The organism is Nonomuraea sp. NPDC049504, from assembly GCF_040676845.1.
Lineage (GTDB): Bacteria > Actinomycetota > Actinomycetes > Streptosporangiales > Streptosporangiaceae > Nonomuraea > Nonomuraea salmonea.
Window position 1 is genome coordinate 1 of record NZ_JBFAPT010000001.1, and the last position, 226,677, is coordinate 226,677.

General features: G+C 71.0%; 203 protein-coding genes, 3 tRNA genes and 2 pseudogenes (2 of these 208 cut by a window edge). 115 read left to right on the forward strand and 93 right to left on the reverse strand.

Features of this window, described 5'->3' with window-relative positions; genetic code table 11:
• Window positions 1-134 precede the first annotated feature (134 nt).
• The 23 genes and pseudogenes from AB0K28_RS00005 to AB0K28_RS00115 all read left to right on the forward strand — a co-directional run bounded on the left by AB0K28_RS00005 (window position 135) and on the right by AB0K28_RS00115 (window position 24,878).
• Window positions 135-1,118, forward strand: coding sequence for a LacI family DNA-binding transcriptional regulator (locus tag AB0K28_RS00005; protein WP_364364482.1), 984 nt, complete (start codon window positions 135-137; stop codon window positions 1,116-1,118).
• Between the two features lie 75 nt (window positions 1,119-1,193).
• Window positions 1,194-2,192 carry an ABC transporter substrate-binding protein gene (locus AB0K28_RS00010; protein WP_364363075.1) on the forward strand — a complete coding sequence of 333 codons (999 nt, stop codon included), beginning with the start codon at window positions 1,194-1,196 and terminating at the stop codon, window positions 2,190-2,192.
• A 78-nt stretch (window positions 2,193-2,270) separates the two neighbouring features.
• Window positions 2,271-3,782 (forward strand): sugar ABC transporter ATP-binding protein, encoded by a 1,512-nt coding sequence (locus AB0K28_RS00015; RefSeq protein WP_364363078.1) that lies wholly within the window; start codon window positions 2,271-2,273, stop codon window positions 3,780-3,782.
• Window positions 3,779-4,819, forward strand: a complete 1,041-nt coding sequence (locus tag AB0K28_RS00020; RefSeq protein ID WP_364363081.1) for an ABC transporter permease — start codon at window positions 3,779-3,781, stop codon at window positions 4,817-4,819. The genes AB0K28_RS00015 and AB0K28_RS00020 overlap by 4 nt, the downstream gene beginning before the upstream one ends.
• Before the next feature lie 334 nt (window positions 4,820-5,153).
• Window positions 5,154-6,149, forward strand: coding sequence for a galactofuranose ABC transporter, permease protein YjfF (gene yjfF, locus AB0K28_RS00025; protein ID WP_364363084.1), 996 nt, complete (start codon window positions 5,154-5,156; stop codon window positions 6,147-6,149).
• Between the two features lie 272 nt (window positions 6,150-6,421).
• Window positions 6,422-7,531: a multiple monosaccharide ABC transporter substrate-binding protein gene (chvE, locus tag AB0K28_RS00030; RefSeq protein WP_364363087.1), complete on the forward strand. Its 1,110-nt coding sequence runs from the start codon at window positions 6,422-6,424 to the stop codon at window positions 7,529-7,531.
• A gap of 58 nt (window positions 7,532-7,589) precedes the next feature.
• A complete protein-coding gene (gene mmsA, locus AB0K28_RS00035) occupies window positions 7,590-9,119 on the forward strand; it encodes a multiple monosaccharide ABC transporter ATP-binding protein (RefSeq protein WP_345387864.1) in 1,530 nt (509 codons plus the stop codon).
• A gap of 5 nt (window positions 9,120-9,124) precedes the next feature.
• Complete coding sequence (gene mmsB / locus AB0K28_RS00040; RefSeq protein WP_345387861.1) at window positions 9,125-10,387, forward strand: multiple monosaccharide ABC transporter permease; 1,263 nt, start codon at window positions 9,125-9,127, stop codon at window positions 10,385-10,387.
• Between the two features lie 86 nt (window positions 10,388-10,473).
• Complete coding sequence (locus tag AB0K28_RS00045) at window positions 10,474-11,487, forward strand: LacI family DNA-binding transcriptional regulator (RefSeq protein ID WP_355412953.1); 1,014 nt, start codon at window positions 10,474-10,476, stop codon at window positions 11,485-11,487.
• A 38-nt stretch (window positions 11,488-11,525) separates the two neighbouring features.
• On the forward strand, window positions 11,526-13,163 hold the full coding sequence (gene araB / locus AB0K28_RS00050) for a ribulokinase (protein ID WP_364363092.1): 1,638 nt from the start codon (window positions 11,526-11,528) through the stop codon (window positions 13,161-13,163).
• Window positions 13,160-13,831, forward strand: a complete 672-nt coding sequence (locus tag AB0K28_RS00055; RefSeq protein WP_345387859.1) for an L-ribulose-5-phosphate 4-epimerase — start codon at window positions 13,160-13,162, stop codon at window positions 13,829-13,831. Before araB ends, AB0K28_RS00055 begins: the two co-directional genes overlap by 4 nt.
• The gene (araA, locus tag AB0K28_RS00060) at window positions 13,828-15,288 is read left to right on the forward strand and encodes an L-arabinose isomerase (RefSeq protein WP_364363095.1); all 1,461 of its coding nucleotides are present in this window, start codon (window positions 13,828-13,830) and stop codon (window positions 15,286-15,288) included. Before AB0K28_RS00055 ends, araA begins: the two co-directional genes overlap by 4 nt.
• A gap of 92 nt (window positions 15,289-15,380) precedes the next feature.
• Window positions 15,381-16,589 carry an FAD-binding protein gene (locus tag AB0K28_RS00065; RefSeq protein WP_364363098.1) on the forward strand — a complete coding sequence of 403 codons (1,209 nt, stop codon included), beginning with the start codon at window positions 15,381-15,383 and terminating at the stop codon, window positions 16,587-16,589.
• A 90-nt stretch (window positions 16,590-16,679) separates the two neighbouring features.
• On the forward strand, window positions 16,680-17,474 hold the full coding sequence (locus tag AB0K28_RS00070) for an LLM class flavin-dependent oxidoreductase (protein ID WP_364363101.1): 795 nt from the start codon (window positions 16,680-16,682) through the stop codon (window positions 17,472-17,474).
• Window positions 17,475-17,493: 19 nt separating this feature from the next.
• A pseudogene (locus AB0K28_RS00075) lies at window positions 17,494-17,658 on the forward strand (DUF3224 domain-containing protein); the annotation flags it as partial.
• A 44-nt stretch (window positions 17,659-17,702) separates the two neighbouring features.
• Window positions 17,703-18,788, forward strand: coding sequence for a class I SAM-dependent methyltransferase (locus tag AB0K28_RS00080; protein WP_364363104.1), 1,086 nt, complete (start codon window positions 17,703-17,705; stop codon window positions 18,786-18,788).
• A 67-nt stretch (window positions 18,789-18,855) separates the two neighbouring features.
• The gene (locus tag AB0K28_RS00085; RefSeq protein ID WP_364363107.1) at window positions 18,856-19,875 is read left to right on the forward strand and encodes a 3-oxoacyl-[acyl-carrier-protein] synthase III C-terminal domain-containing protein; all 1,020 of its coding nucleotides are present in this window, start codon (window positions 18,856-18,858) and stop codon (window positions 19,873-19,875) included.
• A complete protein-coding gene (locus tag AB0K28_RS00090) occupies window positions 19,872-20,375 on the forward strand; it encodes an isoprenylcysteine carboxylmethyltransferase family protein (RefSeq protein WP_345387844.1) in 504 nt (167 codons plus the stop codon). The genes AB0K28_RS00085 and AB0K28_RS00090 overlap by 4 nt, the downstream gene beginning before the upstream one ends.
• Before the next feature lie 5 nt (window positions 20,376-20,380).
• The gene (locus AB0K28_RS00095) at window positions 20,381-20,926 is read left to right on the forward strand and encodes a TIGR03086 family metal-binding protein (protein ID WP_364363111.1); all 546 of its coding nucleotides are present in this window, start codon (window positions 20,381-20,383) and stop codon (window positions 20,924-20,926) included.
• Window positions 20,927-21,046: 120 nt separating this feature from the next.
• Window positions 21,047-22,528 (forward strand): von Willebrand factor type A domain-containing protein, encoded by a 1,482-nt coding sequence (locus tag AB0K28_RS00100; protein ID WP_345387840.1) that lies wholly within the window; start codon window positions 21,047-21,049, stop codon window positions 22,526-22,528.
• Between the two features lie 89 nt (window positions 22,529-22,617).
• A tRNA-Ala gene (locus AB0K28_RS00105) sits at window positions 22,618-22,690 on the forward strand.
• Between the two features lie 115 nt (window positions 22,691-22,805).
• Window positions 22,806-23,420 carry a TetR family transcriptional regulator gene (locus AB0K28_RS00110; protein WP_345387838.1) on the forward strand — a complete coding sequence of 205 codons (615 nt, stop codon included), beginning with the start codon at window positions 22,806-22,808 and terminating at the stop codon, window positions 23,418-23,420.
• 9 nt (window positions 23,421-23,429) lie between these two features.
• Entirely contained in the window at window positions 23,430-24,878 is a 1,449-nt protein-coding gene (locus AB0K28_RS00115; RefSeq protein ID WP_364363116.1) for an FAD-dependent monooxygenase, read from the forward strand.
• A 12-nt stretch (window positions 24,879-24,890) separates the two neighbouring features.
• On the opposite strand, the gene AB0K28_RS00120 is transcribed toward AB0K28_RS00115, so the two are convergent.
• On the reverse strand, window positions 24,891-25,712 hold the full coding sequence (locus AB0K28_RS00120; RefSeq protein WP_364363119.1) for an SAM-dependent methyltransferase: 822 nt from the start codon (window positions 25,710-25,712) through the stop codon (window positions 24,891-24,893).
• A gap of 86 nt (window positions 25,713-25,798) precedes the next feature.
• Window positions 25,799-26,749 carry a helix-turn-helix domain-containing protein gene (locus AB0K28_RS00125; RefSeq protein WP_364363122.1) on the reverse strand — a complete coding sequence of 317 codons (951 nt, stop codon included), beginning with the start codon at window positions 26,747-26,749 and terminating at the stop codon, window positions 25,799-25,801.
• Window positions 26,750-26,820: 71 nt separating this feature from the next.
• Here AB0K28_RS00125 and AB0K28_RS00130 point away from each other — a divergent pair, with 71 nt between their 5' ends.
• The 9 genes from AB0K28_RS00130 to AB0K28_RS00170 all read left to right on the forward strand — a co-directional run bounded on the left by AB0K28_RS00130 (window position 26,821) and on the right by AB0K28_RS00170 (window position 36,403).
• On the forward strand, window positions 26,821-28,089 hold the full coding sequence (locus AB0K28_RS00130) for an MFS transporter (protein ID WP_364363125.1): 1,269 nt from the start codon (window positions 26,821-26,823) through the stop codon (window positions 28,087-28,089).
• A complete protein-coding gene (locus AB0K28_RS00135; protein ID WP_345387826.1) occupies window positions 28,086-28,745 on the forward strand; it encodes a peptidyl-tRNA hydrolase in 660 nt (219 codons plus the stop codon). The genes AB0K28_RS00130 and AB0K28_RS00135 overlap by 4 nt, the downstream gene beginning before the upstream one ends.
• A 188-nt stretch (window positions 28,746-28,933) precedes the next feature.
• Window positions 28,934-29,722 (forward strand): hypothetical protein, encoded by a 789-nt coding sequence (locus AB0K28_RS00140; RefSeq protein WP_364363128.1) that lies wholly within the window; start codon window positions 28,934-28,936, stop codon window positions 29,720-29,722.
• 37 nt (window positions 29,723-29,759) lie between these two features.
• Window positions 29,760-31,748 (forward strand): ATP-dependent zinc metalloprotease FtsH, encoded by a 1,989-nt coding sequence (gene ftsH, locus AB0K28_RS00145; RefSeq protein WP_364363131.1) that lies wholly within the window; start codon window positions 29,760-29,762, stop codon window positions 31,746-31,748.
• Between the two features lie 71 nt (window positions 31,749-31,819).
• Window positions 31,820-32,419 (forward strand): DUF937 domain-containing protein, encoded by a 600-nt coding sequence (locus AB0K28_RS00150; protein WP_364363134.1) that lies wholly within the window; start codon window positions 31,820-31,822, stop codon window positions 32,417-32,419.
• Window positions 32,420-32,522: 103 nt separating this feature from the next.
• A complete protein-coding gene (locus AB0K28_RS00155; protein ID WP_364363137.1) occupies window positions 32,523-32,957 on the forward strand; it encodes a calmodulin-binding protein in 435 nt (144 codons plus the stop codon).
• Between the two features lie 74 nt (window positions 32,958-33,031).
• Entirely contained in the window at window positions 33,032-33,613 is a 582-nt protein-coding gene (locus AB0K28_RS00160) for a nucleoside triphosphate pyrophosphatase (protein ID WP_345387816.1), read from the forward strand.
• Between the two features lie 10 nt (window positions 33,614-33,623).
• Window positions 33,624-34,394 (forward strand): EI24 domain-containing protein, encoded by a 771-nt coding sequence (locus AB0K28_RS00165; RefSeq protein ID WP_364363140.1) that lies wholly within the window; start codon window positions 33,624-33,626, stop codon window positions 34,392-34,394.
• Window positions 34,395-35,290: 896 nt separating this feature from the next.
• Window positions 35,291-36,403 (forward strand): DUF4192 domain-containing protein, encoded by a 1,113-nt coding sequence (locus AB0K28_RS00170; RefSeq protein WP_364363143.1) that lies wholly within the window; start codon window positions 35,291-35,293, stop codon window positions 36,401-36,403.
• A gap of 478 nt (window positions 36,404-36,881) precedes the next feature.
• Here the strand turns inward: AB0K28_RS00170 and AB0K28_RS00175 are convergent, their stop codons facing one another.
• Complete coding sequence (locus AB0K28_RS00175; protein ID WP_345387812.1) at window positions 36,882-37,226, reverse strand: hypothetical protein; 345 nt, start codon at window positions 37,224-37,226, stop codon at window positions 36,882-36,884.
• A 137-nt stretch (window positions 37,227-37,363) separates the two neighbouring features.
• On the opposite strand from AB0K28_RS00175, the gene AB0K28_RS00180 reads away from it, so the two are divergent.
• Window positions 37,364-37,960, forward strand: coding sequence for a DUF1707 and DUF4870 domain-containing protein (locus tag AB0K28_RS00180; protein ID WP_364363147.1), 597 nt, complete (start codon window positions 37,364-37,366; stop codon window positions 37,958-37,960).
• A 265-nt stretch (window positions 37,961-38,225) separates the two neighbouring features.
• On the opposite strand, the gene AB0K28_RS00185 is transcribed toward AB0K28_RS00180, so the two are convergent.
• The 3 genes from AB0K28_RS00185 to AB0K28_RS00195 form a co-directional block, all read right to left on the reverse strand.
• On the reverse strand, window positions 38,226-38,927 hold the full coding sequence (locus AB0K28_RS00185) for a septal ring lytic transglycosylase RlpA family protein (protein ID WP_364363150.1): 702 nt from the start codon (window positions 38,925-38,927) through the stop codon (window positions 38,226-38,228).
• A gap of 565 nt (window positions 38,928-39,492) precedes the next feature.
• Window positions 39,493-41,016, reverse strand: a complete 1,524-nt coding sequence (locus AB0K28_RS00190) for an ATP-dependent DNA ligase (protein ID WP_364363153.1) — start codon at window positions 41,014-41,016, stop codon at window positions 39,493-39,495.
• Window positions 41,017-41,235: 219 nt separating this feature from the next.
• Window positions 41,236-41,610, reverse strand: a complete 375-nt coding sequence (locus tag AB0K28_RS00195) for an FKBP-type peptidyl-prolyl cis-trans isomerase (RefSeq protein ID WP_345387806.1) — start codon at window positions 41,608-41,610, stop codon at window positions 41,236-41,238.
• Between the two features lie 67 nt (window positions 41,611-41,677).
• Between AB0K28_RS00195 and AB0K28_RS00200 the strand changes: the two genes are divergently transcribed.
• Complete coding sequence (locus tag AB0K28_RS00200) at window positions 41,678-41,968, forward strand: SDR family NAD(P)-dependent oxidoreductase (RefSeq protein WP_364363156.1); 291 nt, start codon at window positions 41,678-41,680, stop codon at window positions 41,966-41,968.
• Window positions 41,969-42,062: 94 nt separating this feature from the next.
• On the opposite strand, the gene AB0K28_RS00205 is transcribed toward AB0K28_RS00200, so the two are convergent.
• Window positions 42,063-43,502, reverse strand: a complete 1,440-nt coding sequence (locus tag AB0K28_RS00205; protein WP_364363159.1) for a GuaB1 family IMP dehydrogenase-related protein — start codon at window positions 43,500-43,502, stop codon at window positions 42,063-42,065.
• A gap of 96 nt (window positions 43,503-43,598) precedes the next feature.
• Between AB0K28_RS00205 and AB0K28_RS00210 the strand changes: the two genes are divergently transcribed.
• Entirely contained in the window at window positions 43,599-44,051 is a 453-nt protein-coding gene (locus tag AB0K28_RS00210) for a GyrI-like domain-containing protein (protein WP_345387802.1), read from the forward strand.
• Between the two features lie 108 nt (window positions 44,052-44,159).
• Here the strand turns inward: AB0K28_RS00210 and AB0K28_RS00215 are convergent, their stop codons facing one another.
• Entirely contained in the window at window positions 44,160-44,681 is a 522-nt protein-coding gene (locus AB0K28_RS00215; RefSeq protein ID WP_364363162.1) for a helix-turn-helix domain-containing protein, read from the reverse strand.
• 73 nt (window positions 44,682-44,754) lie between these two features.
• Between AB0K28_RS00215 and AB0K28_RS00220 the strand changes: the two genes are divergently transcribed.
• Window positions 44,755-45,978 (forward strand): FAD-dependent monooxygenase, encoded by a 1,224-nt coding sequence (locus tag AB0K28_RS00220; protein WP_364363165.1) that lies wholly within the window; start codon window positions 44,755-44,757, stop codon window positions 45,976-45,978.
• Here AB0K28_RS00220 and AB0K28_RS00225 read toward each other — a convergent pair.
• On the reverse strand, window positions 45,960-47,090 hold the full coding sequence (locus tag AB0K28_RS00225; RefSeq protein ID WP_364363168.1) for a CaiB/BaiF CoA-transferase family protein: 1,131 nt from the start codon (window positions 47,088-47,090) through the stop codon (window positions 45,960-45,962). The two genes, AB0K28_RS00220 and AB0K28_RS00225, sit on opposite strands and share 19 nt — an antisense overlap.
• Window positions 47,091-47,278: 188 nt before the next feature.
• Between AB0K28_RS00225 and AB0K28_RS00230 the strand changes: the two genes are divergently transcribed.
• The 4 genes from AB0K28_RS00230 to AB0K28_RS00245 all read left to right on the forward strand — a co-directional run bounded on the left by AB0K28_RS00230 (window position 47,279) and on the right by AB0K28_RS00245 (window position 52,599).
• Window positions 47,279-48,814, forward strand: a complete 1,536-nt coding sequence (locus AB0K28_RS00230) for a serine/threonine-protein kinase (RefSeq protein WP_364363171.1) — start codon at window positions 47,279-47,281, stop codon at window positions 48,812-48,814.
• Complete coding sequence (locus AB0K28_RS00235) at window positions 48,811-49,782, forward strand: NAD(P)-dependent oxidoreductase (RefSeq protein ID WP_364363174.1); 972 nt, start codon at window positions 48,811-48,813, stop codon at window positions 49,780-49,782. The genes AB0K28_RS00230 and AB0K28_RS00235 overlap by 4 nt, the downstream gene beginning before the upstream one ends.
• Window positions 49,783-49,985: 203 nt before the next feature.
• Complete coding sequence (locus tag AB0K28_RS00240; RefSeq protein ID WP_345409312.1) at window positions 49,986-51,335, forward strand: FAD-binding oxidoreductase; 1,350 nt, start codon at window positions 49,986-49,988, stop codon at window positions 51,333-51,335.
• Window positions 51,336-51,339: 4 nt separating this feature from the next.
• Window positions 51,340-52,599, forward strand: a complete 1,260-nt coding sequence (locus AB0K28_RS00245) for a cyclopropane-fatty-acyl-phospholipid synthase family protein (RefSeq protein ID WP_364363177.1) — start codon at window positions 51,340-51,342, stop codon at window positions 52,597-52,599.
• 77 nt (window positions 52,600-52,676) lie between these two features.
• Here the strand turns inward: AB0K28_RS00245 and AB0K28_RS00250 are convergent, their stop codons facing one another.
• From AB0K28_RS00250 to AB0K28_RS00265, 4 genes are all read right to left on the reverse strand, one after another.
• Window positions 52,677-52,841 carry a hypothetical protein gene (locus tag AB0K28_RS00250; protein WP_345387796.1) on the reverse strand — a complete coding sequence of 55 codons (165 nt, stop codon included), beginning with the start codon at window positions 52,839-52,841 and terminating at the stop codon, window positions 52,677-52,679.
• 118 nt (window positions 52,842-52,959) lie between these two features.
• Window positions 52,960-54,240: a PHB depolymerase family esterase gene (locus AB0K28_RS00255; RefSeq protein ID WP_364363181.1), complete on the reverse strand. Its 1,281-nt coding sequence runs from the start codon at window positions 54,238-54,240 to the stop codon at window positions 52,960-52,962.
• Between the two features lie 151 nt (window positions 54,241-54,391).
• The gene (locus tag AB0K28_RS00260; protein WP_364363184.1) at window positions 54,392-55,327 is read right to left on the reverse strand and encodes a phosphotransferase; all 936 of its coding nucleotides are present in this window, start codon (window positions 55,325-55,327) and stop codon (window positions 54,392-54,394) included.
• A 147-nt stretch (window positions 55,328-55,474) separates the two neighbouring features.
• Window positions 55,475-57,013: a long-chain fatty acid--CoA ligase gene (locus AB0K28_RS00265; RefSeq protein WP_364363187.1), complete on the reverse strand. Its 1,539-nt coding sequence runs from the start codon at window positions 57,011-57,013 to the stop codon at window positions 55,475-55,477.
• Window positions 57,014-57,161: 148 nt separating this feature from the next.
• Here AB0K28_RS00265 and AB0K28_RS00270 point away from each other — a divergent pair, with 148 nt between their 5' ends.
• The 4 genes from AB0K28_RS00270 (at window position 57,162) to AB0K28_RS00285 (ending at window position 62,226) form a co-directional block, all read left to right on the forward strand.
• On the forward strand, window positions 57,162-58,709 hold the full coding sequence (locus AB0K28_RS00270) for a GMC family oxidoreductase N-terminal domain-containing protein (RefSeq protein ID WP_364363190.1): 1,548 nt from the start codon (window positions 57,162-57,164) through the stop codon (window positions 58,707-58,709).
• Between the two features lie 31 nt (window positions 58,710-58,740).
• Window positions 58,741-59,994 (forward strand): cytochrome P450, encoded by a 1,254-nt coding sequence (locus AB0K28_RS00275; RefSeq protein ID WP_364363193.1) that lies wholly within the window; start codon window positions 58,741-58,743, stop codon window positions 59,992-59,994.
• Window positions 59,995-60,047: 53 nt separating this feature from the next.
• Entirely contained in the window at window positions 60,048-60,887 is an 840-nt protein-coding gene (locus AB0K28_RS00280) for an alpha/beta hydrolase (protein ID WP_364363196.1), read from the forward strand.
• Window positions 60,888-60,984: 97 nt separating this feature from the next.
• Complete coding sequence (locus tag AB0K28_RS00285; RefSeq protein ID WP_364363199.1) at window positions 60,985-62,226, forward strand: cytochrome P450; 1,242 nt, start codon at window positions 60,985-60,987, stop codon at window positions 62,224-62,226.
• 9 nt (window positions 62,227-62,235) lie between these two features.
• Here the strand turns inward: AB0K28_RS00285 and AB0K28_RS00290 are convergent, their stop codons facing one another.
• Window positions 62,236-64,128, reverse strand: coding sequence for a hypothetical protein (locus tag AB0K28_RS00290; RefSeq protein WP_364363202.1), 1,893 nt, complete (start codon window positions 64,126-64,128; stop codon window positions 62,236-62,238).
• A 463-nt stretch (window positions 64,129-64,591) separates the two neighbouring features.
• Here AB0K28_RS00290 and leuS point away from each other — a divergent pair, with 463 nt between their 5' ends.
• Window positions 64,592-67,072 carry a leucine--tRNA ligase gene (gene leuS / locus AB0K28_RS00295; protein WP_364363205.1) on the forward strand — a complete coding sequence of 827 codons (2,481 nt, stop codon included), beginning with the start codon at window positions 64,592-64,594 and terminating at the stop codon, window positions 67,070-67,072.
• Window positions 67,073-67,076: 4 nt separating this feature from the next.
• On the opposite strand, the gene AB0K28_RS00300 is transcribed toward leuS, so the two are convergent.
• Window positions 67,077-68,042, reverse strand: coding sequence for an LLM class F420-dependent oxidoreductase (locus AB0K28_RS00300; RefSeq protein ID WP_345387781.1), 966 nt, complete (start codon window positions 68,040-68,042; stop codon window positions 67,077-67,079).
• A 49-nt stretch (window positions 68,043-68,091) separates the two neighbouring features.
• Entirely contained in the window at window positions 68,092-68,520 is a 429-nt protein-coding gene (locus tag AB0K28_RS00305; protein ID WP_345387778.1) for a hypothetical protein, read from the reverse strand.
• A 147-nt stretch (window positions 68,521-68,667) separates the two neighbouring features.
• On the opposite strand from AB0K28_RS00305, the gene AB0K28_RS00310 reads away from it, so the two are divergent.
• A complete protein-coding gene (locus AB0K28_RS00310; protein WP_364363209.1) occupies window positions 68,668-71,817 on the forward strand; it encodes a PDZ domain-containing protein in 3,150 nt (1,049 codons plus the stop codon).
• A 114-nt stretch (window positions 71,818-71,931) separates the two neighbouring features.
• Here the strand turns inward: AB0K28_RS00310 and AB0K28_RS00315 are convergent, their stop codons facing one another.
• Window positions 71,932-72,975, reverse strand: coding sequence for an aminotransferase class I/II-fold pyridoxal phosphate-dependent enzyme (locus tag AB0K28_RS00315; RefSeq protein ID WP_364363212.1), 1,044 nt, complete (start codon window positions 72,973-72,975; stop codon window positions 71,932-71,934).
• A 128-nt stretch (window positions 72,976-73,103) separates the two neighbouring features.
• Here AB0K28_RS00315 and AB0K28_RS00320 point away from each other — a divergent pair, with 128 nt between their 5' ends.
• Window positions 73,104-73,952, forward strand: a complete 849-nt coding sequence (locus AB0K28_RS00320; protein WP_364363215.1) for an aminoglycoside adenylyltransferase domain-containing protein — start codon at window positions 73,104-73,106, stop codon at window positions 73,950-73,952.
• 99 nt (window positions 73,953-74,051) lie between these two features.
• Entirely contained in the window at window positions 74,052-75,491 is a 1,440-nt protein-coding gene (locus tag AB0K28_RS00325) for a family 43 glycosylhydrolase (RefSeq protein WP_364363218.1), read from the forward strand.
• Window positions 75,492-75,723: 232 nt separating this feature from the next.
• On the opposite strand, the gene lexA is transcribed toward AB0K28_RS00325, so the two are convergent.
• From lexA to AB0K28_RS00340, 3 genes are all read right to left on the reverse strand, one after another.
• Complete coding sequence (gene lexA, locus AB0K28_RS00330) at window positions 75,724-76,431, reverse strand: transcriptional repressor LexA (RefSeq protein ID WP_345387768.1); 708 nt, start codon at window positions 76,429-76,431, stop codon at window positions 75,724-75,726.
• 28 nt (window positions 76,432-76,459) lie between these two features.
• A complete protein-coding gene (locus AB0K28_RS00335; RefSeq protein WP_345387766.1) occupies window positions 76,460-76,738 on the reverse strand; it encodes a hypothetical protein in 279 nt (92 codons plus the stop codon).
• A gap of 595 nt (window positions 76,739-77,333) precedes the next feature.
• Complete coding sequence (locus AB0K28_RS00340; RefSeq protein ID WP_364363221.1) at window positions 77,334-77,588, reverse strand: hypothetical protein; 255 nt, start codon at window positions 77,586-77,588, stop codon at window positions 77,334-77,336.
• Between the two features lie 738 nt (window positions 77,589-78,326).
• Here AB0K28_RS00340 and AB0K28_RS00345 point away from each other — a divergent pair.
• From AB0K28_RS00345 to AB0K28_RS00355, 3 genes are all read left to right on the forward strand, one after another.
• Window positions 78,327-78,638 carry a LysM peptidoglycan-binding domain-containing protein gene (locus tag AB0K28_RS00345; RefSeq protein ID WP_364363224.1) on the forward strand — a complete coding sequence of 104 codons (312 nt, stop codon included), beginning with the start codon at window positions 78,327-78,329 and terminating at the stop codon, window positions 78,636-78,638.
• 804 nt (window positions 78,639-79,442) lie between these two features.
• The gene (gene nrdR / locus AB0K28_RS00350) at window positions 79,443-79,898 is read left to right on the forward strand and encodes a transcriptional regulator NrdR (protein WP_043614619.1); all 456 of its coding nucleotides are present in this window, start codon (window positions 79,443-79,445) and stop codon (window positions 79,896-79,898) included.
• Entirely contained in the window at window positions 79,895-82,735 is a 2,841-nt protein-coding gene (locus AB0K28_RS00355) for a vitamin B12-dependent ribonucleotide reductase (RefSeq protein ID WP_364363227.1), read from the forward strand. Before nrdR ends, AB0K28_RS00355 begins: the two co-directional genes overlap by 4 nt.
• Window positions 82,736-82,835: 100 nt before the next feature.
• Here the strand turns inward: AB0K28_RS00355 and AB0K28_RS00360 are convergent, their stop codons facing one another.
• The 3 genes from AB0K28_RS00360 to AB0K28_RS00370 all read right to left on the reverse strand — a co-directional run bounded on the left by AB0K28_RS00360 (window position 82,836) and on the right by AB0K28_RS00370 (window position 84,782).
• Entirely contained in the window at window positions 82,836-83,672 is an 837-nt protein-coding gene (locus AB0K28_RS00360; RefSeq protein WP_364363230.1) for a glycerophosphodiester phosphodiesterase family protein, read from the reverse strand.
• A gap of 211 nt (window positions 83,673-83,883) precedes the next feature.
• The gene (locus tag AB0K28_RS00365) at window positions 83,884-84,351 is read right to left on the reverse strand and encodes a TIGR03618 family F420-dependent PPOX class oxidoreductase (RefSeq protein ID WP_364363233.1); all 468 of its coding nucleotides are present in this window, start codon (window positions 84,349-84,351) and stop codon (window positions 83,884-83,886) included.
• Between the two features lie 32 nt (window positions 84,352-84,383).
• A complete protein-coding gene (locus AB0K28_RS00370) occupies window positions 84,384-84,782 on the reverse strand; it encodes an ester cyclase (protein ID WP_345387758.1) in 399 nt (132 codons plus the stop codon).
• 37 nt (window positions 84,783-84,819) lie between these two features.
• Between AB0K28_RS00370 and AB0K28_RS00375 the strand changes: the two genes are divergently transcribed.
• The gene (locus AB0K28_RS00375; RefSeq protein WP_345387756.1) at window positions 84,820-86,031 is read left to right on the forward strand and encodes an amidohydrolase; all 1,212 of its coding nucleotides are present in this window, start codon (window positions 84,820-84,822) and stop codon (window positions 86,029-86,031) included.
• Window positions 86,032-86,090: 59 nt separating this feature from the next.
• Window positions 86,091-87,176, forward strand: a complete 1,086-nt coding sequence (locus AB0K28_RS00380) for a PrsW family intramembrane metalloprotease (RefSeq protein WP_364363238.1) — start codon at window positions 86,091-86,093, stop codon at window positions 87,174-87,176.
• A 3-nt stretch (window positions 87,177-87,179) separates the two neighbouring features.
• Here the strand turns inward: AB0K28_RS00380 and AB0K28_RS00385 are convergent, their stop codons facing one another.
• A complete protein-coding gene (locus AB0K28_RS00385) occupies window positions 87,180-88,526 on the reverse strand; it encodes an MFS transporter (protein WP_364363241.1) in 1,347 nt (448 codons plus the stop codon).
• 46 nt (window positions 88,527-88,572) lie between these two features.
• Here AB0K28_RS00385 and AB0K28_RS00390 point away from each other — a divergent pair, with 46 nt between their 5' ends.
• Together AB0K28_RS00390 and AB0K28_RS00395 are read left to right on the forward strand one after the other, a co-directional pair.
• The gene (locus AB0K28_RS00390) at window positions 88,573-89,160 is read left to right on the forward strand and encodes a helix-turn-helix domain-containing protein (protein ID WP_364363244.1); all 588 of its coding nucleotides are present in this window, start codon (window positions 88,573-88,575) and stop codon (window positions 89,158-89,160) included.
• Window positions 89,129-89,749: a pyridoxamine 5'-phosphate oxidase family protein gene (locus tag AB0K28_RS00395; RefSeq protein ID WP_364363247.1), complete on the forward strand. Its 621-nt coding sequence runs from the start codon at window positions 89,129-89,131 to the stop codon at window positions 89,747-89,749. The genes AB0K28_RS00390 and AB0K28_RS00395 overlap by 32 nt, the downstream gene beginning before the upstream one ends.
• Window positions 89,750-89,793: 44 nt before the next feature.
• On the opposite strand, the gene AB0K28_RS00400 is transcribed toward AB0K28_RS00395, so the two are convergent.
• Both AB0K28_RS00400 and AB0K28_RS00405 read right to left on the reverse strand, forming a co-directional pair.
• Complete coding sequence (locus tag AB0K28_RS00400) at window positions 89,794-89,964, reverse strand: hypothetical protein (RefSeq protein ID WP_364363250.1); 171 nt, start codon at window positions 89,962-89,964, stop codon at window positions 89,794-89,796.
• Between the two features lie 435 nt (window positions 89,965-90,399).
• A complete protein-coding gene (locus AB0K28_RS00405) occupies window positions 90,400-90,849 on the reverse strand; it encodes a hypothetical protein (RefSeq protein WP_364363253.1) in 450 nt (149 codons plus the stop codon).
• 183 nt (window positions 90,850-91,032) lie between these two features.
• Here AB0K28_RS00405 and AB0K28_RS00410 point away from each other — a divergent pair, with 183 nt between their 5' ends.
• Entirely contained in the window at window positions 91,033-91,284 is a 252-nt protein-coding gene (locus AB0K28_RS00410; RefSeq protein WP_364363256.1) for a hypothetical protein, read from the forward strand.
• 57 nt (window positions 91,285-91,341) lie between these two features.
• Here AB0K28_RS00410 and AB0K28_RS00415 read toward each other — a convergent pair whose 3' ends face one another.
• The 7 genes from AB0K28_RS00415 to AB0K28_RS00445 form a co-directional block, all read right to left on the reverse strand.
• The gene (locus AB0K28_RS00415; protein ID WP_364363259.1) at window positions 91,342-93,018 is read right to left on the reverse strand and encodes an ABC transporter family substrate-binding protein; all 1,677 of its coding nucleotides are present in this window, start codon (window positions 93,016-93,018) and stop codon (window positions 91,342-91,344) included.
• Between the two features lie 50 nt (window positions 93,019-93,068).
• Complete coding sequence (locus tag AB0K28_RS00420) at window positions 93,069-95,093, reverse strand: ABC transporter ATP-binding protein (RefSeq protein ID WP_364363262.1); 2,025 nt, start codon at window positions 95,091-95,093, stop codon at window positions 93,069-93,071.
• Window positions 95,090-96,001, reverse strand: a complete 912-nt coding sequence (locus AB0K28_RS00425; protein ID WP_364363265.1) for an ABC transporter permease — start codon at window positions 95,999-96,001, stop codon at window positions 95,090-95,092. The genes AB0K28_RS00420 and AB0K28_RS00425 overlap by 4 nt, the downstream gene beginning before the upstream one ends.
• Window positions 95,998-96,984, reverse strand: a complete 987-nt coding sequence (locus AB0K28_RS00430; RefSeq protein WP_364363268.1) for an ABC transporter permease — start codon at window positions 96,982-96,984, stop codon at window positions 95,998-96,000. The genes AB0K28_RS00425 and AB0K28_RS00430 overlap by 4 nt, the downstream gene beginning before the upstream one ends.
• A 125-nt stretch (window positions 96,985-97,109) precedes the next feature.
• Complete coding sequence (locus AB0K28_RS00435) at window positions 97,110-99,461, reverse strand: AAA family ATPase (RefSeq protein WP_364363271.1); 2,352 nt, start codon at window positions 99,459-99,461, stop codon at window positions 97,110-97,112.
• Window positions 99,462-99,525: 64 nt separating this feature from the next.
• Window positions 99,526-100,422 (reverse strand): haloalkane dehalogenase, encoded by an 897-nt coding sequence (locus AB0K28_RS00440; protein ID WP_364363274.1) that lies wholly within the window; start codon window positions 100,420-100,422, stop codon window positions 99,526-99,528.
• Between the two features lie 15 nt (window positions 100,423-100,437).
• Window positions 100,438-102,099, reverse strand: coding sequence for a tetratricopeptide repeat protein (locus tag AB0K28_RS00445; RefSeq protein ID WP_364363277.1), 1,662 nt, complete (start codon window positions 102,097-102,099; stop codon window positions 100,438-100,440).
• Between the two features lie 311 nt (window positions 102,100-102,410).
• On the opposite strand from AB0K28_RS00445, the gene AB0K28_RS00450 reads away from it, so the two are divergent.
• From AB0K28_RS00450 to AB0K28_RS00460, 3 genes are all read left to right on the forward strand, one after another.
• Entirely contained in the window at window positions 102,411-103,940 is a 1,530-nt protein-coding gene (locus AB0K28_RS00450; RefSeq protein ID WP_364363280.1) for an MFS transporter, read from the forward strand.
• 35 nt (window positions 103,941-103,975) lie between these two features.
• Complete coding sequence (locus AB0K28_RS00455) at window positions 103,976-104,647, forward strand: DoxX family protein (protein ID WP_364363283.1); 672 nt, start codon at window positions 103,976-103,978, stop codon at window positions 104,645-104,647.
• Window positions 104,648-104,909: 262 nt separating this feature from the next.
• Window positions 104,910-105,362 (forward strand): hypothetical protein, encoded by a 453-nt coding sequence (locus AB0K28_RS00460; RefSeq protein ID WP_364363286.1) that lies wholly within the window; start codon window positions 104,910-104,912, stop codon window positions 105,360-105,362.
• On the opposite strand, the gene sthA is transcribed toward AB0K28_RS00460, so the two are convergent.
• On the reverse strand, window positions 105,346-106,755 hold the full coding sequence (sthA, locus tag AB0K28_RS00465) for a Si-specific NAD(P)(+) transhydrogenase (protein WP_345387718.1): 1,410 nt from the start codon (window positions 106,753-106,755) through the stop codon (window positions 105,346-105,348). The genes AB0K28_RS00460 and sthA overlap by 17 nt on opposite strands.
• A 61-nt stretch (window positions 106,756-106,816) precedes the next feature.
• Between sthA and AB0K28_RS00470 the strand changes: the two genes are divergently transcribed.
• The gene (locus tag AB0K28_RS00470) at window positions 106,817-107,647 is read left to right on the forward strand and encodes a PhzF family phenazine biosynthesis protein (RefSeq protein ID WP_364363291.1); all 831 of its coding nucleotides are present in this window, start codon (window positions 106,817-106,819) and stop codon (window positions 107,645-107,647) included.
• Here AB0K28_RS00470 and AB0K28_RS00475 read toward each other — a convergent pair.
• The 6 genes from AB0K28_RS00475 to AB0K28_RS00500 all read right to left on the reverse strand — a co-directional run bounded on the left by AB0K28_RS00475 (window position 107,637) and on the right by AB0K28_RS00500 (window position 112,610).
• Window positions 107,637-108,503: a biotin-dependent carboxyltransferase family protein gene (locus AB0K28_RS00475; RefSeq protein WP_364363294.1), complete on the reverse strand. Its 867-nt coding sequence runs from the start codon at window positions 108,501-108,503 to the stop codon at window positions 107,637-107,639. The two genes, AB0K28_RS00470 and AB0K28_RS00475, sit on opposite strands and share 11 nt — an antisense overlap.
• The gene (locus AB0K28_RS00480) at window positions 108,500-109,117 is read right to left on the reverse strand and encodes an allophanate hydrolase subunit 1 (protein WP_364363297.1); all 618 of its coding nucleotides are present in this window, start codon (window positions 109,115-109,117) and stop codon (window positions 108,500-108,502) included. Before AB0K28_RS00480 ends, AB0K28_RS00475 begins: the two co-directional genes overlap by 4 nt.
• On the reverse strand, window positions 109,114-109,869 hold the full coding sequence (locus AB0K28_RS00485) for a 5-oxoprolinase subunit PxpA (RefSeq protein ID WP_364363300.1): 756 nt from the start codon (window positions 109,867-109,869) through the stop codon (window positions 109,114-109,116). The genes AB0K28_RS00480 and AB0K28_RS00485 overlap by 4 nt, the downstream gene beginning before the upstream one ends.
• 23 nt (window positions 109,870-109,892) lie before the next feature.
• Window positions 109,893-110,657: a thioesterase family protein gene (locus AB0K28_RS00490; protein WP_364363303.1), complete on the reverse strand. Its 765-nt coding sequence runs from the start codon at window positions 110,655-110,657 to the stop codon at window positions 109,893-109,895.
• A gap of 11 nt (window positions 110,658-110,668) precedes the next feature.
• A complete protein-coding gene (locus AB0K28_RS00495) occupies window positions 110,669-112,159 on the reverse strand; it encodes a hypothetical protein (protein WP_364364486.1) in 1,491 nt (496 codons plus the stop codon).
• Window positions 112,160-112,385: 226 nt separating this feature from the next.
• Window positions 112,386-112,610, reverse strand: a complete 225-nt coding sequence (locus AB0K28_RS00500) for a hypothetical protein (protein ID WP_345387711.1) — start codon at window positions 112,608-112,610, stop codon at window positions 112,386-112,388.
• Between the two features lie 153 nt (window positions 112,611-112,763).
• On the opposite strand from AB0K28_RS00500, the gene AB0K28_RS00505 reads away from it, so the two are divergent.
• From AB0K28_RS00505 to AB0K28_RS00515, 3 genes are all read left to right on the forward strand, one after another.
• Window positions 112,764-113,333, forward strand: a complete 570-nt coding sequence (locus AB0K28_RS00505; protein WP_364363306.1) for an HhH-GPD-type base excision DNA repair protein — start codon at window positions 112,764-112,766, stop codon at window positions 113,331-113,333.
• Between the two features lie 254 nt (window positions 113,334-113,587).
• Complete coding sequence (locus tag AB0K28_RS00510) at window positions 113,588-115,681, forward strand: SpoIIE family protein phosphatase (protein ID WP_345387707.1); 2,094 nt, start codon at window positions 113,588-113,590, stop codon at window positions 115,679-115,681.
• A gap of 242 nt (window positions 115,682-115,923) precedes the next feature.
• Window positions 115,924-117,570 carry an RNA polymerase sigma factor gene (locus AB0K28_RS00515; protein ID WP_364363310.1) on the forward strand — a complete coding sequence of 549 codons (1,647 nt, stop codon included), beginning with the start codon at window positions 115,924-115,926 and terminating at the stop codon, window positions 117,568-117,570.
• 119 nt (window positions 117,571-117,689) lie between these two features.
• On the opposite strand, the gene AB0K28_RS00520 is transcribed toward AB0K28_RS00515, so the two are convergent.
• Window positions 117,690-118,424 carry a peroxide stress protein YaaA gene (locus tag AB0K28_RS00520; protein WP_364363313.1) on the reverse strand — a complete coding sequence of 245 codons (735 nt, stop codon included), beginning with the start codon at window positions 118,422-118,424 and terminating at the stop codon, window positions 117,690-117,692.
• Window positions 118,425-118,489: 65 nt separating this feature from the next.
• On the opposite strand from AB0K28_RS00520, the gene AB0K28_RS00525 reads away from it, so the two are divergent.
• Window positions 118,490-119,191, forward strand: coding sequence for a GNAT family N-acetyltransferase (locus tag AB0K28_RS00525; RefSeq protein ID WP_364363316.1), 702 nt, complete (start codon window positions 118,490-118,492; stop codon window positions 119,189-119,191).
• A 424-nt stretch (window positions 119,192-119,615) separates the two neighbouring features.
• On the opposite strand, the gene AB0K28_RS00530 is transcribed toward AB0K28_RS00525, so the two are convergent.
• Window positions 119,616-119,846, reverse strand: a complete 231-nt coding sequence (locus AB0K28_RS00530) for a hypothetical protein (RefSeq protein WP_355413127.1) — start codon at window positions 119,844-119,846, stop codon at window positions 119,616-119,618.
• Between the two features lie 247 nt (window positions 119,847-120,093).
• Here AB0K28_RS00530 and AB0K28_RS00535 point away from each other — a divergent pair, with 247 nt between their 5' ends.
• Window positions 120,094-122,160 (forward strand): DNA topoisomerase IV subunit B, encoded by a 2,067-nt coding sequence (locus AB0K28_RS00535; protein ID WP_364363319.1) that lies wholly within the window; start codon window positions 120,094-120,096, stop codon window positions 122,158-122,160.
• A 791-nt stretch (window positions 122,161-122,951) separates the two neighbouring features.
• Here AB0K28_RS00535 and AB0K28_RS00540 read toward each other — a convergent pair.
• Window positions 122,952-123,446 (reverse strand): carbonic anhydrase, encoded by a 495-nt coding sequence (locus tag AB0K28_RS00540; protein ID WP_364363322.1) that lies wholly within the window; start codon window positions 123,444-123,446, stop codon window positions 122,952-122,954.
• Window positions 123,447-123,584: 138 nt separating this feature from the next.
• On the opposite strand from AB0K28_RS00540, the gene AB0K28_RS00545 reads away from it, so the two are divergent.
• On the forward strand, window positions 123,585-123,902 hold the full coding sequence (locus tag AB0K28_RS00545; protein WP_355413133.1) for a hypothetical protein: 318 nt from the start codon (window positions 123,585-123,587) through the stop codon (window positions 123,900-123,902).
• Between the two features lie 151 nt (window positions 123,903-124,053).
• On the opposite strand, the gene AB0K28_RS00550 is transcribed toward AB0K28_RS00545, so the two are convergent.
• Complete coding sequence (locus AB0K28_RS00550) at window positions 124,054-124,617, reverse strand: thioredoxin family protein (RefSeq protein ID WP_345387697.1); 564 nt, start codon at window positions 124,615-124,617, stop codon at window positions 124,054-124,056.
• 34 nt (window positions 124,618-124,651) lie between these two features.
• Here AB0K28_RS00550 and AB0K28_RS00555 point away from each other — a divergent pair, with 34 nt between their 5' ends.
• Entirely contained in the window at window positions 124,652-125,023 is a 372-nt protein-coding gene (locus AB0K28_RS00555) for a VOC family protein (protein WP_364363327.1), read from the forward strand.
• Between the two features lie 315 nt (window positions 125,024-125,338).
• On the opposite strand, the gene AB0K28_RS00560 is transcribed toward AB0K28_RS00555, so the two are convergent.
• Window positions 125,339-128,389: a glycoside hydrolase family 3 N-terminal domain-containing protein gene (locus AB0K28_RS00560; RefSeq protein ID WP_364363329.1), complete on the reverse strand. Its 3,051-nt coding sequence runs from the start codon at window positions 128,387-128,389 to the stop codon at window positions 125,339-125,341.
• Window positions 128,390-128,517: 128 nt separating this feature from the next.
• Complete coding sequence (locus AB0K28_RS00565; RefSeq protein WP_364363332.1) at window positions 128,518-131,019, reverse strand: DNA topoisomerase IV subunit A; 2,502 nt, start codon at window positions 131,017-131,019, stop codon at window positions 128,518-128,520.
• 400 nt (window positions 131,020-131,419) lie between these two features.
• Here AB0K28_RS00565 and AB0K28_RS00570 point away from each other — a divergent pair, with 400 nt between their 5' ends.
• Both AB0K28_RS00570 and AB0K28_RS00575 read left to right on the forward strand, forming a co-directional pair.
• A complete protein-coding gene (locus tag AB0K28_RS00570) occupies window positions 131,420-132,244 on the forward strand; it encodes a TauD/TfdA family dioxygenase (protein WP_345387685.1) in 825 nt (274 codons plus the stop codon).
• Between the two features lie 60 nt (window positions 132,245-132,304).
• Window positions 132,305-134,419, forward strand: a complete 2,115-nt coding sequence (locus AB0K28_RS00575) for a RecQ family ATP-dependent DNA helicase (protein WP_364363335.1) — start codon at window positions 132,305-132,307, stop codon at window positions 134,417-134,419.
• Window positions 134,420-134,524: 105 nt separating this feature from the next.
• On the opposite strand, the gene AB0K28_RS00580 is transcribed toward AB0K28_RS00575, so the two are convergent.
• Complete coding sequence (locus AB0K28_RS00580) at window positions 134,525-135,418, reverse strand: sugar kinase (protein ID WP_364363338.1); 894 nt, start codon at window positions 135,416-135,418, stop codon at window positions 134,525-134,527.
• A gap of 182 nt (window positions 135,419-135,600) precedes the next feature.
• Between AB0K28_RS00580 and AB0K28_RS00585 the strand changes: the two genes are divergently transcribed.
• The 4 genes from AB0K28_RS00585 to AB0K28_RS00600 all read left to right on the forward strand — a co-directional run bounded on the left by AB0K28_RS00585 (window position 135,601) and on the right by AB0K28_RS00600 (window position 141,299).
• Window positions 135,601-138,246 carry a GNAT family N-acetyltransferase gene (locus AB0K28_RS00585; RefSeq protein WP_364363341.1) on the forward strand — a complete coding sequence of 882 codons (2,646 nt, stop codon included), beginning with the start codon at window positions 135,601-135,603 and terminating at the stop codon, window positions 138,244-138,246.
• 144 nt (window positions 138,247-138,390) lie between these two features.
• Entirely contained in the window at window positions 138,391-138,981 is a 591-nt protein-coding gene (locus tag AB0K28_RS00590) for a DUF5998 family protein (RefSeq protein ID WP_345387681.1), read from the forward strand.
• A gap of 381 nt (window positions 138,982-139,362) precedes the next feature.
• Window positions 139,363-140,478 carry a nucleotide pyrophosphatase/phosphodiesterase family protein gene (locus AB0K28_RS00595; RefSeq protein ID WP_364363344.1) on the forward strand — a complete coding sequence of 372 codons (1,116 nt, stop codon included), beginning with the start codon at window positions 139,363-139,365 and terminating at the stop codon, window positions 140,476-140,478.
• Complete coding sequence (locus AB0K28_RS00600) at window positions 140,475-141,299, forward strand: sulfurtransferase (RefSeq protein WP_364363346.1); 825 nt, start codon at window positions 140,475-140,477, stop codon at window positions 141,297-141,299. Before AB0K28_RS00595 ends, AB0K28_RS00600 begins: the two co-directional genes overlap by 4 nt.
• A 25-nt stretch (window positions 141,300-141,324) precedes the next feature.
• Here the strand turns inward: AB0K28_RS00600 and AB0K28_RS00605 are convergent, their stop codons facing one another.
• The 4 genes from AB0K28_RS00605 to AB0K28_RS00620 all read right to left on the reverse strand — a co-directional run bounded on the left by AB0K28_RS00605 (window position 141,325) and on the right by AB0K28_RS00620 (window position 145,994).
• Entirely contained in the window at window positions 141,325-143,847 is a 2,523-nt protein-coding gene (locus tag AB0K28_RS00605) for a CHAT domain-containing tetratricopeptide repeat protein (RefSeq protein WP_364363348.1), read from the reverse strand.
• A gap of 66 nt (window positions 143,848-143,913) precedes the next feature.
• Complete coding sequence (locus AB0K28_RS00610) at window positions 143,914-144,363, reverse strand: hypothetical protein (protein WP_355413162.1); 450 nt, start codon at window positions 144,361-144,363, stop codon at window positions 143,914-143,916.
• Window positions 144,360-144,896 carry a sigma-70 family RNA polymerase sigma factor gene (locus tag AB0K28_RS00615; RefSeq protein WP_345387670.1) on the reverse strand — a complete coding sequence of 179 codons (537 nt, stop codon included), beginning with the start codon at window positions 144,894-144,896 and terminating at the stop codon, window positions 144,360-144,362. The genes AB0K28_RS00610 and AB0K28_RS00615 overlap by 4 nt, the downstream gene beginning before the upstream one ends.
• 72 nt (window positions 144,897-144,968) lie before the next feature.
• Window positions 144,969-145,994, reverse strand: coding sequence for a S8/S53 family peptidase (locus tag AB0K28_RS00620; protein WP_364363352.1), 1,026 nt, complete (start codon window positions 145,992-145,994; stop codon window positions 144,969-144,971).
• A gap of 174 nt (window positions 145,995-146,168) precedes the next feature.
• Between AB0K28_RS00620 and AB0K28_RS00625 the strand changes: the two genes are divergently transcribed.
• Complete coding sequence (locus AB0K28_RS00625; RefSeq protein ID WP_364363355.1) at window positions 146,169-146,663, forward strand: DUF3145 domain-containing protein; 495 nt, start codon at window positions 146,169-146,171, stop codon at window positions 146,661-146,663.
• A 159-nt stretch (window positions 146,664-146,822) separates the two neighbouring features.
• On the opposite strand, the gene AB0K28_RS00630 is transcribed toward AB0K28_RS00625, so the two are convergent.
• The 9 genes from AB0K28_RS00630 to AB0K28_RS00670 all read right to left on the reverse strand — a co-directional run bounded on the left by AB0K28_RS00630 (window position 146,823) and on the right by AB0K28_RS00670 (window position 155,233).
• Window positions 146,823-148,247, reverse strand: a complete 1,425-nt coding sequence (locus AB0K28_RS00630) for a carboxyl transferase domain-containing protein (RefSeq protein ID WP_364363358.1) — start codon at window positions 148,245-148,247, stop codon at window positions 146,823-146,825.
• Window positions 148,248-149,480, reverse strand: coding sequence for a beta-ketoacyl-ACP synthase II (gene fabF, locus AB0K28_RS00635; protein ID WP_364363361.1), 1,233 nt, complete (start codon window positions 149,478-149,480; stop codon window positions 148,248-148,250).
• 56 nt (window positions 149,481-149,536) lie between these two features.
• Window positions 149,537-149,776, reverse strand: a complete 240-nt coding sequence (locus tag AB0K28_RS00640; protein ID WP_043614464.1) for an acyl carrier protein — start codon at window positions 149,774-149,776, stop codon at window positions 149,537-149,539.
• Window positions 149,777-149,851: 75 nt separating this feature from the next.
• Window positions 149,852-150,808 (reverse strand): beta-ketoacyl-ACP synthase III, encoded by a 957-nt coding sequence (locus AB0K28_RS00645; protein ID WP_364363364.1) that lies wholly within the window; start codon window positions 150,806-150,808, stop codon window positions 149,852-149,854.
• Window positions 150,805-151,701, reverse strand: a complete 897-nt coding sequence (locus tag AB0K28_RS00650) for an ACP S-malonyltransferase (RefSeq protein WP_345387662.1) — start codon at window positions 151,699-151,701, stop codon at window positions 150,805-150,807. Before AB0K28_RS00650 ends, AB0K28_RS00645 begins: the two co-directional genes overlap by 4 nt.
• 103 nt (window positions 151,702-151,804) lie before the next feature.
• Window positions 151,805-152,929 carry a helix-turn-helix domain-containing protein gene (locus AB0K28_RS00655; RefSeq protein ID WP_364364489.1) on the reverse strand — a complete coding sequence of 375 codons (1,125 nt, stop codon included), beginning with the start codon at window positions 152,927-152,929 and terminating at the stop codon, window positions 151,805-151,807.
• A 115-nt stretch (window positions 152,930-153,044) separates the two neighbouring features.
• Complete coding sequence (locus AB0K28_RS00660; protein ID WP_345387660.1) at window positions 153,045-153,476, reverse strand: DUF350 domain-containing protein; 432 nt, start codon at window positions 153,474-153,476, stop codon at window positions 153,045-153,047.
• Between the two features lie 32 nt (window positions 153,477-153,508).
• Window positions 153,509-154,654, reverse strand: coding sequence for a glutathionylspermidine synthase family protein (locus AB0K28_RS00665; RefSeq protein ID WP_364363369.1), 1,146 nt, complete (start codon window positions 154,652-154,654; stop codon window positions 153,509-153,511).
• Window positions 154,655-154,657: 3 nt separating this feature from the next.
• Window positions 154,658-155,233 carry a hypothetical protein gene (locus tag AB0K28_RS00670; RefSeq protein WP_364363372.1) on the reverse strand — a complete coding sequence of 192 codons (576 nt, stop codon included), beginning with the start codon at window positions 155,231-155,233 and terminating at the stop codon, window positions 154,658-154,660.
• Window positions 155,234-155,362: 129 nt separating this feature from the next.
• Between AB0K28_RS00670 and AB0K28_RS00675 the strand changes: the two genes are divergently transcribed.
• Window positions 155,363-156,385 carry a PHP domain-containing protein gene (locus tag AB0K28_RS00675; RefSeq protein ID WP_364363375.1) on the forward strand — a complete coding sequence of 341 codons (1,023 nt, stop codon included), beginning with the start codon at window positions 155,363-155,365 and terminating at the stop codon, window positions 156,383-156,385.
• Window positions 156,386-156,400: 15 nt separating this feature from the next.
• On the opposite strand, the pseudogene AB0K28_RS00680 reads toward AB0K28_RS00675, so the two are convergent.
• A pseudogene (locus AB0K28_RS00680) lies at window positions 156,401-156,595 on the reverse strand (PT domain-containing protein); the annotation flags it as partial.
• Window positions 156,596-156,691: 96 nt separating this feature from the next.
• Here AB0K28_RS00680 and AB0K28_RS00685 point away from each other — a divergent pair.
• Window positions 156,692-157,414, forward strand: coding sequence for a YafY family protein (locus AB0K28_RS00685; RefSeq protein ID WP_345387650.1), 723 nt, complete (start codon window positions 156,692-156,694; stop codon window positions 157,412-157,414).
• A gap of 357 nt (window positions 157,415-157,771) precedes the next feature.
• Here AB0K28_RS00685 and AB0K28_RS00690 read toward each other — a convergent pair whose 3' ends face one another.
• From AB0K28_RS00690 to aceE, 3 genes are all read right to left on the reverse strand, one after another.
• Window positions 157,772-158,509 (reverse strand): maleylpyruvate isomerase family mycothiol-dependent enzyme, encoded by a 738-nt coding sequence (locus tag AB0K28_RS00690; protein WP_364363378.1) that lies wholly within the window; start codon window positions 158,507-158,509, stop codon window positions 157,772-157,774.
• 10 nt (window positions 158,510-158,519) lie between these two features.
• Window positions 158,520-160,040: an alpha/beta hydrolase gene (locus tag AB0K28_RS00695; RefSeq protein ID WP_364363381.1), complete on the reverse strand. Its 1,521-nt coding sequence runs from the start codon at window positions 160,038-160,040 to the stop codon at window positions 158,520-158,522.
• Window positions 160,041-160,228: 188 nt separating this feature from the next.
• Complete coding sequence (gene aceE / locus AB0K28_RS00700; RefSeq protein ID WP_364363384.1) at window positions 160,229-162,976, reverse strand: pyruvate dehydrogenase (acetyl-transferring), homodimeric type; 2,748 nt, start codon at window positions 162,974-162,976, stop codon at window positions 160,229-160,231.
• A gap of 708 nt (window positions 162,977-163,684) precedes the next feature.
• On the opposite strand from aceE, the gene AB0K28_RS00705 reads away from it, so the two are divergent.
• The 7 genes from AB0K28_RS00705 (at window position 163,685) to AB0K28_RS00735 (ending at window position 167,198) form a co-directional block, all read left to right on the forward strand.
• Window positions 163,685-163,867, forward strand: a complete 183-nt coding sequence (locus AB0K28_RS00705; RefSeq protein WP_345387644.1) for a DUF1918 domain-containing protein — start codon at window positions 163,685-163,687, stop codon at window positions 163,865-163,867.
• A gap of 9 nt (window positions 163,868-163,876) precedes the next feature.
• Window positions 163,877-164,284 (forward strand): secondary thiamine-phosphate synthase enzyme YjbQ, encoded by a 408-nt coding sequence (locus AB0K28_RS00710; protein ID WP_364363387.1) that lies wholly within the window; start codon window positions 163,877-163,879, stop codon window positions 164,282-164,284.
• Between the two features lie 117 nt (window positions 164,285-164,401).
• Window positions 164,402-164,833 (forward strand): DUF3052 domain-containing protein, encoded by a 432-nt coding sequence (locus AB0K28_RS00715; RefSeq protein WP_345387640.1) that lies wholly within the window; start codon window positions 164,402-164,404, stop codon window positions 164,831-164,833.
• Between the two features lie 36 nt (window positions 164,834-164,869).
• Window positions 164,870-165,325: a peroxiredoxin gene (locus tag AB0K28_RS00720; RefSeq protein ID WP_345387638.1), complete on the forward strand. Its 456-nt coding sequence runs from the start codon at window positions 164,870-164,872 to the stop codon at window positions 165,323-165,325.
• A gap of 72 nt (window positions 165,326-165,397) precedes the next feature.
• Window positions 165,398-165,679, forward strand: coding sequence for a hypothetical protein (locus tag AB0K28_RS00725; protein ID WP_345387636.1), 282 nt, complete (start codon window positions 165,398-165,400; stop codon window positions 165,677-165,679).
• A gap of 488 nt (window positions 165,680-166,167) precedes the next feature.
• Window positions 166,168-167,109, forward strand: a complete 942-nt coding sequence (locus AB0K28_RS00730) for an ROK family protein (RefSeq protein ID WP_364363392.1) — start codon at window positions 166,168-166,170, stop codon at window positions 167,107-167,109.
• Between the two features lie 17 nt (window positions 167,110-167,126).
• Window positions 167,127-167,198 (forward strand) — tRNA-Val (locus AB0K28_RS00735).
• 59 nt (window positions 167,199-167,257) lie between these two features.
• On the opposite strand, the gene AB0K28_RS00740 is transcribed toward AB0K28_RS00735, so the two are convergent.
• Genes AB0K28_RS00740 through AB0K28_RS00750 form a run of 3 tightly spaced genes read right to left on the reverse strand, consistent with a single transcriptional unit; the run spans window position 167,258 to window position 170,105 of the window.
• Entirely contained in the window at window positions 167,258-168,442 is a 1,185-nt protein-coding gene (locus AB0K28_RS00740) for a site-specific integrase (protein WP_364363395.1), read from the reverse strand.
• Entirely contained in the window at window positions 168,439-168,639 is a 201-nt protein-coding gene (locus AB0K28_RS00745) for a helix-turn-helix domain-containing protein (protein WP_345387630.1), read from the reverse strand. Before AB0K28_RS00745 ends, AB0K28_RS00740 begins: the two co-directional genes overlap by 4 nt.
• The gene (locus tag AB0K28_RS00750) at window positions 168,636-170,105 is read right to left on the reverse strand and encodes a replication initiator (protein WP_364363398.1); all 1,470 of its coding nucleotides are present in this window, start codon (window positions 170,103-170,105) and stop codon (window positions 168,636-168,638) included. The genes AB0K28_RS00745 and AB0K28_RS00750 overlap by 4 nt, the downstream gene beginning before the upstream one ends.
• Before the next feature lie 112 nt (window positions 170,106-170,217).
• Between AB0K28_RS00750 and AB0K28_RS00755 the strand changes: the two genes are divergently transcribed.
• The 4 genes from AB0K28_RS00755 to AB0K28_RS00770 all read left to right on the forward strand — a co-directional run bounded on the left by AB0K28_RS00755 (window position 170,218) and on the right by AB0K28_RS00770 (window position 175,287).
• Window positions 170,218-171,087, forward strand: a complete 870-nt coding sequence (locus tag AB0K28_RS00755) for a GntR family transcriptional regulator (RefSeq protein ID WP_364363401.1) — start codon at window positions 170,218-170,220, stop codon at window positions 171,085-171,087.
• A 1,034-nt stretch (window positions 171,088-172,121) separates the two neighbouring features.
• Window positions 172,122-172,403 carry a winged helix-turn-helix domain-containing protein gene (locus tag AB0K28_RS00760; protein ID WP_364363404.1) on the forward strand — a complete coding sequence of 94 codons (282 nt, stop codon included), beginning with the start codon at window positions 172,122-172,124 and terminating at the stop codon, window positions 172,401-172,403.
• Between the two features lie 889 nt (window positions 172,404-173,292).
• Window positions 173,293-173,529, forward strand: a complete 237-nt coding sequence (locus AB0K28_RS00765; RefSeq protein ID WP_345387620.1) for a hypothetical protein — start codon at window positions 173,293-173,295, stop codon at window positions 173,527-173,529.
• A 189-nt stretch (window positions 173,530-173,718) separates the two neighbouring features.
• Window positions 173,719-175,287: a TROVE domain-containing protein gene (locus tag AB0K28_RS00770; protein WP_364363407.1), complete on the forward strand. Its 1,569-nt coding sequence runs from the start codon at window positions 173,719-173,721 to the stop codon at window positions 175,285-175,287.
• On the opposite strand, the gene AB0K28_RS00775 is transcribed toward AB0K28_RS00770, so the two are convergent.
• Entirely contained in the window at window positions 175,284-175,805 is a 522-nt protein-coding gene (locus AB0K28_RS00775; protein ID WP_345387616.1) for a GNAT family N-acetyltransferase, read from the reverse strand. The genes AB0K28_RS00770 and AB0K28_RS00775 overlap by 4 nt on opposite strands.
• A gap of 68 nt (window positions 175,806-175,873) precedes the next feature.
• Between AB0K28_RS00775 and AB0K28_RS00780 the strand changes: the two genes are divergently transcribed.
• From AB0K28_RS00780 to AB0K28_RS00800, 5 genes are all read left to right on the forward strand, one after another.
• Entirely contained in the window at window positions 175,874-176,365 is a 492-nt protein-coding gene (locus AB0K28_RS00780; protein ID WP_364363411.1) for an Imm21 family immunity protein, read from the forward strand.
• Between the two features lie 190 nt (window positions 176,366-176,555).
• On the forward strand, window positions 176,556-176,825 hold the full coding sequence (locus AB0K28_RS00785; RefSeq protein WP_355413216.1) for a hypothetical protein: 270 nt from the start codon (window positions 176,556-176,558) through the stop codon (window positions 176,823-176,825).
• Between the two features lie 44 nt (window positions 176,826-176,869).
• Window positions 176,870-177,055: a hypothetical protein gene (locus tag AB0K28_RS00790; RefSeq protein ID WP_345387610.1), complete on the forward strand. Its 186-nt coding sequence runs from the start codon at window positions 176,870-176,872 to the stop codon at window positions 177,053-177,055.
• Entirely contained in the window at window positions 177,055-177,501 is a 447-nt protein-coding gene (locus tag AB0K28_RS00795; protein WP_345387608.1) for a hypothetical protein, read from the forward strand. Before AB0K28_RS00790 ends, AB0K28_RS00795 begins: the two co-directional genes overlap by 1 nt.
• A gap of 44 nt (window positions 177,502-177,545) precedes the next feature.
• Window positions 177,546-178,016 (forward strand): NUDIX hydrolase, encoded by a 471-nt coding sequence (locus tag AB0K28_RS00800; protein WP_364363416.1) that lies wholly within the window; start codon window positions 177,546-177,548, stop codon window positions 178,014-178,016.
• Between the two features lie 13 nt (window positions 178,017-178,029).
• Here AB0K28_RS00800 and AB0K28_RS00805 read toward each other — a convergent pair whose 3' ends face one another.
• Entirely contained in the window at window positions 178,030-178,719 is a 690-nt protein-coding gene (locus AB0K28_RS00805) for a LysR family substrate-binding domain-containing protein (protein ID WP_364363419.1), read from the reverse strand.
• A gap of 54 nt (window positions 178,720-178,773) precedes the next feature.
• Between AB0K28_RS00805 and AB0K28_RS00810 the strand changes: the two genes are divergently transcribed.
• A complete protein-coding gene (locus AB0K28_RS00810) occupies window positions 178,774-179,145 on the forward strand; it encodes a DUF5997 family protein (RefSeq protein WP_364363422.1) in 372 nt (123 codons plus the stop codon).
• Between the two features lie 75 nt (window positions 179,146-179,220).
• Here the strand turns inward: AB0K28_RS00810 and AB0K28_RS00815 are convergent, their stop codons facing one another.
• The gene (locus tag AB0K28_RS00815; protein ID WP_364363425.1) at window positions 179,221-179,853 is read right to left on the reverse strand and encodes a 1,4-alpha-glucan branching protein; all 633 of its coding nucleotides are present in this window, start codon (window positions 179,851-179,853) and stop codon (window positions 179,221-179,223) included.
• 82 nt (window positions 179,854-179,935) lie between these two features.
• Between AB0K28_RS00815 and AB0K28_RS00820 the strand changes: the two genes are divergently transcribed.
• A complete protein-coding gene (locus tag AB0K28_RS00820) occupies window positions 179,936-180,952 on the forward strand; it encodes a hypothetical protein (protein WP_345387597.1) in 1,017 nt (338 codons plus the stop codon).
• On the opposite strand, the gene AB0K28_RS00825 is transcribed toward AB0K28_RS00820, so the two are convergent.
• Window positions 180,942-182,357 (reverse strand): glycoside hydrolase family 28 protein, encoded by a 1,416-nt coding sequence (locus AB0K28_RS00825; protein ID WP_364363428.1) that lies wholly within the window; start codon window positions 182,355-182,357, stop codon window positions 180,942-180,944. The genes AB0K28_RS00820 and AB0K28_RS00825 overlap by 11 nt on opposite strands.
• Window positions 182,358-182,508: 151 nt before the next feature.
• Entirely contained in the window at window positions 182,509-182,805 is a 297-nt protein-coding gene (locus AB0K28_RS00830; RefSeq protein WP_364363431.1) for a hypothetical protein, read from the reverse strand.
• Between the two features lie 282 nt (window positions 182,806-183,087).
• Between AB0K28_RS00830 and AB0K28_RS00835 the strand changes: the two genes are divergently transcribed.
• Together AB0K28_RS00835 and AB0K28_RS00840 are read left to right on the forward strand one after the other, a co-directional pair.
• On the forward strand, window positions 183,088-183,819 hold the full coding sequence (locus tag AB0K28_RS00835) for a hypothetical protein (RefSeq protein ID WP_364363434.1): 732 nt from the start codon (window positions 183,088-183,090) through the stop codon (window positions 183,817-183,819).
• 121 nt (window positions 183,820-183,940) lie between these two features.
• A tRNA-OTHER gene (locus AB0K28_RS00840) sits at window positions 183,941-184,078 on the forward strand.
• A gap of 135 nt (window positions 184,079-184,213) precedes the next feature.
• On the opposite strand, the gene AB0K28_RS00845 is transcribed toward AB0K28_RS00840, so the two are convergent.
• Complete coding sequence (locus AB0K28_RS00845; RefSeq protein ID WP_364363437.1) at window positions 184,214-185,554, reverse strand: hypothetical protein; 1,341 nt, start codon at window positions 185,552-185,554, stop codon at window positions 184,214-184,216.
• A gap of 110 nt (window positions 185,555-185,664) precedes the next feature.
• Between AB0K28_RS00845 and AB0K28_RS00850 the strand changes: the two genes are divergently transcribed.
• A complete protein-coding gene (locus AB0K28_RS00850) occupies window positions 185,665-186,144 on the forward strand; it encodes a hypothetical protein (protein WP_364363440.1) in 480 nt (159 codons plus the stop codon).
• Window positions 186,135-186,653: a hypothetical protein gene (locus AB0K28_RS00855; protein WP_364363443.1), complete on the forward strand. Its 519-nt coding sequence runs from the start codon at window positions 186,135-186,137 to the stop codon at window positions 186,651-186,653. Before AB0K28_RS00850 ends, AB0K28_RS00855 begins: the two co-directional genes overlap by 10 nt.
• 178 nt (window positions 186,654-186,831) lie before the next feature.
• Here AB0K28_RS00855 and AB0K28_RS00860 read toward each other — a convergent pair whose 3' ends face one another.
• On the reverse strand, window positions 186,832-187,809 hold the full coding sequence (locus tag AB0K28_RS00860; protein WP_364363446.1) for an aldo/keto reductase: 978 nt from the start codon (window positions 187,807-187,809) through the stop codon (window positions 186,832-186,834).
• Window positions 187,810-187,927: 118 nt separating this feature from the next.
• Here AB0K28_RS00860 and AB0K28_RS00865 point away from each other — a divergent pair, with 118 nt between their 5' ends.
• Window positions 187,928-188,395: a GNAT family N-acetyltransferase gene (locus AB0K28_RS00865; protein ID WP_364363449.1), complete on the forward strand. Its 468-nt coding sequence runs from the start codon at window positions 187,928-187,930 to the stop codon at window positions 188,393-188,395.
• Window positions 188,396-188,481: 86 nt separating this feature from the next.
• On the opposite strand, the gene AB0K28_RS00870 is transcribed toward AB0K28_RS00865, so the two are convergent.
• Window positions 188,482-188,772, reverse strand: a complete 291-nt coding sequence (locus tag AB0K28_RS00870) for a hypothetical protein (RefSeq protein WP_345387581.1) — start codon at window positions 188,770-188,772, stop codon at window positions 188,482-188,484.
• Between the two features lie 201 nt (window positions 188,773-188,973).
• On the opposite strand from AB0K28_RS00870, the gene AB0K28_RS00875 reads away from it, so the two are divergent.
• From AB0K28_RS00875 to AB0K28_RS00900, 6 genes are all read left to right on the forward strand, one after another.
• Window positions 188,974-190,284 (forward strand): MFS transporter, encoded by a 1,311-nt coding sequence (locus AB0K28_RS00875; protein WP_345387579.1) that lies wholly within the window; start codon window positions 188,974-188,976, stop codon window positions 190,282-190,284.
• Window position 190,285: 1 nt separating this feature from the next.
• On the forward strand, window positions 190,286-192,298 hold the full coding sequence (locus AB0K28_RS00880) for a molybdopterin oxidoreductase family protein (protein ID WP_345387577.1): 2,013 nt from the start codon (window positions 190,286-190,288) through the stop codon (window positions 192,296-192,298).
• Entirely contained in the window at window positions 192,295-193,689 is a 1,395-nt protein-coding gene (locus tag AB0K28_RS00885; RefSeq protein WP_364363454.1) for an FAD-dependent oxidoreductase, read from the forward strand. Before AB0K28_RS00880 ends, AB0K28_RS00885 begins: the two co-directional genes overlap by 4 nt.
• A complete protein-coding gene (nirB, locus tag AB0K28_RS00890; RefSeq protein ID WP_364363457.1) occupies window positions 193,686-196,112 on the forward strand; it encodes a nitrite reductase large subunit NirB in 2,427 nt (808 codons plus the stop codon). Before AB0K28_RS00885 ends, nirB begins: the two co-directional genes overlap by 4 nt.
• On the forward strand, window positions 196,109-196,507 hold the full coding sequence (gene nirD, locus AB0K28_RS00895) for a nitrite reductase small subunit NirD (RefSeq protein ID WP_364363460.1): 399 nt from the start codon (window positions 196,109-196,111) through the stop codon (window positions 196,505-196,507). Before nirB ends, nirD begins: the two co-directional genes overlap by 4 nt.
• A gap of 302 nt (window positions 196,508-196,809) precedes the next feature.
• Entirely contained in the window at window positions 196,810-197,337 is a 528-nt protein-coding gene (locus AB0K28_RS00900; RefSeq protein ID WP_364363463.1) for a nuclear transport factor 2 family protein, read from the forward strand.
• A gap of 124 nt (window positions 197,338-197,461) precedes the next feature.
• Here the strand turns inward: AB0K28_RS00900 and AB0K28_RS00905 are convergent, their stop codons facing one another.
• Window positions 197,462-197,665, reverse strand: a complete 204-nt coding sequence (locus AB0K28_RS00905) for a hypothetical protein (RefSeq protein ID WP_364363466.1) — start codon at window positions 197,663-197,665, stop codon at window positions 197,462-197,464.
• Window positions 197,666-197,915: 250 nt separating this feature from the next.
• On the opposite strand from AB0K28_RS00905, the gene AB0K28_RS00910 reads away from it, so the two are divergent.
• Window positions 197,916-198,620 (forward strand): hypothetical protein, encoded by a 705-nt coding sequence (locus tag AB0K28_RS00910; protein WP_364363469.1) that lies wholly within the window; start codon window positions 197,916-197,918, stop codon window positions 198,618-198,620.
• A 235-nt stretch (window positions 198,621-198,855) separates the two neighbouring features.
• Here AB0K28_RS00910 and AB0K28_RS00915 read toward each other — a convergent pair whose 3' ends face one another.
• A complete protein-coding gene (locus AB0K28_RS00915; RefSeq protein WP_345387567.1) occupies window positions 198,856-199,515 on the reverse strand; it encodes an FCD domain-containing protein in 660 nt (219 codons plus the stop codon).
• A gap of 61 nt (window positions 199,516-199,576) precedes the next feature.
• Window positions 199,577-200,620, reverse strand: coding sequence for an ADP-ribosylglycohydrolase family protein (locus AB0K28_RS00920; RefSeq protein WP_364363472.1), 1,044 nt, complete (start codon window positions 200,618-200,620; stop codon window positions 199,577-199,579).
• Window positions 200,621-200,691: 71 nt separating this feature from the next.
• Here AB0K28_RS00920 and AB0K28_RS00925 point away from each other — a divergent pair, with 71 nt between their 5' ends.
• Complete coding sequence (locus AB0K28_RS00925; RefSeq protein ID WP_364363475.1) at window positions 200,692-202,614, forward strand: Xaa-Pro dipeptidyl-peptidase; 1,923 nt, start codon at window positions 200,692-200,694, stop codon at window positions 202,612-202,614.
• Window positions 202,615-202,648: 34 nt separating this feature from the next.
• On the opposite strand, the gene AB0K28_RS00930 is transcribed toward AB0K28_RS00925, so the two are convergent.
• The 5 genes from AB0K28_RS00930 to AB0K28_RS00950 form a co-directional block, all read right to left on the reverse strand.
• Window positions 202,649-204,661: a hypothetical protein gene (locus tag AB0K28_RS00930; RefSeq protein ID WP_364363478.1), complete on the reverse strand. Its 2,013-nt coding sequence runs from the start codon at window positions 204,659-204,661 to the stop codon at window positions 202,649-202,651.
• Window positions 204,662-204,709: 48 nt separating this feature from the next.
• The gene (locus AB0K28_RS00935) at window positions 204,710-205,927 is read right to left on the reverse strand and encodes an FAD-dependent monooxygenase (protein WP_364363481.1); all 1,218 of its coding nucleotides are present in this window, start codon (window positions 205,925-205,927) and stop codon (window positions 204,710-204,712) included.
• On the reverse strand, window positions 205,924-206,670 hold the full coding sequence (locus tag AB0K28_RS00940; RefSeq protein WP_355413268.1) for a hypothetical protein: 747 nt from the start codon (window positions 206,668-206,670) through the stop codon (window positions 205,924-205,926). Before AB0K28_RS00940 ends, AB0K28_RS00935 begins: the two co-directional genes overlap by 4 nt.
• Before the next feature lie 58 nt (window positions 206,671-206,728).
• Complete coding sequence (locus AB0K28_RS00945; RefSeq protein WP_364363484.1) at window positions 206,729-206,941, reverse strand: hypothetical protein; 213 nt, start codon at window positions 206,939-206,941, stop codon at window positions 206,729-206,731.
• A gap of 774 nt (window positions 206,942-207,715) precedes the next feature.
• The gene (locus tag AB0K28_RS00950) at window positions 207,716-208,453 is read right to left on the reverse strand and encodes a hypothetical protein (RefSeq protein ID WP_345387553.1); all 738 of its coding nucleotides are present in this window, start codon (window positions 208,451-208,453) and stop codon (window positions 207,716-207,718) included.
• Between the two features lie 224 nt (window positions 208,454-208,677).
• Between AB0K28_RS00950 and AB0K28_RS00955 the strand changes: the two genes are divergently transcribed.
• Both AB0K28_RS00955 and AB0K28_RS00960 read left to right on the forward strand, forming a co-directional pair.
• On the forward strand, window positions 208,678-209,934 hold the full coding sequence (locus tag AB0K28_RS00955) for a Scr1 family TA system antitoxin-like transcriptional regulator (RefSeq protein WP_364363488.1): 1,257 nt from the start codon (window positions 208,678-208,680) through the stop codon (window positions 209,932-209,934).
• 183 nt (window positions 209,935-210,117) lie between these two features.
• On the forward strand, window positions 210,118-210,954 hold the full coding sequence (locus AB0K28_RS00960) for an SAM-dependent methyltransferase (RefSeq protein ID WP_364363491.1): 837 nt from the start codon (window positions 210,118-210,120) through the stop codon (window positions 210,952-210,954).
• 65 nt (window positions 210,955-211,019) lie between these two features.
• On the opposite strand, the gene AB0K28_RS00965 is transcribed toward AB0K28_RS00960, so the two are convergent.
• Window positions 211,020-211,838 (reverse strand): DUF4253 domain-containing protein, encoded by an 819-nt coding sequence (locus AB0K28_RS00965; RefSeq protein ID WP_364363494.1) that lies wholly within the window; start codon window positions 211,836-211,838, stop codon window positions 211,020-211,022.
• 112 nt (window positions 211,839-211,950) lie between these two features.
• Here AB0K28_RS00965 and AB0K28_RS00970 point away from each other — a divergent pair, with 112 nt between their 5' ends.
• The gene (locus AB0K28_RS00970; RefSeq protein WP_345387543.1) at window positions 211,951-212,529 is read left to right on the forward strand and encodes an HAD-IA family hydrolase; all 579 of its coding nucleotides are present in this window, start codon (window positions 211,951-211,953) and stop codon (window positions 212,527-212,529) included.
• Between the two features lie 157 nt (window positions 212,530-212,686).
• Here the strand turns inward: AB0K28_RS00970 and AB0K28_RS00975 are convergent, their stop codons facing one another.
• Entirely contained in the window at window positions 212,687-213,820 is a 1,134-nt protein-coding gene (locus tag AB0K28_RS00975) for a TIGR03118 family protein (protein ID WP_364363497.1), read from the reverse strand.
• Between the two features lie 112 nt (window positions 213,821-213,932).
• Here AB0K28_RS00975 and ppgK point away from each other — a divergent pair, with 112 nt between their 5' ends.
• On the forward strand, window positions 213,933-214,649 hold the full coding sequence (gene ppgK / locus AB0K28_RS00980; protein ID WP_345387539.1) for a polyphosphate--glucose phosphotransferase: 717 nt from the start codon (window positions 213,933-213,935) through the stop codon (window positions 214,647-214,649).
• Between the two features lie 78 nt (window positions 214,650-214,727).
• Here ppgK and AB0K28_RS00985 read toward each other — a convergent pair whose 3' ends face one another.
• Window positions 214,728-215,159, reverse strand: coding sequence for a MarR family transcriptional regulator (locus AB0K28_RS00985; protein ID WP_345387537.1), 432 nt, complete (start codon window positions 215,157-215,159; stop codon window positions 214,728-214,730).
• A 57-nt stretch (window positions 215,160-215,216) separates the two neighbouring features.
• On the opposite strand from AB0K28_RS00985, the gene AB0K28_RS00990 reads away from it, so the two are divergent.
• The 3 genes from AB0K28_RS00990 to AB0K28_RS01000 all read left to right on the forward strand — a co-directional run bounded on the left by AB0K28_RS00990 (window position 215,217) and on the right by AB0K28_RS01000 (window position 220,351).
• Window positions 215,217-215,576: a VOC family protein gene (locus tag AB0K28_RS00990; RefSeq protein ID WP_345387535.1), complete on the forward strand. Its 360-nt coding sequence runs from the start codon at window positions 215,217-215,219 to the stop codon at window positions 215,574-215,576.
• Window positions 215,577-215,668: 92 nt separating this feature from the next.
• The gene (hrpA, locus tag AB0K28_RS00995) at window positions 215,669-219,592 is read left to right on the forward strand and encodes an ATP-dependent RNA helicase HrpA (protein ID WP_364363502.1); all 3,924 of its coding nucleotides are present in this window, start codon (window positions 215,669-215,671) and stop codon (window positions 219,590-219,592) included.
• A gap of 105 nt (window positions 219,593-219,697) precedes the next feature.
• The gene (locus AB0K28_RS01000) at window positions 219,698-220,351 is read left to right on the forward strand and encodes an HAD family hydrolase (protein ID WP_345387533.1); all 654 of its coding nucleotides are present in this window, start codon (window positions 219,698-219,700) and stop codon (window positions 220,349-220,351) included.
• A 23-nt stretch (window positions 220,352-220,374) separates the two neighbouring features.
• Here AB0K28_RS01000 and AB0K28_RS01005 read toward each other — a convergent pair whose 3' ends face one another.
• From AB0K28_RS01005 to AB0K28_RS01030, 6 genes are all read right to left on the reverse strand, one after another.
• A complete protein-coding gene (locus tag AB0K28_RS01005; RefSeq protein WP_364363505.1) occupies window positions 220,375-220,698 on the reverse strand; it encodes a DUF5709 domain-containing protein in 324 nt (107 codons plus the stop codon).
• Window positions 220,695-220,985, reverse strand: coding sequence for a hypothetical protein (locus tag AB0K28_RS01010; RefSeq protein ID WP_364363508.1), 291 nt, complete (start codon window positions 220,983-220,985; stop codon window positions 220,695-220,697). Before AB0K28_RS01010 ends, AB0K28_RS01005 begins: the two co-directional genes overlap by 4 nt.
• A 45-nt stretch (window positions 220,986-221,030) precedes the next feature.
• A complete protein-coding gene (locus AB0K28_RS01015) occupies window positions 221,031-222,575 on the reverse strand; it encodes a gamma-glutamyltransferase (protein ID WP_364363511.1) in 1,545 nt (514 codons plus the stop codon).
• A 46-nt stretch (window positions 222,576-222,621) separates the two neighbouring features.
• Entirely contained in the window at window positions 222,622-222,933 is a 312-nt protein-coding gene (locus tag AB0K28_RS01020) for a MerR family transcriptional regulator (protein ID WP_345387524.1), read from the reverse strand.
• A 141-nt stretch (window positions 222,934-223,074) separates the two neighbouring features.
• Complete coding sequence (locus AB0K28_RS01025; RefSeq protein WP_364363514.1) at window positions 223,075-224,328, reverse strand: MFS transporter; 1,254 nt, start codon at window positions 224,326-224,328, stop codon at window positions 223,075-223,077.
• Window positions 224,329-224,432: 104 nt separating this feature from the next.
• Window positions 224,433-226,166, reverse strand: a complete 1,734-nt coding sequence (locus tag AB0K28_RS01030) for an ABC transporter ATP-binding protein (protein ID WP_364363517.1) — start codon at window positions 226,164-226,166, stop codon at window positions 224,433-224,435.
• 74 nt (window positions 226,167-226,240) lie between these two features.
• On the opposite strand from AB0K28_RS01030, the gene AB0K28_RS01035 reads away from it, so the two are divergent.
• Window positions 226,241-226,677 carry the 5' portion of a MarR family transcriptional regulator gene (locus AB0K28_RS01035; RefSeq protein WP_364363520.1) on the forward strand. The gene runs 10 nt beyond the window's last position, so the window shows 437 of its 447 coding nt (coding positions 1-437); the start codon lies at window positions 226,241-226,243; its stop codon lies off the right edge, out of view.
• Window positions 226,654-226,677, reverse strand: the 3' end of a protein-coding gene (locus AB0K28_RS01040; RefSeq protein ID WP_364363523.1) for a helix-turn-helix domain-containing protein. It continues 1,134 nt past the right edge of the window; 24 of the gene's 1,158 nt are visible here — the last part of the coding sequence; its start codon lies beyond the right edge, outside the window; the stop codon is at window positions 226,654-226,656. The two genes, AB0K28_RS01035 and AB0K28_RS01040, sit on opposite strands and share 34 nt — an antisense overlap.

Sequence of the window (226,677 nt, forward strand, 5' to 3'; positions counted from 1 at the left end):
ACTCAATGTCCAGGAGCCGAAAGTGCTCACCTGCCAGCGGCCACTATCCACTACGGAGTCTGCCGGATGGCTTACTCCCAGCACTCATTAGGAGCACGGCCGTGAGATCCACCCTGGGGCGCCGCCTGCCTGTCATGGCCGACGTGGCCAAAGAGGCCGGCGTGTCGCATCAGACCGTCTCACGCGTGCTCAACGACCATCCGAACGTCCGCAGCGAGACCCGTACGCGGGTGCTCCAGGCCATCGACAAGCTCGGCTACCGCCGTAACCTCGTCGCCCGCGCCCTGGTCACCAAGCACTCCAGGACGCTCGGCGTGGTCAGCTTCGACACCACCCTGTACGGCCCGGCCAGCACCGTCTACGGCATCGAGCAGGCGGCCAGGGCGGCCGGCTACTTCGTCAGCATCGTCAGCCTCACCTCGATCGACAGGGCCGGCGTCCGCGACGCCCTCGACTACCTGGCCGACCAGGGCGTGGACGGCGCCGTGGTGGTCGCGCCGCAGCGCTCGGCCGCCCAGGCGCTGGCCGACCTGCCGTCCGGCATCCCCACGGTCGCCGTCGAGGGCGGGCAGGCCGGCGAGGTGTCGGTGGTCTGCGTCGACCAGGTCGCGGGCGGCAGGCTCGCCACCGAGCACCTGCTCGCGCTCGGCCACGAGACGGTCTGGCACGTCGGGGGTCCCTCCGACTGGCTGGAGGCGGAAGGGCGGGTGGCCGGGTGGCGGGCTGCGCTGGAGGAGGCGGGCCGCGAGATCCCGCGGCCGCTCGCCGGTGACTGGAGCCCGCGATCGGGCTACGAGGCGGGCCGCGGCCTGGCGAGCATGAGGAACGTCACGGCGGTCTTCGTCGCGAACGACCAGATGGCGCTCGGCGTGCTGCGGGCGTTCGGTGAGCAGGGGGTGAGAGTGCCCGAGCAGGTGAGCGTGGTCGGCTTCGACGACGTGCCCGAGTCGGCGTACTTCTCCCCGCCGCTCACGACCATCAGACAGGACTTCGGCGCGGTGGGAAGGCACAGCATCGAGGTGCTGGTACGGCAGCTCAAAGGCGGCCTCGAAGAGCGGGAGCGGCTCGTGGTGCCGCCCTCGTTCGTGGCCAGGGCCAGTACGGCCCCTCCGGCCTGAGCGAGCTGTGGAAAGGCAGGACGCGCTGGCGCCCAACCGGGCCTGTTAGCGCTCACATCGAAAGGAACCCCCCACGTGTTAAGAAGGATCTCGGCGCTGGTGCTCGCCGGACTCACCGCGTTCGCGGTGGCGTCGTGCGGCAGCGAGGGCGGCGGCGGCACCGGTGGCGACGCGGGTGCCGGTGGCGGGACGGACGACACGATCGTCATGGGCTTCTCCCAGGTCGGCGCGGAAAGCGGCTGGCGTACCGCCAACACCAAGTCCGTCCAGGAGTCGGCGAAGGCGGCGGGCATCGAGCTCAAGTTCTCCGACGCGCAGCAGAGGCAGGAGAACCAGATCAAGGCGATCCGCTCGTTCATCCAGCAGCGGGTGGACGTGATCGCCTTCTCGCCGGTGGTGGAGTCGGGCTGGGACCCGGTGCTCAACGAGGCCAAGAACGCGAAGATCCCGGTCATCCTGACCGACCGCGCGGTCGACTCCCAGGACACCTCCCTCTACAAGAGCTTCCTCGGCTCCGACTTCATCGAGGAGGGCAAGAAGGCGGGCCAGTGGCTGGTCGAGGAGTACAAGGACTCCTCCGACACCGTGAACATCGTCGAGCTGCAGGGCACGACCGGCTCGGCCCCGGCCAACGACCGCAAGGCCGGCTTCGCCGAGGTCATCCAGGCCGACGCGAAGTTCAAGATCATCGCCTCGCAGACCGGCGACTTCACCAGGGCCAAGGGCAAGGAGGTCATGGAGGCCTTCCTGAAGTCCAACCCCGACATCGACGTCCTCTACGCCCACAACGACGACATGGGGCTCGGCGCCATCGAGGCGATCGAGGGCGCGGGCAAGGTGCCCGGCAAGGACATCAAGATCATCACCGTGGACGCGGTGAAGGACGGCATGCAGGCGCTCGCCGACGGCAAGATCAACTACATCGTCGAGTGCTCGCCGCTGCTCGGCCCGCAGCTCATGGACCTCGCCAAGAAGGTCGTCGCGGGCGAGGAGGTGCCGACCCGGGTGGTGACCGAGGAGACCACGTTCACCCAGGAGCAGGCCAAGGAGGCGCTGCCCTCCCGCCAGTACTGACCCGCAGGGCGTGACGACGACGAGCGGCGGCCCGGAGCAGGCGCCCGGGCCGCCGCCCCAACGGAAGGGGAAAGGCACATGGCCGTACCCGCGCCGGTCCTGACGATGAGCGGGATCGGCAAGAGGTTTCCGGGGGTGACGGCCCTGGACGGCGTGAACCTGCGGCTGCTGCCCGGCGAGGTGCACGCGCTGATGGGCGAGAACGGGGCGGGCAAGTCCACCCTGATCAAGGTGCTCACCGGCGTGTACGCCGCCGACGCCGGCACGATCGAGCTGGGCGGCGCGCCCGTGGCGTTCGCCAGCCCGCTGGAGGCGCAGCAGGCCGGCATCAGCACGGTCTACCAGGAGGTCAACCTCTGCACGAATCTGTCCGTGGCCGAGAACATCCTGCTCGGCAGGGAGCCGCGCCGCCTCGGCCGCATCGACTGGCGGCGCATGCGGGCCCGCGCGGGTGAGCTGCTGGCCCGGCTGGAGCTGGAGCTGGACGTGGCGGCGCCGCTGTCGTCGTACTCGCTGGCCGTCCAGCAGATGGTGGCGATCGCGCGGGCGATCGACATCGACGCGCGGGTGCTGATCCTGGACGAGCCGACCTCCAGCCTCGACGCCGACGAGGTGCGCCAGCTGTTCAGGGTGATGCGGCGGCTGAAGGAGGAGGGCATCGCGATCCTGTTCGTCTCGCACTTCCTCGACCAGATCTACGAGATCTCCGACCGCATGACGATCCTGCGCAACGGCCGGCTGGTCGGCGAGTACGCCACCCGCGAGCTGCCGCAGGTCGAGCTGGTCGCGAAGATGATCGGCAAGGAGCTGGCCGCGCTGGAGCGGCTGCACGGCACGGCCACGGTGTCCGGCACGCCGCTGGTCGAGGCGCGCGAGCTGGGGCGTACGGGGGCGATCGAGCCGTTCAGCCTGACCATCCACGAAGGCGAGGTGGTGGGACTGGCCGGGCTGCTCGGCTCCGGCCGTACGGAGATCGCCCGGCTGCTGTTCGGCGCCGACCACGCGAGCACGGGCGAGATCGCGGTCGGCGGCGCACCGGCGTCCTTACGCACGCCGCGCACGGCGATGACCCACCAGATCGCGTTCTGCTCGGAGAACCGCAAGTCCGACGGCCTGATCCCCGACCTCACCGTCCGCGAGAACATCATCCTGGCCCTGCAGGCCACCAGGGGCTGGACCAGGCCGGTGCCCCGCGACCAGCAGGACGAGCTGGTCGGCAAATACATCAAGGCGCTCAACATCAGCCCGCCCAACCCCGAGCACCTGGTCCGCGACCTCAGCGGCGGCAACCAGCAGAAGGTGGTGCTGGCGAGGTGGCTGATCCTGGAGCCCAGGCTGCTCATCCTCGACGAGCCGACCCGCGGCATCGACGTCGGCGCGAAGACCGAGATCCAGCGCCTGGTGGCGGAGCTGTCGGACGGCGGGATGGCGGTGCTGTTCATCTCGGCGGAGCTGGAGGAGGTGCTGCGGCTCAGTCACAAGGTCGAGGTGCTGCGTGACCGCCGGCTGGTGGCCGAGCTGCCCAACGACGCCGAGCTGACCACCGACGTGCTGATGGAGACGATCGCGAGCGGAGGCCGGGCCTCATGAGACGCCTGATGTGGCCGGTCGTGGTGCTGGTCCTGCTGCTGGCGCTGAACGTGTTCTTCACGCCCGGCTTCTTCTCGATCGAGGTCAAGGACGGCCACCTCTACGGCAGCCTGATCGACATCCTGCGCTTCGGCGCGCCGCTCATCCTGGTCTCGCTCGGCATGACGCTGGTCATCGCGACCGGCGGCATCGACCTGTCGGTCGGTTCGGTGGTGGCCATCTCGGGCGCGCTCGCCTGCCTGCTCATCAGCGAGGAGGCGAGCCTGTTCACCGCGGTGGCGGTGGCCCTCGGGCTGTGCCTGGCGCTCGGGGTGTGGAACGGGTTCCTGGTCGCCGGCATCGGCATCCAGCCGATCATCGCCACGCTGATCCTCATGGTGGCCGGGCGCGGGCTGGCCCAGCTCATCACCGACGGGCAGATCATCACCGTCAACAGCCCGGCGTACAAGGTGATCGGCGGCGGCTACTTCCTGACCGTGCCGTTCGGCATCCTCATCGTGGTGGCGGTGCTCGCGATCACCGCGTTCCTGACCAGGCGGCTGGCGCTCGGCATGCTGATCGAGTCGGTCGGCGGCAACGCCGAGGCGAGCAGGCTGGCGGGCATCAGGTCGCGCGGGATCATCGTCATGGTCTACGCCTTCGCCGCCCTGTGCGCGGGCGTCGCGGGCCTGATGATCAGCTCGAACGTCTCCAGCGCCGACGGCAACAACGCGGGCCTGTGGATCGAGCTGGACGCGATCCTGGCGGTGGTGATCGGCGGCACGTCGCTGGCCGGCGGGCGCTTCTCGCTCGGCGGCACCGTGCTGGGCGCGCTCATCATCCAGACGCTGACCACCACCATCTACTCGATCGGCGTGCCGCCGGAGACGACGCTGCTGTTCAAGGCGCTGGTCGTGACCGCGGTGTGCCTGATCCAGTCGCCGGCGTTCCGCGCGAAGGTGATGCGGCGGCGCGGGCGGGCCGCGCCGCCGGGCCCGCCGGCCACGGCGGCGGCACCCAGTGAGGCGGCTAGCACGCCGGACGGAGTGAGGTCTTGACATCCTCCCCTTCGTAACGAGGGGGATTCCCACGGTCGCCCGTGAGGCTTCCTGCTTCACCGCCGGTCGCCCGCCCGAGAAAGGAACTCTCGTTGAGGTCTTACACCAGCTCCACAGGCGTTTCACCTCTCCGCCAGCCCGGCGGCGAGGATGTTTCCGATCGTTCGTCCGATGGCTTGGTCATCACCACCGTCGAACACACTACCGAACCCTGCGGTGCCGCGCCGGGTTTTGACGCCGGTTCGCCTGACAGCGAACCGGCTGCCCCTGTCCTGCTCCTCAGGGGTCCGATTCCTCCCGCGCCTGAAGGCGGGGGTTTCCTCGGAGGTGTCTGATGACCACGATGAGCGGGACGGCGACGCTCGGGCGGATGCCGGTGCCGGCGAAGTATCTGCCGGTCCTGGTGACCGGCTGCCTGTTCGTGGCCATGTTCGTGGCGGGCGGGATCCGCTACGAGGGGTTCGCGCACGGGCAGGTCATTCTCAACGTCTTCATCGACAACGCGTTCCTGCTGGTGGTCGCGGTGGGGATGACGTTCGTGATCCTGACGGGGGGCATCGACCTGTCGGTGGGGTCGGTGGTGGCGCTGTCGACGATGATCGCGGCCAGCCTCATGTCGGGGCCTGGATGGCCGCCGTACCTCGTGGTGCCGCTGGTGCTGGCCATCGGGGCCGGGCTCGGGCTGGTGATGGGGTACATCGTGCACGCCTTCGACATCCAGCCGTTCATCGTGACCTTGGCGGGCATGTTCCTGGCGCGCGGGCTCTGCTACACGATCGGCACCGACTCGATCCCGATCAGGGACGCCACGTTCACGGCGTTCGCGCAGACCAGGGTCGATCTGTTCGCCGATCTGTGGATCTCGCCGAGCGTGGTGATCGCGGTCGTGGTGGTCGCGGTGGCGGCGTACGTGCTGCACTACACCCGCTTCGGCCGGTCGGTCTACGCGACGGGCGGCAACGCGCAGTCGGCGCTGCTCATGGGGCTGCCGGTGGGCCGGACGAAGATCATGGTCTACACGATCAGCGGGTTCTGCTCGGCGCTCGGCGGGGTGCTGCTGTCGTTCTACATGCTCTCCGGTTACGGCCTGCACGCGGTGGGCATGGAGCTGGACGCGATCGCGGCGGTGGTCATCGGCGGCACGCTGCTGACCGGCGGCACCGGGTTCCTGCTGGGGACCGTGCTCGGCGTGCTCGTGCTCGGCCTGATCCAGACCGTCCTCAGCTTCGAGGGGACGCTGTCGTCATGGTGGACGAAGATCGTCATCGGCATGTTGCTCTTCGTCTTCATCCTCCTGCAGCGGCTGTTCTCCGCACGAACACGGAGGTGAGGAGGGGGTAACCGTAAAGAAACCTGCCCAATCCGGCGGCCGGCCAGGCGTCATGCCTGGTCAGGCCGGAGATTGAGGGCCCGAGCATCCGACTGGAAAGTTACCATCAGGTTATGCCCCGGCGTTGACATAGTCTTTGTTAGCGATAACAATCGGGCGAAGCAGGTGTGAACTTTGTTCTGATTCGTCACGTTCGGTGGCTGAATCTCCTCACTTTACCCGGCAGCAGCCGCGTTCCAGCGCTGCCGCGACCCCTATGGAAAGGGACACTCATGAGGTTGGGACGAATCGGGGGCGTGGTGTCGGCCATCGCGCTCGCCGCGACCATGACGGCGTGCGGATCGAGCACGAAGACCGTCGACGCCGACGCCTCCGCATCGGCCGCGGCAGGCAACGCCGGCGCCCTGATCGGCGTGACGATGCCCACCAAGTCCTCCGAGCGCTGGATCCATGACGGCGACAACGTCAAGAAGCAGCTCGAGCAGCTCGGCTACAAGGTCGACCTCCAGTACGCCGAGAACGACATCCCGACGCAGGCCAACCAGATCGAGAACCAGATCACCAAGGGCGCCAAGCTCCTGATCATCGCCTCGATCGACGGCACCGCGATCACCTCCCAGCTGCAGCAGGCCGCCGACGCGAAGATCCCGGTCATCGCCTACGACCGGCTGATCCGCAACAGCCCCAACGTCGACTACTACGCCACCTTCGACAACTTCAAGGTCGGCGTGCAGCAGGCGACGTCCCTGCTCAAGGGCCTCGGCGTCGAGGACGGCAAGAAGGGCCCGTTCAACGTCGAGCTGTTCGGCGGCTCGCCCGACGACAACAACGCCACGTTCTTCTGGAACGGCGCCATGTCGGTGCTCCAGCCGAAGATCGACGACGGCACCCTGGTGATCAAGAGCGGCCAGACCGACTTCAAGCAGGCCGCCATCCTGCGGTGGGACCCCGCCACGGCGCAGAAGCGCATGGAGGACATCATCACCAAGACCTACACCGGCTCCACCAAGGTCGACGGCGTGCTGTCCCCCTACGACGGCCTGTCCATCGGCATCCTGTCGGCGCTGAAGAGCTCCGGCTACGGCAAGCCGTACCCGATCGTGACCGGCCAGGACGCCGAGCTCCAGTCGGTGAAGTCGATCATCTCCGACGAGCAGTACTCCACGATCTTCAAGGACACCCGCAAGCTCGCCGAGCAGACGGTGAAGATGGCCGACGCCGTGCTCAAGGGCCAGCAGCCCGAGGTGAACAACACCAAGGACTACGACAACGGCAACAAGGTCGTGCCCTCGTACCTGCTCGACCCGGTGATCGTCGACAAGAGCAACTACAAGGACGTCATCGTCGGCGGCAACTACTACACCGAGGACCAGCTCAAGTAAGGGAGCGTGCCCCTGGGGACGACCGTTCCCAGGGGCACTCCCTGAACGCGAGGGGCATATGACCGAGCACATCTTGCGGATGAGCGGGATCACCAAGACGTTCCCCGGCGTCAAAGCGCTCCAGGACGTCAACCTGTCGGTTCGGCACGGCGAGATCCACGCCATCTGCGGCGAGAACGGCGCAGGGAAGTCGACGCTGATGAAGGTCCTGTCCGGGGTCTACCCGCACGGGGACTACGAGGGCGAGATCTTCTTCGAGGGGCAGCGCTGCGAGTTCGGCGGCATCCGCGACAGCGAGCACGCCGGCATCGTCATCATCCATCAGGAGCTGGCGCTCAGCCCGCAGCTGTCGATCGCCGAGAACATCTTCCTCGGCAACGAGCGCGCCAGCCGCGGCATCATCGACTGGAACCGCACCAACTACGAGGCCGCCGAGCTGATGAAGCGGGTCGGCCTGCGGGAGAACCCGACGACGCCGATCTCCGACATCGGCGTGGGCAAGCAGCAGCTCGTCGAGATCGCCAAGGCGCTGTCGAAGAAGGTGAAGCTGCTCATCCTCGACGAGCCCACCGCGGCGCTCAACGACGACGACTCCGCGCACCTGCTCGACCTGCTGCGCGGGCTGCGCGACGAGGGCATCACCTGCGTGATCATCTCGCACAAGCTCAACGAGGTGATCGCGATCGCCGACGCCGTCACGATCATCCGCGACGGCCGCACGATCGAGACGCTGGACATGGCCACCGACGCCGTCACCGAGGACCGCATCATCGCGGGCATGGTCGGCCGGGCGCTGGACAACCGCTTCCCGCCGCACGAGCCGACGATCGGCGACGAGGCGCTGCGCATCGAGGACTGGACGGTGTTCAGCCCGAGCCAGCCGGACCGCAAGGTCGTCGACGGCGCCTCTCTGATGCTGCGGCGCGGCGAGATCGTCGGGCTGGCCGGGCTCATGGGCGCCGGCCGCACCGAGCTGGCGATGAGCCTGTTCGGGCGCACGTACGGGGTGCACATCTCCGGCAAGGTCTTCAAGGACGGCAAGCCGATCGAGATCCGCAACGTGCAGGACGCGATCAACCACGGCATCGCGTACGCCTCCGAGGACCGCAAGCGCTACGGGCTCAACCTCATCCAGGACATCAAGACCAATATCAGCGCCGCCGGGCTCAAGGGCCTGGCCAAGCGCGGCTGGGTGAACGAGAACGAGGAGTACCGGGTCGCCGAGAAGTTCCACAAGAGCATGAACATCAAGGCCCCGAGCGTCGGCAGCGTCGTGGGCCAGCTCAGCGGCGGCAACCAGCAGAAGGTCGTGCTGTCCAAGTGGATCATGACCGAGCCGGACGTGCTCATCCTCGACGAGCCCACCCGGGGCATCGACGTCGGCGCCAAGTACGAGATCTACACGATCATCAACCGGCTCGCCGACGAGGGCAAGGCCGTGCTCGTGATCTCCTCTGAGCTGCCCGAGCTGCTCGGCCTGTGCGACCGCATCTACGCCCTCTCCGAAGGACGCATCACCGGCGAGGTACCCCGCCAGGAGGCCACCCAGGAAAGCCTCATGTATCTCATGACCAAGGGACAGGAGTAGCTCCCATGAGCAGCATCACGCCCACCGGCCTGCGTGAGGCCGGCGCCGCGGGCGACGGAGGAGCGCCCAAGCAGCCGGGCCGGGTGTCGCTCGGCGGCATATCGCTCAACCTGCGCTCCAGCGGCATCTACATCGCCTTCGCACTGATCGTCGTGCTGTTCTCGGTGCTCACCGACGGCGCGCTGCTCACGCCGCAGAACATCTCCAACATCATCGTCCAGAACTCCTACGTCCTGATCCTCGCGATCGGGATGATCCTGGTCATCATCGCCGGGCACATCGACCTGTCGGTCGGCTCGGTGGTGGCGGTCACGGGAGCGCTGGCCGCGGTGCTGATGGTCAACATGGGCTGGCCGTGGCCGCTGGCCCTGCTCGCCACGCTGGTGGCGGGCGCGCTGATCGGCGCATGGCAGGGCTACTGGATCGCGTACTTCGGCATCCCGGCGTTCATCGTGACGCTGGCCGGCATGCTGCTGTTCCGCGCGCTGACGCTGACCGTGCTCGGCAACCAGGGCATCGGGCCGTTCCCCGACCAGGTCCGTACGCTGGCCAACGGCTTCACCGACGGCTACCTCGGCAACATCGGCCTCGGCCCGCTCGGCGGCGCCGACCTGTTCAGCCTGCTCATCGGCATCATCGCGATCGCCGGCATGTTCACCGCCCAGTGGCGGGCCCGCGCCGCGCGCAAGGGGTACGGCCAGTCGGTCGAGCCCATGGCGCTGTTCGCGCTGAAGCTGGCGGCGGGGACCGCGCTGATCCTGTTCCTGGTCGTGCAGCTGGCCAGGTTCAAGAACCTGCCGTGGGTGCTGGTGCTGCTGGCGATCCTCGTGCTGGCGTACTCGCTGATGGCCAACCGCACGGTCTTCGGCCGGCAGATCTACGCCATCGGCGGCAACCTGCAGGCCGCGATCATGTCCGGCGTGAAGGTCAAGTCTGTCGTGTTCTGGATCTTCGTGAACATGGGCGTGCTGTCGGCCATCGCCGGCATCATCTTCGCCGGCCGGCTCAACCAGGCGGGCCCGACCGCGGGCAACAGCTTCGAGCTGGACGCGATCGCCGCGGCGTTCATCGGCGGTGCGGCCGTGCAGGGCGGCGTCGGCAAGGTGGTCGGCGCGATCACCGGTGGCCTGATCATGGCCGTCATCAACAACGGCATGTCGCTGATCGGCTCCCCGAGCGAGCGGGTCATGCTCGTCAAGGGCGCGGTGCTGCTGGCCGCCGTCGCGTTCGACGTGTGGACCAAGCGCAGGGCGGGCGCCGGCCGCTGACGGCTACGGCTCGGGGGAGCCCGCGGCACCAAGATCCGGTATCCGGGCTCCCCTGAGTAAGATCCCCCAGAGCGAAAGGAGAGACCGTGACGACACCGAAGCGCCGCCTGCCGGTCATGGCCGACGTGGCCAAGGAGGCGGGCGTGTCGCATCAGACGGTCTCCCGGGTGCTCAACGACCACCCCAACGTCAGGCCCGACACCCGCGCGCGGGTGGAGGAGGCGATCAGCCGGCTCGGCTACCGCCGTAACCTCGTCGCCCGCGCCCTGGTCACCAAGCGCTCGCGCACCCTCGGCGTGGTCAGCTTCGACACCACCCTGTACGGCCCGGCCAGCACGATCTACGGCATCGAGCAGGCGGCGCGGACGGCCGGCTACTTCGTCAGCATCGTCAGCCTGAAGTCGCTCGACACCGCCAGCGTCCGCGACGCCATCGGCTACCTGGCCGAGCAGGGCGTGGACGGCGTCGTGGTGGTGGCGCCGCAGCGCTCGGCCGGCCGCGCCCTGGAGAGCCTGCCCCCTGGCATGCCGGCCGTCGCGGTCGAGGGCACTCACAGCGCCGACGTGTCGGTGGTCTGCATCGACCAGGCGGAGGGGGCCAGGCTCGCCACCCGTCACCTGCTCGACCAGGGCCACGAGACGGTCTGGCACGTCAGCGGCCCGCACGACTGGCTGGAGACCGAGGGCCGCCTCGAGGGCTGGCGCTCGGCGCTGGAGGAGGCGGGCAGGCCGGTGCCCGAGCCGCTGGCCGGCGACTGGAGCCCGCGCGCCGGCTACGAGGCGGGCAAGAGCCTGGCCGCGATGGACGGCGTCACCGCCGTCTTCGCGGCCAACGACCAGATGGCGCTCGGCGTGCTGCGCGCCCTGTCCGAGAAGGGAGTGCGGGTGCCCGACCAGATGAGCGTGGTCGGCTTCGACGACATCCCCGAGTCGGAGTTCTTCTCGCCGCCGCTCACCACGGTCAGGCAGGACTTCGACGTGGTGGGCCGGCACTGCATCGAGGTGCTGCTGCGGCAGATCGACGTGGGCCCGACCGCGTTCGAGCGCCTGGTCGTGCGGCCGAGCTTCGTGGTTCGGGCCAGCACCGCCCCTGTCCGGTAGATGATGGGGCATGCCCCCGGAAAACCCTGGAGTTCAATGTGAACGCTAACAAGTACGTCGTCGGAGTGGACTTCGGCACGCTCTCAGGGCGCGCCGTCGTCGTACGCGTGAGCGACGGCGCCGAGCTGGGCAGCGCCGTCCACGAGTACGCCCACCGCGTCATCGAGCAGACCCTGCCCGGCACCGACGTGCGCCTCGGCCCCGACTGGGCGCTGCAGTCGCCGCAGGACTGGATCGACGTCATCAAGATCGCGGTCCCGCAGGCCATCGCCGCGGCGGGCGTGCCGGCCGCCGACGTCATCGGCATCGGCACCGACTTCACCGCCTGCACCGTCCTGCCGACCACGGCCGACGGCACGCCGCTGTGCTTCGAGACTCCGGACGAGCCGCACGCCTGGCCCAAGCTGTGGAAGCACCACGCCGCCCAGCCGCACGCCGACCGCATCAACGAGCTGGCCGCGCGCCGCGGCGAGAGCTGGCTGCCCCGCTACGGCGGCAAGATCTCTTCCGAGTGGGAGTTCGCCAAGGCGCTGCAGCTGCTGGAGGAGGCCCCCGAGGTCTACGCCAGGACCGAGCGCTGGATCGAGGCCGCCGACTGGATCATCTGGCAGCTGACCGGCGTCGAGAGCCGCAACATCTGCACCGTCGGCTACAAGGGCGTCTTCCAGGACGGCGGCTACCCGTCGCGGGAGTTCCTCGCCGAGCTGAACCCCGGCTTCGCCGACTTCACCGCCAAGCTCGCCACCGGGCAGGTCGGCGACGACGTGGGCGGCGTCACGCTGGCTCCGCTGGGCGGCCTGGCCGGCCGGCTGACCGCGCGCGCCGCCGAGTGGACCGGCCTCCCCGAGGGCGCCGCCGTGGCCGTCGGCAACGTGGACGCCCACGTCACCGCGGCCGCCGCCGACGCCGTGCGGCCCGGCCAGATGGTCGCCATCATGGGCACCTCCACCTGCCACATCATGCCCAGCGACCGGCTGGCCGAGGTGCCCGGCATGTGCGGCGTCGTCCAGGACGGCATCGTGCCGGGCCTGTGGGGCTACGAGGCCGGGCAGTCCGCGGTCGGCGACATCTTCGGCTGGTTCGTGGACTCCTTCGGGACCGAGGGCCACGACGAGCTCACCGCGCTCGCCGAGAAGCAGGCCGTCGGGCAGCACGGGCTGGTCGCGCTCGACTGGTTCGGCGGCAACCGCTCGGTGCTGGTCGACCACAACCTGTCCGGCGTGATCGTCGGCCAGACCCTGGCCACCCGGCCCGAGGACGTCTACCGGGCGCTCATCGAGTCCACGGCGTACGGCGCCAGAATGATCGTCGAGACGTTCGAGCGGTCCGGCGTGCCGGTCGAGGAGTTCGTGGTGGCCGGCGGGCTGCTCAAGAACCCCTTCCTCATGCAGGTCTACGCCGACGTGCTGCGCCGCCCGCTGTCGGTCATCGGCTCCGACCAGGGGCCCGCGCTCGGCTCGGCCATCCACGCCGCCGTCGCCGCCGGCGCCTACCCCTCCATCGAGGAGGCCGCCGCGGCGATGGGCAAGCGCACCGAGCGGGCGTACGAGCCCGACCCGGCCCGCGCCGACGCCTACGACCGGCTCTACGCCGAATACCGCAGGCTGCACGACTTCTTCGCCGACGGACGGATGCTGCACACGCTGCGCGCGATCAGGAACGAGGCAAGCGCATGACCACCCCCGATCTGACCACCCTCCGCAGGACCGTCGCGGACCTGCACGCCGAGCTGGTCCGCTACGACCTCGTGGTGTGGACGGCCGGTAACGTGTCGGGCCGCGTCCCCGGCGAGGACCTGTTCGTCATCAAGCCGTCGGGGGTCTCCTACGATGAGCTGACGCCGGAGAACATGGTCGTCTGCGACCTCGACGGAAACCTGGTCGAGGGCGAGCACTCGCCGTCCAGCGACACCGCCGCGCACGCGTACGTCTACCGCAACATGCCGGACGTGGGCGGCGTCGTGCACACCCACTCCACGTACGCCTCGGCGTGGGCCGCCCGCGGCGAGGCGATCCCGTGCGTGCTGACCGCGATGGCCGACGAGTTCGGCGGCGAGATCCCGGTGGGGCCGTTCGCGCTCATCGGCGACGACTCGATCGGCCAGGGCATCGTCGAGACGCTCAAGGGCCACCGCTCCAAGGCGGTGCTGATGCAGAACCACGGGGTGTTCAGCATCGGCAAGGACGCCAAGGCCGCGGTGAAGGCCGCCGTGATGTGCGAGGACGTGGCGCGTACGGTGCACGTGGCCCGCCAGCTCGGCGACCCGCTGCCCATCGCGCAGGACGACATCGACCGCCTGTACGACCGCTATCAGAACGTCTACGGACAGAGGAGCCCGCGTTGAAGATCTGGTTTCTGACCGGCAGCCAGGGACTGTACGGCGAGGACACGCTGCGCCAGGTGGCCGAGCAGTCGCGGCGCATCGCCGAGCAGCTGCCCCTGCCGGTGGAGTGGAAGCCCGTCCTGACCGACGCGGCCGCCATCCGGCGCGTGATGCTGGAGGCCAACGCCGACGACGAGTGCGCCGGCGTGATCGCGTGGATGCACACGTTCTCCCCGGCCAAGATGTGGATCGCCGGGCTGGACGCGCTGCGCAAGCCGCTGCTGCACCTGCACACGCAGGCCAACGTCGAGCTGCCGTGGGCGACCATCGACATGGACTTCATGAACCTCAACCAGGCCGCGCACGGCGACCGGGAGTTCGGGTTCATCCAGACGCGGCTGGGCGTGCCGCGCAAGACCGTGGCGGGGCACGTCAGCGACCCGGCCGTGGGGCAGCGCGTCCTCGCCTGGCACCGGGCGGCGACGGGCCTGGCCGAGCTGCGCACGCTCAGGCTGGCGCGCTTCGGCGACAACATGCGCGACGTGGCGGTGACCGAGGGCGACAAGGTCGAGGCGCAGCTGCGCTTCGGCGTGTCGGTCAACACCTACGGGGTCAACGACCTGGTCGAGGCCGTGGACGCCGCCTCCGAGGCGGACGTGACGGCGCTGGTCAAGGAGTACGAGGAGCAGTACCGCGTCGCTCCCGAGCTGCTCGGCGACCGCAACGACTCGCTGCGTTACGCGGCCAGGATCGAGCTGGGCCTGCGCGGCTTCCTGGAGGCGGGCGGCTTCCGGGCGTTCACCACGAACTTCGAGGACCTCGGCGGCCTGCGTCAGCTCCCCGGCCTGGCCGTGCAGCGGCTGATGGCCGACGGCTACGGCTTCGGCGGCGAGGGCGACTGGAAGACCTCGGTGCTGCTGCGCACGCTGAAGGCGATGACCGGCGGCCAGGGCAGCACGTCCTTCATGGAGGACTACACCTACGACATGACGCCGGGCGAGGAGCTCATCCTCGGCGCCCACATGCTGGAGGTGTGCCCGTCGATCGCGTCCGGCACGCCGTCGTGCGAGATCCACCCGCTCGGCATCGGCGGCCGCGAGGACCCGGTGCGGCTGGTGTTCGACGCCGAGCCCGGCCCCGGCATCGTGGTGGGCCTGGCCGACATGGGCGACAGGTTCCGGCTGGTGGCCAACGAGATCGACGTGGTGGCGCCGCCGCAGCCGCTGCCCAAGCTGCCGGTGGCGCGCGCCGTGTGGCGCCCGCGGCCGAACCTGCGCACCTCCACCGAGTCGTGGCTGACCGCCGGCGCCCCGCACCACACCGTGCTGTCGCAGGCAGTGGGCCGCGAGGAGCTGACGGACCTGGCCGAGATGCTGGGCGTGGAGCTGGTGATCATCGACGCCGGCACCACGACCGAGCGCTTCGCCAAGGAGCTGCGCTGGAACCAGGCGTACTACCGGCTGGCTCAGGGTCTCTGATCGTCCGCGAGTTCCCGCGCCGCGAGCGGCCGCGCGGGAACTCGCGGCACCCGCCGTGACCTGGTGGGAAGGGTTGTGGGAAGGTGAAGCGCGTGACGCTGACCAATTGGGCGGGAAACACCACATTCCACGCTAAAGAAGTCCATCATCCGACGTCCCTCGACGAGCTGCGGCGGCTCGTCGCGGGCAGCAGCAGCGTACGGGCGCTCGGCAGCGGCCACTCCTTCAACCACGTCGCCGACACCGCCGGTGACCTCGTGGTGCTGGACCGCATGCCCGAGCTCGTGGAGATCGACAGTGCCGCCGCCAAGGTGCGCGTCGGCGCCCGCACCACCTACGCCAGGCTCGCGCCGCTGCTGCACCAGGCCGGGTTCGCGCTGGCGAACATGGCCTCCCTGCCGCACATCTCCGTCGCGGGCTCGGTCGCGACCGGAACTCACGGCTCCGGCGTCACCCAGCCGGGCCTGGCCGCCGCCGTCTCCTCGATCGACCTGGTCACCGCCGACGGCTCCGCGCTGACGCTCTCGCGCGGCGACGCCGACTTCGCCGGCGCCGTGGTCTCGCTCGGCGCGCTCGGCGTCGTCACCTCGCTCACGCTCGACCTGGTGCCCGCCTTCGAGCTGCGCCAGTACGTCCGCGAGGGCCTGACCCAGGACGCGCTCGCCGACTTCGAGGCCATCATGGCGAGCGGCTACAGCGTGAGCCTGTTCACCGACTTCCGCGACACCCGCGTCTGGCTCAAGCGCGAGGACGAGCTGACCAGCCCCGACTGGTACGGCACCTCCCCCGCCGACGGCCCCCGCCACCCGCTGCCCACGATGCCGGCCGACACCTGCACCGGCCAGCTCGGCGTCCCCGGCCCCTGGTACGACCGGCTGCCGCACTTCCGCGCCGACTCCCCGCCCAGCGGCGCGGGCGACGAGCTGCAGTCGGAGCTGCTGCTGCCCAGGGAGCACGCGGTCAAGGCGCTGCGCGAGCTGTTCGCGATCGGCGAGCGCATCCGCCCGGCCCTGCAGATCTCCGAGATCCGCACGATCGCCGCCGACGACCTGTGGCTGAGCCCCTTCAACGGCCGCGACACCGTCGGCATCCACTTCACCTGGGTCAGGGACGTCGCCACCGTCATGCCCGTGCTGGAGCTGGTGGAGGAGACGCTGGCGCCGTTCGATCCGCGGCCGCACTGGGGCAAGCTGTTCACCCGGTTCCCCGAGTGCCCCGAGCGGTTCAGGTCGCTGGTGCACCGGCTCGACCCCGCCGGCAAGTTCGGCAACGCGTTCACCCGCGTACTGCTGGGGGAGTAGCGCGGCGGCGGGAGGTGCGCTCCCTGACGTAGCCGGTCGCGGGTCCCGGAGAGGATGTGCCGGGGCCCGCCCTCGGGCGATCGTGAGGGCATGACCGATCACCCGTTCAGGTTCGGCACAGTAGCCGGACGAGCTCCCGACGCCGGCGCGTGGACCGGCCTCGCCCGCCGGGCCGAGAGCCTGGGCTACGCCACCCTGCTGGCGCCCGACACGCTGGGGACCTTCTCGCCGTTCCCCGCCCTCGCCGCGGCGGCCGCGGCCACGACGACCCTGCGCGTCGGCACGTACGTGCTGAGCGTCGCCAACCGCACCCCGCGCGCGGTCGCATGGGAGAGCGAGACCCTGCAGGCGCTCAGCGGCGGCCGGTTCGAGCTGGGACTCGGCGCCGGGCGGCCGGCCGCCGAGCAGGACGCGGCGGCGCTCGGCCTGCCCTACGGCACGCCCGGCGAGCGCGTCGAGCGGCTCGCGGCGACCATCGACGCCGTGCAGAACATGCCGGAGAACGTGCCGATCCTGGTGGCCGCGTCGGGCACCAGGCTGCTGCGCCCGGCCGCGCGCAGGGCCGGCACGATCGCGCTCGGCGTGCCGGCGCAGCACACGGAGGAGCAGGTGGCGGCCAAGCTGGACGAGCTGTACGAACTGTCCGGCGACCGCTTCCACGACCTGGAGCTGGCCATGAACCTCGCCTACGCCGGCGAGCGGCCCCCCGATTGGGTCGTGAGCCGCTTCGGCGCGGGCGGCACCGGCGTTCTCGTCGGCACACCCCGGCAGATGGCCGACACGCTGCTGCGCCGCCGCGACGCGCTCGGCGTCTCGTACGTCACGGTGAACGCCCAGTTCATGGACGCCTTCGCCCCGGTCGTGGAACGCCTCGCCGGCACCTGACACACTCGGCGCCGGCGTCGTCACCATGCCGGTGACCGGCACGCCGGTCGAGGAGTCGCGCTCGTACGTGGCGATGGAACGCATCGAGGGCGCCCTGCACGGCCGGCCCGGCTCGTTCGTGGTGCAGCACGACGCCGTGAGTGACGCGGGCGCCCCGTCGCTGCGCTGCCGGGTTGAACGGTAAAACGGTGGCCGTGCGGGTGCCGCCCGTGAAACGGTCGAGATCTGATGATCCAGTGGACCGAGGCAGGACTCCGACGATCGGCGCCGTGGCGATCCGTGCTGGGCGCGCCGCCGCCCGCCCGGGTGGTGGTCGCCGATGACCGTACCAAGGCCGACACCGCGTACAAGCTGGCCTGTGAGGGCACCGCGCTGCTGTGGCAGGGCGACTTCCACAACGCGCGGCAGTTGCTGACGGCCATGGGGCGGCGGTGCAGGCCCGCCGCTCCCGGCAGCGGCTTCCACCGCCACCGCCAGGCCCAGTCGCAGCGCGCCCGCACGCTGGGCATGCTGCTCATCCCGTACGACGCCGACCACGTGGTGCCGCTGCGCCGCGCCCCCGACGTACGCGAGGCGTGCGCGGCGGTGCACGGCCCGCACGCGCCGCCCGCGGTGGGCCCGCTGCGCGAGCTGCTCGGCCTGATCGGCGCCCACGAGTGGCGGGTCAAGGGCGTGCACGTGCCCGCGCTCGACGCCCGCATCCACCCCCACCACGGCGTCTTCTCCCCGATCAGGGGCGAATACGTGGACCTGGTGGCCGAGGCGCCGCTGCCCGCCGACCGGCTGGCCTTCGACGTCGGCACCGGCACGGGCGTGCTGGCGGCCGTGCTGGCCAGGCGCGGGGTCCGCCGGGTGGTGGCCACCGACCTCGACGAGCGGGCCGTCGCCTGCGCCGCTGAGAACGTCGCGAGGCTGGGGCTGGCCGAGCGGGTCGAGGTGGTGCGGACCGACCTGTTCCCGCCGGGGCGGGCGCCGCTGGTCGTCTGCAATCCGCCGTGGCTGCCCGCCAAGCCGGTCTCGCCGCTCGACCACGCCGTCTACGACCCGGGCGGGCGCATGCTGCGCGGGTTCCTCGACGGGCTGGCCGAGCACCTGGAGCCCGAGGGGGAGGGCTGGCTCGTACTGTCGGACCTGGCCGAGCACCTGGGGTTGCGCAGCAGGGCGGAACTGCTGGAGGCGTTCGAGCGGGCGGGGCTGCGGGTGGCCGGCCGGCTCGACGTGCCGCCCCGCCACTCCCGCGCTCGCGACCCCGGCGACCCGCTGCACGCCGCCCGCGCCGCCGAGGTGACCTCGCTCTGGCGGCTCACCCGCTGACGGCCGTGCCGACCTGGCAGGACGTGGCGGCATGTTAGGCGGGGCCTCTCCGCGGCAGGAGAGATATATGCATATTGCGGGAGTACAGACCGTTTTGCCCGAGCATCGCTACGGGCAAGCGGAGATCACCGAGGCGTTCTCCCGGCTGACCGACTGCGACGAGGAGCTGCTCCGCCGGTTCCACACGGCCACCGGCGTCGAGGGCCGCAACCTCGCCCTGCCCCTCGCCGACTACGCCAAGCTCGACTCCTTCGCGCGCGCCAACGACGCCTACGTCGAGCGCGCGCTCGACCTCGGCGAGCAGGCACTCGCCGGCGCCCTGCGCAAGGCCGACATCCCTCCTGAAAAGGTCGATCACCTGCTGTTCTGCTCGACCACCGGGGTGTCCACACCCTCGCTCGACGCCAAGCTCGCCCAGCGCATGGGACTGCGTCCCGACGTGAAACGCGTGCCTATCTTCGGGCTCGGCTGCGCGGCGGGCGCGTCCGGGCTGTCCCGCATGCACGACTATCTGCGCGGCTGGCCCGGCCACGTCGCCGTGCTGGTCTGCGTGGAGCTGTGCTCGCTGACCATCCAGCGCGACGACACCTCGATCGCGAACCTGGTCGCGAGCGGCCTCTTCGGCGACGGCGCCGCCGCCGTCGTCGCGACCGGGCGCGGGCCAGGGCCCGAGGTGGTCGCCACCCGCAGCCGCCTCTACCCCGACACCGAGCACCTCATGGGCTGGGACGTCGGCGACCACGGCTTCCGCATCGTCCTCGACGCCGACCTGACCGAATTCGTGGAGCAGGTGCTCGCCGCCGACATCAAGGCGTTCCTCGCCGACTACGGCCTGACCCCCGAGCAGGTCGCCACCTGGATCTGCCACCCCGGCGGCCCCAAGGTCATCGACAAGATCGTCCAGACGCTCGGCCTGCAGCCCAAGGCGCTCGACGTCACCTGGCGATCCCTGCGCGAGAACGGCAACCTCTCGTCGGTCTCCGTGCTCCACGTCCTCCAGGAGACCCGCGGCCGTCCAGGCACGCCCGTCGTGCTGATGGCGCTCGGACCCGGCTTCTCCGCCGAGTTGCTGCTGCTGCACTGGTGATCGCCTACCTCGTGCTGATCGGGCTGGTCGTCCTCGAACGGCTGGCCGAACTGGTCGTGGCCAAGCGCAACCTCGCCTGGGCCCGCGCGAAGGGCGGCGTCGAGTACGGCAGAGGGCACTACCCGTTCATCGTGCTGCTCCACGTGGCGCTGCTGGCCGCCGCGCCCGCCGAGGTGTGGCTGGCGCACCGGCCTTTCGTGCCCGCGCTCGGCTGGCCCATGCTGGCCGTCGTCGTCCTGGCCCAAGGGCTGCGCTGGTGGTGCATCCGCACGCTCGGGCGGCAGTGGAACACCCGCGTCGTCGTGGTGCCCGGGCTGCCGCTCGTGGACCGGGGGCCGTACCGGTTCTTTCCCCACCCCAACTACGTGGCCGTGGTCGCGGAGGGCATCGCGCTGCCCCTGGTGCACAGCGCCTGGGTGACCGCCCTGGCGTTCACGGCGGTGAACGCGCTGCTGCTCGCCGTGCGCGTCCGCGTGGAGAACCGCGCTCTGGCAAGCTGAACGCCATGAACGAACTGCTGATCATGATGCGCGAGGCCGCCGGACGTACCGCGGACCTCGTGGAGAGCCTGTCCGGCGACGAGCTCGCGCTGCCCACGCCCTGCTCCGACTACGACGTCAAGGGGCTGATCAACCACCTGGAGTGGGTCGCCGCCCTGTTCGAGTCGGCGGGGGCCGACGGCGGGTTCCCGCCGCAGAAGGAGTACACCGGCGACTTCCGCGCGCGGGCCGAGCGCATGCTGGCCGTCTGGGAGCGTCCCGAGACCTGGGAGGGCGTGAGCCAGGCCATGGGCGGGCTGCCCAAGCCGGTGCTGGCCAACATGGCGCTGACCGACCTCGTGGCGCACGGCTGGGACCTCGCCAGGGCCACCGGCCGCGACTTCGAGGTGCCGGAGGCGACCGCGGAGGTGCTGCTGGAGTTCTCCGCGCGGCAGGCGCCCATCGGGCGCGAGCGTGGCGTGTTCGGGGCGGAGGTGCCGGTGCCCGGCGACGCTCCCGCGCTCGACCGGTTCCTGGGACTCATCGGACGGGACCCCGCCTGGAAGGCGTGAGCGCCTCACCGGTCCCACCCTTCACAGCGCATCACGTGATGATCGCGGTTTGTGCTCGCTTGCATCACCGACCCGGCCGGGACGAACGACATTTCGTCGTACGGCTCGGAGGTGTTGGAGATGAAATTTCGTCCTATGGCGGCGAGCATCGGCCTGATCGCGCTCCTCGGTCTGGCGGCCTGTGGCGGTGCCGGCGGCAACGCCACGAGCGCGGACAGGCCCGCCCCGGCCCGGCAGCCCGCCGTACCGGAATCGCAGCGCTCCGCCTCGCCCGCGCCCAGCGCGGGCGATGAAGACGAGGAGACCACGACGGCGCAGATCTCCACGTTCGCCCTCGACGTGGACACCGCCTCGTACGGGTACGCGCGCCGCGCCCTCCAGGAGGGCCGCTGGCCGGCGCCCGGCGAGATCCGGCCGGAGGAGTGGGTCAACGCCTTCCGGCAGGACTACGCGCAACCGCCGGACGACGGCTTCACCGTGCACGTCGACGGCGCCAGGCTGCCCGGCCGCGACGAGGCCGTGATGCGGGTGGGCCTGCAGACCCGCGCCTCCGACGCGGCCGCGCGCCGGCCCGCGAACCTCACGTTCGTCGTGGACGTGTCCGGCTCGATGGCCGAGCCCGGCCGGCTCGACCTGGTGAAGGCGGCCCTGCACAAGCTGCTCGACCAGCTCGCCCCCGGCGACCAGGTCTCCATCGTGTCCTTCAGCGACGGCGCCGACGTGCTGGCCACGATGACCCCGCTGACCGCCAGGGACGAGCTGCGCGCCGCCGTGGACGAGCTGGAGATCGGCGGCGGCACCAACCTGGAGGCCGGTCTGGTCGCCGGCTACCAGGAGGCGGCCAAGGCGTTCCGCCCCGCCGCCACCAACCGCGTCATCGTGCTCTCCGACGGCCTGGCCAACCAGGGCGACACGCGCTGGCAGTCGCTGCTCGACCAGGTCAAGGACTACGCGGGCAAGCAGGTCACGCTGCTCACGGTCGGCGTGGGCCGCGAGTACGGCGACGAGCTGATGGAGCAGCTCGCCGACAACGGCGACGGCATGGCCGTGTACGTCAGCACCCAGGAGGAGGCCGACAAGCTGTTCACCACGCAGCTGCCCGCCACCATCGAGCTGCGCGCCCGCGACGCCAAGGCCCAGGTCGTCTTCAACCCGTCGGTGGTCGAGCGGCACCGGCTGATCGGCTACGAGAACCGGGAGCTGGCGGCGGAGGACTTCCGCGACGACGCCCGCGACGGCGGCGAGATCGGCCCTGGCCACTCCGTCACCGCCCTGTACGCGCTCGAGCTCAAGCCAGGCGCCCGCGGCCAGCTCGCCCAGGCCACCGTGCGCTGGCAGGACCCCGACACCAGGGAGGCGTCCGAGGCGAGCGGGACGCTGCGCTCCGGCGACCTGGCCGAGGGTCTGTGGACGGACGCGCCGCCGCGGCTGCAGGTGGACGTGCTGGTGGCGGCGTTCGCGGTCTACCTGCGCGACAAGGAGGCGTTCGGCATGGACCTGCCGGAGCTCGCCGAGCAGGCGGGCCGCCTCGCGCCCGCGACCGAGGACCCGATGGTGTCCGAGCTGGCCACGCTCATCGAGAAGGCCAGGTCGGTCGCCTGACCCTTCCTGGGGCCCGCGCCTCGCGGCCCGGGCCCCGGAAAAGGCGTGCAGAGGGGGTCCCAAAGTCGGATACACTCGTACAGGCACGCGGGGCTATGGCGCAGTTGGTAGCGCGCCTCCATGGCATGGAGGAGGTCTGGGGTTCGAATCCCCATAGCTCCACAGTTCGCGACAAGGCCGCTCCCGGGGTTCGGGAGCGGCCTTCTTTCATGCCGGAAAAAAGTTGCGTGTCCCGAAATCTTGCGGGTCACGCAATACCTTCCTATGCTGAGGCGCTGTGAGCGGACTCAGAGAGCGCAAGAAGCAGGCCACGCGCGAGGCGCTGATGGCGGCCGCGCTCCGCCTGGCGCTCGAACGCGGGCTGGACAACGTCCGGGTGGAGGACATCGCGGCCGAGGCCGGCGTCTCACCCAGGACGTACAACAACTACTTCTCCAGCAAGTACGAGGCGATCGCCGCCCGCCACGCCGACCGCGTCCGCGCGTCGGCCGAGGCGCTGCGCGCCCGCCCCGAGGGCGAGCCGCTGTGGGACGCCCTCATCGAGGTCATGATCCAGCCGTGGGCGCAGCACGCCGGCGACGGCGGCGAGCGCCCGCCGTCCCCCGAGCGCCTGGCCGCCACCCGGATGCTGGGCGGCGAGCCCGCGCTGCGGGCCGAGACGCTGCGGGCCGCGTTCGCCTCCGACGGCGAGCTGGTCGCGGCGATCGCCGAGCGCACCGGCACCCATCCCGACCGCGACCTCTACCCCTCCCTGGTCGCCGCCACCGTGACCGCCGCCCTGCAGGCCGGCGTCGCGCAGTGGCTGCGCGCCGACCCACCGGTCCCGCTGGTGCCGCTGCTGCGCACCTGCCTGCGCGAGCTGGCCGCGGGACTGCCCGGCCCCTCCGCGTAAGGAGCTCCCATGGACGTCGTCATCGCCGGTGCGGGACCCAACGGGCTGATGCTGGCCTGCGAGCTCGCCCTGGCCGGGGTACGCCCCGTCGTCGTCGAGCGCCGGCCGGAGCGCAGCCCAGAGCCCAAGGCCAACGGCATCGTCGGCCAGGTCGTGCGGCTGCTGCGGCTGCGCGGCCTGGCCCCGCAGGAGGCGCCGCTGCCGGCGTTCGTGTTCGGCGCGATGCCGCTCGACCTGTCCGGGCTCGACGACAACCCCCTGCACGGCATGGGCGTCAGGCAGCCCGAGCTGGAGGAACTGCTGGAGAAGCGGGCGGTCGAGCTCGGCGCGGAGATCAGGCGCGGCCACGAGCTGACCGGCCTCACCCAGGACGACCATGCCGTCACGGTGGCACTCACCGGCCCCGGCGGGCCCTACGAGCTGCGCACCCGCTACCTCGTCGGCTGCGACGGCGCCCACAGCACGGTCAGGAAGCTCGCCGGCATCGGCTTCCCCGGCGTGCACTCGGCCGGGGTGGTCAGCCGGACGGGGCACGTCAGCGTCCCCGGCGCGGAGATCCGGCCGGAGCGGGCCGAGATGGAGGTGCCGGGGCTCGGCACGTACGTGCTCTACACCTGGCACAGGACCGAGCGCGGCGCCGCCGCGATGCTGCCGGCCGGGCCCGGCACGCTGCTGGTCAGCGCCATGGAGTGGGACGACGCCGCGCCGGGCGACGACGTGCCCATGACCGTCGCCGAGCTGCGCGCCGCGCTGGCCCGGGTGCTCGGCGCCGAGCTGCCGCTGGCCGCGCCGCTCACCCCGGGCCCGCACGTGCTGCGGCGGCTGAACGGGCGCAACACCCGGGTCGCCGACCGCTACCGGGCCGGGCGGGTGTTCGTGGCAGGGGACGCCGCGCACGTCCACTCCGCCATGGGCGCTCCCGGGCTCAACCTCGGCCTCCAGGACGCCGCCAACCTCGCGTGGAAGCTCGCCGCCGTCGTCCAGGGGTGGGCGTCCGGCGGGTTGCTCGACACCTACGAGGCCGAGCGCCGGCCCGCCGCCGCCCGCGTCGCCATGCAGACCCAGGCCCAGCTCGCGCTGGCCGCGCCGGGCGCCGAGGTGACGGCGCTGCGCGAGGTGGTCGGCGAGTTGCTGGCCGACACCGGCGCGCGCCGCCGCGTCGCCGCCCTGATGGCCGGGTCCGACCTGGCCTACCCGATGCCGGCACCGCCGCATCCGCTGCTCGGCCGGTTCCTGCCCGACCTGCCCGCCGATCCCGGCCGCCGCGCGCGGCCCGTGCTGCTCGACGCGACGGGCACGGCGCGCACCCGCCACGGCCGGGTGGACGTGCGGCCGAGCGACGGGCCCGACTCGGTGCTCGTGCGGCCCGACGGCTATGTGGCGTGGGCGGGCGTCCCCGACGGGACGCTGGACGAGGCGCTGCGGACCTGGTTCGGGGAGTCGCTCGAGGCGGCCTGAGCGCGCAGCCGGTCAGGCCCGCCCGACTCCGCCGAGGATGCCGGGCCTGACCAGGTCGTACGTTCCGTCCTTCGGCGCGTCGGCGGCCCAGTCGGCGACCGGCACCACGCCGGGTCCGAGCAGCTCGAGATCGGTGAAGTAGCCGGAGATCTGGCCGAGGCCGCGCCGGGCCAGGCCGCCCGCCGTGGTGCTCGCGTAGACCTGCCGGCCCGCCTCGGTCTCGTCGTCGGTGGCGTCGCCCGCGTACAGGTGGGAGAGCACCAGATGGCAGCCGGGCCTGAACCTGGCCCGGATCGCGGCCGTGATCGCGGCGGCCTCGGCGTCGTCGGGCACGAAGTGCAGCACGGCCACCATGAGCACCGCGTAGGGCTCTGACAGGTCGAGGTGCCGCGCCACGAGCGGGTCGTCCAGGATCGCGTCGGGGTCGCGCAGGTCGCCCGCCAGCGCCACGACGTCGGGCTCCCTGGCCAGCAGCGCGCGGGCGTGGGCGAGCACGACCGGGTCGTTGTCCACGTAGACGACGCGGGAGCCGTGGACGTGCCGCCTGGCCACCTGGTGCACGTTGTCCTGGGTGGGCAGCCCGGCGCCGATGTCGATGAACTGCCGCACGCCCGACTCGGCGATCGTGCGGACCGCGCGGCCCAGGAAGGCGCGGTTGGCGCGGGCGATCTGCCGGGCGTCGTTGCCCATCCGGCGGCCGAGCTCGATCATCTTCTCGGCGGCCACCCGGTCGGCGGGGAAGTGGTCGCGGCCGCCGAGGTAGTAGTCGTACATGCGGGCGACGCTCGGCACGGAGGGATCGACGCCGGCTGGTACGCGGTCCGTCTCGGCCATCGGTGACGCCCCTTCCCGTGGTCCTTCGAGCCGGAGTCTAAGCGCAACGAGCCGGACGTTCCGGGGCCCGTGCGGTGAGCGGGCGATCAGGTGCGGCGGAAGGTGCGGCGGTAGGCCAGGGGCGCGACGCCGACGGCCGTGTGCAGGTGCTGGCGCAGCGACACCGCCGTGCCGAATCCCGCCCGCCTGGCCACCTCCTCCACGCCGAGATCGGTCGTCTCCAGCAGGCGCCTGGCGTGCCGGATCCGCTGCTCGGTCAGCCACTTCGCCGGGCTCTGCCCGGTCTCCTCGCGGAAGCGCCTGGTGAACGTGCGCACGCTCATCCTGGCGTGCCCGGCCAGCGCGGCCAGGTCGAGCGGGGCGTCGAGGTGGGCGAGCATGTAGTCGCGAGTGGCCGCCGTGCCGCCGCCGGGACCGTCGGGGAGCGGCCGGTCGATGTACTGCGCCTGGCCGCCGTCCCGCCACGGCGGCATCACGCAGCGCCGGGCCACGGTGTTGGCCACCTCACTGCCGTGGTCGCGCCTGATCACGTGCAGCGCCAGGTCGAGCCCGGCCGCCACGCCCGCCGAGGTCAGCACGTCGCCGTCGTCCACGAACAAGACGTCGGGGTCCAGCTTGACCTGTGGGAAGAAGCGGGCGAAGCGGGGCGCGTCGCGCCAGTGCGTGGTGGCGGGACGGCCGTCGAGCAGCCCGGCCGCCGCGATCACGAACGCGCCCGTGCAGATCGACATGACCCGGGGACGGCCCTGCAGGGCCTTGTGGAGCGCGCCGGAGATCGTGCCGTCGAGCAGCGCCGGGCCCCCATGGATGCCCGGCACCACGACGGTGTCGGCGGTGTCGAGCACGTCGAGGTCGTGGTCGGGCAGGACGGCGTAGCCGGCCTCGCAGCGTACCGGCCTGCGCCCTTCCGAGCAGGTGACCACCTCGTACAGGCGCTCGCCCGACGGTGTGCGGGCCGCGCGGAAGACCTGGCCGGGCACGCCGAGGTCGAGCGGGGCGAAGTGGTCGAGCGCGACGACGACGATCCGATGGGGCATGGCCTGATTCTTGCACATATTGGCTTTCGGGCCACTCGTGGCCATGTGCCGGGATCGTTCAGGATGTGCGCATGACTGTGAGCACCACCCCCGCGAGCGGCCGGCGGTTGCACCGGGCCTGGTTCGTCGCGGCCGTCGCGTTCGTGGCCATCCTCGGGGCCGCCGGCTTCCGCGCCACGCCCGGCGTGCTGATCACACCGCTGCAGGAGGAGTTCGGCTGGTCGGCGGGCACGATCTCGCTGGCCGTCTCGATCAACCTGGTGCTCTACGGGCTGATGGCCCCGTTCGCCGCCGCCCTCATGGACCGCTTCGGCATGCGCCGCGTGGTCGCCGCCGCCCTGGTGCTGATCGCCGCGGGCAGCGGGCTGACCGTGTTCATGACGGCGACGTGGCAGCTCCTGCTGTTCTGGGGCGTGCTGGTCGGCCTCGGCACGGGGTCGATGGCGCTGGTGTTCGCCGCGACGGTCGTGGACCGCTGGTTCGTCCGCCACCGCGGGCTGGTCACCGGCATACTCACCGCTGCGGGCGCGACCGGGCAGCTCGTCTTCCTTCCCGTGCTCGCCTGGCTCGCCGAGGGTCCCGGCTGGCGCTTCGCCTCGCTGACCGTGGCGGGGGCGGCCCTGCTCGTGGTGCCGTTCGTGTGGTGGCTGCTGCGCGACCGTCCCGAGGACGTCGGCACCACCGCGCTCGGCGCGGACCCCGCCGCCCCGCGACCCGCGCCGCCCGCCACCGCCAACGCGGCCCTGCGCGCCGTCTCCGTGCTCGCGGCCGCGGCGCGGACGCGCCCGTTCTGGTTCCTCGCCGGCGGCTTCGCGATCTGCGGCGCCAGTACGAACGGCCTGGTCGGCACCCACTTCATCCCCGCCGCGCACGATCACGGCATGGCCGAGCCCGTCGCCGCGGGCCTGCTCGCCGTCATCGGCATCTTCGACATCGTCGGCACCGTCGCCTCCGGCTGGCTCAGCGACAGGATCGACCCCAAGGTGCTGCTCGGCGTCTACTACGCGCTGCGCGGCCTGTCGCTGATGGTGCTGCCCGGCCTGTTCGCGGCCACGACCGAGCCCAGCATGCTCATCTTCATCGTCTTCTATGGGCTGGACTGGGTGGCGACCGTGCCGCCGACCGTCGCCCTGTGCCGGCGCATCTACGGGGCGGACGGCGCCGTGGTGTTCGGCTGGGTGTTCGGCTCGCACCAGGTGGGCGCCGCCATCGCCGCCGTCGGCGCCGGACTGACCCGCGACCACCTGGGCGCCTACGACCTCGCCTGGTACGCCGCAGGCGCCCTGTGCCTCCTCGCCGCCGGCATGTCCCTGGCCATCGGGCATGCTAGAGGGCGATGAACGCCGAGCTGTACGTCCTGCCGCTGGTCGTCCGCATCGAGCGGGCCACGCCTCCCGAGCGCACCGACGCCCTGGAGGCCGCCGCCATGGCCGTGCTGAGCCTGCTGGCCGACCCCGGTGAGTGGGCCGCCGAGCTGCACGCCTGGCAGTCCACCGGGAAGATCCGCAAGGTGGTGCGCCGGGCCAGGGGCGCCGAGTGGCGCAGGGCCGTCGCGCTGCCCGGCCGGACGATCGAGCACCGCAGCGCCGAAGTGCGCGTCCACCCGCCCGTGCCCCTCGACGACTGGCCGCGCGACCTGGCCAGGCTCCAGGTCTCCGGCACCGACCTGACCGACACCGCCGCGCCCGGCCCCGCCGAGCCGCCGACGCTGTGGGAGAACCCGGCGCTGGAGATGTCCGCCGGCAAGGCCATGGCGCAGGCCGGGCACGCCGCGCAGCTCGCCTGGTGGGCCAGCGACGCCGGTGAGCGGGCGGCCTGGCGGGAGCGGGGGCTCGCGGTGACCGTGCGCACGGCGGACGGTTCCTCCGGCTTCTCGTCGATGGTCGGGGCGGGGCTGCCCGTGGTGCGTGACGCGGGGTTCACGGAGATCGAGCCTGGATCGTGCACGTTCGTGGCGGACGCGCCCTGGCTCGCCGGGCGGGTCGCCCGCCCCTGACTGGGACGCCGTTCCGGGGGTTCCAAGATTGCACTTCGGTAGCTTCAGGGACGCCATGCCGGGATATGTCGTACGCTCCCGTCGTGCTCCATGGGGAAGATGAGATCAACGGTTCCCAAGTGATTACGCCCGCGCGTCGCGGGACCCCGACATCTCCCCCCAAACGCTCCCGCATCGGTGATATTCGGATGCGGGTGGTGTACCGGGGGCTGGCCGTGGCCGCCGCCGTCGTGGCCGCGGCCGCGACGCTGGCCGTGGTGCTCCCGGCAGAGCCGGACGAGGTCGCGGCGGGGCCGGTAACCGCGCCGCCGGCCGCACCGTCCTCGTCCGGCTCCGCACCTTCCTCCCCGCCCGCTCCCACCGCCCCGCCCACCGCCGCACCCACCCCCGTGGCGGCACAGCACCAGGTGACGCCCCGTCCCGGCGGATCGCTCGCGCCCGGCTACACCGCCATGGAGGCCCTGTACGCCGACCCGCGCGTGCCCAAGCTCACCCGCTCCGTCAAGCGCATGGCCCTGCGCTCTCCGGGCCGCCGCTTCGTCAAGGACCGGCGCTCGGGGCTCGCGGTGCCCCGGCTGCCGCGGCCGTGGAAGGCGTACGGGGCGGCGCCGTTCACCACCAAGCAGGTGCTGCCCAGGCAGCGCGGCACCGCGCCGCGCGGCATCTTCGTCACGTGCCCGCTGCCGATCATGGAGCAGAAGTCCGCGCGCGACACGGCGCTGCTGGCCGCCCGCTGGACGCTCAACCACCACCCGGAGGGCTCCCGCATCACCTGGCTGGCCTCCCAGCCGGTCAAGCGCGGCTGGATGCTCGTCTACCGCGTCACGTACGGCAAGCGCACCTCCCGCGCGGCCGTCGTCGTGCTCGACGGGGGAATGAGCAAGCCGGGACTTGCGTTCGTCACAGTGCCGGACTCACAGCGCAAGCAGTGGCGTGACATCGGCCGCGTGGCCTCAGGGGTGCGTGTTCTAGGCTAGAAAGATCATGAAAGCGGCGATGTTGGGGAGTGACGCCGTGGAACGCTCTGGACCGCCGCAGGCTCCGGACAAGGGCAAGGGCAAGCCGCCCTGGCGTTCGGAGGGCCTGCCAGGCACGCCCGGAGGCCGGCCCAAGATCAACTGGTGGCGGTTCATCGTCACCCTGCTCGTCGTCTACGCGGGCTTCTTCGTCGTGTCGTCGTTCGTCGACAGCGGTTCGGTCGAGACGATCTCCTACACCGAGTTCACCAACCAGGTGAACGCGAAGAACGTCAAGGACATCTACGCCCAGGGCCTGTCGGTCGAGGGCGACCTGAGGTCGCCGGCGAAGAACCCCGACGGCGGCTCCTCCTACACCCGCTTCGCCACCGAGATCCCGGCCTTCGCCAACACCGACCAGCTCGACCAGCAGCTGGCCACCGGCCAGGTCGTGATCACCTCCAAGCCCATCACCCGCGGCTTCTTCTCCAACCTGCTGCTGTCGCTGCTGCCCGTGCTGCTGCTGGCCGGTCTGTGGATCTGGATCATGCGGCGCGGCGCCAGCATGATGGGCGGCGGCCTGGGCGGGCTCGGCAAGTCGAAGGCGGCCAAGCCCGTCGACGCCGGGCAGGTGCGGGTCACGTTCGAGGACGTCGCGGGCATCGACGAGGTCGAGAACGAGCTCGTCGAGATCGTCGACTATCTCAAGGACCCCGGCAAATACCGCAGGCTTGGCGCCAAGCTGCCCAAGGGCGTGCTGCTCGCCGGCCCTCCCGGCACCGGCAAGACGCTGCTGGCCAGGGCGGTCGCCGGTGAGGCCAAGGTGCCCTACTTCTCCGCCAGCGCCTCCGAGTTCATCGAGATGATCGTCGGCGTGGGCGCCTCGCGGGTGCGCGACCTGTTCGAGGAGGCGCGCAAGGTGGCGCCGTCCATCGTGTTCATCGACGAGATCGACGCCATCGGCCGCGCCAGGGGCGGCGCCGGTGGCATCGGCGGCCACGACGAGCGCGAGCAGACGCTCAACCAGATCCTCACCGAGATGGACGGCTTCTCCGGCGCCGAAGGTGTGATCGTCATCGGGGCCACCAACCGTCCCGAGATCCTCGACCCGGCGCTGCTGCGTCCAGGGCGCTTCGACCGTACGGTGCAGGTGGGCCTGCCCGACGCGGCCGGCCGCGCCGCGATCCTGGCCGTCCACACGCGCGGCGTGCCGCTCGAGGGCGAGATCAGCCTCGACCAGATCGCCAAGACCACGCCCGGCATGACCGGCGCCGACCTCGCCAACCTGGTCAACGAGGCCGCCCTTCTCGCGGCCAAGCGAGGGCGCGAGAAGGTCACCATGGCCGACTTCGCCGACGCGCTGGAGAAGCTGCAGCTCGGCGCGGCCCGCAGCATCGTCATGCCGGAGGAGGAGCGCACCCGCACCGCCTTCCACGAGGCCGGTCACGCGCTGCTCGGCATGCTCCAGCCCGGGGCCGACCCGGTCAGGAAGATCTCCATCATCCCGCGTGGCCGGGCGCTCGGCGTCACCCTCTCCACCCCCGACTCCGACCGCTACGCCTACGACGAGCAATATCTGCGCGGGCGCATCACCGGCGCGCTCGGGGGCATGGCGGCCGAGCAGGTGGTGTTCGGCGTCATCACCACCGGCGCCGAGAACGACCTGGAGCAGGTCACCATGATCGCCCGCGGCATGGTGGGCCGGTGGGGCATGTCGGAGAAGGTCGGTCCGCTGACCATCCTGCCCAACGACGGCCAGCAGCCGCAGGCCTCGCCCGTCACGCTCGCCATGGTGGACGAGGAGGCGCGGCGGATCGTGGACGAATGCTACGAGCGCGCTGTTCAGGTGCTCAGCGACAACCGCGACAAGCTCGACGCCATCGTGGCGGCGCTGCTGGAGCACGAGACGCTGGACGAGGCCGGGGCGTACGCCGCGGCCGGGCTGCCGCGGTCCACCGAGGGCCAGCCGCCCGCCGTGACGCAGCGCCCGCCGGCCGAGGTGCACCGCTCGGCCGCCGTGGAGGGCGGGTCCTTTCCCAAGAATTAGGACATTCCGGACGTTGCTTCGAGTCCTGCTCGGGAACGTCTCCCGAGACACGTGTGGATCGGGGGACCGTCGTGACACTTAATGACGAGCTTCTCGCCGGACTCGGAGCCCCAGGGCTGGAGCAGATAGCCGGGATGCTCGGCACCGATCAGCTCACGGCACGCCACGTCATCGAAGCCGTGTCCGCGACGATCGTGGGCGGCCTGGCCCGCAACGCCGCCCACCCGGACGGCGCCGACGCCCTGCGCGGGGCGCTCGACGACCACATGGACGCCGACCCCTTCAACGGCGACGTGGCCTCGCTGACCCGCGACGGGCACAGCATTCTCGGGCACGTGCTCGGCGCCCAGGGCACCGAGCAGGCCGCCACCACCCTCGCCAGGCTCGCCGGGGTCGGCTCCTCGGCGATCATGAAGCTGATGCCCCTGATCGCCCCCATGATCATGTCCCTGCTCGCGAACCGGGCCACCGAGCGCGGCATGGACGCCGCCACCCTCGCCGACGACCTCGACGGGGAGCAGGCGGCTGTGCCGGCCGAGCTGGGGGACGTGGTCGACGGGCTGCTGGGGGACATCCTCGGGGGGAACGTGCCGCGGCAGCCGGGGGCGTTCTCGCCGTACCGGACGGAACGGGAAGTGACGCCGGGGAGCACGTCCAACGCCGACTGGTGACTGGCGCGGCGGCCAGGTAACTGTTTCTTAACTGTATGTGATCGTTCAATTACTCTCAGTGATGGGGGTCGCAGAGCGTGACCCTGTTCACTGGAGGTTCCCCTTGCCACGTACCCTCAACAAGATCATCGCCCTGGTGGTGGCGATCACGATGCTGGGCCTCACCACGGCCACCCCCGCTCACGCGGCAGGAGAGGCGTACTTCCGCTTCACCGACGGCTACGGTCACCACCGCTTCACCATCCAGCTCCGCGACGCGGACAAGATCGCCCACGCCCGCCGCATCCTCAGCGGCGCGGAGACCCAGCAGATCCACGTCATGGGCCGGATCCGCAAGTATCCAGCCCCCTACAACCACTCGTGGAGTTACCACCTCGACCCCGACACGATCGGCTTCTTCGAATACGCGATCGAGGTCTGCGACTCCACCATCACCTACCTCGAGGATCACCTGGACGAGGCCGGCGGCGCCTTCCTGCCAGGGGCCCACTGGTGCCCCTGGAGCTCCCGCCTGGTCGACGAGGTCCGTCCCTCGTAGCCCCGGTGGTGCCTCCTTGACATCGAGGGCCGGGGGTGTCAAGGAGGCTGCCCGGTGACCGGTACCCTGATGTGGTGATCGTTCTCGCCTCAGCCTCCTCCACCCGCCTGGCACTCCTGCGCAGCGCGGGCCTCGACCCGAAAGTGATCGTCAGCGGCGTCGACGAGGACTCCTACTCCGCCTACTCACCCGCCGCGCTCAGCCTGGTGCTGGCCAAGGCGAAGGCGGAGGCCGTGGCGAGCGGGCTCGAAGAGGGGCTGGTCATCGGCTGCGACTCGATCCTCGAGCTCGACGGCCGCCCTTACGGCAAGCCGGCCAGCCGCGAGGAGGCCATCGAGCGCTGGCGCCTCATGCGCGGCCGCACCGGCCGGCTCGTCACCGGTCACTGCGTCATCGACGTCGCCGCCGGTCGCCAGGCCGCCGAGACCGGCACCACGGTGATCCGGTTCGGTCAGCCGTCCGAGGACGAGATCGCCGCCTACGTCGCCACCGACGAGCCGCTCAGCCTGGCCGGGGCGTTCAGCATCGAGGGGCGCGGCGGCTGGTTCGTCGAGAGCATCGAGGGCGACCACGGCAACGTGCTCGGCGTCTCCCTGCCGCTGCTGCGCGACCTGTTCGCCGAACTCGGCTACTCGATCACGTCGTTCTGGCGCTAGCCTGCCGGACATGCGAGCACTGCGTGACTTCACCGGCGGCGTGGGCTTCTTCTTCCAAGGACTCGGGTGGGTCGCCAGGAACGGCCGGTGGTGGCTGTTCGGGCTCATCCCCGCGCTGATCGCGTTCGCGGTCTACGTGGTCGCCCTGATCTTCCTGGGGACCAACGCCTCCGACCTGGCCGCGTTCCTCACCCCCTTCGCCGACACGTGGAGCTGGCGCGAGGCGTTCCGTACGGTGGTGGCCGTCGCGCTGGTCCTCGGAGGGCTGGCGGTGGCGGTGATCACGTTCACGGCGCTGACGCTGGCCATCGGCGACCCGTTCTACGAGCGGCTGTCGGGCGAGGTGGACCCGCTGGAGACGGACGACGACCAGCCGTGGTGGCGTACGCTGCCGCGCTCCATCCGCGACAGCCTGGTGACCCTGCTCTACGTGCTGCTCTTCACGATCCCGCTGTTCTTCCTGGGCTTCGTACCCGTGATCGGACAGACCGTGGTGCCGGTCGTGGGCGCCCTGGTGTCCGGCTTCTTCCTCACCGTCGAGCTCACCACCCTCGCCATGGAACGCCGCGGCATGGTCCGCAAGGACCGCTTCGCCCTGCTCCGAGCGAACAAGTCCAGCGCGCTGGGCTTCGGGGTGGCGGTCTTCCTGCTGTTCCTGGTGCCCTTCGTCGCCATCGTCGCGATGCCGGCAGCGGTGGCGGGCGCGGCATTGCTCGTACGCACCCGCCTGGCCCCCACCCCGCCCACTCCCACCCCGAACCCACCCAGCCCTGCCCCCTGACACATCTCGCGGCCCTGCCCGCGTCCTGGCCCTTGCCACGCTTGCGATCACCTCACGGCTCGGCAACCTCGGGATGCGCCGGCTCGACGGCCGGGGGAGGCTTCACGACCCCCGGTGCCCCCGATGTCTCGGGCCAGACGACTTGGGGCCGGGCCGCCTCTGGCGGGCCGGCCTGGCTTTGAATTTGCTTCTGCGTCTGCTTTTGCTTTTTGCGACTGTGGCGGTCTGTGGCTGTGATCGCTTCACATACTGAGAGCCTTGGCCTGCGGGTTGTCCACAGCCAATCCCGCGTTGAGCCCATCATCCACAGAACCGCCTTCGGCTGCCCGGGAGCCCCTCCGCGCCCGCCACCCTATGGACCCATGACGACCAACCGCTCGCCCCGCCCCACCTCCCGTTCCCCCTTCACCCCCGGCCCACCGTTCGTCCCCGCACCTCGCCAGCCCGTCGTCCCCGACTCCGCGCACTCGCTCATCGGACCTCAGGCGCCGTTCGGTGCAAGCGCCATCAGCGACGCTCCCACCACCGGCATGTCACAATCCGCCGCGCCAAATCCCCGCGCCTCAGGTCCTGGCACCTCACGTCCCGGTACGTCAGGTCCTGGCAGCTCAGACCCCAGCGCTTCAACCTCCGAGACCCCGCGGTTCGGCCCCGCAGTGGCGCCGACCGCCTCAGTCCCGGGCGCTTCTACCCCCAAGACCTCAAGGTTCGAGCCCGCAGCAACCTCTACCCTGAGGGCGGATGCCTCGGGGACCTCTGCCGTGCCCACCGATGCTTCGGGAGTTACCGCCGCGCGTACCGACGTTGCGTGGGGCGACGCCTCGAATGCCGACGGCCCGCAAGTCGGTGCCCGCAGTGCCGATGTCTTGGACGCTGCTGCGTGGAGTGCCGACAGGTTGGACGCCGACAGGTCGGAGTCCGGTGTATTGGACCCCTTCGAGTTCTCGTCCGAGCCCTGCCTGACCCTCACCAGTCCCACCGACGTCCTGGCAGCCGTCCCCTACCTGGTCGGCTTTCATCCCACCGCGAGCCTCGTCGTCGTGGGTCTGGCCGAAGGCCGAGCCAAGATGGTGGCCAGGTGGGGCCTGCCCTTCCCGCCCGGCACCCTCGACGCCATGACCCCTCTCATTGACCGCGAGGGCATCACGGACGTCGTGATCGTCGGCTACGGTCCCGGCGACCTGGTCACGCCGGCGGTCGATGAGGCGAGGACGCTCGCCCTGACGACCGGCATCCAGGTAGGGGAGGCGCTGCGAGCCCATGAGGGCCGCTACTGGTCCTACATCTGCAACGTGGCCACCTGCTGCCCCGCCGAAGGCACTCCCTACGACCTCTCCACAAGCCCGATAGCGGCCGAGGCGACCGTACACGGCCTGGTGGCCCTCCCCAACCGCGAAGCCCTCGAACGCACCGTCGCCCCCGTGACGGGTCCCGTACGGATGGCGATGCGGCGGGCCACGTCCGAGGCGATCGCCGCCTTCAGAGCGGACCTCATGGCCGCCCCCGACCTCGACACCTTCGCCCGGCACTTCGTCGCCGACGGCCTGGCCAGAGTCCGATCGGCGCTGGAGACCCACATCGAAGGCGGCCGCCTCGACGACGTGGAGGCGGCGAAACTCGGCATGGCACTGACGGTCATGAGAGTCCGCGACGAGGCGTGGACCCTCATGCACGAATCCCACGCGGCGCTCTGGAAGGACCTGACCCGCCGCCTGGAGCCGCGCTTCGTGCCCCCGGTCGCGTCCCTGCTGGCCATGGCCGCCTGGCGCTCGGGCGACAGCGTCCAGGCCACGGTCGCCCTCGAACGCGCCCTGACGACCGACCCCGGCTACTCGATGGCCAACCTCCTCATGCACGCCCTCCAAAACCTGCTCTCCCCGTCCATCCTCCGGGGCCGCCTCCCCACCCCTGAAGAACTGGACGCCACCATGGGCCGCGCCAACCCCGCCTGGCTCCTCCCCTTGATCAACCTTCTCGACGAAGAAGACCTGCACCCCACCCTGGAATAGGTCCACTATCGGCCGGCCCCGGACCCTTCTCAGCCTGGCTGCGTGCGCGTGGCACAGCAAGAACCCCTCAACGCAGACCCACCCCGCGACACACAACCGGAGCCCATGCCACCCACCTGAATACGAAGTTAGGGTCGCCGAGATGCGAGTGCGGGTCTCCAAGGTGGGGTTCGCGCCTAGCGTGGACGTCGCGCCTCAGCGTGAACGTCGCGCCTTAACGTGGAGTCCGACACCCCAACGTGGACGTCGCGCCTCAGCGTGGAGTCCGGCATCCCCCACGTGGAGTTCGCGCCTCAGCGTGGACTTTGCAGCTCTGTGTGGGGGCTGTGCCGCCGGGGTCGAGTTCGTACCGTCCTTGAGCTCGCAACCCTGAGGTTGGGGTCCGTGGCCGCCGGTTGAGGTCGCTGTGCTCGGCTGGGGTCTTGTCTTTCCCGTTCGGGCATGGTGGGGCCAGGGGCGGTGCCCGAGCGGGAAGGGGTCAGAGGGAGCCTTCTTCTCGCTTGCGGCGTTCGTTGTAGGCGCGCATGCGCGGCGGGTAGCCGGTCAGCTGCACGTCGTACACCGGCAAGGCGAGATCGCGGGCGACCTTGTGGATCACGGCGGGGGAGCCGACCCTGCGCCTGGTCCACTCGCCGTCGTCGGCCACCGCCACGGCGGTCGTGTCGGTGGCGAAAGTCTCAGGTTCGACGTAGAACTCGACGCCTCGCCGCGAACGGGCAAAGGCGATGAGCGCCTCGATGTCGGCGTCGGTCGCCTCTCGGTCGAACTTCGCGATCTTGCGGCCGCGCAGTCGACGAATGCCGTAGCGGTCTCGCCATCTCATGAATCCTTTTTATACCGTCTCGAGCCCGCGCGCGTCGGGGAAGATCTCGGGGACGTATCCGGGATTCTCCCGATGGCCCCATCGGTTGGGGGCGACGCAGTATGTGAGGTGTCAGCTCGATTCTCTGAGGGAGAGGCATGGCGATTATGGCTGGGGTACCGAAAACCCCCGGGCCGGGCGAGGTGCCGCCAGCTCATCTGCGCGTCACCAACCAGGACCGCGAACACGTCGTCGAGCACGTCAAAGCCGCTTACGCGGAGGGACGATTCGACAAGCTCGAGTTCGACGACCGTTTGGAACGTGCGATGACCGCGCGTACGCACGGCGACCTCGTGCCCATCATGAACGAGCTCTACGGTGCGAACGCGGTGCCTCAGCTCGCTTCCGTGCCGTCGGCACCGGTGCGCCAGGAGGCGCCGGCTGAGAGCAACGAACGCCTCGGCGGCGCGATCGCCCATCTGGTGCCGCTCATCGGGTTCCCGATCGTCGGTCCGCTGCTCCTGCTGCTCACCGGCGCGAAAACGTCGCCTTACATGCGCAAACACGCCCTCGAAGCGCTCAATTTCCAGATCACCGTGGTCGGGACCACCGTATTGCTGCCGCTTACCTTCGTCGGGATCGTGCTCGTGCCGTTCATCTGGGTCGCGGCAGTCGTGCTTTCCGTGGTCGGTGGCATCTCGGCGCTGACGGAGGGGGATTTCCGTTATCCGCTGACGCTTCGTCTGGTGAAGTGATCGGGCCGTACTGGCCGTGCGCGTCGTTTTCGAATTGTTATACCCGCCGGGGTTCAGCGCCTCGGCGGGGCGTGAGGCTTTTGCGTGGTATGAGATGTGGCGGGCCTGCGTCCCCATTTTGAGTGCGGGGGTGCATTGAGATGAATGCGCTGCTCAAGCGCCTGCGGTGACGTCGATCGCCCCGGGGGGTGGGTTGTGCCGAGCGCTTGCGAGGCCAAGCGGCGGGGGTGTGCGGGGGTCGGGTGGCGGCGCGGCGCGGCGCGGGTCAGCGGACGAGGACCTCGTACCTGACGCGCATGACGCCGGCGCTGGTGTTGCCGATGGCGGCGAAGGCGGCTGTGGACAGGTCCAGGCAGCGGCCCCCGATGTACGGGCCCCGGTCGTTGATGCGGACCGTCACCGACTCGCCGGTCCTCGGGTTCGTGACGCGGACCCGGCTGCCCAGGGGGAGGGTCTTGTGGGCGGCGGTCATCGCGTTGGGGTTGAAGCGTTCGCCGCTGGCCGTCATCTGGGGTTCGCCGTAGTAGGAGGCGCCGCAGGTGCCGGAGGAGAGGACACGGAGCTTCGGCTTGGCGGGCTTCGACTTGGTCGTGCGGCTCTTGGACTGCTGCTCGGCGGAAGAGGATCGGTCGCCGGTGGAGCTGTCCTGGTCGGCCGAGGAGTGGCGGTCCGTGGAGGATGGTCCCTCCGCCTGGGCCGGCGAGGTGGTCGTGGGCTTTGCGGAGGCTGCCGTCCCCGGGTGGTTCGGGGAGTTCCGGTGGGTTGGGGTGCTGCCGGCTGAGGTGGTGGGCTTCGGCTGGGTGGCGGACGCCGGTGGCTTCTCAGCGGTTCGCGCGGAGGTGGGCTCGGGTGAACGCGTGGTCTTCGCGGCGGGCGAGGGCGGGGTGAGGGCCGCTGCCGGCCTGGGGGAGTCGTCGTTGCCCCTAGTGGCCCACGCGGTGGTCGAGGCGGCTGCCGCTACGGCCACGCTGGCTGCGAGGGCGGCCCAGCGGCGCCGGCTCGGGGAGAGCTTGCGGGTCTGCGGGGACGGCTTTCGAGGCTGCGGGGACGGCTTGCGGGAATGCTGGCCCAAGGTAAACCACGGTCCTGGATAGGGGATGAGGGAGGCAAAGGCCGGGCCGGCAGGGGGTGGGGGCATACGGCGGCCGATCCGTCGGCGGGGCTGGGGATCCGCGCGGACTGGACGAAGATATGCGACAAAGTGCAGGTAAAGGCAACCTAATGGGACGTTCCGTGACTTATCTCACGAGGGTCAGCGTCGTGCCAAAGGCGATCTCGGGTGGGGGATCTTCCGCGAGGCGGCGGGACCACCATCACGGTGAGGTCTATGAGGACGCGTGTGACGCCGGTGGGTGCCAGGTTCGCCGAGCGGGCCCTCCCGCAGGTGGCCGGCGGGCGTGGTTGATTCGCTGGTGGGGCGGCTGTGCTGCGCTCGCCGGGTATCCGCGAGTGTGTGAAGCGCGCGGGTGAAGGGTGTGCCGCGTTCGGGGGTGCTCGACGCGGCCGTGGGGGTGCCGGCGAGGGTGGGCGGGTTAGAGCATCAGGGAGCGTACGGTGTCGACGGTGTCGGCGTCCTCGACTCGTTTGTCCGGGCGGTAGCGGAGGACGCGGGCGAAGCGGAGGGCCATGCCGCCCGGGTAGCGGGGTGAGCGCTGGACGCCGTCGAAGGCGATCTCCACGACCAGTTCGGGGCGCAGGCGGACGGTCCACGTGTCGGTGGGGCCATCGGCGAGCTCCAGGAAGCGTTCGGTCTGCCAGGCCAGCAGTTCGTCCGTGAGGCCCTTGAACGTCTTGCCGAGCATCACGAACCCGCCCTCCGGGTCGCGGGCTCCCAGGTGAAGGTTGGAGAGCTTGCCCTCGCGGCGGCCGTGGCCCCACTCGGCGGCCAGGACCACCAGGTCGAGCGTGTGGCGGGGCTTGACCTTGATCCAGCCCGCCCCGCGCCGGCCGGCCGCATAGGGCGAGGTGAGTGACTTGACCACCAGGCCCTCGTGGCCCGCCTTGACCACGTCCGTGAAGAACTTCTCCGCCTCCGCCACGTCACCCGTCACCAGGCGCGGGGTGAGCAGGGCGGGCGGAACCGTACGGGCCAGGGCCTCCTGGCGTTGCGAATAGGGCAGGTCGAGCAGGTCGGCGCCGTCGACGCGCAGGGCGTCGAAGAAGAACGCGCTCAGCGGCGTCTGCTCGCGCAACCGCTCGACGTTCGTCTTGGTGGAGACGCGGGCGGCGGTCACCTGGAACGGGTGCGGGCGGCCGTCGGGCCGCAGGGCGATGACCTCGCCGTCGAGGACGAGGTCGCCGGACGGCATCTCCAGCACCTCCTCGACCAGCTCGGGCACCTGGGGTGTGATGTCGTCGAGCGTACGGGTGAAGACCCGCACCTCCTCGCCGGAACGGTGGGCCTGCACGCGTATGCCGTCGAGCTTCCACTCCAGCGCGGCCGGGGTGCCCGCCTTGTCGAGCGCGGCGGCGACGTTCTGGGCGCTGCCCGCCAGCATCGGCGCGACCGCCCGCCCCACCTCCAGCCGGAACGCGCGCAGCGCGTCCACCCCGCCGGTCAGCGCCGCCGCCCCGACGGCGGGCAGTGAGCCGCGCAGGGTCAGCGCCCGGCGTACGTCGGCCGACGGCGCACCCGACGCCTTGGCCACCGCCTCGATCATGACGCCGTCGAGTGCCCCCTGGCGCAGCTCGCCGAACAGCAGCCGGCGCATGAACTGCTGCTCCTGACTCGTCAGGCCCGCGAACAGCTCGGCCACCAGCGCCTTGCGTGCCGCCTGCGAGCCTTGGCCCGAGACGGCCTTGATGCGGCTCAGCAGCTCGTCGACCGATGTAAGCGTGGCCGTGGCGGCCAGCTTAGGCTGCGGGACGTCCTCCAGCGTGCGCCAGCCCACCCCCACCTGGCGCTGGGGCAGCTCGCCCGACAGGTAGGAGATGGCGATCTCCGCCTCGTCCGGGCCCACCCGGCCCAGAAGCTCCGCCAGATGGCCGATCTTGCCCAGCCGGGCGGACGTGCGCGTCACCGCCTCGGAAACCCGGACCACGTCGATCAGAAGCACACGCCTATGGTGCCTCACGGGGGCGACATTTCCCCACCTGATATCGGCATATCTGCAGAGTGTGTCGGTAAAGCGGGCGAACGGCGCGGGATGGGCGATTCCCCGTCCCGACTCGGGGGCGGGAGGTGGTCAGAGGAGGCGGGATGGCCGCGCGGGGCGGGCGCCTGGGCGGGGAGGGGCCGGGGCGTCCTTTTGTCGGCGCCCCGGCTCAAACCGCCGTTAGTTCACGGCCAGCAGATCGACGACGAAGATGAGCGTTTCGTTCGGCTTGATGCGGGGCGGGGCGCCGCGGGTGCCATAGCCGAGGTGCGGCGGGATGACGAGCTTGCGCCGGCCGCCCACCTTCATGCCCACGACGCCCTTGTCCCAGCCGCCGATGACGCGACCGGCGCCCAGCGGGAACTCGAACGGCTGGCCGCGGTTCCACGACGCGTCGAACTCCTCCCCGGACGAGAACGACACGCCCACGTAGTGGACCTGTACCTGCTGGCCGGACTTGGCCTCCGGGCCGTCGCCGACGGTGATGTCCTCGATCTCGAGGTCGGCGGGCGGGTTGCCCCCCGGGAAGTCGATCTCGGGCTTCTCGAGTGCCACGAATGAGCTCCTGTTTGGTTGTTAACGGACCCGACGACTCTATGCCGTCGGGATATCGTCGTCGTTCATGGCCGCCCTTTCGCCCGACGCGTTCCTGCTCACCGGCCGCGTGGCCGTCGTCACGGGCGCGGCGCGGGGGATCGGGCGGGCGATCGCGGAGGCGTTCGCGGTTTTCGGGGCTCATGTGGCGGTCTGCGATCGGGACAAGCCGCCCGCCTGTGACGGCTGGTCGCCGTCGATGACCCTCGACGTACGCGACCAGTCCGGCGTCGCGGTCTTCACCGAGGCCGTACGCGAACGCTGGGGCCGCGTCGACATCCTGGTCAACAACGCCGGCGGCTGGCGTCGCACACCCTGACGACACCGCTGGTGGCCGCCCCACAGGGAGAAGAGGGCGTTGCTCGGACCGAGGCGATCGCTGGGGGGCCAGGTGGCTCAGCGGTCCCGAAGGGTCACCAGCTCTGGTGCAGGGGCATGCCTTCCGCGTAGCCCGACGTGCTCTGGATCCCCACGACGGCCTGCTCGTGGAACTCCTCCAGGTTCGCCGCCCCCGCATAGGTGCAGGCCGACCGGAGCCCGGCCACGATGGCGTCGATCTGGTCCTCGACGCTCGGCCGCTTGGGGTCGAGGTACATGCGTGACGTCGAGATCCCCTCCTCGAACAGCGCCTTCCTGGCCCGCTCGAACGCCGAGTCGTCCGCGGTCCGCAGCCGGACGGCACGGGCGGAGGCCATGCCGAAGTTCTCCTTGTACTTGCGCCCGTTCGCATCGGTATGGGTGTCGCCGGGCGACTCGTAGGTGCCCGCGAACCAGGATCCGATCATCACGTTCGAGGCCCCGGCGGCCAGGGCGAGCGCCACGTCACGGGGATGCCGGACACCGCCGTCGGCCCAGACGTGCCGCCCGAGCCGGCGCGCCTCGGCGGAGCATTCGAGCACGGCGGAGAACTGGGGACGTCCGACGCCGGTCATCATCCGGGTGGTGCACATGGCGCCGGGCCCGACGCCGACCTTGAGGATGTCGGCCCCGGCCTCGACCAGGTCGCGCACGCCGCCGGCGGTGACCACGTTGCCCGCCGCGACCGGCACGCCGGGGTCGAGCGCTTTGACGGCGCGCAGGGCGGCGACCATCTTGTCCTGGTGGCCGTGCGCGGTGTCGACGACCAGGCAGTCGATGCCCGCTTCGAGGAGCTCTTTGGCCCTGGCGGCCACGTCGCCGTTGACGCCGACGGCGGCGGCGATGCGCAGCCGGTTCTGGGCGTCGACGGCCGGCTGGTAGAGGGTGGCGCGCAGCGCGCCCGTACGGGTGAGGATGCCGACCAGGCGCCCGTCCTCGTCCACGATGGGCGCGAGGCGGTGACGGCCCTCATGCAGCCGCTCGAAGGCGGTGCGCGGGTCGAGCCCGGCGGGCAGCGTGAGCAGCTCGCTCGACATGACCTGGGACAGCTGGGTGAACATGTCGACGCCCTGGCAGTCGGCCTCGGTCACGACGCCGACGGGACGGTTCTCCCAGTCGACCACGATGACCGCGTTGTGGGCGCGCTTGGGCAGCAGCTGCAGGGCCTCGCCGACGGTCTCGTGCGGGGTCAGGGTGAGCGGGGTGTCGTGGACGAGGTCGCGCTTCTTGACCCAGTCGACGACGTTGGCGACGACGTCGAGCGGAATGTCCTGCGGGATGACGACGATGCCGCCCCGCCGTGCCACGGTCTCGGCCATGCGCCGGCCGGCGACCGCGGTCATGTTGGCCACGACGACAGGAATGGTGGTGCCCGTGCCGTCGTTCGTCGAGAGGTTGACTGCGAGCCGCGAACCGACCGCAGAACGCGACGGCACCATGAACACGTCGCTATAGGTCAGGTCGTAATGGGGCTCGAGGTCATTGAGAAATCTCACGTTCATCCATCTTATGTGCTGACAGGTCAACTAGGGATTTCCCCCTTTCCGGGGGCCTTATGATCGGCGCGGACACTTTTGGGGGAGGGAGGGTCTGTGAACGTCACGGAAAGGGCCGAGCTGATCGTCGTCGGCTTCGTCGTCCGCACGACCAATGCCGACGAGATGGATCCGGCTCGCGCGAAACTACCGGGGCTGTGGCAGCGGGCGGGCGCGCCGGGCGCTTTCGCCCACGTGCCCGGCCGCGTCGATGAGAACCTCTACGCGGTGCTCACCGACTACGAGAGCGACCACCACGGAGCCTTCACGCAGATCGTCGGCACGGGCGTGCGCACGGTGCCGCGCGTGCCGGAGGGCATGGTGGCGGTGCGGGTGCCGGCCGGGCCGGCGATGAAGCTCGAAGTACGCGGCCAGATGCCGCAGGCGCTGATCGACACCTGGCAGCAGGTGTGGAAGCACACCGAGTCGGGCGGCACCCCGGCACGCGCCTTCACCACGGATCTGGAGGTGCATCACCCCGACGGCGTGGATCTGTACCTCGCCGTCTGATCAGAGACCGAGCACGTCTGATCAGGGACCGTCTGATCAGAGACCGAGCACGCCTGATCAGGGACCGTCTGATCAGGAACCGAGCACGCTTGATCAGTAAGCGCCTGATCAGAGACCGAGCACGGCGGCCGCCGCTTCGACGGCCGCCGGCTTGACCTCCTCCAGGGGCAGGTGCGCGTATTCGACCGCGCAGTCCGACAGCCCGCCCAGCGCCACCGTCGCCCTGATGTGCTGGACTTGCGTGAGGTCCGCCCCCATGAGCATGACGATCAGCTCGCGCCGCCATTCGAACATGCGCGTGCCCAGGTCGAGCTGGCCGAGCGTGGCCAGTTCGCGGACCATCATCACGATCACGTCGCGGTGCCGCCAGACCATCGCGAAGTAGGCGTCGAGCAGCTCGCGCGGCTGGAGCCCAGGCGCCCGGTCGCGGACGAACCGCTCCATGTCCTCGATCATCGGCGCCACGATGCTGCGGACCAGGTCGTCGCGTGAGGAGAAGTGGTAGTAGAGCGCGGGCTTGGTGATGCCCAGGCGTTCGGAGATCTGGCGCAGGCTGGTGTTCTGGACGCCCTGCTCGACGAACAGTTCGCGGGCCACCGCCTGGATGCGCGCCTTGGTGTCACTGGGCATGACCCAAGATTACCCTTACCTACCGTTAAGTCAGATGCTAGCCTCCTTACTTAACGATAGGTAAGGAGGCGTCATGAGGGTTCTCATCTCGGGGGCCGGCATTGCGGGGCCCGTCCTCGCGTACTGGCTGGTCCGTCATGGTTTCGACGTGACGGTCGTCGAGCGCGCGCCCGCGCTGCGCAAGGCGGGCGGTCACGCGGTCGACCTGTTCAGGCCCGCCATGGAGATCGTGGAACGGATGGGCGTGCTGGAGCGGGTGGTCGCAGCCAAGACCGGCACGGAACGGCTCACCATGCACGTCGAGGGCGGCGGGCGCCCGGTCGACGTGCAGGTCGGCCGCGTCATGGGCGCCTTCTCCGACCGGCACGTCGAGATCATGCGCGACGACCTCGGCGAGATCTTCTACGACGCCACCCGCCACGACACCGAGTACGTCTTCGGCGACTCCATCACCGCGATCTCCGACAGCGGCGAGGTGACGTTCGAGCGCGGCAGGCCGGCCAGGTACGACCTGGTGATCGGCGCCGACGGCCTGCACTCCAACGTGCGCCGCCTCGTCTTCGGCCCCGAGGAGCGCTGCACGAGCTGGATCGGCGCCTACCTGGCCGTCGCCTCGATCCCCAACTACCTGGGGCTCGACGGGCGTATGGAGGGCCTCGCGGGCGTGGGCAGGATGGCCGCCGTGTACGGCGCCGCGCGCATGCCGGACGCGCGGGCGGTGTTCCTGTTCAGGACGCCGGAGCCGCTCGACTACCACCACCGGGACCTCGCCCGGCAGAAGGAGCTGCTGCGGGCCCGCTTCGCCGGCGCGGGATGGGAGGTGCCGCGGCTGCTGGACGAGGCGGAGCGCGCGCCCGCCTTCTACTTCGACTCGATCACCCAGCTGCGCCTCGACACCTGGTCACGCGGGCGGGTGACGCTCGTGGGCGACGCCGGCTACTGCCCGGGGCCGGCCGTCGGGGGCAGCACCAGCCTGGCCGTCGTGGGGGCGTACGTGCTGGCGGGGGAGCTGGCCGCGCACGGCGGCGACCACACGCGGGCCTACCCCGCGTACGAGGCCGAGATCGCCCCCTACGTGCTCCAGAGCCGCACGTTCGCCGTCGGCGCGGCCAAGCGGCTGGTCCCGGCCGGCCGCTTCGACCTGTGGACGCTCGCCCGCGCCGCGAACCTCATCAACCTGCTGCCCACGGCCGTCACGAGGGCCGCGGCCAAGCTGGGCGGCAAGAGCGCGCGGCTGCACGAGTCGGTCGCGCTCAAGGAGTACGCGCCCGCAGAAGGTCAGGCGAGCACCCCCTGATCGCGGAGCTTGGCCGCCTGTTCGGCGGACAGGCCCCAGTCCGACAGGTCCTCCAGCCGGGTGGCGGGGGAGAGGTCGGGAGGCGGGGTGCCGAGCAGGCGCGGGGCGGGTGCGGGCTGGGTGACGCCGCCGACCTCGACGAACGAGCCGCGCGCCACGTTGTGCGGATGCGTGGCGGCCTCGCCCATGGACAGCACCGGCGAGACGCAGGCGTCGGACCCGTCGAAGATCTCCTCCCACTCGGCGCGCGTGCGCGTGCGGAACACCCCGGCCAGCCGGGCCCGGAGCGCGGGCCACTGGGCGGGGTCGTTCCTGTCGGGGAGATCGGGGTCGCCGTCGAGGCCCATGAGGCGCAGCAGCTCGGCCCAGAACTTCGGCTCCAAGGCCCCCACGGCGACATATCGGCCGTCGGCGGTCTCATACGTGTCGTACTGCGGCGCCCCGGTGTCGAGCAGGTTGGTGCCGCGCGGCCCCCAGCCGCCGCTCTGGACGGCCTGGTAGAACATCGCGAACAGGGTGGCGGAGCCGTCCACCATGGCCGCGTCGATCACCCGGCCCCTGCCGGTGCGCTCGCGCTCGTACAGGGCCAGCAGCACGCCGTAGGCCAGCATGAGGCCGCCGCCGGCGAAGTCGCCGAGGATGTTGATCGGCGGGGTCGGCTTGTCGCCGGCGCGGCCGAGCGTCGACAGCACGCCGGAGATCGCGATGTAGTCGATGTCGTGCCCGGCGGTCGGGGCGAGCGGCCCGTCCTGCCCCCAGCCGGTCATCCGGCCGTAGACGAGCCGCTCGTTGACGGCGTGCAGGTCGTCGGGCCCGATGCCGAGCCGTTCCGCCACTCCGGGCCGGAACACCTCGATCACCACGTCGGCGTTCGCGACCAGCTCCTTGAACGCGGCCACGCCCTCGGGCGACTTGAGGTCGAGCCCGATCGTGTGCTTGCCGCGGTCCATGACGTCCCTGCGGGGAGCGTCGCGCACGGCGCCGACCCGGTCGACGCGCAGCACGTCGGCGCCATGGTCGGCGAGCATCATCCCGGCGAACGGCCCGGGCGCGAGCCCGGCGAGCTCCAGCACGCGCACGCCGGACAGCGGACCTCGGCTAGTCTCGGGCATCGGCTTCTCCTCGGTAGGGATCCCGCCCAAGTAGAACAACATTCGGTGATCTCGTGCAAGCGGCCTTGCCGACCTTCCCGCGAAGTCCGGGCAGGTATGGGAAACTTGCCCACTGTTCGGGTGGTCTACAGGCGGCCGTACGGCGGTCGTCTGCAGCAGGCGCACGTGCGCCGCTACAGGGGTAGGACATGGTTTCGGAGAGCAACCGGCTCATCGCAGGGCGCTACCAGTTGCTGCGCGAACTGGGCCGCGGCGGGATGGGCGTGGTCTGGGAAGGCCGCGACACACTGCTCAACCGGCAGGTGGCCATCAAAGAAGTGCTGCTGCCCGACAACCTGTCGCCGGGCGACAAAGAGCGCCAGCTCCTGCGGACCGCCCGCGAGGCCCGTACGGCGGCCAGGCTCAACCACCCCTCCGTCGTCGCGATCTACGACGTCGTCGAGGAGGGCGGCCGGCCCTGGATCGTGATGGAGCTGGTCAGTCACCCGTCGGTGGAGCAGGTCGTGCTCACCACGGGCGCGCTGCCGGTGCGCGAGGCGGCCGATCTCGGCCGGCAGGTGCTGTCGGCGCTGCGGGCCGCCCACGAGGCCGGCATCCTGCACCGCGACGTCAAGCCCAGCAACATCCTGCTGGCCGACGACGGCCGCGCGGTGCTGATGGACTTCGGCATCGCGACCGTCGAGGGCGACGTCTCGCTGACCAGCACCGGCATGGTGACGGGCTCGCCGAGCTTCCTCGCCCCCGAGCGGGTGCGCGCCGAGAACGCGGGCCCCGCCTCCGACCTGTGGTCGCTGGGCGCCACGCTGTACGCCTGCATGGTCGGCCGCTCGCCGTTCGAGCGCGGCGACCCCATGGCCACGCTCAACGCGCTGCTCAGCGAGGAGCCCGACTACCGCCGCATCCCGCCGGTCATGCATCCGATCCTGAAGGGCCTGCTGCGGAAGGAGCCCCAGGACCGGGTGGACGCCGAGGAGGCCGACCGGCTGCTCGCCGCCATCATCGCGGCCAAGCCGGCGGCCACGGACCTCGACCCGCCCGAGCGCAAGGGCCAGGGTCCAGGCCGGGCCCTGCTCGCCGCCGCGGCCACGGTGGTGCTGGTGCTGACGGGCGGCGCGGTCGCGTACTTCAGGACGGCCTCGCCCGCCGAGGGCACGCCCCGCGCGACCGCGCAGCCGGCCGCCGCGACCAAGCCCATCACCCCGACGGCCACGCCCACGGCGACGCCGAGCGCGACGCCGACCCCCACGCCCAGCGCGACCAGGCGGGCGCCGCTGGTGCGGGTGTGGAAGTCCCGTGACGGCTGGGCGATCCTGCGGCCGACCGGCTGGCGGGGCGCGCTCGGCGAGGCGTACACCGAGTGGACGCGCCGCGACCGCAACGCCCACCTCGGCGTGGAGGCCGTCTACGGGCAGCTCGACCCCCACCAGCTCATGCGCGACTCGCAGGAGACGTTCCGGCAGAACGCCCGCACGGTGGTCAACCGGGGGCAGCGCATGGTCAACCACAAGGGCGTCAAGGCCGTGGAGTGGGAGTTCACCTGGATCGCGGGGCAGGACAACGACGCCCCCTGGGTACGACCGGGCGCCCGCTACCACGAGATCCGCCGGGCCGTGGCCACGGACGAGGCCGCGTACGTGCTGTCATGGACGGTCGCCGAGGAGCAGTGGCTGCGTAACAGAGCACTGATGCGACAGGTGATCGGCAGCTTTACTGTGGGGGCATGACCTCCTGGAACCTGCTGGCCCTGCCGCCCCTTCCCGAAGAGTTCGTGCGCGGCCTGCTGGCGCCGCTCGGCGACCGGGTGACCGTCAGGGTGCCCGGCTCGCGCGACCGCGCGGGGCTGCTCGCGGCGCTGCCCGACGCGGAGATCGTGCTCGGCGACTGGACGGGCGCGCTCGTCATGGACGCCGAGGCGGTCAGGGCCGCGCCCCGGCTGGCGTTCGTGCAGCAGCCGTCGGTCGGCGTCGACGGCCATGACCTCGACGCGCTGGCCGCGGCCGGGGTGCCGCTGGCCAACACGCCGGGCGTCAGCGCCGTGGCGGTCGCCGAGTGGTGCCTGGCCGCCACGCTGGCGCTGCTGCGCAAACTGGCCGCGGCCGACGCGGCCGTACGCGCGGGCGAATGGCCGCAGCAGAGCCTGCAGCCCCACGAGCTGCGCGGCCGCCGGGTCGGCGTGGTCGGCTACGGCCCGATCGGCGCTGGCTGCGCCGAGATGTTCCGCGCGCTCGGCTGCGAGGTGTCCTACTGGACCCGCACGCCGCGCTCCGATCCCGGCTTCACCGACCTCGACACGCTCGTGTCCACCTCCGACGTCGTGGTCGTCGTCATCGCGCTGTCCGCGCAGACCCGCGGCCTCGTCGACCCCGGCCGCATGAAGCAGGGCGCGCTGCTGGTCAACGGCGCGCGGGGCGGCGTGGTCGACCAGAAGGCGCTGGTGGCCGCGCTGAGCGAGGGCCGGCTCGGGGGCGCCGCGCTCGACGTGTTCGACGTCGAGCCGCTGCCGGCCGGCGATCCGCTGCGCGACCTGCCGAACGTGCTGCTCTCGCCGCACGTCGCCGGCGTCACCGCCGAATCGACCGGGCGGCTGCTCACCGTCACCCTCGACAACCTCGCCGCCGCCGTCGAGGGCCGCGAGGTGGACGGTGTGCTGAACGGTGTCGAACCGGTGATCTCCCGGAAGTTTGCCCAATAACCTACCAAATAGGCGATCGACCTGGCACGATGAACAGTTTTCGTGTCTTTAACGACCCCGGTCTGTTCCGTTCGGTCGCATGGAGATAACGTGCTACGGACGATCTCTACCAGCTCAAGGGGGTGCTACGTGAACGAGCGACGCGTGCCCGAGGGGCACCGGGCGGTCACGGCACCGACGGAGGAGGGGCCGTGACGACGACGATGTCGACACACCGACGGGCAGTAGAGCAGATCCGGCAGTCCTACGCCGAGATCCCGGGTGACGCCGCTCCCCGGCTGTCCAAGGCCACGTCCAACCTGTTCAGGTTCCGCGACGGCGCCAAGACGGCCAAGCTGTCGGCCCGCGATCTCGACGAGGTCATCAGCGTCGATCCCGAGACGATGACCGCCGAGGTGCAGGGCATGACGACCTACGAGCACCTCGTGGACGCCACGCTGCCGTACGGGCTCATGCCGTACGTCGTGCCGCAGCTCAAGACCATCACGCTGGGCGGCGCCGTGACCGGGCTCGGCATCGAGTCCACCAGCTTCAGGGACGGCCTGCCGCACGAGTCGGTCGAGGAGCTCGAGATCCTCACCGGCGACGGCCGCGTCATCGTGGCCCGCGACGACAACGAGCACCACGAGCTGTTCCGCGCCTTCCCCAACTCCTACGGGACGCTGGGCTACGCGCTGCGCATCCGCATCAAGCTGCGCAAGGTCCAGCCGTACGTGCACCTGACCCACGTCAAGTTCACCGACGCGGGCAAGTGCATGCTGGCCATGCAGGAGATCTGCGACACCATGGTGCACGAGGGCGAGAGCGTCGACTTCGTCGACGGCGTCTTCTTCGGCCCCGGCGAGATGTACATCACGCTCGGCCGCTTCGCCGAACGCGCCCCCTACGTCTCCGACTACACCGGCATGCGGATCTACTACCAGTCGATCCAGCAGCGCAGCCGCGACTGGCTGACCATCCGCGACTACCTGTGGCGCTGGGACACCGACTGGTTCTGGTGCTCGCGGGCGTTCGGCGTGCAGCAGCCGGTCGTGCGCTCGCTCATGCCGCGCCGCTGGATGCGCTCCGACGTCTACCGCCGCCTGGTCGCGCTCGACCGGAAATACGGCCTGACCGCCCGCGTCGACCGGTGGCGCGGCCAGCCCGTGAGCGAATCGGTCATCCAGGATGTCGAGACGCCCGTCGAGCGCGGGGCCGAATTCCTGGAGTTCTTCCACGAGAAGGTGGGCATGACTCCGGTGTGGATGTGCCCGCTGCGCGCAGAGACACGGTGGCCGCTCTACCCGCTCGAGCCGGGCAAGCTCTACGTCAACTTCGGATTCTGGGGAATGGTGCCGCTGCCGCGCGGCCAGTTCGACGGTTACTACAACCGGCTCATCGAGCGTTCCGTACACGATCTCGACGGCCACAAGTCGCTCTACTCGACCTCGTTCTACGTGCGTGAGCAGTTCTGGCAGCTCTACAACGGCGATGCCTATTGGCCGGTCAAGCAGGAATACGACCCCAACGGACGCCTGCTCGACCTGTACGAAAAGTGTGTACGGGGAAGGTGAGTTGATGGCTCTGGCATCCATCTTTGAAAAGATCGTCGGCTCCGATGCGAACATCGCGTTCATGGCCTACGACGGCAGCAAGGCGGGGCCCGACGGCGCCGACCTGGCCCTCGAGGTCAAGTCCCCGATCGCGGTCGCGCACCTGGCCCACGCACCGGGCGAGCTGGGCCTGGCCCGGGCGTACATCTCGGGACACCTCGACGTCCACGGCGACATGTACACGCTGCTGGACCGGATGTGGAACATCACGACCAACGACCTGACGACGTCCGAGAAGATCGCCGCCGTCAAGTCGCTGGGCGTCAAGCCGCTGCTCATGCGGGTGCCGCCGCCCCCGCAGGAGATGCGCCAGAGCGCGCTGGCCAAGCTCGGCTCGCGGCACGCCAAGCAGCGTGACGCGGAGGCCATCCACCACCACTACGACGTCTCCAACCGCTTCTACGAGTGGGTGCTGGGCCCGTCGATGGCCTACACCTGCGCCTGCTTCCCCAGCGAGGACTCCTCGCTCGAAGAGGCCCAGTTCGCGAAGTTCGACCTGGTGGCGCGCAAGCTCGGGCTCCAGCCCGGCATGCGGCTGCTCGACGTCGGCTGCGGCTGGGGCGGCATGGTCATGCACGCCGCCAAGCACTACGGCGTCAAGGGGCTCGGCGTCACGCTGAGCCGCCAGCAGGCCGAGTGGGCCCAGAAGGCCATCGCCGACGCCGGGCTGCAGGACCTCGCCGAGGTCCGCTTCATGGACTACCGCGACGTCAAGGAGTCGGGCTTCGACGCGGTCAGCTCGATCGGCCTGACCGAGCACATCGGCAAGGCCAACGTGCCCGGCTACTTCGAGTTCCTCTACAGCAAGCTCAAGACCGGCGGCCGTCTGCTCAACCACTGCATCACCCGGCCGACCGGCAAGGAGAAGACGTTCAACAAGGGCGGCTTCATCAACCGCTACGTCTTCCCCGACGGTGAGCTCGAGTCGGTGGGCTGGCTCATCAGGCAGATGGAGGACCTCGGCTTCGAGATCCGCCACCAAGAGAACCTGCGCGAGCACTACGCCAAGACGCTGCGCCACTGGTGCGACAACCTCGACGACAACTGGGAGTCCGCGGTCGAGGAGGTCGGCATGGGCACCGCCCGCGTGTGGGCCCTCTACATGGCCGGCTGCATCGTGGGCTTCGAGCGCAACAAGGTGCAGCTGCACCAGGTGCTCGGCGTCAAGCTCGACGAGAACGGCCGCTCCGGCATGCCGCTGCGCCCGTCGCGCGACTGGCCCTGACAGCCGGCGCTGATTCGGTTCATGACACGGCTCCCGAGCCTTCAAAGGCCCGGGAGCCGTGGCGTGTCCCCGTGACGTCAGGAGGAGACGGCGGCCTGCTCGCCCGTCGTCGCCGTGCAGCGGTGCCTGTCCTTCGTGTGCTTCGCGTGCCGTCCCCGGCTCGGAGGATGCTCGTTCTGGGCGTCCTCCTGCGTCTCCTGCGGCTGCTCCTTCGGATTGTGGGGCTTCGCGTGCCTGCCCACGTGCTCGTTCTCCTTCGTTGTCCCCCAACTGCTTAAAGTGACCGTATGGCTACCCTCGGCGCTGGGGCAAGCGGTTACCCGGTAAACGAGGCGTCGTTACCGACAAGCGACCGGTTGCTCAGGAGCAGGCGGCGCCGTTCAGGGTGAATGCGGGGGGTTTGCCGGTGTTGCCGTTGTGGGTGCCCTGGAAGCCGAACGACGCCGAGCCGCCCGGCGCGATCGTCCCGTTGTAGGAGACGTTGCGCGCGCTCACCTGGCCGCCGGCCGGCGTGATCGTGGCGTTCCACGCGGAGGTGACCGTCTGGCCGGCGGGCAGCGCGAAGCCGAGCGTCCACGACGACACCGGCGACTGGCTGGTGTTCGCGATCTTCACCTCGGCGGTGAAGCCGGTGTTCCAGGTGTTCATCGTGTACGTCACCTGGCAGGCGCCCGGGGGCGGGGGAGTGGGCGTGGTCGTCGGGTCCGGGTCCTGGCCGTCGTCCGACAGGCCGAAGAAGTCGATGACCATGGCCGCCATCCCGCCCTGGGGCAGGCTGTGACCGACGCCCTGCAGGCTGATCGCCTCGACGGGGGCCTGCGTGCCGGTGCCGCCGTAGCGGGTCCTGGTCCAGCCGGAGCGCGGCTGGTCGGTCAGGCTCGGGGTCTGGCTCAGGCCGTGGACGTCGGTCCACTGCTTGATCTGCTCCTGGAAGTTGGGGTAGCGCAGCGTGCCGTCCTCGGTGCCGTGCCAGATCTGCATGCGCGGGCGGGGGCCGCTGTAGCCGGGGTAGGCCGCGCGTACGAGGTCGCCCCACTGCTGCGGGGTCCTGCTGATCTGGCCGTTGGCGCAGGCGCTGTTCCAGCTCGACCCGTCGGTGGTGGCGAAGCAGGCGAACGGCACGCCGCTGAACGCCGCCCCGGCCTTGAACACGTCGGGGTAGTCGCCGAGCAGGACGTTGGTCATCATCGCGCCGGACGAGGCGCCGGTGACGAACGTGCGGTCGGGGTCGGTGTCGTAGCGCTGCTGGACGTACCTGACCATGGAGATGATGCCGACCGGGTCGCTGCCGCCGTCGTGCCGCAGCGCCTGTGGCGAGGAGACGTCGAAGCAGGAGCCGCTCCTGGTCGCCGACGGGTAGATGACGACGAACTTGTGCTGGTCGGCGAGCCGGGCGAACTCCGTGCCCGAGTAGAAGGCGGGGCCTGAGCCGGTGCAGTAGTGCACGGCCACCAGCAGCGCGGGGCGGGCGGGGACGCCGTCGGGGACGTACAGATGCATGCGGAGGTTGGTGGGGTTCGTCCCGAATCCGGTCACCTCGGTGAGTTGCGCCGAGGAAGCGGGGGGCGCGGTGATGAGACCGGCGACCACGAGCGCCAGAGCGGCGATCACGGCTCCGGCCAGTCGAGCTTTCAGCTTCATCGAGATCCTCTCGCATCGGCAGCCGAAATATTGCGAGTGTCCACAGAAAATTTCGGCACCGCAATGGGGCTCGTCCGCCGGGCCTGGCGTGGAGGTCGTGAGCTGCCGCGAGAGCCCGGCCGGGCGCGGCCGGGTGTGAAACTTTCGGCGCTCAGCCGTCGTGGGCGAGCAGCTCCAGCGTGCCCTGGAGCCCGCGCCAGGCCACCTCGGCGTCCGGCGTGCGCGCGTGCGGCGCGCGGAACCACTGGACGAACTCGGCCACGTCGTCCAGCGCCCAGCGCAGCCGGTGGAGCCGCAGCAGGCCCTGGTCAGGAGTGTGGCCGGTGGCGTCGGCGTAGCGGGCCAGGTCGTCGCCGGTCTCGGCCACCAGCCACAGGTCGCGCTCCGGGACGGCCATGCCCACGGTGTCCCAGTCGACGAGCAGCAGCCGCCCGCCGGCCCGCAGCAGGTTGCCGGGATGCGGCTCGCCGTGCGTCACCACCGGCTCGCCCGGCCGCTCCGCCAGCCGGTCGAACTCCTCCAGCGCCCCGCGCAACGTCCGCGCGTGGCCGGCGACGAGATCCCGGGCCGGCTCGGAGTAGGGCCCGCCGAGCCACGGCAGCCCGTCATCTCCCCGGCTCAGCCCCTCCAGCAGCGCACGGCCCGCCGGCTGCACGGGGCTGACCGGCGTGGGCAGCGGCGGAGGGGTGCCGTGCAGAGCGGCGAGCACGTCGATGGCGGCCGCCCGCTCGTCCGCGTCCTGCTCGTCGCCGAACTCGCCGGGACGCCCCTCCTCGTACGGGAACACGCTCATCGCGTAGCGACGGTCGAGCCGGCGCAGCGTCGCACCCTCCGCGTCACGCAGCGGCGCCACCACGAACTCCAGCCCCGCCTCGCCGCGCAGCGCCGCCGCCGTGTCGAGCGCCGCCCGCAAGGCGTCGTACGACCGCCGCCGCACGTCGGCCACGGTCACGAACCGATCACCCGCCACCCAGTGAAAGTCCCCGAACCCCACCGGCGCGTAGGTCAGCGCGGGGACGTCGATCCCCCACGCCTTGAGCGCGGTGCGCAACAGCCCCTCGTCGAAGTCCTCCGGCCGCTCCCGCATGCCCAGCAAGCTACCGGCCCCACGGCCTGGGCTTCACCTGAATAACGGGGTCCGCACAGAATGACGATCATGAAGTGGGGGCCGCGTTCAGGGAGGCGGTCCTCGCGCGGAGCGGGCGCCGCCCCCAGGGGCGGCGCCAGCGCGTGGTCAGCGCAGTTCGCGCTTCAAGATCTTGCCGGTGGCGGTCATCGGCAGCGAGTCGCGGAACTCGACGATGCGGGGGTACTTGTACGCCGCCATGTTCTCCTTGCACCAGGCGATCAGCTCGTCCTCGGTGATCGTGGCGTCCGGGGTACGGATGACGTACGCCTTGATCTCCTCGCCGTGCGACTCGTGCGGGACGCCGACGACGGCGGCCAGCGAGACGGCCTCGTGCGTGACGAGCACCTCTTCGAGCTCGCGCGGGTAGACGTTGAAGCCGCCCCGGATGATCATGTCCTTGGCGCGGTCGATGATCGAGTAGTAGCCGTCGGCGTCGCGGGTCGCGATGTCGCCCGTACGGAACCAGCCGTCCCGCATCACCTCGGCCGTCGCCTCGGGCCTGCCGTAGTAGCCCTTCATGATGTTGTGGCCGCGGATGGCGATCTCGCCCGGCCCCTCGCCCTCGACCGTCTTCCAGTCGCCGTCGACCAGCTTCATCTCCACGCCCCAGATGGGGGTGCCGATCGTGCCGGCCTTGGTGGGCCGGCCCGGCTGGTTGAAGCTGGCGACGGGGGCGGTCTCGGACAGGCCGTACCCCTCGAGGATGCCGACGCCGAACGTGCGCTCGAAGTCGTTGAGCACCTCGACGGGCGAGGCCGCGCCGCCCGCGACGGCGACCCGCAGCGAGCGCGGCACCTCCAGCCCCTCGGCGTGGACCTTCGTCAGCATGCCCCAGTACATCGTGGGCACGCCGGCGAAGAACGTCACGTTCTCCTTCACCATCAGCGCCAGCGCCTCACCCGGCTCGAACCGCGGCATCAGCACGACGGTCGCGCCGCGCAGGAAGCCGGTGTTCATCACCACGGTCTGGCCGAAGGAGTGGAACAGCGGCAGCACCGCCAGGTAGGTGTCGTTGCCCTCCTCGGGCGCGGGGAACATCTTGTCGCTGACCATGGCGTTCATCAGCATGTTCTGGTGGCTGAGCTCGGCGCCCTTGGGCTGGCCGGTGGTGCCGGAGGTGTAGAGGATCACCGCCGTGTCGTCGGGGGCGGTCTGCACGGTCTCGAACTCGGAGGCCATCCCGCCGAGCGCGGCCCAGATCGACTCGCCGTACGGGGACTCCGTGGCGAGCGGGGTCGCGGGCAGCACGAAGAAGTGCTCGCACCCCTCGGACGCCTCGAACCCCGCCTTGCCGCGCTCGCCGAGCGGCAGTTCCGGCGTGCCCTCGAAGCAGAACAGCGCCTTGGCGTCGCTGTCGTCGAGGTGGTACGCGATCTCGCGTGACTGCAGCAGCACGTTGAGCGGCACGACGGTCGCGCCGGCCTTCAGGATGCCGAAGTAGACGAACGGGAAGTACGGCAGGTTCGGGCAGGCCAGCGCGACCTTGTCGCCTTTGGTGATACCGCGCGCCACCAGCAGGTTCGCGACCTGGTTGGCCACTGTGTCGATCATGGAGTACGGCAGCCGCATGTCGCCGAAGACGATCGCGGTGCCGTCGGGGGTGTTCCTGGCGGAGTCCTCCAGGACGATCGACAGGTTGAGCATGACGCCTCCCTATAGAACGGCTTCGCGGTCATCTTCGCAGGGCCGCCATACCGGCTGGTAGGTAGAGCAGGTCACAAGTGGATATGGACGCGTTCCCGAGGCGTGGAGTAAGCAGGGAACACGTTGTCCAGCCCCGTGGAGGAGATCAATGGAGTACGACTATGTCATCGTCGGGGCCGGCTCTGCGGGGTGCGTGCTGGCCAACCGGCTCTCGGAGGATCCGGGGCTGTCCGTGGCGCTGGTCGAGGCGGGAGGCAAGGACGACAAGCTGGAGATCCGCATGCCGGCGGGCTTTCCCAAGCTCTTCAGGACCGGCTACGACTGGAACTTCACCACCGCCAAGCAGAGTGAGATGTCGGGCCGTGAGCTCTATTGGCCGCGCGGCCGGGTGCTGGGCGGCTCGTCCTCGATGAACGCGCAGATGTGGGTGCGCGGCTGCCAGCAGGACTACGACCAATGGGGCATCCCCGGCTGGGCGTACGACGACGTGCTGCCGTACTTCCACCGGGCCGAGCACCGCGTCGGCAGCAACCGCGGCGGCGTCTACGGCACCTCGGGTCCCCTCTACATCTCCGAGCTGCGCAGCCCCAACGTGACGACGGCGGCGTTCCTCGCGGCCTGCGAGGAGCTGGGCATGCCGCGGCTCGCCGAGCTGAACGGCCGTTCCAACGAGGGCTACAGCCCGACCCCCGTCACCCAGAACAGGGGCAGGCGGTGGAGCTCGGCCGACGCCTACCTGCGCCCGGCCGCGAACCGCCCCAACCTGCACGTCGTCACCGACGCCACGGTGACGCGGGTGACGTTCGACGGCAGGCGGGCGACGGGCGTCGAGCACAGCGGCGGCGCCCACATCAAGGCGCGGCTGGAGGTGGTGCTGGCGGCCGGGACCATCGGGTCGCCTTACCTGCTGATGCGCTCGGGCGTCGGCGCGGCCGACGAGCTGCGCGACGCCGGGGTGCCGGTCGTGCACGAGCTGCCCGAGGTCGGCAAGAACCTCCAGGACCACCTCTCGACCGGTGTGTTCGTCGAGTGCCTGCAGCCGGTGACGCTGACCAAGGCCGAGTCGATCCCCAACCTGCTGCGTTACATCGTGCTGCGCTCCGGCATGCTCACCACGAACGTGGGCGAGGCGGTCGCGTTCATCAGGACCTCGGAGGCGGAGCCGGCGCCGGACGTCGAGCTGGTGTTCGCGCCGGTGCCGTTCAAGGACCACGGGCTCACCCCGCCGACCGGGCACGGCCTGACCGTCGGCGTGGTGCTGCTGCAGCCGGAGAGCCGCGGCAGGATCGGGCTGAACGGCCGCGACGTCGTCATCGACCCCGCCTACCTGTCGGCGGAGGCCGATGTCAGGCGGCTGGTCGCGGGGCTGAAGCGGGCCAAGGAGGTGTTCGCGACGGCGGCGATGAAGCCGTACGCGGGCGGGCCGATGGCGCCGTACTGGGGGCCGGAGACCGACGAGGAGCTGGCCCAGTGGGTACGCGAGCGCGGCGAGACCCTCTACCACCCGGTCGGCACCTGCCGGATGGGCGCCGACGACGCCTCGGTGGTGGACCCGGCGCTGCGCGTGCGCGGCGTGGAGGGGCTGCGGGTGGCGGACGTGTCGATCATGCCGACGCTCAACAGGGGCCACACCCACGCCCCCGCGATCATGATCGGGGAGAAGGCCGCGGACCTGATCAGGGGGCACAAGGCTTGACGTAAGTGGTCACTTGCGTAGGCTCGTCGGTATGACGCTGCCCGCGGAGCTCGACCTGTCACAGATCCCGTTCTGGGCCCGCCCGCAGGCCGAGCGCATGGAGGCGTTCCGGCGGCTGCGCGAGCTCGACCGCCCGGTGTTCGTGCCCGAGCAGGCGGTGCCGTTCGTCGGCGGCGGGCCCGGCTACCACGCCCTGGTCCGCCACGCCGACGTGACCGCGGCCAGCCGCGACGCGGCCGTCTTCAGCAGCGAGCCGTGCTCCAACAGCATCCCCGACATGCCGCGCTGGCTGAGCGTCTACTTCGGCTCCATGATCAACATGGACGACCCGCGGCACGCCAGGCTGCGCCGCATCGTCTCGCGGGCGTTCACGCCGCGCGTGCTGGCCAAGATGGAGGAGGACCTCGCGCGGGCCGCCGCCGAGATCGTGGACCAGGCCGTCGCGGAAGGCCCTGGCGACTTCGTCGCCCAGGTGGCCGCCCGCCTCCCGGTACGCGTCATCTGCGACATGATGGGCATCCCCGCGAGCCACCACGACGCGGTGCTGCGGCGTACGAACGTCATCCTCGGCAACGCCGACCCCGAGTACTCAGGCATCGACCCCGGTTTCGGCCGCGTCAAGGTGGCCCGGGGCCTGGCCAAGCTGCTGCGCGCCGGCCACGCGCTCAACCGGCTGGCCGCCCGCCTCGGCGACGAGCGGCGCAGGCGGCCCACGGGCGACCTGGTCAGCCTGCTGGTCAACGGCGACGAGCGGCTCAGCTCGCAGGAGCTGGGCTCGTTCTTCATCCTGCTCGTGGTGGCGGGCAGCGAGACCACCCGCAACGCCATCGCGTACGGGCTGAAGCTCTTCACCGACCACCCGGAGCAGCGCGAGCAGCTGCTGGCCGACTTCGACGGCCGCATCGCGGGCGCGTGCGACGAGATCGTCCGCTACGCGACGCCGGTGATCCAGTTCCGCCGCACGCTGACCCGCGACCACGAGCTGAACGGCACCCCCTACCGCAAGGGCGACAAGGTGCTGCTCTTCTACACCTCGGCCAACCGCGACGAGGCCGTGTTCGAAGACCCCGACGCCTTCGACATCACCCGTGACCCCAACCCCCACGTGGGCTTCGGCGGCCCAGGCCCGCACTACTGCCTGGGGGCGCATCTCGCGCGCAGGGAGATGACCGTGATGTTCCGCGAGCTGTTCACCCGCCTGCCCGCGATCAAGGCGGTGGGCGAGCCCGACTTCCTGCTGTCCAACTTCATCAACGGGGTCAAGCACCTGCGCTACACGTTCTGAGCGAAACGGGGAACCCCGGTCGGGCGAGTGGCGGCGTGCTAGGTTTCGCAGTCATGGAGATCAGGACGATCCACGCCAACGGTGTGGAGTTCGCGTATCTGACACTGGGGGAGGGGCCGCTGGCGCTGTGCCTGCACGGCTTCCCCGACACCGCGCACACCTGGCGGCACCTGATGCCCGCGCTGGCCGAACGCGGCTACCGCGCGGTCGCCCCCTTCATGCGCGGTTACGCGCCCACCGAAGTCCCCGCCGACGCCGCGTACGAGACCGCCGCGCTGGTCGCCGACGTACGCGCGCTGCACGAGGAGCTCGGCGGCGGTGACGACGCCGTCGTCATCGGCCACGACTGGGGCGCCTTCCCCGCCTACGCCACCGCCGGCCGCTTCCGCCGCGCCGTCACGCTCGCCGTGCCGCCGCCCGGCGCGCTCGGCGCCGCCTTCCTGGAGTACGAGCAGCTCAAGCGCTCGTTCTACATCTTCCTCTTCCAGACGCCGCTGGCCGAGCCGGCCGCCGCCGCGCCCGGCTTCTTCGAGAACCTGTGGCACGACTGGTCGCCCGGCTACGACGCGGGCGAGGACCTCGCCTTCCTGCGGCGCAGCATCGGCGAGCCCGCCAACCTGTCGGCCGCCATCGGCTACTACCGCGCCATGCTCGGCACCGTGCCGCCGTCGGGCCGCTACCCGGAGGTCGACAACGGGGTCACCGGCCCCGTCCTCTACCTGCACGGCGCCCAGGACGGCTGCCTGGCGTCCCACCTCGCAAAGGACGCGATCAGCCGGCTGCCCGAAGGGTCGCGGGCCGAGCAGGTGGCCGGCGCCGGGCACTTCCTGCACCTCGAACGTCCGGCCGAGGTCAACCGCCTCATCCTCGACTGGCTCGGCCCCGCCGCCTGACCCGGGCTCGTACGCGGCGGCCTTCGGGCGGGCCGCCGTACGTACGCCGTACGTAAGAACCATTGACGTAAGTGGCCGCTTTTCCCATGATTGCCACATGAGCGTCCTGGACTTCGACCTGTCGGACCGCGACTTCTGGGCCCGGCCCATGAGCGAGCGTGAGGAGGCGTTCGAGCGGCTGCGCCGCATGGAGAGCCCCGCCTTCTTCGAGGAGATGGAGATCTCCTACGCCCCCAAGGGCCCCGGCTACTACGCCCTGGTCAAGCACGCCGACATCCTGGAGGCCAGCCGCAACCCCGAGGTGTTCTGCTCGGGCGACGGAGGCGCGACGAACATCCCCGACATGCCGGCGGAATTCGCCGAGTACTTCGGCTCGATGATCAACATGGACGACCCCCGTCACGCCCGCCTGCGCAGGATCGTCTCGCGCGCCTTCACACCCAAGATGATCAAGCAGTTCGAGGCCGACGTGGAGGCCGCCGCCACGGGCATCGTGGACGACCTGCTGGCCAAGGGCCCCGGCTGCGACTTCGTCACCGAGGTGGCCGCCCGCCTGCCACTGAAGATCATCTGCGACATGATGGGCATCCCCGAGCGCGACTACCAGTACGTCTTCGACCGCTCCAACGTCATCCTCGGCGGCTTCGACCCCGAATACACCGGCGGCGACCTCACCCAGATCGCCGAGCGGCTGCTCACCGCCGGCATGGAGCTCCAGCAGCTCGTCCAGGACCTCGCCGCCCACCGCGCCGAGCACCCGACCGGCGACCTCACCTCGTCACTGGTGAACGCCAACATCGACGGCGAGCGGCTCACCATGCAGGAGCTGGGCTCGTTCTTCATCCTGCTGGTCGTCGCGGGCAACGAGACCACCCGCAACGCCATCTCCCACGGCCTGCACCTGCTCACCACCGACCCCGGCCAGCGCGCCCTGTGGCTGCAGGACGTCGACGGCCGCGCGCCCGGCGCGGTCGAGGAGATCGTCCGGCTCGCCTCCCCGGTGAACTTCATGCGCCGCAAGCTCACCAGGGACTTCGAGATGAACGGCCACCTCTACGAGAAGGGCCGCAAGGTCGTGCTGTTCTACTGGTCGGCCAACCGCGACGCGTCCGTCTTCGACGACCCGCTGCGCTTCGACATCACCCGCCAGCCCAACCCGCACGTCGGCTTCGGCGGCCCCGGCCCGCACTTCTGCCTGGGGGCTCACCTGGCCCGGCGCGAGATCACGGTGATGTTCCGCGAGCTGCTGCGCCGGGTGCCCGGCATCGAGGGCGGCGAGCCCGACCGCCTGCACTCCAGCTTCATCAACGGCATCAAGCACATGGAGTGCCGGTTCTGACGGACGCCGCTAACCGGCGTTGGTGAGCCTGATCTGGTTCATCACCGTACGGATGTCGGGCAGCAGCTGCTTCTTGTCCGCCGGGATCGACATGAAGACGATGGCCGGCACGTCGGCGCCGGTGTTCACGGCCATCGTCACGATCGTCGCCTTCTCCGTGTCGGAGGTCAGCGAGTACGCGATCAGCCGCCCGGTCTGGTCGCCCACCTTGATGGCCTGCTGGGCGACCTTGCGGACCTTGTTGCCGGTGGGGAAAAAACGCTTGCGCGCGTCCAGCACGACCTGCTTGATCACCGGCTCCAGGTTGTCCTGCTCGTAGTAGGACGCCATCTTCTCCTGCAGCGGGCCCGCCATGAGCACGGCGTACCGCTCGGGCGCGACCTGCACGTACTGGCGGTGCATGAAGTTGTACGTGCCCTTGATGGTGACGGCCGGACGCTGGTCGAGCTGCCACTCGCCGCCCAGGCGCGGCACGGAGATGCCGGCGTTGGCGACCGGCAGCCGGCCGGTGACGGCGGAGGCCTTGCCCGGGTAGCGCGGCAGCGGGCCGATCGAGGTGGCGGTCTTGGTGGCCGTCGGCTTCTCCGACGCGCTGGCCGTCGCCGCCGCCTCACCGGCGCTCGCCGCGTCGTCGGGGGCCAGCGGGCCCCACAGGAACGCCCACAGCAGCGCCGCGACCAGCGCCACCGCGACGGAGCCGCCGAGCGCGTAGACCCAGACCGGCTTGCCGGAGCCCTCGTCTAGGTCGTCCTGCTCGCCCATGGCCTGGTAGTTGTCGCCGAAGACGGTGTTCCAGAGCTCCTGCTGGCGCTCGGGCGGCGGCGTGCGCGACCCGCTGATCTGGCCCGCGGTGACGAACCGGTGCTCCGGGTCGGACGGGTCGCGGCTCAGCTGGGAACCGGGGCGGTTGGACTGGTCTTCGGCGGGGGGTGCGCCGGTGTGTGTGGAATCCATGGAGGTGGAGGGGACCGCGCGATCGTTGAGGAGGTTCTCGGTGTGCTGGGCGTAGGTGACCGTACGCTCGTCGGCCGGGTGACCCTGGCTCTGTGGCTGAATCGGGGGCTGGTCGTGAGGGGGACTTTGCTGCTGCGGGGGCGGCGGCATGTCCTGCCGGGGGGTGCTCTGGTTGCCGTACATGACCGTGCGTTCCGCCGGCGGCGTGCTCGCCTGCGGGTCGGCGGGCGGCCATGGGGCGGGGTTGGACAGGTTGGACCAGGCGCCGGGCGTCGGGGTGGGCGGCAGCGCCCACGCGGGCACGGGGTCGGCGGGCTGACCGGGCTGCTGGCCGTGCTGCCGGCCGGGCCCCTGGTTGGGCGCCTGGTTGGGCGCTTGGCCAGGGGGCGGGGCGCCCTTCGAGGAGACCTCGGGCCAGGCGCCGGGGCCAGCGGCGCTCTGCGGCGGCGGCGTCGCGTCGGGCCACGACATCGGCACGTCCTGCGAGTTCGACTCGGGCCAGGAGGAGATGGGCCCGTTCTGCGGGGACGACTCCGGCCATCCGGCGCCGCCCGGCTGCCCGGGCCGCGACTGCTCCGGCCACGACGGCTCTGCGCCGTGCGGGCCGCTGTTATGAGCGCCACTGTTATGAGCGCCACCGTTGTGCGGGGCACTGTTATAGGCGCCCGGGTCGCTGTTGTAGGGACCGGGGTCGCTGTTGTACGAGCCCGCGTCGCGCGGGCCGCTGTTGTAGGCGGCGGCGTCGGGGCGGGCGGGGGCCTGGCGGGCGGCGCCGGGCGGCTCGGGCCACGAGGGGTCCTTGCGCGGCGGCTCGGGCCAGGACGGCTCGGGCGCCTGACGGGGCGGCTCTGGCCAGGATGTGGGAGCGTCGGCGGCGGGCGCCTCGGGCCAGGAGTGGGGCGCGGGCGGCGTCTCGCGTCGTGGCGGTTCGGGCCAGGACGAGGGCATATGAGGTCCGGAGTTCTCCGTTGCCATTGCCGCCGGTCCTCCCGAGGTTGTGTCCGGATGTCCCGTTATATCCGGATTTGACGTTCCACGCATGATCTCATGGGATTTTCCAGGAGACCCAGGTGGTTCCGCAGCGAAACGAGCGAAGCCATGCGGATCGGTCGGCGGATCCTGCAGCGGCAGGTCGTCCTCCGGTCGATCTGGCTCAGCTGGGTACACCACGGCGTCAAGGCTATTCTTCTGGGACGAATGAGGTCACAACGGATACATCACCATCAGGTCTCACCGGACCTGAAGGATCCATTGTGCCCGCGGACCCCCTTCGAGTGCCTGCATTCATCCGAAGAGGTGCGCTAGGCTTGACACATGCGTTCCGCGACCCTGCTTCTTAGCGGGCCGCGACGGCCCTGAAGATCTCGCCGTCGCGGCTCCACCCCTCGTTGTGTGCACGGGGGGTTTTCTTATGGGTCCGAATCAAGCCAGAAGGACAGTAGCCGTGAGTGAGTATGACCCGCAGGCGCTGCAGGCCAAGTGGCAGCAGCGATGGGAGGAGCAGGACACCTATCGGGCGAGCGAGGACCTCGCGGACACCCGCGAGCGCCGCTACATGCTCGACATGTTCCCCTACCCGTCGGGCGACCTCCACATGGGCCACGGTGAGGTGTTCGCCATCGGCGACGTCGTCGCCCGATACTGGATGCAGAAGGGCTACAACGTCCTGCATCCCATCGGCTGGGACTCCTTCGGGCTGCCCGCCGAGAACGCCGCGATCAAGCGCAACGCCCACCCGGCGGAGTGGACCTACGCCAACATCGAGACGCAGGCCAACTCGTTCCGCCGCTACGGCATCTCCTTCGACTGGTCGCGCCGCCTGCACACGAGCGATCCCGACTACTACCGCTGGAACCAGTGGCTGTTCATCCGCTTCTTCGAGCGCGGCCTGGCCTACCGCAAGGGCGGCCTGGTCAACTGGTGCCCCAACGACCAGACCGTGCTGGCCAACGAGCAGGTCGTGGCCGGCAGGTGCGAACGCTGCGGCGCCGACGTCATCAGGCGCGAGCTGACGCAGTGGTACTTCAAGATCACTGACTACGCCCAGCGCCTGCTGGACGACATGGAGCAGCTGACCGGCTGGCCCGAGCGGCTGCTGACCATGCAGCGCAACTGGATCGGCCGCTCCGAGGGCGCCGACGTCCTGTTCGAGATCGAGGGCCGCGACGAGCCGGTCCAGGTCTATACCACGCGCCCCGACACCCTGTTCGGCGCCACGTTCTTCGTGGTCGCCGCCGACGCCGCGCTGGCCGACGAGATCGTCACCGACGAGCAGCGTCCGGCGTTCGAGGCCTACCGCGCCGAGGTCGCCCGGCTGAGCGACATCGAGCGCCTGGCCACCGACAAGGAGAAGACCGGCGTCTTCCTGGGCCGCCACGCGATCAACCCGGTCAACGGCGAGCGCATCCCGATCTGGGCGGCCGACTACGTGCTGTCCGACTACGGCCACGGCGCCATCATGGCGGTGCCCGCCCACGACCAGCGCGACCTCGACTTCGCCCGCAAGTTCGACCTGCCGGTCAAGGTCGTCGTGCACACCGGCCTGGCCGACCCCGGCGAGACCGGCGAGGCCACGCCGGGCGAGGGCACGCTGGTCAACTCCGGCCCGCTCGACGGCCTGACCAAGGCCGAGGGCATCAGAAAGATCATCGAGGTCCTGGAGTCCGAGGGCAGGGGCACCGGCGCGGTCAACTACCGGCTGCGCGACTGGCTGCTGTCGCGCCAGCGCTTCTGGGGCACGCCGATCCCGATCATCCACTGCCCCGACTGCGGCGAGGTGCCCGTCCCCGACGAGCAGCTGCCGGTCACGCTGCCCGACATGCGCGGCGAGGCGCTGGCGCCCAAGGGCGTCTCCCCGCTGGCCAGCGCCACCGAGTGGGTCAACGTCGAGTGCCCCAAGTGCTCGGGCCCGGCCAAGCGCGACACCGACACGATGGACACGTTCGTCGACTCGTCGTGGTACTTCCTGCGTTACTGCTCGCCTGGCTACACCGAGGGCCCGTTCGACCCCGAGCAGGTGCGCAAGTGGGGGCCGATCGACCAGTACGTCGGCGGCATCGAGCACGCGGTGCTGCACCTGCTGTACTCCCGCTTCTTCACCAAGGTCCTGCACGACATGGGCATGGTCGACTTCACCGAGCCGTTCCTGCGCATGCTCAACCAGGGCCAGGTGATCAACGGCGGCAAGGCCATGTCGAAGTCGCTGGGCAACGGCGTCGACCTGGGCCAGCAGATCGACGAGTTCGGCGTCGACGCCGTACGCCTGACGATGATCTTCGCCGGTCCGCCGGAGGACGACATCGACTGGGCCGACGTCTCCCCGGCGGCCTCCCAGAAGTTCCTGGCCCGCGCGCTGCGCGTGATGTCCGAGGTCACCAGCGAGCCCGGCGCCGCGTTCGACGGCGGTGACGCCGAGCTGCGCAAGGTCACCCACCACACGATCGACGAGGTCACCAAGCTCGTCGAGGGCCAGCGCTTCAACGTCGCGGTGGCGCGCATGATGGAGCTGACCTCGGCGGCCCGCAAGGCCATCGACTCCGGCCCCGGCGCCGCCGACCCGGCGGTGCGCGAGGCGGCCGAGGCGCTGGCGGTCATGCTGTCGCTGGTCGCCCCCTACACCGCGGAAGAGGGCTGGGAGCGGCTGGGCCGCACCGGGTCGGTGGCGTTCGCCGGGTGGCCGGTGGCCGACCCCGCGCTGCTGGTGCAGGAGTCGGTCACGTGCGTCGTGCAGGTGGCGGGCAAGGTGCGCGACCGGCTGGAGGTCTCGCCCGACATCACCGAGGCCGAGCTGCGCGAGCTGGCCCTGGCCTCCGGCAAGATCACCCCCTACCTCCAGGGGGTGCCGCGCAAGGTGATCGTCCGGGCGCCCAAGCTGGTCAACATCGTCCCCTAGGGGTTCACACCTCGCGCAGGGCCGGCAGCAGTTCCTTCTCGGCCCAGTCGAAGAACTGCTGCTGCCGGTCGTGCCCGATCTGCACGAGCGCCACGTGGGTGAACCCCGCGTCGGCGAACTTCCTGACGCTCTCCACCACGGCGTCCACGTCGTCGCCGCAGGGCACGCTCTTCGCCACGTCCTCGGGGCGTACGGTGCCGGCGGCGGCGGCGAAGTTCACCGGCCCTGGCAGCTCGGCCATCACCTTCCAGCCGCTGACACTCCAGCGCCACAGCTCGTGGGCCCGCTGGAGTGCCGCCTCGCGGTCGGTGTCGTAGGAGATGGCGAGCTGGCCGTAGACCGGCTTGCCCTGCCCGCCGGCCGCGTTGAACTGCTGCACGACCTCGGGCATCGGCTCGTTGATGACCAGCACGTCGCCGTACTCGGCGGCGATCTCAGCGGACTGGCCGCCGGACGCGGCGATGCCGATGGGGACGGGTTGCTCCGGCAGGTCGTACAGCTTGGCCGAGTCCACGTCGTAGAACTCGCCCTGGTGGGTGATGTACTCGCCGCTGAACAGTTTCCTGATGATCTGCACGGCCTCGGCGAACATGCGGTGCCGGGTGTCCACAGGCGGCCAGCCCTCGCCGATGACGTGCTCGTTGAGGTTCTCGCCCGCGCCCAGGCCGAGGGTGAAGCGGCCCTTGCTCAGCACGCCCATCGTGGCCGCCTTCTGCGCGACCACGGCCGGGTGGTAGCGCATGATGGGGCAGGTGACGTACGTCATGAGCGGCAGCCGCTCGGTCGCCTGGGCGGCGGCGCCGAGCACCGACCAGCAGTAGGGCGAGTGCCCCATCTCCTCCAGCCAAGGGAAATAGTGGTCGGAGATGACGGCGTAGTCGAAGCCGGTCCGTTCGGCCGCGGCGGCGTAGTCGACGAGTTCGCGGGCCGGGGTCTGCTCGGACATCAAGGTGTAGCCGATCTGTACCATGTGTCCCGGCTACCCCGCTTTGTGCACCTTAGTGGCCGCAGTACGGAGATCAATGATGGTCGCGGTCGCCCAGCTCCTCGATCACCAGGCTCAGCCCGATGCCCAGCAGCCAGAGGTCCTTCACGACGGCGGTGCCGTTCTGGGTCGGGCGCAGGCTGCCCTCCTTGCGCATCCCCGGCGTCCGCAGATAGAGGCCGAGCAGGCCCGCCGCGAAGCCGGTGAGCGCCGCCCCGGCCAGCAGCGACGGCACGAACGGCGCGAGCAGCGCCGCGCCGAGCGCGATCTCCGAGCGGGACAGCAGCCGGACGAACGCCTTCGGCTCCATGCTCGCCAGGAACGGATAGGTCCCCGACGCCATGCCGTGCAGTCCGGCCGCGGTCTGCTCCTCGGCGCCGGTCTTCTCGACGCCGGAGTTCAGGATGACGGCCGCCGCGGCCAGGCGGGTGGGAAGGTGGTGGGCGCGGGCGAAGATCCTCATCAGGGCCTCACAGACGTCGGGACAGCGGCCATCCCCCTGCCCGTGCGGGCCCGCGGCATCCCGGACTTGGGGTTTTCCAGGGCCGGTCCCGTCCGCCGGTGGAAGAATTCTTGGGCTTGGCTTGACGTCGCCGATTAGTGTGCAGGGGTGACAAATGGCGCATACCTGAGATACCCGCACCTACACGGTGACCTGGTCACCTTCGTCGCCGACGACGACGTATGGCTCGCGCCGCTGGAGGGAGGGCGGGCCTGGCGCTTCACCGCCGACCGCGTACCGGTGAGCAATCCGCGTTTCTCCCCCGACGGTGGCCGCATCGCGTGGACCAGCACCAAGGAGGGCGCCGCCGAGGTGTTCGCCGCCGAACTCGACGGGGCGGAGGGCGAGCGGCTGACCCACTGGGGCGGCAACGGCACCACCGTGCGCGGCTGGACGGCCGGCGGTGACGTGCTGGCGGTGAGCGAGGCCGGGCAGAGCTCGCGCGTACGGCGCTGGGCGTACGCGGTGCCGCTCGACGGCGGGCAGGCCACGCGGTTGCCGTACGGGTGGATCAGCGAGGTGGCCGTCGACGGGCCGCGGGTCGCCACCGTGTCGTCGATCTGGCGTGAGCCGTCGCAGTGGAAGCGCTACCGGGGTGGCACGGCCGGCAAGATCTGGGTGGACGCCGAGGGGACCGGCGAGTTCGTCCGGCTGTTCGCCGACAGCACGGCGCAGTACTGGTCGGTGAGCTGGGTGGGGGACCGCCTGGTCTTCCTGTCCGACGCCGACGGCACCGGCAACGTCTACTCCGCCCTGCCCGACGGCTCCGACCTGCGCAAGCACACCTCCCACGAGGAGTTCTACGCCCGCCACGCCACCAGTGACGGCCGCCGCGTGATCTACTCCCACGCCGGTGACCTGTGGCTGCTGGAGAGCCTGGACGCCGAGCCACGCCGGCTGGACGTGCGCCTCGGCGGCCCGCGCCCTGGACGGGCCAGGCGGCCGGCGCCGCTGCGGGTGGGCTCGTACGCGCCGGACGCCACCGGACGGGCGAGCACCGTCGAGATCCGCGGCACCGCCCACTGGGTGACCCACCGCGACGGCCCCGCGGGCGTGCTGCGCGCCGAGCCCGGCGTCCGCGTCCGGCTGCCGCGCGTGCTCGACGCCGACGGCAGAGCCGTGTGGGTCTCCGACGCCACCGGCGAGGACGCCCTGGAGATCGGCATCCCCGGCGGTGAGATCAGCACGCTGGCGGCCGGGCAGCTCGGCCGCGTGCTGGAGCTGGCCGCCGCCCCCGACGGCAAGCACGTGGCCGCCGCCTGCCACGACGGGCGGCTGCTCGTCGTGGACGTGGAGAGCGGGAACGTCAGGGAGCTGGACCGCACCGACCAGGGCGACGTCTCCGGCCTCACGTTCTCGCCCGACTCGGGCTGGCTGGCCTGGGAGTTCCCGCACGACGAGCGGCTGACGCAGATCAAGATGGGCCGCGTGGACGGCAGCTCGGTCATCGAGGTCACCCCTGCCAGGTTCGCCGACTACGACCCCGTCTTCACCAAGGACGGCAAGCACCTGGCGTTCCTGTCCGTACGCACCTTCGACCCCGTCTACGACACGCACGTCTTCGACCTGTCCTTCCCGTACGGGTGCAAGCCGTACATCCTGCCCCTCCAGGCCACCACGCCCTCCCCGTTCGACCCCTCCCTGCAGGGCCGCGGCTTCAACGGCGAGGACGACAAGCCCGCCAAGGGCGACAAGAAGGACGACGAGCCGCCGCGTACGGAGGTGGACACCGACGGCCTCTTCGACCGCGCGGTGCCCGTGCCCGTGCCGGCCGCCCGCTACGGCAACCTGCGCGCCGCCAAGGACGCGCTGCTCTGGCTGCGCCACCCGGTCACCGGCCGGCTCGGCGACGGCTCCGAGCAGAACCACGAGGTCGTGCTCGAACGCTACGACCTCAAGAAGCGCGCCAGGGCCGAGCTGACCAGGGAGGTGCGCTCGTTCGAGGTCAGCGGCGACGGCTCCCGGCTCGTCACCCACGGCAAGAACGGCCTGCAGACCCGCGCCGCGACCGAGGGCGACGACCCCGTCACCATCGACCTCGACCGGATCAGCGTGCGGATCGACCCCGTCGCCGAGTGGCGGCAGGGCTTCCGCGAGGCCGGCCGGCTCATGCGCGACCACTTCTGGCGGGCCGACATGAACGGCGTCGACTGGCAGGGCGTGCTCGACCGCTACGAGCCGCTCGTCGAGCGCATCGGCTGCCACTCCGAGCTGATCGACCTGCTCTGGGAGACGCAGGGCGAGCTGGGCACCTCCCACGCCTACGCCATCGGCAACGGCGGCGGCGCCGACCCGCGCCGCCGCCAGGGCCTGCTCGGCGCCGACCTGGCCAGGGACGACGACGGCGTGTGGCGCGTCACCCGCGTCCTGCCGGGCGAGTCGTCCGACCACGCCGCCCGCTCGCCGCTGCTCGCCCCCGGCGTCGCGGTCCGTCCGGGTGACGCGATCCTCGCCGTCGGCGGCCGTCCCGTCGATCCGGTACGCGGCCCGCTGGCGCTGCTGGCCGGCACCGCGAACCAGCCCGTCGAGCTCACCGTGCGGCCCGCGTCGGGCGGCGACGTCCGCCGGGTCGTGGTCAGCCCGATCGCCGACGAGACCGCGCTGCGCTACCACGACTGGGTCGCCGACCGGCGCGCCCACGTCAAGGAGGCGTCCGGCGGCCGGCTCGGCTACCTGCACGTGCCCGACATGGGTGCGCCCGGGTGGGCGCAGTTCCACCGCGACCTGCGCACCGAGATCGCCTGCGACGGGCTCATCGTGGACGTGCGGGAGAACGGTGGCGGGCACCTGTCGGAGCTGGTCCTGGAGAAGCTGTCGCGCAGGGTCACCGGCTGGTCGGTCTCCCGCGGCTACCGGCCGATGCGCTACCCCGACGACTCGCCGCGCGGGCCGGTCGTGGCCGTCGCCGACGAGTTCGCCGGGTCCGACGGCGACATCGTCAGCCAGGGCATCAAGAACCGCGGCATCGGGCCGCTCGTCGGTGTGCGGACCTGGGGCGGCGTCATCGGCATCGACCAGCGGTACTCGCTCGTGGACGGCACCGTGGTGACCCAGCCGCGGTACTCGTTCTGGCTGGAGGGGCCCGGCTGGGACGTCGAGAACTACGGCGTCGACCCCGACGTCGAGGTCGTGATCACGCCGCAGGACCGGGTCGCCGGGCGGGATCCGCAGCTCGACAAGGCGATCGAGCTGGCGCTCGCCGCGCTCGACGAGCACCCGCCGGCGACGCCGCCCGAGCTGCCGCCGCTGCCCGCCTGATGACCGGCCCTGATGGTCGGCCCTGATGGTCGGCCCTGATGGTCGGCGCTGATGGTCGGCGCTGATGGTCGGCGGTGATGATCGGCTGGGCCGCTCGTGGCGGCCCGGCCGGTCTCAGAGGACGGTCAGCCGGGTGAGGATCTCGGCCAGGATGGCCTCGGTGGTGGCGAAGTTGAGCCGTACGTAGTGCTCGCCGCCGGGGCCGAAGCCGGCGCCGTCGTTCAGCCTGACCCTGGCCTCGCGCTCGATCACCTCCGCCATGCCCGGCCGCCCCGCCTCCAGCCAGGCCAGGTACGTCGCCTCCGGCAGCCGGTAGCCGAACGTCTCCGGCAGCCGGGCGGCGATCGTGCGGCGGTTGCGGTCGAGCAGGGCCAGGGTCTCGGCCAGCCAGGCGTCCCCGTGCCGCCATGCCGCGACCGTGGCCTCGACGCCGAAGACGCTGGGGGAGCCGTACACGAAGGGCGGTTGTGCCTCCAAGGCCGCGCGGACGCCCGCGTGGCCGAGGTGGGCGACCGAGCAGCGGATGCCGCCCAGGTTGAACGCCTTCGTGGCCGAGGTGAGGGTGACGGTGCGGTCCGGGAGGATCGTGGCGAAGGGGATGTGGTGGTGGGGTGCGTACACGAGGTCGGCGTGGATCTCGTCGGCGATGACCAGCAGGTCGTGGCGCTCGGCGCACTCGGCGAGCGCGGTCAGCTCGGCGCGGGTGAAGACGCGGCCGGTCGGGTTGTGCGGGTTGACCAGCAGCAGGACCCGGCAGCCCGACAGGTCGGGCACCTCGAAGCGCCAGGTGTCGCCGTCCGGTTCGAGGCTGATCGGATGAAGCCGGCGGTCCATGACCTTCAGCGTGGTCAGGAACGGGGGGTAGGCGGGGACGTGCAGGGCCACTCCGTCGCCGGGCCGCGTCCCGATCTGGAGCAGCACCTGGAGTGCCTGGTTGAGGTCGTTGAAGGGGCGGACGTGGGTGGGGTCGGGGTCCCAGCCGTGGCGGGCCGACATCCGCTCGGCGAACGCCTCGGCCAGCGGGCCCGCGCTCGGGTCGAGCAGCCAGGCGGGGTAGCCGAGGTCGCCTGCCGTCCGCCTGGCCAGGGCTTCGGTGACGGCGGGGGCCGTGGGCAGGTCCATGTCGGCGACCCAGGCGGGGATGACGCCTGGTTCCACCGCCGCCCACTTGAGCCCATCGTGTACTGATTTAAGGTCTATTGGGGGATATGCGTCCTCCACGTGGCCATTCTAGGATTTATGAATGTGATGAGGCGGTGGCGCGGGTTATGGCAGGCTGGGCGGCCATGACGCCCCACCCGAAGATCGACGCGATCGTCGAGACGTACCTCTCCGTGGCGGACGCGGAGGCCCCAGGGCTGGTGGAGGGGCTCTACCTCGAGGGCTCGGCGGCGCTCGGCGACTACCGGCCCGACACCAGCGACATCGACTTCGTGGCCGTCACCACCGGGCCGCCGGCGCCCGGCGTGCTCGAACGCATCCACACCAGGCTCGGCGCCCACCCCTTCGAAGGCGTCTACCTCACCTGGGACGACCTCGGCCACGACCCCGCCGAGCTGGGTGAGCGCCCCCAAGCGAAGGGCGCCAGGCTCAACCGGCGCGGCGAGCCGAATCCCGTCACCTGGCACACCCTCGCCCGCCACGGCCTGACCTGCCGGGGGCCGAAGCCCGAAGAGCTGAAGATCTGGAACGATCCCGCCGCGCTCGCCGCGTGGACCGACGGCAACCTCGACCGTTACTGGCGCCGGCTGGTCCACCGCGCCTCCCGCCTGCTGTCCCCGTGGGGCGTGACCTCGCTCGGCGCGTACGGCACGGTGTGGGTGGTCACCGGGGTCTCCCGGCTGCACTACACGCTGGCCACCGGCGAGATCGCGTCAAAGACGGACGCCGCGCTGCACGCGCTGGAGACGTTCCCCGAGCGCTGGCACCAGGTGGTGAACGAGGCCCTGCGCCTGCGCCAGGACGACTCCGCGCAGCCGTCCTTCGCCGGGCTGGTGTCGTGCTTCGGCGAGCACTTCGGCACGCCCCGGCGCTCGCTCTACGGCTCGCCGTTCGAGCGGCGGAGGGACATGCTGGAGTTCGCCGGTCACGTGATCGTGGCCGGGCACCGGCTGTTTCAGGCGCGGGGGGATTGACCGGGCGGCCGGTCCGGGATACGAATGCGATCCCGTCGGCGCGGAGCCGGGTGGCGTGATGTTAGCGCTAACACTGGCTCTCCTCCGGAAAGGACGCCCATGACTGCCCTCCGCCGGACCGTGGCCTTCGTCCTCATGGCCACAATGCTGCTCGTGATCCTTCCACCGGGCGCCGCCCATGCCTCCCCGGCCGTCCAGTACACCAACCCGATCGCCGCCCGCCGCGCCGACCCGCACGTCTTCCGGCACACCGACGGCTACTACTACCTCACCGCCACCGTCCCCGAGTACGACCGCATCGTGCTGCGCCGCGCCACCACCATCCAGGGCCTCGCCGGCGCCCCCGAGACCGTCATCTGGCGCCGGCACACCACCGGCGAGATGGGCGCCCACATCTGGGCCCCCGAGATCCACTTCATCAACGGCAAGTGGTACGTCTACTTCGCCGCCGGCCGGGCCGACGACGTGTGGCGCATCCGCATGTACGTCCTGGAGAACGCCGCCGCCAACCCGCTGACCGGCGCCTGGACCGAGCGCGGCCGCATCACCACGCCGTGGGACACCTTCTCGCTCGACGCCACCACGTTCGTCGCGGGCGGCGTGCGTTATCTCCTCTGGGCGCAGCAGGAGCCGGGCATCGCGACCAACTCCAACCTCTACATCGCGCGGATGGGCGCCAACCCCTGGACGATCACCGGGACCGTCACCCGGCTGACCGTGCCCACGCTGGCGTGGGAGACGCGCGGCTACAAGGTGGCCGAGGGGCCCGCCGTGCTGCAGCGTAACGGGCGGCTCTTCCTGACGTACTCGGCGAGCGCCACCGACGCCAACTATTGCGTCGGCCTGCTCACCGCCTCGGCCTCCGCCGACCCGCTGCAGGCCGCCTCGTGGACCAAGAGCCCGAACCCCGTCTTCGCGAGCAACGCCGCCACCAGTCAGTACGGCCCCGGGCACAACTCGTTCACGGTCTCCGAGGACGGGCAGAGCGACCTCATCGTCTACCACGATCGCAACTATCGGGACATCTCCGGCGACCCGCTGAACGACCCCAACCGGCGGACTCGCGTACAGAAGGTGTACTGGCGCGCCGACGGCACCCCCGACTTCGGCATCCCGGTGGCCGACGGGGTCACGCCCGTGCGGCTCATGTCGTACGACGTGGCCGGCTCGGCCGTGCGGCACTGGGACTACCGCGCCCGCCTGGAGAGCAACGTCACCCCGCTGGCCGACTCCCAGTTCAGGCTCGTGACCGGGCTGTCCGGCGCCGGCACCGTCTCCCTGGAATCAGCCAACTTCCCTGGCTACTACCTGCGTCACCGCAACCATGAGGGATGGGTCCACCAGCGGGACGGCTCGGCCCTCTTCGACGCCGACGCCTCCTTCACCCGGCGCACCGGCCTCGCCGGCAGCGGCACCGTGTCCTTCGAGTCGATCAACTTCCCCGGCTACTACCTGCGACACCGCGCGGGAACGGTGTGGGTGGAGCGGGACGACGGAACGACCGCGTTCCGCAACAGCGCCAGCTTCATCCTGGAGTGATCAGGAGTTCGCCGGCCGGGGCGGGGGCCGGCGTCGCCACAGCACCCATCGTGAGCGACACCGAGAACCGTGAGGAGCCGCCGGCCCCGCCACCCTCACCAAGACATTCAGGAACCCAGAGAGCACATCAACCCGCGGGACCGGTGACGGGACGCGCGCGTCGTGCGCCCCGCCTGGCGCTCGGACGTGTGCCCGAGCGCCACCCCGCGAGGAGTCGGAGGAAGATCAGGGGTCAGAGGCGGCGCAGGACCGCGACGACCTTGCCCAGCACACTGGCCTCATCGCCGGGGATGGGCTCGTAGTTGGGGTTGTGCGGGACGAGCCAGACGTGGCCGTCCTTGCGCTTGAAGGTCTTGACCGTGGCCTCGCCGTCGATCATCGCCGCCACGATGTCACCGCTCTCGGCGACGGGCTGCTGGCGGACGACCACCCAGTCGCCGTCGGCGATCGCGGCCTCGATCATCGAGTCACCGGTGACCTGCAGGAGGAACAGCGTGCCCTCACCGACGAGCTGCTTCGGCAGCGCGAAGACGTCTTCGACGCTCTCCTCGGCGAGGATCGGGCCACCGGCGGCGATGCGACCCACGAGCGGGACGTAGGCGGCCGTCGGCCGGTTGACCGTGGGCTCCTCGGCGCCGGCGTCGGGGTCGACCCACAGCACCGGCTCGCCCGGCAGGCGCACCTCGAGCGCGCGCGGCCGATGCGGGTCACGCCGCAGGTAGCCCTTCCGCTGCAGGGCGGTGAGCTGGTGCGACACGCTGGACGTGCTGGTCAGCTGCACCGCCTCGCCGATCTCACGCATGGAGGGCGGATATCCGCGCTGCTGCACCGAGTCGCGGATCACTTCGAGGATCTTGCGCTGCCTGGGCGTCAGGCCCAGGGAGTCTCGTCGGCGCACCGCGAGGTCGCTGACCCCGTTCGCGTCGTCCCGCTCGGTCATGCTCTTCCTCCTCGCCTGGCGGCCCGCCTCACCGGCGGACCTCCCGGTCTGTGGTCCCGATGTCGCACACAGCGACCGTATCGCTGTTGAAGATCATCTTCAAACAATTGTTCGAGTCTTCCTCGAAATTGTCGCCAGTGTGGTGTACAACATCGTACGGGAGTTCGATCGACACCGTGTTCGATTTGCTGATCTTATTTGGCCTTTTCCTCAGGCCACGCGGCAGGAGGTCATCCATGCGAAGGCCCACAAACACGGACACGACCAGCGAAGACGTCAACCGGCTCACCTTGATCGCCGAAGCCACGCGGAGTAACGATCGACGGGGAGACAATACGCGGGCGGGGGGTGGCGTTCGCATGAATTCCGGCAAGAGGTTGGGGCCCCGCTCCCGCCACGGCGGAAGACCCCATTTGCACCTCGTCCCACCCCCACGCCCAGCCCCCGCCGACCCACCCGACGCAGACGCTCTCGGCAACCCAGCCGCCACCGGGTCGTCGGCCCGTGACGCGACGCCGGGCGGTGCGGGACTGGGCAGTGAAGGGGCGCCGGGCGGTGCTGCGTTGGACAGTGAAGGGGTGCCGGGGAGGGGCAGGGCGCGGCGCAGGGGCGCATCGCTGGGCGACGGCACGGCGCTGGGCGGTGACGTGGCGCCGGGCCCCGGCGCGGCCCTGAGGAAAGGCGCGGCGGCGTCGGGCGGACGCGACGTACAGGGGCGGGGTGGGGCATCGGGCAGGGACGGGGCTCGCTGGGAGCCGGGCGGCGCGGGCCCACCGCGCGACGATGTCCCGCTTACGCGCAAAGCACGCCGACGTGGCACGAAGGCCGGCGGCCCGCCCCCCGACGTGACACCGTTGGGCCCTCGCCCGGTGCCCGCACGCCCTGACGTGGCCCCCTCACGCTCACGCGATGCCAGGGACGACACCCCGCTCGGCCGTGTCGCCGCTTCCCGAACCGGCAGCGGCAAGGGCGTCCGCAGCGATCAGGGTCTCCGTGGCGACGGGGGTGTCCGTGGTGACAGGGCTGCCCGCGGCGACGAGGGTGTCCCCGGCGACAAGGGTGCCCGCGGCGGCAAAGCCCTCGGCGGTGCGAAGGGCGTCCGGGGCGGGAAGGGCGTCCGGGGCGGGAAGGGCGTCCGGGGCGGGAAGGGCGTCCACGGCATCGCACCTTTCCGGCGTTTCTGGAGGAGGCAGGCCGACACCGGCGACGCCGGCATGCTCAGCCGAGGCCCGCTGACGCTGATACAGGGCGAGGCGAATGCGCCCGCGCCGGGCGGGAGCGCCGGAAGCGGGCGACGTCCTGTGGGGGTCGTCCCGGAACGCGGCGGCGCGTTCCCGCAGGGCCGCGCAGGAGGTCCCGCACGGCGAGGGGAGCACGCGGCCACGGGGGAGAAGACCACCGGACGAAAGAAGACCGCGGGCCGGGAGATAGCAAGCGGCCGGGAGATAGCAAGCGGGCGGCAGACGGGAAGCGGGCGGCAAATAGCAAGCAGGCGGGAGAAAGGAAGTGGGCGGCAGGCAGGAAGCGGGCGGGAGAAAGGAAGCGGGCGGGAGAAAGGAAGCGGGCGGGAGAAAGGAAGCGGGCGGGAGAAGGGGGCCAAACGTAAGAAAGCGCTAGGGCGCGGGATCGCCGCAGCGCGGGCGGGCATGGCCGGACTGGACAGCGCGTCCGGGCGGCCACGTTTGGCGGGGCGGCCGAATCCGGGCGGGCGGCGAGGTGTGGTCGGGCGCGGAAGCGGAGTTGGGCGGGGAAGTGTAGGTCGCGGGGGAAGTGCGGGCCGGGCGGGAACCCTGGGTCGCGCGGGCAGGGTCGGTCCGGCGGGGAGTGTTGTGCGGCGGGAGCGGGTCGGTGTGCCTGGGCTGGGGAGGGCCGGGGCGCGGCGGCAGGCTGCTCCTGTGCGGTTGACGCGACGGGGGCGGATCGTGGTGGTCGTCGCGATGGCGCTGCTGTCGCTGGGCGGCTTCTGGCTCGGCACTCGGGCGGTCGGTCATGCGGAGGTGCGGGTCGTGGTTGCCGGTCACGCCGGGCTGCCGTGGGTCGAGGTGCACCAGGGGGACACCTTGTGGAAGATCGCTGATGCTCTTGCGGAGGGCGAGGACCCGGCCGCCCTGGTAGAGGAGATCAAGCGGCTCAACGGCCTGCCCGACTCCTTCATCCGGCCCGGCAGCCGCCTGTACGTACCGGGTGACACCGCCGCCTTACGCTGACGACCGACCCGGCACCCCCGGTCATGGTGCCGCTGTCACCCCGGGGACCGTCGGACCCGGCTCGGCGGGCCCGGGGCGCCTCTCAAGCCTGAGGAGAGCGTCCCGGCCGTCGTGAAGGTTCTCGAAGCGGAGGCCGGCGCGCCCGGTCCGCGGTTCCTGGACCGACACGGCGACGTCGCCCCCTGGTGACCCGGGGGCAAGAGGGCTTGCCTGGGTGATGGGCGGGTAGGGCTGCCTGGCTTCCTGGTGACGCGGCCAGGCGGCTCCGGTGGCGGGCAGGTGGGCATGGGGTGCGTGGGTTCTTTCTGGAGGGATGGAAGTGCAGGTGGGCGGGGTTGTACGAGGTGCCGTTCCGGGTGGGCGGTTATGTGGGGGTGGTTCTCGCGTTGGAGGTCGGTGGCGGGAGGCGCCTTCGCCGAGGGGCGTTACAGGGGGTCAGGGCGGTGGGCGCGAGTGCTGGGTTTGTCCGGTGGTAGGGGTGTGAGAGTTGTTCACGTGCGACCGCTTGAGTAACCGATGTGACGTCTCTACCTGCGTAAAGATCACCGCCGGTGGGCCGACACGCCCGGGGCGGATGAGGCGAGGGGGCTGATCAGCGACTTCGGCGGGAAGGGGTGGCTCAACTTGCGTTCATGGTCGCGCGCTTCTACGGTTGGACCACAACATCTAGTAGTTACACCGATGTAGTTCACCACACCTTGTGTTTCCGTGACCGCTCCATGGGTTCCCGTGGAGTGTGCGTCAGCGTCCCGTCAGGGCGGTTTCTGCGGTGTGTGGTGGCCGCAGGTCTTGGAGGCGAAAAGCGTGCACTGTCCGTTCTGTCGCCACCCTGACACCAGGGTCATCGACAGTCGCTCGACGGACGACGGTGCGGCCATCCGGCGTCGCAGGACCTGTCCCGAGTGCGGGCGCAGGTTCACCACGCAGGAGACCGTACTGCTCATGGTGAGCAAGCGCAGCGGAGTGACCGAGCCGTTCTCGCGTGACAAGGTCGTCGCCGGCGTGCGGCGGGCCTGTCAGGGCAGGCCGGTCAGCGAGGATTCGCTGGCGCAGCTGGGGCAGCGGGTGGAAGAGGCCATCAGGGCGAAGGGCGCGGCCGAGATCCCGTCCAACGAAGTGGGCCTGGCCATCCTGGGGCCGCTGCGGGAGCTGGACGAGGTGGCGTACCTGCGGTTCGCATCGGTATATCGCGGTTTCGAGAGCCTGGCGGACTTCGAGGCCGAGATCAAACAGTTGAAGGCGGAGAAGGGGGAGTCATGACGGAGACGGCCAGCGGTTCAGTGGCGCGCGGGGGCAAGCGTCCGCGTAAGGGCCTGAAGATGAAGCGGATCTTCACCACGCCCGGTGTGCACCCGTATGACGAGATTCAGTGGGAGCGCCGCGACGTCGTCATGACGAACTGGCGCGACGGGTCGATCAACTTTGAGCAGCGGGGTGTCGAGTTCCCCGACTTCTGGTCGGTCAACGCGGCGAACATCGTGACGACCAAATACTTCCGCGGCGCCGTGGGCACGCCGCAGCGTGAGTGGAGCCTGAAGCAGCTCATCGACCGGGTCGTCGGCGTCTACACGAAGACGGGCATCGAGCACGGCTATTTCGCCAGCGACGAGGACGCCGAGATCTTCGACCACGAGTTGAAGCACGCGCTGGCGCACCAGGTGTTCGCGTTCAACTCGCCGGTGTGGTTCAACGTGGGCACGCAGTCGCCGCAGCAGGTGAGCGCCTGTTTCATCCTCTCCGTGGACGACACGATGGAGTCGATCCTGGAGTGGTACAAGGAAGAGGGCGTGATCTTCAAGGGCGGTTCGGGGTCGGGGGTCAACCTGTCCCGCATCCGTTCCTCCAAGGAGCTGCTGTCGAGCGGCGGCACGGCCAGCGGGCCGGTCTCGTTCATGCGCGGCGCCGACGCCTCGGCGGGGACGATCAAGTCCGGCGGCGCCACCCGCCGGGCCGCCAAGATGGTCGTGCTCGACGTCGACCACCCCGACATCGAGGAGTTCATCGAGACGAAGGCGCGCGAGGAGGACAAGATCCGCGCGCTGCGTGACGCCGGGTTCGACATGGACCTGGGCGGCAAGGACATCGTCTCCGTCCAATACCAGAACGCCAACAACTCCGTCCGCGTCTCCGACGAGTTCATGCGCGCGGTGGAGAAGGGCGGCGACTTCGGGCTGCGGGCCCGCCTGACCGGCGAGGTCATCGAGAAGGTCGACGCCAAGAACCTCTTCCGCAAGATGGCCAAGGCCGCCTGGGAGTGCGCCGACCCCGGCCTGCAGTACGACGACACGATCAACGACTGGCACACCACCCCCGAGACGGGCCGCATCACCGCCAGCAACCCCTGCAGCGAGTACGTCCACCTCGACAACTCCTCCTGCAACCTGGCCAGCATCAACCTGCTGAAGTTCCTGAAGGACGACAACTCCTTCAACGTCGCCGACTTCGTCAAGCTGACCGAGCTGATCATCACCGCGATGGACATCTCGATCGTCTTCGCCGACTTCCCGACGGAGAAGATCGGCGAGACGACGCGGGCCTACCGGCAGCTCGGCATCGGCTACGCCAACCTCGGCGCGCTGCTGATGGCGACCGGCCACGCGTACGACTCCGACGGCGGCCGGGCCGTGGCGGGGGCGATCACGTCTCTGATGACCGGTGTGTCCTACCGGCGCAGCGCGGAGCTGGCGGGCGTCGTGGGCCCGTACGACGGATATGCCCGTAACGCGGAGCCGCACAAGCGGGTCATGCGCAAGCACGCGGCGGCCAACGACGACCTGCGCACGGTCGGCACGATGGACGCGAAGATCCACGCCGAGGCGTCCCGCCAGTGGTCGGAGTGCCTCAAGCTGGGTGAGAGGAACGGCTACCGCAACGCCCAGGCCAGCCTCCTCGCGCCCACCGGCACGATCGGCCTCATGATGGACTGCGACACCACCGGCATCGAGCCCGACCTGGCGCTGGTCAAGTTCAAGAAGCTCGTCGGCGGCGGCTCCATGCAGATCGTCAACCAGACGATCCCGCGGGCGCTCAAGCAGCTCGGCTACCAGCAGGAGCAGATCGAGGCCATCGTCGAGTACATCGCCGAGCACGGCCACGTCGTCGACGCCCCCGGCCTGCGCCAGGAGCACTACGAGGTGTTCGACTGCGCGATGGGCGAGCGGGCGATCGCGCCCATGGGCCACGTCCGCATGATGGCGGCCACGCAGTCGTTCCTGTCCGGCGCCATCTCCAAGACGGTCAACCTGCCCGAGTCGGCCACGATCGACGACATCGAGCAGGTCTACCTCGAGGGCTGGCGGCTCGGGCTCAAGGCCCTGGCCGTCTACCGCGACAACTGCAAGGTCGGCCAGCCGCTGTCGGCCGGCGACGGAGCGAAGAAGCAGGAGCAGAAGGCCGAGCAGGCGGCGGAGCCCGAGGTCAAGGTCGTCGAGGTCAACCGGCCGACCCGGCGCCGCATGCCCAACCAGCGGCCCAGCATGACCACCCGGTTCACGGTGGGCGGCGCGAAGGGCTACATGACCGCCTCGTCCTACCCGGACGACGGGCTCGGCGAGGTCTTCCTCAAGATGTCCAAGCAGGGCTCGACGCTGGCGGGCGTCATGGACGCCTTCTCGGTGGCGATCTCCATCGGGCTCCAGTACGGCGTGCCGCTGGAGACGTACATGAGCAAGTTCGTCAACATGCGGTTCGAGCCGGCCGGGATGACCGACGACCCCGACATCCGCATGGCCACCTCGGTGATGGACTACATCTTCCGCCGGCTGGCCCTCGACCACCTGCCCTACGAGGAGCGGGCGGCGCTCGGCATCTTCTCGGCGGCCGAGCGGGCGGCGCAGCAGCGCGGCGAGGACCCGGCGGCGCTGCAGGAGACGGTCGACCGCGAGGCGCTGGCCCAGTCGGCCCCGATCGAGTCGGCCGCCGCCGCCCAGCCGAAGGCGGAGGAGGAGCTGCCGGTCGTCAAGCAGGAGCTGACGCTGGAGAGCCACCAGCGCTTCACGGCCGACGCGCCGCTCTGCATGACCTGCGGCACGAAGATGCGCCCCGCGGGCAGCTGCTACGTCTGCGAGGGCTGCGGCTCGACCAGCGGCTGCAGCTGACCTGGCAGGACGCGTCTGGCGGGTGCGGTTCAGAAACCGGCCGGTGGTGAGCGAATGAGAGAGGGGCCCGGATCTCGATCCGGGCCCCTCTCGGCTTGTCTCAGGAGTCGAGTACGTCGCGCAGGACGTCGGGTTTGTTGCTGATGATGCCGTCCACCTGGTACGTCAGCATGCGCCGCATCGTGTCAGGATCGTCCACCGTCCAGGTGAGGACGTCCATGCCGAGCTGGTGGACGCGGCGTACGTACGCGGCCGTGAGCTCCCCGTACGGCGGGTTGATCTGGTCGGCGAACGAGGCCAGCCCCCGCAGCTCACTCGTCGAAGGCGTGCCCAGCAGCCCGATCGGCACCTGCGGCAGCAGCCGCTCGAACCGGCGCATCGAGTCCCAGTCGAACGACTGCACGACCAGCCGCCCGGGAGCCAGCCACCAGGAGTGGCGGCGCAGCTCGGCGGCGATGCGGGCCTCGATGCCGGGATAGAGGTGCGGCGACTTGACCTCGAGCAGCAGCCCGACGCCCGCGCCGCGCATCTCCTCCAGCGCCTCGGCCAGCGTGGGGACGGGCTCGCCGGTGTACTCGCCGGACAGCCAGGAGCCGGCGTCGAGCTCGCGGATCTGGGCGAGGGTGAGGTCGCCGACATTCCAGGGGGACAGGCCGGGGAAGCGGCGTTCTGCGTCGGTGGTGCGGGTCAGGGTGGTGTCGTGCATCAGGACCAGGTGGTGGTCCTTGGTCTCCTGGACGTCCACCTCGAACATGTCGGCGCCCTGGTCGGCGGCGAGGTGGAGGGCGGAGACGGTGTTCTCCGGCGCGTACGCCGACGCGCCCCGGTGGGCGACGGCGGTGACCGTCGCGGCGAAGGCGGCGCTCGCGGGAGCGGCGGGCGCGAGGAGGGTGAGGGACAGGGAGGTGATGGTCAGGACGGCGAGCCGCTGGAACATGAGTCTCCTCTGGTGGGAAGAGATGACGACTCGACGGTGACAAGGCCTTGTGACGGCGAGTTGAGGGCAGGGTAACCCGGCGGTGCCGCGCAGATGAGCAGAACGCGCGACACCGGCTCACTTCATGGGAAGATCGGCGAGCCACAGATGCGCACGTCAGGTGATATGTCGGCAAAGGCGCGGCCGGCTCGCGGGAGGGCCGCAGGCCGGGTCAGTCGGTGGGGAGCGTCGTTCCGTAGAGGCGGTTCACCCGTAGCCTGATCACCAGGCGCTGGTCGGTCACCATCTGCTTCAGGAACGCCTCCTCGTCCCCGGGCTCCTGCGGCGCCATGGCCAGTAGCTCCCTGCCCACCTCGTCGCCGGGCTCGCTGCTCACCGGCGACAGCTCCGCCTGCCCCTCGGCGACCACGAAGGCCATGAAGTCGTCGCTGGCGACGTAGAGGGCGCAGCGCGGGTCGTTGCTGAGCTGGCGCACCTTGAGCCGGCCGGCGACGGTGGAGATGCGCGCGACGCGCTGCTCAGGGTCCCAGTGGTAGAGGACGGTGGACAAGTGGGGGTGACCGCTGCTCTTGGTGGTGGCCAGCGCGCCGAAGCGCTGTGAGGCCAGCAGGCCGGAGAGCTGCTCGTCCTGCAGGGAGCGAGGCGCGGGCCCGGCACCGGGACCGTAGGTTTCCGACATGCATCAACCTGATGGCTAGATAATGGGAAATATCACCCTATACCGAGCTGTCGGCCGAACGTCTGGACGTCGGAGATCACCCAGTACTCGGCGAACCGCCCGGAACGCGCCCGCAGAATGTCGTGCCCGCTGAAGGCGATCCTGGCGCCCGAAGGAGCCGTCGCCCCGGGCAGCCCGCCCCGATAGGTCCCGGCGAACGTCCACCGCGCCGACACCAGATCACCGTCCACGATCGGCCCCACGTCGAGGGTGACGTCCACGTCCGTGAACGGCTCGTGCGCCTGCCGCAGCGCCTCGGTCAGACCGGCGGGCCCCGAGACGTCCATCCCCGGCCAGTGCCCGGCGAAGTCGGCGGTGACCAGCTCGCCGGCCAGCCCGAAGTCGCCCTTCCACAGCTCCAGCAGCCATCGTCGGTAAAGGTCAGCCAGCATTGAGGCCACCTACCCGGCGAGCTGTAAGTTACAACGCATGAATCTCGCCATCACCAGTGGATACGTTGTGCCCGTCGACGGCGACCCCATCGACGGAGGAACCGTCCTCATCCAGGACGGCAAGATCACCGCGGTCGGCCGCGACGTCAGCATCCCGGAAGGCACCGAGGTCGTGGACGCCGCCGGTAGCTGGGTGCTGCCCGGCTTCGTGGAGGCCCACGGCCACCTCGGCGTGTACGAGGAGGCCGAGGGCTGGGCCGGCCAGGACACCAACGAGATGACCGACCCCAACGGCGCCCGCCTGCGCGCACTCGACGCCATCAACCCGGCCGACCTGGCCTTCGGCGACGCGCTGTCCGGCGGCGTGACCACCGCCGTGATCAAGCCGGGCTCCGGCAACCCGATCGGCGGCCAGACGGTCGCGATCAAGTGCTGGGGCAGGTCGGTGGACGAGATGCTGCTCAAGGAGCCGGTGAGCGTCAAGAGCGCGCTCGGCGAGAACCCCAAGCGCGTCTACGGCGACCAGAAGAAGCTGCCCTCCACCCGCCAGGGCGTGGCCGCGGTGATCCGCGACGCGTTCATGAAGGCCCAGGACTACAAGGCGAAGAAGGCCGCGGCGGCGGACGAGGGCAAGCCGTTCGACCGCGACGGCACGATGGAGACCCTCGTACGCGTGCTCGACGGCGAGCTGCCCTGGTGCCAGCACACCCACCGCGCCGACGACATCGCCACCGCGCTCCGGCTGGCCGACGAGTTCGGCTACCGCCTGGTGATCAACCACGGCACCGAGGGCCACCTGCTGGCCGACACCCTGGCCGAGCGCAACGTGCCGGTTATCATCGGTCCGCTGTTCACCTCCAGGTCGAAGGTGGAGCTGCGGGAGCGCTCGCTGCGCAACCCCGGCATCCTCGACCGGGCCGGCGTCGAGGTGGCGATCACCACCGACCACCCCGTCGTGCCGATCCACTTCCTCGTCCACCAGGCCACGCTGGCGGTCAAGGAGGGCCTCGACAGGACCGCCGCGCTGCGCTCGATCACCGTCAACCCGGCCCGCATCATGGGCCTCGACGACCGGGTGGGCGCCCTGCGGCCGGGGCTCGACGGCGACGTCGTGATCTGGTCCGGCGACCCGCTCGACGTGATGAGCCGCGCGCTGAGGGTTTTCATCTCGGGCCGCGACGTGTATTCGTACACAGACGGTGAGGCCGTGGTGGCGGATCCTTATTACCGGGAAACGAGCGACCGTTAAGCGTGCGTGACGGCCGGGGCGCATAGCCGGTCGTGCAGACGGGAAGAGAGGGCACCACCATGACTGCACCGCCGCTCGCCCAACGGCCCAGCAAGGCCCTGCTGATCGGGCTCGTCGCCTCCGGCCTTATCGCGCTGATCGTCCTCGCCCTGATGCTGTACGCGGGCGGCCCCGTCGGGTTCGGCCTGTCCGCGCTGCTGGGCCTCGCCCCCCTTCCCGTGCTGCTGGCCGCCGTGCTCTCGCTGGACAGGCTCGAGCCCGAGCCGAAGCTCAACCTCGCCTTCGCCTTCGCCTGGGGCGCGGGGGTGGCGATCGTGGCGGGCATCGCGCTGACCCTCGCCGGTCAGGAGCTGTTCAGCAGGGCCGGCTATGCCGCCTCGACCGTCAAGGACGTCGGCTCCGTCGTGCTGGCGCCGGTGATCGAGGAGGCGCTCAAGGGCTCGGCCCTGCTGCTGCTCCTGCGCAGGCGCGCCGAGATCGACGGGCTGACCGACGGCATCGTGTACGCCTCCATGACCGGCCTCGGCTTCGCCACCGTCGAGAACGTCGGCTACTACCTGCTGGCCTTCGGCGAGGACGGCCCCGGCGCCGCGGTCCAGCTCTTCGTGATGCGCGGCCTGATCGACCCGCTCGGCCACCCGATCTACACCTCGATGATCGGGCTCGGCATCGCGTACGCGCTCACCCGCGGCACTCCGGGCAGGTACGCCGCCATCCCGCTCGGCTACCTGGGCGCGGTCGTCCTGCACGGCCTGTGGAACGGCGCCGCCACGACGGGCTCGCTGAACGTGCTCGGCGGCGCCTACCTGGTGATCATGGTGGCGCTCATCGCGCTCATCGTGGTGACCGTGAACGAGCGCCGCCACCTCATCGCCAGGATGGCCCACTACCTGCCCGCGTACCGGCAGACGGGGCTGATCAGCGACGCCGACCTGCGCATGCTCACCACGCTGCCCACGCGCAAGACGGCCCGCAGGTGGGCTAGGGGAGTGGGGCTCGGCCGGGCCATGAGCGACTACCAGCACGCGGCGACCGAACTGACCATGCTGCACGTGCGGGCGGAGCGCAAGCCCATGGACCCGGCGCGGTTCGCGGCCGAGCGTGACGCGTACCTGGCGGCGATGGCGCGCTCGCGCCGCTGGTGAGGGTCAGGCCCTGACGAGCAGCGCGGCCGCGGCGGTGAGCCCGGTCAGCACGATGGCGGCGGCCACGGAGATCAGGGTCCCCTGCGACAGGCCGGCGGCGCCGATCGTGGCCGCGATCCCGGCCGCGCCCAGGGACGAGCCGATGTACCTGGCGGTGTTGTTGGCGCCCGAGCCCATGCTGACGCGGTGGGCGGGCACGCTCTCGATCGCCAGGTGGGTGATGGAGGAGTTGATCAGGCCCGAGCCGGTGCCGCTCACCGCCAGTCCGGCGATGACCAGCGGCAACGACAGCGTGGCGGCCAGGCTCAGCAGCCCGGTGTAGCCGGCCGCGCTGAGCCCGAGGCCGAGTGCCAGGCGGGCGGCGGCGCTCAGGCGTACGTGCCGCGACAGCAGCGACGTCACGAACGACAGCCCCGACCAGACCGCGAACAGCAGCGCCGTGTCCAGCGCGGTCAGCCCGTGCGCCTCCTGCAGCACGGTCGGCAGGTAGCTGAGCAGCCCGACCACCGCCGCCCCCACGACGGTCGCCCCGCCGGTCGCGACCAGGAACAGCGGGCGCCTGAACAGCTCCAGGTCCAGCAGTGGCTCAGGCCGGCGCCGTTCGACCGCGACGAAGGCCGCGATCAGCACCACGGCCGCGGCGAACGCCCACTCCACCACCGGCCGCGACCAGCCCGCCCGGCCCTCGATGACGCCCGCGACCAGCGCCGCCACGCCGAGGGTGAGCAGCACCACCCCGGGCACGTCGAACCGGCGTGGCGCCGCCGCCCGCGACTCGTCCAGCGTCCGCGCCGACACCACGGTCAGGGCCAGCGCGCCGGCCGCCATCAGCCAGTAGGCCGCCCGCCAGCTCGTCGCCGTCGCGATCAGACCGGACAGCAGCGGGCCGGCCGTCGTCCCGAGGCCGATCATGGCGCCGTAGCGGCCGGTCGCGCGCACCCGCTCCGACCCCGCCGGGTACGCGTGTCCCACGATGCCCAGGCTGGCGGCCAGCACCGCCGCGCTCGCCCCGCCCTGCACGAGCCTGGCCAGCACGAACACCGCCACGTTGGGGCTCACGGCGGCCAGCACGCTCGCGGCGGCGAGAACCCAGCCACCCGTCACGAGCACCCGCCTGCGCCCGTGGTCGTCGGCGAGCCCGCCCGCGACCAGCAGCAGCGACGACAGCCCGAGCGCGATCGAGCCGAGGATCCACACCGGCCCTGTCGGCCCGGCGCCCAGCGACCGCGCGGTCTGCGGCAGCGTCGCCATCGGCAGCGAGAAGTTCGTCATGACGAGGAACGGCGCCGACGACGCCACGGGCAGCGTCCATCGCCGCAGGAGGGCTGTCGGTTCGGTCACTGAACTCATGTCGGGCACGCTAGCACGGTTCGGTGAATGAACTAACATGGGGGCCATGGCGCTCGGAAAGACCTACGAAGGCCAGAACTGCTCGCTGGCCAGTGCCCTCGAGGTGATCGGCGAGCGGTGGACGCTGCTCATCGTCCGCGACGCCCTCTACGGCGTGCGGCGCTTCGGCGACTTCCAGGCCCACCTCGACATCCCCAGGGCGGTGCTGTCGCAGCGGCTGGCCGCGCTGGTCGCCGCGGGCATCCTCGAACGCCGCCGCTACCAGGACTCGCCGCCGCGCGACGAGTACGTCCTGACCCCCAGGGGTCGCGAGCTGTGGGTGCCCGTGCTGGCTCTGGCCGCCTGGGGCGAGCGGCACCTGGCCGAGCGCGGCCCGCGCCGGCTGTTCCACCACGTGACCTGCGGCACCCGCCTCGACCAGGTCTCCTTCTGCGCGTCCTGCGGCAGGAACGTCGCGCCTGAGGAGGTGGAGCTCCGCCCGGGCCCCGGCCTGCGCGACGGAGTCGTACGGGATGATCCGGTCAGTCTCGCCCTCCGGACACCACACCGGATGCTCGCCCCCATCTCTGACAAGATGGTGGAAACCCCCGAAGGGAGATCACATGACGTGGACGGAGATCGAGTCGGAGGCTGAGCTGCGCGAGCTGCTGGGGGAGGTCATGCCGCGGGCCGCCACCAAGGACCGGCCCCGCCTGCACCCCCGCGACCGCGAATGGCTGGCGGCCTCGCCCTTCTGCCTGATCGCGACGTCCGACGACACGGGCGCCTGCGACGTCTCACCCAAGGGCGACCCGGCCGGGTTCGTGCACGTCATCGACGACACGACGATCGCGATCCCGGAGCGTCCCGGCAATCGCAGAGCGGACGGATTCCGAAATGTCCTGAAAAACCCGCATGTGGGGTTGATCTTTCTGATCCCCGGGCGGAACGAGACCCTGCGCATCAACGGACGCGCCCGGCTCGTCCGCGAGGCCCCGTTCTTCGACGAGATGATCGTCAAGGGCCACCGCCCGCGCCTCGCGCTCGTGGTCGAGATCGAGCAGATCTTCCACCACTGCGCCAAGGCGTTCCTGCGCTCGGAGCTGTGGAAGCCGGAGACCTGGAACCCCGACGTCCTGCCGTCCAACGCGAAGATCATCAAAGAGGTGCAGACCGTGACCGAGTCGCTCGAAGAGCTCGAGCGCTATTACGGGGAGTCGTACAAGCAGCGGCTGTACGGCTGAGCGTGATCAGGTCCGGGCTGAAGGAGCGGCCCGGACCTGCAGGTTCAGGCGGCGGGAGTGGGCCCGCCGGGAAACCGGATGACGTTTCTGCCGGTGTAGGCGCGCAGGTCGACGACCTTGGCGTCGGCGGGCGGCTTGCGGCGGCGGCCGGCCGCCCGGATGTCGCGGATCTTGTGCCTGGCAACAGCTGGCGGCACCACCGCAAGCCTCTTCATCGTGAGCCCCCCGTGATATTCCTGTTACCTATGTTATCTACAGATACCCCCGTAAGTTCGGTGTAAGGAGCAAGTCAGTAGGGAAGCCGGCGACCTGCCGGTGACCGCAGGTCGAGCTCCAGCGCCGGCCGGGGGCGCCGTTTGGCCGACTTCGTGACTCTGACGCGTTTCATGGTGTTTCCCCCTTCGGAAGCGCGTCTTTCTCCTTTCACGACGCTGCGCCGCGTGTCGCCGGCGACGTCATGACGGCCGGTTGACCTCCGCCATGCGCGCCAACCTAATCGGGGCCGCCCGCCCGCTCAACGCATTTCTACGAAGACGGCAGGGCGATGGTCTCGGCGAGTGATGATTCGTCTCAGGGCCGGGGCCGGATGTGTCGCCCTGGCCTCCTCTTTCGGACCCTACCCCGCACCGGTCACCTCATCGGCCGCCTCATCAGCCCTTGCAGTTGCCCCACGACTTGCGGCCGCCGAACGCCGTGACGCGGTTGTCCGGGTCGCGCGTCCAGCCCGCGTACCGCACGCACTTCCAGGCCCCCTGGATGTGGCCGGTCTCGGCGTAGTAGCGGTAGCGCTGCTCGTCCTCGCTGCGGCCGCCGCCCTTCACCTCGAGGTAGGCGCCGGTGGTCGTACGGGCGCCGGTGAAGGCGGTCTTGATGGCGGCCACGCAGTTCTTGCCGCTGCGCTTGCTGTACATCAGGTAGACGTGGCCGAAGACGGCGCCGCGCTTGGTCTTCATCGCCCGGTGGCCGTCCTTGACGCGGTGGAAGCCCTTACCGCAGACGCGCTCGGGGGTGTACGCGGCGGTTGCCGCATACGCGGTGGAGGGTACGGCGGCGAGCCCTGCGGCGGCCAGCGCGGCCGCGATGAACGTTCGGGTGAGCACGTGGAGCCCTTCTGCGAGGTGTGCATGAGCAAGGATGATCTTTACTGTGCTCTGACCGAAATATCAAGCGAAACCCGTCATGTCGGGAAGCGTGACGAAAAGGCGGAATATGGCGGTCTCTTGGGGAAAAGGGACCACGGAACGGGGTATCCCACGAGCGGATCGACTGACGAGGGGATCACCATGGCCGTCTGCGAGACCTGCGGAAACGACTATGACATGGCCTTCGAGGTGCGCGCGCAAGGAGCGACGCACACCTTCGACTGCTTCCAGTGCGCGATCGAGGCCATGGCGCCCATCTGCGAGCACTGCGGCACCAAGGTCATCGGGCACGGCGTGCAGTCCGGCGAGCACTGGTACTGCTGCGCGCACTGCGCCCGCCAGGAGGGCAGCCAGGGCATCGTCGACCGGGTGATGGCCGGCAGCGCTACCTGACCGCGCGAAAGGAAGCCGCCGCGCCAGGAGCGGCGCGGCGGCGAGGACCTCGCGGGCTCAGCCGGTGAAGCCGATGTCCTCGTACTGGAGGTCGAAGAAGCCGCGCGCCCCCACGTTGGCCAGCGACGCGCGCACGGCCACGAGCTGCGGGCGCTGGTAGAGCGGCAGCACGTTCACCAGCGGCCAGAGCAGCTTGTCGGCCTCGTTCGTCGCCGCCCGCGCCCGAGCCGGATCGAGCGTCTGCGCGGCCCTGCTCATGGCCTGGTCGATCTCGGGCGACCCGGTACGGCCGAAGTTGGCGTTCCAGTTCTGGCCGTTCGTCGCGTTGGCGTAGATGCCGTAGCTGCTGGAGACCGGGAACGGCGTGCCGATGTACGCGAACGGGGTGATGTCGAAGTTGCCGGGGATGACGTACTTGGTGAAGAAGTCGTCGCTCGGCACCGCCTTGATGGAGAGCTTTACGCCGATCTGGGCGAGCATGCTCTGCGCCAGCTCACCCTCGGCCTTACTGATCTGCACCCCCGACGGCACCACGAACCGCAGGTCGAGCGTCCTGCCCTGCTTCTGCCTGACCTGGCCGTTGAGCTTCCAGCCGGCGGCGTCGAGCAGCTGCTTGGCCTTGTCGGGGTTGTAGGCGCCGAGCGCGCCCGCGTTGTCCTGGTAGCCCTCCTGGGTGTTCATGAAGAAGTGGTTGTTCAGCGGGGTGACCGGCCAGTCGAGGCCCTGCAGGTCGGACTGCGCGATGGCCTCCCTGTTGATGCCGAGCTGGATGGCCTGGCGGACCCTGACGTCGGTGAGCAGCGGGCCGGAGCCGTTGAAGGTGAAGTGCCGGAAGTCGGGACCGGCGGCCTGGCGCACCTCGGCACCGGTGGTGGACCTGGCCCGCGCGTAGTCGGGCGCGGACGGGCCGATGTCGATGATGTCGAGCTCACCGTTGCCGAACGCGCTGATCAGGGAGTCCTGCTCGGAGGCGCGGAAGATGATGCGGTCGAGCTTGGACCGCTCGCCCCACCATGCGTCGTCGCGTACCAGGGTGATCGTCTTGGCCGTCTGGTCGAACCCGCCGAACTTGAACGGCCCCGCCGTCACCGGGATCTTGTTAAGCCAGGCGGTGTTGAACGACTCCGCGTCGCGGTTGGTCGCGGCCGGCAGCAGCGGCCCGAACAGCGCCTGCCAGTCGCCGAACGGCCGCGCGAACGTCACCACCACCTCATGGTCGTCCTTGCCCCGCGCGACCTTCTCGATGTCCTGGTAGCCGGTGGAGGAGACGATGCGGTAGTCGGGATCGCGGCCGTTCAGCGCCTGCCACTGCGCCCGGTAGTCGGCCCACGTGATCGGCTTGCCGTCGGACCACTTCGCCTTCGGGTTCAGCCGGTACGTCACCACCTGCTTGGGCTTCGTGCTCGTCACCTGCGCGTCGAGCACGTAGTCGGTCTCTGGCGAGATCTCCGCCTTCTCGTCGGACCTGAACGGCGAGGGCAGCAGCGCGTTGCTGATCACCGCGGCCATCGCGAGATTGCCGTCGACGTGGTTCCTGTTCCACTGGGTCGGGAACTCGTTGATGCCCCAGCGCAGCGTCCCGCCGTCCTTGACCTTCTCGCGCGGCTGCGGGTTGATGTCGAACGCCTTGATCGTCCGCTCGTCACCGGCGCTGTCGGTGGCCCCGGTGCCGCTGCCCTGCTCCTTGCCGCAACCGGCCGGCAGCAGCAGCGTGCCCGCCAGCAGTGCTGACACGACACGATGTGATCGTTTCATCGGCGATTCCCTCCCGGATCGAGCGAGGTCTAGACGACTTCGCGTCTGTCTGCGTAGTGGCAGGCCGCCCCTTGGTCCTCGACGCCCAGCATGCGCACCTCGGGCTCGGCGTCGACGCAGAGCCGGCGCTCCGCGTCGGTCAGTTCGGCGCGGAACTTGGGGCATCGGGTGCGGAAGCGGCAGCCGGAGGGGGGACGGGCGGGGCTCGGCAGGTCGCCTTCGAGCAGGATGCGCTCGCGGGAGCGCTCGCGTACGGGGTCGGGCAGCGGGATCGCCGACAGCAGCGCCTGCGTGTACGGATGCATCGGCGTGCCATAGACCGCCTCCACCCGCCCGATCTCGGCGATCCTGCCGAGGTACATCACCGCCACCCGGTCGGCGATGTGCCGCACGACGGCGAGGTCGTGCGCCACGAACAGGTAGGACAATCCGAGCCTGGTGCGCAGCGAGTCGAGCAGATTGATCACCCCGGCCTGGATCGACACGTCGAGCGCCGAGACCGGTTCGTCCAGCACCAGCAGCCGGGGCTCCAGCGCGAGCGCCCTGGCGATGCCGATGCGCTGGCGCTGGCCCCCGGAGAAGTCCTGCGGGTAGCGGGCGGCGTGGGAAGGGTCGAGGCCGACGAGTGTAAGGAGCTCGCCGACCCGGCGGGCCGGCTCGGGCCTGCCGTGCGTGCGCAGCGGCTCGGCCAGGATGTCGTGCACGGTCATGCGGGGGTCGAGCGAGGCCAGCGGGTCCTGGAAGACGACCTGCATGTCGCGGCGGATCTCGGTGCGCTCGGCCCTGGTGAGGTGCGCGGTGTCGTGGCCGAGCACGACGACGGAGCCCTCCTGGGGCGCGGCCAGCTCAAGGATCTGCGTCAGCGTGGTGGTCTTGCCGCTGCCCGACTCGCCGACCAGGCCGAACGTCTCGCCCTGCCGGATGTCGAAGCTGACGCCGGCCACCGCGTGCACGGTGCCCACCCGGCGCTTGAAGACCGCGCCCTTGAGCAGCGGGTAGTCCTTGACGAGGTGGCGCACCTCCAGCACCGGCCGTTCGCCGCGCGCCCGCAGCCGTACGCCCTCCTCCGGAGCGGCGTGCCTGCCGGGGGGCCTGGGATGCACCTCCTGCCAGCGGATGCAGGCCGCCCGATGGCCCTCGCCGACGTCGTACAGCGGCGGCTCGGCGGCGTCGCACTCGTCGATGCGCATCGGGCAGCGCGGCGCGAACGGGCAGCCGGGCGGCAGCTCGGCGGGCGAGGGCGGGCTGCCCTCGATGGGCGTCAGCGGCTGCCTGGCGCCGGTGTCGACGCGCGGGATCGAGCCGAGCAGACCCACCGTGTACGGCATCCGCGTCCGGTAGAAGACGTCGTCCACGCCGCCCACCTCGACGGGCCGGCCGGCGTACATGACGAGCACCCGGTCGGCGAACCCGGCCACCACCCCCAGGTCGTGGGTGATCATGATGATCGCGGCGCCGGTCTTGGCCTGCGCCCGCTTGAGCACCTCCAGCACCTGCGCCTGCACGGTGACGTCGAGCGCCGTGGTCGGCTCGTCGCAGATGATCACGTCGGGGTCGTTGGCGATGGCCATCGCGATCACCACGCGCTGCCGCATGCCGCCGGAGAACTCGTGCGGGAAGGCCAGCGCCCGCTCCGACGGGTGCGGGATGCCGACGAGGTCGAGCAGCTCGACGGCCTTGACCAGCGCGGTCTCCTTGCTGACCCGCTGGTGCACGCGGACGGCTTCGGCGATCTGGTCGCCCACCCGGTAGACCGGGGTGAGCGCGGACAGCGGGTCCTGGAAGACCATCGACATGGTCTTGCCGCGGAAGGCGTTGAGCGCGCGGTCGGGGGCGCCGATCAGCTCGCGGCCGTGCAGGCGTACGGAGCCGGTGACCCGGGCGCGGGGTGGCAGCAGGCCCATCACCGCGGCGCAGGTCAGCGACTTGCCGGAGCCCGACTCGCCGACGATGCCGAGCACCTCGCCAGGACGTACGGCGTAGCTGACCCCGCGGACGGCGGGCACGCCGCCGAACGACACGGTGAGGTCGCCGACCTCCAGCACCGGTTTCATCGCGCCCCCCGGGACGAGGACGGGTCGAAGGCGTCGCGCAGCGCGTCGCCGACGAGGTTGACCGCCAGCACCGTGACCACCAGCAGCCCGGCCACGAACCAGAACGTCCAGGGCGCGTAGACCGCGGTCTTGGAGCCGTCGGCGATGAGCGTGCCGAACGACACGTCGGGCGGCTGGATGCCGAACCCGAAGTACGACAGCGAGGTCTCGGTGAGGATGGCGCTGCTGACGTTGAGCGTGGCGTCCACGATGAGCAGCGAGGACAGGTTGGGGATGATGTGGCGGAAGATGATCCGCACCGGCGGCACGCCCATGTAGCGGGCGGCCTGCACGAACTCGCGCTCCTTGAGCGAGATCGACATCCCGCGCACGATCTTCGAGGTCACCATCCACAGGAACAGCGCCAGCATGATCACGAACAGCGGCCACTGGCCGGAGCCGAACAGCGGCGACAGGATCGCCAGGATGAGGAACGCCGGCAGCACGAGCAGCAGGTCGGTCAGCCAGCTCAGCGCCCGGTCGGTCCAGCCGAGGAAATAGCCGGCGAACGCGCCCACGACCGCCGCCAGCGCCGTGGACACCAGCGCCGCCAGCAGCCCCACGACCAGCGACTTCTGCATGCCGCGCAGAGTGACGGCGAAGACGTCAGAGCCCGTTTGGAGCGTTCCGAACCAGTGACGCGCCGACGGCGGCTGCAGGAACGCGGTGAAGTCCTTGTCGGTGTAGGTCCACGGGCTGAACAGCGGCCCCACGAAGGCGAGCAGGAACATCAGCGCCAGCACCGCGAACCCGATGCGCCCCTGCGCGGAGCGGAAGAACCGGCCGGCGACCACCCGCGTCCTGGACGGCGCCCTGGTCAGCGTGCCGTCGGACAGCTCTTCCGCCAGTTCCTCCTCCGACAGCGTCATCCGGCCCGCACCCTCGGGTCGAGCGCGGCGTGCAGCAGGTCGGCGGCCAGTGAGGCGCACAGCACGGCGATGGCGGCCAGCAGCGAGATGGCGGCCACGGTGTTGACGTCGTTGCTGAAGATCGAGTTGATCAGCTGCTCGCCCAGACCGTGCCAGCCGAAGATCTTCTCGGTGAACGTGGCCCCGGTCAGCAGCGCGCCGAAGGTGAACGCGAAATAGGTCACCACCGGGATCATCGCCGTGCGCAGCGCGTGGCGGGTCAGCGCCTTGCGCCTGCTCAGCCCCTTGGCCCTGGCGGTGCGGACGAAGTCGGCGTCGAGCACGTCGAGCATCATGTTGCGCTGGTAGCGGCTGAACACCGCGATCAGCCCGACCGACAGCGAGATCGTCGGCAGGATCAGGTGTTGCAGCCGGTCGACCACGTGCCCCCAGAAGCCGGTGGTCAGGCCGTCGCTGTATTCGCCGCTGACCAGCAGCACCGGCCGGCCGAACAGGTCCTCGTTGGCCCACGACGCCACCAGGATCAGCATGTTGGCCAGCACGACCACGGGGATCGCCAGCACCAGGAACGACACGCCGGTGGACAGCCGGTCGAACCAGCCGTACTGGCGGACCGCGGCCAGCGCGCCGGTGAGCACGCCGAGCAGGCTGCCGCACACCAGGCCCAGGATGACCAGCCGGAACGTCACGCCCATGCGGCGCTTGAGATCCTCGTTGACCGGCGAGCCCGCGACCGTCTTGCCGAAGTCGCCGTGCAGCACCCCGCCCGCCCACGTCGCGTAGCGCTGCAGCAGCGGCGTCTTGTCGTTGAGGTTGAGCGCCGTGAGCTGGGCGTCCACGACGCCGGGCGGCGGCTTGGGCGTGCGGTCGGCGTAGTTGGAGCGCGGGTCGAGCGCCATGGCCGCCAGCAGGTAGGCGAGACTGGCGGCCACGACGACGAGCACGGCGTAGTTGAGCAGCCTGCGGGCCAGGAACCCCGCCATCGCTCCCCCTCCTACGCGGCCACAGATACGACACGCCACCGAATGTGGCCCATCGTAGTCATATAGCTACACGATGTGAGGGGCGCGGCGCACCTGATGCGTCAAAGAAAGTCAGCGCCCGGCTCTCAGCGTCCGGCCAGCTCATCCACCGCCGTGCGGACGTCCTCACTGGTGATCGTGGTGAGGTCGGCCGCGCTGGCCGAGCCGCCGCGCGCCGCGTGCGCGGCCAGCCGCACGTCGCGGCGCATGGCCGCGCGCTCGAACAGCGAACGCGCGAAGCGGCCGTTGCCGAGCCCGTCGATCAGCCGCTCCTCGCACACCCAGGCGAACACCTCGTCGAGCCTGCTCAGCGCCTCGTCGTCGAAGGTGTCGCCGGACTTCTCGGCCAGCAGCACCGCGATCTGCGACAACTCGGCGGGTGAGTAGCTGGGGAAGGCGACGCGCTGGTTGAAGCGGCTGGCCAGACCGGGGTTGGTGGCGAGGAAGGCGTCCATCTCGCGCTCGTAGCCGGCCAGCACGATGACGAGCCGGTCGCGGTCGTCCTCGGCCCGCTTGAGCAGGGCCTGAACGGCCTCGGCGCCGAACGCGTCGCCGCCCTGGTAGCCGGAGTTGACCAGGCTGTAGGCCTCGTCGATGAACAGCACGCCGCCGAGCGCCCGGTCGACCAGCTCGTTGGTCTTGATCGCGGTCGAGCCGAGGTGCTGGCCGACCAGGTCGGCGCGGTGCGCCTCGACGACGTCGGGCCTGGCCAGCAGGCCGAGCGCGGCGAAGACGCGGCCGAGCACGCGGGCCACCGTGGTCTTGCCTGTGCCGGGCGGGCCGGTGAAGACGAAGTGGCGCATCTGCTGCGGCGTGGGCAGGCCGCGCTCCTGGCGCATCCTGGCCACCTGGAGCTGGGCGGCGATGGCGTGCACTTGCCGCTTGACCGGGGCGAGCCCGGCCATCCTGTCGAGGTCGGCGAGCGCCTCCTCCAGCGTGGGCGTGGCGACGTAGCCGCGGAAGCGGGCGGTCAGCTCGTCGAACGCCTTGGTGACGTCGGGCGTGGTGGTGGTGACGAGGTCCTGCGTGGTCGGGGTGCCGCCGGCGCCCACCACGCGCACGTCGCGGGCCTGCGCGGCGGCCTCGACCAGGCTGCGCGCGAAGCGGGCGTTGCCCAGCTCGTCGACCAGGCCGCGGCGGTGGACGTCCTCGTAGAGGCCGAGCAGCGCGCGCCGGGTCTCGGGCGCCATCGTGTCGCCCCTGCGGCGCTGCAGCAGCTCGGTGACCTCGACCAGCTCGGCGGGGGAGTAGCCGGGGAAGCGCACCCGGGTGGCGAACCTGCTGGCCAGCCCGGGGTTGCTGGACAGGAACGCGCTCATCTCCTGCTCGTAGCCGGCCAGGATGATGATCAGCCGGTCGCGGTCGTCCTCGGCCCGCTTGAGCAGGGTCTGCACGGCCTCGGCGCCGAACCGGTCGGGCTGGCCGTCGGAGGAGTTGACCAGCCCGTACGCCTCGTCGATGAACAGCACGCCGCCGAGCGCCCGATCGACCAGCTCGTTGGTCTTGATCGCGGTCGCGCCAAGGAACTCGCCCACCAGGTCGGCCCGCTGCGCCTCGACGACGTAGGGGGTCTCCAGCAGGCCGAACGCGTAGAAGATCTTGGCGAGTGCGCGGGCGACGCTGGTCTTGCCGGTGCCGGGCGGACCGACGAAGACGAAGTGCCTGGTGGGGCGGCCGGTGGTGTAGCCGGCCTCGGCGCGCAGGCGGCCGGCCTCGATGGAGGCGGCGATCGAGCGCACCTGCTCTTTGACCGGCTGCAGGCCGATCATGCTCTCCAGCTCGCCGAGCGCCTCCTCGACGGAGATCTGCGGCGGCGCGCCCTGCTTGTCCTGGGGCGATTCGGGCCGGCCCTCGCGCACCCGTACGCGGACCTGCTGCTCCTCCGCGGCGGCGGCCTCGGCCTTGACCCGGCGGGCCACCAGGAACCGCTGCACCAGCACGGCCGCGGCGGCGGCGTACGCGACCCAGACCGCGGCGCCGTCGGACACGGGTGAGATCGCGGCGGCGAGCACCCCCGCGGGGGCGAGCGCCGTCAGCGTGGTCAGCCACGGCGTCACCCAGCGGATCAGGTGGGCGGCCCCGGCGACCGGCAGGGAGAGCGCGACCATGAGGTGCACGGTGAAGGCGCCGGTGGGGAACAGCGTTGTGAAGACCACCAACGCCAGCGCGACCCAGCCCGCGACGACCAGTGCGGTCGCGGCGGCCCTGGGGAAGCGCATGGTCAGCGCCACGAAGGCGAGCAGCAGCACCACCACGGGGAAGGCATCCATAAGCTGCCAACCAAGTGCCGCGCCGACGCCCATGGCGGCCACGAGCACGACCGCGTAGAGGACCCGGCGCACGGCCGGGGGAATCTGGAAATAACGCAGCCGAACCTTTTCGAACAGATCCCGCGCCGCGGCCTTCCCCGCGGTCTGGGTCCTGCCGGACTCACGCATCACGCCTCCCCGGTCCGCCCCCGGTTATACCGCACCAGGCCGACAGTTGGGCGGTCCTGACACGCTAGGTGGAGGTCACGAAAAGGGCTATCCGGCGGCCGAGCTCGGCGCCCGCGTCCTCTTGCAGGAAGTGCCCCGCCTCTTTGATCTCGGGATGCCGCAGGCCCGCGGCGCCGCGCAGCGACCTCTTGAGCACGGGCGCCATGCCGCCGGTGATCGGGTCACTGTCGGAGAAGGCCACCAGCACCGGCCGGTCGAGCGTGGTGAGGATCTCCCAGGCAGCGCGGTTGGCGGGCGCCGCGGGGTCGTCGGGCGTGTTGGGCACGAGACCGGGCATGGCGCGCGGCCCCGCCTTGTAGGACTCGTCGGGAAACGGCGCGTCGTAGGCCGCCCGCACCTCGGGCGCCAGCTTGGTCGTGCAGCCCGCCTGGATCAGCCGGGCGATGTCCAGCACCGGCGCCTTGCGGACCGCGTCCCTGAACCGGTGCCACACCTCGGGCATGGGAATGTCACCCGTCGGCAAGCCCGTGTTGGCCGCGACGATCCGCGCCACCCGGCCGGGGTGCTCGGCGGCGATGCGCAGCCCGATGAGGCCGCCCCAGTCCTGGCCGGCGATCGTCACGCCGGTCAGGCCGAGCGCGTCGAACAGCAGGGCCCTGGTCCACTCGACGTGCCTGGCATAGCTGTGGCCGGTCTGCTCGGCGGGCTTGTCGGAGCGGCCGAACCCGATCAGGTCGGGCGCGATGGCGCGCAGCCCCGCCGCGGTCAGCTCGGGAATGACGTGCCGGTAGAGGAAGGACCAGCTCGGCTCGCCGTGCAGCAGGACGACGGGCTCGCCGTCGGCGGGGCCCGCCTCGACGTACGCCATCCGCAGCCCGTCGCCGACCTCGGCGTAGCGCGGCTCGTAGGGGAAGTCGGGCAGTCCGGCGAAGCGCTCTTCAGGGGTGCGCAGAATCCGCATAGAACAACATTCTACTCAGCGGCGCTGGTGCCGCCCGGGGAACTCGCCGACGAGCACCTGCTTGGGCGTCACCCACAACACGTCGGAGTCGGCCTGCGCCACGCCGCGCACCTCCACCCAGAACCGCCGCTGCAACGGGTCCGCGGCGAACACCGCCACGCGCGGGTCGTCCTCGATGGCCTGCCACGCCTCGGTCTCGGCGATCAGCCGCAGCTCGCCGGCCGAGGTGACGGTCGCCACCGCGCCGGCGACGCGGGGCCCGAGCGCGTCGCCGTACGACAGGACGATGCTGCGGGCGTAGGAGAAGGTCTGGCGGACGTCGGAGTCGAGCGGGACGGAAGGCTCCGCGCCCATCGGCAGATCGCACATGAGCATCGAGGAGCGCCACGGCCCGGGACCGCCGCGCCACCAGGCGAGCAGCGCGCGTCCCGCGAACACCGCCGCCGCCGCGAGCAGCGCCCCCAGCCCGGCGCGCCACGCCCACGCCTGCCCCAGCAGCCCGCCCGCCGCGCACGCCACCGCGCCCAGCACCACCAGCGCCGACGCGACGGCCAGCGCCCTGTCACCCTGCCCTCGCGCCCGCAGATACCCCCGCACCAGCGGGTACGGCACCGCGACGGCGGCCACCACCGCCCGCGGCTCCACCACCAGCGCCCCGGCCACCAGCGTCACCAGCACCGACCACGTCCTGCCGAGCACGATCCACAGCAGCACGCCGGTGTTCCGCCTGGCCGCCCGCTCGGCCGCCCGCGCGGGCAGCGTCCCGGCCAGCGCGGGCAGCGGACGCCCCCGCCACGTCTCCGCCAGCGCTCGTACGCCCGCCAGCGCCGGCCAGCTCAGCACCACGTAACCGGCCAGCCCCGCCCACACCGGGTCGAAGGCGCGCGGCAGAGCCGGTACGGCGCCCAGCAGCAGCCAGGCCGCGAACGCCGGCACCGCCAGGGCCGCCGACACCACCGACCCCCCGAGCCAGGGGTCCCGGCGCAGCATCGCCTTCGCGTACGACCAGACCGCCACCCGCCGCGCCTGCCGGACGGTGAGCGGCACCAGCAGCACCAGCACCGCGAACCCGCCGAGCCGCGCCTGCGCGCCCCAGTCCAGCAGCAGCGCGCACGCCGCGACGGCCAGCGTGGCCACCGCGAGCAGCAGCCTGACCTGGCGCGACCAGACCTCCAGCGCCCGCCTGGCCCGCCCTGTCTCGCGCGGCCCGACAGGCCAGGCCGGGTCGTGATGGGCGCGCGGCGGATCCCACCGCAGCAGGGCCAGGCCCAGGTTGACGCGGGCCTGCGGGTCTTCGGGGTCGAGCGCGAGCGCCGCCCGGTACGAGCGCGCCGCGCGTACGTGCTCGCCGCGCAGCAGCGCCAGGTCGCCCAGCATGACCGCGGGCCCCGGCTGCTCGGGCGCGAACTTCCCGGCCAGGATCGCGTGCTCCACGGCCTCCTGCCAGCGGCCGGGAACCCGGCGCAGCACGGCGGCCAGGCGCAGCCGGGCGGGCCACGAGCCGCGCGAGAGTTCCACGGCCCGCTCGGCGGCGGGCAGGGCGTCGGCGTCGCGGCCGAGCCGCTCGTGGGCGAGGCTGATGAGCCGGTAGGGCCACTCGGCGCCCGGCTCGCGGTCGGCGGCGTTCTTGGCGGCTTCGAGCGCTGACTCGGGGCGGCCGGCGTTCAGCCTGGTCACGGCCTCTTCGCACCATTCGCGGGAGGACCGGTCGGAGGGATGGGTGGTTGTGTCACGTCCTTCGGTCCCCACACGTACCATGATCGGCTCCGATCCGAGCGATGGATAGATGCCGACATATGGCTGTATCTCTCTAGAGAGGTCGGGGGCGGCCGTGGATCGTCCGATACCGCTATGACAAGTGCCTGACATGGCCTAAGCTGCCACGCAAGCCGGAGCGCCGGAGCCAGGACACCCCACCGCGCTTCCGCCCCCGGTCGATTACCAGCACGTGCGGGCCCTGTGATTCGGATCGGCCTGCAAGGAGGCCCATGACCGTCACACAGGCCGCACCCCTCGTCCGCGTCGCCGACCGGGATCCTCGTGACCGCCGCTGGTCCATCCTGGTGCTGCTCTGTCTGAGCCTGCTGCTCATCACGGTCGACGCGACCGTTCTGCACATCGCGGTGCCCGCGCTCACGGCCGCGCTCGAACCCTCCGCGGTGCAGCTCCTGTGGATCATCGACATCTACTCGCTGGTCGTCGCGCCGCTGCTGATCATGTTCGGCACGCTGGGGGACAAATACGGCCGCAAGCGGCTGGTGCTGTGCGGTTTCGTGCTGTTCGGGGTGGCCTCGGCCGGGGCCGCGTTCGCCCCGACGCCGCTGACCCTCATCCTCGCCAGGGCGCTGCTCGGCGTGGGCGGCGCGATGATCATGCCGGCCACGCTGTCGCTGATCCGCCAGGTCTTCACCGACCGGCGCGAGCGGGCCATCGCGCTCGGCGTCTGGAGCGCGGTCGCCGCCGCAGGCGCCGCCGTCGGGCCGCTCATCGGCGGCGTGCTCGTCGGCCTCTGGTGGGGCGCGGTCTTCCTCATCAACGTGCCGATCCTGCTGGTGCTGCTGCCCGCCGCCGTACGCCTGCTGCCCGAGTCGCGCGAGCGCCCCGACCGGCCATGGGACGTCGCCAGCGCGATCCTGTCGGTGCTCGGCATCCTGGCGCTGGCCTTCGGCCTGAAGGAGGCCGGCTCCGGCAGCCTCATGCCGCTGTGGGCCTCGGTGCTGGTGTTCTTCTCCGGGGTGGGGCTGCTCGTGGCGTTCGTCCGCCGCCAGACGCGGCTGCGCGAGCCGTTCCTGGAGGTCGGCCTGTTCCGGCGGCGGTCGTTCACCACCGGCGTCACCGGCGTGCTGCTCGGCGTGTTCGCGCTGGTCGGGCTGCAGCTCATGCTCGCCCAATACCTGCAGCTCGTGCTCGGCGACAGCCCGGTGCGCGCGGCGCTGCGCATGCTGCCCCTGGTCGCCTCGGCCATCGCGGGCGGTCTCGCCGCCGCCCACATCCTGCCCAGGATCGGCATGCGGGCCACGATGAGCGGCGGGCTCGGCCTCGTCGCGTTCTCCCTGACCCCCACGCTGACCTGGGGCGTCGAGGGGCATCCCGTGATGCTCGCGTGCTGCTTCGTGGGCATCGGCTTCGGCGTGCAGGTGGCGCTGCTCGCCGCGTCCGACACGATCATGGCCGCCGCCCCCGAGTCGCAGGCGGGTGGCGCGGCGGCGATCGAGGAGACCGCGTACGAGCTGGGCGCCGGACTCGGCGTGGCGGTGCTCGGCACGATCACCGCCATCGTCTACGCCCCCGGGCTCCCGTCCGTCCCCGGTGTGCCGGCGGGCGGCATGGACGAGGCCCGCCAGTCGCTCGCCTCGGCCGCCCACGTCGCGAACCAGCTCGGCGGCCAGACCGGCGGCGCGCTGCTCGACGCCGCCCGGTGGGCCTTCGTCAACGCCCTGCACACGACCGTGGTCGTGAGCGTCGTCCTGCTCGGCCTGACCGCCGTCGTGGTGGCCATGCTGCTCAGCCGTGATTGAGGTGTGCCATGTCCCGATTAGGGCAGACAACTACCGTGAAACAGTCCCTACGTGATCTTGCCGCGCTGGTCGCCCGGTTAGGCGTGGGCGGGATCTTCTTCGCCAACGGCTGGGCCAAGCTCGAAGACGGCCTGAAGATCACCGGGGCGAAGTTCCTGGAGCAGGGCGCCCCCGCCCCTGGCGCCTGGGCCACGGTCACCATGCTCGCCGAGCTCATCGGCGGCGCGCTGCTCATCGCCGGGCTCGCGGTCTCCATCACGGGGCTGATCCTCTTCGCCGAGGCGCTGGCCGTCTTCCTGGTCGCGCCCCCGCTCAACCCCATCAGCCTGAACGAGCTCATCCTCCTCGGCGCGGCCAGCCTGCTGCTCGCCGTCGTCGGCGCGGGCCGCGTGTCGGTCGATCACATGGTCGTCATCAGGCGCAGGGAGTCGCAGGCGGCCGACGAGTTCGCCGCCGACACCGAGGCCGACCGCGTGATCGCCGCGCTCAAGGAGCCCGAGGAGAAACCCGCGGAACCGGCTCCGGCTCCGGCTCAGAAGACGGAGGAGGCCCCCTCCTCGTCCGAGGACACCGCGCCCCACCCGAAGCCGCGTACCACGGCCAAGGAGCCGGGCAACGGCGAGGAGGTCACGACCGCGCCGGGAGACACGCTGGTGGCGGGCCGCAAGAAGCCCGCGCCGCGCAACCGCCGCCCCTCCACGGACTGATCGAATACCCCTGGGGTTTCCGCGCGGGCGGCGTTGGACTCCCCGACGCATCAGACCACCGCACCTTCGACCGCGCCGACCGCCGCGAGCGCTTCGTCAACCTCACCTTCACCGCCACCGTGCTGGAGGAGGGCGCCCCGCTGGGCTGGCAGGTGAACAACGCGTTCGCCGCCGTGCCCAACCCGCATCCGGCCGTGGACGGCGTCCACCTCGTGGACGTCAACCGTCGACGTGCACATTCCGACCGTGGGGGCGCTGGCCGATGTACCGATCGCTCAGCGTCGCCGCGGCGATCCTGCTGCCCGGCGGACCGGCTCAGCAGGAGGAGCCCGTACGTCCGCCGCTCGCGGGGGAGGCGCCCGCCACCGCGCCGGTCCTCGACCTCGGCGGCAAGGTGATCGACATCGCCGAGCGCGTCTCCAACCTGGACGAGTCGGTGACGAACGAGACCAGCGGCACGCGCCGGACGATCACCGTGGCCGCCGACGTGCTGTTCGCCTTCGGCAAGGCCACGCTCACCGGCAAGGCCAAGAGCCGACTCGCCGAGACGGCCGAGGCGCTGAAGCCGAGTTCACCGCCGAGGGGCACGGCAAGGCCGACCCGGTGGCCCCCAACGCCCTGCCGGACAGCGGCGACGACCCCAAGGGCCGCGCCAAGAACCGCAGGGTGGAGGTCGCCTTCGCCAGGTGAGGGGGCCTCTACAGGTCAGCGGTGAGCCGGGCGACCGTGCGCATCTTGTTCATCGCGTCCAGCGCCGCCACCTTGTACGACTCCGCCAGCGTCGGATAGTTGAACACCGCGTTGACCAGGTAGTCGACCGTGCCGCCGCACCCCATGACGGTCTGCCCGATGTGCACCAGCTCGGTGGCGCCCGTGCCGAACACGTGCACGCCGAGCAGCCGCCGGTCCTCGGAGGACACCAGCAGCTTGAGCATGCCGTACGAGTCGCCGATGATCTGCCCCCTGGCCAGCTCCCGGTAGCGCGAGATGCCCACCTCGAACGGCACCTTGTCGCGGGTCAGCTCGTCCTCCGAGCGGCCGACGAAGCTGATCTCGGGGATGGTGTAGATGCCGATGGGCGGCAGCTCGGCCAGGTCGCCCGACGGCTCGCCGCAGGCGTGCTGCGCGGCCAGCCTGCCCTGCTCCATCGAGGTGGCGGCCAGCGCGGGGAAGCCGATCACGTCGCCGACGGCGTAGATGTGGGGCACCTCGGTGGCGAAGTTCTCGTCCACCTTGATCCGGCCGCGGTCGTCGGCCGACAGCCCGGCGGCCTCCAGGCACAGCTCGGCGGTCTTGCCCTGGCGGCCGGCCGAGTACATGACGCAGTCGGCCGGGATGATCTTGCCGCTCTCCAGCAGGGTCAGCGCGCCGCGCGGGCGGCGCTCGACGGCCGCCACGTTCTCGCCGAACCGGAAGGTGACCGCGAGGTCGCGCAGGTGGTACTTCAGCGCCTCGACGATCTCCAGGTCGCAGAACTCCAGCATGCGCTCGCGCCGCTCGATCACGGTCACCTTGGTGCCGAGCGCGGCGAACATGGAGGCGTACTCGATGCCGATCACCCCGGCGCCCACCACGACCAGCGTCTCGGGCACCCGGTCGAGCCGCAGGATCGCGTCGGAGTCGATCACGGTCTTGTCGTCGAACTCGACGCTCGCCGGCCGGGCCGGCGAGGTGCCGGTCGCGATCACGATCTTGTCGGCGGTGACCTTCTTCTCGTCCTGGTCCTCGCCGCTGATGCCGATCGTGTACGGGTCGAGGAAGCGGCCGGTGCCCTGGAGCACCGTCACGTGGTTGCGGGCCAGCTGCGCGCGGATCACCTGGATCTCCCGGCCGATCACGTGCTGGGTGCGCATGCCGAGGTCGGTGACCGTGATCTCGTCCTTGACGCGGTAGCTGGCGCCGTACAGCTCCCGCTGGTTGAGCCCCGTCAGATAGAGGACGGCCTCGCGCAGCGTCTTCGACGGGATCGTGCCCGTGTTGATGCACACGCCGCCGATCATGTTCCGTTTCTCGATCACCGCCACACGCTTGCCGAGTTTCGCGGCCGCGATCGCCGCCTTCTGCCCGCCCGGTCCCGAGCCCAGGACCACCACATCGAAGTCCGCCACGCCGTCCAGTCTGCGGGGTCGCCCGTACGGCGGAAAAGACCCCTCTGGGAGACTCCGGGGTATGTCTCGCAGATTCACACAGGTCGACGTCTTCGCCGCCACTCCGTACCTCGGCAACGCGCTCGCGGTCGTCATCGACGCCGACGGGCTGAGCACGGAGGAGATGCAGCGCTTCGCCCGATGGACGAACCTGTCGGAGACCACCTTCCTGCTGCCGCCCACCAGCGGGGAGGCCGACTACCGGGTGCGCATCTTCACCCCCGACCGCGAGCTGCCCTTCGCCGGGCATCCCACGCTGGGCTCCTGCCACGCCTGGCTGGAGGCGGGCGGCGTGCCGCGCAAGGAGGGCGAGGTGGTGCAGGAGTGCGAGGCCGGGCTCGTGCCGCTGCGCGTCACCGGCGACGGCCTGGCCTTCGAGGCGCCGCCGCTGATCCGCTCGGGACCGGTGGACGAGGAGCTGCTCGGCCGGGTCGCCGGCGCGCTCGGCATCGAGCGCGCCGACATCGTGGCCGCCGAGTGGGCCGCCAACGGCCCCCACTGGATCGGGGTGCTGCTGGCGGACGCCGAGCAGGTGCTGGCGCTGCGCCCCGGCACGGTGCCTGAGGACATCGGCGTCGTGGGTCCCCACCCCGAGGGGTCGGAGTGCGCGTTCGAGGTGCGGGCGTTCTTCCCGCAGAACGGCGCCACCGTCGAGGACCCCGTGACCGGGAGCCTGAACGCCGCGCTCGCCCAGTGGCTGCTGCGCACCGGCCGGGCGAGCGCCCCCTACGTCGCCTCGCAGGGCACCGTGATCGGCAGGCGGGGCCGCGTGCACGTCTCCACCGACGCCGAGGGCCGGATCTGGGTCGGCGGCGCGGTCACGACCTGCGTCACGGGCACGCTCAACCGCTGAGCTGCTGCGCGAGCGTGAAGCGGACCTGGTCGCCTGGCCGCAGCTGGGCCGCGACCGGCAGGTCGGCGGCCAGCACCACCGCGATCACCGGGTAGCCGCCGGTGGGCGGGTGGTCGGCGAGGAAGACGATCGGCTGCCCGCTCGGCGGCACCTGCACCGCCCCGGTCACCATGCCCTCGCTCGGCAGCTCGCCCTCCCTGGCCCGCGCCAGCTCGGGTCCGTGCAGCCGCACGCCGACGCGGTTGCTGTCCTGGCTCACCTCGTACGGCCGCCCGCACAGCACCTCCAGCGCCCCGCCCGCGAACCAGTCGTCGCGCGGCCCCGGCACCACCCGCAGCACGGCGGGCCGCGGCCCCGGCAGCGGCGCCTGGTCCACGGTGATCAGTCCGTCGGCCGCGCCGACCGGCAGCGTGTCGCCGGACCGCAGCGGCGGGGGCCCGAGCCCGGACAGCGAGTCGGTCGACCTGCTGCCGAGCACCGGCCCGACCGCGATGCCGCCGCGCACCGCCACGTACGTACGCAGCCCTGTCTCGGGCATCCCGAAGCTCAGCTCGGCTCCGGCGGGCACCCAGAACGGCGCCCCCATGCCGGGCCGCACCCCGGAGGCGCCCGCCGTCCGCACCTCCAGCGGCGCCCCCGTCACCGCCACCCACGCCGCGTCCGCGAACCGCAGCCGCGCCCCGCCGAACGTCAGCTCGACTCCCGCCAGCCACTCGGCGTTGCCGACCAGCCGGTTGGCCAGCTTCAGCGCGGGCGCGTCGGCCGCGCCCGAGCACGGCACGCCCAGATGCGCGAACCCCGGCCGCCCGAGATCCTGGACGGTCGCATAAGGACCCGGCGCCACGACCTCGATCATGCGACCTCGAACCGCACCCGCGTGCCCGGCCTGAACAGCGACGGCGGATCGGCGGAAACGTCCCACACCCGCACCGACGTCCGCCCGAGCAGCCGCCAGCCGCCCGGCGACGCCGTCGGATAGACCGCCGAGTAGGGTCCGGCGACGGCCACGGAGCCCGCGGGCACCGACGTGCGCGGCGTGTCCAGCCGGGGCATCTCCAGCACCGGGTCGAGCCCGGTCAGGTAGGCGAAGCCGGGGGCGAACCCCAGCCACCCCACCACCAGCTCACGCCCGGTGTGCCGGTCGATCACCTCCGCCACGGAGAGCCGGGCCAGCTCGGCCACGGACTCCAGGTCGGCCCCGTCGTAGACGACGGGAATGGTGACGACAGGACGTTCGCGGCCTTCGTCCGCCGCCGTCTTGCCGCTCTCCTCGCGTACGACCGACTCGAGCCGCGTCCGCAACCGCCCCTGATCCGCGCCAGGCGCCACCACCAGCACCGTCGCGGGCCCTGGCACGATCTCCACGACGCCCGCCGGCCGCGCCGCGCGCAACGCCGCGTCGACGCGGTGCGACAGCTCCAGCGAGCCCGTCTCCACGAGCAGCCCGTGCTCCCCGGCCGTGCGGATCACGCGAACGCCTGCAGGACCACTCCGGCCGCCAGCAGCGCGTCGCGCACCCCCTGCGCCAGCCTGACCGCGTCAGGCGTGTCGCCGTGGACGCAGATGGAACGCGCGGAAAGAGGCACGGAACTGCCGTCAGCGGCCGTCACAGAGCCTTCCACGGCCATCTGGCGGGCGCGGGCGGCCACCGCCTCGGGGTCGTGGATGACCGACCCCGGCTCGCGGCGCGGCACCAGCATGCCCGCCGGCGTGTACGCCCGGTCGGCGAACGCCTCGCTCACCGTCGGCACCCCCTCGGCCGCCGCCACCCGGTGCACCACCGAGCCCGGCAGGGTCAGCACCGGCAGCGCGGGGTCGTAGTCGGCGACCGCCTCGATCACCGCCATGGCCTGCTCCTCGTCGCGGCAGATCCGGTTGTAGAGCGCGCCGTGCGGCTTGACGTAGGAGACCCGCCCGCCCATCGCCCTCGCGATGCCGTCGACGGCGGCGAGCTGGTAGAGCACCTCGGCGCACAGCTCCTCCGGCTCGACCTCCATCTCCCTGCGCCCGAAGTGGGCCAGGTCGCGATAGGACACCTGCGCCCCGATCGACACCCCGCGGTCCACGGCCGCCGCGCACGTGCGCCTGATCGTCACCGGGTCGCCCGCGTGGAAGCCGCAGGCCACGTTGGCGCTCGTGACGACGTCGAGCAGCGCGAGGTCGTCGCCGAGCCGCCAGATGCCGAAACCCTCGCCCAGGTCAGCGTTCAGGTCGATCACCATGGCACCCATCATGGCGGGTACGGCTACCTCGGCGCGACGAACAACGTCTGCGTGGCCGCGCCGACCTCACCGCTCTCGTCGTACAGGGTGCTCCGGGTCAGGCCGCGGCCGGACGGTCCGACGACGGTCTCCGCGTCCATGCAGACCCATTCGCCCGCCGGCGCGCGGAACAGCGAGATCGTCAGATCGACGTTCACGAACACGTGCGTGCCGAAGCTCAGGGCGGCGCTGATGCCGTTGCCGCTGTCGGCGAGCACCGCCACCCGCTCGAACGGCGCCGGCTCCTCGCCCTCGACCAGCGGCACGCGCAGCCTGCCCCACGCCGTCGCGGGGCCCGTCTCACCGGGGCCGCCCGCGACGAACCGCCACTCCATCGCCCGCCCGTAGCCGAAGTCGGTGGCCAGCCAGGAGCCGTCGGGCTCGACGGAGCGCGGGGGAGCGGGCGGGGCGGCGCCGCCCACCGGGGGCATCTCCTCCGTACGGATGCGCCAGGCCGTGGCCCTGACGTATTCGCGGCCGCCCGACGACACGCTCGCCGACAGGCACTGCACCCGCTTGCCGTCGCGTACGACGTCGGTCGTGACCTCGAGCTCGGCCACCGGCACCGGCGCGAACACGTCGGCCACCAGCCGGGACGGCTCCAGCCCCGGGCGCGGCGCGGTCTGGGCCAGCTCGTGCGCGATCAGCGCGGCGACCGGCCCCATGTGCTGCGTGCGAGGGTCCCAAGGACCTTGTGTGTGCTCCGACGCCAGGTAGCGGCCGCGGGCAAGTCGCCGGTACATCGCCATGGATGAGAACTCTAGAACTCGTCGGGGATGTCCGCGATGTCGTCGAGCGCCGCCGCCAGCTCGTCGGGATGGCCGCCGATCCGCTCGACGATCTCGATCAGCACGTGGAGCACGTCGTGGCGGTCGTGGCCGAGGTCGAGCAGCCGCTGCGCGGCCTCCCACAGCTGCGGCGGGTCGCCGTCCCACAGCCGGCTCGCGATCTCCTCGTGCCAGGCCAGGTGCTCCTGGTCGATCACGGTGCCGTGGTCGATCTCGAGTAACGTACGGCGGTCGGCGGCGTCGGCCGGGTCGAGCCGGTCGAGGTCGATGCCGTTGTGGGTGCCCTGCAGATAGGGGAAGGCGAAGGCCCGCCTGGCCAGTGCCGACAGGTCGCCGTCGGGCAGGAGTCTTTCGAGCAGCGGCCGGTCGAGCCCGAACGTCGTCGGGTCGCGGTAGGCCTCGGGGAACTTCCCGATAGCCTCCCACACCGCGTCGAGCGTGGCCTTGAGCCCCTGCTCGGGCAGCCCCGTGCGGCGCGCCGCGAAGCGCACCCACGCCGCCAGCACGTGCGGCATCGCCTCCTGCTCCGCCTCGCTCAGCATCACTTTGCGCGGCAGCCAGTCGAGCAGGAACGTCTCGCACTTGGTCGGGCTCACCCGCAGCGGCCGGTTGAAGTCCTGGTCGCAGCCGTAGTCGATGATGTGGTCGGCGCAGCGCGAGGCCGCCGAGGGGTCGGACAGGTGCTCGGCCGCGTCGGAGGCGAGGAACTCCGCCGCCAGCATGGCCCGCCGCTCCCTGCTGTAGGGGGCCTCGGTGTGCAGCGGCGCGGGACGCTTGCGCCCCGGCGGCAGCGCCTTGAGCCTGGCCCTGGCGAAGGCGTGGTAAGCGCTGTAGCTGTCGCTCACCGGCGGCGGCGTCTTCGGCTCTCTGGTGGCCTTCATCGCCGACTCCAGCAGCGCCCTGGCCTGGTCGGGCTCGATCTCCTCGAACAGCAGCAGCGGGTTGCCCGCCGCCTCGGCCCTGGCCTGCTCCAGCAGTTTGTCGACCTGCGAGGAGACCCAGGCGTCGCGGGCCATGCCGCTCATGTTGTAGTCGACCACCAGGACCAGCGCGTGGCGGTCCATCGGCTGCTCGCTGTCGTTCCAGCGGTAGGCGAAGGTGCAGATCACCGTGTCCTGGTCGCCGTAGGCGTCGCGGGAGACGTAGCAGCCGGCCGGTTTCACCGCGCCGACCCGGTCGGCCCAGCCGGGACGCGCCACGCCCGACTCCATCATCGCCAGCGCCGCGCCCTCCGCCTTGGCGCCCTGGCGGGCGGTGCCGAGGTAGGCCAGGCAGATGAGCAGCGTGAGCGAGGCCGGGGTGCCGGCCTTGGCGGCGTAGTCGACCAGCCCCTCGCCGAGCACCTGCTCGACGTCGCCGCCCCTGACCCGCCTGCCCCACCAGGCGCCGATCATGTCGGAGACCATCAGCTCCGCGTCGAGGGGAGTGCGTACGGCCAGCAACTCACGAGCCGCCTGCACCATCTCCTTGAACACGTCGTCAGGAGGGGTGCTCTCCCGGGGATCTCGTCGGTGTCGGCGCACACCCTCACTCTCTCGTATTCCGGGCGCGGACGGTGCGGAGAACACGGCCCGGTGACCTCGATGTTATCGGCGGCGGCGATCGAGAAGGACACGAGACGGACCCGCCGATCAGGACACTTCACGCTCGTCACGCTGTCGTGGGACGCCGTGCGCCGGCGTCCCGGGGTCAGCGGACGCCGCGCGGCGGCGGCGCGGAGTTGACGATCGCGAGCAGGTGCTCCCGGGCGATGCGTTCCACGATCTCGGGTGTCGCCGAGATGCCCAGGTGCTGCGCGCACGCGCACACGTCGGCCACGCATCGGTCGATCGTGTCCACGGGCACGGTCAGGAACTCTTCGGCCAGCCTGAGACTGACCGGCTCCCGCAGGAACCGTGTGGCCAGAGCGAGCATAGGAGTGAGATTCCTCTGAACCGTAGGGGCAAACCCCCAGGAATGTCTGCAGGGCGACTTGCGCTCCCATTCCACCTTTTCTCGGGCGCGTGTCAAGGCTCCGCGCGGCCTGTGTTCACTTCACCGGGTGAGCTTTCATGCAAAGCTGTCTTCATGCGCATCCAGCTCGCCCAGCGGAGCGAGGCGAATGAGCTCCTCGGCCGCAGTCCGTTCGCCCTGCTCGTCGGCATGCTGCTCGACCAGCAGATCCCCATGGAATGGGCGTTCACGGGGCCGTACACGATCTCCGAGCGGCTCGGGCGCGACCTGACCGCGCAGGAGGTCGCCTCCTACGACCCCGAGGCGTTCACCGCCCTGCTCGCGGACAAGCCGGCCGTGCATCGCTACCCCAAATCCATGGCGGCCCGCATCCAGCAGCTGGCTGCCTATATCGTCGAGCACTACGACGGACGGCCCGAGAACATCTGGGCCGACGCCGCCGACGGTCAAGAATTGGTGAAACGACTCATGGCCCTGCCGGGATACGGCAAGCAGAAGGCCCAGATCTTTTTGGCATTGCTGGGCAAGCAGTCGGGGGTCCAGCCATCAGGCTGGCGTGAAGCAGCCGGACTCTACGGCGAGGAGGGGTCGTACCGGTCGGTGGCCGACGTGGTCGACGCCGACAGCCTGGCCCGCGTGCGGGCGGCCAAACAGGAGGCCAAGCGCGCGGCCAAGGGCCAGTAGGGGCCCAGAGGTCGTGGCGGGATCCGCCCCGGCGATCTGGCGCTGTAACCTGATCTTGCTGCGCAATGTGGAGCGACTTTGACAGGATGCGTAGACCCTAGAGGCGACAGGGCCGCGGCGGGGGCTTCCGTCCGTACATGCCCATCGTCGATGATGTACTGCAGAATCCGGTCGCCCGGAGCTGCGCTACGCCGATACACAGTTATGGAGATGTGCCGCGTGGGAGACCCTGGCACGCGACGGAGGTGCGGACCATGAGCGCCGAGACCTCCGTTCCCCGTCCCCGGGAGTCGGATGTGGACATCTCAGACTCCGCCCTCTTCAAGGGCATGTTGTCGGAGGCCGAGTTCGCCTTCGCGTTCTTCGACGCCGACAGCCGCATCCAGCGGGTCAACGACGTCTTCAGCGACGTCGTCAACGTGCCCGCCGACCGCATGATCGGCAGGCAGCCGGTCGAGGTGCTGTCCGCCGACCTCAGCCAGATCATCACGCACGCCGTGCAGGCGGTCATCGAGGGTGACGCGCCGGTCACCGAGGGCCGCGTCCGCGTGCGCTCCGCCGAGGGCGACACGCGCCACTGGTCGCTGTCCTTCTCGCCGGTCCACGACGACGCCGGCGAGCTGCGCGCGATCGCCCTGGTCGGGCTCGACGTCACCGAGAGCCGCCAGACCGAGGAGGCGCTGCGCCGCAGCGAGGAGCGCTACCGCTCGCTGGTCGAGGCGCAGTCCCAGCTCGTCTGGATCACCTCGCCCACCGGCGCCGTGGTCGAGGACGCCCCGCAGTGGCGCGCCATCACCGGCCAGGGCCTGGAGGAATACCTCGCCAACGGCTGGCTGGAGGTCGTCCACCCCGAGGAGCGGCAGCAGACCGAGGAGGCGTGGCGCGAGGCGCTGCGCGGCCGCACCATGTTCGAGTGGAACTACCGGGTGCGCACCCGGGCGAGCGGCTACCGCCACTTCGAGGTGCGGGCCGTGCCGATCATCCGCCACGGCAGGGTGGTGGAGTGGGTCGGCGCCAACACCGACGTCACGCCGCAGCGCGAGGCCGAGGAGATGCGCGGCAGGCTGACCGACCAGCTCGGCGCCGCCGCCCTGCGCACCGCGCGCCTCCAGGGCGCCACGGCCATGCTGGCGGAGGCGCTGACGGTCGAGCAGGTCGTTCAGGTCATCATCGACGTGGGCCGCACCGCGCTCGCCGCCGACCGCTCCGCCGTCGCGCTGCTCGACACCGACCGCGCCGCACTCAAGCTGATCAACGGCGAGGGCATCCTCGAGGCGTCAGGGGCCACCGGCGACGAGATCCCGCTGTCCCACTCCAACGTGATGACCATGGCGGTCAACAGCCGCCGCCCGGTCTTCGCCGAGTCACCCGAGTCGCTGAAGGCCCAGCTCCTCGAGGCCGGTGGCGACGAGGAGGTGCTGGCCCAGTTCATCGCCCGCGGCGACGAGCGGGCCTGGGTGGGCCTGCCGCTGCTGGCCGCCGGCCGCGCGCTCGGCGCCCTGCGCTTCTCCTTCACCAGGCCACAGAAGATCTCCCAGGAGGACGGCGTCTTCCTGGAGGCGCTGGCCGGTCAGTGCGCGCTCGCCGTCGAGCGGGCCACCCTGTTCGAGCGCGAGCACCGCACCGCCGAGACGCTGCAGCGCAGCCTGCTCCCTGACCGCCTGCCGGTGATCAAGGGCCTGGTGCTGGCCCAGCGCTTCCGCTCGGGCAGCCGCCACGTCCAGGTCGGCGGCGACTGGTACGACGCGTTCGAGCTGCAGGACGGGCGGGTCGCGGCGGTCGTCGGCGACGTCATGGGCAAGGGCGTCAAGGCCGCGGCCGGCATGGGCCGCATCCGCAACGCCATGCGGGCGCTGGCGCTGACCAACCCGCCGCCCGCGGCCGTGCTCACCGGTCTCGACCGCGTCTTCGACGCGACCGAGGAAGAGGAGCAGGTCACGACGCTGGCGTACATGGTGGTCGAGCCCGTCACCGGAGAGGGCACGCTGGCCATGGCGGGACACCCGCCACCCGTCCTGGTCTCTCCGCAGGGCACGGCGATCCTGTGCGACGCGGAGCCCGGCACTCCGCTAGGCTGGCCGACCAGCCGGAGGCAGTTCAGGTTCGTGGTGCCGCCCGGCCATACCGCCGTGCTCTACTCCGACGGTCTCGTCGAGAACAGGAAGCGCGGACTGGATGCCGGGCTCGCAGAGCTTTGCAGTGTTGTGACCGAAGCGCCGCCTGAGGTGGTGAGTAGTCCGCACATGTTGCTGGACTTCCTGGTTGACCGGATGTTGTCTGGATATGAACAGGATGATGACGTTACCGCGCTCGCAATCCACGTCCCACCAGCCACGAAGAGTGACTGAATGAAACAGTCATAACGGTTGCTTTCGGGTATCAGTGCCCCGCTTACGTACGCACTACTGTCTTGGTCGGCCTAGGGTGGAGGTCAACCGCCGGGAGGTGGCCGTATGGATCGCGGGGTCGTGCCACAATGCTGTGCAGGTCCGTCGCGGTCCGCACGGCCTCACCGATCTCCGAGAGAGGCAACAGCCCCCCAGCGGGCATCTGGGTCCATTGTCGCCACGCGTTCGTTCGAGAGGTGTTCGTGTCGCCTGCAAGTTCGACTCGCTCGAAGCCACAAGAGCTGAACGAGCCCGTCATTCAGCGACTGCTCGAGCGTGGGCGCTCGCAGGGTTTCCTCGAGTCTGAGGATGTCCGTCAGGCCTTCGAGGAGGCGGACATCCCCATGTCGCACGCCGCCGCGTTCTTGCGGAACCTCAGCAAAGAGGGCGTGACCGTGGTGGTGACCGCCGCGGATTCGGCTGCGCCGAAGAAGTCTCGTCCAGCAAAGCGCCGCACCGCCGCCCCCGTCAAGACCAAGACGGCGGCGGCCGCCAAAGAGCAGCAGCCCGAGACCGTGACCGCGGTCGTGGGCACCGCTGAAGCCGAGCCGGCCGCCAAGAAGGCGGCCCCTGCCAAGAAGGCCGCTCCGGCGGCGAAGAAGGCCGCGGCATCCGCCGCCGCCAAGAAGGCCGAGCCGAAGAACGCTGGGCCTGCCGAGACCAAGCCCAAGGGGCCCGACGCCGCGCGCGACGCCGACGACGACGAGGACATCGAGCTCGACGGCGACGTAGTGCTCGACGAGCTCGAGGACATCGACGTCGACGACGACGAGATCGTGGCCGAGGGCGACTCCGAGGGCGAGTCCGACGACGACACCGAGTCCGACGACGAACCGAAGCCCGCTGAGGTCGCCGTGGAGAAGAGCGAGGAAGAAGTCCTCATCCTCTCCGACGACGACGATGACGCCCCGGTCGCCCAGGTGGCCGCCGCCGGCGCCACCGCCGACCCGGTCAAGGACTACCTCAAGCAGATCGGCAAGGTCCCCCTGCTCAACGCCGAGCAGGAGGTCGAGCTGGCCAAGCGCATCGAGGCCGGCCTGTTCGCCGAGGAGCAGCTGGGCGGTGCCGAGACCGATGGGCTTCCCGTCGACGTCAAGGCCGAGCTTGAGTGGATCGCCGAAGACGGCCGCCGCGCCAAGAACCACCTGCTGGAGGCCAACCTCCGGCTCGTGGTCTCGCTGGCCAAGCGCTACACCGGGCGCGGCATGCTGTTCCTCGACCTGATCCAGGAAGGCAACCTGGGCCTCATCAGGGCCGTCGAGAAGTTCGACTACACCAAGGGCTACAAGTTCTCCACCTACGCCACGTGGTGGATCCGGCAGGCGATCACGCGTGCCATGGCCGACCAGGCGCGGACCATCCGCATCCCGGTCCACATGGTCGAAGTGATCAACAAGCTGGCCCGCGTCCAGCGGCAGATGCTGCAGGACCTCGGCCGCGAGCCCACGCCGGAAGAGCTGGCCCGCGAGCTGGACATGACGCCCGAGAAGGTCGTCGAGGTCCAGAAGTACGGCCGCGAGCCCATCTCCCTCCACACCCCGCTGGGCGAGGAGGGCGACAGCGAGTTCGGTGACCTCATCGAGGACTCCGAGGCCATCGTGCCGGCCGACGCCGTCAGCTTCACGCTGCTGCAGGAGCAGCTGCACTCCGTTCTCGACACGTTGTCGGAGCGGGAGGCGGGCGTCGTGTCCATGCGCTTCGGCCTCACGGACGGCCAGCCCAAGACGCTGGACGAGATCGGCAAGGTTTACGGGGTCACCCGTGAGCGCATCCGCCAGATCGAGTCCAAGACCATGTCGAAGCTGCGCCACCCGTCGCGGTCCCAGGTCCTGCGCGACTACCTGGACTGACCCGCATCAGGGCCCTGGTTCGCTGGGGCTCACCTCGTTGTGCGAAACGCCCCGCCGGAGTTCCGGCGGGGCGTTTCGGCTTCTTCGGTGACCTCAGGTGTTCCTGGGGTTCCAACTTTTCACAGGTGAATGTCCAGCACCCAGGGGCGCTTGGAGTTCGGGGGAGCGGTGAGCTGGGTGGTGTAGCCGAGGGAGTCGAGGGTCTTGACCAGCTCCTCAGGCGTGGCCGGCTGGGTCGGCTGGTGGAGCAGGGCGCGGGCGATCTCGCCGCGGGTGGCCTTCGCCATGTGGCTGACGACCTTGCCGTCGCGGAACACGCGTACCGTCACCGAGCGTGACCCCGGCTGCCAGGCACCCGCGTACGTGGCCGAGCGGAGATCCACCACCAGCCCCGGCAGCCGGTCGAGCTCCTTGGAGATCACCGGACGCCAGAAGGCCGCCAGACCGCCGACCGGCGGCAGGTTGACGCCCATGGACAGGCGGTAGGGCGGGATGCGGTCGGTGATCCGCACCACGCCCCAGAGCCCGGAGAAGATCAGTACGGACTCCTCGGCCCGAGCGAGCGCCTCCGCGTCCAGGGCCGCCAGGCCGAGGTTGTCGTACAGGACGCCGGTGTAGAGGGCGGCGGCGGGCAGGGTGGGCGCGGTCGCCAGCGCGGTGTTCTTGGCCAGCTCACCCGCGAGGCCCGGCGTCAGGCCCAGCACGTCGAGGGCGTCGCGGCGTTTGGAGGCCCGGACGAGCGCGGTCAGCACCCGCTTGCGGGACTTGCCGAGGGAGGGGAAGGACAGCTCGCCCACGGGTGGGCCGTCACCCTCCGACGCCTTGCCTTCGGACGGCGGCAACAGGATCAGCACAGTCCTCTACCCTATTGGCCCTGGCCAGTGGCCCTTTCCCAGGCCCGGGTCGCTAGGCTGCGCGGGTGGATGTCGACCTGCTCGTTCATGAGGCATGGCCCGCTTTCGAGGTGCGGGCGTACGACGGATGGCTGCTGCGACACGCCGGCGGGGTCACCAAGAGAGCCAATTCCGTGCTGGCGCTCGACCGGCCGTCCGACCTCGACCGGGCGATCTCGGCGGCTGAGGACTTCTACCGGGAGCGGGGGCGGCGATGCTTCTTCTCCATGGGCCCCGGCACCATGCCGGGGCTGGACGAGGAGCTCGGACGCCGGGGATACGAGGTGGTCGATCCCACGGTCGTCATGTCGGGGACGCCCAAGGGCGAGCCCGCCCCCGAGATCAGGGTCGAGGAGCGGCCCTGGCCGGGCTGGCTGGAGACCTGGTGGGCCGTGGACGGCCGCTACGCCGACGGGCTCGCCGTGGCCGAGCGGATCTGCACCGGCGTGCCGGCCCTGTACGCGGCGTACGAGGAGGGCGGCCGGGCATTGGCCGTCGGCCGGGCCGTCCCGCAGGGGGACACGCTCGGGGTCTACTGCATGGCCACGCTGCCCGGGGCCCGGCGCAGGGGACTGGCCAGGACGGTGCTGCGGGCACTGGTCGCCCATGCGGGCGGCGGCGAGGCGTATCTGGTGGTGACGGCTCAGAACGCGGGCGCCCAGTCCCTCTACCGAAGCGAGGGTTTCACGGCGACCGGCCGCTACCACTACCGCGCCGCCCCCCTCTGACCCGCACCCCCCGGTGTGTCGCCACGGCGGCCACCGTCCCTTCAGCCTTCGCCCTCAAGGGACCGGCCGGCGGAGGTGGGAGATGCGCCCCTACCGGGCTTCGCCGCGTACGAGCGCGACGCCCGTGGCTTCGTCACCGCGAACCAGGACCTGGTGGGCACGGGCGCGCCACCCTCATGCCGACCACGGCCCAGGCGCTGAGGCTGCGCGACGAGAGGCTGGGCAGTCTCAGTGAGATGCCGCCCGCTGAGGGGAATCCGGTTCATTCGTCGCTCGTCCTGCCCGAGCCGCCGCCCGTGCGGTAGGAGTCTGGGGCGGCCTCTCACCGCGAGCAGGTGAAAGCACGACGGCGACTCCGGGTGGACCCGGAGTCGCCGTCATGCGTTTCGCAATATGTGGTTATCTCACACGATGAACGCTGTGATCAGCGCTCATCGCTGGGGGCGGTTGCAGGGGTTTCGCTGAGCCGAGCCGACTCGTCCAGGATGTCGGCGCCCTTTTCACGCAACGCTGCGATGTGCTGACGCCCGTGGTGGGCGCAGAACAGCAGCTCCCCACCCACAGGCAGGGTCGCGCGAATGTAGGCCTGGGCACCGCAGCGGTCGCAGCGGTCGAGGGCCGTCAGCGGCTTAACGGGGGCGAGAGCTCCAGTCACGTATCGCCTTTCGGGTCACCCCCGCCGAAGCGAGGATCTGGCGTCAGTCACTTGGAACAACATCTAACCGGACGTGGACGTTCCCAACCGCCCCCTCTCTACGCCCAGAGCGGAATGTGTCCGGAAGTAATGACGATCAGCCGGTTGGTAACGGCAAACGAGCGACCATGGCAAGCTTGTACGCGCGCGTACGGGAAGAACGGTAGGCTACGCACACGTGTTCGATGACTAGAACAGGGGAGCTGGAGTGACGCTAGTGGAGGCGGGTTACACGGCTCGTCACCTGTCGGTGCTTGAGGGTCTTGAGGCCGTCCGCAAGCGCCCGGGCATGTACATCGGGTCCACCGACAGTCGCGGGCTCATGCACTGCCTCTGGGAGATCGTGGACAACGGCGTCGACGAGGCGCTGGCGGGCCACTGTGACCGCATCGAGGTCGAGCTCTACGCCGACGGCTCCATCGAGGTGCGCGACAACGGCCGCGGCATCCCCGTCGACATCGAGCCCAAGAGTGGCCTGGCCGGCGTCGAGCTCGTCTACACCAAGCTCCACGCGGGCGGCAAGTTCGGCGGCGGCTCCTACGGCGCCTCCGGCGGCCTGCACGGCGTGGGCGCCTCCGTGGTCAACGCCCTGTCGGCGCGCGTCGACGTCGAGGTCGACCGTGACGGGGTGGTCCACGAGATCAGCTTCAGGCGCGGGGTCCCCGGCATCTTCGACGGCGATGGGCCCACCGCCAAGTTCAAGAAGAAGTCCGGCCTGCGCATCGGCGACAAGATCCCGAAGAACGTCTCGGGCACCCGCGTGCGCTTCTGGGCCGACAAGCAGATCTTCCTCCCCGACGCCGAGGTCTCGCTCGACGAGATCCACGTACGCCTGCGGCAGACCGCGTTCCTGGTCCCCGGCCTGACCCTGGCCGTCTACGACAGCCGGCACGAGGAGCGCCTGGAGGAGGAGTTCCGCTTCGACGGCGGCATCTCCGAGTTCACCGAGTTCTTGGCCCGCGACGAGGCGATCTGCGACGTGCTGCGCCTGCAGGGCGTCGGCCACTTCCACGAGACCGTGCCGGTCCTCGACGACCAGGGCCACATGACGCCCACCGAGGTCCAGCGCGAGCTGACGGTCGACGTGGCGGTCCGCTGGGGCAAGGGCTACGAGTCCACCGTGCGCTCGTTCGTCAACGTCATCGCCACGCCCAAGGGCGGCACCCACATCACCGGTTTCGAGCGCGGCCTCGTCCGTACGGTCAACGAGCTGCTGCGCGAGACCCGCCTGCTGAAGAACGGCGACGACCCCGTCACCAAGGACGACATCTCCGAGGGCCTGACCGGCGTGGTCACGGTCCGGGTGCCAGAGCCGCAGTTCGAGGGACAGACCAAGGAGGTGCTCGGCACCTCCGCCGCCACCCGCATCGTCTCCCACGTGGTCTCGCGCGAGCTCAAAGAGCTGTTCACCAACCCGCCGCGCGGCTACAAGCAGCCGCTGAGGGCGGTGCTGGAGAAGATCGTCGCCGCGGCCAAGGCCCGCATCGCGGCCCGCGAGCACCGCGACAACCAGCGCCGCAAGAGCGCGCTGGAAAACTCCGCGCTGCCGGCCAAGCTGGTCGACTGCCGCAGCGACGCCGTCGACCGCAGCGAGCTTTTCATCGTCGAGGGCGACTCGGCGCTCGGCACCGCCAAGCTGGCCCGCGACTCCGAGTTCCAGGCGCTGCTGCCGATCCGGGGCAAGATCCTCAACGTCCAGAAGGCGTCCGTGAGCGACATGCTCAAGAACGCCGAGTGCGCCGCCATCATCCAGGTGGTCGGGGCCGGGTCGGGCCGCACGTTCGACATCGACTCCGCCCGCTACGGCAAGGTCATCCTCATGGCCGACGCCGACGTCGACGGCGCCCACATCCGCTGCCTGCTGCTGACCCTCTTCCACCGCTACATGCGGCCGATGGTCGAGGCCGGGCGGGTGTTCGCCGCGGTGCCGCCGCTGCACCGCATCGAGCTGAGCAACCCGGGGCGCGGCAAGGACAAGTACATCTACTGCTACTCCGACGCCGAGCTGCAGAAGGTGCTGCGCGACCTGGAGCGGCGCGGCAAGCGGTGGAAGGACCCGGTGCAGCGCTACAAAGGTCTGGGCGAGATGGACGCCGACCAGCTGGCCGAGACCACCATGGACCCGCGCCACCGCATCCTGCGCCGCGTCCGCATCGAGGACGCCGAGGCGGCCGAGCACATCTTCAACCTGCTGATGGGCAGCGAGGTCGCGCCGCGCCGCGAGTTCATCGTCAACAGCGCCGCCGAAGTCGACCGCGACCACATCGACGCCTGACTCGCCACCCTTCCGGCCCGACCCCCGACCGCCCATGGGCGATACGGCGGCCGGGCCGCTTGCGCGCCCGCGGCGTGTGAGCGGGGGGCGGGCCGGCCCGAGACGGACAAGCGGCACGCTGACCTGCGGGGGGCGAGCGGCGGTATTGGCCTGAGGTGGGTGAGCGGCGCGCTGGCCCGAGACGCGGTAGTGGCGCGTCGGCCAGCGATGAGTGTGCGGCGGTACTGGTTCGGGTGGGTGAGCGGCGCGCTGGCTCAGGCGCGGTCCGCTGGCCTCGCTTGTGAGCGCGGGATCCGTCGGCCTTGCCTGTGTGCCGGCGCGTGTTCCCCGCTCGCCTGGGCGCGCGTGAGCGCGGTTTCGGCGGTCATGGCGGTACGGCGACCGCGGAAGGTCATCGTGAACGTGTGCGAGGGGTCCTTGGCGTTCGCCTCCTTCGCGTCCGAGGGGGTGTTCGCATCGGCGCGTCATGGGGCGCCTGGTTGGTTCCGCTGTTCCGATGAGGCGCCTGTGCGCCCGATTACGCGTCGCGCGGGCTTGAACGGAAGGGTCTGGAGGGACTGGCGAGGGCTCAGCGGCTCTGTGCGGCTTTCTGGGCCTGCGGAAGCCCTTTCATGGCCCCCTTGTGCCCCTTGATCGTCTCGGCGCGTCATTCGGGCGCTGAGGCCGTCTGAGTGCCCTTCAGCGTGTCCGGCGGAGAGGTGGGTGGTGCGTCGGACACGAAAAGCCTCGCTGCGGCGGGTCGGTGCCGCAGCGAGGGGTGGGTGGGCGCGAGTAAGGGGGCGGCGTGCTCGTCAGTCCGGGTAGGGGGACAGCAGGCCGGTGTGGACGTCGTAGAGGGCGCCGGCCACCGGCATGCCCGGGGGCAGGAACGGGGTGCTGCGGATCCGGGTGAGGTCGTGGCGCATGGCCGCGGCCTGGTCGGGGACGGTGTGGAAGTCCAGCATGCGGGTGTCCACCCCGTGGGCCTCGGTGAGGTCGTGTACGTCCTCGTCCGTCACCTTCGACATGCCGCAGTCCGTGTGGGCCATGACGAGCACCCGCTCCACGCCGAGCAGGTAAACGGCCAGCACCAAAGTACGCAGGACGTCATCCGTTACGCGGGCGCCCGCGTTCCGCAGAATCTTGGCGTCGCCGGGTTTGAGCCCCAGCAGGCCGAGGGGGTCGATGCGGGAGTCCATGCAGGTCACCACCGCCAGACCACGGGCCGCGCGGCCGGTCAGCTCGGAGGTGCCGAACTCCTTGGCGAACGTCGCGTTGGCGGCATACAGGTCGTCGAACGCACTCATGCCTCAAATAATCCCCCACCCCGCAAAAGTCATGTTCGCGGGGGGCCCGACTGGCCGTAGTTGGCAAACGTCCCACAAGAGAGCATCACCTTGAGTGATGATGTCGTAGCCGTACGTACGTGATCGAAGAAGGTTGTCGTGAGTAGGTCAGAATCGCTCGCCGAGTACCTCCGTGCGCAAGCCCGGCGTCGCCTCGACCGCGTGGAGTCCAGGGACGAGGGGCGAAACGCCAGATGCGCGCTCGCGCTCCTCGACGCCGCCGCGTACGCGGCCGCCCTGCCCGACGACGATCCCCTCATCCTCATGCTCGACCAGGCCGGCTGCTTCGGCCCGCTGGGGTGCGAGGAGTTCGATCCGGGGGAGGCCGGCACCGCGCTGATCCGGCACTGGCAGGGCGGGGAGCCCCACGACCTGCTCCTCGCCCTCCCCGCCGCGATCGCCGCCGCCACCTCCTGACCGGAAGGGGCCCACCGGCGTCGGGCTTGTGCCCTGATCCAGGCTCTGAACAGGCCGCTGCCCAGGCATGGGTCAGGCAGCCTGCTCGGGTCAGGCGGGCCGCTCGGGTCAGGCGGGCCGCTCGGGCGAGGGCCCGCCGTCCCGCGTGCGATCAGGCGGGCTCGTTGCCCGGCCGCCACTTGATGCCGCAGCCGATCGACGGCCGCTGATCCTGCGGCACCGGCTCGTCCGCCAGCACCGCGTCGATGGCCGCGCGCAGCGACGCGCCTGTCACGGGCCCGTGGTTCCCCGGCCGCGCCCCGTCGAACTCGCCCCGGTACGCCAGCCGGAGCCGCCCGTCGTACAGGAAGAAGTCGGGCGTGCAGGCCGCGCGGAAGGCCTTGGCCACCTCCTGGGTGTCGTCCAGCAGGTACGGGAACGTGAACCCCGCCCGTGCCGCCTGCTCGGCGAGGTGTGTCGGGTCGTCATCGGGGTAGGTCACGCTGTCGTTGCTGCAGATGGCGACGATCGACAACCTCGCGCCGTAGTCCTTGGCCAGGGCGGCGAGGCCGTCCTCGATCCGCCGTACGTACGGGCAGTGGTTCGACAGGAAGATCACGAGGGTGGCGGGCGACCCCTCGAGGTCACCCAGCGACACGCTGCCGCCGTCGATGGCGGTCAGGTCGAAGGCGGGTGCGGGAGTGCCGAGCGGAACCATGAACGAGTTGGCAGCCATGACACCCATTGTCGTCACGGAGAGGCTTAACAGGATGGGCGGCATAGCCGTTTTCCGAACCACCGTCATCGATTGCCGGGATCCCAAGGGACTGGCGGAGTTCTACTCGCAGCTGCTGGGCTGGCCGATCACCTCGGTCGAGGACGACTGGGTGGTGGTCACGAACGGCGGCTCGCCCGACCGGCTGGCCTTCCAGCTCGTCCCTGACCACCAGCCGCCCGACTGGCCGAGCGCCGAGCGCCCGCAGCAGATGCACATCGACGTGACGGTGTCCGACATGGACGAGGCCGAGCGCCAGGTGCTCAAGCTCGGCGCCCGCAAGCACGAGCACCAGCCCAGCGAGAACGATTCCTTCCGCGTCTTCCTCGACCCGGCCGGCCACCCGTTCTGCCTCTGCCACGACTGACCACACCGCCCAGGGCCGCGACCGACCCCGCGGCATCGAAGCCCGGGCCGGGCGAAGGGGACTGCTCCCGGCCCGGATGAGGGGCTGACCCCGCACTCCGCGGGGTCAGCCCCGAATCGTGTCAGGACGCCGTGAAGGAGAAGAAGCAACAGTGAGCGAGGCCGAGGAGATGGCCCGCGACCTCGTGGTGACCATGCTGACGTCTCCGCACGCGTCGCCGGCTTCGACTGGTCGTGGCCGATGCCGACGTCTCCACGGAGCCAAGAGGCGTCACGTCTCGATGAGCTTCAGGCCCCCGGCCGGGGGCCTGAAGGGTCAACGGATCGCTTGGGTCAGGAGGTCCACTGCCTTGCGGATGTTGCCTGACGCCAGTTCGTGGTCGGCCAGTGCCTGGAGGTCCGGGCGTTTTCCGGACTTCTGGGCCAGGTCGCGGGCTACCGAGACCACGGCGTCGGCCGCCTCGTACGGCTCGTTCTTCGAGCGGTCGAGCAGGGTGGCGGTGGCCGCCAGTCCGTCCAGCACCTTTCGCTGGTCGCGGACCGAGCCGTCGGCGTTCCAGTTCCGGCTGGACAGGGTGGCCGAGAGCGTCAGCGCGGCCGCCCCGGACGCGACGTCTCCGCGCGCGAGCCGGTCGCGGGCGTCCTTGAGCCGGTCGCGGGCCCGGTCGGTACGCAGCCCCCACCCGTACGGGAACAGCGGATCGTACGACGCGTCACCCACGTTGATCGGCAGCTGCGCGACGCTCCTGAACCAGGTGAACGGCAGCCGCCCCGTGTAGGGGACCGCGCCGAACAGCGGGTCGGCGACCCCGTCGCCCTCGGTGCCGGGCAGCCACGACGCGACGACCGCCTCGACGCCCGACAGGTCGCCGAGCAGCAGCGGCCGGCCGGACACGACGAGGACGACGCACTTCATGGCCCCGCACACCTTGTCCACGGCGGCCCGGTCGGCGGCCGGCAGGTCGAGCGTGCGGCCGGCGCGGCCGACGTCGCCCTGCCCCTCGGCGTACGGCGTCTCGCCCACGACGACCACGCCCACGTCGTGCCCGGCGAGGCCGGCGGAGGCGTCGCGGGAGTAGGTGACGGAGGCGGCACGCGAGCGGACGGCCTCGAGGATGGTCGTGCCGGGCGTGATGGGCCCTGAGGAGCCCTGCCAGGTGATGGTCCAGCCGCCGCTCTGGTTGCCGATGTCGTCGGCGTTGGAGCCGGCCACGTACACCTTCGCGTTACGGCGCAGCGGCAGCAGCCCGCCGTCGTTCTTCAGCAGCACCTGCGACTTCGCGGCGGCCTTGCGGGCGACCGCGCGGTGCGCGGGCGAGCCGACGTCGCGCAGGCGGGAGCGGTCGGCGTAGGGGCGTTCGAACAGGCCGAGCCGGAACTTCTGGGTGAGGATCCTGCCGACGGCGTCGTCGATCCGCGACATGGGCACCCGTCCGGCCTCCACCTCGGCCTTCAGCGTGCCGGTGAACTCGGGGTAGGCGTACGGCACCATGATCATGTCGAGCCCGGCGTTGACCGAGGTGCGCACGTCGGACGGATAGTCGCCGGGGATCTGGTCGATGGCCTGCCAGTCGCTGATCACGAACCCCTTGAACCCGAGCTCGCCCTTGAGCGTCCCGTTGATCAGCTCGTCGTGGGCGTGCATCTTGAGCGGCCCGTCACCGAAGTCCACGCTGGAGAACGACGGCATCACGGTGGCGACGCCGCGTTTCACCGCCTCCTTGAACGGCGCCAGGTGGATCGCGGCCAGCTCCTCGCGGGTGGTCGTGGTGACGCCCTGGTCGATGGTGTAGTCGCCGGTCGTGGACGAGCCGAACGCGGTGCCGCCGTCGCCGACGTAGTGCTTGGCGGTGGCCAGCACGCCGTGGTCCTGCAGGCCGTCCACGACGGTGGCCATGCGGGTGACCAGCGCCGGGTCCTCGCCGAACGACTCGTACGCGCGGCCCCACCGGTCGTCGCGGGAGACGCACAGGCAGGGGGCGAAGTTCCAGGGGATGCCGGTGGCCTTGACCTCCTTGGCGGTGATCGCGGCGGCCTGCTCGACCAGGCGCGGGTCGCGGGCGGCGCCGAGCCCGGCGTTGTGCGGGAAGATCGTGGCGCCGACCACGTTGTTGTGGCCGTGCACGGCGTCCACGCCGTAGATGAGCGGCACCTGCAGGCGGGTCTGCCGGGTCTGCAGCTGGAAGGCGTCGATCATGTCGGCCCACGCCTGCGGGGTGTTCTGCGGGGGCGTCGAGCCGCCGCCGGACAGCAGGGAGCCGAGCCGGTACGCCGCGATGTCGCTCTGCTTGGCGAGGGCCCCGCGTTCGGCCTGGGTCATCTGCCCGGCCTTCTCCTCCAGCGTCATCCTGGCGAGCAGATCGGCGACGCGCTGTTTGATCGGCTTGCGGGCGTCGAGGTAGGGCAGGCCGTGGGCGTTGATGACGACGACGGGCGGCTCGGCGGGCGGGCGGGCGCCCTCGCCGGACAGCTCGATCGGGATGGTCTCGGCCACCTCGTTCCGGTGGTCGGGCAGCGTCCTGACGGTGATCGTCTTGGCCGAGCCCGACGCGGTGCCGGCCGGGAACCTCAGCGTGCCCTGGACGGGGGTGTAGTCGGCGCCGGGGGTGGCGGTGCCCGTACCGGTGCGGTAGTCCACGGCCAGGTCGGCGGGCAGGGGTGCGCCGTCGGCGGTGGTGACGGTGACGCGCAGCTCGGCGCTGCCCTTCTCGTCCACCGGCAGGACGGGTCTGTCGGCGCTCAGCCGGACGGGGCGCGGGGGAGCGGTGCCGTAGAGGCGCACCTCGTCCCAGGTGAACGTGCCCGTCCCGACGGGCAGGCGCATCGCGTAGCCCCAGATCTCCACGAGGTCCAGCTCGCCGTCGGTGGGGGCGCCGCCCGGCTGGTAGTCGGTACGCCGGGTGAAGTCGGCGAACGGCACCCGCACCTCGCGCCAGCCGGCGACGTCGTCGGTGAAGGAGGACTCGAACAGCTCGGCGGTGCCGGGACCGCCGCCGCCGTCCTTCAGCTCGAAGAAGACCCGCTGGCCCGAGCCGGTGCCCTTGACGTGGAAGGAGAAGCCCTCGTACGCCGACCAGTCCGCGGTGGCGGGCAGGTCGTGGGACCAGCCGCCCCACTGGCTGATGGTGAAGGCGGAGGTGAGCACCCGGTTCGTCGCGGGCGCGTCGGGACGGTCGGCGCCCGGCTCGACGGTCAGGGCCGGGGTCGAGGCGGTGTCGTTGCCCCAGGCGTACACGCCGGCGGGCACGCCGTCGGACTCGAAGTCGGTGACGGTCAGCGGCTCGGCGGCCTGCGCGGGGGCGGGGGCGACGATGAGCGAGGCGGCGAGGACGAGGGCCGCCCATAACGGGGGTTTGAGTCGGGACACGTTTCCTCCAGATCCGGAGACTGAGAGCGCTCTCTCAGAGGATCGGTGGCGGAACGTGTTTCATAACAGGATCGCGGTGGCCGAAGTGAGACAGGCGCGGGGGACGCGGGAGCGCCCCCCGTTGCCCGCTACTCGTCCTCGGCGGGCGCCTGGCCTCCGCTGCCACTCGGCAGGGCGTCGGGCGTGGAGGCGAGCGCGCCGCCGATGGCGCCGATCGTGTTGGTCAGGCGTACGCCGGAGCCGTCGCGGCGGCCCAGCTCCTCGGGCAGCGGCACCGGCTTGCCCACCGCAGAGACCGCCTTGGCCGGCGCCGGGCCCGCCCAGGCCAGCAGCAGCTCGTCCTCGCCCTTGAGGAAGCGCTGGGCGCGTACGCCGCCGGTGGCCCGGCCCTTGGCGGGGAACTCGGCGTAGTCGGACATCTTGCCGCCGCCCACCTGGGTGCCGGGCAGCGCCGTGGAGGAGCCCGCGATGGTGACCACCCGGGCGGGAACCTGCGGATCGACCACGCCGAACCAGATCACCCTGGCGCCGTCGTCGAGCCTGATGCCGGCCATGCCGCCCGCGGGCCGGCCCTGGGGGCGTACGAGCGAGGCGGGGTAGCGCAGCAACTGGGCGTCGGAGGAGATGAACACCAGGTCGTGGGACTCCGACACCAGCTCGACCGCACCCACCACGCGGTCACCGTCCTTCAGCGTGATCACTTCGAAGTCGTCGCGGTTGGCGGGATAGTCGGGCACCACCCGTTTCACCACGCCCTGAGCGGTGCCGAGCGCCAGGCCCGGGCCCTCGGGATCGAGCGAGCCGAGGCCGACCACCTTCTCGTCGGGCTCCAGCGAGACGTATTCGGACACCGGGTGCCCGCCCGACAGCGACGGCGGATTGGCCGTGGACGGCAGCGTGGGCAGGTCGACGACCTGGACCCGGATCAGCCGGCCCAGCGAGGTGACGACGCCGACCTCGCCGCGTACGGACGTGCGTACGACGCTGACCAGCACGTCGTGGGCCGCCCGCTCGCCCTCGCCGGGCAGCGGCGAGGCGTCGGAGGTGCGGGCCAGCAGGCCGGTCGAGGACAGCAGCGCGAGACACGGGTCGTCGGCCACCTGCAGCTCCACCACGGGAGTGCGGGTGACGCCCGGCGACTCCAGGAGGACCGTGCGGCGTGGCGTGCCGTATTTCTTGGCGACGTCGGCCAGCTCACCCGAGACCACCTGGCGCAGCTTGGTGTCGGAGGAGAGGATCTCGGTCAGCTTCGCGATCTCGTCGGTCAGCGTCTCCTTCTCCCGGTCGAGCTCCAGCTTGTCGTAGCGGGTCAGGCGGCGCAGCGGCGTGTCGAGGATGTAGGCGGCCTGGATGTCGGTCAGGTCGAAGACCTCCATCAGGCGGGTGCGCGCCTGGGCGGAGTCGTCGCTGGACCGGATGACCTGGATGACCTCGTCGATGTTGAGCAGCGCGATGATGAGGCCGTCGACCAGGTGCAGGCGCTCCTCGCGCTTGCGGCGGCGGAACTCCGAGCGGCGGCGCACGACCTCGAGCCGGTGGTCGACGTAGACCTGCAGCAGCTCGCGCAGCCCGAGCGTGCGGGGCTCGTCGTCGACCAGCGCGACGTTGTTGATGCCGAACGTCTCCTCCATCGGCGTGAGCCGGTAGAGCTCTTCGAGGACCGCCTCGGGGATGAAGCCGTTCTTGATCTCGATGACCAGCCGCAGGCCCTTGTGGCGGTCGGTGAGGTCTTTGAGGTCGGCGATGCCCTGCAGCTTCTTGCTGGTCACGAGCTCTTTGATCTTGGCGACCACGCGCTCGGGACCCACGTTGTACGGCAGCTCGGTGACGACGATGCCCTTGCGCCGCGGCGTGATCTGCTCGATCGTGCACTTGGCCCGCATGCGGAACGTGCCGCGCCCGGTCTCGTAGGCGTCGCGCACGCCCTGCAGCCCGATGATCTGCCCGCCCGTCGGCAGGTCGGGCCCCGGCACGAACCTCATCAGCTCGTCGAGCGTCGCGTCGGGCTTCTTGATCAGGTGGCGGGCGGCGGCCACGACCTCGACGAGGTTGTGCGGCGCCATGTTGGTGGCCATGCCGACGGCGATGCCGCTCGTGCCGTTGACCAGCAGGTTGGGGAAGGCCGACGGCATGACGACCGGCTCGGTCTCCTGGCCGTCGTAGTTGGGCTTGAAGTCGACGGTGTCCTCGTCGATCGACTCGACCATGAGCATCGCCGCCGGGGCCAGCCTGGCCTCGGTGTAACGCATGGCGGCGGGCAGGTCGTCGGGTGAGCCGAAGTTGCCGTGGCCGTCGACGAGCGGCAGGCGCATGGAGAACGGCTGCGCCAGGCGGACGAGGGCGTCGTAGATCGCGCCGTCGCCGTGGGGGTGCAGCTTGCCCATGACGTCGCCGACGACGCGGGAGGACTTGACGTGGCCGCGGTCGGGCCGCAGGCCCATCTCGCTCATCGAGTAGAGGATGCGCCGCTGGACCGGCTTGAGCCCGTCGCGTGCGTCGGGCAGCGCGCGCTGGTAGATCACCGAGTAGGCGTACTCGAGATAGCTCCTGCGCATTTCGGAGGAGACGTCGATGTCGACGATCCGCTCCTCGAAGTCCTCGGGCGGGGGTGCTGTCGTGCGTCGGGCCATCGTATGCTGCGCGGCTGCCTCGGCCGTCGCGCCGAGGGGAAGCGCATCCTCCTTCAGTTCTTGTGCTCTAACGGTAGCCGTCAGCCCGCTGGAGAAGCGTCAGATCGGCGTGCGAGACGGCGATGCGACCCGTCTCCCGAGCCGGCGCGGCCACGCGACCGGAAGGGGTGGGGACGTCTTCGCCTATGGCAGATGATCGCACGAGCCAGGTCTTCTGTGGCGTATCCATGGTGTCGCTCACGCTTCCGGTGCCCTGGGAGGGATCCTGCCGAGGCTCAGATCCTACTCGATCCGTACGAGTTATCGCTGACTTGTTCGAGCGGGACGAGTGGCTTGACCAAGCAATTGCTTGGGTCGTACGTTCGATCCGAGGGATCCGCATCTGTCTCCGGAGGGCGTCATGATCGAGTTCCATCCCGTGACCAAGCACATCGGCGCCGAGGTCACCGGGGTCGATCTGCGCAAGCCCCTGTCACAGGAAGAGGTCGCGACCCTGCGGGCGGGCTGGCTCGAGCACCTCGTGCTGTTCTTCCGCGACCAGCCCATCGACGACGAGCAGCACCTGCAGTTCGCCCTGAACTTCGGCACGCTCAACCACCCCGCGTTCAAGAAGGACGCCACCAGCCCCATCCACGTCCTCGACCAGACCTCGCCCAAGGGGGAGGGCGGCGACGAGTGGCACAGCGACAACACCTTCGAGCCGACGCCGCCCATGGGCTCGCTGCTGCGCTGCGTGCAGCTGCCCAGCGTGGGCGGCGACACGTGCTGGGCGAACACGTACCTGGCCTACGAGACGCTCTCGCCCTCCATCCAGCGGCTGTGCGACGAGCTGACCGCCGTGCACGACATCACGATGTCCATGAAGAAGGCCATCGCCAAGGGGCATCCGTTCGACCTGGCCGAGATCCAGGCCAAGTGGCCGCCCGTGGAGCGCCCGGTCGTCCGCGTGCACGCCGAGACCGGCCGCAAGGCGCTGTTCGTCAACCGCGCCTCCACCACCCGCCTGGCCGGGCTGACCGACAGGGAGAACGAGGCGCTGCTGCCGCTCCTCATCGACCACATCCGCTCGCCCGAGTTCCAGGTCAGGCTGCGCTGGCGGCCCGGCACGCTGGCCTTCTGGGACAACCGGCCCACCCAGCACTACGCCGTCGCCGACTACACCGAGCGCCGCCGCATGCACCGCGTCACGATCAACGCCTTCCCCGAGCACGCCGACCCGGCCTGAGAGGCGTTTCCGTCGCGGTAGCGGCGAATTTCGTCGCCCGGAGCTGGTAACAAGGGAGGCATGATTGATGCCCCCGATGCCGCGATGCTGCGGGAAGAGGCCGAAGAGCGGCTGCAGGCGCTGGCCGGCGAGCACGCCAGGCTCCGCGACGACCAGTGGTCCGCCATCGAGGCCCTGGTGCTCGACCGCCGCAGGGTGCTCGTCGTGCAACGCACCGGCTGGGGCAAGTCGGCCGTCTACTTCGTGGCCACCGCGCTGCTGCGCGAGATGGGCGAGGGCCCCACGGTCATCGTCTCGCCGCTGCTCGCCCTCATGCGCAACCAGATCGCCGCCGCCGAGCGCGCGGGCATCAGAGCCGTCACGATCAACTCCGCCAACCCCGAGGCGTGGGAGGAGATCTACGGCCAGGTCGCCGAGGGCCTGGTCGACGTGCTGCTGGTCAGCCCCGAGCGGCTCAACAACCCCGACTTCCGCGACAACGTCCTGCCCGAGCTGGCCGAGAGCGCCGGGCTGGTCGTGGTCGACGAGGCCCACTGCATCTCCGACTGGGGCCACGACTTCCGGCCCGACTACCGCCGGCTGTCCACGCTGTTCGCGCAACTGCCGCCCGGCATCCCCGTGCTGGCCACCACCGCCACGGCCAACGCCCGCGTCACCCGCGACGTCGCCGAGCAGCTGAGCCTGCCGCCCGAGCTGCGTCCCGAGGGCGACGACACGCTCGTCCTGCGCGGCCCGCTCGAACGCGACAGCCTCCACCTCGGCGTCGTCCGCCTGCCCACCGCCGAGCAGCGCCTCGCCTGGCTCGCCCAGACGCTGCGCGAGCTGCCCGGCTCCGGCATCGTCTACACCCTCACCGTGGCCGCCGCCCACGAGATCGCCGGCTACCTGCGTGAGCAGGGCCTCGAAGTGGCCGCCTACTCCGGGCAGACCGAGCCGGCCGAGCGGCTGGCCGCCGAGGACGCGCTGATCGGCAACAAGATCAAGGCGCTCATCGCCACCAGCGCGCTCGGCATGGGCTTCGACAAGCCCGACCTGGGGTTCGTGATCCACGTCGGCGCGCCGCAGTCGCCGGTCGCCTACTACCAGCAGGTCGGCAGGGCGGGGCGCGGCGTCGAGCGGGCCGAGGTCATCCTGCTGCCCGGCGTCGAAGACCGCGACATCTGGGCCTACTTCGCCTCGCTGGCCTTCCCGCCCGAGCCCGTCGTGCGCACCACGCTCCAGACGCTGGAGGAGCGCGGCGTCATGTCCACCCCGGCGCTGGAGACCGCGGTCGACCTGAGCCGCGGCCGGCTGGAGATGATGCTCAAGGTGCTCGACGTCGAAGGCGCCGTACGCCGGGTCAAGGGCGGCTGGGCGGCCACCGGCGAGCCCTGGGCCTACGACACCGAGCGCTACACCCGCATCGCCGCCGAGCGCCGCGCCGAGCAGGAGGCCATGCTGGCCTACCTCACCACCACCGAGTGCCGCGAGCAGTTCCTGCGCCGCCACCTCGACGACGACACCGCCACGCCCTGCGGCCGCTGCGACAACTGCACCGGCAGGCACCGCTCGCCGGAGATCGCCGCGCAGGCCGTCGAGACCGCCCGCGAGCGCCTGAGCAGGCCAGGCGTCGAGATCGACGCCCGCAGGCAGTGGCCCACCGGCCTGTCCGACCTGTCCGGGCGCATCAAGCCCGAGCTGGGCGCCGAGCCGGGCAGGGCGCTCGGGCGGCTGACCGACATCGGCTGGGGCAACCGGCTGCGCGAGCTGTTCGCCGGCGACGACGGGCCGATGCCCGACGACATGTTCGCCGCCGTCATCAAGGTGCTGTCGGCGTGGGAGTGGCGGGAGCGGCCCGTCGCGGTGGTCAACGTGCCGTCGGCGAGCCGGCCCAAGCTGGTGCGCGGGTTCGCCGAGCGGCTGGCGCAGGTGGGGCGGCTGCACTATCTGGGGGAGCTGGGCTACCGCGCGGGCTCACCGGGCAAGCAGTTCAACAGCGCCAAGCGGGTGCTGGCCATCAGGGGCACCCTCGCGATGCCGAAGGACCTCAGTGCCGCGATCGCGCAGTGCGGCGGGCCGGTGCTGCTGGTCGACGACCGCGTCGACACCGGCTGGACGATGACGCTGGCGGCGGCGCAGGTGCGCCACGCGGGCGCGCCGGCCGTGCTGCCGCTGGCGCTCGCCGTGACCAGCTGAGGGAGTGCGGCGGGCGCGCCGGCCGTGCTTCTGCTGGCGCTCGCCGTGACCAGCTGAGGGAGTGCGGCGGTCGCGGGCGCCGTGACTGGCTGAGGAGGTCTGAGTCTAGAACGGCGGGCGGGCGCCGAGGTGCATGATCGCCTTCGACGCCAGCCGGCAGCCGGAGGCCAGCGCGTCGGCCGGGGGCTTGCCCTCCAGCCACGGCGGCAGGAACCCGGCACAGAACGCGTCACCGGCCCCCGTGCCATCGACGATCTTGTCGACCGGCTCGGCGGCCACTCGCACGGGGTCGGGGCGCCCGTTGCTGAACCACAGCGCGCCCTCGGCGCCCATCTTGATCACGACCTGCGGGAACCACGCCGTGAGCACCTTGGCCGCGGCCTCGGCGTCGTCGCGGCCGGTCAGCACCTTGGCCTGGTCGATGTTGGCGAACAGCAACTTCGCGCCGTTGGTCCACTCGAGGAACGGCTCGGCGCCCGTACGCTCAAGAGGCGCCGACGACGCGCAGTCGACGGAGATCGACATGCCGGTGTGCCTGGCCATGTCGAGCGCCGCGAGCCCGGCGTCGCGCGAGCCCTCGTTGATCAGCGTGTAACCCGACAGATGCAGGTGGGAGCCCTGGACGAAGAGGTCGCGCGGGAGGTCCTCCGGTGACAGCGCGGCGTTGGCGCCGGGGTCGGAGAGCATCGTGCGCTCACCCTTGTGCGTGACCAGCACCACGCACGTGCCGGTGGGCCGCTCGGGGTCCATGACGAGCCGGGCGTCGACGCCGTAGCCCATCAGCTCCATGTCGCGGTTACGCCCCGTGATGTCGGCGCCCCTGCGGCCGATGAAGGCCACCTCGCTGTTCTCGACGGCCAGCCAGGACGAGATGTTCGCACCCGAGCCGCCGCCGTGCATCGTCACGATCGCCGGGGTGTCGCTCGCCCTGGCGAGCGCATAACGGGCGCGCGCCACCGCGTCGGTCATGAGATCGCCCACCACGACGACCCGCGTCATGATGTCACCACCTTGCTGCCTTCAGATCGAGCCTGGCCACGGCAAAACGCCACGGCAAAACTAACAGCTTCCGAGCTGCTCGTGGGGCATACCCCCGACACCGGGCAGGAGTCGATGCACAAGCGTTGCCCAACAGGGCCCCAGCGTCTTGGCATGTGGGATGCGGGTTTACGCTCGTTTCTGTGGAGGCACAATATCCGGCCCATTGGGAGGCCGATGTCGTCCTTGCCGACGGCGGCACCGCGCACGTGCGCCCCATCAGGCCCGCCGACGCCGACCGTCTCCGTTCGTTCTACTCCCGTCTGTCCGACGAGTCGATCTATTTTCGGTTCTTCGGGCCGCGCCCCCGGCTGTCCGACCGCGAGGTCGAACGCTTCACCAACGTCGACTACGTCAACCGCGTCGCGCTGATCGCCACCATCGGCACCGAGATGGTGGCCGTCATCCGCTATGACCGCACCGGCCCGGGCGAGGCCGAGGTCGCCTTCCTCGTCGAGGACGCCCACCAGGGCAGGGGCGTGGCCTCCGTGCTGCTCGAACACCTGGCCGCCACCGCGCGCGAGCGCGGCATCGAACGCTTCATCGCCGACGTGCTGCCCGCCAACATGCGCATGACCGGGCTGCTGCGCCAGGCCGGCTACACCGCGCAGAGCCAGTTCGAGGACGGCGTCGTCCGCATGACGCTCGACCTCACCCCCACCGACACCTCCGCCGAGGTCACCGCGGCCCGCGAGCACCGCGCCGAGTCCCGCTCGATCGCCCGGCTGCTCACCCCCGGATCCGTCGCGGTGATCGGCGCCTCGCGCGAGCCGGGCGGCGTCGGCCAGACCGTGCTGCGCAACCTGCTGGCCGCCGACTTCACCGGCCCCGTCTACCCCGTGCACCGCGAGGTGCGGGCGGTGGCGGGCGTGCGCGCCTACCCGAGCGTCACGGCCATCGACGGCGAGGTCGACCTCGCCGTGGTCGCCGTGCCCGCCGAAGGCGTCCTCGACGTGGTCAAGGAGTGCGCGGAGAAAGGCGTGCACGGCCTGGTCGTGGTGTCGTCGGGGTTCGGCGAGACCGGCGCCGAGGGCCGGGCCAGGCAGGACGAGCTGGCCCGCATCGCCCGCTCCTACGGCCTGCGCGTCGTCGGCCCCAACTGCCTCGGCATCGCCAACACCGACCCCGGCGTCAAGCTCAACGCCACCCTCGCCGCCACCGTGCCGGGCCGCGGCAACGTGGGCTTCTTCAGCCAGTCGGGCGCGCTCGGCACCGCGCTGCTCCAGCGGGTCGCCCAGCGCGGCATGGGCATCTCGACGTTCGTCTCGGCCGGCAACCGCGCCGACGTCTCGGGCAACGACCTCCTGCAGTATTGGGAGGAGGACGACTCCACCGAGGTCATCCTGCTCTACCTCGAGTCGCTCGGTAACCCGCGCAAGTTCACCCGGCTGGCCAGGCGCATCTCCCGCCGCAAGCCCGTCGTGGTGGTCAAGAGCGGCGGCACCCCGTCCGGCCACTCCGCCGCCGAGCTGGGGCTGCCCGACTCGGCGATCAGCTCGCTGTTCGAGCAGGCGGGGCTGATCAGGGTCGACGACCTCATCCAGCTCTTCGACGTGGGGCAGCTGCTTGCCTACCAGCCGCTGCCCGGCGGGCCGCGCACCGCGCTCGTCACCAACTCCGACGCGCTCGGCCTGCTCGCCGCCGACGCCTGCCTGGCCGCCGGGCTCGAACCCCGCAAGCCGGTCAACCTCGGCCCCGCCGCCGGGCCCGCCGAGTACGGTGCCGCGCTCGCGGGCGAGCTGGCCTCCCCCGAGGTGGACGCCGCCGTCGTCATCTACATGCCGCCGATCCCGGGCGAGACCGACGAGGTGGCCGCCGAGCTGCTGCGCGCCTCCCAGGACTCCGGCAAGCCGGTGCTCGCCACGTTCATGGGGCATCTCGGCATGCATCCCGCGCTGCGCGTCCCCGGTGACGGGCCCGCGCGGGGGTCCATCCCGTCGTACGCCGCCCCCGAGGAGGCCGTACGCGCCCTCGCCCACGTCGTCCGTTACGCCCGCTGGCGCGCCCAGCCGGTGCAGCCGCCGCCCGAGCTGAGCGGCATCGACACCGACCGGGCCCAGACGCTGGCCCGCGAGACGCTGGCGGGCACCGCGCCCGACATCCCGCCCGGCGGGTTCGCCCAGCAGGGGCCGCCCGTCGAGGTCGACGCGGCCGAGCTGCTGTCCTGCTACGGGCTGACCGTCTGGCCCGCCGAGATCGTCCGCTCGCCCGACGAGGCCGTGGCCGCCGCCGAGCGGCTGGGCTGGCCGGTGGTGGTCAAGGTGGCCGATCCCGCGGCCTCGCGGCGGGCCGGCACCGTGCGCCTCGGGCTGACCGGCCCCGACATGGTCCGCCACGCCTACGCCGAGCTGCTGGGCGAGCACGCGGAGCTGGCCGTGCAGCGGATGGCGCCGCAGCCCGCGGTGCCGACCGTCGTCGGGATGGTCGAGGATCCCGCGTTCGGGCCCGTGGTGTCGTTCGGGCTGGGCGAGGTGACCGCGCGGCTCCTGCTCGACCAGAGCTTCCGCCTCGCGCCGCTCTCCCCGGAGGACGCCTCCGACCTGATCAGGTCCGTACGCGCGGCGCCCCTGCTCTTCGGCCAGTACGGCTATCCGCCGGTCGCGGTCGACGCCCTGGAGGACCTGCTCGTACGCGTCGGCCGCCTGGCGCACGATCTGCCCGAGGTGGCCAGGCTCGACCTCGACCAGGTGCTCGTGGGGGAGTCGGCGGTGATGATCCTCGGGGCCCGCGCCACCCTGCGCACCCCGGCGGGCCCGAGACTCGACGGGGGCCCGCGGCGGCTGTCCTGACCGGCCCGCCCGGCTCCTCGGGGGCTCTCGGTCAGCCCTGAGCGAAGGGAGCGGACCGAGTGCCCCTGATGACCCGGCATAAGACGTTATAGAGCGTTATATCCGGCGGGTGAGTGTACTGCCCGTCCCTGGCAGGATGGACCCATGAGGGAAACCCGAGTCTCAGCCGCGGGCCTGCGCGAAGCGATCGAGCGCAGCGGCTACTACCCCGACCTCGTCACCGATGCGGTCGAATCCGCGCTGGGCAAGGAGGCCGTGACCGCGTTCGTGGTCCACCACGAGGCGACCTTCGATCCCGCGATGGAGGTGCGCCGCCACGTCACCGTGCTGGTGCTGACGGGCACGCGGCTGCTGGTCTGCCACACCGACGAGCACCCCGCGGTGGAGGGGGTCTCGGCGTCCCATGCCTCCACCACCACCGAGGCGGTGCGGCTGAGCCGCGTCCAGTCCGTCGCCGTCACCCGCGTCGTGCCCGACCCCGCCTCCTACGTGCCCGGCATCCCTCCCACGGAGGTGACGCTCACCATCGGCTGGGGCGCCATCTCCCACGTCGACCTCGAGCCGGCCACGTGCGGCGACGAAAACTGCGAGGCCGACCACGGCTACACCGGCGCCATCACCGCCGACGACCTGTCGCTGCGGGTCAGCGAGGCCGCCGACGGCCCCGAGGCGGTCACCCACGTCCTCGCCTTCGCCAAGGCCCTCTCCGAAGCCACCGCCCGCGCCACCACCTGACCCCCTCCACCTGACCCCTTCACCAGGCAACCCCCGCCTGAGCCGGCGCCTGTCACGCGGATCCGTGTGCCCGCCCCTGCCCGCCGCGCGCTCCGGCACTTGGCATGCGGGTCGTGTCCGTGCCTCTCTGTGCCTCTCTGTGTCTGTCTGTGCCTCGCGCCCGACTCTGACCACCGCGAGCCGATGCTGGTTGCGGGGGCCGTGTCCGTGCCTGGGCCTGGACGCTGATCACCGCCGCAAGCCGATGTCTGACGAGCAGGTTCCGTCGGTGGAGGCGGCTGAGCTGTGGAGCCGGGGCTGATGGGTGTTCGCTTTCGGCCTGCTGCCGATGCGTTCGCCGGCGCCGGGGCGGGTGATCGGGGCGGGGCTAGACTGAGGGGCATGCTGGTGCCCGGATATGGTGGCGCGTCCCTGGCCGACCTTCCGGGTTCGCTGCTGGCCGCGCTCGGCATGCCCGAGCCCAACCCACTGGCCCTCGACCCGGCCGACCGCGTCTGCCTGTTCCTGGTCGACGGCCTCGGCGCCGAGCTGCTCGACGCCCACCCCGAGCGGGCCCCGTTCCTGGCGGCACACCGCACCTCCAAGCGGCTCACCGCCGGCTTCCCCGCCACCACCGTCACCAGCCTGACCTCGCTCGGCACCGGCCTGACCCCCGGCGAGCACGGCATGGTCGGCCTGCTGCTCGCCGTGCCGGGCACCGGCGCCATGCTCAACTGCCTGCGCTGGACCTTCCCCGGCGGCGCGCCGATCGATCCCGAGACCTGGCAACCGGCGGCCACCGTCTACGAACGCGCCGCCGCCGCGGGCGTCGAGCCCGTCTACGTCGCCCCCGCCGAGTTCGAGGGCACCGGCCTGACCAGGGCCGTCTACCGCGGCGTCCGCTACGTCCCGGCCGCCACCGTGGACGACCGGGTGGCCCGCGTCCACGAGGCGCTGCGGGCTCGCCGCCGGTCCCACGTCACCGTCTACTACGGCGACCTCGACGCCGCGGGCCACCTGCAGGGCTGGGGCGGCGAGGAGTGGCTGCGCCGGCTGGAGATCGTCGACGACATGGCCCGCCGCCTGGCCGAGGGCCTGCCGCCCGGCTCCGCCCTCTACGTCACGGCCGACCACGGCATGATCAACGCCACCGAGAAGATCGACGCGGAGAGCGTCCCCGAGCTGACCGAAGGGGTGGCGATGCTGGGCGGCGAGGCCAGGGCGCGCCACGTCTACGCGCAGCCGGGGGCCGCCGCGCAGGTGCTCGACGCCTGGCGGGAGACGCTGGGCGAGCGGGCCTGGGTGGTGTCGCGGCAGGAGGCCGTCGAGTCCGGCTGGTTCGGCCCCCGCGTACGCGAGCCGTGGCTGGCCCGCATCGGCGACGTCGTGGCCGTCCCCCGCACCGACCTCGCCATCACCGCTCCCAGCAGACATCCCGTCGAGGCGGCGTTCACCGGTTACCACGGCTCGCTGACCTCGGCGGAGCAGCACGTCCCGCTCCTGGAGGTACGCCCGTGACCAGCCCGCTCATCACCCCGGCCGCGCTCGCGGAGCTCGTCAGGCAGGGCGAGGTCGCCGTGCTCGACGTACGCTGGCGGCTCGGCGGGCCGCCCGGGCTCGAGTCCTACCGCGAGGGCCACATCGAGGGCGCCGTCTACTGCGACCTCGACACCGACCTCGCCGCACCGCCCGGCGCGGGCGGGCGCCACCCGCTGCCCGGCGCGGCGGCGTTCCAGAGCGCGATGCGCCGGCTCGGCGTCTCCGCAGGCCGCCCGGTGGTCGTGTACGACGACGCCGCCGCCACGGTCGCGGCCCGCGCCTGGTGGACGCTGCGCTACTTCGGCCACCAGGACGTACGCGTCCTCGACGGCGGCCTGCCCGCCTGGCTCGCGGCCGGCTTCCCGGTCACCAAGGAGGCGCCGGCCCCGGCCGAGGGCGACTTCACGGCGAGGCCGGGCGGCATGCCGGTGCTGTCGGCCGATGAGGCGGGCGAGCTGGCCGGGCGCGGCGTGCTGCTGGACGCCCGCGCGGGCGAGCGCTACCGCGGCGAGGTGGAGCCGGTCGATCCGGTGGCCGGCCACGTCCCCGGCGCGGTGAGCGCCCCCACCACCGGCAACGTCACCCCGGACGGACGCTTCCTCGCCCCCGATGACCTGCGCTCCCGCTTCGCCGCCCTGGGCGTGGGCGACGGCGTCGAGACGGGCGCGTACTGCGGCTCGGGCGTGACGGCCGCACATGAGGTGCTGGCCCTGGAGGTGGCGGGCCTGCCCGCCGCCCTCTACGTCGGCTCCTGGTCCGACTGGGTCACCGACCCCGACCGCCCGATAGCCACCGGCTGACCATCGAGAGTCCGGGCCGCGCGGCTCAGTAGACGGGCAGGTCGCCGGCGCCGAAGCAGGTGAAGCCCAGCTCGCCCGTCTTGGCCGCCGCGCAGGCCAGCGCCGCGTCGGGGGCCTGTCCGGCGGTGAGCAGCTCGTGGAAGGCGCTCATCAGGGCCCGCGCCGACTCGTCGCCTATCGGCAGCATGCCGGCGATCACGCACGACGTGCCCTTGGACAGGAACGTCCCGGACAGCCCGAGCGGCGCCCCCTCCATGGGCGTGCGCGACATCCCCGAGTTGCACGCCGACAGCACCACCAGCCCGGCCGTGCGCGGCAGGTCCAGCAGGTCGTACGCCATCAGCGCCCCGTCCTCCAGCGTGATGCCGGACACCAGCGGGCTGCGCGAGTGGAACACCCCGTGCGCCGCCAGGTGCACGACGTCGGCCGTGACCAGCGCCTCCTTCACCGGCCCCACCCGCCCGGGGGCCGAGCGCCCGCCAGGATGGCAGCGTACGACGTGCTCCACCTCGGCATGCGCGTGCGAAAGCGCGGGCCCGGCGGCGGCGACCAGCGTGGGCGGGACGCCGGCACGACGGGCGGACGCGCGGGCCCGCAGCCACGCCGCCGCTCCGGCGGCCACGCTCACCGGCCGCTCGCGCAGGCCGGGCAGCGCACCCCAGGGCAGCGTGTGCAGACTCGCCACCGGCACCACCACCAGCGGCCGGTCACCGATCGCCGGAGCCAGGGGCCGCAGGACCAGCTCTTCGAGCGCGACGGCGGCCGCCTCGGCGTCGTGCCGCTGCGCGGGCCTGCGCAGCGCGTACCGCAGCCGCAGGATCGCCTCGCTGACCTGCCGCAGGTCACCGATGCGCCGCAGCAGCAGGCGCTCACCGGTGATGAGGACGGCGAGCAGCGTGTCGCGGTCGGCCACGTATTCGACCAGCGCGCCCCGCCCCAGCTCGGCACGCACCCGGTCAGGGTCCACGAGCGCGCACGCGTGGGCGGGCGCGGCGACGGCCCGCCACCGTTCGGCCCACTCGAAGACGGCCCGCGCGCTCCCGTCGCGTACGGCCAGCTCAAGCCCGAACGCCGCCAGCCGCTCACCCGCCCGCGCCGCGTGGGCCCGCAGCGACGGGTCCGCCAGCCCCTCCACGCACCCGCTCACCTCGGCCAGCCCGTCGCGTACGGCGGCGAAGGCCCCCGCGAGGTCCTCCTGCAGCGCCGACCTGAGGGCGAGCGCGTGCTGGCGCACCGGCACCGGGATCGGCGACGTACGGGCGAGCTGCCTGGCCTGCGGCTCGGAGGCGAGGCGGGTGAGCCGGGTGCCCGCGGGCGGCCGCCGCTCCTGAGGCCCGGCGTTGCGGGTGAGCCGGGCGAGCTGCGCCATGGCCGTGCCGCGGTCGTCCACGGCGAGCGCCGCCTCGGCTGCGACCAGCCGCAGGGCCGCCGCACCCGCGCCGTGCTCGTCGCACTCCTCCAGTTCGCGGGCGCACTCGACCAGCTCGCCCACCAGCTCGCGCGTGACGGGCCCGAGCGCCAGCCGCGAGCGCAGCACGACCTCCCTGGCCAGCGGCAGCCACGACACGCGCTGCTGCTCCGACAGCTCGGCCGCCGCCTGCTCGGCCACCTGCCAGGCCCTGGTGGGGTCGCCGGTGAGCAGTTCGACCTGGGCCAGCCTCAGCCGCGCCTCGGCCAGCGCGACCCGCGCTCCCGACGCCTCCAGGTCGGGCACGGCCAGGCTCAGCATCGCCCTGGCCTCGCCCGGCTGGTGGGCGGCCAGCAGCGCGCCGGCGAAGTCGGCTCGCATCGTGGCCAGCCGCTCGGGATAGCCGAACAGGGTGTCCTCGGCCTCGTGGTAGTGCTTGAACGCGGCGGCGAGATCGCCCCTGCGTACGGACAGAAACGGCAGGTTGGCGGCCGACAGCCGCTCCAGGTGCCGCAGCCCGGCGTGCTTGGCGATCTCCAGGCAGGCCGTGAGGTCGCGCAGGGCGGCGTCCCAGTCGCCCCGGCAGGAGTGGATGAGCCCCCGGTTGAGCAGCCCGCCGGCCAGGAACCTGCGGTCGTCGAGCGTGCCGGGCGCCTTCACCAGCGCCCGCAGCGCACGGTCGCAGGACGCGATGGCCTCCTGGAGCCGGCCGAGCCGCGCCAGCGCCACCGCGCGCTGCGTGTCGAGCTTGGCCTGGTCGAGCGGCGACAGGTAGGCCCAGGCGAGGGCCGCCACGCGCAGCGCCTGCAGCGGGTGGCCACGCTCGGTGCGTACGGTGACCAGCGACAACCTGGCCTGCGCCACGCGCTCCGGCGGGATGTCGGTCATGGCGATGGCCGCCCGCAGGTGGTGCTCGGCGCCTTCGAGGTCGCCCAGCTCGCGCGCGGCCAGCGCCATCGAGCGCAGCGCGACGGCCTCGGCCTCGCGGCACCCGTCGCGCCGCGCGGCCTCCCGGACGGCACGGGAGGCCAGCAGCGCGTGCTCGGGGTCGATCAGGGAACGCATCATGGCGGCCTCGGCCGCTCTGACGAGCGGATGGAGGTCCGGATGGAGGTCGTGGGGGTCCGATGATGCGCTCATGGCCGGCCTCGGAGGAGAAGACAGCCGGGAGAAATGCGCGGCTCTCCCGGCCGGGTCATTGGCGGGTCAGGGGCGGATGCGCACCCATGTGGTCTGTACGGGTGCGTGGCCCGGCCGGTGGCACACCACGCTCAGCCAGCCGGGCGGCAACCCCGTGGCGACGAAGTGGCCGGTGGGGGCGATGCGCCTGGTCAGCGTCAGGTGCGGGGAGCGCACGTCGACGAGGGCGCCCTCGCCGGGGTAGGGGGAGATGTGGCCGGCGACGTCGATGAGCCCGTCGCCCTCCGTCACCTCCAGGTCGAACGTGAGGCCGGCGGCGATGAACCTGACCAGATGCGAGCTGTCGTCGTCGCGCACGCTGCGGATCGTGGCGGACTCGGCGTGGGCGGCGGCGGTGACCGCCATCGGCACCCGAAGCCGGTAGGCGTCACGTGCGGCGGCGGACACGTGACCCGGGATCGGGTCGTTCCCGGCGCCCAGCCGGAGGGCCGCCAGGAAGTATTCGTCGTTGATCATTGCGCTGTCTCCTGTAGTGAGAGCAGAGTGCGCAGTTTCTCCAGGCAGCGTGCCTTCGTCGGGCCGACGCTGCCGGCGGGCAGCCCGAGCCGCGATGCCACCTGCTGGTTGCCGGCCTCGTTCGCGACGAGTTCGAGGATCGAGCGGCAGGGTTCGTCGAGCGTGGAGACCGTCTGCCAGAGCCGGCGGCGACCGTCGGCCTCCAGGACGGCGGCGGCCGGGTCGGGCTCGCCGACCGGCTCGGCGGCGGAGACGAGGGGCGGGTCCTTGCGCTGCATGAGCAGGGCCTCGCGACGCACCGTCGTCACGAGCCAGCCGCCCACGCTCGCCGGGTCTCTGATGTCGGTGAGGTGTTGCAGCAGGCGGAGCCAGGCGCCCTGGACCGCGTCGGCCGCGTCGACGGTGCTCAGGCCGCAGGCCCTGGCCACCGCCCACATGCGCGGCCCGAACCTCGCTTCGAGCTCGTCCCATGCCGCCCGGTCGTCCTTGGCAGCGGCCGTGAGCAGCTCCGCTGGATCACGCAGATCACGCATACGGCCTCCTTCCGCCCGGCCAGGGGAGGCGATCATGCCTCCCCGTGATGGTCCGGGGACTGAGCGTAAACTCTACAGACTCGCCGGGAAGAGGACCCCCAGATCCTGAATTTGCGGCGTCTCCTCGGAGTCGAGCAGCCGGTCGATCCACGGCCTGGCGGGCTCGTCCCTGGCCGCGTCGGCGATGGCGCCGCTCACCAGCGCGGTGGCGAACGACGTGCCGCTCCACGCCGCGTACCCGCCGAACTCGCCCACGTCGAGATAGCTGCTGGTCAGCCAGTCGCCTCGGGCGCACGCGTCGACCCAGGTGCCGTAGCCCGAGTAGGGGGCGCGGCACTGCTGGGAGGCGTCCACGGCCGCCACGCCGACCACGAAGGGCAGCGCCGCGGGCCAGAACGGCCGGTCGGACGCGGTGTTGCCGGCGCACGCCACGGTCACCGTCCTCGTGGACGTCGCGCCCAGCGCGCCGAGGGCGTCGGACAGCAGGGGCGGCGGCCGGTCGTCGAAGGTGTGGCCGCCGAAGGAGAGGTTCAGCACGTGCGGGGGACGTTCGCGCATGCGGTGCAGGGCGCGGACGACGGTCGCCTCGTCGGTCACGCCATCGGCGTCGAGCACCCGCTCCACGCGCAGCGACACGCCCGGGGCGCGGCGGGTCAGCAGACCCGCGATGAACGTGCCGTGCCCCGCCTGCTCGCCCTCCATGGCGTCGGCCTCCTGGGGGCCGAGGCGGGCGTACCATTCGCTGCCCGACCACCAGGGGTGCTTGGACACGCCGGTGTCGAGCAGGCCCACGACCACGTCGGAGCGGGATCTGTGGGTCCTGCCGCCGATCGGCGGCGTGGGAAAGGGCCGTGAGGCCGGGCCGCCGAAGAACAGCGGCTGGCCGCGGAAGACGTGGTTGGGAGAGGCGCGCAGGCCCTGCTCGCGCAACTCGGCGGTCAGCTCGCACGGATCGACGCCTTCGGCCAGGTGGAGCACGCAGACGCCGTCCGCCTCCGAGACCGCCTGCGTCCAGCGCCGCACGGACGACAGCGCCGTCCGGTCGGTCAGCACCTGGCGCGGGCGGACGAACGCCTCCCCGACTGATTGGATTTCCATGAGCGGGTATGTTTCCTGCGGAGACGACCTGTCACCCGCCACTTGCGCACCAACTTGGTATGGCCCCCCTCTGGTGCCGGATAGCGACCGACGGTAGTCTCTCCCTAGTCACTTGTGATCATCCCGGGACGAGGCCGTTGGGGAAGGCGCACCTCGTACCGAACGGGAGGTCCGGTGTCTGCTCGTGGCGTCCTTTACGTCCACTCGGCTCAGCCCGCGCTGTGCCCTCACATCGAATGGGCAGTCGCGGGTGTCCTTGGCGTGCCCGTAGACCTGACGTGGACTCCGCAACCCGCCGCGCCCAACGTCGTGCGGGCCCAGGCGGAGTGGGAGGGCCGGCCGGGCATCGCGGCGGCCATCGCCTCCTCCCTCATGGGCTGGCAGCGCCTCAGGTTCGAGATCACCGAGGACGCCTCACCCGGCGTCGACGGCTCCCGCCATGCCTACACGCCGACGCTCGGCCCCTTCACGGCCGTGATCGGCGTCAACGGCGACATCATGATCCCTGAGGACCGGCTGCGCTCCGTGATGATGATGGCCGCGCAGGGCCGGTGCGTGCTTGAGGACGAGCTGGACAAGATGCTGGGCCGGCCGTGGGACGAGGAGCTGGAGCCGTTCCGGTACGCCGGCGACGGCGCCCCGGTCAGGTGGCTGCACGCGGCCGTCTGACCCCGAAAGCGAGCACCGGCCGCGAGGGTGACGCCCCGAACGGCCGTATGAGCCCCGCGACGACGCTGACGAGCGCCCGAGACCCGTGAAGGGCGCCCGAAGACACGAGAGAGGCCCCGCACCGATTCCGGTGCGGGGCCTCTGCCGTGAGGTCGCGTGTTACAGCGGGATGTTGCCGTGGGCGCCCCTGGCAGGGGTGGCCTGGGACAGCACCTTGGCGATCGCGCCGCGTGTCTCGCCGGGCTTGATCACCTCGTCGACGACGCCCAGCTCCTGAGCCCTGACCAGCCCGCCGGACTCCTGCTTGTGCTCCTCGGCCAGGCGCAGCTCCAGCTCGGCCCGCTCCTCCTCGGGGACGGCGGCCAGCTGGCGGCGCTTGAGCACGCGCACCGCGGCCACCTCACCCATGACCCCGATCTCGGTGGTCGGCCAGGCGAAGACCTTGGTGGCGCCGAGCGCGCGGGAGTTCATCGCGATGTACGCCCCGCCGTACGCCTTCCTGGTGATGAGCGTGACCCGCGGCACCGACGCCTCGGCGAAGGCGTGCAGCAGCTTGGCCCCGCGCCGGACCACGCCGTCGTGCTCCTGCCCGACACCCGGGAGGTAACCGGGTACGTCCACCAGGACAACCAGCGGCACCCCGAAGGCGTCACACATACGGACGAACCGGGCGGCCTTCTCGGCGGACGTGGCGTCGAGGCAGCCGCCCAGCCGCATCGGGTTGTTGGCGATGACACCGACCGTGCGGCCGCCCATGCGGCCGAGCGAGGTGACGATGTTGGGCGCCCACTTGGGGTGCAGCTCCAGGCCCGGCTCGTCGAGCAGCCCGTTGACCAGAGGCTTGACGTCGTAGGCGCGGCGGGCGGAGTCGGGCAGCAGGGACGAGAAGTCGATCTCGCCGATCTCGCCGGTGCGCATGCGGCCCTGGTGGCCGAGCAGCGTGGCGAGCTGGCGCGCCTTGACGAGGGCGTCGGTCTCGGACTTGGTGACGATGTGGGCCACGCCGCTGCGCTTGCTGTGCGGGTCGGGCCCGCCGAGCGCGGCGGCGTCGACGTCCTCGCCGGTGACGCTGCGCACGACGTCGGGACCGGTGACGAAGATGCGGCCGGTGTCGGCGAGGATGACCAGGTCGGTGAGCGCGGGCCCGTAGGCGGCGCCGCCGGCGGCGGGGCCGACGACCACGGAGATCTGCGGCACGATGCCGGACGCCTTGGTCATGGCGGCGAAGACCCGGCCGACCGCGTGCAGCGACTCGGCGCCTTCGGCGAGGCGCGCGCCGCCGGAGTGCCAGATGCCGATGACGGGCACCCGCTCACGGACGGCGACGTCGTAGGCGTGGACGATGTGCTCGCATCCCTCGCCGCCCATGGCGCCGCCCTGGACGCGGGCGTCGCTGCAGAACGCGACGACGGGGACGCCTTCGACGCGGCCCATCGCGGCGAGCGCGCCGCTCTTGTCCTCGGGCGTGATCAGCCGCAGCGAGCCCTCGTCGAGCAGCGCGGTCAGGCGGACGACGGGATCGCGGGGATCAGCGGGCTCCTGATCGGAGCCCTCGCTCACCACCCGGTTGTCGAGCACGGTCATTTAAGCCCCCTTAAACACGACGGTCACGTTGTGGCCGCCGAACCCGAACGAGTTGTTGACCGCGGCGATGTCGCCGTCAGGCAGCGCGCGGTTCGCGTCGTGGACGAGGTCGACCTCGATGCCGTCGTCGAGGTCGTCGATGTTGATCGTGCGCGGGACGATCCGCTCCTGCAGAGCCTTGATGGTGAAGACGGACTCGATGCCGCCGGCTCCGCCGAGCAGGTGCCCGGTCATGGACTTGGTGGAGGTGACGAGCGGGTGGGTGCCGATGGCCTTGGCCACGGCCTGCACCTCGCCGATGTCGCCCGCGGGGGTCGAGGTGGCGTGGGCGTTGACGTGCTTGACGTCGAGGCCCGTGACGTCGGCGTCGTTGAGCGCCTGCGTCATCGCCATGATCTGGCCGCGGCCCTCGGGCTCGGGCTGGGTGATGTGGTGCGCGTCGGCGGAGTAGCCGACGCCCGCGCAGTACGCGTAGATGCGCGCGCCACGCGCCTTGGCGTATTCCTCCGACTCCAGCACGACGACGCCCGCGCCCTCGCCCAGCACGAAGCCGTCGCGGTCGCGGTCCCACGGACGGGAGGCGCCCTCGGGATCGTCGTTGCGGGTGGACATGGCCCGCGCGGCGGCGAAGGCCGCGATGTTGAGGCCGTGGATCGCTGCCTCGGTGCCGCCGGCCACGACCACGTCGGCGCGGCCCGCCCTGATCATGTCCATCGCGTAGCCGATGGCCTCGGCGCCGGACGCGCAGGCCGACACCGTGGCGTGCACGCCCGCCATGGCGCCCAGGTCGAGCCCGATCCAGGCGGCCGGGCCGTTGGGCATGAGCATGGGCACGGTGAACGGCGACAGCCGGTTCCAGCCGCGCTCGCGGTAGGTGTCGTACGCCGACAGCGTGGTGTTGATGCCGCCGATGCCGCTGGAGACCACGACGCCGAGCCGCTCGGGCGCCACCTCGGGGGCGCCGGCGTCCTGCCAGGCCTCCCGGGCGGCGACCAGCGCGAACTGCTCGCTGCGGTCGAGGCGGCGGGCCTCGGGCCGCGGCAGCACCTCGGCGGGATCGACCGCCGCCGTCCCCGCGAACTTCACGGGGACGGTGTCGATCCAGTCCGTGGTCAGGGTCTTGACGCCCGACTGACCGGCTAGGAGCGCCGACCAGGTCGAGGTGACGTCTCCACCGACGGGCGTCGTCGCGCCAAGCCCGGTGACGACGACACGTACCCGGTTCGCACTCACGTTTCGCGCTCCTTGCTGGAATCAGTCATGGATGGATCGGATCGGTGATCGATCGCTCAGTTCTGGATGAAGGTGAGGACGTCCTTGACCGTCTTCAGGTTCTTGAGCTGGTCGTCGGGGATCTCGACGCCGAACTCGTCCTGGGCGGCCACGGCGATCTCGACCATGGACAGGGAGTCGATGTCGAGGTCGTCCACGAAGCTCTTCTCGGGGGTCACCTCGGACGCCGGGATGCCGGTGATCTCATTGATGATCTTGCCGAGGCCCTCGAGGATGTCCTGCTCGGTGGCAGCCATGTCGCTAGTTCTCCTTTGTTTTTCTGGGTTCTGTGCGGGCGGTGCCGCACAAGTACGGAAGGGTGGCCGAGCTCCCTACGGGATCTCGATCACCTGTCCTGCGTACGTCAGGCCCGCGCCGAAGCCGAGCACCAGCGCCAGGCCACCCGACTGCACCTCGCCACGCTCCAGCATGCGCGAGAGCGCGAGCGGGATGGAGGCGGCCGAGGTGTTGCCGGCGAGGACGATGTCGCGGGCGATGACGGCGTTGTCGGCGCCCAGCTTACGGGCGATCGACTCGACTATGCGCAGGTTGGCCTGGTGAGGCACGAACGCGGCGAGCTCAGACGGCTCGACGCCGGCGCGCCTGCAGGCCTCGAGCGCCACCGGGTGCAGGGCGGTGGTGGCCCACCGGAAGACCGTCTGGCCCTCCTGGTGGAGGCTGTCGTTGCGGTCTTTGATGATGATGGCGTCGGACTTGTCGCCGGCGCTGCCCCACACGACGGGGCCGATGCCGGGAGTGTCGGACGGGCCGACGACCGCCGCGCCGGCGCCGTCGGCGAAGATCACGGCCGTGGACCGGTCGGTCCAGTCGACCCACTGCGACAGCTTCTCGGCGCCGATGACCAGCACGTTCTTGGCCGAGCCCGCACGGACGGCGGCGCTGGCGGTGCCGAGCGCGTAGCAGAACCCGGCGCAGGCGGCGTTGACGTCGAACGCGCCGGGGGCGTTGATGCCCAGGCGGTGGGCGACGACCGCGGAGGCGTTGGGGATCTGGGTCTCCAGCGTGCAGCTGGCCACGATGACGAGGTCGATGTCGTCGGGCGACATGCCGCAGGCCGCCATGGCCTTGCCGCCGGCGATGGCCGCCATGTCCTCGACGGACTCGCCGGCCGGGGCGACCCTGCGCTCCTTGATGCCGACCCGCGACTGGATCCACTCGTCGTTGGTCTCCATGGTCTTGGCGAGGTCGTCGTTGGTGACGACGTTGGCGGGCTGGTAGTGGCCGAGCGCCAGCACCTTCGCGCCGGGAACGATGTCGGGGATCTTCACTGGATCAGCTCCCTGGCCGCGTCGAGGTCGTCGGGGGTCTTGAGCGCCGCGGTGCGCACGCCGCGCAGGCCGCGCTTGGCCAGCCCGGTCAGCGTGCCGCCGGGCAGCAGCTCGATCATGTCGGTCACGCCGAGCGCGGCCATGGTCTCCATGCAGGAGTCCCACCTGACGGGGTTGCTCACCTGCCTGATCAGCCGCTGCAGGAACTCGGCCCCGGACGCGACCGCCTGGCCGTCGGCGTTGGACAGCAGCGTGACCGACGGGTCGGCGGGCTCGACGGCCGCGGCCGCCGCGCGCAGGCTCTCGACCGCGGAGGCCATGTGGTCGGTGTGGAAGGCGCCCGCGACCTTCAGCGGGATGAGCCTGGCGCGGGCGGGAGCGTCGTCCTTGAACGCGGCGAGCTGCTCGAGCGTGCCGCCCGCGACGATCTGGCCGGCGCCGTTGATGTTGGCCGGGGTCAGGCCGTGCTTCTCGATGGCCGCGAGCACGTCCTCCTCGACGCCGCCGAGCACCGCGGTCATGCCGGTCTCGGTGGTGGCGGCCGCCCTGGCCATGGCCTGGGCGCGCTCGCGGACGAGGCCGAGCGCCTGCTCGGGGGTGAGCACCCCGGCGAGCGCGGCGGCGGCGAACTCGCCGACGCTGTGGCCGGCCAGCACGTCGGGGGTCGCCCCGAGCGCCTCGGCGGCGGCCAGTGCGGCGGCCACGAGCAGCGGCTGCGCCACGGCGGTGTCGCGGATCTCGTCGGCGCCGGCGGTGGTGCCGTAGGCGATCAGGTCGAGCTCGACGACGTCGGACCAGGCGCCGAGTCTGTCGGCCAGGCCGGGCAGCTCGAGCCAGGGAGTCAGGAAGCCCGGTGATTGGGCACCTTGGCCCGGGGCGACGAGTACAAGCACAAAAACCACCTTGCCCTGTAGAACTTCGACACGCGGATGGAGATCCGTACGAACTTTGTCCGGGGTGATTTGTAGGTTCCCCACAGTGGGGATTTCGGCGGCGTTACGTTAGCGCTCGCCACGTTTCGGCGCTCTCCGAGAGCCTGCCGAGGATGAGACCCACCTGGAGGGTGAAGGCGGACCTGCCCTCCGTCGGCTGGTAGCCCGTCAGTTCGGTGATCTTCTTCAGGCGGTAGCGCACGGTGTTGGGGTGCACGAACAGCAGCCGCGCCGTCGCCTCCAGGGAGGTGCCCTGCTCCAGGTACGTCGCCAGCGTGTCGAGCAGCGGCGTGCCCGCGAGCGGCAGGTAGACGTTCTCGATGAGCTGCTCCCTGGCGTCGGCGTCGCCGTCGAGCGCCCGTTCGGCCAGCAGGTCCTCGGCGTGCACCGGGCGGGGCGCGTCGGGCCAGCCGCAGGACGCCTTGAGCCCGGCCAGCGCCGCCCGCGCGGACCTGGCGGCGGCGTGCAGGTCGGGCACCTCGGGCCCGATGACGATGGGACCGACGCCGAACCTGGCCACGACCTGCTTGGCCGCGTGGTCGGCGTCGCTCGCGCCGCCCACGATCACGATCAGCCGGTCGGCCTGGACCCCGGCCAGCAGGTCCATGCCGATGCGGCGGCCCTTCTCGCGCAGCCCGTCGATGACCGCACGCGGGTCGTCGCCGGGCGCGTTGCCGGCGATGACGACCACGGGGGAGGAGGTCCAGCCGAGCGCGGCGGCCCAGGAGTGCAGGCCGTCGTCCACCTCGCCGCGCACCAGCGCGTCGACGATCAGCGCCTCGAGCCTGGCGTCCCACGACCCCCTGGCCTCGGCCTCGCGGGCGTAGACCTGGGCGGCGGCGAACGCGACGTCGCGGGTGTAGCGCAGCATGGCCTGCTGGAGCTGGTCCTCGCCGCCGGGGGCGGCCAGCTCATGGGTCTGCGCCTCGACCACCTCGACCACGATCCTGACGACGTCGACGGTCTGCTGGAGCGAGATGGAGCGCTTGAGCTCGCGCGGCGCGGTGCCGAAGAACTCGATGCTGGGCGTGAGCCGGCCCTCGCCGGCGTGCTGGAACCACTCGACGAAGGCGGCGATGCCGGCCTGGGCCACGAGTCCCACCCACGAGCGGTCCTCCGCGCTGAGCGCGCGGAACCACGGCAGCTGCTCGTCCATGCGGGCCATCGCCGCGGTGCCGAGCGCGCCCATGGCGCGCTCGAGCCGACGGGTGGTGTCCTCCCGGGTCCGGTCTGTCACGCCTCCTAGAGTGCCAGGTCCCTCCGGATGTCCGGAACGGCGGTTCGGAGCGCGACGGGTTCGCGGCTCAGATGACCGCGACCGCGGTGATCAGGCCGATCGCGACGTGCGTGACCGCGAGCAGGCGGGCGCCGGGCTGCAGCTCCTGCTCCTTGACGAGGTCGCGGACGGAGATGCCGGCCACCTTGTCGAAGATCAACATGGCGAGCGTCTGGACCACGATGCCGACCAGGCCGAACACGGCCGTGCCCGCGAGTCCCTCCCCCAGGCGGCCGCCGGCCGACCAGATGGAGGCGGCCACGATGAGGCCGATCGCGGCCAGGGCGGAGGTGGCGAGCAGGGTGGCGTTGGGGTTGCGCTCGGAGCGGATGACCTCGCTCAGCTTGCCGGGCGTGGCCCAGTCGATCACGTAGAAGCCGACGATCAGCAGGATCAGGCCGACGGCGGCGTAGGCGGCGATGGCGCCCGAACCGCGGGCGAGGGTCTCAAGGAGGGTCACGGAAGATCCATTCGAAACGGGTCGGTACGGGGTCAGGTCTCGATGCGGTGCGGGACGAAGGAGGAGGTGTCGTCGGTGATGTAGCCGGTCGTCTCCCTGATGCCCAGGCCGGCCGCCTCGTCGGCGACCATCCACGCGCCGAGCACCGGCCGCTGGCCCTCGAAGGCGGGCAGCGCCTCGAAGCCCTGGTGGACGTAGCCCTCGCGGCCGTACTGGCCGGGCGTCTCCTGGACCCCCTCGGGGGTGACGATGCGCATCGATGCGCCCTCCCTGCCGAGCAGCGGCTTGCTGATGAACGAGGTCAGGTCGCGGGGCCCGTCGAGGTAGGCGGGCAGCAGGTTGGGATGGCCGGGATTGAGCTCCCAGAGCACGGCGAGCAGCGCCTTGTTCGACAGCAGCACCTTCCACAGCGGCTCGATCCAGGTGGAGTGGCGTACGGCGTGGCGTCCGAACTCGTCGGACAGCATCCACTCCCACGGGTACAGCTTGAACACCGAGCGCATCACGCGGCCCTCGGTGTCCACGAACGTGCGGTTGAGCGCGTCCCAGCCGATGTCCTCCATGGCGACGGCCACGGTCGCGAGGCCCGCCTGTTCGGCGGTCTCCTGGAGGTAGGCCACGGTCATGGCCTCTTCGCCGGTCTCGTCGGCGCTGGTGAAGGCGAAGTGGGCAGGGCCGGACGGCAGGCGCAGCTCCCGCCAGCGGTCGATGAGCCGCTCGTGCACCGAGTTCCACTGGTCGTCGCCGGGGAAGACGTCCTGCAGCCAGAACCACTGCACGACCGACGACTCCACCAGCGACGTGGGCGTGTCGGCGTTGTACTCCAGCAGCTTGGCCGGGCCTGTGCCGTCGTAGCGCAGGTCGAAGCGGGCGTACAGGTGGTCGTCGCGGCGCTCCCATGAGCGGGCGACGTCCTCCCACGCCCATTCAGGGATCGCGAAGTCGGCGAAGCGGCCGCTCTCCACCACGTGCGCCGCGGCGTGCAGGCACATCTCGTGCAGCTCTTCCACCTGGCGTTCGAGCTCTTCGACCTCGTCCATGGAGAAGACGTAATGGACGGACTCGTCCCAGTAGGGGCGGCTCAGCCCGGCCGGGTGGGCGGCGCGGTGGTAGGCCAGGCCCTGGCCTTCGATGGTCTTCTCCCAGCCGTCCCTGGGAGCGGCGTGCTCGCGGCGCATGGCTCAGCTCCCGCCGCTCCAGCCGCGGCCGAAGCCGCCGCGCTGGATCGACTTGCCGCTCCTGCTGCTGATGTTGACGTCGGAGGGCTTGAGCGTGGTGCCGCCGCGTACGCGGGTGCCGACGCGGTGGCCGCCGTAGTACCAGACGTAGGCGCCGTGGGAGCCGCCGTAGTAGTGGCCGCCGGTGGAGGAGGAGCGGCTGTCGTCGTCGCAGTTGGAGTCGTCCACGACCTGGTAGGAGCCGTCGGAGGAAGTGCTCGTGGCCGTGGGGCTGCTGGTCGGGGTCGGGGAGGCGGTCGGGGAGTCGGTGGCGGTCGGGGTGGCGGTCGGGGTGGCGGTCGGGGTGGCGGTCGGGGTGGCGCTGTCAGTGCCGGTCGGTGTGGGGGTCGGTGTGGCGGGGAAGTCGCCGCTGCCGGTCGGGCTGCCCAGCAGGACGCAGTCGGCCGTGACCTCCTCGTCGTCGTCGACCGCCGCGCAATAACCCACGACCATCACCGAGAGGACACCGAGGACCGCCAGCGGAACGATCTTGGACGATTTGCGCGGCGGTTGCTTCGGCGCCTGCGACGGGTGTGGCATGAAACTCCTGCTTTCCTGGGCCGATCAGACTAGCGGCGGCCCTCGGCCCTGATCAATGGTCCCTGGCCGATTTGCCCTGATCAGGGTTGGTGCTCCCGGTCGCCGCTCTCCTGGGGTAGGACTGGACGCATGGATCCGGTCGAGGCCCTGCGCGAGATCGCCTTTCTGCTCGAGCGCGCGGATGAGCCCCCGTACCGCGTGCGTGCCTTTCGCCGCGCCGCCGCGGTGATCGATGAGCTGTCCCCCGGAGAACTCGCCCGTCTGGCCCGTGACGGCGGGCTCGGTGATCTGCCCGGCATCGGGAAGGTCACCGCCCTTGTGGTTAACGAAAGCCTTATGGGTGAGGTTCCAACTTATTTGCGGCGAATGCGGGCGACTGCCGGCACGGAGCTCGACGCGGAGACCGCGGAGCTGCGCGCGGCGCTCAAGGGCGACCTGCACAGCCACTCCGACTGGTCGGACGGCGGCTCGCCGATCGAGGAGATGGCGCGGGCGGCGATCGCGCTCGGGCACGACTACCTGGCTCTGACCGACCACTCACCGCGGCTGACCGTGGCCAAGGGGCTGTCGGCCGAGCGGCTGGAGCGCCAGCTCGACGAGGTGGCCGCGCTGAACGAGCGGCTGGCGCCGTTCAGGATCCTGACCGGCATCGAGGTGGACGTGAACCTCGACGGCTCGCTCGACCAGCAGCCCGAGCTGCTCGACCGGCTGGACGTGGTGGTCGCCAGCGTGCACTCCAAGCTGCGCATGGGCGCGGAGGACATGACCCGCCGCATGGTCACCGCCATCGCCGACCCTCGCGTGGACGTGCTCGGCCACTGCACGGGCCGCGTCGTGCGGGCGGGCGGCAAGCGAGGGGTGAAGCGTCCCGAGTCGGAGTTCGAGGCGGAGCTGGTCTTCGAGGCGTGCCGGCGGTTCTCGGTGGCGGTCGAGATCAACTCCAGGCCCGATCGGCTCGACCCGCCCAAGCGGCTGATGCGGCTGGCGTACGAGACGGGCTGCCTGTTCGCGATCGACTCCGACGCGCACGCGCCGGGGCAGCTCGACTGGCAGCGCAACGGCTGCGAGCGGGCCGCGAGGTGCGGGATCGAGGCGGACAGGATCGTCAACACCTGGCCGCTCGACCGGCTGCTCGACTGGACGCGCGGCTGACTGCGCGGGATGACCGGCCGGCTGCTCGCGCGGCTGATCGGTCGGCTGGCTGCGCGGCTGACCGGTCGGCCGACCAGTCGGCTGACTGCTCGGCTGACTGCTCGGCTGACGGGAAGAACCGCGGATCGTCACGTGGCGGAAAGGCGAGCACGGCTCGCATGCCGCCTGTAAGGTCGTTCCGCTTTTCTCCGGGGTCCCGGGGGTGGTCACGCGGGCGTGAGATCCCTGTGGCGGCGCGGTTAGGTGGGTGTCGCGGAGCTGCCGCGCGGCCCGCGATTGTCGGTGGCGGCGCGTAGCGTTCCGCTTGTGAACCGTACCGACCGGCTCTACGCGCTCGTCGAAGACCTGCGCGCCATCGCGCCACGCTGCCGCTCCGCCCGCGAGCTGGCCGCGCGGTTCGAGGTGAGCGTACGCACGATCGAGCGCGACATCACCGCGTTGCAGGAGTCGGGCGTGCCGATCTACGCCGAGCCGGGTCGCAGGGGCGGCTACGCGATCGACAGGAAGGCATCCCTGCCTCCGCTCAACTTCACGCCGACCGAGGCGGTGGCCATCGCGGTGGCGCTCAGCCGGGCCGGCGACCAGCCGTTCGGCCGCCAGGCGCGCAGCGCGTTACGCAAGGTGGTGGCCGCCATGCCGGGCGCCGAGGGCGAGCTGGCCAGAGAGCTGGCCAGGCGCGTGCAGCTCGCGCGCCCGCAGGACGAGCCGGACGTCCGGCCGATGGGCGGCGAGGGCATCTCCAGGGCCATCGAGGAGGCGCTGCTGCGCCGCCGGGTGCTCAGGCTCGACTACGCCGACGCCAAGGGGGCGCTGACCTCGCGCGACGTCGAGCCTGGTGTGTTCCTGGGCGGGCGCGGCGGGTTCTGGTATCTCGTGGCGTGGTGCCGGCTGCGCGACGACGTACGCGTCTTCCGCCTCGATCGCATCGCGGCCGCCGCCGTCACCGCCGAGCGCTGCCCCGACCGGCCCCTTGAGGGCTTCGCCACCGACGTGCCCGAGATGGTCGTGCACGGCACGGTGCTCGACTGACTTATCCGAGAGTTTTTTCGAAAACACCGACAGGGGGTTGTCGCTATAGGGATACATCCTTGTGGTGTTCGAACAACGAAGGGCGCATGATCTTCCATCCCAGGTGATCATCCGCTCGCCGGCCGGAGAGAGCGCCTTCCCCGCGAGATCCCGGTCCCGGCGAGCGGGCCGCCCCGCCCGTGCGGGGCGGGTCACCCGTCGCCCTGGACCCGCCGCCGATCGCCGAGCGGCGGCGCGTCCAGGGCCCTTGCGCTCGCGGCGATCGGACGGTGCTCAGAGTCGGGGCTCAGAGTTGGTGCTCGGAGACGGTGCTCAGAGTTGGTGCTCGGAGACGGCGGTCAGGGAGCAGGGCGGTGCTCAAAGGGAGGCGCCCGACAGCCAGCGGTCGAGGAGGTCCTGGTCGCCGTGCACGGTCACCGCGGCGGGTGAGCGGCGGCCGTAGAGCACCAGCAGCAGCTCGGCGACCGGGCCGCGCACGGCCACGTCGCCCTTGGCGTGCCCGCGCTCCCAGGTGAACGTCCCGGCGGGGCCCTGCGTGATGGTCCACTCGCCGTCGGCGTCGCTCGCGTGGAGGTGGATCGTGGCCCCCTCCAGGCCGAGCTCGGCCAGCGGCTTGGTGACCCACCTGGCGGACGGCAGGTTGTGCAGCAGCTCTTCGATGCCGTCGATCGCGGTCTCCGCCGGGATCTCCGGGTCGACGCCGAGCGCGAGCTCGGCGTCCACCCGGTGGATCAGCAGCTCGAAGAACATCCGGCGCGGCCACCACGAGGCCCGCTTCTCCGGCCCCCACGACCACACGGGCGTCGAGGGATCGGTGGCGCGCAGTGTCTCCAGCATCTCGCCGGCCCCCGCCGTCAGCCACGCCGCGTCGCCGGGGACGCCCTCCGGCAGGCCGGTCGGCACCTGGAACGACCAGATCCGCTCCTGCGCCTGGTTGCCCAGAACGTGCGCGGTCCAGCGGTGCAGCCGCCCGACGTGGGTGACCAGGTCGGCGATCGTCCAGCCAGGACAGGTCGGCACCGGCACCGACAGATCCCCCGACAGCGCCGCCAGCCTGGTCGTCTCGGCTTCGATCTTCGCGAGGTAGTCAGTCACGCGATCTACATTAGGCCGCCGGGCAAGTCGTGCCCTTCTGCGGCATCTTGCCGTCGATCAGGTACGCGTCCACGATCCCCTGCACGCACTTGCTGCCCGACAGGTACGCCCCGTGCCCCTCGCCCTCGTACGTCACCAGCGTCGCGGTCTTGAGCTGGGCCGTCAGCTTGGGCGCCCACTGGTACGGCGTGGCCGGGTCGCCCTTGCCGCCCACCACCAGGATCGGCGCGGAGCCGGTGGCGTCCACGTGCCTGGCCTCGTCGCTGCCCTTGGCCGGCCAGACCCGGCACAGCCCGCCCGAGCCCTCGCTGCCGAACAGCGGCGAGATCTTCAGCGCCGCCGCCTCCGTGCGGCGCAGCGTCGCCTCGTCGGGCCGCTCGGCGGTGTCGACGCAGGTGATGGCGGGGAAGCTGGTCATCTGCGTGGAGTAGTTGCCGTTCTGGTCGCGCCCGGTGTAGGAGTCGGCGAGGTACATCAGCGCCTCGCCCCGCCCCTTGAGCGCCTCGCCCAGCGCCTGCTCAAGGAACGGCCAGGTCAGCTCCGAGTAGAGCGCGGCGGCCACGCCGGTGGAGGCCAGGCCCTGGGTCAGCGCGCGGCCGCCCACCTGCAGCGGCTTGGTGGTCAGCTGGTTCATCAGCCGGGCCACGTTCGCGTTGGCCTCCTCGGGCGTCTTGCCGACCGCGCAGCTGCCCTCCTTCACGCACGCCTTGAGGAAGCTCTCGTACGCCTGCTGGAAGCCGCGCGTCTGGGCCAGTGTGCGCTGCTCGAACGTGACCGTCGGGTCGAGCGGCGCGTCGAGCACCATGCGGCCGACGTTCTTCGGGAACAGGGTGGCGTAGACGCCGCCGAGCTGGGTGCCGTACGACATGCCGACGTAGTTGAGCTTGGGGTCGCCGACGGCCTCGCGGATGCGGTCCATGTCGCGGGCGGCGTTCACGGTGCCGACGTAGGGCAGGATCTTGCCGGAGTGCTCCTGGCAGAGGGCGGCGAACTCCTTGTTGGCCGCCTCGGCCGCCTGGTGCGTCTGCGCGTCGGCCGGCAGCGTGTTGAGCGAGGTGAACCTGTCCATCTCGGCGCCGTCGCCGCAGCGCACGCCGGAGCTGCGCTCGACGCCGCGCGGGTCGAAGCTGATCAGGTCGTAGCGGGCGCGCAGCGCGGTCAGCGCCTTGGCGGCCTGGTCGAGCGTGTCGACGCCGGAGGCCCCTGGCCCGCCGAAGTTGAACACCATCGAGCCGAGCTTCTTCGCCTTGCCGGTGGCGGGCAGCTTGATGAGCGCCAGGTCGATCTTCTCGCCGTCCGGCTTGGCGTAGTCGAGGGGCACCGCGAGCTTGCCGCACCGGACGGAGGCGTCCTGGCGGGCGGGCGGCTCGCCGTCGGGACGCTTGATGTCGGTGCACGGCCCCCAGGCGATCGACCCTGATGCGGCGGGCCCGGGGCTCGCGCCGTCGAGGGCCTCCGAGGCCGGCTGGGCGGGTGCGGTGGAGCAGCCGGCGGCCGCCAGGACCAGGGCGGCGGCTATAACGCGACGCATGACGAAACTTCCCCTCACATCTCTTCAGGGGGAAGTAGTGCCCACAATACGGCAACGTGCACCAATGGTGAGTGAGGCGGCACGTACCCCCTCCTGAACCTGCCGCCTCAGATGCCCGGCGGCCGGGACGGCCTGATATGACGGCGCTCCCGCGAAGATCTTCGCGGGAGCGCCGTATCTCGGTCGGGTCAGACGCCCATCGACTGGGTGTCGTTGCTCTCCGCGCCGCCCGCCTCGGTGACGCCGTTCTTGAGGTGGTAGCGGGCGATGGCCTCGCGCAGCACCTCGCCGTCGAGCTCGCCCCGCTTGACCAGGCTGCTCAGCACGGCCAGCGTGATCGAGGCGGCGTCGACGTGGAAGTGGCGGCGCAGCGCCGAGCGGGTGTCGGACAGGCCGAACCCGTCGGTGCCCAGCGAGGACCAGTCACCCGGCACCCACTGCGCGATCTGGTCCTGCACGGCCTTCATGTAGTCGCTGACGCCCACGAACGGGCCCTGCGCCTGGGACAGCGCCTGCGTGACGTAGGGGACGCGGCGCTCGGCGTCGGGGTTGAGCAGGTTGTGCTCGTCGCACGCCAGCGCCTCGCGGCGCAGCTCCGACCACGACGTCGCCGACCACAGCGTGGCGGACACGCCCCAGTGCTCGGCCAGCAGCCGCTGCGCCTCCACGGCCCACGGGCCCGCCACGCCGGAGGACAGGATGTTGGCCTTGGGCCCCTGCGTCTCCGGGCCGTCGGCGAACTTGTACAGGCCCTTGAGCAGGCCCTGCACGTCGATGTCGGCCGGCTGGGCCGGCTGCAGGTAGGGCTCGTTGTAGACGGTCAGGTAGTAGAAGACGTCCTCGGGCTGGTCGCCGTACATGCGCCTGAGGCCGTCCTTGACGATGTGGGCCACCTCGAACGCCCACGACGGGTCGTAGGCGACGACGGCCGGGTTCGTCGAGGCGATGAGCGGCGTGTGGCCGTCCTCGTGCTGCAGGCCCTCGCCGTTGAGCGTGGTGCGGCCCGCGGTGGCGCCCAGCAGGAAGCCGCGGCCCATCTGGTCGCCCATCTGCCACATCTGGTCGCCGGTGCGCTGGAACCCGAACATCGAGTAGAAGATGTAGATCGGGATCATGTGCTCGCCGTGCGTGGCGTAGGAGGTGCCGGCCGCGATCGCCGAGGCCATCGAGCCCGACTCGCTGATGCCCTCGTGCAGGATCTGCCCCTGCGTCGCCTCCTTGTACGACAGCAGCAGCTCCCTGTCGACGGCCTCGTACGTCTGCCCGTGGGGCGAGTAGATCTTGGCCGTCGGGAACATGGCGTCCATGCCGAACGTACGGGCCTCGTCGGGGATGATCGGCACGAACCGGTGGCCGATCTCCTTGTCGCGCATGAGGTCCTTCAGCAGCCGCACGAACGCCATCGTGGTGGCGACCTGCTGCTTGCCCGAGCCCTTCTGGAAGGTGGCGTAGACCTCGTCGCCGGGCAGCTTGACCGGCTTGGCGCGGATGACCCGCTTGGGCAGCACGCCGCCGAGCGCCGCGCGGCGCTCCTTCATGTACTGGATCTCGGGGTCGTTCTCGCCCGGGTGGAAGTAAGGAGGCAGGTCGCCCTCCAGCGCGGAGTCGGGGATCGGCAGGTAGAGCCGGTCCCTGAACTCCTTGAGCTCGGCCTTGGTGAGCTTCTTCATCTGGTGGGTGGCGTTGCGCGCCTCGAAGTCCTTGCCCAGCGTCCAGCCCTTGATGGTCTGGGCGAGGATCACCGTCGGCTGGCCGACGTGCTCGCGGGCCGCCTTGAACGCGGCGTAGACCTTGCGGTAGTCGTGGCCGCCGCGCGACAGCTTGCGGATGTCGTCGTCGGTGAGGTGCTCGACCATCTTGCGCAGGCGCGGGTCGGAGCCGAAGAAGTGGTCGCGGATGTAGGCGCCCGACTCGACCGAGTAGGTCTGGAACTGGCCGTCGGGGGTCGTGTTCATCTGGTTGACCAGCACGCCGTCGACGTCGGCCGCCAGCAACGGGTCCCAGTCGCGGCCCCAGACGACCTTGATCACGTTCCAGCCGGCGCCACGGAAGTACGACTCCAGCTCCTGGATGATCTTGCCGTTGCCGCGTACCGGGCCGTCCAGCCGCTGCAGGTTGCAGTTGATCACGAACGTGAGGTTGTCGAGCTCCTCGCGCGCGGCCAGGCCGATCGCGCCCAGCGACTCGGGCTCGTCCATCTCGCCGTCGCCGAGGAAGGCCCAGACGTGGCTGCGGCTGGTGTCCTTGACCTGGCGGTTGAACAGGTAGCGGTTGAACCGCGCCTGGTAGATCGCGCCGATCGGGCCGAGACCCATCGACACCGTCGGGAACTCCCAGAAGTCGGGCATGAGCCGCGGGTGCGGGTAGGAGGGCAGTCCGTGGAAGCCGTGCGACAGCTCCTGGCGGAACGCGTCGAGCTGGGCCTCGTTGAGCCGGCCCTCGAGGAACGCGCGCGCGTAGATGCCCGGGGCCGCGTGACCCTGGAAGAAGACCTGGTCGCCGGACTCGCCGTGGTCCTTGCCGCGGAAGAAGTGGTTGAAGCCCACCTCATAGAGGGAGGCGGCCGAGGCGTAGGTGGCGATGTGGCCGCCGACGTTGGTGCGGGCGTTGGCTCGCGACACCATGACCGCCGCGTTCCAGCGGATGTAGGCACGGATGCGGCGCTCGACGTGCTCGTCACCCGGGAACCAGGGCTCGCGCTCCGGCGGAATGGTGTTGATGTAGTCGGTGCTGCGCAGGCCCGGCACGCCGACCTGGTGCTCGCGGGCCCGCTCCAGCATGCGCAGCATGAGATAGCGGGCTCTGGTGCGGCCCTCGGTCTTGACGACGTTGTCGAGAGACTCGAGCCACTCGTTGGTCTCGCTGGGATCGACATCAGGCAGCTGGCTGGGTAGGCCGTCGCTGATGATCGAGAATCGCTGGCGTCCGGAAGCCACTGGGTCTCGCCTTCCGAGATGGACTGATGTCTGGTCTGGGTCGCCTTCCATCCTGGTCTCTAGCCGGAGAAAACGCATCTCTACTAGCCAGTAACCAGAGTGTCCCTGCTGGCAGGGCCGCCCCTGATGGCCTAGACCACCGATGGTAGGACGAATCGCCACCAAAGGTTACATCCCGCAAGCAATTTAACAAGACCAGAAAACCAACGAAATTTCGCTCGATTCCCGGCTGCTTCCGCGATGTCTCCTCCGTAGCCTTAGCCTCCCCCTCGGGGGAGGCTTCTCACTCGCGGCGGGCGAGTCTATCCGGCCAGGTCGGCCGGGCGCTCAGGCCGGGATCGCGGCCGTCCGCCGGCCGCTCCTGGCCGGACCGCTCTTGGTTCAGGTGGCCCACGCGGATCATGCGCCGGCTTTCGGCGCGAGCGGGCGGCGGCTTCGGCCTGTTCCCGGGCTGCCCGCCGCGTTCTTTCTTGCGCCGTGGGGGCCTTGCGCCGGTGTGCCCTGGAGGCTCTTCGCACCCCTCTGTCCGGTGTCCCACCGCCCGGGCGCGTCGCCGCCGATCGGGGCTCCCAACCGTCGCTCTCGCGGTGGCGACGTCCGCTCCATGCACCGTAACGATCCGGTCATGATTCTGGAGCGCTCTCCAGACCCGGCAAAACTTAGGAATCTCACTTTTCGTACGGCATTCCGCGTACCAATGTGAGAGGTATGAATGCGACGGTTGGCGATCGGCTCCTGGTACATGGCAATACCGTGGGCGAAAGTGACAGGAGTGGCGTAATCACTGAGGTCCAGGGCGTGGACGGCGCGCCCCCGTACCGGGTCCAGTACGACGACGGGCACACCTGCCTGGTCTTTCCCGGGCCCGATGCCGTGGTGGTGCATCAGTAAGATTTTCGCGTGAGATCTGAAATCATCGCTGTGGCCACCGGTTCCCGGGAGACCGTGCACGACATCACGGCCGAATGCGCCGAATTCGTACGCGGTCAGGGCGGCGACGGGCTGCTGCACGTCTTCGTGCCCCACGCCACGGCCGGGGTCGCGCTGCTGGAGCTGGGCTCGGGCAGCGACGACGATCTGCTGGCCGCGCTGCGCGACCTGCTGCCCGCCGACGATCGATGGCGTCATGCCCACGGTTCGCGAGGTCACGGCAGGTCCCACGTGATGCCCGCACTGATCCCGCCGTACGCCACGATCCCCGTGCTGCGCGGGCGAATGGCACTGGGCACGTGGCAGTCGGTCGCCTTGATCGACCTGAACGTCGACAACCCGCAACGCCAGGTTCGGCTGTCGTTTTTGTCTGATTGATTCTGGCCGACCAGGGCCGTACCCGTGGCGACCGTTGACGACTGAGGGTCACAGCGTGTGGACTGTGCCGAAGCGATAAACCGCATAAGCGGGGCCACTCAAGCAGGAGGGATAAACGTGAGCGCGACCGCGGGTCAGGCGCAGGGCGAGCGCGGCCTGGCCGAACGACTCGGCCTCAAGCCGGGTCAGGTGGTGCAGGAGATCGGTTGGGACGAGGACGTCGACGACGAGCTTCGCGACTCCATCGAAGACCTGACCGGCAACGAGCTGCTGGATGAGGACAGTGATGACGTCGTCGACGTGGTGCTGCTGTGGTGGCGCGACGGTGACGGCGACCTCTTCGACGCTCTGACCAACGCCATGCGAGCACTCGCCGACGGCGGCCAGATCTGGCTGCTGACTCCCAAGGCCGGGCGCGATGGCCACGTGGAGCCGAGCGACATCGGGGAGGATGCCGCTACCGCGGGTCTCTCGCAGACGAGCAGCATCTCCGCCGCACCCGACTGGTCCGGGACCAGGCTCGTCCCGCCGAAGGGCAGCCGCCGGTAGGAGTCCCGAGCGCGTGCCGTACGGCAGGATGGACCTGTGAACGCACATCCTGCCGAGGTCGGCGCCCAGGCTCCTCATTTCGAGCTACAGGACCAGCACGGCACCCCGGTGAGCCTGCGACAGTTCCGGGGCGAGAAGGTCGTGCTGGTCTTCTATCCGCTGGCGTTCAGCGGCATCTGCGGCAGCGAGCTGTCCGCCCTGCGCGATCAGCCCATCGAGGGCGCGCGGTTGCTGACCGTGTCCGTCGACTCGGTCTTCACCCACCGCGCGTGGGCGGATCGCGAGGGTTACACGTTCTCCCTGCTGTCTGATTTCTGGCCACACGGACAGGTCGCGCAGGCGTACGGTGTGTTCGATGAGGCGAAGGGGCTCGCGCAGCGGGGGACCTTCATCATCGACGGCGAGGGTGTGATCCGGTGGTCGGTGGTCAATCCGATCTCCTCAGCACGTGACGTCGCCGACTATGTCAAGGCACTCGCCGATATCGTATGACGTTCAAGGACATCGCCGACTTCGGAGGAAACGATGCCCTGCTTCCGGTGCGGGGCCCGGCAGACGGACCCGGTGCGCGGAGCCAGCCCGTGGCAGCGCGGAGTGCGCCACGAGTCCCAGGTGCTCATCTGCCCTGACTGTCAGCGGCTGCACGACCTCGACCTCGACTCCTGCTCGACATGCGGGTCCACGGCGCTGTTCTGCCGGCTGGGCGAGGTGGAGTGCCGGGGATGCGGCGCCGTCTGGATGGCCCGCTCGTCCACCGACCCCATCCACCCACCCGCCGTCGCCGCACCGCCAGGATTGTCGGCCGAGGTGGAGGCGGCGCTCAACCGGGTCCTTGGGCGGGCCTGAGGGGGCTTGTGCGGGGTTGCGGGTGCGTGGCGGGCTTTGGGGTGCTTCACTTGGGTTCGCGGGGCTGTGTGATGGTCTGGGGCGTCTTGAATGGGATGCGCGCCTCAGCTTGATCGTGTCTGGGACGCCGCACCCAAGATGTCTGGGACGTCCTGCCCCCGGACCCCGGGCAGGTCGTGAATCCCTGCCACGAACCCTCTGCCACGGACCCTTGCTACTGATTCCTGCCGCGGACCTCTGCCGCGGCCCCCTGGCATGGCCCCCTGGCACGGCCCCCTGGCACGGCCCCCTGCCGCGGCCCCCTGGCACGGCCCCCTGGCACGGCCCCCTGCCACGGCCCCCTGGCACGGGCCCCGGTTTGGCTGGTTGATCAAGGTCGTGGTCGGCGGCCGATCGATGTCGCGTTCACGTGCTGATCTTGTGCCTGGGGCCGGACGCCCTTTCCGGACATTTGCTGAGCTGCGCTATCGTCTCCTTCCGTGTCCGCAATGAGTTCGTTCGTCGTCGCGCTTGACGTCGGTGGCACGTCCATGAAGGGCGGCCTGGTCAGCGAGTCCGGCGCGGTGCTGCTGAGCGAGCGGCGCCCCACCCCTCGGACCGAGGGACCGGAGGCGGTCGTGGCCGCGATCTCCGACTTCATCAGCCACCTGGCCGGATCGGGCGACGGCATCCCCGCAGGCGTCGGGCTCGCCGTACCGGGGCTGGTGACGGAGAGCACCGCCGTATACGCGACGAACCTGGGCTGGCGCGACGTCCCCGCCACGGACTTCACCACCCTGGACATCCCGGTCATGCTCGGGCACGACGTACGCACCGGGGGCCTGGCGGAGAGCATCCTCGGCTCGGGCCGCGGCGTCTCCGACTTCCTCTTCCTCCCCATCGGCACGGGCATCGCCGGCGCCTCGATCATCAACGGCGAACCGTACGGCGGCGCCGCCGGCTGGGCGGGCGAGATCGGCCACACCCCCGTCTTCCCCGACGGTGAACAGTGCGCGTGCGGGCAGTTCGGCTGCCTGGAGACGTACGCGTCGGCGGCCTCCGTCGGGCGCCGCTACAGCCAGCGAGCCGGCGTGGAGGGCGTCAAGGCCGAGCAGGTGGTCTCCTCCGACGACCCCATCGCCATCGAGGTATGGGACGAGGCCGTGGAGGCGCTGTCGCTGGCGCTGGCCACGTACACGCTGCTCTTGGACCCGTCCGTCATCGTCCTCGGCGGCGGCCTCGCCGAAGCCGGCCCCGCCCTGTTCGACCCCGTACGCACGCGCCTGATCAAGCGCCTGGCCTTCCGCGAGGCGCCCCCGCTCGTCCCCGCCGCACTCGGCGTGGACGCCGGCATGCTCGGCGCCGCCCTCCTGGGCTGGCGCGCCGCCGGCCGCCCCGAGCTGGGGCCCGGGTGGGTGGTGGATGTGCGATCGGGCCCGTTGGTGTCGTAAGGTGTAGTGCCGATCAGGGGCGGTTAGCTCAGCGGTAGAGCACTCGCCTTACAAGCGAGGGGTCACTGGTTCGAACCCAGTACCGCCCACCTGCGAAAACAAGTGATGTTCGATCTTGAAAACGGCGACTGAGTGACTAAGTGAGTGACTAACTCCCGAAGATCCTGTCCATCGCCGCAGCTCCCTGCATGATCACAGGCCGGATCTGGTGCCGGTAGACCGTCTCGGTGACCACCGTGTTGGAGTGGCCGACCAGGCGCGAGATGTCCTCGATGGGGACGCCGGAGTCTGACAGCACGGACACAAAGCTGTGGCGTAGCTCGCGAGGTGACCACTTTCGTTCGGTGAGCCCCGCCGCCACGACGACCTTGCGGAAGTCACGCCGTACGTTGTGAGCCGTGACGGGTGTGCCCGTTCGCGTGCAGAACACGAGGTCGGTGTCCTGCCATCGGTTGCCCGCTTTCTCCCTCGCGAGGTCCTGCGCTTCCTTGAGGAGGCGCAACGCGTCCACGCAGCGCTGGGGGAGCTTGAGTGACCGGCGGGACTTCACCGTCTTGGTGTCGCCCTTCTGCCGGACGGATCGCCAGACGTAGACCGCGAAGTCGGTGTGCTCCCAGCCCGCCTCTGCCACCGGCAGCCAGGCTTCACGGCTCTCGTCGTACGCCACGACGTGCGACCAGAGCAGTGCCCGCAGTTCCTCCGTACGAGCCCCGGTCAGCAGGGACAAGACGATGTAGGCCCGTATGCGCTCGTTGCTCTTCTCCGCCTGGGCGAGAACGGCGAGAGCTTGGGCCAGCGTCAGGGCCTTGGACGGACGACCGGCGCGCCCCTCCGGGATGTCGCACAGATCCACGACGTTCCGCTTCACCTTGTCACGGCGCATGGCGCTCTTGACCGACCGGTTGAGGATGCCGTGGATCAGCTTCAGCGACCGGGTGCCCAGGTCACCGGTCTTACTGGTGAGCCACTTGTCCACGTCCTCCACCGAGAGGTCGCGCAGCTTGCGAGCGCCGAGGGCAGGGATCACGTGCTTGTCGGCGTAGGTGATGTACATCTTCACCGTGGCGTCCGACCTCCCACCGAGGCCGTGTTCCAGCCAGTAGCGCACCGCGTCGGCCACGGTGTAGTTGGTCGGCGCGATTGCCAGGCCGTCTTCGTAGTCGCGGATGATCTCTTTGAGCTTGGCCTTGGCTTCGGTCTTGGTCTTGCCGCTGGCCTTCTTGACGATGCGTTTGCCGGCCGGGGTGTAGCCGACCGTCACCGAGGCGATCCAGCGTTGCCGTTTGTCGTCCCAGTGCAGGCCGCCGTCGCCCCGGCTGCGTCGTTCGGTCATGATGCCTCCTGTTCGAGTAGTGCGATGTAGTCCTCAATGGCTGAGGCGGGGATGAGGCGTGTGCGCCCTTGGGTGACGGAGCGGAGCCGTCCTGAGCGGATGAGTTCGTAGATCACGCTGCGGCTGAGGCTGAGCAGGTGCATGGCTTCGCAGACGCGGTAGAGCCGCCGGTCGTGGGCGGGTAGGGGTGGGGTCATGCATCCGCCTGTTCTGCCGCGATCTGGCGGGCGGTCTGGACGCGGTGGCGGATGTGTTCGGCCATGATCGCTTCGCCTGGGGTGTGGCCGATTCCGGTGAATCGCCAGTGACCGAGGACGAGGGTGGTGGTGTCGTCGAGGGCGGGCAGGCCGTGGCGCTCGCGGGCTTCGGCGGCGCGGTGTGCTGCGCGGGCGTTGCGCAGGTCGGTGAGCTTGAGTGAGTAGGCGCGGCTCTTGCTGGAGAAGTGGCCGCGAAAGCCGAGCATGTGCGCCCAGGGGCGGAGGCGTAGTGCGCGGAACTCGGGACGTGCGCCGAGGTACCAGCAGGTACGGATCATGCGTCGGGCGTGGTCGGTGACGGGCAGGGCGTCGAGGTTCAGGCCGGGTTTGAGGCCGCTGCCGTGGCAGTGCCCGCAGGTTGTCATCGGGCTGAGCCGCCCGCGTCCGGCGCAGGATCGGCAGGACAGGCGGTGGTCGATGGTGCCGGAGGCTTCGGCGCCCTTGGTGGCGTACTTGGCGATGTAGGAGGCGACGGCTCGTTCGCTGAGCCCGTCGGCGTCGGGGTCGAGCAGGATGGGGCGGATGTCGAGCTGGTCGCCCCAGGTGAGGGTCCATCTGCCGAGGTCGCTCGGTGGTGTGGTGACGGTGACCTGGTGGACGGCGGGTGGGATGGCCTGGGTGAGCAGGTGGTGGTCTGCCCAGTCGGGTGGCGGCTGGGCAGGTCCGGCGGGTCCGTCGAGGCGGATGACGGCGTGGAAGTGGATCAGGCCGCGCCGCTGGTATTCGGCGACCTTGGCGAAGGACACCTTGGCGTGCTCGGCGAAGCCGCGACGGGTCATCCCGCTCTGGCGGGCCAGCTCTTGGCGGATGGCGAGGGTGAAGCGGTGCCACAGCGCGCCCGCGTGCGCCTGCCACAGCACCGCGCCGGTGTAGTCGTAGCAGTCGGGGCAGATCGGCTGGCCGAGCCGGTCGTCCTGGGGCTCGTGCCGGAGGTGGCAGCCGACCGGCCGCCCGTGCTCGCACACCCTGTCGCGGTTGCGGGGACGGCAGCGACGGCCGTCGCGGTGGGAGTGGACGGGACCGAAGGAGGGCGCGGTCAGGGTGACGAATGCCCGGGGGTGCGTGCTGACGGTCTCGGGCACGCCTTTGCCTCCTGACAGTCCTGCCCGGATCAGGTGGAACGTGTCGGCCTGGTAGGTCTGGGAGCAGGCCGGGCAGACCGAGGCCCGCCGGTTCCCGCAGGCCACCAAGAGATGTCCTGAGGGCTCACCGTCCGTGGTGTAGGCATGCAGGATTTCGCCCGTGCCCGCGTCCACGATCAATGACTGTCCGGCCAGGTGCACCGGATGGGCACACCCGCCGATCGCCGCGACCATGGACCTCCACCGTCCATAGCCGGGTGCGTTGATCAGGCGGGCCAGATCGGCCATCCAGTCGGCACCGAGTGACTCTTCCTCCTTGCTCATAGGGCACCACCTCCTCTGTTGGACTACCTGTAGTACAGGTTGACAGACATCGCGCTTGGTGGTCAACCTGTAGTACAAGTAGTCCTGAAAACTTCACCGAGGAAGGCCGACTATGGAGACCAGCACCGACGACAAGGACGCCCTCTGGCGCGTCATCGCCTCAGACCTTCGCGGCGCCATCCTCGACGGCCGCTATCCACCCGGCGGCGCGCTGCCCAGCGAACCGGAACTCGTCCGCAAGTACGACGTCTCCCGGCCCACCGTCCGCAAGGCCATCGAGACGCTGGTCTCCGAAGGGCTCGCCTACGTCATGCGCGGACGCGGCTCCTTCGTCCGCCCCATGCCCGAACGCCGCGCCATCGTTATCACCGACCGAGACCGGCCCGACCTCGCCGTCCCCGGCAACCACCCCGACGTCCAAGCCTTCGGCTGGGACCTCGCCCAACGCGACCACGAGACCCCGCTGTTCACCGGCGAGAAGACCACCGCCAGCCGGGACATCGCGATCATGCTCGGCGTCCGTCCCGGCCACCCGGTCATCCACCGCCGCAGCATGTGGCACCGTGGCCACACCGCCGCCATCCACGGCGCATCAGCCCGCCTGGAGATCAATTCCTACACCAACGCCGACATGCTCCCCGACTACGACGACCCCAAGCGCAACGCCCAATACCGCAAGCGCCCCGGCTTCTTCTATCAGTCGCTCATCCGGGAGCACGGCCCCGTCCGCTGGATGACCCTCACCACCGCCCGCATCGCCTACGAAGACGAACGCGCCGCACTCGGTATGGACTACGCCGAAGCCGTCCTCATCATCCGCCGCACCATGGCGCACCCCAACGGCCACCCCATCGAGGTCACCGAGGTCAAGGCCCCCGCCAACCGCTACGAGATCGGCTACCACCGCGAACTCGCCGACGACCCCGACGACGACTTCACGCCACAGGAACTCAGCGACAACGGCATAGACCTCGTGATCTAGACGGTCCACCGGGCGTCGGTCTGGCTCAGAGTTTCTTTACTGGTTCAAGGCGACGGCGCTCCGCGCCGTGCGCACGGCCCGCGCTCGCCCGCCGCCCGGGCGTGCGGCCTGGGGGCCGGTCCCGGGCGGCAGCGGCTCGGGCCGTACCGCCGCACGGCCGCCGCACCGCCGTACACCTTCCCCGGCCGACCTCCGCGCCGTCGCCGACGTTCCGCCGCCGGCCCCCACCGCTTCGCGGCCCTCCGGGTGCTTCGCATGGGCGCCGGCCGCTCCACTCACCAGGAACGGGGGACTCTTCAACCCTCATGCCTCCGGCGGGAGCGCTCCGGCCCCGAGGTGGGGGACCACCTCGCACGCCATCGACTCAGGCAAGCCCAGCAGCCCGGCTCCTCCGCATCAAGCCCGGCTCTGACCGCAGGACAACACATGACCGAGGAACGGCGACCGGCCGACGTACACGCGAAGCCGGGCTTGACGCTCCGTCCCCGGCCCGCTGCCGCTACGCGGTGAGTCGACGGCGTACGAGGTGGTGGGAGTGATCGGCATGCATACATGAGGGGTAGTGATGGCAGCCCGATGCGTTTCACGTCTGGGCTGCCATTGCGGGTGAGCCGCAGTTCGGTGGCTTACCGGGCGGCTCCGTCCAGCAGGGCCGCCCAGAGAGTCCATGCGTCGTTGATCGACATCGTGTGCGTCTCGTGCACCACATGCCCGCTGTGGTGCTGGACGGTACGCCGGATGAAGCCTCTGGCTCCGCTGGAGCACAGCTCATACACCGTGGCCTTGCACGCGCAGGTCCAGGCCAGCGGGCGAGGTCGTTCGAGGGCGTCGCAGGGTGGCGCCCACTCTATGCGTTGATGATCTTTTCGCAGCGTGCGTACGTGACGGCTTGCGCACTCACCGATGGCGATGCCACGAAGGTTCTGAGCTGGTGTCATGGCGGCATCATAAGCTCATCAAGCCATAGCGCGCTATAGCGCACCTAGCGCGCTGTCCATCGCCATGGCGCAGTATGCATCCCTAGCGTTGCTGTAATGGTGGAGTTGAAGGCGAATCAGCCCAGGTGGCGGCAGGTGCACGCGATCATCGCCGAGCGCATTCGCACGGGCGAGTACAAGGCGGGGGAGCGCATCCCGTCCTTGATCGACCTCATCGAGGAGTTCGGCATCGCCAACGCCACCGGCCAGAAGGTCATGCGCGCCCTTCGCGCGGACGGGCTGATTCGTACGGAGCCCGGCATGGGCAGCTTCGTGACCACGCCCGAAGAGCGCAAGGAGATCGAGGCCGAGCGGGCGAAGCGCTCGAAGTCTGAGTGACCAACTGAGTGACAACCGCCGTGGACGGCCGTGGACGCTGGTGATCTTCCACGGTATGAAGGTCCAGGTGAGAGGCCGTTCGACCAGCCATCCCACCTGGCTGTGAGGCGACTTACAAGCGAGGGGTCACTGGTTCGAACCCAGTACCGCCCACCTGTGACATCAGCCCCGTCTCCGATCATGGGAACGGGGCTTCGTGCCATTAACCTGCCTTCCCGTGTTCCCTTTGCGGGACCGGGATCTTCACGGCCGCTTCAGGGGCGAGCGCCGAGGTCCATGTCCCTGACCCGGCACTACGGTCTTGCTCATCGTGGAGGTAGGCCGATACAGCACTCCGTCAGCGAGGCAGATGTTCTGCGAGAGCCGACTGGGGTCACCGCGCATGCATGCTAAGAGGTTGTTAGCTGTTTCCATCCGGGCTGGGCTGATGTTGGTGTTCGCCCTGATGGGTGGAGGCGCGCTCACTGCGTTGGGCATAACGGCCGGCGACTTTTCGGTGCCTCCTCCGGGAGGATTCTTGCGCTTGTCGGCATCGGGGTGGTTCTGGTGATGCTGGTCTGTTGCGCGCTTCTGGCGGGCGTCACCATACGGCTTTCGAGGTGCGCCTACGACGCGTTGAGGCCGCCGTTGACATGCGGGATCGCGGGCTGAGCCGAGCGACGAAGAGCAGGTGGCTCCAACTGGCAAGGCGTATGAGGGGTCGTCGGCTCGCCGCTCCCGCCAGTAACAGCCGCAACGCCCTGGCCGAGCTGCCCCTGCGCGCCGTCCGCTCATGATCCATAGTTTTCCGACAAGATCCATAAGTGGGGATTTTCTAGATCGACAAGCCGTAGCGTGAGGTCATCCGTACGGGCGGCGCGTGTGTCGCCCATAGAGGAAGGACGATGTCATGCGACGCAAAGCCGCACGTTTCGGCGTGACCATGGCCATGGCCGGCGCTCTCGCCACCGGAACCCTCACCGCCGCCCCGGCCAGCGCCGCGGCTGCCGGCTGGTTCCCGTACCAGGGCTTCCGGACGCTGACGACCTGCGTTCAGGCGGGGACGGCCAAGCTGATCATGGAGAACTACAAGGAATACGACTGCCGCTGGGACAGCCCGTTCTACATGCTCTGGCTGAGGAAGTAGCGGGATAGGATCTCCGGGAACGTGCCCGGTGCGCAGGCGAGGAATTCTTCTCCCGTGTGTCGCAGGTTCGAGTCCTGCCCGCAGGCTTCGGCCTCGGTAGCTCAGATGGCAGAGCATCGGTCGTGACGCTTCGCCGCTTTGATCTCGGGCACGTTCTCCTGACCTCGGGCTACGTTCGGGAGGCCTTTCGTGGTGCTCGATCGTGGCACGTCTCCCGTCGTGACGGAGCGGGAGCCGTCCTCCGGCACGTACGAGGGCGCCTCCGGCTACGTACGCGACCCCAAGAGCGCGCTCTTCCTCATCGCGGTCTCGAACATGGTCGGCGAGGACACCTATTACGAGCAGGCCGGTGATCGCGACGGCCGGTTCCGGCGGCTGGTCCACCGGGTGGCCGTCGAGGACGGTGAGTGGCTGGCCCGGTTCCTGCCGTGGCTGCGCTCTGAGGCGAACATGCGCTCCGCGTCGCTCGTCGCCGCGCTCGAAGCGGTCAGGGCGCGGCTCGCCGCGGGGCGGCATGGGCTGAACCGAGGGCTCGTCGACGGCGTGCTCCAGCGTGCGGACGAGCCGGGGGAAGCGCTCGCATACTGGACCTCCACGTACGGACGATCCATCCCGAAGCCGGTCAAGCGCGGCATCGCGGACGCCGTCCAGCGGCTCTACACCGAGCGCAACCTGCTCAAGTACGACACCGCCTCCCAGCCGTACCGCTTCGGGGACGTCATCGACCTCGTCCACCCGGCTCCACACCCGGACAAGCCATGGCAGGGGGACCTTTTCCGACATGCCCTCGACCGGCGTCACAACCGGGACAACGCCCTTCCCGACTCGCTGGCGATGCTGCGGCGGCGCGCGTACCTGATGTCGATCCCCGTCGCCGAGCGGCGCGCGCTCCTCACCCAGGGCCGGCCCGCGGCGACGCTCGCCGAGGCGGGCATGACCTGGGAAGCGCTCGCCGGATGGCTCCAGGGGCCCCTGGACGCGCAGGTGTGGGAGGCGATCATCCCGAGCATGGGGTACATGGCCCTGCTCCGTAACCTGCGCAACTTCGACGCGGCCGGCATCAGCGACGCCGTCGCCGAACAGATCATGGCGAAGCTCGCGGACCCGGACGAGGTGGCCAGGTCGCGGCAGCTGCCGTTCCGGTTCTACTCCGCGTACCGGACGTCCTCGTCGTCGCGGTGGGGGTCCACGCTGGACCGGGCGCTCACGCTGGCGACCTCGAACGTGCCGTCGTTCAAGGGGCGGACGCTCGTCCTCGTCGACACGTCCGCGTCCATGACGTCGGGGGCGGTCGCGGCGCGTTCGTCGGTCTCGCCGGTGCAGGCGGCGGCGCTGTTCGGCGTCACGCTCGCCGTCCGGGGCTCACAAGTGGATCTGTACGGCTTCGCCGACGGGGTCTTCGAGCACCCCGTTCCTGCGGATGGCTCGGTGCTGGCGGAGATGCGGCGGTTCTGCCGGCGAATCGGAGCGGTCGGGCACGGTACGCGGATCGCGGAGGCCGTGCGGAGCACGTACCGAGGGCATGATCGCGTCGTCATCCTGTCGGACATGCAGACCATGACCCGCTCCATCGGGCGCGGCGTCACGTCGGCCGCACCTGAGCATGTCCCCATGTACGGCTTCAACCTTCAGGGTTATCGGTACGCCGCGATGCCGACCGGGCGGGGGAACCGGCACGAGTTCGGCGGTTTCTCCGACTCCATGTTCGCGTTGATTCCTTTGCTGGAGGCCGGGGGCGACGCCGGCTGGCCGTTCTAAGCGGTCGGGACCCAATAGCGGCGCTTCTGGTCGGTGACGTTGATCAATTGCCCGCCGTTGGCTTCGATGACCCGGCGGGAGGCGACATTGGTCTTGTCGCACATGACCAGCGCCTGGGAAATGCCCAGGCTTTTCGCGATCGGGAGCGCCGCGGCCAGCATGGCCGTCGCGTGGCCCTGGCGGCGTGCGCTGGGCCGGACGTCATAGCCGATGTGACCGCCCCACTTCTCCAGAGCCGGAGTGAGGTGGTGACGGATGGCCATTCTTCCGAGGAATCGCTCGCCGTCGGCCCACCACAGGGTGGTCATCGGCACGAATCCGGGACGTACGCCCGATGCGGTCCGCTCGTTGATGACGCGCACGGTGTACGCCTCGAAAGCCGCCGGATCCACGAGAGCCTGCGGGTCGACGTCCTCGACGAACCACGGCACCGGATAATCCTGGTCGGCGCGGAACTCTTTCACCGCGGCCACGAACGATGTCCTCAGTTTGCTGGTCGGGTCGATGAGTTCCGGCATGGCGACCATGATGCCCGGGTGGGTGTTGGGGACCAAGCGGATTTCAGCGGTGTGGGAAAGGACGGGACGTGCGGATCTGGGTGGACTCCTCGGGCGGACCGCTGGCACTCGTGCCTGCGGAGGCGTTGCACGAGTGGACCGGCGTGAACGGCGCCGATTACGACGCGGCATGCGCGGTTGAAAGCTTCGGGGTCATCAGATTTGGAAAAGACCGGTCGGCATTGATTGTCTGGGATGAGCCTGCGCGGACCACGTTCTTCGAGCGGCTCTTCGTGCAGTGGATGTACGCCGATTCCGATGCTGACGTGGAGCAGGCGGTGTCGGACCTGCGCGACGTCGTCTGGGAGCAAGGGCCGATCGTGGACGTCGGCGGGCCGATGGTGCTTCTCGACGCCGCGGCGCCTGGAGCAGAGGTACGGATCGACCAGGCGCGGGGCGAGATGGATGCGGAGGCGATCAGCGTCGAGATCGAGCCGGGCTTGTATCGGGTGGACTGCGGCGAAGTCAGCCTGGACGAACGCACCTGCTTCCGCTGCTACCACCTCGTCGCCCTCGCCTAGGCTGATCCCGAGCGGCGACGACGGCTCCGGACGAGCGGCTTGCAGGTCGGCGGTATGTGGAGTCTTTCCGCCGGGACGCTTCTGCTCGCGGCCCGATGTGGCCGTCTCAATGCGAACGATCTTCGTGGCGAATCATCATGTAGCGCAATGGTACGGACACGCACAGTAGTGCCCGGACAGGCGGAGCGGCATGAGGGAGGAGCTGTGGGTTGCATGGCTGAATGTCAGTGCAAAGACCGCAGAGAAGATCCAGAATCGCCATGGACTGAGCGCCCTTGAGGTAAGGGACGCGGTGGTGTGCCGTGAGGGACTGGTGTACACCTGGCACCATCATCCGGAGCGTGGCGTCCGAGCCCTGGTGCAGGTGCGCATACGGGGGATGACGACGCTGGTCGTCCTCTATCCCGCCACTGAACTTGACGGTGATGTCTACAACCTCGGCAGCGCGTACCCGATCTGATCGTCGCTGGTCTCAAGCATGCTCTGGAGGGCATCATGACGTACATGAGCGCCAACGATTTCTACGAAGAGGACGAACCCGTCCAAGACATCCTTGAGGCGTTCGAGCGTGGCGAGAAGCGGGTGACCCGCAGGCCCGATCGTGGGTTCAACGAGCACCTGACGATCGTGGGGACGCCCACGGTCGGGGAGACCAGGACGAGCGGCTCCGTACTGGTCAACGTCTGCTGATGGCCGCACCTATCGATATCCAGCTCATCTTGTGTGATGCGGCTGTCTCTGATCCGAGCGGCAAGGTGCACATGCTCGGCGCCGGTTGGTCCGTAACCGGAGCGCCTATCGCGCCACATGCTGTCGTCGTGCTGATGGGCATCCCGCGGGATCGCGCGAACCAGAAGATTCCACTTCGGCTCCAACTCTGTGATGAGAACGGTCAGCCGGTTCAGGTGACCAAGCCGGATGGCGAGCGGACGCCGATCGTTCATAGCGGCGATCTCGAGATAGGGCAGCCGCCCGAGCTTGCGGCAGAAACGCTGATCGATGCGGCATTCAGCGTCAGCATTCCTCCTCTCCAGCTTGGACCTGGGCGCTACCAATGGCGAGTTCAGGTGGGCGAGCAAGTGGTCAGCAAGTCGTTCACCGCTCAGCAGGGACGCGACCAATACACGTCGGAGTAGCGGATACAGGTGGCGCGGTTCAGGCCGTTGTGAGGGGCGAGGGTGTGAGTGATCAAGGGGGTGCGCGGTTCGCTTGGGCTCGGGCTGCCGCTGGGGCGCTGTTCTTCGATGAGGGTGGCCGGGTGATGGTGGTCACGCCTACGTACAAGCCCACGCTCGACATTCCGGGTGGGTTCGTGGAGCCGGGGGAGACCCCGTACGAGGCGTGCGTCCGGGAGGTGCGGGAAGAGCTGGGGGTCGAGCCCCGGATCGGGCGGTTGCTCGTGGCCGATTGGGCGCCTGATCCGGTGGCGGGCGAGCTGGTGTTGTTCGTGTTCGACGGCGGGGTCTTGCAGGGTGAGGTGCTTGAGCAGATCACCTTCGTGGACGGCGAGCTGAGCGCCTTCGCTTTTCATTCCGTTGAGGAGCTCGACGGGTTGCTGATCGAGCGGCTCGCCCGTCGGGTCAAGGCCGGTGTCACCGCACGGGAACGTGGCCTGACCGGCTACCTGGAGCACGGTCGGGCTCTCCGGTAGCGGTATGGCGGGCTCAGCGGCGTCGGCCTCTGCGGTTTTTGGGGGGAGGGGTGTGGCGTTTTTGTGCTGGTTTTTTGGTTTTTTCGGGGGTGGTGGGGCGGGGGCGGCCGCGGGAGCTGTTGACCGTGCGGCCGCGGACTATGCCGATGAAGTCTTCCATCAGGTCCGTCGTCGCGTCCGTCAGCCAGGTCAGGCCGATCTGGGATTGCGGGGCGTCCGTCACCGGCCGGTACGTGAGGTCTTTGCGGTGGTACAGGCGGGCCAATGACTGGGGGACCAGGACGAGGCCGGTGCCGGAGGCCACCAGCGGGATGGTCTCGGCCGTGGTGGGTGGGCGGGTGAAGGCGGGGCGGCCGGGGAGCGTCGTCCACTGGAGGGCGTCGTCCAAGGGGTGGAAGATGTCGTCGTCGGCCAGGTCGGCGAGCGTCACCTCGTCGGCGGCGGTCACCGCGTGGTCCTTCGGCGTCACGACCACCGTGGTCTCGACGTAGAGAGGGATGACGTTGAGGCCGTCGCGGTCGATCGGGAGCCGGACGAAGCCGGCGTCGGCGCCGCCGTCGCGCAGGAGCGCCACCACCTCGGGGGTGGGCGCCATGGACAGGGTGATCGGTACGTCGGGCAGCCGCTCGGTCCAGACGTTCACCCACTTCGCGGGGGTCACGCCGGGCACGTACGCCAGCCGGAACGTCTCACCATCGGTCACCGCCACAGCGTACCGATGTCAGCGAACCCCTCCCGACTGGCTACGCTTGGCGCCATGACCTCGTCCAAACCGAAGAGCATTCAGACGATGAAGCCCGAGACGGCGGCCAAAAAGCTGGGTGTCCTCTTCTCGGCCACCCCCGCGGAGTTCCGCGCGGGCGTCGTCTCCAGGGACGAGCTGAACGCGTTGCAGGCCAACCCGCCCGCCTGGCTCACCGACCTGCGCCGCAACGGCCCGCACCCCAAGCAGGTCGTGGCCGCCAAGCTCGGCGTCTCCATCTCCGGCCTGGCCAGGGCCGGCATCACCGAGCCGCTCACCACGGCCGAGATCGAGCAGCTGAAGGCGGAGAACCCGGAGTGGCTTGAGCACGAGCGCGGCGTCCACGCCGAGGCCCGCAAGGAAGCCGCCCGCCTCAAGCAGCGCTGAATCGCCCGTCCTGCCCCTCCCGCGGGCGTTCTGCCGCTGAGCCGGCGGGCGTTCGGCCGATGGTCTTGCGGTCGCTCAATGTCGTGGGTGGACGGTGAGGAAAGGGCCGGTGGCCTTGGTGCCGTCGGAGTTGGCCCAGGGGCCGGTGATGTGGCCGGTTGCGGCCAGTGGGGTGGCGGGCTGGAGCACGCGGTGGAGGCGGAGAGCTGTGCCGGGTGGGCCGGGGAGGATCGTGCCGTCTGCGTCGTCGGTGGTGCCGGTCCCGGCGGGGCCTGCCGACGTCGCGGTGTAGGAGACGGTGATGGTGGGGTCGGGGGTGTCGGTGGCGTTCTGGTCCTGGGCTGCCACCTGGCCTTCGAGCAGGGCCGTCAGCTGGACGATCAGTACGGGGTCGTGGCAGCCGTCGTAGATCCAGCGGCGGCCCAGCACGCCGTGCTCGGCGGTGCCGATCAGGGCGTGTTCGGCGTCCGCGAGCGGAGCTCCCCGGTACGTGAGCGGCACCAGGTACGCCGTCGCCCGGTCGCCTGACGTGTCGTTGACCACCATGAACTCGATGCCCACCGCGCCCTCGGGATCGTCCAGCCGGAAGCCGCCCGCCTTCGACAGCTCGGGCGCGGTCGAGCCGCGGTACCACGGGCGGGTGGGGAGCCAGGCGGTGAGCAGCTCCAGCTTGGTCGGCTTGAGGGTGGTGTGGTGGATGACGGCCATGGCGGGGGTCTCTTTCGTCGCGTCGTGCCTACACCGGGATCTTCGCATGCCACGAGAGACGCTTTTCCGGTAGCTTCTCGGCATGTGGGCGGGCAGGGTGGGGCCGGTGCTCGTGCTGCTGTTCGCGGTGGGTTGCGCCGCCGCTCCCCAGGCCGGGCGGGCCACGGAGAGCCCACGGTTGAGCGGGATCCGGTTGCTGGTGGGCGGCACGAGGATCGTGGACGTGGACACCGGCGCCGCGACGCCTGTGACCGGGCTGCCGGCGGAGCAGAGGGTCACCCTCACGACCACCGTCCACGGGCCGCACACGGTGATCGCCGCGAGTGGTCCTGGCGTCAACCAGGTACGGCTGTTTCTGCTCAAAGGGTCCAAGGCGGTCGAACTCGCCAGCGGCTGGAACGCGTTCCCTGCCGCTGACGGCTCGGGCTTCTGGGTGACGGATCAGCCGGAGTACGGCGGTCCTTGCACCGTACGCGAGCAGGCCGAGGACGGGACGATCCTGCGCCGCCCCAAGTGGAGCCCCTGCGGTGCCCTGCCGTACGCCGACACGCCTTACGGACTGCATGCCAGGCACCGGCGCGAGTCGCTGCTCCTGACCCATGACGGTCTGCGGAAGACCGCCCGCCATCCGCGGATCGTCGCCGTGACGTCCACGGAGCTGCTGGTCGAGCGGAACGACGGGCGGCTCGCCTTGGTGGTGCCAGGTGGGGAGGAACGGCCGGTCGGCAGGCCGAGCGGCACGGGCGTGGCGGCCGAGGGTGAGGTGAGTTCGAACGGCACGTACGTCGCCGTTCCGTTCCTCACGCCCACACCCGGCGCGCACGAGTCACTCGACGTCTGGGTGCTGGACACGCGCACGCTCGCATGGACGCACGTCCCGTCCATGCCTCTCCCCGTGGACGTCAAGAGCCGCCGCATGCGATGGACGCCGGACGGCCGGCTGGTGCTCGCGGGCGGCTTCGTCACCACGGCGGACGACCACCCCCGCGAGAGCGACTACGCGAGTGTGGTCGCCCTGTGGAGGCCGGGCGAGGCGACCCTGACCAGGCACGAGCTGCCTGCGGACTGGCGGGAGAGCTTGGCGATTCTCAGGCCGTGACGGGGACGCCGTTGGCGGTGACGTTCTCGAGGACGAGGTTCTCGACGTTCTCGATGACGTTCGCGGTGGCGGTGGCGCCGAAGTCCACGTCGGTGAGGGTGACGTCGCGGATCGGCGCCTCCGGGTAGCCGCGCAGGTTGAGCGCGCGCCTGGCGGTCCGTACGGTCACGTCCCTGACGTCGATCCCGCGTACGGACGGGTCGAACCCGTGCCCGGGCCCCTCCTCGTAGAAGAAGTTCACGTCGATCACCGAGCCGCCGACCTGCCCGATCTCCAGGTCCCTGGCGTGGAAGCCCTCGACGAACCCGCCGCGTACGGAGTTCGTCTTGAACCGCAGCGCGATGTCGAGGTTGGGGCTGGACATCGCGCAGTCCCTGATGAACACCTCGCGCACCCCGCCCGACATCTCGCTGCCGATCGTCATGCCGCCGTGCCCGTCGCGGAAGGTGCAGTTCTCGACCAGGATGTGCTCGCTGGGGACGTTCACCCGGCGGCCGTCGGCGTTGCGGCCCGACTTGATCGCGATGCAGTCGTCGCCGGTGTCGAACGTGCAGCCCCTGATCACCACCATGCGGCTGGACTCGGGGTTGCAGCCGTCGTTGTTGGGGCCGTGGGAGATGACGGTGACGTTCTGGACGAGGACGTTCTCCGACAAGGTGGGGTGGATCTCCCACATGGGGGAGTTGATTATGGTGACGCCCTCGATGAGCACGTTGCGGCACCGGTACGGCTCGATGAAGGAGGGCCGCAGGTAACCGCCCTCGCCGTAGCGGCGCTGCGCGACCGGCACCCCCTGCTCGGCCTGGGCGAACAGGGCGGCCCGCGCGGCGGCCTGGGTCGGCTCGCCCGGCTCCCACCCGTGATCGCTCGATCCCTTCCACGGCCACCAGTGCTCGTCGCCGGCCTGCCCGTCGAGCACGCCCGACCCGGTCACGGCGATGTCGCTGCGGCCGTAGGCGTAGATGAGCGGCGAGTAGTTGAGCAGCTCGACGCCCTCGAACCGGGTCGGCACGAGCGGCAGGTACGCCTTCGGGTCGGTGCTGAACAGCAGCGTGGCGCCCTCCTTGACGTGCAGGTCCACGCGGTCGAGCAGGTGGATGGGGCCGGTGAGCCAGCGGCCTTCCGGCACGTCCACGTGGCCGCCGCCCGCCCGGTGGCAGGCTCTGATCGCGGCGCGGATGGCGGCGGTGCAGTCGGTCGTGCCGTCGCCGCGTGCGCCGAAGCGGGTGATGTCGAAGCGACGGTGCGGGAAGACGGGCGGGCGGACGCGCGCGGCGATGCGGTTCGCACGAGCCCAGGCAGCGGCCGTTCCTGATCGGCGGGCGAGGGCGGCTTCGGGGGTGAGGATGGGGACGGCGATGGCGGACATCGCCAGGGCACGCATGGCGGCGCGGCGGCTCAGCACGGGCAACTCTCCCTGTCACGCTCGGGACCGCCCGGAGCATATGCCGACCCGTTGCGGTGATCCAGACGTCCGCCACCTGTTTCCGCTGGAAGCGCGGTGCAACCGGTTGCAGATCACGGCGAGGCCAGGCGGCCTCGCCGTGCTCAGGGGGTCAGCAGGAGTTGGCGCCGTCGAACGTACGGACGCCGCGGGCCACCTTCGACCAGATCGTCCCGCCGGGGCGGACCGTGTGGCACTGGCCGTCGGTGCCATGGGCCCACACGATCTTCAGGCGCAGCGTCCTGCTGCAGTCGTTGCGCGCGTAGCCGGTCTTGGTGATGGTGCCGGTCGTCTGCCAGACGACCACGCAGGAGGGTGCGTTGCCGGCGGGGGCGACGGCCTGGGCGGGGGCGGTGGCCGCACCCAGGGCGCAGCACGCGGCGGCGAGGGCGGTGAGAGTCTTGCGCACGGAACGTGTCCTTCCTGCTGCCATCAGTTACCCAACGAGTAGTAATCGATTGACTACACAAAGTCAATGTCGCGATGGCGCAGCGGAACGGTCCGCATATCTTCACAAAACGGACATGAAGCTACTAATCTGGCATCGCTCCAGTGGGGGCCCTGGAGCGCCAACGTCCGCCGGACGCCGGGATCCCTCTCCTTGTCAGGAGGGATCCCGGCGTTTGGCAGAAAACCGGCGTTTGCAGAAAACCGGATGTGTCCTGGTTCGCCGGACATCTAGGGTTGATCCGTGACCAAGCTCAACCAGATCCTCGCGGTCGAGAAGGGTGTGAAGTCGGACGTTCAGCGCAAGGTGACGGACGCCTACCACCAGATCCAGAAGGCGCCCCTGCTGTCCGGCCTCTCCCGCACCTACCAGCCGATCGACGACGAGGGCGAGCGGCTGCCGCCCGAGTCGACGCGCGTGCAGGTGCAGGCCGAAGAGGTGCTCAAGGGAGTCGGCACGACTCTGACCCGGCTGTTCGACGTGACCGCCACCAAGGACTGGGCCAACTGCGAGGCCAAGGCCAGCGTGCGGGTCGACGGTGAGGTGCTGCTGGAGGACGTGCCGGTGACGTACCTGCTCTTCCTGGAGAAGCAGCTCACCGACGTCTACACGTTCGTCTCCAAGCTGCCGACCCTCGACCCGGCCGAGACCTGGTCGCGCGACGAGGCCACCGACACGTGGCGCACCGACCCGGTCAAGACCACCCGCACCAAGAAGGTGCCGCGCAACCACGTGCTCGCCGAGGCGACGGAGAAGCACCCGGCGCAGGTGCAGGTGTACAACGAGGACGTCGTGGTCGGATACTGGACGAAGGTCGCCTTCTCCGGCGCGCTGCCGCAGCGGCGGGTGAACGAACTGCTGACCCGCGTACAGAAGCTGCAGGACGCGGTGAAGTACGCGCGTGAGGAGGCGAACGGCACGCAGGTCGTCGACCGTAAGATCGGCGACAAGGTGTTCACCTACCTGTTCGGGTGAACCCTCCCCCCAGGCCCCCTCGCCTTCGGGCGGGGGTGCGCCAGGAGCGCAAGCTGAGGCTGACGCCTGAAGCTGATCGGCGGTGACATGGAGGTTCGAGTCCTCCCCGGGGCATTCACGCGCCCCGGTGGCCCAATTGGTAGAGGCAACCGCCTGAAACTCAGATTCTCGCTCCAGATTCAGCATTCGCCGCCAGGCGCCGGATCGACCGAGGACGGGCTGTGATGGTGAGATACCGGTTCGAATCCGGTTCGGGGCTCTATTCCTGCCCCGATGGTTCAATGGTCGAGCGCACGTCATGATGACTGACCCGTCCTCTTAAACGCCGCCGGCACCGCGATATGGCGGCCTCACTCAGGCCCCCCGGTAGGGTAACCGGGGGGCCGCCGCCTTTTCACCGCGGCGTCAGCTTTCCGGTCGCCAGGTCGAGCGAATAGGAGCGGTCCTCGTACGCGCTGTGCAGCAGGAATCGCCCGCCCTTCGACCAGCCCGGCACATTCTCCAGCCAGTCTTCGCCGGGAAAGCGATACGTGACCGCCGACAGGCGTTTTCCGGTGGCCGGGTCATAGGTTTCCGCGCGATCCTTCGCCCATCGGATGACGACCAGCCGGCGGCCGTCGGGGCGCAGGTGATAGTCGTCGCCGCGTTTTCCGGCCGGGAGCCGCATGCGTACCCTGCCTCTGAGGTCGAGGACGAGGACCCGATCGCCCTTGGTGACGACGACGCCGGCCGCGTTGACGTCGTGGACCTTCCGCGCGCCGGCGAGTATCAGCGGCGCCCAGGTGCGGGTGTCGACGACCTGCGCGCCGGCTCCCGACATGACCACGAAACGGCCTTTGAAGGTGACGGTCGGCACATCGGCGTCGGCCAGGGGCGGGGTGAGAGGGCGGCTGCCGCCGGCGTCCTGGTACGTCAGGCGGCGGTCCTCCGCGTGCAGGTAGACCACCGCCTTGCGGTTCGGGGCGACGGCGAAGGGGGCGCTACGGGGTGCCTTGCCCGCCTCGGCGACATAGGGTGCGGCCTGCGGGAACGGCTCGCCGTTGACCAGCCAGAACCGGCACGGGGCCACGATCTCGTCGAACCACGGGCAGGTCGGGGCGTCGTGCTCGTCGACGGTCTCGAACGTGGCCGGGATCGCCCGCACCTCGGCGGGCCCGCTGTGGGCGAGCGGTTCGTCCTGGGGCGGGCGTCCTGGGGCGAGCAGGACGCTCGCCAGCACGACCGCGCTGCCCGCGAGGTGCACGTTCCGCGCCGACCAAGCGCCGAGTGCTTGCGCAGCCTGATCCTGATCCTCCATGCGCGGGCGCCGGTCCGCGAGCGTCACGGCCGCCGCGACGGCGAGGGCCACGGCGGCGTGCGGCAGCAGGGTCCGGCCCGGGTCCTCGGACACGACCAGGTGGACGCCGGCCAGCGCGGCGGCGGTCAAGGACGTCAGCCACAGGGCACGCGGCACATTCATCGCGAAGAACGGCACGCGCCGCGCCGCCAATAGCGGGCCTGTGCACCAGCCGGCGACGAGATAGAACGGGTCGCCGGTGAGACCCGCCACCGGAACGGCCAGGACGACGGCGGCCAGCCGCCGGCGGCGTAATCGCGAGAAATAGTGGATGACCTGCGGCGCATTTTCCATGGTGACCGGATAACCGCTCAGCGTGGCGAACCTCGTGAGCATTTTCCGCGACACCGTCATCGCCGCCGCGGAAATGGCGGCGAGCCCCAACACCCAGATCATCACCGGGCCACGATATAAGGTGCTGTGCCATGCATCCTGATGAAATATGGCGGCGATTAGGCATCGGTAGTCGGCGCTTATCCGGGTCCGGGGCGGTGGGCTGGAGTGGTGCGGTGCTCGCCGTCGTCGCCGCCATTCTGTCGTGGGTGGGCGCGACGGAGCCACGGGCCGCCTGGACGGCCGACGAAGGGTTGTCCTACCGCGACGAGGCCGGGCGGCTCGTCACCTCCATGACGCTCGAAGTCTGGAACGAGGGGCCGGTCCCGTTCACGGTCACGGGGATCGCGCTCGACGTCCCCGGCCTGCGCCTGCTGCCTCCCGACGGTACGAAGCGTGAGCGGGCGGCGGTCAGGGTGGCAGCCTACGAGTTGGTCTCGATCTCCAGAAGCGTGCACGTCGGCGACTGCGCCAAGGTGCCGAGGGAGCCGCGGCCGGTGCGGTTCACCTACCGGACCCCGCTGTGGTCGGGGGAGTCGGAGGCGGTGCCGGACTCCTGGCGCTATTCCGGGCTCGGGGACGACATGACGCTGGCCTGGCAGCGCGGACTCGCGGCCCAGGCGTGCAACGAGGCGGTGAGTGACGAGTGGTCCTGAAGGAGCCGACGCCCCCTGCGACACCCGCCCGGCCGGGATTGAAGATCGCGATCGGGCTGCTGGTCGCCTTCGCGGCCCTCCGGGTGGGCGGGCTCGACCTGCTGTTCGACCCGATCGGCTGGTGGCTGTGCCTGCTCGGGGTGGGCGACCTGAAGCCGGGCAGCAAGGCGGGGTGGCTCGCCTTGGGAATGGCCGTTCTGTCGGTCGTCGCGCTGTTTGAAGGCGATGCGGCGCAGGGGACGTCGTACTCGGCGTTCTGGCTCGGGTACGCCGCCGGGGCGCTGGTCACGCTCTGGGCGGTGGTGGACGTCGCGATCCGGTACATCCGCCCCTCCGGCGACCACTACGACGTCACGCTGCTCGACGCGCTGCGATGGGCGGTGGTGGGGGCGGGGGCGGTCGCCCTGCTGGCTGAGTCCGGGTACGCCTGGCTCGGCGAGGTCGCCGTCATCGCCATGTACTGCGCGCTGGCCCTGCTGGTCGTGATCCTCTGGCGGCTTCGAGCCTGAAGGCCCTTGCCGGGGCGGCGTTGCGGGACGAAGGTGGAGGGAGACCCGGCCGGGGCGTGTCCCCGGCGGGTAGTTCCGCCCGGACGGCGAGATGGGTGGCGGTGACCGGCGAGGTCACCAGACCTGCCGCCGCTTGACGGTGCCTCTGCCGCTCCGGGCGGGACGCCGGACCGCCCTGTCACCAGCGGTCGTGGACCTGGGGGCGGATGAGCTCGTCGTAGACCTCGCGGACCGTCGAAAGCGCCGCGTCGTCCAGCGGGGTGAGGGCGTCGGCGACGGCGTTGGCCTGGGCCTGGGCGGGGTTGCGGGCGCCCGGGATCACCACCGAGACCCCCTCCTGGTCGAGGATCCAGCGCAGCGCGAACTGCGCCATCGTCGCCCCCGGCGGCACCAGCGGCGCCAGGCGGCGGACCGCCTCCAGGCCGGTGGCGAAGTCGACGCCCGAGAACGTCTCCCCGACGTCGAACGCCTCCCCGTGCCGGTTGAACGAGCGGTGGTCGTCGGAGGAGAACGTGGTGTGCTCGTCGTACTTGCCCGACAGCAGGCCGCTGGCCAGCGGGACACGGGCGATGATGCCGACCCCGGCGGCGCGCGCGGCGGGCAGGACCTGCTCGAGCGGCTTGAGCCGGAACGCGTTGAGGATGATCTGCACGGTCGCCACACCGGGACGGGCGATCGCGGTCAGCGCCTCCTCGCAGGTCTCGACGCTCACGCCGTACGCGGCGATCTTCTTCTCCGCCACCAGCGTGTCGAGCGCGTCGAACACCGCGTCCGTCGAGTAGACGGGCGTCGGCGGGCAGTGGAGCTGCACCAGGTCGAGGGTGTCGACGCCGAGGTTGTGGCGGGAGCGCTCGTTCCAGGCGCGGAAGTTGTCCATCACGTAGTTGGCGGGGATCTGCTCCACCCGCCGGCCCATCTTCGTGGCCACCGTGAGGCCGGGGTGGTTCTTGGCGAAGCGGCCGACGATCTGCTCGCTGCGGCCGTCGCCGTAGACGTCGGCGGTGTCGATGAAGGTGACGCCCGCGTCCACCGCCGCCTCCAGCGTGGCGACCGCGTCGGACTCCGTCACCTGGCCCCAGTCGGCGCCGAGCTGCCAGGCGCCGAGGCCGACCACACCGACCTGGCGTCCGGTACGTCCCAAAACGCGCTGTTCCATGGGTGTCTGCCTTTCTCGAACGTGACCGGCACCAGTCTTCCGGATGCCGATACCCACTGCGCACGCCGGGGCCTCGGCGAGGCACGGGCGATGGGCCAGGGCACGTACCCTGTCTGCCATGATTCGTCCCGCCACACCCGCTGACGTGCCCGAGATCGTCAGCATGATCCGCGAGCTAGCCGAGTACGAGAAGGCCGCACACGAGGTGCGGGTGACCGAGGAGCAGCTCCACGACACCCTCTTCCGCGACCACCCCGCGGCCTTCGCGCACATGGCCGAGCAGGACGGCGAGGTGGTGGGCTTCACGCTGTGGTTCCTGACGTACTCCACCTGGCGCGGCGTGCACGGCGTCTACATGGAGGACCTGTACGTCCGCCCCCAGCACAGGGGCGGCGGCCACGGCGTGGCGCTGGTGCGCGAGCTGGCCCGCATCTGCGCCGAGCGCGGCTACGAGCGCCTGGAGTGGGCGGTCCTCGACTGGAACGAGCCGTCCATCGCCTTCTACGAGAAGCTCGGCGCGGTCAACCAGAACGAGTGGTTCCGCTACCGGCTGACCGACGAGCCGCTGCGCCGCCTGGCCGGCTGAAAGCACCCCTGGCCGGCTGAGAACACCCCCCCGCACACGGCCACGCAGGTCACGCACGGTGACGTGACCTGCGTGACACAAACGGTTCAGACGCCGGCGTGCGTCCTGCTCCGCGTGCTCTCGGACTGATCGAACATGCCCATCTCGGACTCGTCGAGCTCGCGGTGGGTCTCCTCCATCCGCAGCGCGACACCGATCGCGAAGAACGTCGGCGCCCACTCGCCGACGAAGATGCCCCACCGGTCGGCCCGGTCGAGCCCGGCCTTCTCGGCCTTCGTGGACACCGCCCAGCTGGCGAAGGCCAGCGCGATCGACGCCAGGCCGCAGGTGTACATGTGGCCCGACTTAACGCCCATCTTGTGCAGCTGTTTGATCATGTTTCCCCCCTTGTCTGAGTGCTGTTACCCCAGCAAGAGGCCGATAACCGATCATTAACATCATGTTTCGCGGGTGACGGTTGTGCGGAGCTTGTTACCGCGGTGAATCACCCGTAACGAACGCACAGCCACGCACGGTCATCGTGCGTAATGAGCCCTTCCTACCTTGGAGATCCCGGACGCCGAGCGTAGGAGAGGTCGATGGCGCGCTGGATCGCCGAGTGGCACCCCGATGACCCAGCCTTCTGGGAGAGATCAGGCCGGCGGGTGGCCCGGCGCAACCTGGTCTTCTCGATCGTGGCCGAGCACCTCGGCTTCACCGTGTGGACGCTGTGGAGCATCGTGGCGACCAAGATGGGGTCGTACGAGTTCTCCACCGACCAGCTGTTCTGGCTGGTCGCCCTGCCCAACCTGATCGGCTCCGTGCTGCGGGTGCCCTACACGTTCGGGCCCGCCAGGTTCGGCGGGCGCAACTTCACCGTGGTCAGCGCCGTGCTGCTGCTCATCCCCGCGGTGCTGCTCGGTGTCGCGGTGAACAACCCGGCCACGCCGTACTGGCTCTTCCTGGTGATCGCGGCCCTGGCCGGGCTGGGCGGCGGGAACTTCGCCTCCAGCATGGCCAACATCACCTACTTCTACCCGCGCGAGAAGCAGGGCGTGGCGCTCGGGCTGAACGCGGCGGGCGGCAACGTCGGCGTCAGCTCGGTGCAGCTCGTCATGCCGCTGGTGATCGGCTCGCTCGGGCTGGCCGCCGCCGGGTGGTTCTGGATCCCGTTCATCGTGGTGGCCGGGGCCTGCGCGTTCTTCTTCATGGACAACCTGACCAGCGCCAAGGCCGACCCGCGCGAGCAGTTCGCGGTGGCGGGCAAGGCGCAGACCTGGGTCATGTCGTTCCTCTACATCGGCACGTTCGGCTCGTTCATCGGCTACTCGACGGCCTTCCCGCTGCTGAGCCAGAACCTGTTCCCCGACGCGCCGTACGCGGCGGTCGCCTTCGTCGGGCCGCTGCTCGGCTCGCTGATCAGGCCGGTCGGCGGCTGGCTGGCCGACCGGCACGGCGGCGCGCCCGTGACGCTGTGGAACTTCGCCGCGATGGGCGGCGGCGTGCTGCTGGTCTGGCTGGCCGGCACGAGCGGCAACTTCTGGCTGTTCTTCCTGGCCTTCCAGCTGCTCTTCGTCACCTCGGGCGTCGGGAACGGCTCGACGTACCGGATGATCCCGGCCATCTTCCAGGCCAAGGCCGTGGCCGAGCGCGGCGAGGGCGAGGAGGCCCTGCTGTACGGCAAGCGCCAGGCCAGCGCCGCCATCGGCATCATCTCGGCGGTCGGGGCGCTCGGCGGGTTCCTCATCAACCGGGCGTTCGGCATGTCGTTCGCCGCCTCCGGCAGCCCCGCCGCCGCGTTCCTCACCTTCGGCCTGTTCTACGCCTCCTGCTTCGCCCTGACCTGGTGGTGCTACATGCGCACGGTCGGCGTCAACGTGGTGGCGAGCCTCGCCCATGCCAGGGTCTGACATGACGGCGACGCACTGCCCGTACTGCGCGCTGCAGTGCGGCATGAAGATCGGACCCGGGCCGGCCATCAGCCCGCGCACCGACATCCCGGCCAACGCACCGGGAGCGCTGTGCCAGAAGGGGTGGACGGCGGGTGAGCTGCTCACCAGCACCGAGCGCCTGACCACCCCGCTCCTGCACGGCGAGCCCGTGGACTGGGACGTCGCGCTGGACTACGTGGCCTACCGGCTGTCCGCCATCCGCGCCGAGCACGGCCCCGACGCCGTGGCCGTGTTCGGCGGCGGTGGGCTGACGAACGAGAAGGCGTACACGCTGGGCAAGTTCGCCAGGGTCGCGCTCGGCACCAGCCAGATCGACTACAACGGCCGGTTCTGCATGTCGTCGGCCGCCGCCGCGTCCATCAGGGCGTTCGGCATGGACCGGGGCATGCCGTTCCCCGTCACCGACCTCGCGGAGGCGGACGTCGTGCTGCTGGCCGGCGCGAACGTCGCCGAGACCATGCCGCCGTTCGTCCGCCACCTCGACGGGCCGCGGCTCATCGTCGTCGACCCGCGCCGCTCGCCGACCGCCCGGCTGGCCTGGCTGCACCTGCAGCCCACCCCGGGCACCGACCTGGCGCTCGCGCTCGGGCTGCTGCACATCGCGGTCGCCGACGGGCTCGTGGACGAGGCGTACGTGGCCGCGCGGACCACCGGCTTCGACGACGTCCGCACCTCGCTGGCCTCCTGGTGGCCCGAGCGGGTCGAGCGGATCACCGGGGTGCCCGTGCACCAGATGCGGCAGGCGGTCAGGGCGCTCGCCGCGGTGGAGCGGGCGTACATCCTGACGGGACGCGGCGCCGAGCAGCACGCCAAGGGCACCGACACGGTCACCGCGTTCATCAACCTGGCGCTCGCGCTCGGCCTGCCCGGCACCCCGGGCTCCGGGTACGGCTGCGTGACCGGGCAGGGCAACGGCCAGGGCGGCAGGGAGCACGGGCAGAAGGCCGACCAGCTGCCCGGCTACCGCAAGATCGACGATCCGGCGGCCCGCGCGCACATGGCCCGCATCTGGGGCATCCGGGCCGAGGACATCCCGGGGCCTGGGCGGTCGGCGTACGAGCTGCTCGACGCGCTGGGCACCCCTGAGGGGCCCAGGGCGCTGCTGCTGTTCGGCTCGAACCCGATCATCTCGGCGCCCGCCGCCGAGCACGTCGCCGAGCGGATCGGCTCCCTCGACCTGCTGGTGACCTGCGACTTCGTGCTGTCGGAGACCGCCGCGCTGGCGGACGTGGTCTTCCCGGTGACGCAGTGGGCCGAGGAGACCGGCACGATGACCAACCTGGAGGGCCGGGTGCTGCTGCGCCGCAAGGCCCTGGACCCGCCGCCGGGGGTGCGCAGCGACCTCGACGTCATCGCCGCGCTGGCCGACCGGCTCGGCCACACCTTCGGGACCGAGCCGGTCGAGGTCTTCGACGAGCTGCGCCGCGCCAGCGCGGGCGGCCCCGCCGACTACTCCGGCATCACCTACGAGCGCATCGCGGACGAGACCGGCGTGTTCTGGCCGTGCCCGTCGGAGGAGCACCCGGGGACGCCGCGGCCGTTCCTCGACCGGTTCGCGCACCCCGACGGGCTGGCCAGGTTCGTGCCCGTCCAGCACCGGCCCGCCGCCGAGGAGATCGACGCCGACTACCCCGTCTACCTCAGCACCGGCCGGGTGCTGGCCCACTACCAGAGCGGCGCCCAGACCCGCAGGATCGCGCCGCTCGTCCAGGCCGCCCCGGAGCCGTACGTCGAGCTGCACCCCGACCTGGCCGAGCAGCTCGACATCACGGCAGGGGACGTCGTCCGCGTCAGCAGCAGGAGGGGCGAGAGCAAGGCAGTGGCCAGGATCAGCGACGCCATCAGGCGCGACACCGTGTTCATGCCCTTCCACTGGGAGGGCGCCAACCGGCTGACCAACCCGGCACTCGACCCCACGTCGAGGATGCCGGAGTTCAAGGTCTGCGCCGTCAGGGTGGAGAGGGACTCATGAGGCTCGTCGTCGTGGGCAACGGGATGGCCGGGTCGCGCCTGGTCAGCGAGGTACGCACCCGGGACCCGCACATGAAGATCACCGTGTTCGGCGCCGAGGCGTGCCGGCCCTACAACCGGATCCTGCTGTCCAACGTCCTGGCCGGTAGCTCCCGGCCCGAGCAGGTCCGCCTGGTGGACCCCGCCTGGTACGACGCCCACGACGTCGAGGCCGCGTTCGGCAGCCCCGTCGCGCACGTGGACAGGGAGACCAGGCACGTCGTGACGGAGGACGGGCGGCGCGAGCCGTACGACCTGCTGGTCCTCGCGACCGGCAGCGACGCGCTCGTGCCGCCGATCCCCGGCGTCGAGCGGGCCATCCCCTTCCGCACGCTGGACGACTGCGAACGCATCCTGGGCGAGGCCGAGCGGGCCCGTACGGCGGTCGTGATCGGCGGCGGGCTGCTCGGCATCGAGGCCGCCCGCGGCCTGGCCGGGCGCGGCCTGCCCGTCACGCTGCTGCACCTGGCGGGCCACCTCATGGAACGCCAGCTCGACGTGGAGGCGGGCGAGGTGCTCAGTGAGACCCTCGCCGGGCTGGGCGTGCACATCCGCACCGGCGTCAGCGCCGCGGGCGTCGAGGACGACGGCGTCAGGCTCGACGACGGCGAGCTGGTCGAGGCCGACCTGGTCGTGCTGGCCTGCGGGGTGCGGCCGGTCACCGGCCTGGCCGCCGACGCCGGTCTCGAAGTGCGTCGCGGCATCGTCGTGGACGACGAGCTGCGCACCGACGACCCGTCGATCTTCGCGATCGGCGAGTGCGCCGAGCACGACGGCACCGTCTACGGCCTCGTCGCCCCCGCCTGGGAGCAGGCCACCGTGGCCGCCGAGGTCATCACCGGCGGCAAGGCGCTCTACCGCGGCTCCCGCCTGGTCACCAGGCTCAAGGCCAAGAGCGTCGAGCTGGCGGCGATGGGGGAGACCCAGCTCGGGGAGGAGCACGCCGAGGTGGTGCGCTTCAGCCACCGCGCCCGCGGCACCTACAGGAAGCTCGTCATCAGGGACGGCCGGCTGGTCGGCGCGATCCTGCTGGGCGAGAGCGACGCCGTCGGCACCCTCACCCAGCTCTTCGACCGCGGCGGGCCGCTGCCGGGCGACCGCGCCGGGCTGCTGTTCCCCGGCCTCGCGGCGGCGCCCGTGGCCGACAGCCCGACGCTGATGCCGGACGCGGCCATCGTCTGCCGCTGCAACAACGTGACCAAGGGCCGGATCAGGGCGTGCTGGGAGGCCGGCGCCCGTGACGTGGCCGGAGTGGCGGCCTCGACCAGGGCCACCACCGGATGCGGGACCTGCCGCGACGCCGTGGAGGGCATCGTCGGCTGGCTGTGCGAGCAGGAAGGGATCTCAGCGTGAACAGGATCGTCGTCGTCGGGTACGGCCCGACCGCCCACCGGCTCGTCGAAACCCTCACGAGCAAGGGCTTCAGCGGCAGCGTGACCGTCATCGGGGAGGAGCCGCGACCGGCCTACGACCGGGTGCACCTGACCTCCTACCTGAACGGCACCTCGGGAGAGGACCTCACCTACACCGTGCCCGGCGGCGTCGTCACCCGGCTGAACACCCGGGTCACCGCCATCGACCGGCAGGCCAGGCGGGTCACGCTCGCCGACGGCGGCAGCGAGCCGTACGACGTGCTCGTGCTGGCCACCGGATCCGCGCCGTTCGTGCCGCCGGTGCCCGGCGCCGAGCACGCCTTCGTCTACCGCACCATCGAGGACCTCGACGCCATCAGGACCGCCGCCAAGGACGCCGAGCAGGGCGTCGTCGTCGGCGGCGGGCTGCTCGGCCTGGAGGCCGCCGACGCGCTGCGCGCGCTCGGGCTGAAGACCCACATCGTGGAGATGAGCCCGTGGCTCATGCCGCGCCAGGTGGACGAGGGCGGCGGCTCGGTGCTCAAGTCGCACATCGAGGGGCTCGGGCTGACCGTGCACGCCGGCGCCGGCGTGCAGGAGATCGTGCACGCCGGCGGCGAGGTGAGCGGCCTGCGCAAGCCCGACGGCACGCTGATCGACGCGCAGGTCGTGGTGTTCTCCGCGGGCATCAGGCCGCGCGACGAGCTGGCCAGGGACGCCGGCCTGGAGGTCGGGCCGCGCGGCGGCATCGTCGTCGACGCCGCCATGCGCACCTCCGACCCGGCCGTCTACGCCGTCGGCGAGTGCGCGCTGGCCGGCGGCATGGTGTACGGGCTCGTCGGGCCCTGCCAGACGATGGCCGAGGTGGCCGCCGACCAGATCATGGGCGGCACGGCCACGTTCGGCGGCGCCGACCTGTCCACCAAGCTCAAGCTGCTCGGCGTCGAGGTCGCCCAGTTCGGGGCCATGGAAGGGGCGCTCGACGTCACCTACCTCGACCCGGTCGCCGGGATCTACAAGAAGCTGTTCATCAGCGACGACGCCCGCACCCTGCTCGGCGGCATCTGCGTGGGCGACGCGGCGCCGTACACCTCGCTGCGGCCCTTCGTGGGCAAGGAGCTGCCCGCCTCGCCGTCGGACCTGCTCTTCTCCGGCGCGGGAGTCGGGCTCGACCTGCCGGACGACGCCCAGGTCTGCTCCTGCAACAACGTGTGCGCCGGCGACATCCGCACCGCCATCGCCGACGGCTCCGCCACCGACGTGCCCGCGATCAAGGCGTGCACCAGGGCCGGGACGACCTGCGGCAGCTGCGTGCCGATGCTCAAGCAGCTGCTGGAGAAGTCGGGCGTCGAGGTCAGCAAGGCACTGTGCGAGCACTTCACGTACTCGCGGGCCGAGCTGTTCGACATCGTACGGGTGCGCGGCATCACCACCTTCTCCGAGCTGATCTCCCAGCACGGGCAGGGCCGGGGCTGCGACATCTGCAAGCCCGCCGTGGCCTCCATCCTCGCCTCCCTGCACAACGGGCACGTGCTGGAGGGCGAGCGGGCCGCGCTGCAGGACACCAACGACGCCTTCCTCGCCAACATCCAGAAGAACGGCACGTACTCGGTCGTCCCGCGCATCCCCGGCGGCGAGATCACCCCCGACAAGCTCATCGTGATCGGCGAGGTGGCCCGCGACTTCGGCCTCTACACCAAGATCACCGGCGGGCAGCGCATCGACCTGTTCGGCGCCCGGGTCGAGCAGCTGCCGGAGATCTGGCGGCGGCTCGTGGACGCCGGGTTCGAGTCGGGCCACGCGTACGGCAAGGCCCTGCGTACCGTGAAGTCCTGCGTCGGCTCCACCTGGTGCCGCTACGGCGTCCAGGACTCCGTGGGCATGGCCATCGCGCTGGAGCTGCGCTACCGCGGCCTGCGCTCGCCGCACAAGCTCAAGTCCGCCGTCTCCGGCTGCGCCCGCGAATGCGCCGAGGCCCGCTCGAAGGACTTCGGCGTCATCGCCACCGAGCAGGGCTGGAACCTGTACGTCGGCGGCAACGGCGGCTTCAAGCCCCGCCACGCCGACCTGCTCGCCAACGACCTCACCACCGACGAACTGCTCAGGACCATCGACCGCTTCCTGATGTTCTACATCCGCACCGCCGACCGGCTGCAGCGCACCGCCGCCTGGATCGAGTCACTGGACGGCGGCCTCGACTACCTACGTGAGGTGATCATGGAGGACTCGCTCGGCATCTGCGCCGACCTCGACGCCCAGATGGAGCACCACATCGCCACGTACACCGACGAATGGGCCGCCACCCTGGACGACCCCGACAAGCTGACCAGGTTCGTCAGCTTCGTCAACGCGCCCGGAGTGCCCGACCCGTCGATCGTGTTCGCCAGCGAGCGCGGCCAGATCAAGCCGGTGATGGCCCGATGAGCTGGACCACGATCTGCGCCTACGACTCCCTGCTGCCAGAGCGCGGCGTCTGCGCCCTCGTCGAGGGCACGCAGGTGGCGGTCTTCCGCACGTACGACGGCGAGCTGCACGCGCTCGGCAACCTCGACCCGTTCAGCGGCGCCTACGTGCTCTCGCGCGGCATCGTCGGCACCAGGAAGGGCGAGCCGACCGTCGCGTCGCCGCTGCACAAGCAGGTGTTCTCACTGCGCACCGGCCGCTGCCTGGACGACCCGGGCGTCTCGGTGCCGGCCTATCCGGTACGCGTGAACGCCCTCGGCCACGTCGAGGTCACCCTGGAAGCCGCGCCGGAAGTCACCCGGGAAGAGCCGGCCTACGCGCTGGCCTCCACGGCGGGCGCCTCGACCGGTGGGTAGACGTGGGGGCTGCGATGCGCCACCGGGAGCACGCAGCGCCGTCCTGCTTCGACACTGTCGCAGCGTTCGGCGTCTTCGCGCTGGGGGAGGGGTTCGGCGTTCGCCATGATTCGCGGCACTGTAGGCACGCTATCGGCGCTCTCCGGCCCGCTGGTATCAGGACGGCAACGATCGAACCTCTGACGCGTCTCTCCCTGATCCGTTAACCGTTACCGTCCAGACCACCCCGACCAGGTAAAGGCGTCGTGCGGAGTGCCTAAACCCCGCATTCGCCACTCATCGGCGGGGGCATCAAAGCGGCCATGAGCAAGATTTCTCAGCGCAGGGCACTCCTGCTGGCCGCGATCGTCCCCGCCCTCCTGGTTGCGGGCTGCTCCGGCAACACCCAGGCCATGAAGGGGGCGGCCAGCCCCACCGACATGGACTCCATGGCGCCCGACACCTCACCCGACGACTCGCCCTCGCCGGGCGACACCGCGGGCGGCGGGCAGGCGGAGACCGCCGTCCAGGGCTTCTTCGACGCGCTCAAGGCGGGCGACGTGGACCAGGTCACCGACACCTTCGCCGACGACGCGGTGGTCCTGCTCGCCGGGCAGCCCACCGCCGAGGGCGGCGAAGCCATCAAGTCGCTGTTCCAGAAGCAGCTCCAGGGCGGCAACGGCATGAAGCAGGCCACCCACACCATCGACGAGACCCGCACCGCCGGCCCCGACGACGCCATCGTCAGGGCGACCAGCAAGCAGGGCGACAACAACATGCGTGAGCTGTTCGTGCTCACGAAGGAAGGCGAGGAGTGGAAGATCTCGCAGTTCATGAACAACAAGGGCTGACGAGGTCGGTGACGCCCTGACGGGGTTTTCGGGGGCGGGGGCGGCGGCGGGTCGCAGGCGACCGGCCGCCGACCAGACCCGCCCCTGCCGGCACGGCGAACGCCGGAAATATGCGCTTTTCGAGTTAATGATGTGGAGTAGCGCCGGGGATGCGGGGGCTGATGCGGCGCTGGTCCACCAGCGCGAGGCAGACCGCGAAAGCACCCCGCGTCCACGCGTCGGCCTGCTGTGCGGTGAGCCTGATCTCCTCGCCCTCGTGCGAGACGAGCAGTGGGTCGGCGCAGGAGAACTTGCGGTCGTCCCGGGCCACCGGGTCACACGTTCGCATGTGCGCACCCTTGTCAGGAAATGTCGCCCGCTGATTGCGCGGCCCCCAGAACCTCCGGCACCTCTGCGGTGTATGCACACCGGAGGTGACTTTCATGCGAAAGACGGTGGTCGCGTTGGCGACCCTGGCACTTGCGGCGGCCCCGGTTCTGGCGCCGGTGCCGGTGCCGGCATCCCAGGCGGCTTCCCAGGCGGGCGCCCAAGAGGGGGCCAAAGAGGGGGCCAAAGAGTGGGCCCGTGGGGGATGGGCGGTGACGTACCTCGATCCGGTGCCGGGGCGGTTCGAGGCCGGGCACACGTACACGGTGGGGTTCTGGGTGTTGCAGCACGGCACCCATCCGTTCGAGGGCGTGCTCGACCGTGTCGGGCTGCGGCTCACCCGGGCGGACGGCCGCAGCGTGACGTTCGAGGCCACGCCGCTGCCCGAGGCGGCGCACTATGCGACGTCCCTGGCGGTGCCGCGCGGGGAGTGGAAGGTGGAGGCGCTGCAGGGCTGGTTCCCGCCGTACGAGGTGGGCGTCCTGAAGGTGCCCGGAGATCTGCGCGTCGCGCCGGTGCCGGCCGAGATGGTGGGTGGCCAGCGTACGGAGGAGCGCTGGGGCGCGATCCGGCCCCCGAAGGTCGTCCCCGGCAAGGTCCCCACCTTCGTGCCCGCCTCTCCCGACCAACTGGCGACGGCGCCCGAGCCAGGAGCGGCGACCTCGCAAGAGGCAGTGCCCGGGAACGGAACAGCGGCCGGACCCGGCGGTGAGGCGGCTGCGACAGGTGGCGACGTGCTCAAGGCCGGCGCTCAGAGCGCGGTCACCAGCACCGGGATCCCCGCCTACACCCTGCTGCTCGCCGCCGCCGGAGGTGCGGCGCTCGCGGCGGCGGCGCTGTGGCTGGCGACCCGCCGCCGGCGCCAGGCTTCCGACCCACCGGCGGATCCCTCCACGGACACCCTGGCCATCCCATGAGAGAGGCACCGCGCGCCAGGGACGCGACCACGTCCCGGGCACTCGCGCACACGCGTGCACCCAGAACCGGCACTCGCGCACACGCGTGCCCAGAACCGGCACTCGCGCACACGCGTGCCCAGAACCGGCACTCGCGCACACGCGTGCACCCAGAACCGGGCCTGTCCCGGGCGGCTGCGGACCCGTGTCCGCCTACCCCGCGCCCTTCCCTGACAACCGGTCGCGGCGCTGAGGGTCAGAGGTCGCGTTCCTGTTTGTCGAGGAGGGCGATGGAGACGGCGACCGCTTCGGCGGGGTCGCGGTTCTCGATGGCCTTGAGCAGCTCGGCGTGCCAGGGGTCAGGGTCGAGGGCCGCCTGTTCCTGGTCTCTGACGCTGTCGCGCAGGGCCGCGCTCATGCTGCGGTAGAGGTCGCCGAGGAGGGCGTTGTGCGCGGCCTCCGCGACGCTCAGGTGGAAGGCCACGTCGGCGTCGGCGAACCCGTCGAGGTCGCCCGCCTGGGCGGCGGCGTCGCGGCGGGCCAGGGCGGCGCGCATCGCGGCCAGGTCGTCGTCGGTGCGCCGGCCCGCCGCCAGCCGGGCGGCGACGAGGTCGAGGCCGCGGCGTACGTCGATGATGTCCATGGCGGCCGCGGTGTCGAGCCGGCGGCGCAGGGCGACCTCGGACTCGTCGGTGGCGGTGACGTATGTGCCGTCGCCCTGCCGGGTGTGCAGCAGCCCCGCGTGGGCCAGGACGCGTACGGCCTCGCGTACGGACAGCCGGCTCATGCCGAGGCTCTCCGCGAGGCGGCTCTCCGACGGGATCTTGGTGCCGACCGGCCACACCCCTTCGGCGATCTCCCGGCGGAGCTCGGCGATGGCGGCGTCCACGAGCGAGGTCCGAGCGACGTTACGCATCCACCTTCTCCTCAACGGCTGACGCCCACCACCCTAGATGCTGCGGGGCGGGGGCGGACGATCACCCCGGGGTGGCGACGAGTTCGGCGGCCAGCCGTTCGATCGTCTCGCGGCCCTCCAGCGGACGCAGCCAGGCGGCGGGCAGGGCGTCCCTGCCGTACAGGGCGCCGACGAGGTTTCCGCACACCGAGCCGGTCGAGTCGCTGTCGCCCGAGTGGTTGACCGACAGCAGCAGGGCGCGGTCCGCCTCGGGCTCGGCGAGGGCGCAGTAGACGCCGATGGCGAGCGCCTCCTCGGCCACCCATGCGCCGCCGAGCGACTCGATCGCCTCGGGGCCGGGCTGCCCCTTCGCGGCCAGCTCCATGGCGGCGTGGAGGGCGGCCGTGGTCTCCTCGTGGCCGGGGTAGGTGGCCAGGAGGGCGAGGGTGCGGCGGACGGCGGGCTCCAGCGCCTCGCTGGCCATGAGCTGCGCGATGATCGCCGCGAACGCCCCGGCGGCGAGGTACCCGGTGGGGTGCCCGTGCGTGATCTGCGCGCACACCGCCGACAGCTCGAACGCCTCCCGCACCGCCCGCTCCCCGCTGTCGGCGGGCGCCTGATGGGCGAGGGCGGCGAGGAGGCCGAAGGGGGCGGAGCGCATCACGGTGCCGCAGCCCTTGGAGTCGGGGTTCACCGGGCCGGGTTCGCCCCACGCGGCCGGGCCTGGGAAGGGCCGGTGCAGGCCGGACAGGCAGGCGTTGCCGGGGGCGCGCCGCGAGTACAGCCAGCTCTCCTCGCGCAGCCGTCCCGTGTGGTGCGGCAGGCTCGCCGGGGGCGGCGTCTTGTGGTCCTGCGTGTCCAGCCACCGCAGATAGGCCGCCCGTACGGCCTCCACGGCCGCGGAGCCACCGTCGGTCAGGAGGCCCTCGACGGTGAAGAGGGTCATCTGGGTGTCGTCGGTGATCAGGCCGGCCTTACCGCGCCAATCCGTGACGTAGTCGCTGACGCCCTCTTCCCCGTACGCCCTGCGGATCTCCCGCAGCGACTGGAACTCGATCGGCGCCCCCAGCGCGTCACCGATCGCGCCGCCCAGCAGACAGCCCAGCACCCGATCCAGAACATTCATAGTCGGATCTTGCCACCTCTCAGGCCGTCTGAGACGGTGGCGTTTGTTGTCAAATGTCCCGGAGGTCACGCGTGTCACAATTACGCCCAGCCCTCTTCGCCGTCGCCCTCACCCTCGCGATCGCGACTCCGGCCCAGGCCGCCGCCGGCCCGGCCATCACCGTCAAGAACGGCCGGACGCAGCCGGTCTTCTCCTACGCGGACGCCGTCCGCGAGCACGTGTACGTCGAGTCGACCGTCGACAGCGACCTCGACGGCGCCCTCGACAAGGTCAGGGTGGACATCATCCGGCCCAAGGAGTCCGGCCCGGGGCTCAAGGTCCCGGTGATCATCGATGAGAGCCCGTACTACGACAACTCGGGCCGCGGCAACGAAGGCGAGCGGAAGGTCTACGACGCCGCCGGAAACGTCGTGAAATTTCCGCTCTTCTACGACAACTACTTCGTCCCCCGCGGCTACGCCGTCCTCAACGTCGACATGCTCGGCACCACCAAGTCCGACGGCTGCCCCGACATCGGCGGCAAGGCCGACGTGCTGGGCGGCAAGGCCGTCATCGACTGGCTGAACGGGCGCGCCAAGGCGTTCTGGGCGGACGGCAGCCCCGCCGTGGCCGACTGGACGACCGGCAAGGCCGCCATGATCGGCAAGTCGTACGACGGCACCCTCGCCAACGCCGTCGCCGCGACCGGCGTGGACGGCCTGAAGACCATCGTGCCGATCTCGGCGATCAGCTCCTGGTACAAGTACCAGCGCTCGAACGGAGTGATCTACAACTACGACTACGCGTCCTGGCTGGCCAACTACGTCGACACCGACCCGGAGGACAAGTGCCGCCAGGTCCGCGACAAGATGGACGCCGAGGACGGCGACGACACGGGGAACTTCAACACGTTCTGGGCCGAGCGCGACTACATCAAGGGCCTGCTCGGCGACGTCTCCAAGGTCAAGGCGAGCGTCTTCGTCATCCACACGGTCAACGACCTCAACGTCAAGCCCGACAACTTCTCCGTCTGGTGGAAGGCGCTGGCCGACAGGAACGTGCCGCGCAAGATCTGGGTCGGCCAGACCCAGCACGTGGACCCGTTCGACTTCGAGGGCCGCAGGGACCTCTGGGTGGACACGCTGCACCGCTGGTTCGACCACTGGCTGCACGGCGTGCGCAACGGGATCACGAACGAGCCCCGCGCGGACGTCGAGGTGGCCCCGGCGAAGTGGATCACCCAGCGCGACTGGCCGGCGCCGTACGCGCTCAAGGTGCCGCTGCGCCCGTCGGCGGACGGCACGCTCGGGCTCAAGCCCGCCAAGCGCAACAGCACCGCCTCCTTCACCGACGTCCGCATGAGCGAGAACGACATGGTGGCCGACGTGGGCACGGCGAAGCCCGGCCGGGTCGCGTTCACCACGGGCCCGCTCCCGCTGAGCCTGCGCCTGTCCGGCACGCCCACCGCCGACCTGCGGGTCAAGCTGGACAAGCCGACCGCCAACCTGACCGCGCTCCTGGTGGACTTCGGCACCGACACCCGCGTCGACTGGCGGACCGGCCAGGGCATCACCACGCTCACCGAGGAGGACTGCCACGGCGAGAGCACCGCTGACGACGACGCCTGCTACCGCAAGGTCGTCACGAACGTGGCCACCCGCCCGCTGGAGATCGTCGCCCGCGGCTGGATCGACGTGCAGAACCGCGACTCGCTCAGCCAGGCGAAGCCGCTGACCCCCGGCACGTACGGCACGGTCAAGTGGCTGACGCTGCCGCAGGACTACACGTTCAAGAAGGGCCACCGCATCGGCCTGATCGTGGCAGGCACCGACGGCACCTACACCGGTGAGCAGGGCACCGGCGCCAACGTCACCCTCGACCTGACCAAGAGCAGCGTCAGCGTGCCGTTCGTGCTCGGGACGCCGCTCGCCGACGTGCCGAAGGACGCCACCACGTTCCGCGGCCCCGAGAAGCTGGACCTGCCGGAGCCCGAGCCCGGGTTCCACTTCTTCTAAGAAGTCCCTGGTAGGGGGCCCGGTCCCGGGCCTCCTACCCGCAGCTCGCGTCGGGGGAGGGCGTCCAGGTCACGTTCATGGTGAGCGTGCCGCTCGCGGTGGTGGTGCCGCCGGTGCGCTCGCCGTCGCCCTTCGCGGTGCCCGCCCACTTGACGGTGATCTTCCCGCGCCGTACGGCCGGTGCGGGGTCGCAGCTCTCCAGCCGGTCGGCGACGCGGAAGCGGGTGCCCGACACGGCGATGCCGGCGGTGCCGGCCGCGGAGACGACCTGGCAGCGGCCGGTGCACGCCAGCGCGAACGACCCGGTGCGCCGCTCGCCCAGCCACGCCGACGACGGCGACAGTTCGGCGACCGGCGCGGCCGGCTTCGGCAGCGCGCTCTTCCTCGGCACCGCCTTCAACCCGGACCCGGCGCTCTCCTCAGCCCCGCCTCCCGAAGCCTCCCGCCCGGACGTCTCTCGCCCGGACGCCTCCCGCTCTGACGCCTCCCGCTCTGACGCCTCCCGCTCGGCGGCGTCAGAACCGGACGCCTCGCGTGCCGGCTCGTCGGGCTGGGCGCTGCTCCGCGGCCCGCTCTCGGCCTCGCTCCCCGCTCCGGCCTGGGCGCCGGACGGCGCCTCGGGGTCGGCGCTGGACTGGGCGGCGGCCTTGGTGAGGGCCGGGGTGCCGGCCTGGCCGTTCATGATGGCCCAGATCAGCCCCACCGCCAGCAGCCCCACACCGAGGATCAGCGCCAGCCTGGCGACGGCCCTGATCGGGGTGCCCTGCTCGGGATCGTCGTCGGGCGGCTCACGCCAGTACTCCTGCCACTGCCCGCCGTCCCCGCCCCCCGGCGGCTGGACGAAGTTCGACACCGTGTTGGACGCCGTGTTGGACACCGTGTTGGACGCCGTGATCCCGCCGTAGCGGATGACCGGGGCGTCATGGGGCACGCCGTTGCTCTCGCCCTTGAGCGCGGTGCGGTAGACGAGCTTGTCGCCGGCCACGCCGCCGCGGAAGGCCCTGGTACGGCTCGGCGGCGTGAACGGATGCCGCCCCCGCACGGCCGGCGCCGCGATGGGTTCCTCGGGAGCCTCGTCCTCGGTGTCGTACTCCGCGTACGTGGGAGCCGCCAGCGGCATGGACATCGGCCGCGGAAGGGACTCCAGCGGCAGCCGCGCCGCGGGAATGGTCGGGGGCTCCTGGTCGGAGGCGGCCGCGCCCGCCTCCGACCAGGGCTTTCCCGGGGTCGCCGTCGTGGGGCCGGCGACCGGGGCGGACGGCATGGCGTCGGCGGCCGGTGGAGCCTGCGACGAGGAGGTCTCCACCAGTGTGCGGGCCTGCACAGGAAAGCCGTCGGCCCGCCAGAGTGGCCCCTCGCCGGGCAACGGCTGCGCCGACGCCAGCCGGTTGGGAAGTGTGCCGGGCAGTGTGGCGATGGGCAGCCGGCGCAGCAGCGCCGCCGCCGTCATCGTCCTGGGCGCGGCCCGGCAGGTCGCGCACGCTTGGATGTGCCGGCCGATCCTGGCCCTGGCCCGGCGGCCCGGCGCGGCGACCCACGCCTCCATCCGGGCGGTCAGGTCGGGGCAGCCGTCGGGGGAGCGGGCCGCGACGATCGCGGCGAACCACTCCTCCAGGCCGGACGCGGCCCTGGTGACGATGGCGTGCACCTCGGCCGCGGGCAGCTCGAAGATCGCGGCCAGCTCCGGGTCGGACAGGCCGTGCCGTACGGACAGGTCGAGCAGCTCCCGCTGGGGCCGCTCCAGGGACAGCAGGGCCTCGGGCAGCAGCTCCGACATGCGGCCTGGCCGCGACCACGAGCCGATGCTCGCCGGACTCGCCACGAACGCCCGGTGCGCGCGGGCCACCGCGTACAGCCAGGGGCGGCGCAGGGCCGGGTCCACCACGCGGTCCGCGTACAGGTGCGCCGTCATCGCGGCGCCGGCCACGGCCTGCTCGGCGTCGCCGGCGGCGAGCTCGGTGCGGCAGTAGTCGTAGAGCCGGGCTCCGTGCTTGTCGCACAGGTCACGAATGGCCTGGCGCGCGTCGTCTGACAGGGTTCGCCACATCCGGTGTCACCTCCTCCATTCGGTACGCGGTCGGGTGGTGTTCAAGCGTCAGGCCCTCCCCACGGCTCTCCGCACGGGCACCTGGTTCGGCACCTGGTTCGGCACCGGGTTCGGCACAGGGTCGAGCAGCGAAGCCTGCGCCAGGTAGGCGCGGGTGGCGTCGGGGTCGCCGGCGATGGCGCGTAACCCGGCCATGGCCGCGGCGAGCCGGGCACTGTCACGTTCCCGTACGCCCGCGGGACGCGTCTCGCCGCGCGGGATCACTCGGTGCATCAGCACCGAGCGCCGCCGCCAGGCCCACGCCTCCAGCGCGGCGGCCGGGGCGTACCCGCCGATCACCGCCGCGATGACCTGGGCGGCCTCGGCTGCGTCGTGGATGCCGGCGTTCATGTTCAGCCCGCCGATGGTCGAGGTCAGGTGCGCCGCGTCGCCCACGAACAGCACCCGCCCGCACCGGTACGAGGTCAGCACCCCCCGGTTAAGCCCGAACCGGTCGGCCCCGGTGACCCTGATGGGCTCGGTGGCGCCCGGCAGGGACCGGCGGACCAGCAGCGACAGGTTCGACGGCGACAGCGGCTCGTACGCCTCGCAGGGGATCTTGAAGATGATCCGCCAGTGGTCGGGCAGCTTGAGCAGGGTGCACGACTGCTGCACGTCCCGTACGTACGTCAGCGGCGCCAGGCTCGGCAGCAGCCGGTCCAGCGGCGCCTCGGTGAAGACCCGCAGCGCCTGGGCCGGGCAGGCGGCCCGGGGGAACGGCAGCCCCAGCGCCCCGCGCACGCTGCTGTCGGCGCCGTCGGCGGCGATCATGTACCGGGCCCGCGTCCAGGTGTGGCCGACGCGGACCCGGACGCCCGTGCCGCCCTCGGCGACGCCGTCCACCTGCGCGCCGAAGCGTACGTCCACGTCGGGGTAGACGTTGAGCGCCTCCAGCAGCAGCGGCGTCAGCGCGCTCTGGTCGGCGTGGATCCTGAAGGGGTGCTTGGTCAGGCCGTCGAGCCGGTTCATGCCCATCTCGGCCAGCACGAGCCCCGACCTGTCGCGCCACTGCACCCGGTCGACCACCCGGCCGCCGGCGACCAGCCTGGCGGCCACGCCGAGGTCGTCGAGCAGGTCGAGGGTGGCGGGGTGAAAGGTGCAGGCCCGGGGCTGCCTGGGCAGCTCGCTCTCGCGCTCCAGCACGGTGACCGGGATCCCGGCCCTGGCCAGGGAGAGCGCCGCGGTCAGGCCGGCCGGCCCGGCTCCGGCGACGATGACGCCGTTCATGCGCGGCCTCCCGTGTGCGCCACCCTCCGCGCGGCCGTCCTGCGGTGGGGGAGCGGGCTGAGCGTCACCTGACGGCCGAACGCCCTGGACAGCGCCCACCAGGCAAGGCAGAGGTTCGTGGTGAGCAGCCGCCGGTCGTTGCCGGTGGTCAGCGGCCCGAGCACGGGCAGCGTCGGCAGCCCTGTGCCGGTGAACAGCAGCGCCGCGTCATCGGGCGGCTCGGCCGACTCGACCTGGGAGATCAGCTCCTCGGGGGTGACCGCGTACGAGGAGTAGCCGTCGCCCGCGCGGATCTGCACGACCTGCGTGACGGTGACGCCGGCCGTCTTCCAGAACCGCTCGGCGAGATCGGTCACCCACGGCTCGTACGGCGAGACCAGCACGATGTCGCTCACGCCGAGATGGTCGAGCGCCTCGTGGGTGGCCAGCGTCGCCGAGGCGATCGGCAGCTTGGTCGCCGTGGTCAGCTCCGTGCACTGCCGGCGGTCCTCGTCGGGGCCCAGCAGGTAGCGCGGCTCTGTGCAGGCCATGACCAGCGCGTCCAGCCGCAGGCCGCCGAAGGCGCGCGCCATGGCGGGCAGCGCGGCGTTGTAGCTCTCCAGGCGGTCGGTCAGCGAGGGACGCGGACAGATGGGGAGGCGGGCGACGTACATGTCGGCACGCGAGCCGAACAGCCGGGTGAGTTCCGGCTCTGCGGAGGGGTTCTCCGGCGCGACGATCACGCCGACCCTGCCGCGGCTCATAGCGTGCCCCGGACGGTGCGCATGGTCTTCCTCCTGTGCGGGAAGGCGAGAGAAAGGGTCACGAGGCGCGGTGCCGGAGCGCCTGGTCGATCTCGGTGATGGCGTCGACGGACACCTGACGGATGCGGCGCAACCGGTGCGCGCTGCGCATCGTGGCCTGCGGGGGCGGAGCCGCCCTGTCCTCGTCGCCGTTGGGTGGCGGCGGGCCGGGCCTCACGCCTCGCGGGTGCACTTCATGGGGTTGTGACCTGCGCGTTTCGTCGGTGAGCATGATCGCTCCTGTCTATAGCGGGTGTCCTGAACGGTTGCGGGCTGAGTCGGGGGCCTCCGCGCGGGCGCGGCGCGTGGCCGCGTACCGGGAGGAAGGCCGCGCGTCGTGCGGCGAGGAGCCGGCGGGCGATCGCCGGCCCCTCTTCCGCCGCGCGCTGAGATCGACGTCCGGTCTCACGTCCCGACGCCACGGCGACCCGCACCAGCGCCGTGGCGGCGAGCAGAACGGCGGCCGGCGGAACGGTCACGGGCGCACACCCGGGCACCGCTGCCCGCCGGGACGGCCGGTCGATCGGCTCAGTGGCGCCCGCCCTGCCGATCGACCCGCCGAAGCCGGGTTGGAACAAGTTGAGCCGACCCCAGGCGCTACCCCTCGAGTTGGCCAGCACGCCAGCCGCTACCGCGCTGGCCAACAGCACCGAACCGACTGAGTCGGGCACGTGCCGCACGGTGCCGGGGGGGCGGGGAAGCGCCGGGGCCAGCGCTTTGCGCGCTGCCACCGTTCCCGCACTGAAGGCGGACGGGCCGGGCAGGCCGCGCGCGGCCCGCCACCTCCCGCCGCCGGATGGCAGCGCCGGCATTCCGGCGCCTGCGCTGACGCGCGTCGGCGCGGTGCCCGGAGGCACGCGTCCGGTGGACCGCTCGCCGGCGAACGGCGCGAGCGAGACGGGGAGGCACATCGCGGCTCCGATGCAGGGATCGGGCCGTCCTCCCCGCGGTCCTGGCCCTGGCGCGGCCGTGATGACCGCGGTCGCGCCCTGGCGGCTGGTGTTCGTCATCGGGCCGTCACCGCACTCTCGGCCACGTTCGGGACGCTGACGCAGACCATGCGCTCCGTCAGCCCGGCACGCTGTGCCGCCGATCGGGGCCCGGCTGTCCGCGTCCGTGCCGGTCCCGCACCACCGGCGACCGTACGCGCGACCTTCGAGGCCAGGACGAGGTGCTCACCGCAGCGCCTGGCCACCTTGGCCTCCAGACCGGCCACCTGGGCCAGCCTGAGCCGCATCGGCTCCAGCGACGACCGGCGTTCGAGCCCTTCGAGGTCGGCCAGCCGGGCCGGCCAGCGCAGCGCGTCGGCGCAGCGAGCCTCGACCTCGGCGGGCACGTCCGCCATCGGGAACCCGTCGTGACACAGCCGGGTGGCGAGCATGACGGCGGTGAACGCCGTCTGGTCGAAGTCGGCCAGGCGTCCCTTGAGGGCCGCGCCCAGCATCCTGACGCGGTGGCTCAGGCAGACCGCACTCCACCCGAGCAACAGCAGCCGTTCCGGTCCCGTCTCCGTGTGCCAGCCGGCCAGCCGCAGCTCGCGGGCCATCCGGTGGTAGAAGCGCCAGCGGTGACGAGGGCTTTCCAGCCAGACCTGGAGACCGCCCAGCGGCAGGCCGGCGACCTGGACGTCGTCGCCCGCCTCTGGCCCGGTCACGCGGGCACAGATGCGGCGCACCGCCTCTTCCTGCCCGGCGGAGACCGGATCGTCCATGAACCGGGAACCGTCCCGATGCTCCATGGTCATGTCCGGCCACCTCCTTGCCCGGGGAATCTCTCCAGAACCCGTAGGCTGTTAAGCCACAGTTACCACGCGCTTCCGATAGTCCGCTTTCAAGGCGGGCTATGTCAACTGACAGTTTGCGAATATGTTGATACCCCATCGCGGGGCAGAGCTTGCCCGCATGGCAGGGGACACCGGGCCCCGCGTCCCTTACGCTGGAAAAGTTCACGGGCGGTAGGAGGTGTGCCGTGGCGAACTTCGCCGAACGGCTCGATCTCGCGCTGACCAAGCGCGGTTACACCGGCGCGCAGGTCGCCTCCGCCCTGACGGAGGCGGGCATCCCCATCACGCGCGCCTACGTCAGCCAGTTGCGCACGGGCAAGCAGACCAACCCGACGCTCCAGGTGCTGCGGGCGCTGGCCTCGTGCCTTCAGGTGAGCGTGGGCTGGCTGGTCGGCGACGACTACCTCGAGTCAGGGTCGGTCGAGGACCTCCAGCTGCGCGCCGCCACCATCGGCCTGTCCGCCTCAGGGCTGTCCGAGGGCTCGCTGGCCGTGCTGCGCGGCGTGGTCGAGATGGCGCGCAAGGCCGAGGGGCTGCCCGACGAGCCCGAGCCCACCGCCGAGATCCCCGAGGCGGTCGCGCCGCTGAGCGGGCCGCAGCGCAGGGCGCTCGGCAAGCGGCTGCACGGCCTGCGCGTCTCGGCCCGGCTCTCCGTCGAGCAGGTCGAGACCGCGATCGGCAAGGGCGCCGCGGCGATCCCCGCCATCGAGGAGGGCCGCATCGCGCCGGCCCCCATCACGGTCGAGCGCCTGCTGACCGTCTACGGCGTCTCGTCGCCGCCCATCCGCGAATACGTGCTGAGCCTGGCCAGGGGCGAGCGCGAGGCCGCCTGGTACGACGCCCAGTCGGTGCCCGTCTGGCTGGCCACCGGCTACGCGCTCGAACAGCGCGCCACCGTGATCCGCAGCTACCACCCCCAGTTCGTGCCGCCGCTGCTGCAGACCGAGGAGTACGCCAGGGCCGCGCTCACCGTCGCGGGCCCCGCCACCCTCGGCCAGCAGACGGTCGACGAGGCGCTCGCCCTCGTCATGGCCCGCCAGGAGGCGCTGCCCCGCGACAGCGGCCTGGTGCTGTGGGCCGTCATCGACGAGAGCGTGCTGACCCGCTCGATCGTCGGGCAGCACGTCCAGCTCCGCCAGCTCGAGGTGCTCCTTGAGCACGCCAAGCGGCCCAACGTCTCGCTGCACGTGGTGCCGACGGACGACCCCGTCTACGTCCCGCGCACCGGCCCGTTCACGATCTGGCGCTTCGCCGAGGCGTTCGAGCCCGACATCGCCTGCGCCCACGGCATCGAGTCCGACCGGCTGACCGGCGACGCGGCCGAGGTCGAGGTCTACCACCAGGCGTTCACCAAGCTGTCGGTGACGACCACCACCCGCGAAGAGACCTTCGAGGTGCTCAACCACCATCGCGAAAGGCTTTCGCGTTCGTTCGGGAAATGAGCCCCTTCCCGCCCGCGAGATCATTTATGCCGGCGAGTGGTTAGTGACATATACCCAAAACTAATGGCTTTTCCGGTTGTCTTTCCCCGTGTGGCGAGGATCATATGGTCTGGGTCATCGAGTGGGGTCCGAAAGGATCATCTTTTCCCGAGATTGTGGGCGAGGGGAAAGGGGCAACACTCAATGCGTCAGCGTGCCATCCGAAATCTGGCGAAGCTGGAGCTGACCCAAGCGAGAGTCACCCGGATTCTCGACGCGGCCGCAGGTGGGAAGAACCACTTCACGGCCGATCTGGACGCCGTGCGGCGCTACGACCTGGCCGCCCCCGTCACCACGACGGCCGCCCGTGCCGTGCTGCGGTTCTTGTGCCGGGTGGTCCGTCACCTGGCCGTACGCGGTGTGGACCAGTTCGTGATCGTCGGCAGCGGGGTGCCCAGCGGGCTGCCCCCCGGCCGCCAGCTGCACGACGTCGCGCGCAAGGCGCTGCTCGACTCCGTGCCGCGCGTGGTCTACGTCGAGAACGATCCGATGGTGCTGGCCGGCGCGCGGGCCACCATCGAGCCCGTCACCGATCTCGTCCGCGTCGTCGAAGGCGACCTGCGCGAGATCGACGAGGTGCTCGACGACCGCGTCCTGCAGACGTTCCTCGATTGGGACCGGCCCATGGCCGTGTTACTGCTGTCGGCTTACAGCCTCAACGACGACGAATACTTCCATTACGTGATCAAACGCATTCGGCAGGTGGTTCCCGAGCGGAGTTATCTGTCGCTGGTGCAGACCACGTTCGACGCCATTCCCCCCGAGTTGCTGCCGGCCATTCACGACCTGCTGGCGATGACGCTGCCGGGGCACGCCGTACGCACCAGGGAGGAGGTCAAGGCGTTGCTCGAAGGGCTCGTACTGGTCGAGCCGGGGCTGGTGTGGGTCCCGGACTGGCGGCCCGACGGCTCCGACGGCTCCGACGACGCCTGCGATCCCGGCGCGTCCGGCACGTACGGGGCCGTGGCGCGCGTCCCCTGACGCGGACGACGGGGCCGGGACGGCACGGACACCGGCCCCCGCGCGTCAGGGGCGCCCTTGAGCGCTCAGTCCCACCAGAACGACCAGGCGTGCCCGCCGATGATCTGCTCGGCGTACCCCTGCAGATCGCCAGGACCCTGCACCACGTTGTCCGGGCAGAACGTCCAGTGCTCGGCCGCCACGTGCAGCGCGTGCTCAGGATCGACCGGCGGCGCCGCGACACTCAGGTCGAGCGTGTTGAACCCGACGCTCACCACCCGCGCCCCGAAGCGGTCCTCCCAGCTGCGCACCACCGCCGCCATCGGCACCATCCACTCGTTGTGGTGCAGCGCCCCCTGCCAGCCCATGACGGCCAGCGCGTCCGCGCCGCGGCCCGCGGCGACCAGGCCGAGCGGCATCCCCTTCGCCGCCAGCTCGCCCGCCAGCCACGCCGCCACCGCCTCGGGATCGGCCCGCAGCACGCCGGGCGGGGCCGGACCAGGACAGATCGCGCCGTACGGCTCCAGCTCTTCGAGCGCGTCCGCCGGCATCTGCGCCACCCACTCCTCCCACACCTCGGCCATGAACCCGTCGGCGGTGAAGTGGTCGATCTGACGGGGATCGTCCGGCACGACCTGCCCGACCGCCCACGGCTGCGCCGACTCGTCCAGCAGCAGCGGCCATAACCCGCTGTGCGGGTGCCACTCGCGCAGCAGCGCCCAGTCGGCGCCGTTCGCCTGCTCGTCGCTCATCCAGAACGCCGGTCGCGGTGCCTCCCCCTGCCCGGTGTAGCCGGGATCCGGCCATACGACGTCGCCGGGAGGTAGCGCCACGGGCAGCCTCCTCCCCTTGCCGCCGTCGGCGAACAGCTGGCACAGCTCGCGTGGCAGCCGGTGATCGCTCATGCCCTACCGTTCCGATACCGAATCCTGTCTCGGAGATGGTAGTGCCGCGGGTCCCCTCAGCACCTGTGGCAGGGGGGGACGGGGTTGCCCGCACCGGGCAGAATGGTGGGCTGTGATCCCCTACGACGCGGTTCTCACCGACTTCGACGGCGTGCTGCGCCACTTCGACCACGCCGCCCAGGCCGAGATCGAGGCCCGCTACGGGCTGCCGCTCACGAAGACGGCCTTCGACCCCGAGCTGATCCTGCCGGCCACGCTCGGCGAGCGCACCGAGGCCGAATGGGCCGAGTCGGTCGCCGTGGCGCTCGGGGGAGACGAGCGGGCCAGGCGGGCGGTGGCCGAGTTCGTGGAGATCAGGTTCTGGGTGGACGAGCAGGTCAGGGAGCTGCTGGCCCGGGTGCAGGAGCACGTGCCGGTGGTCATCGTGACCAACGCCATGGACACCCTGGAGTCGCATCTCGACCTGCTGGGTCTCACGTACTTCGCCGACGCCGTGGTCAGCAGCGCCAGGGTCGGCGTGGCCAAGCCCGACCGGCGCATCTACGAGATCGCCGCCGAGCTGGCCGGGGCGGCGCCCGAGCGCTGCCTGTTCGTGGACGACCGGCCGCAGAACGTCGAGGCCGCCGTGGCGCTCGGCATGACCGGCGTCCACTACCGCACCTTCACCGACCTGACCGCCGCCCTCACCTGACCGGCCGCGCGCGGTCCCACGCTCGCGAGGGTTGCGGGCGTCTCCGGCGCGGCTCGCGCCGGCCGCGCCGGAGACCCCCCGACCGCCGCCCCCTCGCCCCTGTGGGCGAGCTGCGCTCCTCGCCGGGCTGGAGGGGACGGCGGCGGCTGAGCGCCGGTCAGTACCCGCCGTAGGGATTCTGGGAGGGGGGCCGGGTCGCTGGGGCGCTCGTCCTCTGGCCCGACGGCTTCGGCGCCGCGGCCGCCCCGTTCGAGCTGACCTTCGTGCCCTTCGGCGCGATCACGCCGATCAGGCCGTGCTTGGTGCCGTCGATGCCGGCGGAGAACCACAGGGCCTTCTCGCCGCCGGTGGCGGCGGTGCCCGGCTCAAGGTCCCAGAGCCCGGGCAGCACGATCTGCCTGCCACCGGAGTCGCGCAGGGCGCCGAGGTGCCGGCCCTGCCTGTACGCGTGCACCGTGCCGTCGCCGAAGTTGCCGACCAGCAGCGAGCCCGCGTACTCGCGGCCCCAGCCCTTGGGCGCGGCGGTCAGTCCCCAAGGGGCGTTGAGCCCGACCCGGGAGATGCGCCCGGTCAGCCGCCCGTTGGCGTTGAACCGGCTGACGAACCCCTTGCCGTTGCCGAAGACCGGCTTGCCGGTCGCCGGGTCACGCAGGGCGTAGGCGACCCAGATGTTGCCGTTGGCCACCGCCACGTTGTAGGCGTTGTAGCCCTTCGGCAGCGCCGAGTCCCTGAACTGCCAGCGCGCCAGCTTGACGCGCCGGAAGTCCTGGTCGAAGGCGTGGATGCGCCCACCGGCGAAGTCGGCCGCCAGCAGGAACGCCTCGTCCTCGGTCTGGACGAGCTCCAGCCCCTTGTAGTCGGCGCCGCGGGTGAAGGCCGCGATGATCGCGTTGGCCGGGTCGACCTCCGCGTTCCAGCCGCTGATGGCGCCGCTCGGGCTGGAGAAGATGAACGAGGCCGGCTTGCCCTTGACGGTGAAGCCCTGGCCGGGGTTGAACACCTGCCCGGTCGGGGCTCCGCCCGGGATCGCCACCTCGGTCTTCTCCTTCTTGCCCGTGCCGGAGTAGACGGTGGCGGTGCCGGTGCCGGTGTTCGAGACCCACAGAGTCTTGCCCATGGCCAGGCCCCACGGGTTGACGACCTTGGGGTCGGTGACAGGGGCTTTGCCCTTGACGTCCGACACAAGGTTGATGACGTCGAAACGCGTCCTGGTGGTGGCGTGTGCGGGAGTGGTGAGAGTCGCTCCCAGAACGACCGCAACAGCGCAGAGTGTGATGATGCGTGGCCGCATCCGGTGCCTCCTAATGAGCGCTTGTGACGCGAGGTACGCATGCGGGCGGGAGAAGGGTTCAGCCGTGGCCATAAATAGCGTTCGCCGGCGTCGTAACGGGGAGAGGAAGAGCATGGACGTCTTGGGCATCGACATCGGCGGCTCCGGCATCAAGGGCGCGCCGGTCGACACAGAGGCAGGAGAGCTGCTGCGAGAGCGGCTGCGCATCCCCACGCCGGAGCCGTCGGGCCCGGACGCGGTCGCGGGCGTGGTGGCTCAGCTGCGCGAACATTTCGGGTGGAACGGTCCGGTCGGAGTCACCTTTCCCGGTGTCGTCGTGGACGGCGTGGTGCGCTCGGCGGCCAACGTCGACCGCTCGTGGATCGGCGTGGACGCGGGCCGGCTGTTCGGCGGGGCGACCGTGCTCAACGACGCCGACGCGGCCGGCCTCGCCGAGATGCGCTTCGGCGCCGCCCGCGGGCACCAGGGGACGGTGCTGGTGCTCACCTTCGGCACCGGCATCGGCAGCGCCCTGTTCACCGGCGGGGTGCTGGTGCCCAACACCGAGCTGGGGCACCTGGAGCTGCACGGCAAGGACGCCGAGCACCGCGCCGCCGCCCGGGTGCGCGAGGAGCACGACCTCAGCTGGGAGAAGTGGGCCGAGCGGGTCGAGGAGTACCTGCGGCACGTCGAGATGCTGTTCTCGCCGTCGCTGATCGTCCTCGGCGGGGGAGTGAGCAAGAAGGCCCAGAAGTTCCTGCCGCACGTACGGCTCGACACGCCGATCGTGCCGGCCGGCCTCCAGAACCAGGCCGGCATCATCGGCGCCGCCCACGCCGCCGCCCCTTGAGCCGCCGCCCACACATGGCGCCGCCGCCGCAGCGCCTCCCACGCGTAGCCGCCGCCGCTGTGCGGGGGCCCGCGGGTGTCAGTCCGTGAGTGCTTCGGCCATGCGGGCCAGCAGTCGCGCCAGCTCCTCCGCCTGGTTCGGGGCCAGCGGGGAGTTCATCCGCCGCTCCACGGCCAGCACGTCGGCCTTGGCGGCCGCCAGGCGGCGCCGCCCTGCCTCGGTGAGCCGGGCGGGCAGCGCGCGCCCCGAGGGGGCCGTCGACGGCCGCTCGACCAGCCCGGTCTCCTGAAGGTGCTGCAGCAGCACGTTCATCGACTGCCGGGTCACGAACACCGCGCGCGCCAGCTCCGCGTTCGACAGCCCTGGCCGCTGCCCGAGCACGTCGAGGCACGAGTACTGCGGCGTGGTGAGCCCGTGCGCGCGCAGCACGCCGTCCATGGCCGCCCGCAGCGCCGCCTGCACCCGTTTGAGCTGGTATCCGACGCTGCGCCCAAGCTCGTCTTGCGTCATGTCAACATTCTGACATACAGTTCTCTATGTCAACGTTCTGACATACGAGGAGAGACCATGACCGCCACCGGCATCGACTTCGTCGCCCTCCAGGTCCGCGACCTCACCAAGGCCGCCGACTTCTACGAGCGGCGCCTCGGGCTCAAGCGCGCCCCGGCCGGCCCGCCCGGAGCCGTGGTGTTCGCCACCGAGCCCGTCCCCTTCGCCGTACGCGAGCCGCTCCCCGGCGTCGAGCTGCCCGAGCGCCCTGGCACGGGCGTCGTCCTGTGGTTCGAGTGCGGCGACGCCCAGCGGCTGCACGACGAACTTCAGGCGGCCGGCGTGCCGATCGTGACCCCGCCGGCGGACGGCCCGTTCGGCCGCTCGTTCAGCTTCACCGACCCCGACGGCTACGTGGTCACCGCGCACAGCCGCTAGTCGCGGCGATATTGGGATGCGCGCGGCGGGCGGGTCGGGCACCATGGGCGGTTGGCTCCGGCGAAGCGGAGCTCAAATATCCTGAAAGCAGTATGGGAACGTCTTCGTTGTCCTCGCCGTCCTCGCCGTCTCCGGCCTCGCCTTCCCGATCCGCGCGGGCCTCCGGGTCATTCGCGGACCTCCAGTCGCGCCTGCCCGAGCTCATGCCGCGCGACCAGCGGCGGCTGCGGCGCAGGCTCGACGGCATGCGCAGGGTCCGCTCCCGCGACGCGCGCGACAAGATCGCCGCAGAGATCCTCGCCGACGTCGAGCGGGCCGAGCAGCGGCTCGTACGCCGCCGCGACGCCGTCCCGGCGGTGACCTATCCGGACAACCTGCCGGTCTCGCAGCGTAAGGACGACATCCTCGCCGCCATCCGCGACCACCAGGTCGTGATCATCGCCGGCGAGACGGGCTCGGGAAAGACCACCCAGATCCCGAAGATCTGCCTGGAGCTGGGCCGGGGCGTACGCGGCCTGATCGGCCACACCCAGCCCCGCCGCATCGCCGCCCGCACGGTCGCCGAGCGCATCGCGGAGGAGCTCGGCACCGGGCTCGGCGAGGTGGTCGGCTACAAGGTCCGCTTCACCGACCAGGCGAGCGACCGCACGCTGGTCAAGCTCATGACCGACGGCATCCTGCTGGCCGAGCTGCAGAACGACCGCATGCTCGACCAGTACGACACGCTGATCATCGACGAGGCCCACGAGCGCAGCCTCAACATCGACTTCATCCTCGGCTACCTCAAACAGCTGCTGCCCAAGCGCCCCGACCTCAAGGTCATCATCACCAGCGCCACCATCGACCCCGAGCGCTTCTCCCGCCACTTCGACGACGCCCCCATCATCGAGGTCTCCGGCCGCACCTACCCGGTCGAGGTGCGCTACCGCCCGCTCGATGACGACGACGACCAGACCCAGGGCATCGTCGACGCCTGCCGCGAGCTGATCAGCGAGGGCCCCGGCGACATCCTGGTGTTCCTGTCGGGCGAGCGGGAGATCCGCGACGCCGCCGACAGCCTGGGCAAGGCCGACTTCCGCAACACCGAGGTGCTGCCGCTCTACGCCCGGCTGAGCGCCGCCGAGCAGCACCGCGTCTTCCAGCGCCACACCGGCCGCCGCATCGTGCTGGCCACCAACGTCGCCGAGACGTCGCTGACCGTGCCGGGCATCAAATACGTGGTCGATCCCGGCTTCGCGCGCATCTCCCGCTACAGCCACCGCACGAAGGTGCAGCGCCTGCCGATCGAGCCCATCTCGCAGGCCAGCGCCAACCAGCGCAAGGGCCGCTCTGGCCGTACGTCCGACGGCATCTGCATCCGGCTCTACGAGGAGGACGACTTCCTCAGCAGGCCGGAGTTCACCGACCCCGAGATCCTGCGCACCAACCTGGCCTCGGTCATCCTGCAGATGACCTCGATCGGGCTGGGCGACATCGAGGCGTTCCCGTTCGTCGAGCCGCCCGACCGCCGCCAGGTCAAGGACGGCGTCAACCTGCTCCATGAGCTGGGCGCGTTCGACGCCCACAACAAGCTCACCCCCGTCGGCCGCAAGCTGGCGCAGCTCCCGGTCGACCCGCGGCTCGGCCGCATGGTGCTGGAGGCCGAGAAGAACGGCTGCCTGCGCGAGGTCATGGTGATCGCCGCGGCGCTGTCCATCCAGGACCCGCGCGAGCGGCCCGCCGAGAAGCAGCAGCAGGCCGACGAGAAGCACCGGCGCTTCGCCGACCCCGAGTCCGACTTCATGGCCTACCTCAACCTGTGGAACTACCTGCGCGACAAGCAGAAGGAGCTGTCGTCCAGCGCGTTCCGGCGGCTGTGCAAGGCCGAGTTCCTCAACTACCTGCGCGTACGCGAGTGGCAGGACATCTACAGCCAGCTCCGCCAGACGCTCGGCGCCCAGCCCAACTCCCAGCCCGCCGAGCCGTACCACATCCACGCCTCGCTGCTGGTGGGCCTGCTGTCGCACATCGGCGTGAAGGACGTCATCGACAAGCAGCGCGGGCAGGACGGCCGGCGGCCGATCCAGGAGTACATCGGCGCCCGCAACGCCCGCTTCGCCATCTTCCCCGGCTCCGCGCTGGCCAAGAAGCAGCCGCAGTGGGTCATGTCGGCCGAGCTGGTCGAGACCTCGCGCCTGTGGGCCAGGGTCAACGCCAAGATCGAGCCCGACTGGGTCGAGCCGCTCGCCCAGCACCTGGTCAAGCGCACCTACTCGGAGCCGCACTGGGAGAAGAACCAGGGCGCGGTGATCGCCCTGGAGAAGGTCACCCTCTACGGCGTCCCGCTCGTCGTCGGCCGCAAGGTCACCTACGGCCGCATCGACCCCGACCTGTCGCGCGAGCTGTTCATCAGGCACGCGCTGGTCGAGGGCGACTGGGACACGCACCACAGGTTCCTCAAGGACAACCGCCGGCTGCTCGGCGAGGTCGAGGAGCTGGAGAACCGGGCCCGCCGACGCGACATCCTGGTGGACGACGAGGCGCTCTACGACTTCTACGACCAGCGGGTGCCCGCCGACGTCGTCTCGGCCCGCCACTTCGACTCCTGGTGGAAGAAGGCCGGGCGGGAGCAGCCCGACCTGCTCACGTTCTCGCCCGAGATGCTGGTCAACGAGGGCGCCGACATCAGCACCCGCGACTACCCCGACACGTGGAAGCAGCTCGGTCAGCGGATGAAGCTGACCTACCAGTTCGAGCCGGGGGCCGACGCCGACGGCGTCACCGTCCACGTGCCGCTGGCGGTGCTCAACCAGGTCAGCTCCGACGGCTTCGACTGGCAGATCCCCGGCCTGCGCGAAGAGCTCATCACCGCGCTCATCAGGTCGCTGCCGAAGCACCTGCGCCGCAACTTCGTGCCCGCCCCCAACTACGCCAAGCAGGTGCTGGCCGGCGTCAAGCAGGGCGGCGAGCCGCTGCTGGCCGCGGTCGAGCGCGAGCTGCTGCGGCTCACGGGCGTCCGGGTGCCGCGCGAGGCGTGGCAGCTCGACCAGGTGCCCGATCACCTGCGCATCACGTATCGGGTGATCGACGAGAAGCGGCGTACGGTGGCCGAGGACAAAGACCTCGACGCGCTCAAACGGCGGCTGGCCCCGCGCCTGCGCCAGACGCTCTCGCAAGCCGGCGACGACCTCGAGCAGACCGGCCTGCACACGTGGAGCTTCGGCACCCTGCCCAAGGTGTTCGAGCAGGGCCGGATGAAGGGCTATCCGGCGCTCGTCGACGCCGGCGACTCCGTCTCCGTCAAGATCTTCGAGACCGAGGCAGAGCAGCGCCGCTCCCACTGGCCCGGCCTGCGCCGCCTGCTCCTGCTCAACGTCACCAACCCCGCGAAGTCCCTGCTCGGCGGCCTGTCCAACCAGGCCAAGCTGGCGCTGTCGCGCAGCCCGCACGGCGGGGCGGTGGCGCTGTTCGACGACGTGGTCAACGCGGCGGTCGACAAGCTCATGCTGGAGGCGGGCGGCGTCGTCTGGGAGCCGGTCGGCTACGACCGCCTCTACCAGCACGTCCGCACCCACCTCTACGACACCGCCCGCGACGTGCTGGACAAGGTCGAGCAGATTCTCAGCGTGTGGCACGAGGCCGGGGCCCGGCTCGACTCCCTGCGCGCGAGCGCCGCCACCGACGACGTACGCGAGCAGCTCGGCAGGCTCGTCTACCCGGGCTTCGTCACCGCGACCGGTCACGGGCGGCTTTCCGACGTCCTGCGCTACCTGCGGGCCATCGACCGCCGCCTGATCAAGCTGCCCGAGGACCCGTGGCGCGACCAGGAGTGGATGGACCGCGTCCACAAGGTCGAGGACGACTACGACGACCTGCTGGCCAAGCTGCATCCGGCGCGGCGGGGTGACCCCGACGTGGTGGAGGTCCGGTGGATGATCGAGGAGCTGCGGGTGAGCTTCTTCGCCCAGACCCTCGGCACGCCGACCCCGGTGTCGGAGAAGCGCATCGCGAAGGCGATGGACCGGCTGGCGCCCTGAGACGTGTGGTTCACGGCCGTCCCGTGAGAAAATCACCCGTGCACCGTTTGTCCGGGTCTGTCGGGCCGGCCGGTGCGCCTAGCCGCCAGGTGAGCAGGGGGATCGATGATCAAGGCAGTGGTGTTCGACGTCGGTGAGACGCTCGTCAGCGAGGGCCGCATCTGGCACCGCTGGGCCGAGCGGCTGGGCGTCAGCCCCTTCCTGCTCATGGGCGCCCTGGGCGGGATGGCGGCCCTCGACCGGCCGCACAGTGACGCCTTTCGCCTCGTCCGTCCCGGCATCGATCCCGACGTCGAGGAGGCGGCCTGGGAACGTGACGACCCCGACGGCCTGCGCAACCACTTCGACGCCGACGACCTCTATCCCGACGTGCGCGAGGCGCTGGCGGCCATCAGGGCCGCGGGACACCAGGTGATCATCGCCGGCAACCAGCCGCGCCGCGCCTACGACGCGCTGGTGGCGATGGACCTGCCCGCCGACTCCGTTCACACCTCCGACGGCTGGGGCGTCTCCAAGCCCGACCCCGGCTTCTTCGCCAAGGTCGCCGCGGTGGCCGGGTGCGCGCCCGCCGAGATCCTGTACGTCGGCGACCGGCTGGACAACGACGTGCTGCCGGCCGCGGCGGCGGGCATGCGCACCGCGCTGCTGCGCCGCGGCCCGTGGGGCTACCTGCACGCCGAGCGGCCGCAGGCGAAGGCCGCCGACGTCATCGTCGACGACCTCCACGCCATCCTCCCCGCCCTGCGCCGCCTCCCCTGACCGCCGCCTGAGGCCGCTTCACCTCAGGTGAGGTCGTCCTCCGAGTCGATGCGGATCGCGCGCTCCTCGGCCGAGAGGTCGTCGCCGTCGTCGGAGTACTCCGTGGCGATCTCCTCGTCGTCCAGGTCGGGCCCGAGCCCCTCGTCCGGTTGGGTGAGCCGGTGTTTGGGGCGGGGCCCGCGCAGCCGGTCGGGAGTCTCGCGGCGCAGGCGCTCGTCGAGCGAGTCGTGGTGCCGGGGGTCGTCGGGCACGACCTCGTGCCGGAACCCGAGGTCGTCGGTCCACTCCTCGACCTCGATCTCCTGCTCGTCAGCCAGGCCGAACCGGTCCGGAGGCAGCTCCGTCATGTCGGTACCCCTACCCTCCCAACGGGCCGGAATCCTAGGATCCGGCCTTCTTCAAAGCCCGCGCCAGCTCTTGCTTGTCCATCTGTGACCGGCCCGGGGACGTCGGCCTGCTGCGCCCGCTCGTGCAACTCGGCCTTGGTGGCGCCGTCGGGAGAGCCGGAGGCCGAACCTGACAGGGCCTTCAGCTCCTCGGCGCGGCGCTGCTCGAAGGCCCTGCCGAGCCGGTCGAGCTCCTTGGCGTCGGCCGTCTGCCGCAGCGCGGGCAGCAGCGTGCTCCCCTCCTCCAAGCGTGATGACGTCCGTAGCCATAGCGGCACCCGCTACCCGGCGGCTCAGCGTCCAATCGCGGCGCCGACGAGCGAGCGCGGGTCGGCGGCGCCGGCCAGCATGCCGTCGGGGCGGACGTCGATGAGGTGGGCGTGGCCGAACGAGCTCCCGTACGGCAGCGCCGCCACCCGGTGCCCGAGCGCGGCGAGGCCGTCGGACCAGCCGCCGCCCTCCTCCAGGTCGAGCACGGCGTCGTCGGGCGCGTCCCAGGTGTCGAACCCGGTGCCCCCGGTGCCGAGCCGCCAGCGCGGCGCCGCGATCGCGCGGCCCGGCTCCTCGCCGTGGCGCAGCAGGCGGGTGATGACCTGCAGCAGGACCTGGGGCTGGGCGTCGCCGCCCATGGTGCCGACGACGGACCTCAGCGAGCCGTCGGGGCGGGTGATGAGCGCGGGGGTGAGCGTGTGGGGCGGGCGGCGGCCCGGCCCGTACTCGGCCGGGTGACCGGGCTTGAGCGAGAAGCCGATGCCGCGGTTGTGCAGGTTGATCCCCGTACGGGGCTCGAACACCATGCTGCCGAACCCGGACGCGTTCGACTGGATGAGCGAGACCCCCATGCCGTCGCCGTCGATCACGCACAGGTACGTCGTGTCACCGTCCTGGGCCGGCCCGCCGAGCCGCAGCCGGGACCGCGAGTCGATCCGCGACCGCCGCCGGGTGATCTCGGCCGGGTCGAGCAGGTCCTTGGCATCCTCGTGCAGTACGTCGAGCCGGTCGTGCCCGGCGATCCTGGCGGACTCGGCCAGCAGGTGGGCCCAGACGGGATGGGAAGGGGAGGCGGGCAGGTCGAGCCCCTCGGCGATGGCGAGGGACATCAGCAGCAGGTAGCCCTGGGAGTTGGGCGGCATCGACCAGACGTCGTGGCCGTGGGCGCGGGTCCTGAGCGGCTCGACCCAGTCGGCGCCCGGCGCGGCCAGGTCGGCCTCGACGTACTCGCCGGCGCCCGCCTCGACCAGGCCCTGCCCGAACTCGCCCAGATAGAAGCCGTTACGGCCGTGCCCGGCCAGGGCCTGCAGCGCGCGGGCCACGCCGGGCCTGGTGACGCGGTCGCCCGCCGCGCGTACGGAGGCGAAGTCGCCGCCACCGGGCCGCCGGGCCGCGTTGGCGGCGCCCGCCACCATCAGCGGTGAGGCGGGGAACCCGGCGGAGGCCAGCCTGATCGCGGGCGCCAGCAGCTCGGCCATGGGCAGCCTGCCGTGCCTGCCGTGCAGCGAGGCCCAGCCGTCGACGCACCCAGGCACGGTGACGGACCTGATGTCGTGCAGGTGGGGCATGCGCGTGTGGCCTTCGGCCCGAAGCCGGGCCGGATCGGCGCCGGAGCCCGCGCGTCCTGAGGCGTTGAGCGCGGTGACGGTGGCGCCGTCGTGGACCAGGGCGAACAGGTCGCCGCCGAGGCCGCACATGTGGGGGGCGACGACCGCCAGCACGGCGTTGGCGGCGATCGCCGCGTCGGCGGCCGAGCCGCCGCGCTCCAGCATCGCCAGCCCGGCCGCCGAGGCCAGGTGGTCGACGCTGCACACCATGCCGGAGGGCGCGTATCTCGTGTTGTGCACGCCACGAGAGTACGCGCCCCACCGATCTCGGGGCAGATCTCCGGTGTCACTCCTGCTCGCGCAGCCGTGCCCGCGTCCCTTCGAGCTCCTGGCGCAGGGCGGCGACCTCGCGCTCCAGCTCCAGGATGCGGCGGATGGCGATGAGCGTCATGCCTTCCTCGGCCATGCGGGTGACGTGCTGGACGATGACGATGTCGCGCCGCGAGTAGCGCCGCTGGCCGCCGCTCGACCTGCTGGGCCTGACGACGTCGTGCTGGTCGAGCCGGCGCAGGAAGGCGGGTTGCACCTGCAGCATCTCCGCCACCTGCCCGAGTGAGTAGAGAGGTGCGTGCTCGTCGTCGAAGGGCAGGTCCGGCATGTCATCTCCTCACGGGCCTGGCCGCTCCAGGACCGGGATGCGCACGGCGAGGACGCCGTTCGGCTGACCTCCAACTCACGTTATGGGTTGACTGCTCGCTGGTATGCGGTGCAACGCGGGAAAGAGTGTTCCCACAGGTGGTCAGGCGTTCTCCAGTTGCGGGCGCAGGCGGATGGCCTGCCGCACCGTACGCCCGGAGAGCCGGGCCAGCCCCACCGCCGCGAGCAGCGCGGCCGACAGGCACGCCACGCCGCCGACCTCCAGGGCGACGCGCGGCCCGAGCGTGTCGCTCAGCCAGCCGAGCAGCGGCCCGCCGACCGCGCCCGCGGCGGCGCTGACGATGGACAGCGCCGCGATGACCCGCCCGCGCATCGCGTCGGGGCTGTCGAGCTGGGCGCGGGCGGAGACGGTGGTGTCCAGCGCCACCGCGCCCGCCGCGATCGGCACCATCAGGGCCGCGAACGACCACAGCGACGGCATCAGCCCGCTCAGCGCCTGCACCAGCCCGGTCAGGAACGCCATGATGAGCAGCAGCCGCAGCGTCAGCCGGGTCCGCGTGGCGGCGAGGAAGCCGCCCAGCACCGTGCCGACGGCGAAGACCGTGGACAGCAGCCCGTAGCCGCCCGCGCCCGACTCCAGCGGGCCCGCGCTCATGGCGGCCATGGTGACCTGGTAGTTGCGGCCGACGCTGCCCGAGACGAACCAGAGCGCGAGCACCACGAGCAGCCAGGGCGTGCGCAGCACGTACCGCAGGCCGTCGAGCACGGCGCCGGGCTGCCGGTCGGCGGTGGCCAGCCGGTGGAACTCCCGCCGCCGCATGCCCAGAACGGCCGCGATCACCACGAAGAAGCTGGCGGCGTTGACCACGAACAGGCCGCCGTTGCCGGTGAACGGCAGCAGCGCGCCGGCCAGGCTCATGCCCAGGATGCGGCCGGCGGAGTTGAGAATCGAGCCGAGCGCCATCGCGTTCGGCAGGTCGTCGGGCGGCACCACCTCGGCCCCGAAGCGCCCGAGCGCGGGCCCGCCGAGCGCGTTCACCACGCCGCCCGCCAGCGCCACGCCGTAGATCGGCAGCACGGACGTCACCTCGCTCAGCGCGATCACCGCCAGCACGGCGGCGAGGCCCGCCTGCGCGAGCTGCGCGGCGATCACGACGGGCCTGCTCGGCAGCCGGTCGGCCAGCGCCCCGCCCCACATGCCGAGCAGCAGCGTCGGCAGCGCCTGCATCACAAGGCTCAGCCCCACGCTGGTCGCCGAGCCCGTCAGGGTCAGGATGAGCCAGTTCACCCCGAGCACCTGCATCCAGGTGCCGGTCACGGAGACGATGTCGGCTCCCGCCCAGAGCCGGTAATTGTGATGACGCAGGGCCCTGAACGTGGAGGAGGACAGAGACACGAAGAATCCTTGCCTTGGGGAAGCACCGGGGGGATGAACAAGTGCTTCCGCGAAGCGGATTCCGGCCTGACCGTAATGTGAGGCAAAGCACGTTTAGGGGGCGGTCAGACGAGTTCCACGGGATGATCGCGGCTCACCAGGGCCGCGTAGTGGCCGCCGCGGGCGATCAGCTCGTCGTGGGTGCCGCGCTCCACGACCCGCCCGTGGGCGAGCACCACGATCTGGCCGGCGTCGCGCACGGTGGACAGGCGGTGGGCGATGGTGATCGTCGTACGCCCCCGCGCCAGCGTGTCCAGCGCCTCCTGCACGGCCTTCTCCGTCTGCGTGTCCAGCGCGCTGGTGGCCTCGTCGAGCACCAGGACCGGCGGGTCGCGCAGCAGCGTACGGGCGATGGCCAGGCGCTGCTTCTCGCCCCCCGAGAAGCGGTAGCCGCGCTCGCCCACCACGGTGTCGTAGCCGTCGGGCAGCGCCGCGATGTGGTCGTGGATGCGCGCCGCCCGCGCCGCCGCCTCCAGCTCCTCGTCGGTGGCCGAGGGGCGGGCGAAGCGCAGGTTGTCGGCGATCGAGGCGTGGAACAGGTACGTCTCCTGCGACACGACCCCCACGGTGCCGCTGAGCGTCTCGAACGTCAGCTCCCGCACGTCCACGCCGTCGATGGTGACCCGGCCGGCGGTGACGTCGTACAGGCGCGGGAGCAGGTAGCTGAGCGTGGTCTTGCCCGAGCCCGTCTCGCCCACGATGGCCAGCGACGAGCCCGCGGGCACGGTGAGGTCGACGCCGGTGAGCGTGGGGGTGTCGCCGTAGGAGAAGTCGACCTGCTCGAAGCGCACCTCGCCGCGCACGTCCGTCAGCTCCCGCGTGCCCGGCCTGATGTCCACCGGCAGGTCGAGATACTCGAAGATGCGCCCGAACAGCGCCAGCGAGGTCTGCACCTCGACGCCGAGCCGCAGCAGCGACACCATCGGCCGGAACAGGCTCGTCTGCAACGTCGTGAACGCCACCAGCGTGCCCACCGAGATCGCCGCGGTGTGGCCGGCGGCCCAGTAGATGGCGGCGGGCATGGCGGCCATCACGAGCTGGATCGACGCCTGCCGCCAGCGCCCCGCCATGCTGGTGGCCACGCCCAGCTCGGCCAGCTCGTGCGAGGCCCTGCCGAAGCGCTCGGTCAGCTCGGCGGAGCGGCCCATCGTGCGGCCGAGCAGGATGCCGCTGATCGACAGTGACTCCTGCACCATCGAGGCGATGCCGGCGAGCTTGCGCTGGCGCTCGGAGGTGATGCGCTTGCGCTCCGAGCCGACCTTGCGGCTGATCCACACGAACACCGGCAGCAGCGCGAGCGAGACCAGGGTCAGCCGCCAGTCGAGGGCGGCCATGGCGACGACCGTGGCGATCACCGTGGTCAGGTTGGAGACCAGGGACGCGGCCGTCGAGGTGACGACGGCCTGCATGCCGCCGATGTCGTTGGCGATGCGCGACTGCACCTCGCCGGTCCTGGCCCTGGTGAAGAAGGCCATCGACATGCGCTGGAGGTGGCTGTAGACCGAGACCCGCAGGTCGTGCATGACCCGCTGGCCCACCGTGGTGGAGACGAGCGTCTGCAACACGTCGAACACGGTCGTCGTGACCGCCACGAGGATCATGCCGAGCGCGAGCAGGGTGAGCAGCCCGGCGTCCCTGGCCGGGATCGCCACGTCGAGCACCTCGCGCAGCAGGAACGGCGAGGCCAGCCCCACCAGCGAGGACAGCACGATGAGCGAGGCCACCACGGTGAGGCGGCCGCGGTAGGCGCCGAACAGCTTGATGATGCGCCCGATCGGCGCGCGCGGTTCCTCCGCCAACGTGGAACCTCCTTCTTTCGGCTGCCCATTCGAACAGAGGTTAGCTCATATTTGTTCCGGCTAAACTTCTCGGCATGGCAGACAAGGAGCTCGCGGAGCTCTTCTACCTGGTCGGCAAGCGTGTGCGGCACGGCTACGCCCACCGGCTGGTCCCGCTGGGGCTCAATCCGGGCCAGGCGCGGGCGCTGCGGGCTCTGGCCGACGCCGGGCAGCCGATGCGCATGGTCCGGCTGGCCGACGAGCTGCGCATCGTGCCGCGCTCGCTCACGCCCGTCGTGGACGCGCTGGAGGCGGCGGGCCTGGTGCGCAGGCAGGTCGATCCGGCCAACCGGCGCTCCACGCTGGTCGTGCTCACCGGCGAGGGGCGCGCGCTGGCCGATCGGGCTCGCGAGGCGCGCAGGGAAGCGGGGGAGGAGCTGTTCGCGGTGCTCACGCCCGAGCAGCGCGCGTCGCTGCGCGAGCTGCTCGAACGCGTCGAGAGCGGAGGTCAGGACGGGCCGGGCGGCTCGCG

What these genes read in the sequence shown, in the direction of transcription:
- AB0K28_RS00505 (WP_364363306.1), top strand. Translation starts at nt 112,764, where the DNA reads ATGCGCATCCAGCTCGCCCAGCGGAGCGAGGCGAATGAGCTCCTCGGC.
- AB0K28_RS00235 (WP_364363174.1), top strand. Translation starts at nt 48,811, where the DNA reads ATGACCTCCTGGAACCTGCTGGCCCTGCCGCCCCTTCCCGAAGAGTTC.
- AB0K28_RS00365 (WP_364363233.1), bottom strand. Translation starts at nt 84,351, where the DNA reads ATGTCGGAAACCTACGGTCCCGGTGCCGGGCCCGCGCCTCGCTCCCTG.
- AB0K28_RS00945 (WP_364363484.1), bottom strand. Translation starts at nt 206,941, where the DNA reads ATGCTCACCGACGAAACGCGCAGGTCACAACCCCATGAAGTGCACCCG.
- AB0K28_RS00245 (WP_364363177.1), top strand. Translation starts at nt 51,340, where the DNA reads ATGGCTCTGGCATCCATCTTTGAAAAGATCGTCGGCTCCGATGCGAAC.
- AB0K28_RS00555 (WP_364363327.1), top strand. Translation starts at nt 124,652, where the DNA reads ATGGGCGGCATAGCCGTTTTCCGAACCACCGTCATCGATTGCCGGGAT.
- AB0K28_RS00420 (WP_364363262.1), bottom strand. Translation starts at nt 95,093, where the DNA reads ATGAAACCGGTGCTGGAGGTCGGCGACCTCACCGTGTCGTTCGGCGGC.
- AB0K28_RS00450 (WP_364363280.1), top strand. Translation starts at nt 102,411, where the DNA reads ATGACCGTCACACAGGCCGCACCCCTCGTCCGCGTCGCCGACCGGGAT.
- AB0K28_RS00975 (WP_364363497.1), bottom strand. Translation starts at nt 213,820, where the DNA reads ATGCGGCCACGCATCATCACACTCTGCGCTGTTGCGGTCGTTCTGGGA.
- AB0K28_RS00810 (WP_364363422.1), top strand. Translation starts at nt 178,774, where the DNA reads ATGACCTCGTCCAAACCGAAGAGCATTCAGACGATGAAGCCCGAGACG.
- AB0K28_RS00435 (WP_364363271.1), bottom strand. Translation starts at nt 99,461, where the DNA reads ATGCGTGAGTCCGGCAGGACCCAGACCGCGGGGAAGGCCGCGGCGCGG.
- AB0K28_RS00260 (WP_364363184.1), bottom strand. Translation starts at nt 55,327, where the DNA reads ATGCGGGAGCGGCCGGAGGACTTCGACGAGGGGCTGTTGCGCACCGCG.
- AB0K28_RS00140 (WP_364363128.1), top strand. Translation starts at nt 28,934, where the DNA reads ATGCGGGTGGTGTACCGGGGGCTGGCCGTGGCCGCCGCCGTCGTGGCC.
- AB0K28_RS00905 (WP_364363466.1), bottom strand. Translation starts at nt 197,665, where the DNA reads ATGCGAACGTGTGACCCGGTGGCCCGGGACGACCGCAAGTTCTCCTGC.
- AB0K28_RS00255 (WP_364363181.1), bottom strand. Translation starts at nt 54,240, where the DNA reads ATGAAGCTGAAAGCTCGACTGGCCGGAGCCGTGATCGCCGCTCTGGCG.
- AB0K28_RS00900 (WP_364363463.1), top strand. Translation starts at nt 196,810, where the DNA reads ATGAGCAAGATTTCTCAGCGCAGGGCACTCCTGCTGGCCGCGATCGTC.
- AB0K28_RS00915 (WP_345387567.1), bottom strand. Translation starts at nt 199,515, where the DNA reads ATGCGTAACGTCGCTCGGACCTCGCTCGTGGACGCCGCCATCGCCGAG.
- AB0K28_RS00020 (WP_364363081.1), top strand. Translation starts at nt 3,779, where the DNA reads ATGAGACGCCTGATGTGGCCGGTCGTGGTGCTGGTCCTGCTGCTGGCG.
- AB0K28_RS00790 (WP_345387610.1), top strand. Translation starts at nt 176,870, where the DNA reads ATGAGCGCCAACGATTTCTACGAAGAGGACGAACCCGTCCAAGACATC.
- AB0K28_RS00755 (WP_364363401.1), top strand. Translation starts at nt 170,218, where the DNA reads ATGGAGACCAGCACCGACGACAAGGACGCCCTCTGGCGCGTCATCGCC.
- AB0K28_RS00630 (WP_364363358.1), bottom strand. Translation starts at nt 148,247, where the DNA reads ATGACCGTGCTCGACAACCGGGTGGTGAGCGAGGGCTCCGATCAGGAG.
- AB0K28_RS00200 (WP_364363156.1), top strand. Translation starts at nt 41,678, where the DNA reads ATGGCCGCCCTTTCGCCCGACGCGTTCCTGCTCACCGGCCGCGTGGCC.
- AB0K28_RS00320 (WP_364363215.1), top strand. Translation starts at nt 73,104, where the DNA reads ATGACGCCCCACCCGAAGATCGACGCGATCGTCGAGACGTACCTCTCC.
- AB0K28_RS00280 (WP_364363196.1), top strand. Translation starts at nt 60,048, where the DNA reads ATGGAGATCAGGACGATCCACGCCAACGGTGTGGAGTTCGCGTATCTG.
- AB0K28_RS00510 (WP_345387707.1), top strand. Translation starts at nt 113,588, where the DNA reads ATGAGCGCCGAGACCTCCGTTCCCCGTCCCCGGGAGTCGGATGTGGAC.
- AB0K28_RS01020 (WP_345387524.1), bottom strand. Translation starts at nt 222,933, where the DNA reads ATGCCGGACCTGCCCTTCGACGACGAGCACGCACCTCTCTACTCACTC.
- AB0K28_RS00920 (WP_364363472.1), bottom strand. Translation starts at nt 200,620, where the DNA reads ATGAATGTTCTGGATCGGGTGCTGGGCTGTCTGCTGGGCGGCGCGATC.
- AB0K28_RS00965 (WP_364363494.1), bottom strand. Translation starts at nt 211,838, where the DNA reads ATGAGCGATCACCGGCTGCCACGCGAGCTGTGCCAGCTGTTCGCCGAC.
- AB0K28_RS00125 (WP_364363122.1), bottom strand. Translation starts at nt 26,749, where the DNA reads ATGCCCCATCGGATCGTCGTCGTCGCGCTCGACCACTTCGCCCCGCTC.
- AB0K28_RS01005 (WP_364363505.1), bottom strand. Translation starts at nt 220,698, where the DNA reads ATGACGGAGCTGCCTCCGGACCGGTTCGGCCTGGCTGACGAGCAGGAG.
- AB0K28_RS00950 (WP_345387553.1), bottom strand. Translation starts at nt 208,453, where the DNA reads ATGACCATGGAGCATCGGGACGGTTCCCGGTTCATGGACGATCCGGTC.
- AB0K28_RS00565 (WP_364363332.1), bottom strand. Translation starts at nt 131,019, where the DNA reads ATGGCCCGACGCACGACAGCACCCCCGCCCGAGGACTTCGAGGAGCGG.
- AB0K28_RS00225 (WP_364363168.1), bottom strand. Translation starts at nt 47,090, where the DNA reads ATGCCCGAGACTAGCCGAGGTCCGCTGTCCGGCGTGCGCGTGCTGGAG.
- AB0K28_RS00655 (WP_364364489.1), bottom strand. Translation starts at nt 152,929, where the DNA reads ATGGGCGCGCTCGGCACCGCGGCGATGGCCCGCATGGACGAGCAGCTG.
- AB0K28_RS00305 (WP_345387778.1), bottom strand. Translation starts at nt 68,520, where the DNA reads ATGAGGATCTTCGCCCGCGCCCACCACCTTCCCACCCGCCTGGCCGCG.
- AB0K28_RS00990 (WP_345387535.1), top strand. Translation starts at nt 215,217, where the DNA reads ATGACCGCCACCGGCATCGACTTCGTCGCCCTCCAGGTCCGCGACCTC.
- AB0K28_RS00500 (WP_345387711.1), bottom strand. Translation starts at nt 112,610, where the DNA reads ATGCTCGCTCTGGCCACACGGTTCCTGCGGGAGCCGGTCAGTCTCAGG.
- AB0K28_RS00175 (WP_345387812.1), bottom strand. Translation starts at nt 37,226, where the DNA reads ATGAGATGGCGAGACCGCTACGGCATTCGTCGACTGCGCGGCCGCAAG.
- AB0K28_RS00695 (WP_364363381.1), bottom strand. Translation starts at nt 160,040, where the DNA reads ATGCGTCGCGTTATAGCCGCCGCCCTGGTCCTGGCGGCCGCCGGCTGC.
- AB0K28_RS01000 (WP_345387533.1), top strand. Translation starts at nt 219,698, where the DNA reads ATGATCAAGGCAGTGGTGTTCGACGTCGGTGAGACGCTCGTCAGCGAG.
- AB0K28_RS00270 (WP_364363190.1), top strand. Translation starts at nt 57,162, where the DNA reads ATGGAGTACGACTATGTCATCGTCGGGGCCGGCTCTGCGGGGTGCGTG.
- mmsA (WP_345387864.1), top strand. Translation starts at nt 7,590, where the DNA reads ATGACCGAGCACATCTTGCGGATGAGCGGGATCACCAAGACGTTCCCC.
- AB0K28_RS00085 (WP_364363107.1), top strand. Translation starts at nt 18,856, where the DNA reads ATGCATATTGCGGGAGTACAGACCGTTTTGCCCGAGCATCGCTACGGG.
- AB0K28_RS00370 (WP_345387758.1), bottom strand. Translation starts at nt 84,782, where the DNA reads ATGCTGGCTGACCTTTACCGACGATGGCTGCTGGAGCTGTGGAAGGGC.
- AB0K28_RS00100 (WP_345387840.1), top strand. Translation starts at nt 21,047, where the DNA reads ATGAAATTTCGTCCTATGGCGGCGAGCATCGGCCTGATCGCGCTCCTC.
- AB0K28_RS00540 (WP_364363322.1), bottom strand. Translation starts at nt 123,446, where the DNA reads ATGAGTGCGTTCGACGACCTGTATGCCGCCAACGCGACGTTCGCCAAG.
- AB0K28_RS00120 (WP_364363119.1), bottom strand. Translation starts at nt 25,712, where the DNA reads ATGGCCGAGACGGACCGCGTACCAGCCGGCGTCGATCCCTCCGTGCCG.
- AB0K28_RS00885 (WP_364363454.1), top strand. Translation starts at nt 192,295, where the DNA reads ATGAGGCTCGTCGTCGTGGGCAACGGGATGGCCGGGTCGCGCCTGGTC.
- AB0K28_RS00070 (WP_364363101.1), top strand. Translation starts at nt 16,680, where the DNA reads ATGACCGATCACCCGTTCAGGTTCGGCACAGTAGCCGGACGAGCTCCC.
- AB0K28_RS00575 (WP_364363335.1), top strand. Translation starts at nt 132,305, where the DNA reads ATGATTGATGCCCCCGATGCCGCGATGCTGCGGGAAGAGGCCGAAGAG.
- AB0K28_RS00820 (WP_345387597.1), top strand. Translation starts at nt 179,936, where the DNA reads ATGTGGGCGGGCAGGGTGGGGCCGGTGCTCGTGCTGCTGTTCGCGGTG.
- AB0K28_RS00425 (WP_364363265.1), bottom strand. Translation starts at nt 96,001, where the DNA reads ATGACGCTGTCGGAGGAGGAACTGGCGGAAGAGCTGTCCGACGGCACG.
- AB0K28_RS00775 (WP_345387616.1), bottom strand. Translation starts at nt 175,805, where the DNA reads ATGCCGGAACTCATCGACCCGACCAGCAAACTGAGGACATCGTTCGTG.
- AB0K28_RS00240 (WP_345409312.1), top strand. Translation starts at nt 49,986, where the DNA reads ATGTCGACACACCGACGGGCAGTAGAGCAGATCCGGCAGTCCTACGCC.
- AB0K28_RS00165 (WP_364363140.1), top strand. Translation starts at nt 33,624, where the DNA reads ATGCGAGCACTGCGTGACTTCACCGGCGGCGTGGGCTTCTTCTTCCAA.
- AB0K28_RS00590 (WP_345387681.1), top strand. Translation starts at nt 138,391, where the DNA reads ATGAGGGAAACCCGAGTCTCAGCCGCGGGCCTGCGCGAAGCGATCGAG.
- AB0K28_RS00005 (WP_364364482.1), top strand. Translation starts at nt 135, where the DNA reads ATGGCCGACGTGGCCAAAGAGGCCGGCGTGTCGCATCAGACCGTCTCA.
- AB0K28_RS00730 (WP_364363392.1), top strand. Translation starts at nt 166,168, where the DNA reads ATGAGTTCGTTCGTCGTCGCGCTTGACGTCGGTGGCACGTCCATGAAG.
- AB0K28_RS00880 (WP_345387577.1), top strand. Translation starts at nt 190,286, where the DNA reads ATGACGGCGACGCACTGCCCGTACTGCGCGCTGCAGTGCGGCATGAAG.
- AB0K28_RS00230 (WP_364363171.1), top strand. Translation starts at nt 47,279, where the DNA reads ATGGTTTCGGAGAGCAACCGGCTCATCGCAGGGCGCTACCAGTTGCTG.
- AB0K28_RS00130 (WP_364363125.1), top strand. Translation starts at nt 26,821, where the DNA reads ATGACTGTGAGCACCACCCCCGCGAGCGGCCGGCGGTTGCACCGGGCC.
- AB0K28_RS00135 (WP_345387826.1), top strand. Translation starts at nt 28,086, where the DNA reads ATGAACGCCGAGCTGTACGTCCTGCCGCTGGTCGTCCGCATCGAGCGG.
- AB0K28_RS00390 (WP_364363244.1), top strand. Translation starts at nt 88,573, where the DNA reads ATGGCGCTCGGAAAGACCTACGAAGGCCAGAACTGCTCGCTGGCCAGT.
- AB0K28_RS00440 (WP_364363274.1), bottom strand. Translation starts at nt 100,422, where the DNA reads ATGCGGATTCTGCGCACCCCTGAAGAGCGCTTCGCCGGACTGCCCGAC.
- AB0K28_RS00265 (WP_364363187.1), bottom strand. Translation starts at nt 57,013, where the DNA reads ATGCTCAACCTGTCGATCGTCCTGGAGGACTCCGCCAGGAACACCCCC.
- AB0K28_RS00935 (WP_364363481.1), bottom strand. Translation starts at nt 205,927, where the DNA reads ATGAACGGCGTCATCGTCGCCGGAGCCGGGCCGGCCGGCCTGACCGCG.
- AB0K28_RS00355 (WP_364363227.1), top strand. Translation starts at nt 79,895, where the DNA reads ATGACGGAGACGGCCAGCGGTTCAGTGGCGCGCGGGGGCAAGCGTCCG.
- AB0K28_RS00760 (WP_364363404.1), top strand. Translation starts at nt 172,122, where the DNA reads ATGGTGGAGTTGAAGGCGAATCAGCCCAGGTGGCGGCAGGTGCACGCG.
- AB0K28_RS00960 (WP_364363491.1), top strand. Translation starts at nt 210,118, where the DNA reads ATGCGTCAGCGTGCCATCCGAAATCTGGCGAAGCTGGAGCTGACCCAA.
- AB0K28_RS00290 (WP_364363202.1), bottom strand. Translation starts at nt 64,128, where the DNA reads ATGCCCTCGTCCTGGCCCGAACCGCCACGACGCGAGACGCCGCCCGCG.
- AB0K28_RS00395 (WP_364363247.1), top strand. Translation starts at nt 89,129, where the DNA reads ATGACGTGGACGGAGATCGAGTCGGAGGCTGAGCTGCGCGAGCTGCTG.
- nirD (WP_364363460.1), top strand. Translation starts at nt 196,109, where the DNA reads ATGAGCTGGACCACGATCTGCGCCTACGACTCCCTGCTGCCAGAGCGC.
- AB0K28_RS00940 (WP_355413268.1), bottom strand. Translation starts at nt 206,670, where the DNA reads ATGAGCCGCGGCAGGGTCGGCGTGATCGTCGCGCCGGAGAACCCCTCC.
- AB0K28_RS00640 (WP_043614464.1), bottom strand. Translation starts at nt 149,776, where the DNA reads ATGGCTGCCACCGAGCAGGACATCCTCGAGGGCCTCGGCAAGATCATC.
- AB0K28_RS00220 (WP_364363165.1), top strand. Translation starts at nt 44,755, where the DNA reads ATGAGGGTTCTCATCTCGGGGGCCGGCATTGCGGGGCCCGTCCTCGCG.
- AB0K28_RS00375 (WP_345387756.1), top strand. Translation starts at nt 84,820, where the DNA reads ATGAATCTCGCCATCACCAGTGGATACGTTGTGCCCGTCGACGGCGAC.
- AB0K28_RS00765 (WP_345387620.1), top strand. Translation starts at nt 173,293, where the DNA reads ATGCGACGCAAAGCCGCACGTTTCGGCGTGACCATGGCCATGGCCGGC.
- AB0K28_RS00460 (WP_364363286.1), top strand. Translation starts at nt 104,910, where the DNA reads ATGTACCGATCGCTCAGCGTCGCCGCGGCGATCCTGCTGCCCGGCGGA.
- AB0K28_RS00740 (WP_364363395.1), bottom strand. Translation starts at nt 168,442, where the DNA reads ATGACCGAACGACGCAGCCGGGGCGACGGCGGCCTGCACTGGGACGAC.
- AB0K28_RS00285 (WP_364363199.1), top strand. Translation starts at nt 60,985, where the DNA reads ATGAGCGTCCTGGACTTCGACCTGTCGGACCGCGACTTCTGGGCCCGG.
- ppgK (WP_345387539.1), top strand. Translation starts at nt 213,933, where the DNA reads ATGGACGTCTTGGGCATCGACATCGGCGGCTCCGGCATCAAGGGCGCG.
- yjfF (WP_364363084.1), top strand. Translation starts at nt 5,154, where the DNA reads ATGACCACGATGAGCGGGACGGCGACGCTCGGGCGGATGCCGGTGCCG.
- AB0K28_RS00860 (WP_364363446.1), bottom strand. Translation starts at nt 187,809, where the DNA reads ATGGAACAGCGCGTTTTGGGACGTACCGGACGCCAGGTCGGTGTGGTC.
- AB0K28_RS00115 (WP_364363116.1), top strand. Translation starts at nt 23,430, where the DNA reads ATGGACGTCGTCATCGCCGGTGCGGGACCCAACGGGCTGATGCTGGCC.
- AB0K28_RS00815 (WP_364363425.1), bottom strand. Translation starts at nt 179,853, where the DNA reads ATGGCCGTCATCCACCACACCACCCTCAAGCCGACCAAGCTGGAGCTG.
- AB0K28_RS00080 (WP_364363104.1), top strand. Translation starts at nt 17,703, where the DNA reads ATGATCCAGTGGACCGAGGCAGGACTCCGACGATCGGCGCCGTGGCGA.
- AB0K28_RS00620 (WP_364363352.1), bottom strand. Translation starts at nt 145,994, where the DNA reads ATGGAAATCCAATCAGTCGGGGAGGCGTTCGTCCGCCCGCGCCAGGTG.
- hrpA (WP_364363502.1), top strand. Translation starts at nt 215,669, where the DNA reads ATGGGAACGTCTTCGTTGTCCTCGCCGTCCTCGCCGTCTCCGGCCTCG.
- AB0K28_RS00785 (WP_355413216.1), top strand. Translation starts at nt 176,556, where the DNA reads ATGAGGGAGGAGCTGTGGGTTGCATGGCTGAATGTCAGTGCAAAGACC.
- AB0K28_RS00300 (WP_345387781.1), bottom strand. Translation starts at nt 68,042, where the DNA reads ATGGTACAGATCGGCTACACCTTGATGTCCGAGCAGACCCCGGCCCGC.
- AB0K28_RS00985 (WP_345387537.1), bottom strand. Translation starts at nt 215,159, where the DNA reads ATGACGCAAGACGAGCTTGGGCGCAGCGTCGGATACCAGCTCAAACGG.
- AB0K28_RS00360 (WP_364363230.1), bottom strand. Translation starts at nt 83,672, where the DNA reads ATGTTCCAGCGGCTCGCCGTCCTGACCATCACCTCCCTGTCCCTCACC.
- AB0K28_RS00750 (WP_364363398.1), bottom strand. Translation starts at nt 170,105, where the DNA reads ATGAGCAAGGAGGAAGAGTCACTCGGTGCCGACTGGATGGCCGATCTG.
- leuS (WP_364363205.1), top strand. Translation starts at nt 64,592, where the DNA reads ATGGGTCCGAATCAAGCCAGAAGGACAGTAGCCGTGAGTGAGTATGAC.
- AB0K28_RS00675 (WP_364363375.1), top strand. Translation starts at nt 155,363, where the DNA reads ATGGATCCGGTCGAGGCCCTGCGCGAGATCGCCTTTCTGCTCGAGCGC.
- AB0K28_RS00610 (WP_355413162.1), bottom strand. Translation starts at nt 144,363, where the DNA reads ATGATCAACGACGAATACTTCCTGGCGGCCCTCCGGCTGGGCGCCGGG.
- chvE (WP_364363087.1), top strand. Translation starts at nt 6,422, where the DNA reads ATGAGGTTGGGACGAATCGGGGGCGTGGTGTCGGCCATCGCGCTCGCC.
- AB0K28_RS00865 (WP_364363449.1), top strand. Translation starts at nt 187,928, where the DNA reads ATGATTCGTCCCGCCACACCCGCTGACGTGCCCGAGATCGTCAGCATG.
- AB0K28_RS00605 (WP_364363348.1), bottom strand. Translation starts at nt 143,847, where the DNA reads ATGAGCGCATCATCGGACCCCCACGACCTCCATCCGGACCTCCATCCG.
- AB0K28_RS00275 (WP_364363193.1), top strand. Translation starts at nt 58,741, where the DNA reads ATGACGCTGCCCGCGGAGCTCGACCTGTCACAGATCCCGTTCTGGGCC.
- AB0K28_RS00180 (WP_364363147.1), top strand. Translation starts at nt 37,364, where the DNA reads ATGGCGATTATGGCTGGGGTACCGAAAACCCCCGGGCCGGGCGAGGTG.
- AB0K28_RS00470 (WP_364363291.1), top strand. Translation starts at nt 106,817, where the DNA reads ATGTCTCGCAGATTCACACAGGTCGACGTCTTCGCCGCCACTCCGTAC.
- AB0K28_RS00615 (WP_345387670.1), bottom strand. Translation starts at nt 144,896, where the DNA reads ATGCGTGATCTGCGTGATCCAGCGGAGCTGCTCACGGCCGCTGCCAAG.
- AB0K28_RS00670 (WP_364363372.1), bottom strand. Translation starts at nt 155,233, where the DNA reads ATGCCACACCCGTCGCAGGCGCCGAAGCAACCGCCGCGCAAATCGTCC.
- AB0K28_RS00475 (WP_364363294.1), bottom strand. Translation starts at nt 108,503, where the DNA reads ATGATCGAGGTCGTGGCGCCGGGTCCTTATGCGACCGTCCAGGATCTC.
- AB0K28_RS00870 (WP_345387581.1), bottom strand. Translation starts at nt 188,772, where the DNA reads ATGATCAAACAGCTGCACAAGATGGGCGTTAAGTCGGGCCACATGTAC.
- AB0K28_RS00385 (WP_364363241.1), bottom strand. Translation starts at nt 88,526, where the DNA reads ATGAGTTCAGTGACCGAACCGACAGCCCTCCTGCGGCGATGGACGCTG.
- AB0K28_RS00745 (WP_345387630.1), bottom strand. Translation starts at nt 168,639, where the DNA reads ATGACCCCACCCCTACCCGCCCACGACCGGCGGCTCTACCGCGTCTGC.
- AB0K28_RS00055 (WP_345387859.1), top strand. Translation starts at nt 13,160, where the DNA reads ATGACCACCCCCGATCTGACCACCCTCCGCAGGACCGTCGCGGACCTG.
- AB0K28_RS00015 (WP_364363078.1), top strand. Translation starts at nt 2,271, where the DNA reads ATGGCCGTACCCGCGCCGGTCCTGACGATGAGCGGGATCGGCAAGAGG.
- AB0K28_RS00215 (WP_364363162.1), bottom strand. Translation starts at nt 44,681, where the DNA reads ATGCCCAGTGACACCAAGGCGCGCATCCAGGCGGTGGCCCGCGAACTG.
- AB0K28_RS00095 (WP_364363111.1), top strand. Translation starts at nt 20,381, where the DNA reads ATGAACGAACTGCTGATCATGATGCGCGAGGCCGCCGGACGTACCGCG.
- AB0K28_RS00430 (WP_364363268.1), bottom strand. Translation starts at nt 96,984, where the DNA reads ATGGCGGGGTTCCTGGCCCGCAGGCTGCTCAACTACGCCGTGCTCGTC.
- AB0K28_RS00400 (WP_364363250.1), bottom strand. Translation starts at nt 89,964, where the DNA reads ATGAAGAGGCTTGCGGTGGTGCCGCCAGCTGTTGCCAGGCACAAGATC.
- AB0K28_RS00930 (WP_364363478.1), bottom strand. Translation starts at nt 204,661, where the DNA reads ATGTGGCGAACCCTGTCAGACGACGCGCGCCAGGCCATTCGTGACCTG.
- AB0K28_RS00665 (WP_364363369.1), bottom strand. Translation starts at nt 154,654, where the DNA reads ATGCGCCGCGAGCACGCCGCTCCCAGGGACGGCTGGGAGAAGACCATC.
- lexA (WP_345387768.1), bottom strand. Translation starts at nt 76,431, where the DNA reads ATGACCGAGCGGGACGACGCGAACGGGGTCAGCGACCTCGCGGTGCGC.
- AB0K28_RS00705 (WP_345387644.1), top strand. Translation starts at nt 163,685, where the DNA reads ATGAATGCGACGGTTGGCGATCGGCTCCTGGTACATGGCAATACCGTG.
- AB0K28_RS00495 (WP_364364486.1), bottom strand. Translation starts at nt 112,159, where the DNA reads ATGGTGCAGGCGGCTCGTGAGTTGCTGGCCGTACGCACTCCCCTCGAC.
- AB0K28_RS00875 (WP_345387579.1), top strand. Translation starts at nt 188,974, where the DNA reads ATGGCGCGCTGGATCGCCGAGTGGCACCCCGATGACCCAGCCTTCTGG.
- AB0K28_RS00795 (WP_345387608.1), top strand. Translation starts at nt 177,055, where the DNA reads ATGGCCGCACCTATCGATATCCAGCTCATCTTGTGTGATGCGGCTGTC.
- AB0K28_RS00595 (WP_364363344.1), top strand. Translation starts at nt 139,363, where the DNA reads ATGCTGGTGCCCGGATATGGTGGCGCGTCCCTGGCCGACCTTCCGGGT.
- mmsB (WP_345387861.1), top strand. Translation starts at nt 9,125, where the DNA reads ATGAGCAGCATCACGCCCACCGGCCTGCGTGAGGCCGGCGCCGCGGGC.
- AB0K28_RS00410 (WP_364363256.1), top strand. Translation starts at nt 91,033, where the DNA reads ATGGCCGTCTGCGAGACCTGCGGAAACGACTATGACATGGCCTTCGAG.
- AB0K28_RS00325 (WP_364363218.1), top strand. Translation starts at nt 74,052, where the DNA reads ATGACTGCCCTCCGCCGGACCGTGGCCTTCGTCCTCATGGCCACAATG.
- AB0K28_RS00550 (WP_345387697.1), bottom strand. Translation starts at nt 124,617, where the DNA reads ATGGCTGCCAACTCGTTCATGGTTCCGCTCGGCACTCCCGCACCCGCC.
- AB0K28_RS00380 (WP_364363238.1), top strand. Translation starts at nt 86,091, where the DNA reads ATGACTGCACCGCCGCTCGCCCAACGGCCCAGCAAGGCCCTGCTGATC.
- AB0K28_RS00570 (WP_345387685.1), top strand. Translation starts at nt 131,420, where the DNA reads ATGATCGAGTTCCATCCCGTGACCAAGCACATCGGCGCCGAGGTCACC.
- AB0K28_RS00580 (WP_364363338.1), bottom strand. Translation starts at nt 135,418, where the DNA reads ATGACGCGGGTCGTCGTGGTGGGCGATCTCATGACCGACGCGGTGGCG.
- AB0K28_RS00485 (WP_364363300.1), bottom strand. Translation starts at nt 109,869, where the DNA reads ATGGTGATCGACCTGAACGCTGACCTGGGCGAGGGTTTCGGCATCTGG.
- AB0K28_RS00490 (WP_364363303.1), bottom strand. Translation starts at nt 110,657, where the DNA reads ATGGCGATGTACCGGCGACTTGCCCGCGGCCGCTACCTGGCGTCGGAG.